Source organism: Sphingomonas koreensis (genome assembly GCF_002797435.1).
Classification (GTDB): Bacteria; Pseudomonadota; Alphaproteobacteria; order Sphingomonadales; family Sphingomonadaceae; genus Sphingomonas; species Sphingomonas koreensis.
The window spans coordinates 2,346,424-2,567,980 of record NZ_PGEN01000001.1 but is presented as its reverse complement, the minus strand read 5'-3'; the positions used below and the strand labels follow the sequence as shown (position 1 = coordinate 2,567,980).

The 221,557-nt window shown below is 66.8% G+C and carries 239 protein-coding genes, 3 tRNA genes, 1 pseudogene and 1 riboswitch (2 of these 244 running past the window's edge); of the genes and pseudogenes, 128 read left to right on the top strand and 115 right to left on the bottom strand.

Annotated elements, in window-relative coordinates; translation table 11 throughout:
* On the bottom strand, positions 1 to 118 hold the start of the coding sequence (locus BDW16_RS12245) for an RlmE family RNA methyltransferase (protein ID WP_066572311.1). 563 nt of this gene lie to the left of the window's left edge; the window shows 118 of its 681 coding nt (coding positions 1-118); the start codon lies at positions 116 to 118; the stop codon falls past the left edge of the window.
* Between the two features lie 10 nt (positions 119 to 128).
* On the bottom strand, positions 129 to 1,190 hold the full coding sequence (locus BDW16_RS12240) for a Ppx/GppA phosphatase family protein (protein WP_174532016.1): 1,062 nt from the start codon (positions 1,188 to 1,190) through the stop codon (positions 129 to 131).
* Positions 1,191 to 1,435: 245 nt separating this feature from the next.
* Here BDW16_RS12240 and BDW16_RS12235 point away from each other — a divergent pair.
* Positions 1,436 to 1,509, top strand: a tRNA-Gln gene (locus tag BDW16_RS12235).
* Positions 1,510 to 1,693: 184 nt separating this feature from the next.
* Here BDW16_RS12235 and BDW16_RS12230 read toward each other — a convergent pair.
* A complete protein-coding gene (locus BDW16_RS12230) occupies positions 1,694 to 3,853 on the bottom strand; it encodes a M3 family metallopeptidase (protein ID WP_066572317.1) in 2,160 nt (719 codons plus the stop codon).
* Between the two features lie 133 nt (positions 3,854 to 3,986).
* On the opposite strand from BDW16_RS12230, the gene BDW16_RS12225 reads away from it, so the two are divergent.
* From BDW16_RS12225 to BDW16_RS12210, 4 genes are all read left to right on the top strand, one after another.
* Entirely contained in the window at positions 3,987 to 4,733 is a 747-nt protein-coding gene (locus tag BDW16_RS12225) for an ImuA family protein (protein WP_066572319.1), read from the top strand.
* A gap of 118 nt (positions 4,734 to 4,851) precedes the next feature.
* Positions 4,852 to 6,384, top strand: a complete 1,533-nt coding sequence (locus tag BDW16_RS12220; RefSeq protein ID WP_066572320.1) for a DUF6504 family protein — start codon at positions 4,852 to 4,854, stop codon at positions 6,382 to 6,384.
* Positions 6,381 to 9,737 carry an error-prone DNA polymerase gene (locus tag BDW16_RS12215; RefSeq protein ID WP_066572322.1) on the top strand — a complete coding sequence of 1,119 codons (3,357 nt, stop codon included), beginning with the start codon at positions 6,381 to 6,383 and terminating at the stop codon, positions 9,735 to 9,737. Before BDW16_RS12220 ends, BDW16_RS12215 begins: the two co-directional genes overlap by 4 nt.
* Before the next feature lie 13 nt (positions 9,738 to 9,750).
* Positions 9,751 to 10,308 (top strand): 2'-5' RNA ligase family protein, encoded by a 558-nt coding sequence (locus BDW16_RS12210; protein WP_066572323.1) that lies wholly within the window; start codon positions 9,751 to 9,753, stop codon positions 10,306 to 10,308.
* A gap of 4 nt (positions 10,309 to 10,312) precedes the next feature.
* Here the strand turns inward: BDW16_RS12210 and BDW16_RS12205 are convergent, their stop codons facing one another.
* Together BDW16_RS12205 and BDW16_RS12200 are read right to left on the bottom strand one after the other, a co-directional pair.
* Positions 10,313 to 10,879, bottom strand: coding sequence for a methylated-DNA--[protein]-cysteine S-methyltransferase (locus BDW16_RS12205; RefSeq protein ID WP_066572326.1), 567 nt, complete (start codon positions 10,877 to 10,879; stop codon positions 10,313 to 10,315).
* Positions 10,880 to 10,915: 36 nt separating this feature from the next.
* Positions 10,916 to 11,920: a fumarylacetoacetate hydrolase family protein gene (locus BDW16_RS12200; RefSeq protein ID WP_066572329.1), complete on the bottom strand. Its 1,005-nt coding sequence runs from the start codon at positions 11,918 to 11,920 to the stop codon at positions 10,916 to 10,918.
* A 175-nt stretch (positions 11,921 to 12,095) separates the two neighbouring features.
* On the opposite strand from BDW16_RS12200, the gene BDW16_RS12195 reads away from it, so the two are divergent.
* Positions 12,096 to 13,385 (top strand): adenylosuccinate synthase, encoded by a 1,290-nt coding sequence (locus BDW16_RS12195; RefSeq protein ID WP_066572332.1) that lies wholly within the window; start codon positions 12,096 to 12,098, stop codon positions 13,383 to 13,385.
* Positions 13,386 to 13,448: 63 nt separating this feature from the next.
* Here the strand turns inward: BDW16_RS12195 and BDW16_RS12190 are convergent, their stop codons facing one another.
* The 8 genes from BDW16_RS12190 to BDW16_RS12155 form a co-directional block, all read right to left on the bottom strand.
* Positions 13,449 to 13,688 (bottom strand): hypothetical protein, encoded by a 240-nt coding sequence (locus BDW16_RS12190; protein WP_066572342.1) that lies wholly within the window; start codon positions 13,686 to 13,688, stop codon positions 13,449 to 13,451.
* A 147-nt stretch (positions 13,689 to 13,835) separates the two neighbouring features.
* Entirely contained in the window at positions 13,836 to 14,906 is a 1,071-nt protein-coding gene (gene aroC / locus BDW16_RS12185) for a chorismate synthase (RefSeq protein ID WP_066572343.1), read from the bottom strand.
* Positions 14,907 to 14,989: 83 nt separating this feature from the next.
* Entirely contained in the window at positions 14,990 to 15,517 is a 528-nt protein-coding gene (locus BDW16_RS12180) for a GNAT family N-acetyltransferase (RefSeq protein WP_100362757.1), read from the bottom strand.
* Between the two features lie 4 nt (positions 15,518 to 15,521).
* Positions 15,522 to 16,325 (bottom strand): enoyl-ACP reductase FabI, encoded by an 804-nt coding sequence (fabI, locus tag BDW16_RS12175; protein ID WP_066572344.1) that lies wholly within the window; start codon positions 16,323 to 16,325, stop codon positions 15,522 to 15,524.
* A 3-nt stretch (positions 16,326 to 16,328) separates the two neighbouring features.
* Positions 16,329 to 17,264: a YihY/virulence factor BrkB family protein gene (locus BDW16_RS12170; RefSeq protein ID WP_066572345.1), complete on the bottom strand. Its 936-nt coding sequence runs from the start codon at positions 17,262 to 17,264 to the stop codon at positions 16,329 to 16,331.
* 6 nt (positions 17,265 to 17,270) lie between these two features.
* Positions 17,271 to 18,218 (bottom strand): DnaJ C-terminal domain-containing protein, encoded by a 948-nt coding sequence (locus BDW16_RS12165; protein WP_066572346.1) that lies wholly within the window; start codon positions 18,216 to 18,218, stop codon positions 17,271 to 17,273.
* A 33-nt stretch (positions 18,219 to 18,251) separates the two neighbouring features.
* Positions 18,252 to 19,178, bottom strand: coding sequence for a transglutaminase family protein (locus BDW16_RS12160; protein WP_066572347.1), 927 nt, complete (start codon positions 19,176 to 19,178; stop codon positions 18,252 to 18,254).
* Positions 19,178 to 21,664, bottom strand: a complete 2,487-nt coding sequence (locus BDW16_RS12155) for a circularly permuted type 2 ATP-grasp protein (RefSeq protein WP_066572880.1) — start codon at positions 21,662 to 21,664, stop codon at positions 19,178 to 19,180. The genes BDW16_RS12160 and BDW16_RS12155 overlap by 1 nt, the downstream gene beginning before the upstream one ends.
* 117 nt (positions 21,665 to 21,781) lie before the next feature.
* On the opposite strand from BDW16_RS12155, the gene BDW16_RS12150 reads away from it, so the two are divergent.
* The 4 genes from BDW16_RS12150 to BDW16_RS12135 all read left to right on the top strand — a co-directional run bounded on the left by BDW16_RS12150 (position 21,782) and on the right by BDW16_RS12135 (position 24,943).
* Complete coding sequence (locus BDW16_RS12150; RefSeq protein WP_066572349.1) at positions 21,782 to 23,302, top strand: sodium:solute symporter family transporter; 1,521 nt, start codon at positions 21,782 to 21,784, stop codon at positions 23,300 to 23,302.
* Between the two features lie 68 nt (positions 23,303 to 23,370).
* Complete coding sequence (locus tag BDW16_RS12145) at positions 23,371 to 23,577, top strand: helix-turn-helix transcriptional regulator (protein WP_066572350.1); 207 nt, start codon at positions 23,371 to 23,373, stop codon at positions 23,575 to 23,577.
* Entirely contained in the window at positions 23,567 to 23,989 is a 423-nt protein-coding gene (locus BDW16_RS12140; protein WP_066572353.1) for a hypothetical protein, read from the top strand. Before BDW16_RS12145 ends, BDW16_RS12140 begins: the two co-directional genes overlap by 11 nt.
* 33 nt (positions 23,990 to 24,022) lie before the next feature.
* The gene (locus BDW16_RS12135) at positions 24,023 to 24,943 is read left to right on the top strand and encodes a TraB/GumN family protein (RefSeq protein WP_066572355.1); all 921 of its coding nucleotides are present in this window, start codon (positions 24,023 to 24,025) and stop codon (positions 24,941 to 24,943) included.
* A 28-nt stretch (positions 24,944 to 24,971) separates the two neighbouring features.
* Here BDW16_RS12135 and BDW16_RS12130 read toward each other — a convergent pair whose 3' ends face one another.
* Genes BDW16_RS12130 through BDW16_RS12105 form a run of 6 tightly spaced genes read right to left on the bottom strand, consistent with a single transcriptional unit; the run spans position 24,972 to position 30,123 of the window.
* A complete protein-coding gene (locus BDW16_RS12130) occupies positions 24,972 to 26,084 on the bottom strand; it encodes a sialidase family protein (protein ID WP_083954113.1) in 1,113 nt (370 codons plus the stop codon).
* 44 nt (positions 26,085 to 26,128) lie between these two features.
* On the bottom strand, positions 26,129 to 26,887 hold the full coding sequence (locus BDW16_RS12125) for an exonuclease domain-containing protein (protein ID WP_066572358.1): 759 nt from the start codon (positions 26,885 to 26,887) through the stop codon (positions 26,129 to 26,131).
* Between the two features lie 48 nt (positions 26,888 to 26,935).
* Positions 26,936 to 27,565 (bottom strand): GNAT family N-acetyltransferase, encoded by a 630-nt coding sequence (locus BDW16_RS12120; protein WP_066572361.1) that lies wholly within the window; start codon positions 27,563 to 27,565, stop codon positions 26,936 to 26,938.
* A 10-nt stretch (positions 27,566 to 27,575) separates the two neighbouring features.
* On the bottom strand, positions 27,576 to 28,958 hold the full coding sequence (pgmG, locus tag BDW16_RS12115; protein WP_066572364.1) for a phosphoglucomutase/phosphomannomutase PgmG: 1,383 nt from the start codon (positions 28,956 to 28,958) through the stop codon (positions 27,576 to 27,578).
* A gap of 54 nt (positions 28,959 to 29,012) precedes the next feature.
* Positions 29,013 to 29,312: a J domain-containing protein gene (locus tag BDW16_RS12110; protein WP_307693675.1), complete on the bottom strand. Its 300-nt coding sequence runs from the start codon at positions 29,310 to 29,312 to the stop codon at positions 29,013 to 29,015.
* Between the two features lie 10 nt (positions 29,313 to 29,322).
* On the bottom strand, positions 29,323 to 30,123 hold the full coding sequence (locus tag BDW16_RS12105; protein WP_066572367.1) for a division plane positioning ATPase MipZ: 801 nt from the start codon (positions 30,121 to 30,123) through the stop codon (positions 29,323 to 29,325).
* An 81-nt stretch (positions 30,124 to 30,204) separates the two neighbouring features.
* Between BDW16_RS12105 and panC the strand changes: the two genes are divergently transcribed.
* Together panC and BDW16_RS12095 are read left to right on the top strand one after the other, a co-directional pair.
* Positions 30,205 to 31,044: a pantoate--beta-alanine ligase gene (gene panC / locus BDW16_RS12100; RefSeq protein ID WP_066572370.1), complete on the top strand. Its 840-nt coding sequence runs from the start codon at positions 30,205 to 30,207 to the stop codon at positions 31,042 to 31,044.
* A gap of 78 nt (positions 31,045 to 31,122) precedes the next feature.
* Positions 31,123 to 31,419 (top strand): SEL1-like repeat protein, encoded by a 297-nt coding sequence (locus BDW16_RS12095; RefSeq protein ID WP_066572371.1) that lies wholly within the window; start codon positions 31,123 to 31,125, stop codon positions 31,417 to 31,419.
* Here BDW16_RS12095 and BDW16_RS12090 read toward each other — a convergent pair whose 3' ends face one another.
* On the bottom strand, positions 31,420 to 31,869 hold the full coding sequence (locus BDW16_RS12090; RefSeq protein WP_100362756.1) for a GNAT family N-acetyltransferase: 450 nt from the start codon (positions 31,867 to 31,869) through the stop codon (positions 31,420 to 31,422).
* The gene (topA, locus tag BDW16_RS12085; RefSeq protein ID WP_066572373.1) at positions 31,866 to 34,415 is read right to left on the bottom strand and encodes a type I DNA topoisomerase; all 2,550 of its coding nucleotides are present in this window, start codon (positions 34,413 to 34,415) and stop codon (positions 31,866 to 31,868) included. The genes BDW16_RS12090 and topA overlap by 4 nt, the downstream gene beginning before the upstream one ends.
* Positions 34,416 to 34,551: 136 nt before the next feature.
* Here topA and BDW16_RS12080 point away from each other — a divergent pair, with 136 nt between their 5' ends.
* Entirely contained in the window at positions 34,552 to 34,980 is a 429-nt protein-coding gene (locus tag BDW16_RS12080; RefSeq protein ID WP_066572374.1) for a hemerythrin domain-containing protein, read from the top strand.
* A 10-nt stretch (positions 34,981 to 34,990) separates the two neighbouring features.
* On the opposite strand, the gene dprA is transcribed toward BDW16_RS12080, so the two are convergent.
* A complete protein-coding gene (gene dprA, locus BDW16_RS12075; protein ID WP_066572375.1) occupies positions 34,991 to 36,076 on the bottom strand; it encodes a DNA-processing protein DprA in 1,086 nt (361 codons plus the stop codon).
* Positions 36,069 to 36,674, bottom strand: a complete 606-nt coding sequence (plsY, locus tag BDW16_RS12070) for a glycerol-3-phosphate 1-O-acyltransferase PlsY (protein ID WP_066572380.1) — start codon at positions 36,672 to 36,674, stop codon at positions 36,069 to 36,071. The genes dprA and plsY overlap by 8 nt, the downstream gene beginning before the upstream one ends.
* Before the next feature lie 79 nt (positions 36,675 to 36,753).
* Here plsY and murI point away from each other — a divergent pair, with 79 nt between their 5' ends.
* The gene (murI, locus tag BDW16_RS12065; protein WP_066572383.1) at positions 36,754 to 37,551 is read left to right on the top strand and encodes a glutamate racemase; all 798 of its coding nucleotides are present in this window, start codon (positions 36,754 to 36,756) and stop codon (positions 37,549 to 37,551) included.
* A 166-nt stretch (positions 37,552 to 37,717) separates the two neighbouring features.
* Here the strand turns inward: murI and BDW16_RS21350 are convergent, their stop codons facing one another.
* On the bottom strand, positions 37,718 to 37,885 hold the full coding sequence (locus BDW16_RS21350) for a hypothetical protein (RefSeq protein WP_157081353.1): 168 nt from the start codon (positions 37,883 to 37,885) through the stop codon (positions 37,718 to 37,720).
* A gap of 217 nt (positions 37,886 to 38,102) precedes the next feature.
* Here BDW16_RS21350 and hemA point away from each other — a divergent pair, with 217 nt between their 5' ends.
* The 3 genes from hemA to BDW16_RS12050 all read left to right on the top strand — a co-directional run bounded on the left by hemA (position 38,103) and on the right by BDW16_RS12050 (position 40,006).
* Positions 38,103 to 39,344: a 5-aminolevulinate synthase gene (gene hemA / locus BDW16_RS12060; protein WP_066572384.1), complete on the top strand. Its 1,242-nt coding sequence runs from the start codon at positions 38,103 to 38,105 to the stop codon at positions 39,342 to 39,344.
* A 72-nt stretch (positions 39,345 to 39,416) separates the two neighbouring features.
* Positions 39,417 to 39,686 carry a hypothetical protein gene (locus tag BDW16_RS12055; RefSeq protein ID WP_066572391.1) on the top strand — a complete coding sequence of 90 codons (270 nt, stop codon included), beginning with the start codon at positions 39,417 to 39,419 and terminating at the stop codon, positions 39,684 to 39,686.
* Between the two features lie 92 nt (positions 39,687 to 39,778).
* The gene (locus tag BDW16_RS12050) at positions 39,779 to 40,006 is read left to right on the top strand and encodes a DUF2061 domain-containing protein (RefSeq protein ID WP_066572393.1); all 228 of its coding nucleotides are present in this window, start codon (positions 39,779 to 39,781) and stop codon (positions 40,004 to 40,006) included.
* A 1-nt stretch (position 40,007) separates the two neighbouring features.
* On the opposite strand, the gene BDW16_RS12045 is transcribed toward BDW16_RS12050, so the two are convergent.
* Positions 40,008 to 40,319, bottom strand: a complete 312-nt coding sequence (locus tag BDW16_RS12045; RefSeq protein WP_066572395.1) for an antibiotic biosynthesis monooxygenase family protein — start codon at positions 40,317 to 40,319, stop codon at positions 40,008 to 40,010.
* Positions 40,320 to 40,420: 101 nt separating this feature from the next.
* On the opposite strand from BDW16_RS12045, the gene BDW16_RS12040 reads away from it, so the two are divergent.
* Positions 40,421 to 40,975 carry a hypothetical protein gene (locus BDW16_RS12040; protein ID WP_198585788.1) on the top strand — a complete coding sequence of 185 codons (555 nt, stop codon included), beginning with the start codon at positions 40,421 to 40,423 and terminating at the stop codon, positions 40,973 to 40,975.
* A gap of 170 nt (positions 40,976 to 41,145) precedes the next feature.
* Here BDW16_RS12040 and BDW16_RS12035 read toward each other — a convergent pair whose 3' ends face one another.
* From BDW16_RS12035 to BDW16_RS12025, 3 genes are all read right to left on the bottom strand, one after another.
* Positions 41,146 to 41,892 (bottom strand): phosphatase PAP2 family protein, encoded by a 747-nt coding sequence (locus tag BDW16_RS12035; RefSeq protein WP_083954114.1) that lies wholly within the window; start codon positions 41,890 to 41,892, stop codon positions 41,146 to 41,148.
* A gap of 159 nt (positions 41,893 to 42,051) precedes the next feature.
* The gene (locus BDW16_RS12030) at positions 42,052 to 42,483 is read right to left on the bottom strand and encodes a nuclear transport factor 2 family protein (protein ID WP_066572397.1); all 432 of its coding nucleotides are present in this window, start codon (positions 42,481 to 42,483) and stop codon (positions 42,052 to 42,054) included.
* 29 nt (positions 42,484 to 42,512) lie between these two features.
* Positions 42,513 to 42,749: a hypothetical protein gene (locus tag BDW16_RS12025; RefSeq protein ID WP_066572400.1), complete on the bottom strand. Its 237-nt coding sequence runs from the start codon at positions 42,747 to 42,749 to the stop codon at positions 42,513 to 42,515.
* 127 nt (positions 42,750 to 42,876) lie between these two features.
* Here BDW16_RS12025 and BDW16_RS12020 point away from each other — a divergent pair, with 127 nt between their 5' ends.
* Complete coding sequence (locus tag BDW16_RS12020; RefSeq protein WP_066572403.1) at positions 42,877 to 43,116, top strand: hypothetical protein; 240 nt, start codon at positions 42,877 to 42,879, stop codon at positions 43,114 to 43,116.
* A 7-nt stretch (positions 43,117 to 43,123) separates the two neighbouring features.
* Here BDW16_RS12020 and BDW16_RS12015 read toward each other — a convergent pair whose 3' ends face one another.
* From BDW16_RS12015 to arr, 4 genes are all read right to left on the bottom strand, one after another.
* Entirely contained in the window at positions 43,124 to 43,540 is a 417-nt protein-coding gene (locus BDW16_RS12015; RefSeq protein ID WP_066572405.1) for a VOC family protein, read from the bottom strand.
* Positions 43,541 to 43,542: 2 nt separating this feature from the next.
* Positions 43,543 to 43,998: a Rid family hydrolase gene (locus BDW16_RS12010; RefSeq protein ID WP_066572407.1), complete on the bottom strand. Its 456-nt coding sequence runs from the start codon at positions 43,996 to 43,998 to the stop codon at positions 43,543 to 43,545.
* A 25-nt stretch (positions 43,999 to 44,023) separates the two neighbouring features.
* Positions 44,024 to 45,163, bottom strand: a complete 1,140-nt coding sequence (locus BDW16_RS12005; protein ID WP_157926340.1) for an outer membrane protein assembly factor BamB family protein — start codon at positions 45,161 to 45,163, stop codon at positions 44,024 to 44,026.
* A 98-nt stretch (positions 45,164 to 45,261) separates the two neighbouring features.
* Positions 45,262 to 45,672, bottom strand: a complete 411-nt coding sequence (gene arr / locus BDW16_RS12000; protein WP_066572896.1) for an NAD(+)--rifampin ADP-ribosyltransferase — start codon at positions 45,670 to 45,672, stop codon at positions 45,262 to 45,264.
* Positions 45,673 to 45,836: 164 nt separating this feature from the next.
* Here arr and BDW16_RS11995 point away from each other — a divergent pair, with 164 nt between their 5' ends.
* Positions 45,837 to 46,265 carry a hypothetical protein gene (locus BDW16_RS11995; RefSeq protein ID WP_066572411.1) on the top strand — a complete coding sequence of 143 codons (429 nt, stop codon included), beginning with the start codon at positions 45,837 to 45,839 and terminating at the stop codon, positions 46,263 to 46,265.
* Between the two features lie 158 nt (positions 46,266 to 46,423).
* Here the strand turns inward: BDW16_RS11995 and BDW16_RS11990 are convergent, their stop codons facing one another.
* Together BDW16_RS11990 and BDW16_RS11985 are read right to left on the bottom strand one after the other, a co-directional pair.
* Entirely contained in the window at positions 46,424 to 46,744 is a 321-nt protein-coding gene (locus BDW16_RS11990) for a hypothetical protein (RefSeq protein WP_066572414.1), read from the bottom strand.
* Between the two features lie 74 nt (positions 46,745 to 46,818).
* A complete protein-coding gene (locus tag BDW16_RS11985; protein ID WP_066572416.1) occupies positions 46,819 to 47,322 on the bottom strand; it encodes a 2'-5' RNA ligase family protein in 504 nt (167 codons plus the stop codon).
* Between the two features lie 271 nt (positions 47,323 to 47,593).
* Here BDW16_RS11985 and BDW16_RS11980 point away from each other — a divergent pair, with 271 nt between their 5' ends.
* The gene (locus tag BDW16_RS11980; RefSeq protein WP_125958764.1) at positions 47,594 to 48,454 is read left to right on the top strand and encodes a hypothetical protein; all 861 of its coding nucleotides are present in this window, start codon (positions 47,594 to 47,596) and stop codon (positions 48,452 to 48,454) included.
* A 196-nt stretch (positions 48,455 to 48,650) separates the two neighbouring features.
* On the opposite strand, the gene BDW16_RS11975 is transcribed toward BDW16_RS11980, so the two are convergent.
* The 7 genes from BDW16_RS11975 to BDW16_RS11945 all read right to left on the bottom strand — a co-directional run bounded on the left by BDW16_RS11975 (position 48,651) and on the right by BDW16_RS11945 (position 54,685).
* Complete coding sequence (locus BDW16_RS11975; RefSeq protein WP_066572420.1) at positions 48,651 to 49,103, bottom strand: hypothetical protein; 453 nt, start codon at positions 49,101 to 49,103, stop codon at positions 48,651 to 48,653.
* A gap of 96 nt (positions 49,104 to 49,199) precedes the next feature.
* Positions 49,200 to 49,763 carry a DUF2199 domain-containing protein gene (locus BDW16_RS11970; RefSeq protein ID WP_083954117.1) on the bottom strand — a complete coding sequence of 188 codons (564 nt, stop codon included), beginning with the start codon at positions 49,761 to 49,763 and terminating at the stop codon, positions 49,200 to 49,202.
* Positions 49,764 to 49,795: 32 nt separating this feature from the next.
* Positions 49,796 to 51,715: a phosphomethylpyrimidine synthase ThiC gene (gene thiC / locus BDW16_RS11965; protein WP_066572426.1), complete on the bottom strand. Its 1,920-nt coding sequence runs from the start codon at positions 51,713 to 51,715 to the stop codon at positions 49,796 to 49,798.
* 36 nt (positions 51,716 to 51,751) lie between these two features.
* A riboswitch (TPP riboswitch) is annotated at positions 51,752 to 51,860 on the bottom strand.
* A 14-nt stretch (positions 51,861 to 51,874) separates the two neighbouring features.
* Positions 51,875 to 52,774 (bottom strand): MipA/OmpV family protein, encoded by a 900-nt coding sequence (locus BDW16_RS11960; protein ID WP_066572432.1) that lies wholly within the window; start codon positions 52,772 to 52,774, stop codon positions 51,875 to 51,877.
* A gap of 70 nt (positions 52,775 to 52,844) precedes the next feature.
* A complete protein-coding gene (locus tag BDW16_RS11955; protein WP_066572439.1) occupies positions 52,845 to 53,255 on the bottom strand; it encodes a DUF2141 domain-containing protein in 411 nt (136 codons plus the stop codon).
* Positions 53,200 to 53,976, bottom strand: a complete 777-nt coding sequence (locus BDW16_RS11950; RefSeq protein ID WP_066572442.1) for a sterol desaturase family protein — start codon at positions 53,974 to 53,976, stop codon at positions 53,200 to 53,202. Before BDW16_RS11950 ends, BDW16_RS11955 begins: the two co-directional genes overlap by 56 nt.
* A gap of 118 nt (positions 53,977 to 54,094) precedes the next feature.
* Entirely contained in the window at positions 54,095 to 54,685 is a 591-nt protein-coding gene (locus BDW16_RS11945; protein ID WP_083954118.1) for a TetR/AcrR family transcriptional regulator, read from the bottom strand.
* 66 nt (positions 54,686 to 54,751) lie between these two features.
* Here BDW16_RS11945 and BDW16_RS11940 point away from each other — a divergent pair, with 66 nt between their 5' ends.
* The 6 genes from BDW16_RS11940 (at position 54,752) to BDW16_RS11915 (ending at position 59,839) form a co-directional block, all read left to right on the top strand.
* Positions 54,752 to 55,366 (top strand): glutathione S-transferase C-terminal domain-containing protein, encoded by a 615-nt coding sequence (locus BDW16_RS11940; protein ID WP_066572445.1) that lies wholly within the window; start codon positions 54,752 to 54,754, stop codon positions 55,364 to 55,366.
* 57 nt (positions 55,367 to 55,423) lie between these two features.
* Positions 55,424 to 56,596, top strand: a complete 1,173-nt coding sequence (gene crtY, locus BDW16_RS11935) for a lycopene beta-cyclase CrtY (RefSeq protein WP_066572447.1) — start codon at positions 55,424 to 55,426, stop codon at positions 56,594 to 56,596.
* Complete coding sequence (locus BDW16_RS11930; protein ID WP_066572450.1) at positions 56,593 to 58,068, top strand: phytoene desaturase; 1,476 nt, start codon at positions 56,593 to 56,595, stop codon at positions 58,066 to 58,068. Before crtY ends, BDW16_RS11930 begins: the two co-directional genes overlap by 4 nt.
* Before the next feature lie 5 nt (positions 58,069 to 58,073).
* Complete coding sequence (locus tag BDW16_RS11925) at positions 58,074 to 58,655, top strand: LOG family protein (RefSeq protein ID WP_066572899.1); 582 nt, start codon at positions 58,074 to 58,076, stop codon at positions 58,653 to 58,655.
* A 71-nt stretch (positions 58,656 to 58,726) separates the two neighbouring features.
* Positions 58,727 to 59,593: a phytoene/squalene synthase family protein gene (locus BDW16_RS11920; protein WP_083629835.1), complete on the top strand. Its 867-nt coding sequence runs from the start codon at positions 58,727 to 58,729 to the stop codon at positions 59,591 to 59,593.
* Positions 59,594 to 59,644: 51 nt separating this feature from the next.
* Positions 59,645 to 59,839 carry a hypothetical protein gene (locus tag BDW16_RS11915; RefSeq protein ID WP_066572454.1) on the top strand — a complete coding sequence of 65 codons (195 nt, stop codon included), beginning with the start codon at positions 59,645 to 59,647 and terminating at the stop codon, positions 59,837 to 59,839.
* Between the two features lie 4 nt (positions 59,840 to 59,843).
* Here the strand turns inward: BDW16_RS11915 and BDW16_RS11910 are convergent, their stop codons facing one another.
* Complete coding sequence (locus BDW16_RS11910) at positions 59,844 to 60,074, bottom strand: hypothetical protein (protein WP_066572463.1); 231 nt, start codon at positions 60,072 to 60,074, stop codon at positions 59,844 to 59,846.
* Between the two features lie 79 nt (positions 60,075 to 60,153).
* Here BDW16_RS11910 and BDW16_RS11905 point away from each other — a divergent pair, with 79 nt between their 5' ends.
* Positions 60,154 to 61,962 carry an ABCB family ABC transporter ATP-binding protein/permease gene (locus BDW16_RS11905; protein WP_066572466.1) on the top strand — a complete coding sequence of 603 codons (1,809 nt, stop codon included), beginning with the start codon at positions 60,154 to 60,156 and terminating at the stop codon, positions 61,960 to 61,962.
* A gap of 18 nt (positions 61,963 to 61,980) precedes the next feature.
* Here the strand turns inward: BDW16_RS11905 and BDW16_RS11900 are convergent, their stop codons facing one another.
* On the bottom strand, positions 61,981 to 62,487 hold the full coding sequence (locus BDW16_RS11900) for a DUF2199 domain-containing protein (protein ID WP_174532024.1): 507 nt from the start codon (positions 62,485 to 62,487) through the stop codon (positions 61,981 to 61,983).
* Between the two features lie 45 nt (positions 62,488 to 62,532).
* Entirely contained in the window at positions 62,533 to 63,870 is a 1,338-nt protein-coding gene (locus tag BDW16_RS11895; protein WP_066572471.1) for a dihydroorotase, read from the bottom strand.
* Positions 63,871 to 63,914: 44 nt separating this feature from the next.
* Between BDW16_RS11895 and ygfZ the strand changes: the two genes are divergently transcribed.
* Positions 63,915 to 64,661, top strand: coding sequence for a CAF17-like 4Fe-4S cluster assembly/insertion protein YgfZ (gene ygfZ / locus BDW16_RS11890; RefSeq protein ID WP_174532018.1), 747 nt, complete (start codon positions 63,915 to 63,917; stop codon positions 64,659 to 64,661).
* On the opposite strand, the gene BDW16_RS11885 is transcribed toward ygfZ, so the two are convergent.
* The 13 genes from BDW16_RS11885 to BDW16_RS11825 all read right to left on the bottom strand — a co-directional run bounded on the left by BDW16_RS11885 (position 64,658) and on the right by BDW16_RS11825 (position 74,696).
* Positions 64,658 to 65,239, bottom strand: coding sequence for a GNAT family N-acetyltransferase (locus BDW16_RS11885; RefSeq protein WP_066572474.1), 582 nt, complete (start codon positions 65,237 to 65,239; stop codon positions 64,658 to 64,660). The genes ygfZ and BDW16_RS11885 overlap by 4 nt on opposite strands.
* 34 nt (positions 65,240 to 65,273) lie before the next feature.
* A complete protein-coding gene (locus BDW16_RS21670; RefSeq protein WP_066572476.1) occupies positions 65,274 to 66,113 on the bottom strand; it encodes an AraC family transcriptional regulator in 840 nt (279 codons plus the stop codon).
* Positions 66,114 to 66,264: 151 nt separating this feature from the next.
* Positions 66,265 to 66,666: a GFA family protein gene (locus BDW16_RS11875; RefSeq protein WP_066572903.1), complete on the bottom strand. Its 402-nt coding sequence runs from the start codon at positions 66,664 to 66,666 to the stop codon at positions 66,265 to 66,267.
* Positions 66,667 to 66,850: 184 nt separating this feature from the next.
* On the bottom strand, positions 66,851 to 67,978 hold the full coding sequence (locus BDW16_RS11870) for an OmpA family protein (RefSeq protein WP_066572906.1): 1,128 nt from the start codon (positions 67,976 to 67,978) through the stop codon (positions 66,851 to 66,853).
* A 108-nt stretch (positions 67,979 to 68,086) separates the two neighbouring features.
* Positions 68,087 to 68,758, bottom strand: coding sequence for a DUF2793 domain-containing protein (locus tag BDW16_RS21665; RefSeq protein ID WP_083954119.1), 672 nt, complete (start codon positions 68,756 to 68,758; stop codon positions 68,087 to 68,089).
* Positions 68,755 to 69,072: a DUF6127 family protein gene (locus BDW16_RS11860; RefSeq protein WP_066572483.1), complete on the bottom strand. Its 318-nt coding sequence runs from the start codon at positions 69,070 to 69,072 to the stop codon at positions 68,755 to 68,757. Before BDW16_RS11860 ends, BDW16_RS21665 begins: the two co-directional genes overlap by 4 nt.
* Complete coding sequence (locus BDW16_RS11855) at positions 69,069 to 70,181, bottom strand: phage portal protein (protein ID WP_066572908.1); 1,113 nt, start codon at positions 70,179 to 70,181, stop codon at positions 69,069 to 69,071. Before BDW16_RS11855 ends, BDW16_RS11860 begins: the two co-directional genes overlap by 4 nt.
* A gap of 75 nt (positions 70,182 to 70,256) precedes the next feature.
* Complete coding sequence (locus BDW16_RS11850; protein ID WP_066572486.1) at positions 70,257 to 70,937, bottom strand: spermidine synthase; 681 nt, start codon at positions 70,935 to 70,937, stop codon at positions 70,257 to 70,259.
* A gap of 32 nt (positions 70,938 to 70,969) precedes the next feature.
* A complete protein-coding gene (locus BDW16_RS11845) occupies positions 70,970 to 71,710 on the bottom strand; it encodes an NRDE family protein (protein ID WP_066572490.1) in 741 nt (246 codons plus the stop codon).
* A 72-nt stretch (positions 71,711 to 71,782) separates the two neighbouring features.
* Positions 71,783 to 72,418 (bottom strand): PilZ domain-containing protein, encoded by a 636-nt coding sequence (locus tag BDW16_RS11840; protein ID WP_125458845.1) that lies wholly within the window; start codon positions 72,416 to 72,418, stop codon positions 71,783 to 71,785.
* Positions 72,419 to 72,496: 78 nt separating this feature from the next.
* Entirely contained in the window at positions 72,497 to 72,808 is a 312-nt protein-coding gene (locus BDW16_RS11835) for a hypothetical protein (RefSeq protein ID WP_125958766.1), read from the bottom strand.
* A 48-nt stretch (positions 72,809 to 72,856) separates the two neighbouring features.
* A complete protein-coding gene (locus BDW16_RS11830) occupies positions 72,857 to 74,182 on the bottom strand; it encodes a DNA-packaging protein (protein WP_083954120.1) in 1,326 nt (441 codons plus the stop codon).
* 4 nt (positions 74,183 to 74,186) lie between these two features.
* Positions 74,187 to 74,696: a hypothetical protein gene (locus BDW16_RS11825; RefSeq protein WP_066572501.1), complete on the bottom strand. Its 510-nt coding sequence runs from the start codon at positions 74,694 to 74,696 to the stop codon at positions 74,187 to 74,189.
* A 327-nt stretch (positions 74,697 to 75,023) separates the two neighbouring features.
* Between BDW16_RS11825 and BDW16_RS11820 the strand changes: the two genes are divergently transcribed.
* Positions 75,024 to 75,425, top strand: a complete 402-nt coding sequence (locus BDW16_RS11820; RefSeq protein WP_125958767.1) for a DUF6491 family protein — start codon at positions 75,024 to 75,026, stop codon at positions 75,423 to 75,425.
* Between the two features lie 4 nt (positions 75,426 to 75,429).
* Here BDW16_RS11820 and dapF read toward each other — a convergent pair whose 3' ends face one another.
* Entirely contained in the window at positions 75,430 to 76,368 is a 939-nt protein-coding gene (gene dapF, locus BDW16_RS11815) for a diaminopimelate epimerase (protein ID WP_066572912.1), read from the bottom strand.
* A 103-nt stretch (positions 76,369 to 76,471) separates the two neighbouring features.
* On the opposite strand from dapF, the gene BDW16_RS11810 reads away from it, so the two are divergent.
* Positions 76,472 to 78,934, top strand: a complete 2,463-nt coding sequence (locus tag BDW16_RS11810) for a DUF2339 domain-containing protein (protein ID WP_066572507.1) — start codon at positions 76,472 to 76,474, stop codon at positions 78,932 to 78,934.
* Here BDW16_RS11810 and BDW16_RS11805 read toward each other — a convergent pair.
* The gene (locus BDW16_RS11805; RefSeq protein WP_066572924.1) at positions 78,919 to 79,398 is read right to left on the bottom strand and encodes a DUF6456 domain-containing protein; all 480 of its coding nucleotides are present in this window, start codon (positions 79,396 to 79,398) and stop codon (positions 78,919 to 78,921) included. The genes BDW16_RS11810 and BDW16_RS11805 overlap by 16 nt on opposite strands.
* 90 nt (positions 79,399 to 79,488) lie before the next feature.
* Between BDW16_RS11805 and BDW16_RS11800 the strand changes: the two genes are divergently transcribed.
* Both BDW16_RS11800 and BDW16_RS11795 read left to right on the top strand, forming a co-directional pair.
* Entirely contained in the window at positions 79,489 to 80,058 is a 570-nt protein-coding gene (locus BDW16_RS11800; RefSeq protein WP_066572508.1) for a helix-turn-helix domain-containing protein, read from the top strand.
* 73 nt (positions 80,059 to 80,131) lie between these two features.
* Positions 80,132 to 80,494, top strand: a complete 363-nt coding sequence (locus tag BDW16_RS11795; RefSeq protein WP_066572516.1) for a hypothetical protein — start codon at positions 80,132 to 80,134, stop codon at positions 80,492 to 80,494.
* Positions 80,495 to 80,572: 78 nt separating this feature from the next.
* Here the strand turns inward: BDW16_RS11795 and BDW16_RS11790 are convergent, their stop codons facing one another.
* A complete protein-coding gene (locus BDW16_RS11790) occupies positions 80,573 to 81,499 on the bottom strand; it encodes a cation diffusion facilitator family transporter (protein WP_066572520.1) in 927 nt (308 codons plus the stop codon).
* Positions 81,500 to 81,730: 231 nt separating this feature from the next.
* A tRNA-Val gene (locus tag BDW16_RS11785) sits at positions 81,731 to 81,806 on the bottom strand.
* 1,436 nt (positions 81,807 to 83,242) lie between these two features.
* On the opposite strand from BDW16_RS11785, the gene BDW16_RS11775 reads away from it, so the two are divergent.
* The gene (locus BDW16_RS11775) at positions 83,243 to 83,671 is read left to right on the top strand and encodes an HIRAN domain-containing protein (protein WP_066572522.1); all 429 of its coding nucleotides are present in this window, start codon (positions 83,243 to 83,245) and stop codon (positions 83,669 to 83,671) included.
* A gap of 7 nt (positions 83,672 to 83,678) precedes the next feature.
* On the opposite strand, the gene BDW16_RS11770 is transcribed toward BDW16_RS11775, so the two are convergent.
* Together BDW16_RS11770 and BDW16_RS11765 are read right to left on the bottom strand one after the other, a co-directional pair.
* On the bottom strand, positions 83,679 to 84,749 hold the full coding sequence (locus BDW16_RS11770) for a phage portal protein (protein WP_241230427.1): 1,071 nt from the start codon (positions 84,747 to 84,749) through the stop codon (positions 83,679 to 83,681).
* Positions 84,750 to 84,760: 11 nt separating this feature from the next.
* Positions 84,761 to 86,668 (bottom strand): terminase large subunit domain-containing protein, encoded by a 1,908-nt coding sequence (locus tag BDW16_RS11765; RefSeq protein ID WP_066572542.1) that lies wholly within the window; start codon positions 86,666 to 86,668, stop codon positions 84,761 to 84,763.
* Positions 86,669 to 86,826: 158 nt separating this feature from the next.
* Between BDW16_RS11765 and BDW16_RS11760 the strand changes: the two genes are divergently transcribed.
* The 26 genes and pseudogenes from BDW16_RS11760 to BDW16_RS11645 all read left to right on the top strand — a co-directional run bounded on the left by BDW16_RS11760 (position 86,827) and on the right by BDW16_RS11645 (position 105,110).
* Positions 86,827 to 87,666: a GPO family capsid scaffolding protein gene (locus BDW16_RS11760; RefSeq protein WP_066572544.1), complete on the top strand. Its 840-nt coding sequence runs from the start codon at positions 86,827 to 86,829 to the stop codon at positions 87,664 to 87,666.
* Positions 87,667 to 87,710: 44 nt separating this feature from the next.
* The gene (locus tag BDW16_RS11755; protein WP_083954123.1) at positions 87,711 to 88,838 is read left to right on the top strand and encodes a phage major capsid protein, P2 family; all 1,128 of its coding nucleotides are present in this window, start codon (positions 87,711 to 87,713) and stop codon (positions 88,836 to 88,838) included.
* A 129-nt stretch (positions 88,839 to 88,967) separates the two neighbouring features.
* Positions 88,968 to 89,717 (top strand): phage terminase small subunit, encoded by a 750-nt coding sequence (gpM, locus tag BDW16_RS11750; protein ID WP_083954124.1) that lies wholly within the window; start codon positions 88,968 to 88,970, stop codon positions 89,715 to 89,717.
* Positions 89,718 to 89,821: 104 nt separating this feature from the next.
* Positions 89,822 to 90,322 (top strand): head completion/stabilization protein, encoded by a 501-nt coding sequence (locus BDW16_RS11745; RefSeq protein WP_066572551.1) that lies wholly within the window; start codon positions 89,822 to 89,824, stop codon positions 90,320 to 90,322.
* Entirely contained in the window at positions 90,319 to 90,525 is a 207-nt protein-coding gene (locus BDW16_RS11740; RefSeq protein ID WP_066572554.1) for a tail protein X, read from the top strand. Before BDW16_RS11745 ends, BDW16_RS11740 begins: the two co-directional genes overlap by 4 nt.
* Before the next feature lie 4 nt (positions 90,526 to 90,529).
* Positions 90,530 to 91,006: a phage tail protein gene (locus BDW16_RS11735; RefSeq protein WP_066572557.1), complete on the top strand. Its 477-nt coding sequence runs from the start codon at positions 90,530 to 90,532 to the stop codon at positions 91,004 to 91,006.
* Positions 90,996 to 91,481 carry a phage virion morphogenesis protein gene (locus tag BDW16_RS11730; protein ID WP_066572560.1) on the top strand — a complete coding sequence of 162 codons (486 nt, stop codon included), beginning with the start codon at positions 90,996 to 90,998 and terminating at the stop codon, positions 91,479 to 91,481. The genes BDW16_RS11735 and BDW16_RS11730 overlap by 11 nt, the downstream gene beginning before the upstream one ends.
* 60 nt (positions 91,482 to 91,541) lie before the next feature.
* Positions 91,542 to 92,450: a baseplate assembly protein gene (locus BDW16_RS11725; protein WP_066572563.1), complete on the top strand. Its 909-nt coding sequence runs from the start codon at positions 91,542 to 91,544 to the stop codon at positions 92,448 to 92,450.
* Positions 92,440 to 93,102, top strand: a complete 663-nt coding sequence (locus tag BDW16_RS11720) for a phage tail protein I (protein WP_066572566.1) — start codon at positions 92,440 to 92,442, stop codon at positions 93,100 to 93,102. The genes BDW16_RS11725 and BDW16_RS11720 overlap by 11 nt, the downstream gene beginning before the upstream one ends.
* Positions 93,099 to 94,217 (top strand): phage tail protein, encoded by a 1,119-nt coding sequence (locus BDW16_RS11715; protein ID WP_066572569.1) that lies wholly within the window; start codon positions 93,099 to 93,101, stop codon positions 94,215 to 94,217. Before BDW16_RS11720 ends, BDW16_RS11715 begins: the two co-directional genes overlap by 4 nt.
* Positions 94,218 to 94,262: 45 nt before the next feature.
* The gene (locus BDW16_RS11710; protein ID WP_066572571.1) at positions 94,263 to 96,137 is read left to right on the top strand and encodes a tail fiber domain-containing protein; all 1,875 of its coding nucleotides are present in this window, start codon (positions 94,263 to 94,265) and stop codon (positions 96,135 to 96,137) included.
* 189 nt (positions 96,138 to 96,326) lie between these two features.
* Positions 96,327 to 96,524: a hypothetical protein gene (locus BDW16_RS11705; protein ID WP_066572576.1), complete on the top strand. Its 198-nt coding sequence runs from the start codon at positions 96,327 to 96,329 to the stop codon at positions 96,522 to 96,524.
* A complete protein-coding gene (locus BDW16_RS11700) occupies positions 96,521 to 97,216 on the top strand; it encodes a lysozyme (protein WP_066572578.1) in 696 nt (231 codons plus the stop codon). Before BDW16_RS11705 ends, BDW16_RS11700 begins: the two co-directional genes overlap by 4 nt.
* Entirely contained in the window at positions 97,213 to 97,575 is a 363-nt protein-coding gene (locus tag BDW16_RS11695; protein WP_066572580.1) for a hypothetical protein, read from the top strand. The genes BDW16_RS11700 and BDW16_RS11695 overlap by 4 nt, the downstream gene beginning before the upstream one ends.
* Positions 97,572 to 97,961 (top strand): hypothetical protein, encoded by a 390-nt coding sequence (locus BDW16_RS11690; RefSeq protein ID WP_100362753.1) that lies wholly within the window; start codon positions 97,572 to 97,574, stop codon positions 97,959 to 97,961. Before BDW16_RS11695 ends, BDW16_RS11690 begins: the two co-directional genes overlap by 4 nt.
* Positions 97,962 to 97,989: 28 nt before the next feature.
* Positions 97,990 to 98,130, top strand: a complete 141-nt coding sequence (locus BDW16_RS21340) for a hypothetical protein (protein ID WP_157081354.1) — start codon at positions 97,990 to 97,992, stop codon at positions 98,128 to 98,130.
* A complete protein-coding gene (locus BDW16_RS11685; RefSeq protein WP_066572927.1) occupies positions 98,130 to 98,702 on the top strand; it encodes a phage baseplate assembly protein V in 573 nt (190 codons plus the stop codon). Before BDW16_RS21340 ends, BDW16_RS11685 begins: the two co-directional genes overlap by 1 nt.
* Positions 98,703 to 98,776: 74 nt before the next feature.
* A complete protein-coding gene (locus BDW16_RS11680; protein ID WP_066572586.1) occupies positions 98,777 to 99,142 on the top strand; it encodes a GPW/gp25 family protein in 366 nt (121 codons plus the stop codon).
* A gap of 10 nt (positions 99,143 to 99,152) precedes the next feature.
* On the top strand, positions 99,153 to 100,292 hold the full coding sequence (locus BDW16_RS11675; protein WP_066572594.1) for a phage tail sheath subtilisin-like domain-containing protein: 1,140 nt from the start codon (positions 99,153 to 99,155) through the stop codon (positions 100,290 to 100,292).
* Positions 100,293 to 100,326: 34 nt separating this feature from the next.
* Complete coding sequence (locus BDW16_RS11670; RefSeq protein WP_066572597.1) at positions 100,327 to 100,836, top strand: phage major tail tube protein; 510 nt, start codon at positions 100,327 to 100,329, stop codon at positions 100,834 to 100,836.
* Positions 100,837 to 100,949: 113 nt separating this feature from the next.
* Positions 100,950 to 101,303: a phage tail assembly protein gene (locus BDW16_RS11665; protein WP_066572599.1), complete on the top strand. Its 354-nt coding sequence runs from the start codon at positions 100,950 to 100,952 to the stop codon at positions 101,301 to 101,303.
* Entirely contained in the window at positions 101,300 to 101,434 is a 135-nt protein-coding gene (locus BDW16_RS21795; protein ID WP_338417962.1) for a GpE family phage tail protein, read from the top strand. The genes BDW16_RS11665 and BDW16_RS21795 overlap by 4 nt, the downstream gene beginning before the upstream one ends.
* On the top strand, positions 101,431 to 103,722 hold the full coding sequence (locus BDW16_RS11655; RefSeq protein WP_066572602.1) for a phage tail tape measure protein: 2,292 nt from the start codon (positions 101,431 to 101,433) through the stop codon (positions 103,720 to 103,722). Before BDW16_RS21795 ends, BDW16_RS11655 begins: the two co-directional genes overlap by 4 nt.
* Positions 103,722 to 103,820: pseudogene (locus tag BDW16_RS21960) on the top strand (hypothetical protein); the annotation flags it as partial. The gene BDW16_RS11655 and the pseudogene BDW16_RS21960, both read left to right, overlap by 1 nt.
* A complete protein-coding gene (locus BDW16_RS11650) occupies positions 103,789 to 104,115 on the top strand; it encodes a phage tail protein (RefSeq protein ID WP_066572607.1) in 327 nt (108 codons plus the stop codon). The pseudogene BDW16_RS21960 and the gene BDW16_RS11650, both read left to right, overlap by 32 nt.
* Positions 104,115 to 105,110 (top strand): contractile injection system protein, VgrG/Pvc8 family, encoded by a 996-nt coding sequence (locus tag BDW16_RS11645; protein WP_066572612.1) that lies wholly within the window; start codon positions 104,115 to 104,117, stop codon positions 105,108 to 105,110. Before BDW16_RS11650 ends, BDW16_RS11645 begins: the two co-directional genes overlap by 1 nt.
* Here BDW16_RS11645 and BDW16_RS11640 read toward each other — a convergent pair.
* From BDW16_RS11640 to BDW16_RS11630, 3 genes are read right to left on the bottom strand one after another with little or no spacing between them, the layout of a single operon-like run.
* On the bottom strand, positions 105,107 to 105,451 hold the full coding sequence (locus BDW16_RS11640) for a thermonuclease family protein (protein ID WP_083954127.1): 345 nt from the start codon (positions 105,449 to 105,451) through the stop codon (positions 105,107 to 105,109). The two genes, BDW16_RS11645 and BDW16_RS11640, sit on opposite strands and share 4 nt — an antisense overlap.
* Before the next feature lie 6 nt (positions 105,452 to 105,457).
* On the bottom strand, positions 105,458 to 106,189 hold the full coding sequence (locus BDW16_RS11635) for a hypothetical protein (protein WP_066572620.1): 732 nt from the start codon (positions 106,187 to 106,189) through the stop codon (positions 105,458 to 105,460).
* Between the two features lie 21 nt (positions 106,190 to 106,210).
* Positions 106,211 to 106,957, bottom strand: a complete 747-nt coding sequence (locus tag BDW16_RS11630) for an XRE family transcriptional regulator (RefSeq protein ID WP_157926339.1) — start codon at positions 106,955 to 106,957, stop codon at positions 106,211 to 106,213.
* Between the two features lie 130 nt (positions 106,958 to 107,087).
* Here BDW16_RS11630 and BDW16_RS11625 point away from each other — a divergent pair, with 130 nt between their 5' ends.
* From BDW16_RS11625 to BDW16_RS11560, 16 genes are all read left to right on the top strand, one after another.
* The gene (locus BDW16_RS11625) at positions 107,088 to 107,417 is read left to right on the top strand and encodes a YdaS family helix-turn-helix protein (protein WP_066572625.1); all 330 of its coding nucleotides are present in this window, start codon (positions 107,088 to 107,090) and stop codon (positions 107,415 to 107,417) included.
* Entirely contained in the window at positions 107,414 to 107,866 is a 453-nt protein-coding gene (locus tag BDW16_RS11620) for a hypothetical protein (RefSeq protein ID WP_066572628.1), read from the top strand. The genes BDW16_RS11625 and BDW16_RS11620 overlap by 4 nt, the downstream gene beginning before the upstream one ends.
* Positions 107,863 to 108,312 carry a hypothetical protein gene (locus tag BDW16_RS21110; protein ID WP_125958768.1) on the top strand — a complete coding sequence of 150 codons (450 nt, stop codon included), beginning with the start codon at positions 107,863 to 107,865 and terminating at the stop codon, positions 108,310 to 108,312. Before BDW16_RS11620 ends, BDW16_RS21110 begins: the two co-directional genes overlap by 4 nt.
* Positions 108,309 to 108,683 carry an ogr/Delta-like zinc finger family protein gene (locus BDW16_RS11610; RefSeq protein ID WP_066572634.1) on the top strand — a complete coding sequence of 125 codons (375 nt, stop codon included), beginning with the start codon at positions 108,309 to 108,311 and terminating at the stop codon, positions 108,681 to 108,683. The genes BDW16_RS21110 and BDW16_RS11610 overlap by 4 nt, the downstream gene beginning before the upstream one ends.
* Before the next feature lie 94 nt (positions 108,684 to 108,777).
* On the top strand, positions 108,778 to 111,435 hold the full coding sequence (locus BDW16_RS11605) for a toprim domain-containing protein (RefSeq protein ID WP_066572636.1): 2,658 nt from the start codon (positions 108,778 to 108,780) through the stop codon (positions 111,433 to 111,435).
* 65 nt (positions 111,436 to 111,500) lie between these two features.
* On the top strand, positions 111,501 to 111,674 hold the full coding sequence (locus BDW16_RS21335) for a hypothetical protein (protein WP_157081355.1): 174 nt from the start codon (positions 111,501 to 111,503) through the stop codon (positions 111,672 to 111,674).
* A 204-nt stretch (positions 111,675 to 111,878) separates the two neighbouring features.
* Entirely contained in the window at positions 111,879 to 112,052 is a 174-nt protein-coding gene (locus tag BDW16_RS21330; RefSeq protein WP_157081356.1) for a hypothetical protein, read from the top strand.
* Entirely contained in the window at positions 112,049 to 112,345 is a 297-nt protein-coding gene (locus BDW16_RS11595; RefSeq protein WP_066572638.1) for a hypothetical protein, read from the top strand. Before BDW16_RS21330 ends, BDW16_RS11595 begins: the two co-directional genes overlap by 4 nt.
* Positions 112,342 to 112,605, top strand: coding sequence for a hypothetical protein (locus BDW16_RS11590; RefSeq protein ID WP_066572639.1), 264 nt, complete (start codon positions 112,342 to 112,344; stop codon positions 112,603 to 112,605). Before BDW16_RS11595 ends, BDW16_RS11590 begins: the two co-directional genes overlap by 4 nt.
* 100 nt (positions 112,606 to 112,705) lie before the next feature.
* Entirely contained in the window at positions 112,706 to 112,963 is a 258-nt protein-coding gene (locus BDW16_RS11585) for a hypothetical protein (RefSeq protein WP_066572640.1), read from the top strand.
* Complete coding sequence (locus BDW16_RS11580; RefSeq protein ID WP_066572645.1) at positions 112,963 to 114,204, top strand: hypothetical protein; 1,242 nt, start codon at positions 112,963 to 112,965, stop codon at positions 114,202 to 114,204. Before BDW16_RS11585 ends, BDW16_RS11580 begins: the two co-directional genes overlap by 1 nt.
* Before the next feature lies 1 nt (position 114,205).
* Positions 114,206 to 114,706: an ASCH domain-containing protein gene (locus tag BDW16_RS11575; protein WP_066572646.1), complete on the top strand. Its 501-nt coding sequence runs from the start codon at positions 114,206 to 114,208 to the stop codon at positions 114,704 to 114,706.
* Positions 114,703 to 115,200, top strand: coding sequence for an adenine nucleotide alpha hydrolase family protein (locus BDW16_RS21655; RefSeq protein ID WP_241230429.1), 498 nt, complete (start codon positions 114,703 to 114,705; stop codon positions 115,198 to 115,200). The genes BDW16_RS11575 and BDW16_RS21655 overlap by 4 nt, the downstream gene beginning before the upstream one ends.
* 12 nt (positions 115,201 to 115,212) lie before the next feature.
* On the top strand, positions 115,213 to 115,947 hold the full coding sequence (locus tag BDW16_RS21650) for a hypothetical protein (protein ID WP_241230430.1): 735 nt from the start codon (positions 115,213 to 115,215) through the stop codon (positions 115,945 to 115,947).
* Positions 115,944 to 116,588: a hypothetical protein gene (locus BDW16_RS11565; RefSeq protein WP_066572648.1), complete on the top strand. Its 645-nt coding sequence runs from the start codon at positions 115,944 to 115,946 to the stop codon at positions 116,586 to 116,588. Before BDW16_RS21650 ends, BDW16_RS11565 begins: the two co-directional genes overlap by 4 nt.
* Positions 116,585 to 117,277, top strand: a complete 693-nt coding sequence (locus BDW16_RS11560; protein WP_066572650.1) for a DNA methyltransferase — start codon at positions 116,585 to 116,587, stop codon at positions 117,275 to 117,277. Before BDW16_RS11565 ends, BDW16_RS11560 begins: the two co-directional genes overlap by 4 nt.
* An 8-nt stretch (positions 117,278 to 117,285) precedes the next feature.
* On the opposite strand, the gene BDW16_RS11555 is transcribed toward BDW16_RS11560, so the two are convergent.
* The gene (locus BDW16_RS11555) at positions 117,286 to 117,498 is read right to left on the bottom strand and encodes a hypothetical protein (protein WP_066572653.1); all 213 of its coding nucleotides are present in this window, start codon (positions 117,496 to 117,498) and stop codon (positions 117,286 to 117,288) included.
* Between the two features lie 59 nt (positions 117,499 to 117,557).
* Here BDW16_RS11555 and BDW16_RS11550 point away from each other — a divergent pair, with 59 nt between their 5' ends.
* The 12 genes from BDW16_RS11550 to BDW16_RS11495 all read left to right on the top strand — a co-directional run bounded on the left by BDW16_RS11550 (position 117,558) and on the right by BDW16_RS11495 (position 125,957).
* Positions 117,558 to 117,737, top strand: a complete 180-nt coding sequence (locus tag BDW16_RS11550) for a hypothetical protein (RefSeq protein ID WP_066572656.1) — start codon at positions 117,558 to 117,560, stop codon at positions 117,735 to 117,737.
* On the top strand, positions 117,734 to 118,006 hold the full coding sequence (locus BDW16_RS11545) for a helix-turn-helix domain-containing protein (RefSeq protein ID WP_066572659.1): 273 nt from the start codon (positions 117,734 to 117,736) through the stop codon (positions 118,004 to 118,006). Before BDW16_RS11550 ends, BDW16_RS11545 begins: the two co-directional genes overlap by 4 nt.
* Positions 118,003 to 119,097, top strand: a complete 1,095-nt coding sequence (locus BDW16_RS11540) for a tyrosine-type recombinase/integrase (protein WP_066572660.1) — start codon at positions 118,003 to 118,005, stop codon at positions 119,095 to 119,097. The genes BDW16_RS11545 and BDW16_RS11540 overlap by 4 nt, the downstream gene beginning before the upstream one ends.
* A 164-nt stretch (positions 119,098 to 119,261) precedes the next feature.
* On the top strand, positions 119,262 to 120,587 hold the full coding sequence (gltX, locus tag BDW16_RS11535) for a glutamate--tRNA ligase (protein ID WP_066572661.1): 1,326 nt from the start codon (positions 119,262 to 119,264) through the stop codon (positions 120,585 to 120,587).
* 152 nt (positions 120,588 to 120,739) lie between these two features.
* The gene (locus tag BDW16_RS11530) at positions 120,740 to 121,420 is read left to right on the top strand and encodes an energy transducer TonB (protein ID WP_066572663.1); all 681 of its coding nucleotides are present in this window, start codon (positions 120,740 to 120,742) and stop codon (positions 121,418 to 121,420) included.
* Positions 121,421 to 121,463: 43 nt separating this feature from the next.
* On the top strand, positions 121,464 to 121,820 hold the full coding sequence (locus BDW16_RS11525) for a hypothetical protein (RefSeq protein ID WP_066572666.1): 357 nt from the start codon (positions 121,464 to 121,466) through the stop codon (positions 121,818 to 121,820).
* A gap of 14 nt (positions 121,821 to 121,834) precedes the next feature.
* Positions 121,835 to 122,791, top strand: coding sequence for a bifunctional diaminohydroxyphosphoribosylaminopyrimidine deaminase/5-amino-6-(5-phosphoribosylamino)uracil reductase RibD (gene ribD, locus BDW16_RS11520; protein ID WP_066572930.1), 957 nt, complete (start codon positions 121,835 to 121,837; stop codon positions 122,789 to 122,791).
* Between the two features lie 4 nt (positions 122,792 to 122,795).
* Positions 122,796 to 123,407, top strand: coding sequence for a riboflavin synthase (locus tag BDW16_RS11515; protein ID WP_066572668.1), 612 nt, complete (start codon positions 122,796 to 122,798; stop codon positions 123,405 to 123,407).
* A complete protein-coding gene (gene ribB, locus BDW16_RS11510) occupies positions 123,367 to 124,545 on the top strand; it encodes a 3,4-dihydroxy-2-butanone-4-phosphate synthase (protein WP_083954130.1) in 1,179 nt (392 codons plus the stop codon). The genes BDW16_RS11515 and ribB overlap by 41 nt, the downstream gene beginning before the upstream one ends.
* The gene (ribH, locus tag BDW16_RS11505; protein ID WP_066572671.1) at positions 124,545 to 124,964 is read left to right on the top strand and encodes a 6,7-dimethyl-8-ribityllumazine synthase; all 420 of its coding nucleotides are present in this window, start codon (positions 124,545 to 124,547) and stop codon (positions 124,962 to 124,964) included. The genes ribB and ribH overlap by 1 nt, the downstream gene beginning before the upstream one ends.
* 10 nt (positions 124,965 to 124,974) lie before the next feature.
* Positions 124,975 to 125,520, top strand: a complete 546-nt coding sequence (locus BDW16_RS11500; RefSeq protein ID WP_083954139.1) for a GNAT family N-acetyltransferase — start codon at positions 124,975 to 124,977, stop codon at positions 125,518 to 125,520.
* The gene (locus BDW16_RS11495) at positions 125,517 to 125,957 is read left to right on the top strand and encodes a hypothetical protein (protein ID WP_066572679.1); all 441 of its coding nucleotides are present in this window, start codon (positions 125,517 to 125,519) and stop codon (positions 125,955 to 125,957) included. The genes BDW16_RS11500 and BDW16_RS11495 overlap by 4 nt, the downstream gene beginning before the upstream one ends.
* Here BDW16_RS11495 and BDW16_RS11490 read toward each other — a convergent pair.
* A complete protein-coding gene (locus BDW16_RS11490) occupies positions 125,942 to 127,033 on the bottom strand; it encodes an alkene reductase (RefSeq protein WP_066572682.1) in 1,092 nt (363 codons plus the stop codon). The two genes, BDW16_RS11495 and BDW16_RS11490, sit on opposite strands and share 16 nt — an antisense overlap.
* Positions 127,034 to 127,089: 56 nt before the next feature.
* Between BDW16_RS11490 and BDW16_RS11485 the strand changes: the two genes are divergently transcribed.
* Genes BDW16_RS11485 through BDW16_RS11470 form a run of 4 tightly spaced genes read left to right on the top strand, consistent with a single transcriptional unit; the run spans position 127,090 to position 131,943 of the window.
* Positions 127,090 to 128,025: a DMT family transporter gene (locus tag BDW16_RS11485; RefSeq protein WP_066572685.1), complete on the top strand. Its 936-nt coding sequence runs from the start codon at positions 127,090 to 127,092 to the stop codon at positions 128,023 to 128,025.
* Positions 128,026 to 128,027: 2 nt separating this feature from the next.
* A complete protein-coding gene (locus tag BDW16_RS11480; RefSeq protein WP_066572933.1) occupies positions 128,028 to 128,687 on the top strand; it encodes a COQ9 family protein in 660 nt (219 codons plus the stop codon).
* Entirely contained in the window at positions 128,684 to 131,401 is a 2,718-nt protein-coding gene (locus BDW16_RS11475; protein WP_066572689.1) for an ATP-dependent DNA helicase, read from the top strand. Before BDW16_RS11480 ends, BDW16_RS11475 begins: the two co-directional genes overlap by 4 nt.
* Positions 131,401 to 131,943, top strand: a complete 543-nt coding sequence (locus BDW16_RS11470) for a SixA phosphatase family protein (protein WP_066572690.1) — start codon at positions 131,401 to 131,403, stop codon at positions 131,941 to 131,943. Before BDW16_RS11475 ends, BDW16_RS11470 begins: the two co-directional genes overlap by 1 nt.
* Before the next feature lie 3 nt (positions 131,944 to 131,946).
* Here BDW16_RS11470 and BDW16_RS11465 read toward each other — a convergent pair whose 3' ends face one another.
* The 5 genes from BDW16_RS11465 to rpmF form a co-directional block, all read right to left on the bottom strand.
* Positions 131,947 to 132,297: a MerR family transcriptional regulator gene (locus BDW16_RS11465; protein ID WP_066572691.1), complete on the bottom strand. Its 351-nt coding sequence runs from the start codon at positions 132,295 to 132,297 to the stop codon at positions 131,947 to 131,949.
* Position 132,298: 1 nt separating this feature from the next.
* A complete protein-coding gene (locus tag BDW16_RS11460; RefSeq protein WP_066572693.1) occupies positions 132,299 to 132,598 on the bottom strand; it encodes an integration host factor subunit alpha in 300 nt (99 codons plus the stop codon).
* Positions 132,599 to 132,696: 98 nt separating this feature from the next.
* A complete protein-coding gene (locus tag BDW16_RS11455; protein ID WP_174532019.1) occupies positions 132,697 to 133,677 on the bottom strand; it encodes a beta-ketoacyl-ACP synthase III in 981 nt (326 codons plus the stop codon).
* Entirely contained in the window at positions 133,674 to 134,705 is a 1,032-nt protein-coding gene (plsX, locus tag BDW16_RS11450) for a phosphate acyltransferase PlsX (RefSeq protein ID WP_066572696.1), read from the bottom strand. Before plsX ends, BDW16_RS11455 begins: the two co-directional genes overlap by 4 nt.
* Positions 134,706 to 134,730: 25 nt before the next feature.
* Positions 134,731 to 134,910 carry a 50S ribosomal protein L32 gene (gene rpmF / locus BDW16_RS11445; protein WP_066572698.1) on the bottom strand — a complete coding sequence of 60 codons (180 nt, stop codon included), beginning with the start codon at positions 134,908 to 134,910 and terminating at the stop codon, positions 134,731 to 134,733.
* A 210-nt stretch (positions 134,911 to 135,120) separates the two neighbouring features.
* Here rpmF and BDW16_RS11440 point away from each other — a divergent pair, with 210 nt between their 5' ends.
* The gene (locus tag BDW16_RS11440; protein ID WP_066572701.1) at positions 135,121 to 135,552 is read left to right on the top strand and encodes an MAPEG family protein; all 432 of its coding nucleotides are present in this window, start codon (positions 135,121 to 135,123) and stop codon (positions 135,550 to 135,552) included.
* Here the strand turns inward: BDW16_RS11440 and nudC are convergent.
* From nudC to mutY, 3 genes are read right to left on the bottom strand one after another with little or no spacing between them, the layout of a single operon-like run.
* Complete coding sequence (gene nudC / locus BDW16_RS11435) at positions 135,549 to 136,421, bottom strand: NAD(+) diphosphatase (protein WP_066572704.1); 873 nt, start codon at positions 136,419 to 136,421, stop codon at positions 135,549 to 135,551. The genes BDW16_RS11440 and nudC overlap by 4 nt on opposite strands.
* Positions 136,421 to 137,722 carry a serine hydrolase domain-containing protein gene (locus BDW16_RS11430; RefSeq protein ID WP_066572705.1) on the bottom strand — a complete coding sequence of 434 codons (1,302 nt, stop codon included), beginning with the start codon at positions 137,720 to 137,722 and terminating at the stop codon, positions 136,421 to 136,423. The genes nudC and BDW16_RS11430 overlap by 1 nt, the downstream gene beginning before the upstream one ends.
* Positions 137,719 to 138,780: an A/G-specific adenine glycosylase gene (gene mutY / locus BDW16_RS11425; RefSeq protein WP_241230431.1), complete on the bottom strand. Its 1,062-nt coding sequence runs from the start codon at positions 138,778 to 138,780 to the stop codon at positions 137,719 to 137,721. Before mutY ends, BDW16_RS11430 begins: the two co-directional genes overlap by 4 nt.
* A gap of 27 nt (positions 138,781 to 138,807) precedes the next feature.
* Here mutY and BDW16_RS11420 point away from each other — a divergent pair, with 27 nt between their 5' ends.
* From BDW16_RS11420 to BDW16_RS11395, 6 genes are all read left to right on the top strand, one after another.
* Entirely contained in the window at positions 138,808 to 139,320 is a 513-nt protein-coding gene (locus BDW16_RS11420; protein ID WP_100362861.1) for a DUF721 domain-containing protein, read from the top strand.
* On the top strand, positions 139,320 to 140,030 hold the full coding sequence (locus tag BDW16_RS11415) for a DsbA family protein (protein ID WP_066572706.1): 711 nt from the start codon (positions 139,320 to 139,322) through the stop codon (positions 140,028 to 140,030). The genes BDW16_RS11420 and BDW16_RS11415 overlap by 1 nt, the downstream gene beginning before the upstream one ends.
* Before the next feature lie 28 nt (positions 140,031 to 140,058).
* Positions 140,059 to 140,793, top strand: a complete 735-nt coding sequence (locus tag BDW16_RS11410) for a thioredoxin domain-containing protein (RefSeq protein ID WP_066572708.1) — start codon at positions 140,059 to 140,061, stop codon at positions 140,791 to 140,793.
* Positions 140,794 to 140,826: 33 nt separating this feature from the next.
* Complete coding sequence (smc, locus tag BDW16_RS11405) at positions 140,827 to 144,234, top strand: chromosome segregation protein SMC (RefSeq protein ID WP_066572710.1); 3,408 nt, start codon at positions 140,827 to 140,829, stop codon at positions 144,232 to 144,234.
* Positions 144,235 to 144,302: 68 nt separating this feature from the next.
* Positions 144,303 to 146,672 carry a glycoside hydrolase family 31 protein gene (locus BDW16_RS11400; RefSeq protein WP_241230432.1) on the top strand — a complete coding sequence of 790 codons (2,370 nt, stop codon included), beginning with the start codon at positions 144,303 to 144,305 and terminating at the stop codon, positions 146,670 to 146,672.
* Positions 146,669 to 147,994: an MFS transporter gene (locus BDW16_RS11395; protein ID WP_066572716.1), complete on the top strand. Its 1,326-nt coding sequence runs from the start codon at positions 146,669 to 146,671 to the stop codon at positions 147,992 to 147,994. The genes BDW16_RS11400 and BDW16_RS11395 overlap by 4 nt, the downstream gene beginning before the upstream one ends.
* Before the next feature lie 89 nt (positions 147,995 to 148,083).
* Here the strand turns inward: BDW16_RS11395 and BDW16_RS11390 are convergent, their stop codons facing one another.
* Positions 148,084 to 150,372: a glycoside hydrolase family 3 N-terminal domain-containing protein gene (locus BDW16_RS11390; protein ID WP_066572717.1), complete on the bottom strand. Its 2,289-nt coding sequence runs from the start codon at positions 150,370 to 150,372 to the stop codon at positions 148,084 to 148,086.
* Between the two features lie 180 nt (positions 150,373 to 150,552).
* On the opposite strand from BDW16_RS11390, the gene BDW16_RS11385 reads away from it, so the two are divergent.
* Positions 150,553 to 151,548 (top strand): LacI family DNA-binding transcriptional regulator, encoded by a 996-nt coding sequence (locus BDW16_RS11385; protein WP_066572721.1) that lies wholly within the window; start codon positions 150,553 to 150,555, stop codon positions 151,546 to 151,548.
* A gap of 30 nt (positions 151,549 to 151,578) precedes the next feature.
* Entirely contained in the window at positions 151,579 to 153,012 is a 1,434-nt protein-coding gene (locus BDW16_RS11380; RefSeq protein WP_066572951.1) for a glucoamylase family protein, read from the top strand.
* Between the two features lie 21 nt (positions 153,013 to 153,033).
* Here BDW16_RS11380 and BDW16_RS11375 read toward each other — a convergent pair whose 3' ends face one another.
* The 8 genes from BDW16_RS11375 to BDW16_RS11340 form a co-directional block, all read right to left on the bottom strand.
* On the bottom strand, positions 153,034 to 154,851 hold the full coding sequence (locus tag BDW16_RS11375; RefSeq protein ID WP_066572727.1) for a family 43 glycosylhydrolase: 1,818 nt from the start codon (positions 154,849 to 154,851) through the stop codon (positions 153,034 to 153,036).
* Between the two features lie 11 nt (positions 154,852 to 154,862).
* Positions 154,863 to 155,537 carry a DUF6445 family protein gene (locus tag BDW16_RS11370; protein WP_066572728.1) on the bottom strand — a complete coding sequence of 225 codons (675 nt, stop codon included), beginning with the start codon at positions 155,535 to 155,537 and terminating at the stop codon, positions 154,863 to 154,865.
* Between the two features lie 72 nt (positions 155,538 to 155,609).
* Positions 155,610 to 158,549, bottom strand: a complete 2,940-nt coding sequence (locus BDW16_RS11365; protein WP_066572729.1) for a TonB-dependent receptor — start codon at positions 158,547 to 158,549, stop codon at positions 155,610 to 155,612.
* A gap of 199 nt (positions 158,550 to 158,748) precedes the next feature.
* Positions 158,749 to 161,946, bottom strand: coding sequence for an amidohydrolase family protein (locus BDW16_RS11360; protein WP_066572732.1), 3,198 nt, complete (start codon positions 161,944 to 161,946; stop codon positions 158,749 to 158,751).
* Between the two features lie 114 nt (positions 161,947 to 162,060).
* Positions 162,061 to 162,651 carry a methionine biosynthesis protein MetW gene (metW, locus tag BDW16_RS11355; protein ID WP_066572742.1) on the bottom strand — a complete coding sequence of 197 codons (591 nt, stop codon included), beginning with the start codon at positions 162,649 to 162,651 and terminating at the stop codon, positions 162,061 to 162,063.
* Positions 162,648 to 163,082 (bottom strand): GNAT family N-acetyltransferase, encoded by a 435-nt coding sequence (locus BDW16_RS11350; protein WP_066572745.1) that lies wholly within the window; start codon positions 163,080 to 163,082, stop codon positions 162,648 to 162,650. The genes metW and BDW16_RS11350 overlap by 4 nt, the downstream gene beginning before the upstream one ends.
* Positions 163,079 to 164,194: a homoserine O-acetyltransferase MetX gene (gene metX / locus BDW16_RS11345; protein ID WP_066572748.1), complete on the bottom strand. Its 1,116-nt coding sequence runs from the start codon at positions 164,192 to 164,194 to the stop codon at positions 163,079 to 163,081. The genes BDW16_RS11350 and metX overlap by 4 nt, the downstream gene beginning before the upstream one ends.
* A gap of 48 nt (positions 164,195 to 164,242) precedes the next feature.
* Positions 164,243 to 165,802: a flavin monoamine oxidase family protein gene (locus tag BDW16_RS11340; RefSeq protein ID WP_066572749.1), complete on the bottom strand. Its 1,560-nt coding sequence runs from the start codon at positions 165,800 to 165,802 to the stop codon at positions 164,243 to 164,245.
* A gap of 87 nt (positions 165,803 to 165,889) precedes the next feature.
* On the opposite strand from BDW16_RS11340, the gene hisC reads away from it, so the two are divergent.
* Together hisC and BDW16_RS11330 are read left to right on the top strand one after the other, a co-directional pair.
* Positions 165,890 to 167,020 (top strand): histidinol-phosphate transaminase, encoded by a 1,131-nt coding sequence (gene hisC, locus BDW16_RS11335; RefSeq protein WP_066572753.1) that lies wholly within the window; start codon positions 165,890 to 165,892, stop codon positions 167,018 to 167,020.
* On the top strand, positions 167,017 to 167,766 hold the full coding sequence (locus BDW16_RS11330; protein WP_066572755.1) for a prephenate dehydrogenase: 750 nt from the start codon (positions 167,017 to 167,019) through the stop codon (positions 167,764 to 167,766). The genes hisC and BDW16_RS11330 overlap by 4 nt, the downstream gene beginning before the upstream one ends.
* Before the next feature lie 4 nt (positions 167,767 to 167,770).
* Here the strand turns inward: BDW16_RS11330 and BDW16_RS11325 are convergent, their stop codons facing one another.
* From BDW16_RS11325 to ftsE, 5 genes are read right to left on the bottom strand one after another with little or no spacing between them, the layout of a single operon-like run.
* Positions 167,771 to 168,256, bottom strand: coding sequence for an anthrone oxygenase family protein (locus BDW16_RS11325; protein WP_066572954.1), 486 nt, complete (start codon positions 168,254 to 168,256; stop codon positions 167,771 to 167,773).
* Positions 168,257 to 168,287: 31 nt separating this feature from the next.
* On the bottom strand, positions 168,288 to 168,974 hold the full coding sequence (locus BDW16_RS11320) for a lysophospholipid acyltransferase family protein (protein WP_066572756.1): 687 nt from the start codon (positions 168,972 to 168,974) through the stop codon (positions 168,288 to 168,290).
* Positions 168,967 to 169,509: a YdcF family protein gene (locus BDW16_RS11315; RefSeq protein WP_066572957.1), complete on the bottom strand. Its 543-nt coding sequence runs from the start codon at positions 169,507 to 169,509 to the stop codon at positions 168,967 to 168,969. The genes BDW16_RS11320 and BDW16_RS11315 overlap by 8 nt, the downstream gene beginning before the upstream one ends.
* A gap of 5 nt (positions 169,510 to 169,514) precedes the next feature.
* Positions 169,515 to 170,405, bottom strand: coding sequence for a cell division protein FtsX (locus BDW16_RS11310; protein ID WP_066572757.1), 891 nt, complete (start codon positions 170,403 to 170,405; stop codon positions 169,515 to 169,517).
* Entirely contained in the window at positions 170,402 to 171,109 is a 708-nt protein-coding gene (ftsE, locus tag BDW16_RS11305) for a cell division ATP-binding protein FtsE (protein WP_066572759.1), read from the bottom strand. Before ftsE ends, BDW16_RS11310 begins: the two co-directional genes overlap by 4 nt.
* A gap of 192 nt (positions 171,110 to 171,301) precedes the next feature.
* On the opposite strand from ftsE, the gene BDW16_RS11300 reads away from it, so the two are divergent.
* Entirely contained in the window at positions 171,302 to 172,000 is a 699-nt protein-coding gene (locus BDW16_RS11300) for a zinc-ribbon domain-containing protein (RefSeq protein WP_066572762.1), read from the top strand.
* On the opposite strand, the gene BDW16_RS11295 is transcribed toward BDW16_RS11300, so the two are convergent.
* A complete protein-coding gene (locus tag BDW16_RS11295; protein WP_066572764.1) occupies positions 171,972 to 173,330 on the bottom strand; it encodes an MATE family efflux transporter in 1,359 nt (452 codons plus the stop codon). The two genes, BDW16_RS11300 and BDW16_RS11295, sit on opposite strands and share 29 nt — an antisense overlap.
* A gap of 241 nt (positions 173,331 to 173,571) precedes the next feature.
* Between BDW16_RS11295 and BDW16_RS11290 the strand changes: the two genes are divergently transcribed.
* Both BDW16_RS11290 and BDW16_RS11285 read left to right on the top strand, forming a co-directional pair.
* Positions 173,572 to 173,658: transfer RNA gene (locus tag BDW16_RS11290), tRNA-Leu, on the top strand.
* Between the two features lie 158 nt (positions 173,659 to 173,816).
* Positions 173,817 to 175,355 (top strand): tryptophan halogenase family protein, encoded by a 1,539-nt coding sequence (locus BDW16_RS11285; RefSeq protein ID WP_066572766.1) that lies wholly within the window; start codon positions 173,817 to 173,819, stop codon positions 175,353 to 175,355.
* Positions 175,356 to 175,372: 17 nt separating this feature from the next.
* On the opposite strand, the gene ssb is transcribed toward BDW16_RS11285, so the two are convergent.
* Positions 175,373 to 175,933, bottom strand: coding sequence for a single-stranded DNA-binding protein (ssb, locus tag BDW16_RS11280; protein WP_066572768.1), 561 nt, complete (start codon positions 175,931 to 175,933; stop codon positions 175,373 to 175,375).
* Positions 175,934 to 175,971: 38 nt separating this feature from the next.
* On the opposite strand from ssb, the gene BDW16_RS11275 reads away from it, so the two are divergent.
* Positions 175,972 to 176,145, top strand: a complete 174-nt coding sequence (locus BDW16_RS11275) for a DUF4169 family protein (RefSeq protein WP_075150756.1) — start codon at positions 175,972 to 175,974, stop codon at positions 176,143 to 176,145.
* Here the strand turns inward: BDW16_RS11275 and feoB are convergent.
* Both feoB and BDW16_RS11265 read right to left on the bottom strand, forming a co-directional pair.
* Positions 176,142 to 177,986 carry a ferrous iron transporter B gene (feoB, locus tag BDW16_RS11270; protein WP_066572772.1) on the bottom strand — a complete coding sequence of 615 codons (1,845 nt, stop codon included), beginning with the start codon at positions 177,984 to 177,986 and terminating at the stop codon, positions 176,142 to 176,144. The genes BDW16_RS11275 and feoB overlap by 4 nt on opposite strands.
* Complete coding sequence (locus BDW16_RS11265; protein ID WP_100362749.1) at positions 177,983 to 178,231, bottom strand: FeoA family protein; 249 nt, start codon at positions 178,229 to 178,231, stop codon at positions 177,983 to 177,985. Before BDW16_RS11265 ends, feoB begins: the two co-directional genes overlap by 4 nt.
* 112 nt (positions 178,232 to 178,343) lie before the next feature.
* Between BDW16_RS11265 and BDW16_RS11260 the strand changes: the two genes are divergently transcribed.
* Positions 178,344 to 179,921, top strand: a complete 1,578-nt coding sequence (locus tag BDW16_RS11260; RefSeq protein ID WP_066572775.1) for a lysine--tRNA ligase — start codon at positions 178,344 to 178,346, stop codon at positions 179,919 to 179,921.
* Between the two features lie 3 nt (positions 179,922 to 179,924).
* On the opposite strand, the gene BDW16_RS11255 is transcribed toward BDW16_RS11260, so the two are convergent.
* Positions 179,925 to 181,400, bottom strand: a complete 1,476-nt coding sequence (locus tag BDW16_RS11255; RefSeq protein WP_066572777.1) for a DUF389 domain-containing protein — start codon at positions 181,398 to 181,400, stop codon at positions 179,925 to 179,927.
* A 73-nt stretch (positions 181,401 to 181,473) separates the two neighbouring features.
* On the opposite strand from BDW16_RS11255, the gene nhaA reads away from it, so the two are divergent.
* Complete coding sequence (nhaA, locus tag BDW16_RS11250; protein ID WP_066572780.1) at positions 181,474 to 182,742, top strand: Na+/H+ antiporter NhaA; 1,269 nt, start codon at positions 181,474 to 181,476, stop codon at positions 182,740 to 182,742.
* 103 nt (positions 182,743 to 182,845) lie between these two features.
* On the opposite strand, the gene BDW16_RS11245 is transcribed toward nhaA, so the two are convergent.
* The 5 genes from BDW16_RS11245 to BDW16_RS11225 all read right to left on the bottom strand — a co-directional run bounded on the left by BDW16_RS11245 (position 182,846) and on the right by BDW16_RS11225 (position 187,569).
* Positions 182,846 to 183,451: a phytanoyl-CoA dioxygenase family protein gene (locus BDW16_RS11245; protein ID WP_066572784.1), complete on the bottom strand. Its 606-nt coding sequence runs from the start codon at positions 183,449 to 183,451 to the stop codon at positions 182,846 to 182,848.
* Positions 183,452 to 183,527: 76 nt separating this feature from the next.
* On the bottom strand, positions 183,528 to 184,457 hold the full coding sequence (locus BDW16_RS11240; protein WP_066572787.1) for an electron transfer flavoprotein subunit alpha/FixB family protein: 930 nt from the start codon (positions 184,455 to 184,457) through the stop codon (positions 183,528 to 183,530).
* A complete protein-coding gene (locus tag BDW16_RS11235; RefSeq protein WP_075150749.1) occupies positions 184,454 to 185,203 on the bottom strand; it encodes an electron transfer flavoprotein subunit beta/FixA family protein in 750 nt (249 codons plus the stop codon). Before BDW16_RS11235 ends, BDW16_RS11240 begins: the two co-directional genes overlap by 4 nt.
* Before the next feature lie 707 nt (positions 185,204 to 185,910).
* Positions 185,911 to 187,110 carry an ADP-forming succinate--CoA ligase subunit beta gene (sucC, locus tag BDW16_RS11230; RefSeq protein WP_066578331.1) on the bottom strand — a complete coding sequence of 400 codons (1,200 nt, stop codon included), beginning with the start codon at positions 187,108 to 187,110 and terminating at the stop codon, positions 185,911 to 185,913.
* 153 nt (positions 187,111 to 187,263) lie between these two features.
* Positions 187,264 to 187,569 carry a hypothetical protein gene (locus tag BDW16_RS11225; protein ID WP_066578325.1) on the bottom strand — a complete coding sequence of 102 codons (306 nt, stop codon included), beginning with the start codon at positions 187,567 to 187,569 and terminating at the stop codon, positions 187,264 to 187,266.
* A 23-nt stretch (positions 187,570 to 187,592) separates the two neighbouring features.
* Between BDW16_RS11225 and BDW16_RS11220 the strand changes: the two genes are divergently transcribed.
* Together BDW16_RS11220 and BDW16_RS11215 are read left to right on the top strand one after the other, a co-directional pair.
* Positions 187,593 to 188,096 carry a sterol desaturase family protein gene (locus tag BDW16_RS11220; RefSeq protein ID WP_066578322.1) on the top strand — a complete coding sequence of 168 codons (504 nt, stop codon included), beginning with the start codon at positions 187,593 to 187,595 and terminating at the stop codon, positions 188,094 to 188,096.
* Positions 188,093 to 188,839, top strand: coding sequence for a sulfite exporter TauE/SafE family protein (locus BDW16_RS11215; protein WP_066578319.1), 747 nt, complete (start codon positions 188,093 to 188,095; stop codon positions 188,837 to 188,839). Before BDW16_RS11220 ends, BDW16_RS11215 begins: the two co-directional genes overlap by 4 nt.
* 139 nt (positions 188,840 to 188,978) lie before the next feature.
* Here BDW16_RS11215 and BDW16_RS11210 read toward each other — a convergent pair whose 3' ends face one another.
* Positions 188,979 to 189,914: a ribose-phosphate pyrophosphokinase gene (locus BDW16_RS11210; RefSeq protein ID WP_066578317.1), complete on the bottom strand. Its 936-nt coding sequence runs from the start codon at positions 189,912 to 189,914 to the stop codon at positions 188,979 to 188,981.
* A gap of 226 nt (positions 189,915 to 190,140) precedes the next feature.
* On the opposite strand from BDW16_RS11210, the gene BDW16_RS11205 reads away from it, so the two are divergent.
* Genes BDW16_RS11205 through BDW16_RS11195 form a run of 3 tightly spaced genes read left to right on the top strand, consistent with a single transcriptional unit; the run spans position 190,141 to position 193,777 of the window.
* Positions 190,141 to 191,430 carry a 3-methyl-2-oxobutanoate dehydrogenase (2-methylpropanoyl-transferring) subunit alpha gene (locus tag BDW16_RS11205; protein ID WP_066578315.1) on the top strand — a complete coding sequence of 430 codons (1,290 nt, stop codon included), beginning with the start codon at positions 190,141 to 190,143 and terminating at the stop codon, positions 191,428 to 191,430.
* A 53-nt stretch (positions 191,431 to 191,483) separates the two neighbouring features.
* Positions 191,484 to 192,488: an alpha-ketoacid dehydrogenase subunit beta gene (locus BDW16_RS11200; protein ID WP_066578395.1), complete on the top strand. Its 1,005-nt coding sequence runs from the start codon at positions 191,484 to 191,486 to the stop codon at positions 192,486 to 192,488.
* Between the two features lie 5 nt (positions 192,489 to 192,493).
* Positions 192,494 to 193,777, top strand: a complete 1,284-nt coding sequence (locus BDW16_RS11195) for a dihydrolipoamide acetyltransferase family protein (protein WP_066578313.1) — start codon at positions 192,494 to 192,496, stop codon at positions 193,775 to 193,777.
* A gap of 10 nt (positions 193,778 to 193,787) precedes the next feature.
* Here BDW16_RS11195 and BDW16_RS11190 read toward each other — a convergent pair whose 3' ends face one another.
* Positions 193,788 to 194,723: a hypothetical protein gene (locus tag BDW16_RS11190; RefSeq protein ID WP_066578308.1), complete on the bottom strand. Its 936-nt coding sequence runs from the start codon at positions 194,721 to 194,723 to the stop codon at positions 193,788 to 193,790.
* 58 nt (positions 194,724 to 194,781) lie between these two features.
* On the bottom strand, positions 194,782 to 195,675 hold the full coding sequence (locus tag BDW16_RS11185; protein ID WP_066578301.1) for a prephenate dehydratase: 894 nt from the start codon (positions 195,673 to 195,675) through the stop codon (positions 194,782 to 194,784).
* A 113-nt stretch (positions 195,676 to 195,788) separates the two neighbouring features.
* Between BDW16_RS11185 and BDW16_RS11180 the strand changes: the two genes are divergently transcribed.
* A complete protein-coding gene (locus BDW16_RS11180; protein ID WP_066578300.1) occupies positions 195,789 to 196,436 on the top strand; it encodes a c-type cytochrome in 648 nt (215 codons plus the stop codon).
* A 41-nt stretch (positions 196,437 to 196,477) separates the two neighbouring features.
* Here the strand turns inward: BDW16_RS11180 and BDW16_RS11175 are convergent, their stop codons facing one another.
* Both BDW16_RS11175 and BDW16_RS11170 read right to left on the bottom strand, forming a co-directional pair.
* Positions 196,478 to 197,347 carry an LOG family protein gene (locus tag BDW16_RS11175; RefSeq protein WP_066578299.1) on the bottom strand — a complete coding sequence of 290 codons (870 nt, stop codon included), beginning with the start codon at positions 197,345 to 197,347 and terminating at the stop codon, positions 196,478 to 196,480.
* Between the two features lie 22 nt (positions 197,348 to 197,369).
* Positions 197,370 to 198,050: an extensin family protein gene (locus BDW16_RS11170; RefSeq protein ID WP_066578297.1), complete on the bottom strand. Its 681-nt coding sequence runs from the start codon at positions 198,048 to 198,050 to the stop codon at positions 197,370 to 197,372.
* A gap of 179 nt (positions 198,051 to 198,229) precedes the next feature.
* Between BDW16_RS11170 and BDW16_RS11165 the strand changes: the two genes are divergently transcribed.
* The 3 genes from BDW16_RS11165 (at position 198,230) to BDW16_RS11155 (ending at position 202,263) form a co-directional block, all read left to right on the top strand.
* Positions 198,230 to 199,366: a phosphoserine transaminase gene (locus tag BDW16_RS11165; protein ID WP_066578294.1), complete on the top strand. Its 1,137-nt coding sequence runs from the start codon at positions 198,230 to 198,232 to the stop codon at positions 199,364 to 199,366.
* Between the two features lie 102 nt (positions 199,367 to 199,468).
* Positions 199,469 to 201,046, top strand: a complete 1,578-nt coding sequence (gene serA, locus BDW16_RS11160) for a phosphoglycerate dehydrogenase (protein ID WP_066578393.1) — start codon at positions 199,469 to 199,471, stop codon at positions 201,044 to 201,046.
* A gap of 125 nt (positions 201,047 to 201,171) precedes the next feature.
* Positions 201,172 to 202,263, top strand: coding sequence for an ATP phosphoribosyltransferase regulatory subunit (locus tag BDW16_RS11155; protein ID WP_066578292.1), 1,092 nt, complete (start codon positions 201,172 to 201,174; stop codon positions 202,261 to 202,263).
* Here the strand turns inward: BDW16_RS11155 and BDW16_RS11150 are convergent.
* Positions 202,260 to 202,550 carry a GNAT family N-acetyltransferase gene (locus BDW16_RS11150; RefSeq protein ID WP_066578289.1) on the bottom strand — a complete coding sequence of 97 codons (291 nt, stop codon included), beginning with the start codon at positions 202,548 to 202,550 and terminating at the stop codon, positions 202,260 to 202,262. The two genes, BDW16_RS11155 and BDW16_RS11150, sit on opposite strands and share 4 nt — an antisense overlap.
* 80 nt (positions 202,551 to 202,630) lie before the next feature.
* On the opposite strand from BDW16_RS11150, the gene recQ reads away from it, so the two are divergent.
* The 5 genes from recQ to BDW16_RS11125 are packed head-to-tail and all read left to right on the top strand — an operon-like array spanning position 202,631 to position 207,814.
* Positions 202,631 to 204,400: a DNA helicase RecQ gene (recQ, locus tag BDW16_RS11145; protein ID WP_066578287.1), complete on the top strand. Its 1,770-nt coding sequence runs from the start codon at positions 202,631 to 202,633 to the stop codon at positions 204,398 to 204,400.
* Positions 204,401 to 204,411: 11 nt separating this feature from the next.
* On the top strand, positions 204,412 to 204,846 hold the full coding sequence (locus tag BDW16_RS11140; RefSeq protein WP_066578285.1) for a protein tyrosine phosphatase family protein: 435 nt from the start codon (positions 204,412 to 204,414) through the stop codon (positions 204,844 to 204,846).
* Positions 204,843 to 205,241 carry a hypothetical protein gene (locus BDW16_RS11135; protein ID WP_066578283.1) on the top strand — a complete coding sequence of 133 codons (399 nt, stop codon included), beginning with the start codon at positions 204,843 to 204,845 and terminating at the stop codon, positions 205,239 to 205,241. The genes BDW16_RS11140 and BDW16_RS11135 overlap by 4 nt, the downstream gene beginning before the upstream one ends.
* A gap of 57 nt (positions 205,242 to 205,298) precedes the next feature.
* Entirely contained in the window at positions 205,299 to 206,300 is a 1,002-nt protein-coding gene (locus BDW16_RS11130; protein ID WP_083954301.1) for a sterol desaturase family protein, read from the top strand.
* A complete protein-coding gene (locus tag BDW16_RS11125; protein WP_066578280.1) occupies positions 206,234 to 207,814 on the top strand; it encodes a GMC family oxidoreductase in 1,581 nt (526 codons plus the stop codon). The genes BDW16_RS11130 and BDW16_RS11125 overlap by 67 nt, the downstream gene beginning before the upstream one ends.
* Positions 207,815 to 207,985: 171 nt before the next feature.
* Here BDW16_RS11125 and BDW16_RS11120 read toward each other — a convergent pair whose 3' ends face one another.
* From BDW16_RS11120 to BDW16_RS11095, 6 genes are all read right to left on the bottom strand, one after another.
* Positions 207,986 to 209,455 carry an ammonium transporter gene (locus BDW16_RS11120; RefSeq protein WP_241230433.1) on the bottom strand — a complete coding sequence of 490 codons (1,470 nt, stop codon included), beginning with the start codon at positions 209,453 to 209,455 and terminating at the stop codon, positions 207,986 to 207,988.
* A 14-nt stretch (positions 209,456 to 209,469) separates the two neighbouring features.
* Positions 209,470 to 209,808 (bottom strand): P-II family nitrogen regulator, encoded by a 339-nt coding sequence (locus BDW16_RS11115; protein ID WP_066578278.1) that lies wholly within the window; start codon positions 209,806 to 209,808, stop codon positions 209,470 to 209,472.
* Between the two features lie 143 nt (positions 209,809 to 209,951).
* Entirely contained in the window at positions 209,952 to 210,155 is a 204-nt protein-coding gene (locus BDW16_RS11110) for a putative signal transducing protein (RefSeq protein ID WP_066578276.1), read from the bottom strand.
* Positions 210,156 to 210,974 carry an arylamine N-acetyltransferase family protein gene (locus BDW16_RS11105; protein WP_066578275.1) on the bottom strand — a complete coding sequence of 273 codons (819 nt, stop codon included), beginning with the start codon at positions 210,972 to 210,974 and terminating at the stop codon, positions 210,156 to 210,158. It abuts the gene before it with no gap.
* Entirely contained in the window at positions 210,971 to 212,392 is a 1,422-nt protein-coding gene (gene tldD, locus BDW16_RS11100; protein ID WP_066578273.1) for a metalloprotease TldD, read from the bottom strand. The genes BDW16_RS11105 and tldD overlap by 4 nt, the downstream gene beginning before the upstream one ends.
* A 19-nt stretch (positions 212,393 to 212,411) precedes the next feature.
* Positions 212,412 to 212,642, bottom strand: coding sequence for a zinc-finger domain-containing protein (locus BDW16_RS11095; RefSeq protein WP_066578271.1), 231 nt, complete (start codon positions 212,640 to 212,642; stop codon positions 212,412 to 212,414).
* A gap of 81 nt (positions 212,643 to 212,723) precedes the next feature.
* On the opposite strand from BDW16_RS11095, the gene BDW16_RS11090 reads away from it, so the two are divergent.
* Entirely contained in the window at positions 212,724 to 213,647 is a 924-nt protein-coding gene (locus BDW16_RS11090) for an ABC transporter ATP-binding protein (RefSeq protein WP_066578269.1), read from the top strand.
* A 43-nt stretch (positions 213,648 to 213,690) separates the two neighbouring features.
* Here the strand turns inward: BDW16_RS11090 and BDW16_RS11085 are convergent, their stop codons facing one another.
* On the bottom strand, positions 213,691 to 214,605 hold the full coding sequence (locus BDW16_RS11085) for a CE1 family esterase (protein ID WP_066578268.1): 915 nt from the start codon (positions 214,603 to 214,605) through the stop codon (positions 213,691 to 213,693).
* A gap of 103 nt (positions 214,606 to 214,708) precedes the next feature.
* Here BDW16_RS11085 and nadB point away from each other — a divergent pair, with 103 nt between their 5' ends.
* From nadB to BDW16_RS11070, 3 genes are all read left to right on the top strand, one after another.
* A complete protein-coding gene (gene nadB / locus BDW16_RS11080) occupies positions 214,709 to 216,307 on the top strand; it encodes an L-aspartate oxidase (RefSeq protein ID WP_066578266.1) in 1,599 nt (532 codons plus the stop codon).
* 128 nt (positions 216,308 to 216,435) lie between these two features.
* Entirely contained in the window at positions 216,436 to 217,536 is a 1,101-nt protein-coding gene (locus BDW16_RS11075) for a serine hydrolase (RefSeq protein WP_241214115.1), read from the top strand.
* Between the two features lie 56 nt (positions 217,537 to 217,592).
* The gene (locus BDW16_RS11070; protein ID WP_066578264.1) at positions 217,593 to 218,294 is read left to right on the top strand and encodes a 2OG-Fe(II) oxygenase; all 702 of its coding nucleotides are present in this window, start codon (positions 217,593 to 217,595) and stop codon (positions 218,292 to 218,294) included.
* Between the two features lie 59 nt (positions 218,295 to 218,353).
* On the opposite strand, the gene BDW16_RS21105 is transcribed toward BDW16_RS11070, so the two are convergent.
* Complete coding sequence (locus BDW16_RS21105) at positions 218,354 to 218,587, bottom strand: hypothetical protein (RefSeq protein ID WP_125958769.1); 234 nt, start codon at positions 218,585 to 218,587, stop codon at positions 218,354 to 218,356.
* Between the two features lie 110 nt (positions 218,588 to 218,697).
* Positions 218,698 to 218,916: a hypothetical protein gene (locus tag BDW16_RS11065; RefSeq protein WP_066578262.1), complete on the bottom strand. Its 219-nt coding sequence runs from the start codon at positions 218,914 to 218,916 to the stop codon at positions 218,698 to 218,700.
* Positions 218,917 to 219,127: 211 nt separating this feature from the next.
* On the opposite strand from BDW16_RS11065, the gene polA reads away from it, so the two are divergent.
* On the top strand, positions 219,128 to 221,557 hold the 5' portion of the coding sequence (polA, locus tag BDW16_RS11060; RefSeq protein WP_066578257.1) for a DNA polymerase I. Its footprint extends 336 nt past the window's final position; only the first 2,430 of its 2,766 coding nucleotides appear in the window; its start codon is at positions 219,128 to 219,130; its stop codon lies off the right edge, out of view.

Sequence of the window (221,557 nt, the reverse complement as noted above, 5' to 3'; positions counted from 1 at the left end):
CCTTGGCCTTCTTGACATACGGGTCGTTGAGCTGGCGTTCGAGCCAGCGCACCGACTGGCTGGTGCGCCCGCGCGAGGTTCGGACGCGCGTGTGCCCGCGGGTTCCACCCCGGCTCATGCCTCGATCCTCATTGCGCCCGCGCGCCCATCAGGCGGCGGAGGATGCCTTCGCGGATGCCGCGATCGGCGATGCCGAGCCGCTCGGCAGGCCAGATGTCCATGATCGTCTCCAGGATCGCGCAGCCCGCGACGACCAGATCGGCCCGCTCCGCGCCGATGCAGGGAATAGTCGAGCGGCCCGCCATGTCCAGCCCGGCGATGCGCTGGCTGACCGCGCGCATCGATGCGGCGGGGACGATCAGCCCGTCGATCGCCGAACGATCATAGGAGGGCAGGCCGAGATGGACGCTGGCAAGCGTCGTGACGGTGCCGCTGGTGCCCAGCAGCCGCGGCGTTCCGCTGATTTCGGGCAGCCGGGCGATGAAGGGGGCAAACGCCTCGCGCACGCTTTCGCGCATCCGGGCATAGCCTGCCTGTCTTTTGTGCGGATCGCGATCGTCGGCGATGCCGCGCGCCTCGGTCAGCGAGACCACGCCCCAGGGCGCGCTGTGCCAGTCGAGGATGCGCGGCTGCTCGTGCGTCGAATCGACCAGCACCAGTTCGGTCGATCCGCCGCCGATGTCGAACACCAGCGCCGGGCCGTCGCCCGGTTCGAGCAGCGCGTGGCAGCCCAGAACCGCGAGGCGGGCCTCCTCCTCCGCGGTGATGATGTCGAGCACGATTCCGGTCTCGCGATAGACGCGCTGGATGAACTCGGGACCATTGGCGGCCTGGCGGCACGCCTCGGTCGCGACCGAGCGCGACAGCGCGACATGGCGGCGCCTGAGCTTCTCGGCACAGATCCTGAGCGCGGCGATGGTGCGCTCGATCGCCGCATCCGACAGCCGCCCGCTCGACGCCAGCCCCTCGCCCAGCCGGACGATTCGCGAAAAGGCATCGACGACGGTGAACCCCGATCCTTGCGGACGGGCGATCAACAGCCGGCAATTGTTGGTACCCAGATCAAGCGCGGCAAAATGCCGGGCGTCTGGCCAGCGTGCCCGCCCCTGCGGGGGCGGAGACGGTCTTGGGGCCGGGCGGGCCGGTTTCGGAGCCGGCGGGCGCGGCATCCTGGCGGAGCCATCCCCCATCACAAACCACTCACTTATGTTCTTTCCGTCACGGCCGAAACGGGCCGCCGGTGCTTGGCAGCGAGGCTAGCAGGGCTCCGGGGGCTGAGCAAGGCGAGCGGAAGCGGACGAAGCAGGCCTGATCGAGACGATCCGCCGAGCTATGTCACGGGCACGGCGTGGCTGGTGTCGCACCGCCCGGCGCGAACCCCCTTGACCGGTTCCGATTCCCCTCCTAATTGCGCCCGCCTGACTTCGGTCGGTGATGCCCGATCCTCTAATGGTAAGAGAGCGGACTCTGACTCCGTCAATCAAGGTTCGAATCCTTGTCGGGCATCCAAATTCCCAACACTAGGTAGCAAACGCACCCATCGGCTGCGTAGCCGCCACTCAAAGCCGTCAGAATATCGCCCGCACGAGGATCGTGATTGGGGTCGCCATTTTTGTCGCGACGCTGGCCGCAAACCTATCAAGCATCGTGTGACGGAAAACGCCGCCGGCTCATCACCGGCGGCGCCTTACCCTCACTCCGACGGGAAGCCGCGGCGCTTGAACAGCGCCTTCACGTCGGGGTCGCGGCCGCGGAAGGCCTTGTAGGCTTCCTTGCGGTCGGTCTCGTTGCCGGTGGCCAGCAGGATGGTGCGGAACTTGTCGGCGACGGTCTTGTCCCAGACATTGCCCGTCTCCTCGAACGCGGCCCAGGTGTCGGCGTCCATCGTCTCCGACCACAGATAGCTGTAATAGCCCGCCGAATAGGCATCGGACGAGAACAGGTGGTTGAACTGCGGCAGGCGGTGCCGCATCACGATCTCCCTGGGCATTTTCAGCTCGGCCAGCGCCGCGCGCTCGAACGCGTCGGGGTCGGTCACCGGCGTCTCGCGATCGTGCAGTTTCATGTCGACGATCGCCGAGGACAGATATTCGACCGTGTCGAAGCCCTGGTTGAAGGTCGCCGCCTTTTCGATCTTCGCAACCAGCGCCGCCGGGATCACCTCGCCGGTCTTGTAATGCTTGGCGAAGCGGTTGAGCACGTCGGGCGTCAGCAGCCAGTTCTCGTTCACCTGGCTGGGATATTCGACGAAGTCACGCGGCGTTCCAGCGAGGCCCGGATAATAGACGTCGCCGATCAGGCTGTGCAGCGCATGGCCGAATTCGTGGAACAGCGTCGTCGCATCGTCGAGGCTGATCAACGTCGGCTCGCCGCCGCCGCCCTTGGTGAAATTGTTGTTGTTCGACGCGAGCACGATCCGGTCGCCCTTGATCCCCGAACGGCCGCGATAGGCGGTCGCCCAGGCACCCGAACGCTTTCCGGCGCGCGCGAAATTGTCGAGGTAGAAGACGCCGACGGTCTTGCCCTGGCGCGTCACCTCGAAGGTGCGGACATCGGGGTGGAAGACCGGGATCGTCCCCGTATTCTCCTTGAACTGCAGGTCGTAGAGGCGGCCCGCGGCATAGAACATGGCGTTCACCATGTTGTTGAGCTCAAGATACGGCTTCACCTCGCTCTCATCGAGGTCGTACTTCGCCTTGCGGACCTTTTCCGAATAATAGCGATAGTCCCAGCCCTCGATCTTGATCTTAGGCCCCTTGCCCGCCGCGGCTTCGGCGTCGGCGAGCTTCTGCATGTCGGCGACTTCCTCGAGCACACGCGCGCGCGCCGCCGGCCAGACCGACATCATCAGCTTCATCGCATTGGCGGGGGTTTCCGCCATCGTGTCGTCCATGCGGTAATCGGCATGGGTCTTGAAGCCGAGGATCTTGGCGCGATCCTGACGCAGCTTGAGGATCGCCGCGATGGTCGCGTTGGTGTCGTTCGCGTCGCCATTGTCGCCGCGATTGATGTACGCGTTGTACACCTTCTCGCGCAGGTCGCGGCGGGTGGAGTACATCAGGAACGGCTGCATCGAGGATCGGGTGTTCTTGACCGCCCATTTACCCGCCTGCCCACGCGCCTTGGCCTCTTCGGCAAGGCTCGCCTTGAAGCTGTCCGAAAGCCCGGCGAGATCGGCCTCGCTGTCGAGGATGATCGCGGTCTCCTCATCCGCCAGCACCTTGCGGCTGAAATCGGTATAGAGCTTGGCCAGTTCGCCGTTGATGCGCTTGACCTCGGCCTTCTGCGCCGCGTCGAGCAGCGCGCCCGAGGTCACGTAGCCGCGATAGCTGCGCTCGAGCAGGCGCAGCTGCTGGGGATTGAGGCCCAGCGTCTGGCGCGTGTCGTACAGCGTCTTCACCCGCGCGAACATCTTGGGGTCAAGGCTCATCTCGGTGAAGAAGGCCGAGAGCTTGGGGCTCCATTCGGCGGCGATCTTCTGCACCTCGGGCGTGGCGAGGTTGCTGGTATAGACGCCCCAGACCGGGAAGACGCGGCCCAGCGCACTGTTGTTCTTCTCGGTCGCCTCGATCGTGTTGGCAAAGGTGGGCGCGGCGGGGTTGTCGCGGATCTTCGCAAATTCGGCGCGCACTTCGGCCATTCCCTTTTCGAAGGCGGGGCCGAACATCGCCGGAGTCACCTTGTCCCACTGTGGAACCCCGTCGAACGGGCCGGGCCATCTGTCGAGCATCGGGGCGGGATCGACCGGAGCGGCGGCGGGCGCCGGAGACGTCTGGGACATCGAACTGGCCTGTGCTGTAGTGGCAAGGAGCGAGACGGTGGCGAGCAGGATCGCGCCGGTGACGGGCTTCATCAAATTCCCCCAGGATCAGGTGTGATAGGCGGACGATACGCATCCGCGCTTACCATTGGCAAGCGGTTGACTCTGCCTACCAATGGAACAAAATAGGAACAACTTACCCCGAGTCGGAGTCTTGAGGCAGATCATGGCCGATCCCGCCGTCATCAGCCAGTTGCGCGAGACATTGCGCGGTATCGAAGGGGGCGGCTTTCGCCGCCGTCCGGTGCTGCCGTTCGGGCTTGGCAGGCTCGATGCACGGCTGGCGGACGGCGGCCTGCGACTCGACGCCCTGCACGAGGTGGCAGCGGCGACGCCGGACCTTGCCGACGATGCTGCCGCAACCTTGTTCACCGCGGGAATCGCCGCACGCGCCTGGGGGCCGGTGCTGTGGGTGGTCCGGCGGCGCGATCTCTTTGCGCCCGGCCTCTATCAGGTCGGGCTGGCGCCCAAGCGCGTGCTTTACGCCGAAGCGGCGGACGACGACGAACTGCTCGCGATCATGGAGGAAGGCCTGCGCCATCGCGGGCTTGGCGCGGTGGTAGGCGAGGCACGGCGCGTGGGGATGCCGGCGACGCGGCGGCTCCAGCTCGCAGCGGAAGGCGGGCGCACGATCGCGCTGCTGATGAAGCGACATCCACGCCAGGTCGGCGATCCACTGGGCATGCCCTCAGCAGCGGTGACGCGCTGGCGGGTGGCGTCCGCCCCTTCGGCGCCGCTGCCGGTGGAGGGCGTGGGACGCGCGCGCTGGCAGCTCGCCCTCGCGCGGCAAAAGGGGGGCGATCCTTTCGAGACAGAGGTGGAGGCATGCGATGAAACGGGTCGCTGCGCTCTTCCTGCCCCAGTGGCCAATCGAGCGGCTGCGGCAGGCGGAGCGGCACGGCGCGCGGCTTGACCCCGCGCCACCCCCGGCGCTTCCCGCGTCGCGGGCGCCACTCTGCAAGCCGGGCCAGCATGAAGGACATTGGCGGCCCGGAGCACGTTGGGCGCAGGACCATGGAAGGCCATCCGGTGTGGTATCGAAGGCCGCGACCGGGACGGGTCAACGGGCACCGCTCGTCACTTCGATCCGCAACGGCAGCCGGATCGAGGTCGCGGCAGCCTGTCCTGTGGCGCAAGCGCTGGGTTTGCGACCCGGCATGGCGGTCACACAGGCCCGTGCGCAAATACGCGGGCTCGACATCCGCCCGGCCGATCCGGCGGGGGATCTTGCTGCGCTTCGGCGCCTCGCCATGCTTTCCGCGCGGCGCTGGTCGCCGCTGACGGCTTTGTCGGACGCTGACGGGCTGTTCCTCGACATCACCGGCACTGCACACCTGTTCGGCGGCGAAGAAAGGATGGCGCACCGGATCGTCCGCCTTCTCGCCCGCGCCGGGTTCACCGCGCACATCGCGATCGCCGATACGGCGGGCGCGGCATGGGCGTTGGTGCGCCATGCCGATACGCGTGTGACGATCTGTCAGCCGAACGAGCAGGCGTCGGCACTCGCCAGCCTGCCTGCCAGCGCGTTGCGGATCGATGCGACGGCGGTGGAGCTGCTCAAACGCCTGGGCGTCGATGATATCGGCCAGCTCATGGCGATGCCGCGCGGTCCGCTGGTCCGCCGCTTCGGCGCGGCAAGCGTCTTGCGGCTCGATCAGGCGCTGGGCGGTATCGCTGAGCCGCTCGACCCGGTGATCCCGCCCGAGGCGGTCGCCGCGCGTCAGCGCTTCGCCGAACCGATCGCGACGGCCGAAGCAATCGAGCATTGGCTGGGGGCGCTGGTCCCGGACCTCACCATCGCGCTCGAACGCGAAGGGCTGGGCGTTCGGGCACTGGAATGCATCGCCGACCGGGTCGACGGCATCCCCCAGCGCATCCGCATCGGCCTTGCCCGGCCGAGCCGGGATCCCGCGCACCTGCTGCGTCTGCTCAAGCGCCGGATCGAGGATATCGAACCGGGCTATGGCATCGACGCCATCGCGATCCATGTCCGCCGCGCTGCGCCGCTGGGGCCAGAACCGGTGACCGAACGGCTCGACGAGGAAGCGGCACCCGACATCGCCACGCTGGTCGATACGCTGGCGACGCGGATCGGCCTCAGCCGGATGTGGCGAATGCGTGCCGTAGAGAGCGACGTGCCCGAGCGCGCGGCAGCGCCGATGGCGGTGCTCGATCCGCCCGAGCGTGGTGGCGCGCGGGCGAAGATCGATGATGTCGGACAGCTCGACCGCAGTCCTGCGCTCCACCCCTGGCACCCCGAATGGCCCAAGCCAGCCCGGCTGCTCCGCCGGCCCGAACGGCTCGACCATGTCATCGCCGAGATGCCCGATCATGCGCCGCGCCGCTTCACCTGGCGTGGTCAGACCCACCGGGTGATCTGCGCCGACGGGCCCGAGCGCATCCATGGCGAATGGTGGAAGCGCACCGCCGAAGCCGATCAGCTGCGCGACTATTTCCGCGTCGAGGACGAGACCGGGCGCCGCTACTGGCTGTTCCGCCGCGGCGATGGCGAGCAGGGCGAGACGGGCGATCTCAGCTGGTATCTCCACGGGGTGTTCGGATGAGCCCAACCCCCGCAAACTACGCCGAACTCCAGGTCACGACCCATTACTCGTTCCTGCGCGGCGCCTCCGCGCCCCAGGATCTGTTCCGGCAGGCTGCGCTGCTCGGCCTGCCCGCGCTCGGCATCGTCGATCGCAATTCGGTGGGCGGCGTGGTGCGAGCTCTGGTCGCGGCCGAGGAGCTCGCCGCGCACGGCATCCCGATCCGGATGATCGCAGGATGCCGGCTCGACCTGACCGACGGCAGTTCAGTGCTGGTCTGGCCCGAAGACCGCGCGGCCTGGTCGCGCCTCACCCGCCTGCTGACACTCGGCAAAGGACGCGCCGATGCGCAAAAGGGTGAGAAAGGGAGATGCTTCCTTCACTGGGAGGATGTCGCCAACGCTGCCGAGGGACTGGTCGGCGCGCTGGTCCCCGGCATTGCCGATCCGGGCGATCCACAGGCATTGCGCTGGATGGCGGACACGTTCGGGGAGCGCGGTCATGTCTGCCTGACCCAGCATCGCCGCCCGGGCGACGCGCTGCGACTGTACCGGCTCGACGAAACGGCACGCCGGTTCGGACTCACCCCGCTCGCGACCGGCGACGTGCTCTATGCCACGCCGGGCGAGCGGATGCTGCAGGACGTGGTCACCGCGATCCGCGAGAGATGCACGATCGACGAACTCGGCTTCCGCCGCGAGCGCAGCGCCGACCGGCATCTGAAGTCGCCCGGGGATATGGCACGACGCTTCCGCGACCATCCCGAGGCGCTGCGTGCGTCGCTCGCCATCGCCGAACGCTGCACCTTCAGCCTGCGCGATCTCCAGCACCAATATCCGGAGGAACAGGTCATTCCCGGCCGCACGGCGCAGGAAGCGCTCAGTACGCTCGCGTGGAACGGGCTCCGGCAAAGGTTCGGCGGCAATCCGTCACAGGCGCATCAGGATCTGCTGGTCCATGAGCTCGGGCTGGTCGAGCGGATGGGCTATGCCCCCTATTTCCTCACGGTCAATTCGATCGTCCAGTTCGCGCTCAGCCAGCAGATACTCTGCCAAGGACGCGGCAGCGCAGCCAATTCGGTGATCTGCTTTGCGCTCGGCATCACGTCGATCGACCCGATCGAGCATCAATTGCTGTTCGAGCGGTTCATCTCGACCGAGCGCCGGGAGCCGCCCGATATCGATGTCGATTTCGAGCATGAGCGGCGCGAAGAAGTGATCCAGTGGATCTACGAATATTATGGCCACGATCATGCCGCGCTGACCGCAGTGGTCAGCCGCTTCCGCTCGCGTGGGGCGCTGCGCGAGGTGGGCAAGGCGCTGGGCCTGCCTGAAGACCTGACCGCCGCGCTCTCAAGCCAGGTTTGGGGCTGGTCCAACGATGTCGACGACAAGCATGCCGACGCGCTCAACCTCGACCGCAACGACCCGCGTCTCGCGCTGACGCTGGCGCTGGCCCGTCAGCTGATCGGCACACCGCGCCATTTGTCGCAGCATCCCGGCGGGTTCGTGCTGACCCGCGACAAGCTCCACGACCTGATCCCGGTCGAGCCCGCAGCGATGATCGATCGCCGCGTGGTCGAATGGGAGAAGCTCGATATCGAGGAACTGGGCTTCATGAAGGTCGATATCCTCGGCCTTGGCATGCTCGGTTGCATGCGGCGCACCTTCGACCTGCTGGCCAAGTACAAGGGAATCCATCTCACCCTCGCCTCACCACTGATGCAGAAGGACGATGGCCCCACTTTCGAGATGATCCGGCAGGCGGACACACTCGGCGTGTTCCAGATCGAAAGCCGTGCGCAGATGTCGATGCTGCCGCGGATGAAGCCGGTCAATTTCTACGACATCGCGATCCAGGTCGCGATCGTCCGGCCCGGGCCGATCCAGGGAAACATGGTCCACCCCTATCTCAAGCGGCGCCAGAATCCCGATCTGGTCGACTACCCCACGCCAAAGCTGAAGGCCGTATTGGAGAAAACGCTGGGCGTGCCGCTGTTCCAGGAACAGGCGATGCAGGTCGCGATCGTCGGCGCCGACTTCACACCGACCGAAGCCGACCGGCTGCGCCGCGCCATGGCGACCTTCAAGTCCAGCGGCGACATTGGCGAATTCGCTCCCAAGCTGATCGCCGGGATGCGCAGGAACGGGATCAGCCAGGAGTTCGCCGAGCGCATGGTCGAGCAGATCAAGGGCTTCAGCAACTACGGCTTTCCCGAGAGCCATGCGGCCAGCTTTGCCAAGATCGCCTACGCCTCGTCCTGGATGAAATGCCATCATCCGGACGTGTTCTGTACGGCGCTGCTCAACGCGCAGCCGATGGGCTTCTATGCACCGGCACAGCTGATCCGCGATGCGCGCGCCCATGGAGTCGAGGTGCGGCCGGTTTGCATCAATGACAGCGACTGGGACACGCGAGTCATCCCCGAAGGACCAAACGCCCGCGAGCGGGATGGCCGCTTCTGCGGCACCGACGAAGACTGGTCGGGGATTCAGCCGATCCGGCTGGGCATGCGGATCGTGCAGGGACTGGCACTGGGCGACGTCACAGAAATCCTGAGGGCACGAAGACAGGCATCTTTCACGTCGATCGAGGATGTCTGGCGCCGTTCAGGAGTGAAGCCAGCCGCGCTCGAGCGGCTGGCACGTGCCGATGCGTTCCAGGCGCTGGGTCTCAACCGGCGACAGGCGCTTTGGGCGATCAAGGGGCTGGGACAGAAGCCGCTCGACCTGTTCACCGCGGCAGATGCGCGTGCGGGGCAGACAGTGGCCGAGAGCGTCGAGCCATCCGTCGCGTTGGTGCCGCTGACGGCGGGGCGTGAGGTGGTGGAAGACTATCGCGCTACTCAGCTTTCGCTGCGCGCCCATCCCCTCTCCTTCCTGCGCGATCGTCTCGTCGCACAGGGAATCACGAAATGCGCAGACCTGATCCGCATGAAGGACGGTGCGCGTGTCGAGATCGCCGGACTGATCCTGGTGCGTCAGCGCCCCGGCACCGCCAGCGGCATCGTGTTCGTGACGCTGGAGGATGAGACCGGCATTGCCAATGTCGTGCTGTGGAGCGACCGGTTCGAGGCCAACCGGCGCACGGTGATGTCCGCGACGATGCTCTCGATCCGCGGCCGCGTGCAGCGCGAAGGGATCGTCATCCACGTCATCGCCGACACGATCACCGACCTCACCGGCATGTTGCGCGAGGTCGGCGACCTCGATCTGCCGCACACCGCCATGCCCGGCGACGGCGCGACGCATGGCGGCACGATCGACCCGCGCGACCGGCTGATCTCCCGCCAGCGTCCCGCCGACAGCTGGCCACCGCGACGCAGCCTCAAGACGCCTGATTTGATCCCCGTGAAATCACGGGATTTTCACTAGGAGTAAACGGGTCATGACGATCCCCGATATTCAGGGCCCCCTATCCCATCAGTCACGGCAGAACGATGATCAGCTGCTCTATCTGATGCTGAAACCAAGTCCGGAGCTGGCCGCAGCGATGGACCGCCTGCGCGAGCAATATGAGCTCTCGCGCAACTACGCCGCCGAGCGTTTCCACATCACGCTGCTGCCTTTCGGAGATATCCGAACACTTGTATCACACGATCTCATGCGCATTCGCCATGCGATGGCATCGCTACAGGCGGAGCCCTTCGATGTGACGCTCAACCGCATCCGCGGCAATGCACTTGTCGGCAGCAGAATGCGGGCGCTACGCAATTTCCAGCGCGCGCTTCTGGCTCGGCTCAACACCTGCGGCATCGACATCGACTATACCTTCGATCCGCATGCGTCGCTGACTTACCAGCCCTGGCAACGGCGCAACATTTCTGTGCCGCCGATCACTTGGCGTGCCGAGCGGCTCCTGTTGGTCAACAGCATTCACGGCGTTGGTCATAAGCTTGTCGACAGCTGGCCGCTGATCGCCCGGCAGGGAGCGTTCGGCTTCTGACCGCCTAGAAGCCCAGCCCCAGCTGCGGGGTTTCGCGGGCGACGATGCCGTCCCGCACCTCGACGCCTTCAAGTCCGAGCATCCGTGCCTTGGAGAGCGACCCGCCGGGTGCCGAGAAGCCGCCGATCTTCCCGTTCGCCGCCGTTACGCGATGACAGGGGATGATCAGCGGCACCGGATTGGACGCCATCGCCTGGCCGACGTCGCGCGCGAATTCCGGTCCGGCGTCGAGCGCCTTGGCGATCGCGCCATAGGTTGCCGTCTCGCCCCAGCCGAGCTGACGCACGAAGCCATAGACACGGTCGAAAAAGGGCTGCTGCACGCCGAGATCGACGGGTACCTGCATAAAGTCGACACGCTCCCCGGCGAAGTAGCGCCTCGCATCGCCGATCACGGCCTGTACCGGTGCCGGTGGCAGGGCTGCCTCAATAGCCGGCAGACGCCGAAGCAGCGACCGCTCCGCCTCGCGCGCGGTGTCCGCCGGCAGCCGGAAGCTGTGGATGCCCTTCGCACTCCAACCGATCGCGGCAAAGCCCGCTACGGTCTCGAACACGGTATAGCCGTCGGTCATGCCGTTGAGATCGGAACGCTGCCGGATATTCGCAACCTATCCCCCGACGGTCTGCTCGATGACCCCGAAGATCGGGTGATGCTTGTCATCTTCGGCCCAGATGCGGACGGTGTCGCCCGCCTTGAGGAACGGCGTAACCGGCGCGCCGCCATTGATCGTCTCGACCGTGCGAACCTCGGCAAGGCACGAATAACCGACGCCGCCTTCGGCGATCGGCTTGCCGGGACCGCCATTGGCGTCACGGTTGGAGACAGTACCGGAACCGATGATCGTGCCCGCACCCAAGGCTCGGGTCTTGGCGGCGTGCGCGACCAGCGTGCCGAAATCGAAGGTCATGTCCTCGCCCGCCTCGGCGCGGCCGAACGGCTTGCCGTTGAGATCGACCATAAGCTTGCGGTGCAGCTTTCCGTCCTTCCACCAGTCGCCAAGCGAATCGGGCGTCACGAAAACGGGGGAGAAAGCGCTGGCGGGCTTGGACTGAAAGAAGCCGAAACCCTTGGCGAGTTCGCCCGGAATCAGGTTGCGCAGCGACACGTCATTGGTGAGGCCGACCAACCGGATCGCCGCCAACGCATCTTCGCGGCTCACGCCCAGCGGCACGTCGCCGGTGACGACCACCACCTCGGCCTCGAGGTCGCAGCCCCAGCTTTCGTCAGCGAGCGGGATCGGGTCGCGCGCACCGAGAAAGCCGTCGCTGCCGCCCTGGTACATCAGCGGATCGTGCCAGAAACTCTCCGGCATCTCAGCGCCGCGGGCCTGACGGACCAGCGCGACATGGTTCACATAGGCCGATCCGTCGGCCCATTGGTAGGCACGCGGCAGCGGTGCAGCCGCCTGACGTTCGTGGAACCGCAGCATCGGGATGGTCTCGTGCTCGAGATCGGTGGCGAGATTGCGCAGATCGCCTTCGAGCCGGTCCCAGTCGTCGAGCGCAGCCTGAAGCGTCGGCGCGATGTGCGCGGCATCCGCGCACCAGGCGAGATCATTGGAGACGACAACCAGCTTCCCGTCACGGCCGTGCTTGAGGCTTGCCAGTTTCATTCGTCTCTCCTCTTTTACTCTGGTTCAACCCTTAGCGCAGGCACCGGGCTGCGCAACGCCCTTGACGCGAAGACGCGGGAGGGCCATTGGCGCCCCCGCATTTCCGAAAACCCTGGCCGCCGAGTCCTGTCGAAGGGCGGCCCCGGGTCTGCCTGGCAGGCGGAGACGTGTATCCATGGCAAATGTCGCAGTGATCGGCGCCCAATGGGGCGATGAGGGCAAGGGCAAGATCGTCGATTGGCTCGCCAGCCGGGCCGATCTGGTGGTTCGATTCCAGGGCGGGCACAATGCCGGCCATACGCTTGTCGTCGGCGACAAGGTCTACAAGCTCTCGCTGCTCCCCTCCGGGCTCGTGCGCGGCACGCTGTCGGCGATCGGCAACGGCGTCGTCTTCGACCCCTGGCATTTCCGCGACGAGATCGCCCGGCTGCGCGAACAGGGCGTCGAGATCACGCCCGAGACGCTGCAGGTCGCCGAGACCGCGCCGCTGATCCTGCCCATCCATCGCGATCTCGACGCGCTGCGCGAGGACGCGTCGGGTGCGGGCAAGATCGGCACCACCCGCCGCGGCATCGGCCCGGCCTATGAGGACAAGGTTGGCCGCCGCGCGATTCGCGTGTGCGACCTGGCCCATCTCGACGATCTCGACGCGCAGCTCGACCGGCTCTGCGCGCATCACGACGCGCTGCGTGCCGGCTTCGGCGAGCCGCCGATCGATCGCGAAAAGCTGCTCGCCGACCTGCGCGAGATCGCGCCGTCGGTCCTGCCCTATGCCGCGCCGGTATGGCTGACCCTCAAACGCGCCAAGGAAGCCGGCAAGCGCATCCTGTTCGAGGGCGCGCAGGGCGTGCTGCTCGACGTCGATCACGGCACCTATCCCTTCGTCACCTCGTCCAACACGGTGAGCGGATCGGCGGCTTCGGGCTCGGGGCTTGGGCCGGGATCGGTGGGCTTCGTGCTGGGCATCGTCAAGGCATACACGACCCGCGTCGGTTCGGGGCCCTTCCCGAGCGAGCAGGACAACGAGATCGGCGAGCTCCTCGGCACGCGCGGTCGCGAGTTCGGCGTGGTTACCGGGCGCAAGCGCCGTTGCGGATGGTTCGACGCGGTGCTGGTGCGTCAGTCGGTCGCGGTGAGCGGCGTCACCGGCATCGCGCTGACCAAGCTCGACATCCTCGACGGGATGGAGAAGCTGCGTATCTGCATCGGCTACAAGGTCGGCGACAAACATTACGACTATCTGCCGCCCAGCCCACAGGATCAGGCGCGTGCCGAAGCCGTTTACGAGGAATTCGAAGGCTGGAGCGAATCGACCGCGGGCGCGCGCAGCTGGGCTCAGCTTCCAGCTCAGGCGATCAAGTATATTCGCCGGATCGAGGAACTGATCGGCTGCCCGGTAGCGCTGGTCTCGACCAGCCCGGAGCGCGAAGACACCATCCTCGTCCGCGATCCGTTCGCGGACTGATCCTGATCCAATCGTCGTCCCGGGCGCAGCCGGATCGCTGCGCCCGGGACGACGAGAACCGGATCAGTAGAAGGTCGAGTTCGGCTCCGGCGCGATTTCAGTGCCATTGTTGGTCGGGTCGGCACTCGGCTCGACATCGGTCGTGTTCGACGTCGTCTCAGGCGCCGCGCTTTCCGGCGCGGGCACGCCCTGATTCGCCATCTCGTTCTGCAGCGGCGGTTCAGTCTGCCCCGGCGCGATATGCGCGAGCGCGGCGGTCGAACCGCAGAGAAGAAGAAGGCTGGCGAGCGTCTTGTGGCGCATGGGTTACTCCTGTTTACGTGGCACAGGAGAAACGCGACCGAGCGGATCAGGTCCCGGAAGCGCGGCTCGCCTCATCGCTGCGGAATCCCGCCCCGTCCGCGGAACGCACCGGGGGCGGGATGAAGCGATTGATCCGGATCGGGAAAATCAGCCGATCTGGGCGCGATGCAGCAGTTTCTGGTCGGCCAGCACCAGCGCCATCATCGCCTCGACCACCGGAACGCCGCGGATACCGACGCACGGATCGTGACGCCCCTTGGTGCGGATCTCGGTCGCCTCGCCCTCCCGGGTGATCGTCTCGACCGGGGTCAGGATCGAGCTGGTGGGCTTGAACGCCACGCGTACGCGCACCGGCTGGCCAGTGGCGATCCCGCCCGCGATCCCGCCGGCATGGTTGGCGAGGAAAACCGGCTTGCCGTCATTCCCCGGCCGCATCGGATCGGCATTGGCCTCACCGCTCAGCGCCGCCGCAGCGAACCCATCGCCGATCTCGACCCCCTTGACGGCATTGATGCTCATCATCGCCGCGGCGAGCTCGCTGTCGAGCTTGGCATAGAGCGGCGCGCCCCAGCCCGCGGGCACGCCCGTCGCCTCGCATGCGATCACCGCACCGAGCGAGGACCCCGCCTTGCGTGCGTCGTCGACCAGCTTTTCCCATCGCGCCGCAGCGTCGGGATCGGGGCAGAAGAACGGGTTGTTGCCGATCTCGGCAGCGTCGAACTTCGCATAGTCGATCGCGTCGCCTCCGATCGCCTCGACCCAGGCGAGGATCGAGACATCCGGGATCACCGCGCGCGCGACCGCGCCCGCAGCGACCCTGCTCGCCGTCTCGCGCGCCGAGGAGCGCCCGCCGCCGCGATAGTCGCGGAACCCATATTTCGCATCATAGGCATAGTCGGCATGGCCCGGGCGATAGGCCGCAGCGACCTCCGAATAGTCTTTCGACCGCTGGTCGACATTCTCGATCATCAGGCTGATCGGGGTGCCAGTGGTCTTCCCCTCGAACACGCCGGAAAGGATGCGGACCTGGTCGGGCTCCTGCCGCTGGGTGGTGAAGCGCGACTGGCCGGGGCGGCGCTTGTCGAGGAAGGGCTGGATATCGGCTTCGGTCAGCGCAAGCCCGGGTGGGCAACCATCCACCACCGCACCGATCGCGGGGCCATGGCTCTCCCCCCAGGTGGTGAAGCGGAAGACGCGGCCGAAGGTGTTGAAGCTCATGGCGTCATCTCCTTGCCCATGTCGCCGCGATTTGGAAGCAAGAAGGATCGACAGTCCGGCAAAGCCTAGCGCCGGATTGGCCTTCAGGCGTCCTGCCCCAGCGCTGCGAACGCCGCCGCATGGCTCGCCGCCCCGCGCACGCCGCACGGCACTTTCCCGTCCTGCAAGGCCAGCGCCATCAGATAGTCGCCGGCATAGGGGGAGGCGAAGCCACGCGCGAGATCGGCGGCATAGCCGAAGCGCCCGTAATAAGACGGATCGCCCAGCACGAAGCTCAGCAGATAGCCCGCGTCGGCAAGGTGCCTGTGCCCCGCGGCGATCAGTGCTTCGGCCACCCCCTGCCGCCGGTACGCCGCCTCGACCGCGACCGGCGCCAGCGCGACCGCGGGAAACGGCTGGTCGTTGACCGCAACATCCATCCGGCTGAACGCGACCATCCCCGCAAGCGCACCCGTCTCGTCGTCATCCGCGACCAGGGTCAGCACCATGTCGCCGTCGATGCACAGCCGCTGGACCAGCAACGCCTCGTCGGGTGCCGGGAAGCTGCGCCGCAGCAGCGCGTCGATCGCCGCCACGTCGCCGCCGGTCGCCGGGCGGATCGCGATCGTCACGCCATCACACCAATGCGATGTCGGGTGCGTCCTCGGCCTTCATGCCGACGACGTGATAGCCCGCATCGACATGATGCGTCTCGCCGGTGGTGCCGCTCGACAGGTCGGACAGGAAATAGAGGCCGGCGCCGCCGACATCCTCGATCGTCACGTTGCGCTTGAGCGGCGAGTTGAGCTCGTTCCACTTCAGGATCAGGCGGAAGTCGCCGATGCCCGATGCGGCAAGCGTCTTGATCGGCCCTGCCGAGATCGCGTTGACGCGGATATTCTGCCCGCCGAGATCGACCGCCAGATACTGGACGCTGGTCTCCAGCGCTGCCTTGGCCACGCCCATCACGTTATAATGCGGGATCACCTTCTCCGCGCCATAGTAGCTGAGCGTCAGCAGCGATCCGCCATCGGGCATCATCGCCTGCGCGCGCTTGGCCACCGCGACGAACGAATAGACGCTGATGTTCATCGTCATCAGGAAATTGTCGAGGCTGGTATCGACATAGCCGCCGCGCAGCTCGTTCTTGTCCGAGAAGCCGATCGCATGAACGACGAAATCGATCGTCGGCCAGCGCGCTGCCAGCGTCGCGAACGCGGTGTCGAGCGCGGCCATGTCGCTCACGTCGCAGTCGATCAGGAAATCGCTGCCCAGTTCCTCGGCCAGCGGGCGCACGCGCTTCTCCAGCGCCTCGCCCTGATAGCTGAAGGCCAGTTCCGCGCCATGCTCGCGCAGCTTCTTCGCAATACCCCAGGCGAGCGAGCGATCATTGGCGAGGCCCATGATGAGCCCGCGCTTGCCCTGCATCAATCCGGTCACGTCTTACCCTCCGGTCTTTTCTTGTCGTCCCTCTAGACCGTTCTCCGGCGTTTCCGCCAGCGCCGCATTCAGTTCTGCACCGATAACGACCCCAAACCCGATCAGAAAAAAGAAGATAAGCGCCACCATCACCCCTGCAAGGCTGCCATAGGTCAGGCCATAGCCGCCGAACGCGCCGATCACATGCGGCAGCGCCGCGGTGCACGCCATCCACCAGATCGTCACAAACAGCGGCCCTGGCCATTTGGGGCATTTGGATTGGCGATATCGCGTTGGTGTGAGCGTGTAGAAGAGGATGTAGAGCGCGCCATAGAGGGCGATCGCCGGCGCGATCTTGGTGACCGAGATGATGCGCTGCGCATCGGAAGCGAACGGAATCACCCGCCAGATGAACTGTTCGGCGCCGATCAGCAGCACCTGGAAACTGAACGCCATCATCGCGAGGACTACCGATGCGATCACGAGCCCGATCGCGCCGAGCTTCAACCGCCAGAAGGACGTGCCCGACTGGACACCATAAGCCTGGCGCAGGATCGCGCGCACCGTCTCGATAAAGCCGGAGGTGGTCCATAGCCCCACCAGCGCGCCGAGCCACAGCAGCGATCCGGAACGCGCCTCCAGCACCTCGAGGATCGCGGGGCGGAGCAGTGCGCCGACCTCGGGCGGGACCGTCTGGAGGAACGCTCCCACCGCCTGAAGCCCGTCGCCGGTGCGCCCGACCAGCCGGGCGATCGCAGTGGCGACGATGAAGAACGGGAAGAGCGTGACGAGACTGAGGTAAGCAAGGTTGCCCGCATGAGTGAAGCCGTCGGTATAGGCGCCGACCACCACGCGCCGGATCACCTCGATCACCCGATCGGTGACGCCCAGGTCCGAGAGATGCCGGTGGAAACCGCGACGGCGCGCCTCCGGCGATTCAGGGGAAATGGGCTCCGTCACGCGATCTCAGACGCCCAGCCGGCTGCGCGGGTTCCCTCCGCCTTCCCAACCGCTTACGAACTCGGCAAGCTTCGCGTCGCTCGCCGGGATCTCGATCATCAGCGTGACCAGCAGGTCGCCGCGCGCATTCTTGCCGTGGAAGCCCCGCCCTTTGAGGCGCAGCGTCTTGCCCGAGCTCGAGCCGGCGGGGACCTTGAGGTTCACCGCGCCTTCAGGCGTCGGTACGCGCACCGACGCACCCTCGACCGCTTCCTTGAGCGTCACCGGCAGATCGAGCCTGATATGATCGCCGTCGCGAGTGTAGAAACGGTGCGGCTCGATCTCGATCGTCACGATCGCGTCGCCATTGCCGCCCGGCCCGGCATCACCCTTTCCGCCCAGCCGCATCTGGGTGCCGGTCTCGACCCCCTTGGGAAGCTTGAGATCGATCGTGCCGCCGTCGCGCAGCTGAATCCGTTGCGGCTTCAGCGCTGCGGCGTCCTCGAACGGCACGCGCAGGCGATAGGCGACGTTCGCACCCTTGGCGGGCGGCGGGCGGCGGCCGAAGCCGCTCGAAAAACCGCCCTGCTGGCCGCCCATCCCCGCGCCGCGACCGCCGAACAACCCTTCGAGGATATCCTCGAACCCGCCGGCATCCGCGCCGCCGAAATCGAAGCCAGCGCCGCCGGGTCGGAATCCGCCCTGCTGGCCACCGCGCGCGCCGCCGAAGCCCGCGCCGAAGGGCGAGGCCGGATTGCCATCGGCATCGATCTCGCCGCGGTCGAACCGCGCGCGCTTGTCCTTGTCCATCAGCAGGTCATAGGCCTGCGTCACGGTGCTGAACTTCTCCGCGGCCTTGGGATTGTCCTTGTTGCGGTCGGGGTGCAGCTCTTTTGCGAGCTTGCGATACGCCTTCTTGATCTCGTCCTCGCTGGCCCCGCGCGAGACACCCAAGGTTGCGTAAGGATCGGCCACTCAAAATTCCCCGTTTCTGCTTTCTCTGGCGTGTTACCCCGCTACATCGGCCCGTGGAGCCGTGGTTGCAAGTGACGCCGCGCCATCGAGCGGCTCGACGTCCACCGAAACCTGCATGTCCTGCGCGCCATATCCCAGGATGATGCCGTCGATCGGCGCGATATCCGCATAGTCCCGCCCGATCGCGATGATCACGTGATCGCTCGCCATCCAGATGCCGTTGGTCGGATCCAGCCCGACCCAGCCGCGTTCGGGCCCGCACCACAGCAGGACCCAGGCGTGCGTTGCGTCCGCACCCACCAGCCTGGGCTGGCCGGGCGGCGGGAGCGTGCGCAGATAGCCCGAGGCATAGGCGGCGGGCAGGCCTGCAGCCCGCAGGCCCGAGATCATGATCTGCGCGAAATCCTGGCACACGCCGCCACGCTTCACGAAAGCCTCGTGCGGCGGGGTATCGACCAGGGTCGCCGCCGGATCGAACTCGAACTCCGCCTGGATGCGGCACGCGAGCGCGATCCCCGCCTCCAGTGCGCCGCGCGCCGGATCGAGGTCCTGCGCGCACCAGGCGGCGATATCGGGATCGAGCGGGATCAATGGCGAAGGGAAAAGATAGGATGCCGGGCTCGCGGGGCCCGCATCCCTGCTTTCGCGCGCCTGGCGCGCGATCTGCGCCAGAGTCGGATCGCCCGGCGCGGGTTCCGGAACCGGCCGGTCGACGGTGATCTTGCAGCGGCTCTCGATCGTCAGACTGTTCGCGGCCTGCTCGATCACCAGCCGCACGACATTGGCGAGGCCGGCCTCGGCGCGCGCAGGGGCGGTGCGGCCGCCCGGCTCGACGCTCAGGTCATAGTCGTGCAGCTGCTGCCCCGACCAGTGGATCGGCTTGAGGCGCAGGTTGCAGCGCGCAAAGCCGACAGGCTCGGCATAATCGAAGCGGGTGACGTGGCGGATCGAGTAGAGCATCAGGCGAGTACGAGGCCCGCGGCACGCAGCGGCTCGGACCCTTGCAGGAAATAGCGGCGCGCGATCGCGTCGGACAGCGACCCGAGCCGGCTCCCGATCTCCGCCAGCCTGGACTCGTCGAGCGCAGCCGCCTGAGCGATCGAAACGATCGCGGAAAGCTCGGCCGCATGCGCCTGTTGCGGCTCGGCAAGCCCGTCGTCGGACAGCACCGGCAACCTTGCCAGATGCTCGGCGATGGCCGACACCTGATAGGCGATGCCGCGCGGATTGCCGGGATCGAGCGCGACCAGATCGAGCACCGGTACGCGCGCGATTCCGGTCAGGTAGCGCTGGCGATAACTGATCTGGCTGTCGGCCAGATCGAGCAGCGTCGACAAATCGTCGCTGGTCGCCTGCGGCCGGCCGAACGCGCCGATCGCGCGGATCGCGGACATCGCCCGCTCGATCCGTCGGCCAAGATCGTGGAATCGCCAGGCATCGGTGCGCCCGAGATGCTCGGCCCCCAGGCCGGCCAGCGCATAATAGCGCCGTTGCGCCGAGCCCGCCCGGTCGAGCGCGCCGCCCTTCATCGGGAAGGGGGCGTCGAGCAGGCGGATCATGTCCGCCGAAAGCCGGTCGCGGCTGATCGCACCGATCCCGCGCGCCTGGCGGTTGATCGCGCGCACGCTGTACCAGCCCTCGTCCGCCTCCATCGCGGTGCGCGCAAAATGGCTGAGGTCGGCGCGATTGAGGCTGGGCGGGGGCGGCGCGGCCCCCTTCTGCACCACCAGATTGACGAGCTGCTGCACCGTTTCGGGCGACAAGGCCGCACCGGTATCGGCACTGATCGAATGGCCGAGCAACGAACGGATCAGGCCCAGCAGCGCCTCGCCCCGCTCCAGATAACGACCAAGCCAGAAGAGGTTGTCGGCGACACGGCTGGGCAGGGTGCCGGGGTTTCGGCGGAGCTGCGTCGTGTCATCCGACGACAGCAGCGTCACCGGCGCAACCGGCTCCGGGCCGTAGATCACGACATCCGCCGACCAGCTTCCCTCGCCCATCACCGCGGCGCGTTCGTCGGCATGCTCGCCGATCTGGGCGAAGCCGCCGGGCAGCACCTGCCAGCCGCCATCGGGCCGCCGCGCCGCGAACGCACGCAACGTGAACGGCCGCGCGGTCAGCCCCGAATCGCCGACGACGGGCATGGTCGACAGACGCACCACTTCGCGCCCGACATAGTCCTGCGGACGCCGCTCCAGATCGGCCAGCAGCGCCGCGCGTTGCGCCTCGCTGAGGTCCGACCCGAGCAGCGCGGCGCCGTCGGGCAGCATGTTGGTCGGCACGCCGAACGCCGGCGCAATCAGCATGTTGGAAAGGTCGCCCGCCACATCGGCACGCTCGCGCTCCTGCCCGCACCACCAGGTCGCGATATTGGCGAGCCTCAGCTCCTCCCCGGTCAGCCGCGTGCTGAGCCGCGGCAGGAAGGCCGCGAATGCCGGCGCCTCAAGCATCCCCGCACCGGGCGAGTTGGTCACCACCACCTCGTCCGCCGCCATCGCATCGACCAGCCCCGGTACGCCCACGCCCGAATGCGAATCGAAGGCCAACGGATCGATCAGGCGCGGATCGACGCGATGCCACAGCGCATCGACGCGCTTGAGGCCTGCAACAGTCCGCAGATAGACGCGGTCGTCGAGCACGGCGAGATCGCCGCCCTCGACCAGCGGGAAGCCGAGATAGCGCGCCAGATGCGCCTGTTCGGCATAGCTGGGGGTGAAACGCCCGGGCGTCAGCAGCACGATGCGCGGCTCGGCGCGGCGGCAGCGCGCCGAAAGGCCATCGCGGAATGCGGCGAAGAACGGCGCATGCCGTTCGATGTTGAGGCGGGTCTGCAGGCCACCGAGCATCCGCGACATCGCCAGCCGGTTCTCGAGCGCGTAACCCGCCCCCACCGGCGCGCGCAGCTGATCGGCGAGCACCCGCCACTCCCCCGCAGGCCCGCGGCAGAGGTCCACGGCGACGAAGTTGAGATGGTAGCCGCCGGGCGGAGACAGTCCCATCATCGGCCGCAGGAAATGCGGGCTGCCGGTCAGCAGCGCCGCGGGAATATTGCCGCCCGAGACCAGCTTCTGCTCGCCATAGCAATCGGCGAGCACCGCTTCGAGCAGATCGGCACGCTGCGCAACCCCGGCGGCGATCGCGTCCCATTCGGCGCGCGCGATCAACAATGGCACCGGCGACAGCGGCCAGGGACGCTCCTCCCCCTCACCCGCGATGCGGAAGCCGGTGCCGATATCCTCGGCATGGCGCTGTGCGCGTTCGCGCGCGCTGGCGAGATCGTCACCCGATCGCCCCGCGAGTTCCTCGAACAGCGCGGTCCAGGCAGGATCGTCACGCCCGGCGGCGTAGAGCATATCGGTAGCGGGCGTCGCGGCGCGGTAGTCCGCCACCCAGCGCGCGGCGATCGCCGCCGCATCGTTTGTGGATGTCGTTGCAGCGCTTGCCAAATCCACCGCCCTTTCCGGCGCGCGTTGTGGCGGCAATGGCATGATGGCGCAATAAAGATCGGCTTGCCGCGATCAGATGGCGGGTGACGACGCGCCAGGCTTTGCTACAAACCCGAAATGAACCCGCAATTCGCTCCGCTCGACTGGCTGGTGGTCGGGCTCTACGTGCTGGTGCTGCTGATCGGCGGCTGGCTGTTTTCGCGCTTCAAGGCCGACGACGCACGCGACTATTTCCTCGCAGGGCGGACGATACCGGCATGGCTTGCGGCAGTGTCGGTGCTCTCGGCCACGCAATCGGCGGCAACCTTTCTCGGCGCGCCCGATCAGGGCTATCGCGGCGACTACAGCTATCTCGGCGCGGTGCTGGCGCCGGTGCTGGCAGCCTTCTTCGTCGCGCATGTGCTGATCCCGCGCTTCTACGCGATGCGCGCGACGACGGTGTACGAGCTGCTCGAAGCGCGGTTCGACGCCCGCGCCAAGCACTGGGCGGGGGGCATGTTCCTGATCGGGCGGGTGCTGGCGGGCGGTGCGCGCGTCTATCTGGCGGCCATCGCCATCGCGATGGTCGCGTTCGGGAGCATCGATGCGCAGGCGATCATTTTCTCCGCAGCCGCGGTGATGCTGGTCAGCTTTCTCTTCACCTTCCACGGCGGGTTGAAGTCGGTGATCTGGAACGATCTGATCCAGTTCGTGATCTATGCCGGGTCCGCCGTCGCGGTGCTGGTCTTCCTGCGGCTGTCGATCCCTGCCTCCAATGCCGAGCTGATCGCAGCGCTGTCGAACACGCCCGAGGGGGTGAACAAGCTTCGGCTGCTCGACTTCTCGACCGATCTGTCGAAGCCGTTCACCGTGCTGGCGATCTTCACCGGGCTGTTCCTGCTCAATGTCGCCAATGCGGGACTCGATCAGGATACCACCCAGCGCCTGCTCGCGAGCCCGGACGCAAAGGCCGGTGCACGCGGCCTGATCTACTCGCAGCTGGCCAGCGTGCCGCTGATCGCAATGTTCGTGACGATCGGCCTGCTGCTCTACGTCTTCTATAATCGGCCCGACCTGATGGGCGCCGACAACCAGGCGGCGACGAGCTTTGCAGGCGAGAAGATCACCGTCTTCGTCCACTATATTCTGACGCAGGTGCCGCCGGGGCTGCGCGGCCTGGTCACGATCGGCGTGACTGCCGCAGCCGTCGCCACCACCAACTCCGCGCTCAACGCCATGTCGTCGGTGATGATCAGCGACTTCTACAAGCCCTGGCGCGAGCGGCGCGGAGAGGCCAGCCCCAAACATTATGTTCATGCCGGCCGCTGGGGGATGGCGCTCGTCGGCCTCGCCATGTTCGCGATGGCGGTGCTGAGCTTCTACTGGCAACGCCACACCGACATGCCGCTGCTCGAGTTCGCGTTGCAGGTAATGGTGTTCGCCTATGCCGGGTTGCTCGGCGTCTATTTCGTCGCGGTGTTCACGGCGCGCGGATCGAGCGGATCGGTGATTGCAGGGCTGATCGCAGGCTTCGTGACGGTGTTTCTGCTTCAGCCCTTCGTGCTTGGCCCCACAGGGCTCGCCTTCCCCTATCAGCTGTGCATCGGGACACTCGCCTCGGCGATCGTCACCGCAATTCCGCGTGTCAGGGCTGCTTGACATATGTCATGTGTCCATGACATATAGTCAGTTGTCGATGACAAATCGTCACGGGTAACTGACACAAGATGCAGAACAGGCTGCGAGTGCTGCGCGCGGAACGCAATTGGAGCCAGGCGGAACTTGGCGGCCATCTGGGCGTGTCGCGGCAGGCGGTGAACGCGATCGAGACGGGGAAATACGATCCCTCGCTCCCGCTCGCCTTCCGCATCGCGCGGCTGTTCGATCTGCGGATCGAGGAGATTTTCGAGGATGAGGGCGGCGATGCAGTCTGAACCACGCAACGGGCTGGCGGCCGCGAAGGCGCGCAGGCTCCGGCTTCAGCTGATCCTCGGCGGGCTGATGGGAGCGGGCGCGGTGCTCGGCTTCTTCTCCGCGATGTTCGAGGTCGATGGCGGCGGCTTCATGGAAGGGATTCCGGCGGGCTGGGCGATCGCAGCGACGGTGATCCTGCTCGGCGCGCTCGGCTATGGCGGCTGGCGCTACAACCTCGCCACCGACGAGCTCGACCGGCGCGACAACCAATGGGCAGCGGCGGTGGCGCTCAATTTCTACATCGGCGGCTATGCCAGCTGGTATCTCTGGTGGCGCGGCGGGCTGGTGCCGGAACCGCAGCATCAGACCGTGTTCGTGGCGACGATGGCGGTGATGCTGCTGGCCTATGGCTACAAGAAGCTGCGGCCCTGAATTTTCACCGAATCGATTCAACTGGAGGGATGAATGACGAATATGTTCCTGCGCGCGGGTTCCGCGATCGCGCTTCTCTTTGCCGCGCCGGCGCTCGCCCAACAGGCGTCGCCGCCCGCCGCGCCCGCCGCGGTCGAGACCAAGGATGCGGATCCGGCCTTGTGGGTGGTCAAGGATGAAGACACCACCATCTACCTGTTCGGCACCGTCCATATCCTGAAGCCCGGCCTCTCCTGGTTCGACGAGGCGGTGAAAAAGGCGTTCGACGAGAGCGGCGAGCTGGTGACCGAGCTGGGGCTGATGCCCGATCCGGCAGCTGCCCAGCCACTGATCGTCAAGTACGGCGTCAACGCCACCGGCCCGACGCTGACCGAGAAGCTGCCCGCCGACAAGCGCGCCGCGTTCGCCAAGGCAGTCGCCGATCTCGGCCTGCCGCTGGCCGTGGTCGACCGCTTCGATCCCTGGCTGGCGAGCGTGCAGCTGTCGATGATGACGCTGGTCAAGCAGGGCTACAACCCGCAGTCGGGCGCCGAGGAAGCGCTGCACGGCGCGGCAAAGGCAGCAGGCAAGCCGATCACCGGTCTGGAAACGATGGAGGAGCAGTTCAGCTTCTTCGATTCGCTCTCGGAGGAAGCGCAGATCAAATATCTGGTGGAGACGGTCGACAAGCTGGCCGAGGCGGGATCGATCCTCGACAAGATGGTCGCCGAATGGGCGCAGGGCGACGCCGACGGACTGGCAGTATTGATGAACGAAGGCTTCACCGGGAGCCCCGAGGCGGTGAAGAAGCTGCTTACCGATCGTAACGCGCGCTGGGCGGAGTGGATCGGCAAGCGGCTGGACAAGCCGGGCACGGTGTTCGTCGCGGTGGGCGCGGGCCATCTGGCGGGCAAGGGCAGCGTCCAGGCCTATCTCGCCGACCGCAAGATCAAGGCGACGCGAATCGAATATTGATCGCAGCGCCGCCGTGACCGGGTCTCCCCTATGGCCCGGTCACGGCATCCGCGTCAGCTGCAGTACCGCGCGGCAGCCGTGCCGGATCGAGCACGATGTGCCGGATCCGCTTGCGGTCCCAAGTGTAAGTGATGTGCACGCGCCCGTCGCGCGCCTGCATCACCGCAGGATAGGCATAGCCCGCCCCGAGCGGTTTGCTCTCCAGCGTCAGCAGCTTGTGCCAGCGCTCTCCATCGTCGGAAACGGCAACGTTGATCGGGTAGCGAAAGCCCTTGCTCGGCCTGCCCATGCTATGCGCGCTGTGGTTGTAGACGATCAGCTGGCGCCCGTCGGCCAGCGTCACCGCGTCCGTCCCCGAATTGGGATTGGGCAGATCGATCGCCGACAGGGCCGACCAGCTCTTGCCACCGTCCTTCGACCAGCTCGCGGCGAGCACGCCTTCGCGGGTGCGCGCGACCGCCTGAAGCCGCCCGTCCTTGTGGAACAGGATGCTCGGCTGGATCGCGTCGATCCCTTCGGGCGATTCGACCGGGGCGCTCGCCTGCCAGGTCCGCCCCTGATCGCCGCTGCGTTCGAAATGGAGCGTCCAGCGGTTCCCCGCCTTCTCGGTGCTGGCGGGTGACAGCCAGCTTCCATCGGCCAGTTCGACGGGCTTGTTCTTGATCGGTCCGAGAATCCCGTCGGGCAGACGTCTCGGCTTGCTCCATGTCCGGCCATCGTCGGTCGATCTGATCACCATCCCCCACCAGCTCTGCGGGCTGGGACCGACCTTGTAGAACAGCGTGAGCGGGCCCGTACGAGGCTGGAACAGCACCGGGTTCCAGGCAGGGAGCCGGCTGCCGTCCGGCTGCCTGCCGGTCGCGACGCTGACAGCAGGCCGCCACACGCCACCCTCGTAACGCGCGACATAGATCTCGACGTCGGGGTTGCGCTCCTTGGTTCCGCCGAACCACGCGGCCAGGATCGTGCCCGCGCGGGTCTCGACGATCGTCGAGGCGTGAACCTCGGCATAGGGTGCGGTGGTGAAGGTGAAGCCGCTGCTCAGCACCGGCGGCGGCGCCTCCTGCGGAGATGCCCTCACGGCGAGCGGGAGCAGCGTCAGGGCGAGCGCGATCGACGCGCGGCATGCGGGCTTGAACATATAGTCATACTAATAGAGGACGCGGCGGCGTCCAGCCCGCTTGTTCAGAAGAGCACGGGCTGCCGGTCCGGCCGCAGCACGCGGCCATGCCCTCGCCGACGCTCAAGCTCGACCTCGGCGGTATAGCGGATGTCGGGATCGCGATCCTGCAGGAAGGCGTCGAGCGAATCGTCGTCGATCTCACTCCATTCCTTGCCGCGATCCGGGCCGTAGCGGACCCGCGGGAGCAATCCGGGCAGCTTCGACCATTCGATCAGCTGCGCGACGCTGACCGAGTTGAGCATGTCGCGCAGATGGTGTGCCGTCACATAGGCGTCGGGAAAGGCGCGATGCGCCGGCAGGCCGCGTTCATGCTCCAGCCCCTCCGGCATGCGGTAGTAGCGCAGGAACTGGTTGGAGAAGCCGGGGCTGTCGCTCCACAGCCTCAGTGCGCATTTATAGGTGCAGATCCAGTCGGCGCCGCGGGTGAGCGCCGGGGTGCAGAACTGCTCCTCGAAGCTCGCGCGATGCGCCGCCAGTGCGACACGACGCGGCCAGGGATCGAGGATCGGGCGGGCGACATCGTGCCACCATGGCGCGTCGGCGACATCCTCGTCGCGGATATGGTGGATCGCCATGGTCAGCGGCGGAATCGGGCGGCCGGGATTGACCATCCGGCTGCCGCCCTCGCCATAGAGCTCCCAGCGCCCGTCTATACCCAGTGCGACGTCCTGCCAGCCGATTTCGCATACGGCGTGCGCCGGCGGTTTATCGCCGGTGGTCTCGAGGTCGATGACGCGGATGATCTGGGGCGGAGGGGCCATGGCGTCTAAGTGGGAGGTAGCGCGGCGAAAAGCGAGTCGAAACGCGGATCAGGCGGCCGGGATTTCCGCGGTGACGAAAGGCGAGACGACGGTCCAGCCCAGCGTGGCGTAGAGCGCGCGGCCGTCGTCGGTGGCGACGAGCAGCTCGGTGGCGGCATCGTCCCCCCTGGTCTCGCGCAGCGCCGCCATCACGACACGCCCCAATCCCCGGCGGCGATGATCCGGCTCGGTGATGATCCGGTCATAGACGAAGACGCCCGCAGCCTCCGCCGCAGTCCCGCTCGCGGCCAATGCACCATCGGATGCGAGAATTTCGACGCGGCTGCCGCGTGAATCGCGCTTGAGCTGCAGCACATAGTCGGCGGGCAATGCAGCGGTTGGCGACTGCGTCTCCGGTCCCCGCATGACATAGCCCGGCTCGTTCTGGAGCCGCCAGCGCGGGGGCAGCAACGCGAGCAGCTGCTCGCCAGTGCCGCACAGCTTGAGGAAATGGCCGGGCGCGTCGAGCAGGTGCCCCAGCTCCGACAAGCCATTGCCGGGCCGGGTGAACGCCCAGCGGCGGATTTCGACCTCGCCGCCGGTATCGACGCGGAAGCCGCCATGATCCGCCACCGGAGCGGGCAAGCCCCGCGCGATCGAACGCGCGGCGAGCCAGCCGAACAGCAGGACGTCGTCCAATGCGCCCGCTTCAGTGCGCTGCCTGCGGACCGCGCTTCAGCCCGCTCGCCTCAAGCTGGGCGTCGATCTGCGCGAGCAGGCGGTCGAGCGCCTCCTGGCTGCGCGCCTCTGCGCGCGCGACCAGCACATCCTGCGTGTTCGACGCGCGCAGCAACCACCAGCCGTCAGGCGTGTTGACCCGGGCGCCGTCGGTGTCGTTGACGTCGGCCCCGGTTGCCTTGAGCCGATCGAGTACCTCATCGATCACTGCGAACTTGCGGCTCTCATCGACCTGGAAGCGCATTTCCGGCGTGTTGACGAAGGCAGGCATATTGCCGCGAATCTCGGTCAGCGACGTACCGATCAGATGGACGGCGTTGATCAGCTGCACCGCCGCATATTGCGCATCGTCGAAGCCGTAATAATCCTGCGCGAAGAAGATATGGCCGCTCATCTCGCCGGCGAGCGGCGAATGGGTTTCCTTCATCTTGGTCTTCACCAGGCTGTGGCCGGTCTTCCACATCAGCGGCTGGCCACCCAGCTCCGCGACGCGGTCGAACAGCATCTGAGAGGCCTTCACGTCGGCGATGATCGTCGCACCGGGCGCTTTCTTCAGAACAGGTTCGGCCAGAATGGACAGAAGCTGATCGCCCCAGATCACGCGGCCTTCGCCGTCGATCGCGCCGATCCGGTCGCCGTCGCCGTCGAAAGCCAGTCCGAAATCGAGGTTCTTCTCCGCGACCAGGCGCCGCAGGTCCGCCAGATTCTTCTCTTCGGTAGGATCGGGGTGATGGTTCGGAAAATTGCCGTCTACATCGGTGAACAGCGTATGATGCTCACCCGGCAGGAGCTGTACCAGCTTCTCGATCACCGGGCCGGCGGCGCCATTGCCGGTATCCCAGCCGATGCGGAACGTGCCGCCCGCATAGCCGGCGAACAGGCGGCCGACATAATCATCGAGGATGTCCGCATCGCTGACGGTGCCCTCACCCTCGTCCCAGTCGCCAGCCTCGGCAAGCTTGCCGATCTCCTGAATGTCCTGGCCGAAAAAGGGACGGTGCTGAAACACCATCTTGAAGCCGTTGTAGTCGCCGGGATTATGGCTGCCGGTTATCTGTATGCCGCCATCGACCTCTAGGATCGCCTCGGCATAATAGAGCATCGGCGTCGGGCCCATACCGACGCGCACGACGTCGCAGCCCGATGCGGTGAGACCCTCCACCAGCGCTGCTTCGAGTTCGGGCGAGGAGACGCGGCCGTCACGGCCCACTGCCACGCGATGCCCGCCCGCGCGGCGCAGCAGCGTCGCGAAGCCGCGGCCGATCGCACGCGCATCGTCCGGCCCCAGCGTCTTTCCGACGATGCCGCGGATATCATACTCGCGAAGCGAGGTCGGATCGAAACGATGCGTCACATGGGCCTCCGGGGTGAATCGATAACCGCCAAATTCGCGAGCGGCACGGAAAGTTCAATCGCCAGTTTTGGGAAGCAGCCGGTCACGCGCGGCGTTGACCTGGCGCGTCAGTTCCGGCGAGCCGCCGCGATCGGGGTGAACGCTGGCGATCAGCTTGCGATGCGCGGCGCGGATCTCGTCCGGACCGGCATTGGGACCGACCCCGAGCACGGCGCGCGCGTCCGCATCAGGTCCGGCAGGCGGCGGCGGGACCGGCGCCGGCTTGGGCGTACCGGGCAATGGGCGCCCCCAGCCATGCCACATGCGCCAGCCGAGCCAGCCGATGGCAATGGCGGTGAGAAGCTTCCAGATCACCGCTGCGTCCTCATGCAAAGACGGGGATGGTGCTGACGGTTTCCGGCAAAGCGAGGCCGGCCATCATCTCGCGCAGCTCCTGACGCGCGGCGACATGGGCCAGTCCCATCTGCCCGAATTCGCGCGCATCGAGCATCGTCAGCCCCTTGGGGAACAGCTCGCGATAGATGACGCGTTCGCTGAGGCCGGGGATGACGCGGAAACCGACGCGCTTGGCGAGCTGGTCGATCGCCTCGGACACGCGCTTCATGTTTCGTGCCTCGATATGCTGCATGCGGTTGCGCAGGACGACCCAGTCGATCGTCGCCCCATCGGCCTTGGCGCGACGCTTCCGCGAATCCCAGATCAGCTCCGAATAGAAACTGGGGCGAACAACCTTGAACGTGTCGGGATCGACATGCCCGATCAGGTCGAAATCGACGAAGCTGTCGTTCATCGGCGTCACCAGCGTATCCGCATTGGTGATCGCGATCCGGCCGAACTTGTCGTCGCGGCCGGGCGTATCGATGATCAGGAAGTCGCTGTCGGCCCCCAGCCGCTCGAGCGACTCGGAGAAGCGATCGTTGCTCTCGCCGTCATGCGTCTCGTAGCGCGGCATCGGCAGCTCGCGCCCGCTGCGCTTGATCGACTCGGCGCGGTTGTCGAGATAGCGGCCCAGCGTCCGCTGGCGATGATCGAGATCGAGACAGCCAACCCGCGCGCCCCGCGCCGCCAGCGCGATCGCGGTGTGGACGGCGGTGGTGGACTTGCCGGTCCCGCCCTTCTCGTTTGCGAAGACGATCACATGCAACGGATTCGACGCTTCGCCCACCGATTAACTTCCTTGATTGATCCCTGGGCCTCCCCCCCATAGAAGGCCGCGCTTCCCGTCCATATCCAAGGCCTCATTCGCGTGCAAACCGTCCGTCAGCTTCCCGAACTCCGTGATGCCATTTCGGGATATCGTGCGGCCGGAGAGCGAGTCGCGTTCGTTCCGACGATGGGCGCGCTGCATGCCGGGCACATGGCGCTGGTGGCCGAGGCCAAGCTTGCCGGCAACCGCGTGGTCGTGTCGATCTTCGTCAACCCGAAACAGTTCGGGCCGAACGAGGATCTGGCGAAATACCCACGCAAGGAGCAGATCGACTCGCGCATGCTGAGCGATGCCGGGGTCGATCTGCTGTGGCTGCCGCCGGTCGAGGTGATGTATCCCGAGGGGCACTCGACCAACATTTCGGTCGCCGGGGTCAGCGAGCCGCTCGACGGCGCCGCGCGGCCGGGCCATTTCGACGGCGTCGCCACCGTGGTCGCGAAGCTGTTCAACCAGGTGAAGCCCGATGTCGCACTGTTCGGCGAGAAGGATTTCCAGCAGCTCGCCGTGATCCGCCGCATGGTCGCGGACCTCGATTTCGACATCGATGTGCGCGGCGTGCCGACGCAGCGCGACGATGACGGCCTCGCCCTCTCCTCGCGCAACGTCTACCTGATGCCGGAGGATCGCACCGCAGCGGTAGCGTTGCCGCGTGCGCTGGGCGTCGCGGCCAGAGCGATCGAGAAGGGCGACGATACAGAAACCGCCCTGGCGACCGCGCGTGCATCGCTCGAAGCCGCCGGGTTCGAGGTCGATTATGTCGAGCTGGCGGACGCCGAGACGCTGGGTGCGCCGGTCGCAGGCCAGCCGCGCCGCCTGCTCGCCGCCGCACGGATCGGGGGCACGCGGCTCATCGACAACATCGCGGTGGAACCCGCATAAACGTCGTTAACGCTTTGGTTACCATGATTGCCGCAGGCTGCGTCCCATGAGGATACAGATCAAAAGTGGGGCAATGTCATGGGCAACAGTCTTAAGAGCGCACAGTTCCTGATCGATAGCCGGCTGGCCGACGCGGCGCGCGGAAGCGCCGACGCGGCCTATGAGCTCGGCATGGTCTATTCGAGCGGCGCGGCAGGCATCGATGTCGACCTGATCGAAGCGCATAAATGGTTCAATATCGCGGCCCTCAAGGGCAGCGCTCACGCGCCGTACATGCGCGCCGAGGTGGCCGAGGACATGACCGCGCGCGAGATCATCGAAGCGCAGAAGCAGGCCCGTTCCTGGCTGCAGATGACCACGCTGCGCGCTGCGTGATCAACCTGGTGAGGTAATCTCCAGCACCATATCGATCCGGTGCATCCCGGGTCCCCAGCCATCCGGCACATGGGACAATTCGCGTGCACCGAAGCGGGCGAAGAACGGCGCCGAATGCTGGCTCGCCGCAATGTCGAGGGCCGTGGCGCCCCTTCCGTGCGCGTCCGCCATCGCGGCCAGCATCATAGCCCGCCCGATACCCACGCCATGCAATGCGGGATCGATCAGGATCCAGTTGAGATCCGCCCGCCCCGGCAAGCCGGGTGCAACCCCGAACGCGCCGCTGACGACGCCATCCGTCATGCAAACGCGATACGCCGACACCCGATCCAGATACGCCGCATAGTCCGCGCGCTCTCCAGGCGCGAAGAAACGCGGGCAATTGGCGTCGAACAACGCGAGACAGGCTTCCGCGTCCCCCGGAAGGTAATCGCGGAAATCCGGCGTCACGCCTTTGCTGCCGCCTTCTTGCCAGGGGCCTTCTTCGCGGGCGCTTTCTTCGCGGCGGCCTTTTTGGCCGGAGCCTTTCGACCCTTCTTCTTGGCCGGGCCCGCCGCTGCCTTGGCGTCGATCAGCTGCACCGCCTCCTCGAGCGTCAGCGTTGCCTGATCGACAGACTTGGGCAGCGTCGCGTTGGTCGTGCCGTCGGTGAGGTATGGGCCGAAGCGGCCTTCCATCAGCTTGATCTCCGCGCCCGATTCGGGATGGGCGCCAAAGACCTTGAGCGGCTCGCGGCTCGCACCGCGCGCACGCCCGCCGCCTGCCGCCGCCTCGGCCAGCTTGACCACCGCGGCGTTCATGCCCGTCTCGAACACGTCCATCGTCGAGGACAGCCGCGCGTACTTGCCGTCATGCGCCAGATAGGGGCCATAGCGGCCGATCGAGGCAGTGATCGGCTTGCCGCTTTCGGGGTGATCACCGATCGTGCGCGGCAGGCTTAGCAGCCGCACCGCCCAGTCGAGATCGAACTCCGGTATGTCCTTGGGGATGGAGGCGCGTGCCGCTTCCTTGCCCTCGCCGCGCTGGATGTAAGGCCCGAACCGGCCCGAGCGGCGCGAGATGTCCTCGCCCGTCACCGGATCCTGACCGATCACCTCCGGCCCGGTATCGCCACCCTCGGCGCCGCCCGGCTGGCCGAAGCGGCGGGTGAACTTGCACTCGGGATAGTTGGAGCAGGCGACGAACGCGCCGAACTTGCCGCCGCGCAGCGCAAGGCGCCCCTCACCGCATGCCGGGCAGAGGCGCGGATCGCTGCCATCGCCCTTGTCGGGGAAGAGATAGGGTTCGAGGAACTTGTCGAGCGCCTCGGTCACCTCGCTCGGCTTGCGCTCCATCACCTCGTCGGTGCGCGGGCGGAAATCCTTCCAGAACGCCTCGAGCACCGCCTGCCAGCCGGCGCGGCCGCCCGACACATCGTCCAGTTCTTCCTCGAGCCCGGCAGTGAAGTCGTAGTTGACGTATTTCTCGAAGAACCGCTCGAGGAATGCGGTCAGGAGGCGGCCGGTCTCTTCGGCGAAGAAGCGGTTCTTCTCGACGCGGACATAGGCGCGATCCTTGAGCACCTGGATGATCGAGGCATAGGTCGAGGGGCGGCCGATGCCGAGTTCCTCCATCCGCTTGACCAGCGAGGCTTCGGAGAAGCGCGACGGCGGCTGGGTGAAATGCTGTTCGGCATCGACGCCCTTCTTGGCCGGCGTGTCGCCGTTGCGGATCACCGGCAGGCGGCGCGAATCCTCGTCGCCCTCGTCGTCGCGGCCCTCTTCGTAGAGCGCGAGATAGCCGGGGAAGAGCACCACCTGGCCGGTCGCGCGCAGAGCGTCCTGGCCGGTCGGCTCCTCCAGCTCGACCGTGGTGCGCTCAAGCCGTGCCGACGCCATCTGGCTCGCCAGCGCGCGCTTCCAGATCAGGTCGTAGAGCTTGGCATGATCGCCCGATCCCGCCTTGTCGCGGCTGAAATCGGTCGGGCGGATCGCCTCGTGCGCTTCCTGTGCGTTCTTGGCCTTGGTCTGGTACTGGCGCGGCTTGTCCGGGATGTAGCTCGCCTGATAGCGGCCCACGATCGCCTTGCGCGCGGCGTCGATGGCGCTGCCGTCCATCTGCACGCCGTCGGTCCGCATATAGGTGATCGCACCGTCCTCATAGAGCCCCTGCGCGATCCGCATCGTGTGGCTCGCCGAGAAGCCGAGCTTGCGCGCAGCCTCCTGCTGGAGCGTGGACGTCGTGAAGGGCGGCGGCGGGTTGCGCATCGCCGGCTTGGTCTCGACCGAGGCGACGGTGAAGCGCCCCTGCTCGACCGCGGCCTTGGCGCGGTTGGCCGTCCCCTCGTCGCCGATCGAAAGCCGGTCGAGCTTCTTGCCCTCGAACCGCACTAGCCGCGCGTCGAACGCGGTGCCGTCATGCTCGAGATGCGCGGTGACGCTCCAATATTCCTGGGCCTTGAACAGCTCGATCTCGCGCTCGCGCTCGACGATCAGGCGCAGCGCGACCGACTGGACCCGCCCCGCGGACTTGGCGCCCGGCAGCTTGCGCCACAACACCGGCGACAGGGTGAATCCGACCAGATAGTCGAGCGCGCGGCGGGCGCGATAGGCGTCGATCAGGTCAGTATCGAGCTGGCGCGGCGCGGCCATCGCCGCGAGAATCGCAGGCTTGGTGATCGCGTTGAAAGTGACGCGCTCGACTTCCTTGGGCAGCGCCTTCTTCTTCGCCAGCAGCTCCTGCACATGCCACGAAATCGCCTCCCCCTCGCGATCGGGGTCGGTGGCGAGGATCAGGCGGTCGGCCTTCTTCGCCTCATCGGTGATCGCTTTCAGCTGCTTGGCCTTGTCGGCATAGGTCTCCCAGTCCATCGCGAAGCCCTCGTCGGGCTTCACCGATCCATCCTTGGGCGGCAAGTCGCGGACATGGCCGTAGGAAGCGAGGACGCGATAGTCCTTGCCCAGATATTTCTCGATGGTTTTCGCCTTGGCGGGCGATTCGACGATGACCAGCTGCATGGGGTTCCGATTTGAGGCTTCGCGTATACGCGCGAGGATGGGAAGGCGTGCCGCCGGGCGTCAAGAGGCGGATGCGGCGGGTTCTTAACCCATTCCGGTTATCGAATGGTGGGATTCCACCGTTAGGCCAGTCGGAATGCAGTCGTTCGAGGATCTCCTTCACGACCACAGCGCCATCTTCGCGGTGGTCCGGGAGCTTGTGCGGGAAATCGACGACGGAGCCGGCGCCACGGCGCTCTCCGCCCGCCTCGGGCAGCTCGATTCGCTGCTGACCCCGCACCTCGCGATCGAGGACGAGCAGATCTATCCGTTGCTGCTCGCAAGCGACGATGCCGGTCAGCGGATTATGGCGGAGGAGGCGATCAACGCATACGCATCGGTCGCCCGCGACTGGCGCGTTTTCGTCGCGACATGGCACGAGCCGGCGATCGCCGCCGACCGCACTGGCTTCGTGACCGGCCTTCAGGCCCTGCTGGACACGCTTCAGCAGCGCGTGAAGGCGGAGAATGAGATCCTCTACCCCATGGCGCTCCGAGGCGCGCATATCCGGCTGCGCGCGGCCTGAGGCGCTGCGCTTACCGCAAGCTCACTCGTCCGCCCGCGTGCCGCTCCAGCCGCGCGGCCAGTTCGAGCTCCAGTAGCACCAGCTGCACGGCAGCGGCCGGAATGCCGGCCTGCCGGATCAATTCGTCGACCGGCACCGGCACCGGACCCAGCAGCGCCTCGATCCGGCGGCGCTCGGCCTCGCCCGGTTCGGCCGCGGGTTCACTCTCGAAACGTCCGGCCGGCGCGCGGACCGCCCGCGCGTCGATCGGCCGGATCGCCTCCAGGATATCCTCGACATTCTGGACCAGCGTCGCCCCTTCGCGGATCAGCAGGTTGCAACCCTGCGCGCGCGGATCGAGCGGCGATCCGGGCACGGCCATCACCTCGCGACCGGCCTCCGCGGCGATGCGCGCGGTGATCAGCGATCCCGAGCGCGGTGCCGCCTCGACCACCACCGTTCCCTGCGCCAGCCCCGCGATGATGCGGTTGCGCGACGGGAAATGGCGGGCGAGCGGCTCGGCGCCCGGCGGCTGCTCGGCGAGCAGCAGACCTTCAAGCGCCACCCGTTCCTGAAGATCGCGATTCTCGGGCGGAAAGGCGATGTCGATCCCGCTCGCGATCACGCCGACCGTGCCGTTCCCGATCGAGCCCTGGTGCACCGCGGTGTCGATCCCGCGCGCCAGCCCGGACACGATCGTTGTCCCGGCCTCTGCCAGGCCCAAGGCAAGCTGGCGGGCGAAGCGGCAGGCCGCAGCCGACGCGTTGCGTGCGCCGACCATCGCAACACACGGGCGATGCGCCAGGGCCAGATCGCCTCGCATGATCAGCACCGGGGGCGCCGTCTCCAGCTCGGCGAGCAACGGCGGATAGGCGGGATCGCCGAGAAACAGGTGCCGCGCCCCCAGCTTTGCCGCTGAAGCCATCTCGCGCTGCGCCATGCCTGCATCGGCGATCACCGGCGCAGCACCGCCGCCGCGCAGCGCCAGCATGGGCAACGCGTCGAGCGCCGCCTCGGCAGTTCCGAAGCGGGCGATCAGCTGGCGGTAGGTGACGGGGCCGATGCGCGGGGAGCGGATCAGCCGGAGGCGGGCGAGGTCGGTCTCGCCCTCACCCATTCTTTCGGCCGATGCGCGGCTCCGTCCCGGCAAGCAGCCGCGCGATATTCTCGCGATGCTTCCACAGCACGATCAGCGCGAGTCCGAGCAGCAGCGGCACGATATCGAACCGGCCGAACCAAGCGGCGCTGGCAGGTGCGCTGACCGCGGCGAGCATGCCGGCAACCGAGGAGATACGGAGCGCAGCGAGCAGGCCGAGCCACACCGCCGCATAGATCAAAGCCGACGGCCAATGGAGGGCAAGGACGATGCCCATCAGCGTCGCCACGCCCTTGCCGCCGCGGAACTTCAGCCAGACCGGGTAGCAATGTCCGAAAAAGGCCCCCGCCGCTGCAACGACGCCATTGCCGGGCCACAACGCTTCGGCGATCCAGATCGCCGCCGCCCCCTTGAGCAGGTCGAGCAGCAGCGTCGCTGCGGCCAGCCCCTTGCGGCCGGTGCGCAGCACGTTGGTCGCGCCGATATTGCCCGATCCGATTGTACGCAGATCGCCGGCACCAGCAATCCGCGTGAGCAGCACGCCGAACGGGACCGAGCCGAGAAAATAGCCCAGCAGCAGCGCCAGCGTCGGCGTTCCCCAGAGAATTTCGGTCGTCAGCGTGCGTCCCCTTGCTTGCGCCGAAGCTAGGTATTTCGATAAGCGGGCGCAACAACATCAAGTCAGGCGATCTCGCAATATGGCCGATACCCGGCCCATCCTTTTCTTCGATTCGGGCGTGGGCGGGCTCTCGGTGCTTGCTCCCGCCCGCGCACTGCTGCCGCAGGCGCCGCTCGTCTATGCCGCGGACAGCGCCGGCTTTCCCTATGGGATCCGAAGCGAGGAAGAGATCGCGGCGCGCGTGCCCGCGCTGCTCGGGCGGCTGGCCGAGCGGTACCGGCCGCGGCTGATCGTCATCGCCTGCAACACCGCATCGACGATTGCGCTCGCGCATGTCCGCGCCGCACTCGATATCCCGATTGTGGGCACCGTCCCCGCGATCAAACCCGCCGCCTTGCTATCGAAGACTCGCGTGATCGGCGTACTCGGCACCGAGGCCACCGTCCGCCAGCCCTATGTCGATAATCTCGCCGCCCAGTTTGCAGCGGATTGCATGGTGATCCGGCACGGCAGCGCGGAGCTGGTCCAGCTCGCCGAAGCGAAACTGCACGGCGAGATGCCCGATCCCGCACGCTTCCGCGCGGTGCTCGAAGGGCTATTCGACCAGCCGGGCGGCGAGCGGATCGACGTGATCGTCAATGCCTGCACCCATTTCCCGCTGGTCGAGGCCGAGCTCGCCGCCGTCGCGCTGCATCCGGTGACCTTCGTCGATGGCGGGCCGGGTATCGCGCGGCGAATCGCCTATCTGACCGAGGGACAGGAATGGCCGGATGTGCCACCGCCCGGCATCGCGGTGTTCACCCGACTCGATGATGCCGCGCACGCGCTTGCGCCCGCACTTGCGGGTTACGGCCTGGCCCGGCTGGAAGCCCTTTGACCGCTATGGCGGGTGCCGACACTGGGCGGATATTCGACCTTCCAGCCACGCGACTGGGTGTTCGCCGATCCGCTGATGGCCGGGTGCGCCGGTACATCGAGTCGCACCGGCTGAAGGGCGTGTGCAGGCTGGACGTCCGCGGCGCCCAGCCCTGGCGGCGCATCAACTAGGCCGCGCTGGACACGACCGGCGGCGCCATCGACCGTACCCGTTCCGCGTAGCGTTCGGCCAGGTCGAGATGCGCGCGCCGCGCGGTCAGGTCCCGGGCGCGTTCCGCACAGTCGCGCTCGTCGGCCTCGCGTTGCCTGAAATAGACGTAGTCGTTGCGTTCCATGTCGATCTCCCTCGATCCAAGCGGGAGTGCGATGGCTCTCAGCCGCAGAAATGCTCGGAGTCCCCATTCTGCGGTGCTATATTCATAGCATGACGCGGCGATTGAGTCCCGGACGAGGAGCGGATGCACGCGATATGATCGGCCCGATCACAGTGATCAAACAATCACGCCGGCCCGCGCTGGCCATCGCGATACGAAACCGCTATCGGGGCCGTCCATGAGCACCGACACGACTCCGCGCGCCGTGGATTATTCGCGCGTCTTCACCCAGGCGATCGACCGGCTGCATGCCGAAGGGCGCTATCGCGTGTTCATCGACATCCTGCGCAACAAGGGCATGTTCCCCAACGCGCGCTGCTTCCACGGGCACAACGGCCCCAAGCCGATCACCGTGTGGTGCTCGAACGACTATCTCGCCATGGGCCAGCATCCCAAGGTGATCGCGGCGATGGAGGAGGCGCTTCATGATGTCGGCGCGGGTTCGGGCGGCACGCGCAACATCGGCGGCAACACCCACTACCATGTCGATCTGGAGGGCGAACTCGCCGACCTGCACGGCAAGCAGGGCGCGCTGCTATTCACCAGCGGCTACGTGTCGAACGAAGCGACGCTCTCGACGCTGGCCAAGGTGCTGCCCGGCTGCATCATCTATTCGGACGAGCTCAACCACGCGTCGATGATCGCGGGTATCCGCAACTCGGGTTGCGAGAAGCGCGTTTGGCGGCACAATGACATCACGCATCTCGAAGAGCTGCTGGCGGCCGACGACCCCACGGCGCCCAAGCTGATCGCGTTCGAGAGCATCTATTCGATGGACGGCGACGTCGCGCCGATCCACGCGATCTGCGATCTCGCCGACAAGTACAACGCTCTCACCTATCTCGATGAAGTACACGCCGTCGGCATGTACGGCGCACGCGGCGGCGGCATCTCCGAGCGCGACGAGGCCGCATCGCGACTGACGATCATCGAGGGCACGCTGGGCAAGGCGTTCGGCGTCATGGGCGGCTACATCGCCGCGGACCAGACGATCATCGACGTGATCCGCAGCTACGCGCCCGGCTTCATTTTCACCACGTCGCTTTCGCCGGTACTGGTCGCGGGCGTGTTGGCATCGGTCCGCCATCTCAAGCAATCGAGCACGGAGCGCGACGGGCAGCAGGCTGCGGCGGCAAGGCTCAAGGCGATGATGGCCGATGCCGGTCTTCCGGTGATGAACACGACCACGCACATCGTGCCGCTGATGGTCGGCGATCCGGTCAAGGCCAAGCGGATCAGCGATATCCTGCTCGCCGAATACGGCATGTACGTTCAGCCGATCAACTACCCCACAGTGCCGCGCGGCACCGAGCGGCTGCGCTTCACCCCGGGCCCGGCGCACGACGAGGCGATGATGCGCGACCTGACCGCCGCGCTGGTCGAGATCTGGGAGCGGCTGGAGCTTCGCGCCGCGGCCTGAGCGGCGGTGCCGCGGGAACCCCCGGCCCGCCCGTTCATTGTTGCCTCCTGTACCAACAGGAGGCTTAATCGCATGAAATCCTTTCTGAAAGCGACGATCGCAGGTGCCGGCATGCTGGCGCTGGCGGCGTGCGGCGGCAATGCCGACGACAAGGCCGCGGCCAATGTCGAGGCAGCGGCCGAGAATCAGGCCGATGCGCTGGAGGCCATGGCCGACAACACGACCAACGAGACGCTCGAGGATTCGCTCGAAGCACAGGCCGACAATGTCGAGGATGCGGGCGAGGCCAAGGCCGACGCGATCGACGACCAGGACGACGCGCGGCTGGAGAATAAGCGCTGATCGAGCGAAGCGATCACTCAGGCTCGATCTTCGCGTTACAGATCGACTCCCTGATCGATTAAATGGGCGGTTCCCACCATGAGGAACCGCCCATGTCCCGCGATCTTCTGAAAACGCTGACCTATCTCGCCGTCCACCTGACCGTCGGCTTCTCGGTCGCCTATGCCTTCACCGGATCGCTGGCACTGGCAGGCGGGATCGCGCTGATCGAGCCGTGCATCAACGCGGTCGCCTTCTTCTTCCACGAAAAGGCATGGAAACACGCTGAGCGAAAGGCAGCGATCGATCCGTTCGTCCGCTCGGCCGTGGCACACGGCTGAGCTAGCGACCGAGCAGGTCGTCGGTAACCTCCATCAGCAGCATCGGCTCGCGCGCCGCGTCGGCAATCGCATCGACGAAGGCAGCGCGGGTTTCCGGCTCGTCATAGACCATCTTGGCGTCGAACGCTGCCTGCCAGGTCGCGCGATCGGGCCATTCGGCGACGCCGATGAAGCGCCCTTGGTCGTCGCGATGCAGCCTTGATCCGAGCGAGCCGTACTTGGCCCGGATGAGCGCCGTACCGCGGCGCCAGGCGGTGCGGAACTGATCCTCCTTGCCCGGGTGCACCTTCCACCAATAGGCCGCGACGAACATGGCGTATCTCCCTCGGCAATGAATCGCGTCGCCGCGACGAAGGTTGCGCGCCGTCAGCACCGGGCGCAGAATAGACACCGGTTTCCCCGAGGAGAGTTCCGATGCGCCGCACCGTCCCCTTTCTTGCTCTCGCCACCGCAATGACTGCGTGTTCGCCTGCCGTCGATAGCGGCAACAACGCAATCGAAACCGATAACGGCATTCTCTCGGCTGGACCGGACACCATGATCCGGAACATCGCCGCGGCAGACCTGCCCGCGGGTCTTGCCGAGCTGATCGACGCGACGGTGCCGGGGATGACGATCACCGAGGCGGAGCGCAAAGAACGCGAGGGGCGAATCTACTACGACGTCGAAGGCAGCCGCCCGGATGGCAGTGACGTGGAGATCGACGTGCTGCAGGCGGCCGATGGCAAGCTGACCGCGGTAGAGGTGCAGCGCGACATCGACTGGGCGGCCGCCCCTGCCCCGGTCCGTGCCGCCGCCGCGGCGAAGAAGGACGCCTTTACCCCCGAACGCGTGATCGAGAGCCGCCAGGTCGATAGCGGCGCGACGATCTACGAGTTGTTCGCGCCAGGACGCAAGGACGAGCCTGCCATGGAAGTGCGCTGGCAGAACGACAAGGCAGAAATATTGCGCGAGCGCTGGGCGCACTGACCCGCGATCGGGCGCGCGGGCCGCAGCGTTCTGAGCGTCCGACAGGCCGGCCGCAGCAAGGTAGAGCTCTACCCTGTCAAACCATGCAATCGGGTTCGCGCCGCTTCGCGCTTCTACTTACGCTCGAAAAGCTCAAGGAAGGCGACGCCCTCGTCCTGCAGCCGCTATTATCATGCGCGCGTATCGCGCGTAAGCCGCAGCCGGAGCCAACTTCCGAATGCCCACCAGGCCAGCGCCCAGAGCGTGCCGAAGCTCCAGCCGGCCAGCACGTCGCTGGGCCAATGGACGCCGAGATAGACGCGGCTCATTCCGATCGCTGCGACCAGCAACACGGTGACGCCGAGCAGGAACCAGCGCGCGGTCCGGCGGGTGATTATCTGGATGCTGAGCAAGACGATCGTCAGATAGATGATCGCGCTGTTGGCGGCGTGACCGCTGGGAAAGCTCGCCGAACCGACCTCGACCAGATGATCGACCAGCGCGGGCCTTTCGCGACCGACCCAGATCTTGACGGACGCGACGGCGATCGAGCCGGTCACGGTGCCGGCAAAGACCAGCGCCGCGGCAAGCAGGTGGCGACTGGCAATGAGGAAGCCGATGGTGACCGCCACGGCAAGGGTAAGGACTGTCTCGCCGCCCAATGCGGTCACGTCGATCATCGCCTGCTTCAGCCAGAACGGTCCGGCCGGCACGGCGAGGTTCCCGTCCTGACGCAAGGCGAGCATGATCGTGCTGTCGAAGGCGAAGCGGCTGCCGCTCGCGATGGTATGGCCGAGGATCGCGACAACCAGCACTGCACCGGCGAGTGCCGCCATCGCTGCCAGCACCAGGGGCGGATGGCGAACATCGGGCGCCGACTGATCGGGGGTCACCGGCGCTTCGGTCAGCCCCGCCAGCGAGAGAGGCGCCTCGCTCATGCCCGCACGAGGCACATGAGGGGAGCCAGCCGGCCGGCGCCCGGTTCCACATCAGGCGCGGCCTTGCGCGGACTGGCTGGGAAATCGTCGATCATCGCGAAACATGGCGTCATGCGCCGGGTCTGGCAAAGCCGCGGGGTGCGGGCAAGGCCCGGCGGCTCAGTTCCCGCGCGGCTTCTGATACCAGAGCGCGTTGACGATGATCCAGCGCTCGCCGAACTTGCCGAGGTGAAAATAGTCCACGAACCATGGCGTTTCGGCGCGCGCTACCGCCGTATTGCCCGCCATATCGAGGACATGGCACGAACGGTTCCACTCCGCCTTCGGCGTCTTGAGCGCCCCCTGCCGGGTCAGCTCGACCAGCTCCTCCTTGCTCATCCGGCGCAGCCCGAGCCGCTCATCGGGCGTGTCGCCGAGCACGCGGCGCTTCGCAAGATCGGGGTGGAGCGCGCGCGACACCCGCGCCGGATCGCCCTCAAGCTGGCCATCGACATAGTCGAGGCAGGTGGCCTCGATCGCGCTTCGTGCGGCAGGATCGATCGCTGCCTGCGATGCAGCGGCGGTGGCGAGGAGGGCGAACACTAGGCTCATCGATCGGCTCCTGAAAGCTGCATCATGGGTCAGTGCGGGTGCTTGAGCACCGGGGTGGGCGTGGGCGTTGGTGCCAGATCGGCACCGCTGACGCCGCTGAACGGCTTGACATGCCCGCCTCCGCCGCCCGGCTTCGGGCTGGGCGCGAGCGTCGGCTTCGGCTTCGGCGTCGTCTGCGGCGACGGTGCGGCAGCGCTCGAGACGACCGGCGCCGCAGCGAGCGTGGTGAGCGAGGCAGTGAGGGCAAGCAGGGCGAAACGGCACATGATGCAGGCCCTTCGATGGCAAGGCCGGCTTCGTACCATGCCGGCCAACCAGCCGCCAGGACGCCGTCTCGATTGACGCTATAGCGTGTGTCAGTGCATTAGTGCAGCAAATCACAAGCACTGTTCGATGATCGGGGGCAGCGCTGTCACGGCTGAGGCCACCAGCCAGCTCACCAACACGACCGTCGATACCGCGCGGGCGACGGTACGCGGACCGTTCCGGATCGGTGCGGCAAGCCTCTCCGACGTCGAAATACGCGTGTCCGGCCGCTATCCCGAGCTGCTCGCCGGAGCCCATGCGCTGCAGCATTTCGCGATCCTGATCGACCAGCGATCGAAGAGCGTGGCGCTGTGCCCGGCGAAGTGAATCGCGGCTAGCGTGCATCGGTGCCGTCCGCCGCGAACTGGATCAAATCCCAGCGGTTGCCGTAGAGGTCGCTGAACACCGCCACCTTGCCATAAGGCTGCACCGTCGGCGGCCGCACCCATTCAACGCCCGCGGCGGTATAGGCGGCATGGTCGCGATCGAAATCGTCGGTGGCCAGGAACAGGAAGACGCGCCCGCCTGCCTGATCGCCGATGAACCGTTCCTGCTCGCGCGTGGAAGCGCGGGCGAGGAGGATGGTGGTCGCGGCCGCTCCCGCGCCGGGCGGGCGGATCGTCACCCATCTCTTGTCCTGTTCGGGCTGGTAGCTGTCCTCGACCAGTTCGAACCCGAGCTTGCCGATGTAGAAGGCCAGCGCCTCGTCATAGTCGCGGACGACCAGCGCGACATGGGCGAGACGGGGCACGGCTATTTCGACTTTCTCGCGATCACCCGGATCTCCGCCAGCCCCTTGTCGGGAACGAGACGGTCGACATCGATCGCGGTCCAGGCGGGATAGGGCGCGGTGACGTAGCGCGACTTTACCTTGACGAAGGCATCGAGCTGGGTGGTGATGTCGGTGTGGTAGGTGGTCATCTCGATCACATCGTCCCAGCTCGAACCGGCCCGTTTCAGGATGTCGGCGATCTGGGCGAAGGCGCGGTCATAGGCGACCGATTGGTCGGTGGTGTCGCCCCACAGACCCGCGACGACTCCGGAAAGGTAGATGGTGTCGCCATGCGTCACCGCTTCCGCGAAGCCCCATTCCTTGTGCGCGGCGTCGCGGCCGGCCGGCGGCATCAGCACCTGCGCCGGATCGCGCGCCAGGGCGGGCGCGGCGAGGCCGGTGGAGAGTGCGATGGCGGCGATCGTCAGACGGTTCATCCTGTTTCTCCCATTACCCGGCGACTCATTCCTTGAGCGCATAGATACGGCCGTCGATCGCGCCGACATAGACGATGCCGCCCGCGACCGCCGGCGCCGCCGCCACACCGCCGGTGACATATCCCGCGACCCGAGGCAGGGCGAAGCTCCATTTCTCCCGGCCCGTCGCGGCGTCGATCGCGTGGAAGCCGTGCCTGAGCGTGACGCCTTCGAAATAATAGGGATAGCCGCTGAGCGCCCCGATATAGAGCGTCCCATTGGCGAGGACGGGCGTCGCCCAGGTCCAGCCGCCGGTCTTGAACTGCCACAGCTCACGCCCGGTATCGGCGGCGACCGCGGAGACCTTGAGCGAATCCGAGCTGCCGACATAGAGCATCCCGCCCGCCGCGATCGCCGAGGATTCGACCCAGGAACCGTCGGCATAATCGTGGCTCCAGACCTGCTTGCCGGTTTCGGCGTCGTAGGCGATCAGCTTCGCGGCGCGGTTGCCGATCACGACGCGGCCCTGATCGATCGATGGAGTCGACTGGACGATGCCGCCGGTATCGACGCGCCAGACAGGTTTCCCGGTCTTGAGATCGACGGCGTAGAGATGATCGTCCCAACTGCCGAAATAGACGCGACCGGCATGGACGACAGGGTTACCGCGAATCGCGTCGAGCGTGCCGAGGGTCCAGACCTGCCTGCCGGTCGCGGCATCGACGGCGAACAGCGCGCCGCTGAGCGAACCGACATAGACCCGCCCCTCATGCACCACCGGCGAAGACTGGAGAAAGTCGAAATAGGAATTGTCTGCCGATGGCGGCCGACGGTGCAGATCGCTCGCCTTGAGGTCGAACCGCCAGAGCTGACGCCCGGTGGCGCGATCGAGCGCGTAGAGGAAGCCGTCGTCGCTGGCGACGAAGACTCGATCCCCTGCGACCGCGGGCTGGGCACGGACCTTGCCGCCGGTGCGGAACGTCCATTTGAGCTTCCGGCTGGCGGTATCGAGCGCATAGACACGGTGATCGTCGCTGCCGAAATAGAGCGTACCCGCATCATGGGTGAGCGAGCCCCAGATCTGTCCCCCCGCGCGGAATTCCCAGAGCTTGCTGCCCGGGGACGCATGCGCGACGCCACTCAACCCGCACAACAACAAGACCAATGCCAGCAACCGTCGCGCCACAATTCCCTCTCCCTTATCGTCTGATGCGGGTGTTCCAGACCAGGCATTGGTCGTCAATTGGTATTGAACTGGGATTGTCGTGTACTGGCGCTCCGTAGCTAGTCGATCGCCTCGATCCCCTGCGCCTTCAGACGCGCGAGGTGGTCCCGCATCGCCTGAAGCTGATCCGGCGCGTGGCCCTGCCATTCCATAACCTCACCGATCACGCGCAGCGGCGCTTGCGAGCGATAGGATTTGGTCGGGTTGCCGGGGAATTTGGCGTCGGTGAGGTTGGGATCGTCGACGAACGCCCCCGTCGGCTCGACGATGTAGATCCGCTCGCGCCCCTCCCCCCCGGCGAGCTCGCAGCCCCAGATCGCGGCGTCGAGCGTGGAGGAGAAGTAGATCCATGAGGCGCGCTTGCGCTCGCCATAGTTGGAGGCATGGCCGGGGACGATCAGCGCACCGATGGCGAGATCGGCACGGGTGCCATGATAGTAAGGCGGGACGGCGTCGCGGGCATAGGTCATGGCGTTGCTCTCCTGCAGGAACCGGACGACGGAACGCGGACGCGATTGCCGTAGCGCACCGGGCGCGCCCATGCGAAAACATCCTTCGCGCTTGCATTCCGCGGCGGAACCCTGTCCCTGAGCGGTGACGGGCGGGTGCGCCGGGGAACGAACGGGGGGACATGATGTTCAACGATCTGCCGGATATCCTCTTGCGTCATCGACTCTGGGTCGGCCTTGCCGCGATCGCGCTCGCCGCGGCGACCTGGGCGATCGACCTCACCGGCCTGGTCTATGCCTGCCCCTATTGCCGGGTGCAGCGCACGGTGATCGGGCTGCTCGGCCTCCTCCTGCTGCTGCCCGATCCGGCGCACTGGCTGGTCCGGTATCTCTCCGCGGTGTTCGCGGTGTTCGGCCTCTCCGTCGGGGCGACCCAGCATTTCCGCGGCTGGGCGAAGATCTTCAAGGGCGAGTTCAGCTGGGGCGAGCAATGGTATGTCAACGCCTGGGCATTGTCGGGCTTTGCGCTGTTCATCATCACCGGCCTGCTGCTGCTGATCTGGCGGTGGAAGCACGCCGGGGCCGTGACGGAAGCCGCCCATCCGGACGCCTGAGCGCGCCGGCGGCGGCCGGTTCATGAAGTTCAAGGGAAAGCGGGGTTTTCCGGCGGACGGGACGGGTTCGCGACCGGAAGGCGACTGCGACGCGACACCTGCACGACACCGGCGCGACAGGATGTGACGGGTTTCGACCGGAAGGCGCCGCATCGGCGTCACCGGGGCGGTTCCTGCGCGACAGGCGCCGGACGCGCGGCGCTGGGCGGGGCGAGCGGATCGGGGAGGAAGGGGTCGGCGAGGCGCGCGGCGTGGAGGCGCAGCGCATGCCCCCAGGCGAGATCGAAGGGCGTGCCGGGCAGGCGCTTGCGCAGCGCGTGCGCGCTCGACCGCGACATGCCCGCAGCCCGCGCCGCACGGGCGATGCTGCCGGTTTCGAGCAACGCGGCGAGGAAGATGCGCTGCCGGGCGGGGGTCCAACTGGCACGAACGCCGGAGGGCGTCGCGGCCGGGGGCGGAGCGGTGGGATGCTGGTCCATCCGACAGGATGGAGCAGAAAGCGCGCGTGTAGGAAAATGATATCTGCCGCGGCGGCGGCGCGGGTGGCGGGGCGCTAGCGGCGCAATGCCCAGCGGCCATGTTCGACATGGGTGGTCTTGCCGACCACGCTTTCCATCAGGATGATCGCGTCCACCGTCCAGCCGATCGGCGCCATCTTCTGCGCGCGCAGCCGGTCGCCGGCATAATTGATCGTCACATGCGGCTCAGGCGTGGTGCCGAGCGTGAACGGCGCGTCATGCGCGATCAAATGGTGGACGAGCTGTTGCTGGAAGGCGCGGGCCTCGGTGAGCGGATCGCGGGTGCGCAGGGTAACGGCCTTGCGGTTCTCGATCCGGTCGAAGCTCAGCGGAAAGGCCGGGCCGTCGAAGCTGTCGAGCGCGGCGATGACGCGCGGGAGCCAGTCGGGCGGGGCGTGGTGGAGATCGAACAGCGAGACGAGGGTGACGTGGAGGAGATGCGGGCCGCGGCCGGGGTCGTTGCGGGGGAGTGCGGCGATCTGGGCCTGCTGCGCCGGTGGAGGCTTGGCCATGATGTAGAGGGGGTTTCGGGTGCGCATGGGGTGGGTGTAGCATAGACCAAACGGATGCGGATGCGGATGCGGATGCGGATGCGGATGCGGATGCGGGCATCGCTTAATCCATATAAGCAGTTTGTAACGCGAATTTAAAAAGCTGCCAGTGTTGAAGAATGTTCAACTGGGATGTGGGGCTGTGAGATCAATCTAGTTGTGAGTCTCATATACCACACCTCTAATCGTAGTTAGCCACGCCCAACATTTTTGTTGCGATTTGCATCAAGCTTCGATTCAGTGCGCGACGGAGGGTTGCATGACAGTCTGCGTCGCTGTGAAAGTACACGACTGCATCGTGTTCGCTGCAGATAGCGCGTCGTCCTTGGTCGATACAGGCGCGGGTGGACAGGCTCTAATTGCAAATGTCTATGCACACGGAAACAAAGTTTTCAATTTGCGCAAAGGCTTACCTATTGCTGCCATGACCTGCGGCATGGGGAACATCGGTCCGATTTCAATTAGCACCCTCGCGAAAGATCTGCGCCTCCGGTTTTGTTCAGATGACCCCGCGTGGCGCGTTGATCCGGAGGACTATTCCATTGAGAGCATTGCCCAAAAGGCGAGAGACTTCTTTTTTGAGGAGCACTATCAAACGCTTCCTAACAAACCCGCCGGTGATCACGAGTTTCAGTTCTGGGTTGGCGGCAATGGTTCCGGCGCGATGCACGGAGAAATTTGGCGGATTCGTATCGTAAATGGTGAGAGTCCCGCCCCAGAATGTTTAGCTGGCACGGGTGAGTTTGACGTCCTGTATGATGGCCAGCCGGAGGCCATCAATCGGATCGTAAATGGCTACAGTCAGTTCTTACCGCAGGCGTTGCTCGATATCGGGCTTCCCAAGGAGGATCTCGACGCGGTGTTGATGCATATCGAATCCAGAACACGTGCTCCGGTGATCGCACCCGCGATGCCGGCCCAGGATGCCATCGCGCTGGCGGATTTCCTCGTTGATACAACCAAGAAATTTGTTCGTTTCCTACCTGGTGCCGACACTGTAGGGGGCGACACTGATATCTGCGTCGTAACCAAGCATGAAGGTTTCAAATGGGTTCGGCGCAAACATTATTTTGATCGCCGTCTCAATCCCGTGGAGGACGACAATGGCACAGGAAAATAGCGGAAGCGCTAAACCGAGGGTCGTGTTCGACGTAAAGATGCCACGATATGAGTATCGGAAAGGCGAGGATCGCTCGATGTCGGTCGATCGACCGCGTAAGGGCGAGGCAGCATCTGCAGACTGCTTAGCCAATCTGACGCTTGGCACCTGACTACCCCACGGAGCCTGCAAGCTAGCACCCGATATCAGAAAGCCTCTACCAAACCTCCAACACCACCTCGAACTCCCCGCCCTTGCGCTGGCTGTGCCAGCCCCTGAAGCGGATGCGGGTGGGGATGATGCTGTTGCCGCTATAGTCGGGGACGATGCTCATCTGATCGATCGTCCCCTCCTCCACATCGGCTTCGAGCGTGCCGATCAGCAGTTCGCGGGCCTCGGCGGCCTCGGGGGTGATGTAGCCGATATTGTACCGGTCCTTCGCCGGGCCGCCGAGCTCGGTCGGGAAGTAGTGGATCTTCACCAGCCTGCCTGCGCGGACGAGCCGGTTGGCGGCGGCCTTGGTGGTGATGCTGGTGAAATCGGGGGCGGTGAGATCGGGGGTTTCGGGCGCGCGATCCGCTTCCTGCGCCATCGCCGCGGACACCAGGATCAGCGCACCCAGCGCAAGCAGCATGCCGGCAAGCGCCAGCCCCAGTCGTTTCCACCGCATAGCCATCCCCCTCCCCGATGCGGGGAGCCTATCGGCTTTCGCATCGGGAATGGCGGCAAGCTCGTCCGTTTCGGAGGCGACTATCGCGGCGGTTCGTCAGGCGGCGGGCGCGTGGCCGTAATAGCGCAGGATTGCCACCAGCCGTTCGAGGGTGATGCCGTCCTGCTGGTCGATGGCGAGGCGGTGATCCGCGTCCATGATACTCAACGTCGGGCGCTGACGGCCGGGCTGGGGGTAGACCCAGACGCTCTGCGGATCGGTGCCGAGATAGGTTTCGAGCTGGTTGCACAGCCAGCCGCTCCACGGCCCCCAGTCGGGAAAGTCGCCATGATCGAAGCCGTCGAGATAGCGTTCGAAATTCTCGCGCGAGAGTGTCGACCAGCAGCCGAAGCTGAACTTCTCCGCGAGGCCGTGCACCGGGATTTCGAGCACGGCGCGGACCATGAAATATTTGCCGTCGAGGACGCAGAAATCCTCCGACAGGAAATCACCATCGAATCGCAGGGCAGCGTTGGGCTCCTTCTCCTCGCCATGCGGCCAGGGATCGGGCGCGAACGCCGCGAGGTCCATCACACCGTGATGCACCTCGCTGCACCCGGCGCAGGTCCATGCGCCGGGAAAGGGGTTGGCGGGTGGCGGCGACCGACGAAACCAGCTCATGCCGCCATCCTAGGCCCGCGACGGCGCGCGGATCAATCGTGCTCGCGGTCGCCCTGGCCCATGTACAGCTCGCGCCCGGTCTCGTGGTAGAGCTGCGACATCGCGGCCATGCCGGCTTCGGCTTCCTCGGTCGAGGGCTGCCCTTCGACAGGCCCTCCCCCGGCCCCTCCCGCAAGCGGGAGGGGAGAAGAAGCGAGGAAGCTCTCTGCGCCCTGATTCTGCTTGGCGGCGAAGTCGCGCACCTCTTGGGTGATCTTCATCGAGCAGAATTTGGGGCCGCACATCGAGCAGAAATGCGCGGTCTTGGCGCCTTCGGCCGGGAGGGTCTGGTCGTGATATTTCTCGGCCGTGTCGGGATCGAGCGACAGGTTGAACTGGTCGCGCCAGCGGAATTCGAAGCGGGCGCGGCTGAGCGCATCGTCGCGCATCTTGGCGGCGGGGTGGCCCTTGGCGAGATCGGCGGCGTGGGCGGCGAGCTTGTAGGTCACCACGCCGACCTTGACGTCGTCGCGGTCGGGGAGGCCGAGATGCTCCTTGGGCGTGACGTAGCAGAGCATCGCCGTGCCGTACCAGCCGATCATCGCGGCGCCGATGCCGCTGGTGATATGGTCATAGCCCGGCGCGATGTCGGTGGTGAGCGGCCCCAAGGTGTAGAAGGGCGCCTCGCCGCACGCCTGCAGCTGCTTGTCCATATTCTCCTTGATCTTGTGCATCGGCACATGGCCCGGCCCTTCGATCATCACCTGGACGTCCTGTTCCCAGGCGCGCTTGGTCAATTCGCCGAGCGTGTAGAGCTCGGCGAACTGCGCCTCGTCATTGGCGTCGGCGATGCTGCCGGGGCGCAGGCCGTCGCCCAATGAATAGGCGATGTCGTACGCCTTCATGATCTCGGTGATCTCGTCGAACTTCTCGTAGAGGAAGCTCTCGCGATGATGCGCCAGGCACCATTTCGCCATGATCGAGCCGCCGCGGCTGACGATGCCGGTGACGCGCTTGGCGGTCATCGGGATATAGGGCAGGCGCACGCCGGCATGGATGGTGAAATAGTCGACGCCCTGTTCGGCCTGCTCGATCAGCGTGTCGCGGAAGATTTCCCAGGTCAGATCCTCGGCGATGCCGCCGACCTTCTCGAGCGCCTGGTAGATCGGCACGGTGCCGACCGGGACGGGCGAGTTGCGCAGGATCCATTCGCGGGTGTCGTGGATGTTGCGGCCGGTGGAGAGGTCCATGATCGTGTCGGCGCCCCAGCGGATCGCCCAAACCATCTTGTCGACTTCCTGCGCGACGTCGGAGGCGACGGCGGAGTTGCCGATATTGGCGTTGATCTTGACCAGGAAGTTGCGGCCGATCGCCATCGGTTCGGATTCGGGGTGGTTGATGTTGTTGGGGATGATCGCGCGGCCGCGGGCGATCTCGTCGCGGACGAACTCCGGCGTCACATAATCGGGGATCGAGGCGCCCCAGTCCTGACCATCGCGGATGTACTCGGCGAGCATCTCGCGGCCGAGATTCTCGCGGGTGGCGACATATTCCATCTCGGGCGTGACGATGCCGCGGCGGGCATAGTGCATCTGGCTGACGTTGGCGCCGGGCTTCGCGCGCAGGACGCGCTTGCGGACATTGGGGAAGGGCTGGACGCCGCCGCTGCGGTCGGGGCCGAGCTGGCCGTTATCTTCGGGGCGGACTTCGCGCTGCTCGACTTCCTCGACATCGCCGCGATTGCGGATCCAGTCGCGACGGAGTTCCGGCAGGCCGGCCATGATGTCGATCCGCGCTTCGGGATCGGTATAGGGGCCCGAACAGTCATAGACGCGCAGCGGCGGCTCGCCCGAGCTGGGCTCGAGATGGATCTCGCGCATCGCGACACCGAGGGGGCCGACATGGATCTTCTTCGAACCGCGGATCGGGCCGGTGGTGACCTTCAACTCGGTGCGGGCGGGGATGTCGGCCATTCGTCACTACTCCTCAGGCGGGAGAGGACGGTCTTCGGGTGAAAGCCGCTCCCTCCCTACGCCGGTGTCAACCGGATCAGGTTCAGCGGGTCGGTGGCTCCAGCCACCCTCTCAAGCGCGGATCGGCGCTCCCCCGGGGATAGCGGCCTTGTAGCGCCGTCAGAAGGTCAGCGCCAGCCCCGCGCCGCCGGTCCATTGGTGGCGCGATCCGGCGATGCTGACGAGGGGACTGTCGGCGAAGTCGCCGAGCAGCTTGGAATAGCTGAAGCCCGTGACCAGCGCGAGGCCCTTGGTCAGATCCCCGGTCAGCGCGACGGTGAACATGCCGCCCATGGCGATGTTCTTCTGCCCGCCCTTGGGCGTGAACACGGGCAGGCCGCTGGCGGCGCTGCCCGCCGGGGTGACGCCGAAATAGGTGCGGGCATAATCGTCCTCGACGATCTCGGCAGTGGCGAACAGGCCGACCAGCGTCTTGGTGCTGAGCGGGGTCATATAGTTGATCGCGGGGGTCCAGACGCCGGCCTTGTGGATGCCGGTCACGTCGTGACGGTAGCTCAACGTGACCGAGAGCTTGTCGAAGTCGCTGGTGATCAGCCCGGTCCGGCCGATGCCGACAAAGCCGCCGACCTCGAGCGCGGTATCGACCTCGCCCAGCGCCTTGATCCGGGGATCCTCGATCGCGCTGAGCTTGGAGCGGTTGAGGTTGACGACGGCGACCGGGCCAAGCTGGAAATCCCAGCCCGGGCCGGTGGCATTGGGGATGAGGTCGAGGCTGACGCGGTTGGCGAGCAGCGTTATGCTCATCCCCCCGATCGTGCCCTGCATCGCCGGGATGGGCGACCAGGTATGCTCGTCCGACCCCTCATAATCGGGGAAATAGGCGACGCCCGCACCGATCGAGAGTCGCGCCTTGCCCTCCTCCGCGGCTTGCGCGACCGCGGGAGGCGCAGCGTCCGCCTGCCCCTCGCCGGTCTGACGGGCGTCAGCCGACTCCTGGGCGAAGGCAGGCGCGGCCAGCGAGGTGGCCGCCAATAGCGAGGCGAGCAAGACGATACGCATAGAAGGAGCTTCCCGGAACTGTTTCAGGAAAGCAACGCCGCATCGCACAAATGGATGCGAATCAAAGTTGTTACAGAAGATAACGCATACGTACCTGTTGCGGCGCGGCGGCTGCATCCACCGCAAACCGCGCGGCGTTGAAGCTGGGCGGGCCGAAGCCGATCGCGGGATTGCGGCTGAACCCGAACCCTTCGCGCGGAATGCCCATCAGCGTGTCGAGCTTCGCATTGCCATTCTCGTCATGGATGATCGCCGCGGCATAGTTGCCCGGAGCGAGCCCTTCGAACGTCACCACGGTCTGCGTTGCGGGCACCGAACGGCTGAGCGCCTGCGCGTCGTTCTTGCAATCCGGGAAGCTTTCCGGGCGAGCGGTGAGGCAGATGCGCAACACGCCCTTTTGCGAGCGCAGCTTGACGACGTCGATCTCAAGGCTGGCGGTCGGGGACGCCGCCGGGAGCAGCAGCGCGAGCGGTACGAGCATGAGCACGCGCGAAATCGCCGATTCCCCTGTCCGTCCCGCAGAGCCGATCCCAGACGCGGAAATAGAGGCCATAGTTACACCCATAATGTTCATGGTGCCGCTGATGATGGCTGGCCGTGATCAGCCATGCCCCCAAAGGCCCCCGCCACATGGCCCGGGGAAAGATCTCCCACCCCATATGGTTGGTCACACCCATAACCGTCATGATTGCCAGCACAACGCCCAATGCGGCGACATGAATGGGAATGAGGAAGACGAGCGCGGGGATCACCACCGCGCCGGTCAGCGCCTCGACCGGGTGAAAGCTCATCGCCGCCCAGGCTGTGGGCGGACGGCTGGCATGATGCACGGCGTGGGCGACACGGAACAGCGCGGGACGATGCATCCAGCGGTGCGTCCAGTAGAACCACGTATCGTGCGCCGCGAGGTAGAGCAGCACCGAGAGCGGGAGATACCAGAGCGGGAAGGCCGAGACATCGCTGTAGATTCGCGTCCAGCCGCGATTCTGCCAGCCCCAGGCGACGATCCCCGCGGGGACGCCATAGATGGCTGCGCTGGCGAGGCTCCAGTGGATCTCCCGCCGCATCTGCGCATCGAGGCCGCGATAGAGACCGGGGTGCCGCAGCCGCGTCGCCCAGGCGAACGCGCCCGAGACGATGAGATAGCGCACCCCGACGATCAGCGTCATCGCGAGCGCGGAGAGGAGGATGGCGGCAAGCACGGGCCGACCCTACAGCAATCCCCCCTCTGCCTGCCACACCGTTGCGCCGTGCAGAGGCACGGTTTCCACTCGCCCCCCATTGGCCCCGGCAAGGCCGGGACGACCGTGGAGGAACGATTCAGGCCGGCGCGACAAGATCGATGCAATCCTTCGCAGCGCGATCGAGTTCGGCACGCGACGCGCCGGCACGCGCACGGACGCTCAGGGAATGGATCATCGCGGTGACCACCCGCGCCTGGGTTTCGGGCGCGGCACTGCCGGCCTGGCGCAGCAGCCGTTCGACATGATCGTCCTCCATCGTCAGGAAATCCGCAATCCGGCCGCGCACATCGGGATCGATCACCGATTCGGTCGCGGCGGTGCTGATGAACAGACAGCCCGCCGGGCCATCGTCCCCCGTGAGAAAGCCGTCGATCACCGCGCCGAGCAGGGTTTCGAGCATCGCGCGCACCGGCAGATCCGCCTCCCCCAGCCGCACGAAGCCGCGTTCGGCCCGCGCGTGGGTCCGCTCCAGCGCCGCGAGGTAGAGCGCCTTCTTGTCGCCGAACGCCGAATAGAGGCTGGGCCGGTTGAGCCGGGTCGCCGCCGCCAGCTCGTCGAGGGAGGTGCCCGAATAGCCGCCCGCGCGAAACCGCTCGGCCGCGGCCTTCAACGCGGTATCGGGATCGAACGCGCGCGGGCGCCCTCTCTTTTTTGTACTATCTTGCATAAAATTCCTTGACCACCCCGATATTCATGCGAGACAGTACAAAAATCAACCCCAGGGAGTCGCGCCATGAAACTCTACTTCACCCCCTTCGCCTGCTCGCTCGCATCGCGCATCGCAATCGAGGAAGCCGGGCTCGACGCGGATTTCGTGCTGGTATCGCCCGGCCACACGCTGCCCGATGGCAGCGATTTCCGCGACGTCAGCCCGATGGGCTATGTCCCGGCGCTGCAAACCAGGAGCGGGATCACGCTGACCGAGGGCCCCGCGGTGCTGCAATACATCGCCGACAATGCCGAGGACGGCGTGCTCGCCCCCGCGATGTTCAGCGAGGAACGATACCGGATGCAGATGTGGCTCAACTTCGTCAGCACCGAAGTGCACAAGGCGGTGTTCGCGGTGCTGTTCGCCAAGGATGCGAGCGAGGCGGAGAAGGAAGCCGCACGCAAGCGGGCCGCCAAGCCGTTCCGGATCCTGTCGGAGCATCTGGTGGATCGCCCGCATCTGGGCGCGACCTTCACCGTCGCCGACGCCTATCTGCTCGCCGTGCTCAACTGGTGCGAGACGGCGGGCGTCGATATCGCCGCATGGCCGGTGTTGCTCGGCTATCGCACCCAGCTGCGCAAGCGCCCGTCGGTGGCGCGCGCGATGGCCGCTGAAATGCCGCTGCTCAAGGCCGCCTGATCGCACGTCGCCGCACGCGGGGTTGCGGCTACTGTCCCTGCCCCGTAAGCGGCGGCGATGCCAGCCATCCACCATTGTGACCTTGCCATCGTCGGCGGCGGGCTTGCCGGCGGGCTGCTTGCCCTTGCCCTGCGCAAGCAGCGACCCGACCTCAATCTGCGGCTGATCGAGAGCGGCGAGCGGCTGGGCGGCAACCATCTCTGGTCCTTCTTCGCCAGCGACATCGCCCCGGTCGACCGCTGGCTGGTCGCGCCGCTCATCTCCTACGGCTGGGCCGGTTACGACGTCACCTTTCCCGGCCATGGGCGTACGCTGAAGGCGCCCTATTACGCGATCGAATCCGAGCGGTTCGACCGGGTCGTGCGCGCGGCGATGCCGCCCGAAAGCGTGATGACCGGCCGCAAGGTGCTGGGCGCCAGCGCGCGCGCGGTGGTGCTGGCGGACGGCGACCGGGTCGAGGCGGGCGGCGTGATCGACTGCCGCGGCCCCGCCGATCTGTCCAAGCTCGACCTTGGCTGGCAGAAATTCCTCGGCCGCGAGCTGGCGCTGGCCGATCTGCACCCGCTGAAGCGCCCGATCGTGATGGACGCGACGGTCGCGCAGATCGACGGCTATCGCTTTGTCTATGCGCTGCCCTTTGCCGCGACGCGGCTGTTCGTCGAGGACACCTATTACAGCGACACGCCGGAGATCGACGCGGACGCGATGCGCCAGCGGATCGACACCTGGCTGAACGCGCGCGCAATCGCGGTCGAGACGGTGGCGCGCGAGGAAACCGGGGTGCTGCCGGTGGCGATGGGCGGCGATTTCGAGGAATATTGGCATTCGGGGGGCAACCGCGTCGCCAAGGCGGGGATGCGCGCGGGGCTGTTCCATCCGGTCACCGGCTATTCGCTGCCCGATGCGGTACGGCTGGCGCGCGTGGTTGCCGAAGCGAGCAATCTCGACGGCACCGCGCTGCACGAGCTGACCCATGGCTATGCCCGGCGCCAGTGGCAACGGCGCGGATTCTACCGCATGCTCTCCGCCATGCTGTTCCGCGCGGCCGAGCCCGAAGAGCGTTATCGCATCCTCGAACGCTTCTATCGGCTGGACGCGGGGCTGATCGCACGCTTCTATGCAGGTCAGTCGAGCCTGCTGGATCGCGCACGGGTGCTGGCGGGCAAGCCGCCGGTACCGATCGGGCGCGCCTGGCAGGCGATCCGTGGAATGAGGGGCCAGGCCAAGTGAAACGGGCAGTCGTCATCGGTGCAGGGTTCGGCGGGCTGGCGCTCGCGATCCGGCTGCAATCCGCGGGAGTCGATACCGTGCTGGTCGAGGCGCGCGACAAGCCCGGCGGGCGCGCCTATTACTGGGAGAAGGACGGCTTCACCTTCGATGCCGGCCCCACCGTCATCACCGCGCCCGAAGCGCTGGAGGAATTGTGGGCCCTGTCGGGACACCGCATGGCCGAGGATGTCACGCTGGCGCCGGTCAACCCCTTCTACCGGCTGAACTGGATCGACGGGACGAACTTCGACTATTCCAATGACGATACCGCGCTCGCCGCGGAGATCGCCAAGCTCGATCCCAACGATATCGCCGGCTATCGCCGGTTCCTCGACTATTCGGCGGGCGTCTATCGCGAGGGCTATGAGAAGCTCGGCCATGTGCCGTTCCTCGACTTCGGCTCGATGGTCAAGGCGGCGCCCGATCTGGCCCGATATCAGGCGTGGCGCAGCGTCTATTCGATGGTCTCGTCCTTCGTGAAGAACGAGAAGCTGCGTCAGGCGCTGTCGTTCCACACGCTGCTGGTCGGCGGCAATCCGATGACCACCAGCGCCATCTATGCGCTGATCCACAAGCTCGAGCGCGACGGCGGTGTGTGGTGCGCGATGGGCGGGACCAACCGGCTGGTCGCCGGGATGGTCCGGCTGTTCGAGCGGCTGGGCGGGGTGCTCAGGCTCGGCGATCCGGTGGCCGAGATCGAGACGCTGGGCGAGCGGGCAACCGCCGTCGTCACGCGGAGCGGCGAGCGGTTCGAGACCGACGCGGTGGCGAGCAACGCCGACCTGATCCACAGCTATCGCGACCTGCTCAAGACCTCACGCAGCGCGCAGCGGACCGCGGCGCGGCTGGAGAAGAAGCGCTTCTCGCCCTCGCTGTTCCTCGTCCATTTCGGGATCAAGGGGACCTGGCCGGGCATTCCGCACCACATGATCCTGTTCGGCCCGCGCTACAAAGGGCTGCTCGAAGACATCTACGACCACGGCGTGCTTTCGCAGGATTTCTCGCTCTATCTCCATCACCCCACCGTGACCGACCCGAGCCTGGCGCCCGAGGGGCACTCGACCTTCTACGCCCTCGCCCCGGTGCCGCATCTCGGCAAGTTCCCGGTCGACTGGAACGAGATCGCGCCGGTGCTGGAGAAGCGCATCCTGGACGAGGTCGGGCGGCGGCTGATCCCCGACATCCACGAGCGGATCGTTTGCCGGTTCAGCTACGCCCCCAGCGATTTCCGCGACGATCTGCACGCGCATCTGGGCAGTGCGTTCAGCCTCGAGCCGATCCTGACGCAGAGCGCCTATTTCCGCGCGCACAATCGCGACGGATCGATCCCCAACCTCTATTTCGTCGGTGCCGGCACGCATCCGGGCGCGGGCATTCCCGGCGTGATCGGAAGTGCCAAGGCGACCGCAGCACTGATGCTGGAGCAACCATGACGTCCCTGAACCGTCTCGCCATCTATTGCGGCTCGGCCACCCCGAGCGACCCCGTCTATGTCGAGAATGCCCGCTTCGTCGGCCGTACCCTCGCCGAGCGCGGGATCGGGGTGGTCTATGGCGGCGGGCGGCTGGGGCTGATGGGCGCGGTTGCCGATGCGGCGCTGGAGGCGGGCGGCGAGGTGATCGGCGTGATCCCGCAGGCGCTGGTCGATGCCGAGGTCGCGCATCGCGGCTGCACCGAGCTTCACATCGTGCGCACGATGCACGAGCGCAAACAGGCGTTCACCGATATCTCCGACGGCTTCGTCACCCTGCCCGGCGGCACCGGGACGATGGACGAATTGTGGGAGGCGATGAGCTGGGCGCAGATCGGTTACCACGCCAAGCCGGTGGGTCTGCTCAACACCGCAAACTTCTATGACGGGCTGATCGCGTTCGTGAAGACGATGGGCGAGGTCGGCTTCCTGCGGCCGCAGCATCAGGGGCTGCTGATCATCGACGACCAGCTCGACGGGTTGCTGGAGAAGATGGCCGCGCACGTCCCCGCGACGACGATCGGCCAGATCGGCAGCAAGGACCTGTGAGTCCGTCCGGCCGCGCCCTGGTGGTTGCGGCCGCGCAGGACAGTATCGCGCGCGGATCGCGCAGCTTCGCGATGGCGAGCCAGATCTTCGATCCGGCGACGCGCGAGCGCGCCTGGCTGCTCTATGCCTGGTGCCGCGCGTGCGACGATCTCGCCGACGGGCAGGAACTGGGGCATGACGCAAGGCCGGTCGCCGATCCCGCCGAGCGGCTGGCGCGGATCCGCGACCTGACCGGCAAGGCGCTGGCCGGGGAAGCGACGGGCGACGCGGCATTCGACGCGCTGGGGATCGTCGCCCGGGAAGTCGATCTGCCCCACCGCTTCGTCCACGACCTGATCGAGGGGTTCGCGCTCGACGCCAAGGGCTGGTTTCCGCGGAGCGAGGACGACCTGCTGCGCTATTGCTACCATGTCGCCGGCACGGTCGGGTGCATGATGGCGGTGGTGATGGGGGTCGATCCCGCGGACGAGGCGACGCTCGACCGCGCCTGTGACCTCGGCATTGCCTTCCAGCTCGCCAATATCGCGCGCGACATTGAGGCCGACGACCGGATCGGCCGCTGCTATCTGCCCGTCGACTGGCTGGTCGAGATGGATATCCCGCCGGGCCAGCATATGAAGCCGCCCTTCCGCTCGCGCCTTGTCGTCATCGCCAAATGGCTGGGGGAGATGGCGGAGGCCTATGGCGCAAGCGCACGGCGCGGCGCGCCGGCGCTGCGCTTCCGCTCGGCCTGGGCGGTGCTGGCGGCGGCGGGCATCTATGGCGGGATCGCGCGCGAGGTGACGGCGCGCGGCGCGCATGCCTGGGACCATCGCGCCGCGACGAGCAACTGGCAGAAGCTCGGCTGGCTGGCGCGCGCGCTTCCGCAGACCGCGTTGCGCGCGACGCTCTACCCGCCCGCGCCGCGTCCGGCAGGTCTCTGGACCCGCCCGCGTTAACCGCATTCGGCGACCGCCCGGAAACGCGAATCGCGCATAAGCGGCATCGGTATGACCGCGTTATCGTTTCACCTGTCCCGCGCGCTCGCGAAAGGCCGTGCAGCCCCCGCCCCGCCCGCGAGCCGCGCGGACCTTTTGCTGACCCTGCTGCGCAAGCGCGCCGCCGCGCACAATGCCGGCGCGCCCGAGCTGGAAGCACTGCTGCGCGACCAGATCCGCTGGGCGCTGCCGATGGAGCGCTGCTAATAGCCTAGCTGCGCGACGCGCGCGCTTCATTGCGTGCCATCCGCTCGCCGCGACGCTGACAGGCGGCGACGATCACCGGGAAGGAGAGGTCCGCGTGGCGCGGCAGCACCTGCGCGGTTGCGGCCTGGCATTGCGCCGCGCTCTGATATCGGACCGGCTCGACCCGCGCCTCGCGGCATTGCAACTGATCGTCGCCGCAGCCAAGGATCGCCATCACGTAGAAAACCGGCTCCATCGTCTCGCTCCTCGCCACCACAACGGATGGCGAAGCTGCTTTGTTGCATCCCGGGGCCCGCGGCCCCAGATTGGCGCCCATGCCGCCCCAGACCGCTTCCACCGGCGGCGAACGCCCGTTGTTCGCCACGCTCCGGCGCTTCCTGCCCTATCTCTGGCCCGCAGGCATGCCGGGGCTGAAGGCGCGCATCATCGGCGCGCTGCTGCTGGTGCTGCTGTCGAAGGTGGTTCAGGTCTATGGCGCCGCCTATGCGCTGAAGGCCGCGGTCGACAGTATGGCGCTGAACGACCGCAGCGTGGTGACCTTCGTCATCCTGATGGTGGTCGGCTATGCCGCCGCGCGGCTGTTCACCACGCTGTTCGACAATCTGCGCAACACGGTGTTCGAGAAGGTCGGGCAGGATGCGACGCGCCGTCTCGCGATCGTCACCTTCCGCCACCTCCACCAGCTGTCGCTGCGCTTCCATCTCGAACGCCGCACCGGGGCTGTGACCAAGGTGGTCGAGCGCGGGACCAAGAGCATCGATTCGATGCTCTATTTCCTGCTGTTCAACATCGCGCCGACGATTCTCGAGCTGGCGCTGGTGCTGCAGATCTTCGGCAGCAAGTTCGGCTGGTGGCTGGTCGCATCGACCATGGCGATGGTCGTCATCTACATCGCCTTCACCCGCTGGATCACCGACTGGCGCTCCAAGCTGCGCGAGCAGATGAACGACCTCGACACCGGCGCGGTCGCGCATGCGGTGGATTCGCTGCTCAATTTCGAGACGGTGAAATATTTCAACGCCGAAGCGCGCGAGGCGGACCGCTATGCAAAGGCGGTCGACGCCTATGCCAAGGCGGCGGTGAAGAGCGAGAACTCGCTCGCCTGGCTCAACATGGGCCAGTCTCTGATCACCAATGTGATGCTGGGCGCGGGGATGGCGGTGGTCGCCTGGGGCTGGTCCTCGGGCGAGTTCACCGCGGGCGACGTGGTGTTCGTCTCGACGCTGCTCAGCCAGCTGTTCCGCCCGCTCGACATGCTCGGCTGGGTCTATCGCACGATCCGCCAGGGCGTGATCGACATGGGCGCGATGTTCGACCTGATCGATACCGATGCCGAGGTGAAGGACGTGGCCGGCGCCCCCGCACTGCAGGTGACGCGCGGCGAGGTGCGGTTCGAGGGGGTGCGCTTCGGCTATGAGGCGAATCGCGATATTCTGAAGGGCATCGACCTGGTCATCGCGCCGGGGCAGACAGTCGCGGTGGTCGGCCCCTCGGGCGCGGGCAAGTCGACGCTCGCGCGCATCCTCTATCGCTTCTACGACCTGACCGGCGGACGGGTGACGATCGACGGGCAGGATATTGCGCAGGTGACGCAAGGGTCGCTGCGCGCCGCGATCGGCATCGTGCCCCAGGATACGGTGCTGTTCAACGACACGGTCGGCTACAACATCGCCTATGGCCGCGAGGGCGCGACGGCGGATCAGGTCGCCGCCGCTGCCAGGGGCGCGGCGATCGCCGGGTTCATCGAGAGCATGCCCGATGGATACGACACCCGCGTCGGCGAGCGTGGCCTCAAACTGTCGGGGGGCGAGAAACAGCGGGTCGCGATCGCGCGGACGCTGCTCAAGGACCCGCCGATCCTGATCCTCGACGAGGCGACCAGCGCGCTGGATTCGCGGACCGAGGCGGAGATCCTCGACACGCTCGAGGCGATCGAGCGCGGGCGGACGACGATCGTGATCGCGCACCGGCTGTCCACCGTGGTCAACGCCGACCGCATCGTCGTGCTGGAGGCCGGGCGCATCGCCGAGCAGGGCACGCATGCCCAGCTGCTGGAACTGCGTGGCGTCTATGCCGAGATGTGGGCGCGCCAGCAGGCCGAGCGCGAGGCGATCGAAGCGTAGCTTTTGGTTAGAGCCAGCTCAGTCGGTCGCATCGTGCATATATGCCGCGTATATTTCCGCGACCCGCTCGACTGTGATGCCATTTCTCTGCTCAACAGCAAGCGGGTGGTCAGTCGGCTCCAGCTCGATGAGCGGGCGCACCCCCGGTCCGCGCAGATGCGCTCTTGTCTTGAGATTCTCTGATTCCGGATAGACAATAAACTCTGCGGAGAGCCAGCCAAAATACGGGCCAAGGGCTGCACGGTCATCCAGTTCGAAATTACGGACATACTCATCAAAATTCGCGCGACTCCACGACACCCAGACGCCCCAGGTCAGTGGGTCGGACTCGCCCTCGACCGGAATTTCGATGACGCCGCGCACGAAGAAGAACTCGTCGTCGACGATACATGTATCACTGGTCAGCTCGCATCGCCGGTCCCGTTCGGACTCAGGGATTGCGTAGTAATATAGCGGTGCGGTCGCCCCGAAGCTCGGCATGCCTTCATGCCACTCGTCGCAGCTCCCGCATTTAAATCTGAACACGACCACCCCCCAAATCCGGCACCGCTGATGGACAGCCCGCCTCGGTCACCCGAACTCGACCGCCTCGAACCGCACCGGCCGCCCATGTGCAGCGTTGGCGAGCTGCCCGTCCCACATCACCCGCCGTCCGCGGATGATCGTCCCGATCGGCTTGCCGGTTAGCTGATCCCCGGTGAACGGCGACCATCCGCACCGCGAGGCGAGCCAGCTTTCCTCGACCGTCCACTGCTTCTTGAGATCGACCACGGTGAAGTCCGCGTCATAGCCCGCGGCGATCCGGCCCTTGCCGACCAGCCCGAACACGCGCTGCGGCCCGGCGCTGGTGAGGTCGATCAGCCGCTGCAGCGTCGTGCGGCCCTTGGCGACATGATCGAGCAGCAGCGGCAGCAGCGTCTGCACGCCGGGCATGCCGCTGGGCGAGGACGGATAGGGCCTGGCCTTCTCCTCGATCGTGTGCGGTGCATGGTCCGATCCCAGCACGTCGGGCACGCCCTGGTTGAGCCAGTGCCAAAGCCCATCGCGATGCGCGGCCGAGCGGATCGGGGGGTTCATCTGGGCATAGGTGCCAAGCCGCGGATAGGCGTCCTCGGCCGCCAGCGTCAGGTGTTGCGGCGTCACCTCGCAGGTCGCGATGTCCTTGTGCTGGCCGAGCAGTTCCAGCTCGGCGGGCGTAGTGACGTGAAGGACGTGGATGCGGCGCCGCGCCTCACGCGCGAGCTTGAGGATGCGGCGGGTGGCGAGGATCGCGCTTTCGTCGTCGCGCCACACCGGATGCGACGACGGATCGCCCGCCACACGCTCGCCCTCGCGGTCGTTCATGCGGAACTCGTCCTCGGCATGGATCGCGACACGGCGATGGCCCGAGGCAAGCACCCGCGCGAGATTGGCGTCGTCCGACACCAGCAGGTCGCCGGTCGAGGCGCCCATGAAGATCTTGACCCCGGCGGTGCCCGGCATCCGCTCGAGCTCGGAGAGGTCGGCGGCATTGTTGTTGGTCGCGCCGACATAGAAGGCGTGGTCGCACCACATGCGGTCCTTCGCGCGCGCGAGCTTGTCGTTCACGGCATCGGCACTGTCGGTATTCGGTTTGGTGTTCGGCATCTCGAACACCGCGGTGACGCCGCCCAGCACCGCCGCGCGGCTGCCGGATTCCAGATCCTCCTTGGCCTCGAGCCCCGGCTCGCGGAAATGGACCTGGCTGTCGATCACGCCGGGCAGCACGTCGAGGCCGGTGCAGTCGATCGTCTCGCCCGCGTCCCCGGTCGCGCCGCCAAAACTGCCCAGCGCGACGATCTTGCCCTCGCGCACGCCGATATCGATCTGAGCGGGGCCGCCGGGCAGATGCACCGTGCCGCCGGTGAGCTTGAGATCGAAGGTCGCCATATCAGCCTCTTTTGCAGTCGCTCCCGGCGTCCTACCTGTTCGGCATGACAGAGACCAGCCAAGTTCGGGCGACATTGCTCGCCGACCGTTTGCTCATTCGCGTTTCGGGGGAGGATGTGCGCGGCTTCCTGCAGGGGCTGGTGACGCAGGACATGAACGCCGTAGCGCCAGGCGCGCCGCAATGGGCGGGGCTGCTCACCGCGCAGGGCAAGGCGCTGTTCGACTTCATCCTGTGGGATGCGGACGGAGCGATCCTGATCGATTGCGAAGCGGCGCAGCGTGACGCGCTGGTCCGGCGGCTGTCGATCTATCGCCTGCGCCGGCCGATCGTGATCGAGGCGGCGGAGGGCGGCGTGCATTGGTCGCCCGAGCCTGGCGCAGGCGTTTCCGATCCGAGGCTCGCTGAGCTCGGCTATCGCTGGCTGGGAGAAGCGGGCGGGGAGGCGGCATCCGGCTGGCGCGAGCATCGCCTGCGCCTCGGCGTGACCGAGGGTGTCGCCGAGCTGGGCTCAGACAAGACGCTCTGGCTCGAATGCAACGCGACCGAGCTCAACGGCGTGAGCTTCGGCAAGGGGTGTTACGTCGGGCAGGAGAACACCGCGCGGATGAACTGGCGCGCCAAGATCAACCGCCGCCTCGTCGTTGCGCCGCTCGGCGAGCCGGGCGAGCGCACCCGCGCCGCCTATCCCGATCTCGGCCTGATGGTCGAGCACCGCCGCGTCGAGGCGCTGGGCGATGCGATCGTGCCGGAATGGCTCGCGGCCGCGCTCAGCTCGGCACCAGCAAGCTAGGGCGATCCACTTCCGTCCGACGGCTTCACGCCGGCGATCAGCGCGCGTGCCGCTTCGCTGGACAGGGGAGGCGAGGCCAGTACGACCGAGGTAGCGATCTGCCGAGCCGGCACCTGCCAGTAGGTGCGCAGAAGCGGAGCGATATCGCCATCGTCCACGCAAACGAACCCGTGCCGTTCGTAGAAGCGGATCGCCCAATCCGCAGCCTTCCAGGTGCCGATCAGGATGGGCCGTTCAGTGCCGCGGCGGAGATGCTCGAGCAATTGCGAGCCGATCCCATGTCCCTGCCACTCGGGCAGGACATAGGCGTGCCGGATGAGGTCGACATTCTGCCGATGCTGCACGCCCATCACCCCGATCAGCTGCCCGTGGGCGACGCACCCGCTGAACGCCACGCCATCGGCCAGTTCGGAGGCCAGCGCATCGGCCGGCATATACGGATCGTGCCAGCGATCGGCGGGAATCACACCGCGATATGCCTCCGCTGCGGCGTTGATGACGGCGCATATCTCGGCGTGATCGGCCGGGTCGCATCGCCGGATCGTGATCTCTGCCCGTGCATGGTCTTGCCCACTCATGTTCCTTGGTCCTCCGGTTTCTTACCGGGACCGGTTACGCGGGTTGGGCCGGAGCGCTCTTGAACGAAATTGCACGGCAGCGGCGATGCGCGGCGGCATAGATGCCCGGCGTGAAGCCATGCCGTGCAACGAAGACCCGATGCATGTGGCTTTGGTCGGCAAAGCCCGCGCCGGCCGCAGCATCCGCAAGGGTCGTACCTTCGCGGATCAGGCGGCGCGCCGAATCAAGGCGTCGCTGCACGAGATAGGCGTGCGGGGTGAATCCGGTCAGGCGGGCAAATCCCCGCAAGGTCTGATAGCGGCTAAGGCCGGCCAATGCCGCCAGATCGGCCAGGGGATGGGAACCCGCCGGTTCGTCGTCGATGCGCGCGCGCACCTGCGCCAGCCGGTGGGCGGTAGCGACGGCCGGCGGCGGCCCGACATGGAACAGGCATCCGAAAAGCGACAGAAGCCGCTCCTCGAAAGCCTCTCCCTGCCCGGCGTGCGTGATTGCCTGTCGGGTCGCCATGAAGAGACCGGTCAGACGCGGATTCTCGACGACGGGCGCATGCAGTTCCCGCAGCGAGCGTCGGCCTTCTTCGAGATCGTGGATCGCTTCGCCGACGAGTTGCTGGGAGAAGTAGAGCATCGACCAGGAGCGTGTCGGCCCGACTGGCGCTCCATCGTGAATCTCGGCCGGATTGACGGTCACGAGGTTACCCTTGATCGCTTCCACCGGGCCGCGCCCGCTCCATGAGCGCTGCGCACCACCTGTCACCAGCCCGACGCCGAACTCGTCATGCACATGGCGCGCGAACGAGCGCCCGGACAGCGCATCGACCGCGGTGATCGCGCCGTCTCGGTAGGTTCGGACCTGGAAGATTTCCCGCTTCATCCGCAGGGACTATGAACGCTCGCAACGACGACGCAATCCAGATCCTTGCCCGGCTGGCCGCCGCCGGAGGGGCAACCCGCCGGACCATCGACGACCAAGCGAACCCCGGGCCCATGCGTGCGCGATCCGCGAAGTGCGCCAAGGCATCGGGTCACCAGCTGTTGCGGCCGTCGACCTGCTCGACCTTGACCGTCGCGATGTCGAAATCGTCGATCAGGCGGATGTTGACCGCCGCGATACGCGTTGTGGGGAAGCTGTTCGGATCGCCGTTCTTCGGCGTGCCGTCGGCATTGTATACCGACGCCCAGTCGGGAGAATCGCCCCAGCTGCTGATGCCGCACTGGCTACAAAAATGGTGCTGGTTCATCCCGCCGCTAGCGGAGTAGATCTTGTCGGCATCTCCGGAGAGGATCGTGATCGCCTCAGGCGGATAGTAGCTCCAGATCGCGCCGGTCTTGAAGCAATAGGTGCAGTTGCACTGCTTCGCATCGGTCGGCGGATGGGGCAACGCGATCTTGGTGGCGCCGCAATGGCAGGTGGCGGTCAGGGTCATCGAACGGCGCTCCATGCTGGTGTCGATGACCTTGCTACATCAGCGCTATGTCAGGAAGTGGCAGCAGTCATCCGACCCGCGCCAATGCCGGGCCAGCTCTGCCCCGAACCGCAGGCAAAGAAAAAGGGAGGCCGGTTGCCCGGCCTCCCCAATTCTTGTCGATCCGCAGAGCGGACCGCGCGGCTTACATGCCCGAACCCGGACCGTAAGTGATTTCCACGCGGCGGTTCTGCAGCTCGCGGACGCCATCAGCGGTCTCGACGCGCGGACGGCTTTCGCCGAACGCCTCGGTGCTGATGGTGCCGTCGGCGATGCCGCGGCCGGTCAGGTATGCCTTGACCGAGTCAGCGCGACGCTGCGACAGGCCGACGTTGTAGCTCGCCGAACCCGAACGGTCAGCGTGGCCCGCCAGCATGACCTGTGCGTTGCCGCAGGTCTGGTACTGCGAGATCGCGTTGTCGAGGATGCCGGCCGCCTCAGGCGTGATGTCCGACTTATCCCATTCGAAGAACACGATGTACGGTCCCGGGCTGCAAACCGGCGGCGGCGGCGGCGGCGGCGGGGCCGGCGGCGGCGGCGGCGGCGGCACTTCAACCGGCGGCGGCGGCGGCGGCGGGGCCGGCGGTTCGCCGAAGTTGAAGGTGATGCCACCCAGGATGCTGTGCGAACGGAAACGGCCGTCGAAGCTACGGCCGGTCACGTCGACCAGCTTGACGTTGTCGGCGTTGAAGAAGCGATACTTCAGCGTCACGTCGATGTTGTCGCTGATCGGCTGACGCAGACCGGCGAGCACCTGCCATGCGAACACCGTGTCCGAATCGTCGAGGAACGCACCGCGATCGGTCAACCCGTAATCGGCCTTGACGCGCGAGACGCCGACGCCACCGCCGATGAAGCCCTGGATGCCGTCGTCTTCACCGAAGTCGAGCAGGCCGTTGACCATGAAGCTCAGCGCCGACGACGAACCGCCAGCATAGTCATAGTTGCCGGCGGGCGCGTTCACCAACGCGTTTGCCGCGTTGTAGAACGGCGTAGTCACGGTCGAACGATATCCGTCAACCGTTGCGCGGCGATAGCTGACATCGGCCTCGATGCGGAAACCGCCGAGGTCGTATCCGATGACGCCACCGACGTCCCAGCCATAGTTGTGATCGACCGTGCCAGCAGAGGTCGCCGCACCGATGTCGAAGTTGATGTCTTCGACGATCATTGCGCCACCTTCGACGCCCACATACCACGCGTTGTCGCGGGCGAGGGCGGGCGTTGCGAGCGCGGTCGAAGCGAGTGCCAGAGTAACGGCAAGCTTCCGCATCATAATCCCCTTTCTTGGTTGCCACTTCGGACAGCGCTAACTTCCTACTCGCTCGAAAGTTTCCGCGCAAGCGAACAAAATCAGGGGACTGTTGCCGGAACGTCACAGTCAGCCGGGGTCGATCAGGCCATGGGTCCGGAGCGTCGCCAGAATGGCTTCGATCGCCAAGCGCGCCTCGATATCGATGACGCCACCGCCCTCCGGATCCGCGATCGCCGGTTCGCGCGGGCCCAGCACCTGCTCGCCCTCGATCTCGATCCGTGTCCCGGTAAGGCGGCCGATCTGCCAGCCGCCGCCGCTATAACGCACGGTCATTCGCTCGTCCGCGATCCACGCGGACATTCCCTCGCGCGGCGCAGCGAACCTCCACCCTCCGCTAGTCCAGAGCGCGAGCGCCCCTGCCTTGCCGCTCCACGCGCCGGATGGCGAACCGCCGACGATCCAGCATTGCCCGGGCGCCGGATCGGCAGGCGGAACGCTCACCCCCGCGGCTTCGACGCAGGGCTGAATCAGCGCGTCGGCCAGTATCGTCGCGTATAGGTGGATGAACGGCTTGTTCGAATATAGATCGCGCAGGATCCGGGTCTCGCCGTCCTCGCCGATCGCCTCGATCACGCCTACCGGTTCCCCGCGATGCTGCCACAGCAAGGGCACCCGCCGCACCCGCACGCCGCCGAACGCGCCCCTGCGGATCACGTCGCCGCCCCGGTCGGGCGCATCGAACACCGCGGCATAGCCCGCGAACCGCACAGGCCCGCCCCGGACTTGATCCGGGGTCATTTGCCCAGCCCCCAGAAGCCCAGCTTCACCGCCAGTCCCAGGATCACCAGCGCGAGTAGCATCCGTACCACCCATTCCGCCACCGCCTTGACCGCCGACCGCTTCGCGTCGCGCCATGCACCCAGCAGTTCGCGCAGCTCGCCCATGTCCTTGGCCGCCTGCGGATCGTCGAGGCCGAGGCGCGTCAGCGCCCGGCTCGCGCCCAGCTCCCCCGCTTCCTCGGCGATCGCGCGCAGCGTCGCCAGGTCAGCGCCCTCGGCCGCGCCTTGCGCGATCAGTTGCGCGAGCAGGCTGCCATTGACCGGCGCGTTCATCGCTCCAGCCCCAACATCGCGCGCTTCTCCTCATCGGTCAGGAAGTCCGCGGCGCTGACGCTGCGCCACAGCCGTTCGCGGTCCTCGGCCATCGCCGGCACCTTGTCGATCGCGACCCATAGCCGCGCTTCGGGGAACCAGCCTGCCAGGCCCTGCGCCAGCTCGGTGTAGATTTTCTCCGCGAGCGGCAGGATCGTCAGCCGCCACACCGCCCGGTTGGCCTCGCGATAGTTGGCGTAGCTATTGTCGCCGGGCAGCCCGAGCAGCATCGGCGGCACGCCGAACGCCAGCGCGATCTCGCGCGCCGCCGCGGCCTTCAGCCCGACGAAATCCATGTCGGCCGGGCTCAGGCTCATCGCCTGCCATTTGAGCCCGCCCTCGAGCAGCATCGGCCGTCCCGCATTGGCCGCGCCAGAGAATGCCGTCTCCATATCGGCCTTCAGCCGCTCGAACTGCGCGGGCGCCAGCGCGCTGCCGTCGCCCGGGTCATAGACCAATGCGCCCGACGGCCGCGCGGCATTGTCGAGCAGTGCCTTGTTCCAGCGCGTCGCCGCATTGTGGATCGCGATCGCGCCGCTCGCCGCGCCCAGACAGCCAAGGCCATAGTGATCGTCGACCGGGCTGAACGCCTTCATGTGGATCACCTGCGGCCTGCCCGCCGCATCCTCGGCAGCAATCCGCGTGATGCTCCCGCCGACGCGATAGCGATAGGCGGCGGGCCATCCGCCGGCATCGGTCTCCACCGACACCCGCTCGGGCCGCAGCGCGAACAGCTCCGCGATCCCGCCCGCGCCGTCGCCCAGAATCTGGACGAAGGCGTTGCCGTGCAACAGCAATTGCACCGCCAGTGTGGCAATCAGCGCCTGCCCCTGCGTCCGCGCCGTCGCCAGTGCCAGCAGCGCCGGGTCCGACGCCTCGACCGGCGCATCGGCCACGCTCTCCGCGACGATCTTCACCGCGCGCTGCGCCACCGGGTTCGCGCAATAGCCCTCGCGCACCTGCGCCTCGTAGCCTTGCGGCCATTCGCCAAGCACGCCCGCCGCGCCATGCGCGCGCGTCAACACCGGACGCGACGCATCGCGCCCGGACTTCCGTCCGAACCAGTTCATGAAGATGTCTCCTGTGATCGCCGTGCAGCGATGCGCGGCGCCGGGCCGGCGCCGCATCCGCGTCAGCGGGTCAGATCAGCGTTTTCCGAACCAGATCACGTGCCGCGGCCCCTTGCCGTTCTGCCGCGCCCGCACCGCAACCTCTTCCACCTCGAACCCGACCTCGCGCATCCGCCGCGCGAACTTGGGGTCGGGCCCGGCCGACCATACCGCCAGCACCCCGCCGGGCTTCAGCGCCGCCTTCGCCGCGCGCAGCCCGTCAAAGGTATAGAGCCTGTCGTTCGCCAGCCGCGTCAGCCCGTCCGGCCCGTTATCGACGTCGAGCAGGATCGCATCATAGGTCCCTGCTCCCTCGCCCCGCCCGCGCGCGATCGCTGCGCCGACGTCCCCCATCACCACCTCCGTCCGCGGATCGTCCAGGCACCCGGCGGCCAGCTCGGCCATCGGCCCGCGCGCCCAGTCGATGATCTTGGGCACCAGCTCGGCGACCACCGCCTTGCCGTCCGGCCCCATCAGCGCCAGCGCCTTGCGCAGCGTGAAGCCCATCCCATATCCGCCGATCAGCAGCGTCGCCGACCTGGGCGCATTGAGCCGTGCCAGCGTCATCTCCGCCAGCGCCTCCTCCGATCCGCTCATCCGGCTCGACATCAGCTCGTTGCGGTCGAGCACGATCATGAAATCGTCCCCGCGCCGGAACAGCCGCAGCGGATCGCCGCCCGGTACCTCGGCCACATCGATCAGTTCGCGCGGAGTCACAGCTCGTACCCAGTCATCCGCGCCTCATGCCCTCACGGCCAGTGAAAGCGCAACAGCGTCTCGCCCGCGGGCGCGCCGTCGGCGTGGAAGCGCCGCTCGGCGATCCGCCCGCGCCCCTCCGCATCCACCGTCACCACCGTGCTGCACCGCGTCCCATAGACGGAATTGCGGATGAACACCGGCGAATGCACCGGCTCGAATCCATCCGTCTCTTCGCGTTCGGGCGTCCCCGCCGGCCGCTCGTCGGCCAGTGCCGCGAACAGCGGCTCGATCGCCGCATCCCCCGCCGCCAGCCAGCCCGCCACCCCGGCCTGCAGCCGGAGCGTCTTGGGCCACAGCGTGTCGAGCAACCCGTTGGAGAGGCCATGCATCCCCGCGCCCAGCGGCCGCCGCAACGGCTGCGGCCGGTTGGTCAGGAACATCGGTCCCTCGGGCTCGATCGCGATCAGGTTGAAAGGGTTGTACGCCTCCAGATCCGCGGGTTCGTCCCCCGCCAGCATGCCGGTCACCAGTGCCCCGCGCGATTGCCGGCCCGGATCGGGCGTCTCGCCGCGCACATTGGTCACCGCCGCGAACCGCCCGTCCTCGTTCAACCCCAGCCAGGTGCCGCCCGCCACCAGGTCGCGCCCGGCGATGACCGGGTTTGCCCTTGGTCCGGGCGCCATCCAGCGCGCCAGCGGCGCCGCGGCACGGTCGTGCCGCTCGTCGCGGTTCCCCGCTGCCACCAGCCGCCAGTCAGGATGCGCATGCCATGCCAGCGCCAGAACACACATCGGCCCAGGCTACCCGCTCGTGCCGTCCCCGCAAAGCCGGTTCGGCGCGCGCCGCGCCCTCTCCGGCGCGGCTCAGTCCATCGGCGGCGGGATGTCCGCGCCGGGCAATGTGCTTGCCCATTCGGCCAGGTCGGCCAGCGCGATCGCGGTCGAGAACTCGATGCCGATCCGGTCTTCCTTCATCCAGCGGATCCGTCCGGACAGCGGCGCCAGCCGCTCGACCATCAGCTCGACGCCGGCATCCATCTCCATTGGCAGGTCGCTCTGCACCTTCGCCCCCTTCTGGGAGAGGTCGATCAGCTCGACGACATGCCACATCACCCCGACGCGCAGCCGCGCGCGGCGTCCGACGGTCAGCCGCGGTCCGCGCGGGGTCTCCTGCATGTCCGGCGGCTGGTTGAGGCTGAGATACGCCGCCACGTCGATCGGCGCATCGAACGCCACGCCCGCATTCTTGTCCCTGACCCAGCAGATCTTGCCGTTGACCGGCGCGCAGCCCTTGGGCTCGACCCGCACCGCGGTGCCGAACCCGAACGGGACATAGGTCTCGAGCATCAGCCCGCCCGCGCCGATATTGCGGATCAGGCAGAGGTGCTGCGCACCCGCATCGGTGACGACGCGGGCCACGCGGAACAGCGTCGTGAAGCGCTTGCCGGAGCGCTGATCGAGGATCGAGTTCCATTCCGGCGCGTCCGCAGAGCCTCGCACGGGCAACCTCCCGCGAGCATCGACTTACCGGTACAGGGAAATGCTCGCCGCCCCCCAGTCCGGCCCCACCACTACCCGTCATGCCCGCTTCAGGGCTAACGAAAACCTGTCGGAAATGGTTACTATCCACTGGGTTGATGTTCCGGGCTGGCTGCCGCCGCCCGGAACATCGCTCCGGCCGTCTTGGAAGTTTCGGCTTTTCTCTACCCCCTTGGCGTTTGACGGATCGCGAACGATCAGGACGATCCCATCCGCCGGCGCGGCAACGGCCGCGCCATTGCGGAAAACCAACGCCGCGCCGCTGGCCAGAGTCGTACTGCCATTGGTGAAATAGAGCTCGACTTCCTGGTCGGGCAGCGCTTGAACCACCGTCTGCAGATCGAGCTTCACCCCCAGCGGCACGCGGATCTCGCCCTCCCGAGCTCAGGTTGAGCGCGCTCAGCCCAGCCCCCGCACCTTGGCCACGCGCCGCCGTCCCAGCATCAGTTCGGTCAGTGCCCAGACCAGCGCATCGGCGCGATCCGGCGAGCGGCCCGGCCCCTCATAGCCACCGCCTGCCGACAGGCCGCACAGCTCGTCCTCCAGCTGCGCGAAGCGCCCGGCATGCTTCACCCGCCCGGCCTCGTACAGCGCCGCCACCGGCTCGGCGCGCGCCGCCTTGCCGCGGCTGGCATGGACCAGCTTCACGGGCATCGCGACATCCGCCGCGCGCAGCACGCTCTTCACCATGTCGCCGCCCTGGTTCTTCTCGGCCACCACCTTGTCCGCGCGGTGCCGGGTCGCGCAGCGCGCCACCGCCTGCGCCCAGCCCTCGGGGGAAAGCCCCGCCACGCTCGCATCGGCGAGCACATGGCCGGTGCCATCCGCATCCAGCGCGACCGCGACGATCCCGCAGGCATCGCCCTCGGCGCTTGCGGGCGGGTCCACTCCCACCACCACGCGCACCACGCCCCGGGGCTTCCGGCCGCGGCATGCCTCGATCATCCCGCGCGTCCACAATGCGCCCGCCACCTCGTCGATCAGCTCGCCGTCCAGTTCCTGCCGGCCCAGCCGTGTGCCGCCATATTCGGCCTCCATCGCCGCGACGAAGCTTTCGGGCAGGTGCGGATTGTCGCGGGTTCGCCCGCGCGTCTCGACCGTCCCGGGCAGCGCCATCACCCGCCGCATCAGCCGGGTCGGACGCGGCGTCGTCGTCACCAGCACGCGGGCGCCTTCGCCCAGGCGCAGGCCCATCGCCAGATTGTCCCAGGCCAGTTCGCCGCGCCGCCGCCATTTGCCCAGTTCGTCGCACCAGGCGAAATGATGTTCGGGGCCGCGCAACGCTTCCGGCGCCTCGGCCGAATAGACATAGGCGGTCGCCCCCGACGCAAAGTGCAGCTCGCCCGCGGTCGGCCGCCAGTCGATCGCCTCGCCGTCGCGCGCCACCGCGATCAGCCCGCTGGTGCCCTCGATCATCACCCGCCGCACTTCGTCGAACGTCGCGCCGACCAGCGCGATCCGCGCGCCACGATGCCTGCGCGCCAGCTCGCTCACCCATTCCGATCCGGTGCGCGTCTTGCCGAAGCCGCGTCCGGCCCGGATCAGCCAGACGCGCCAGTCGCCGCCGGGCGCGTCCTGCCCGGCATGGCACCAGATCGCCCAGCGCTGGTGCCATTCGCGCGCCTGCGGATCGCTCAGGTTGCGCACCACCCGCACCTGCTCGTCGGCGGGCAGATCCTCCACCTCTCCTCGCAGCCATGCGTCATCCACATCTGCGGCGCGCATGCGCTCAACCATGGTCGTCCCGGCGCTTGGCCACCCGCCGTTTCGCCGCGGCGAGCGCCTTGAGCAGCGCTGCATTGGTCTCTTCGCGCGTCGCGACCCGGCGCGGTCGGCCGGTACGGCGATTCGGTTCGCCGTTGCGCTGGCTCCGGTGGTACAGCAGCACCTTCATCGCCCGCTCGAAATCGAACGGCACCGGTTTCATCCCTTCGGCCTCGGCGCGATCCGGATCGGCTTCGATCGGTTCGCCCGCGCCGCCATGTTCCAGGACCAGCGCCTCGATCCGGTCATAGCCGATCGCCAGCGCCTCGCGGAATTGCTCGGCGAACACCGGATCGCGCTGGCGCGTGCGGCACACCGTCGAACGATGCACCTGCGCCTTCGCCGCCGCGCTGCCGATGTTGCAGGTCAGCGCCAGCGCATCGAGGAACGTCTGCCGCTTGGTCTTGCCGAAGCTGTCGTCCTTCGCCTTGCGGCGCTTCCGTTCGCCCGAAAGCGTGATGATCGTCTCAGCCATCGCAATCGATACTCCGCAAATGCGAACGGGCCGGCTGCGCCCTCCGGCGCGCCGGCCCGTTCGCTGCGAGCCAAGGCGGATACGCTCCGCGTCTGCACGGTCCTTGGCCGGCGCGCGGCGAGGGACCACCTGCCTCCGCCCGACTCGCAATTCCTCAGCGTTCCTGTTTTGTACCCAAACAGCGCGACGATGTCAAGCACATTTTGCCTATTCGGTTCGTTTCTCGCGCTGGTTCCGGTTCATCCGGAAGGGCTCCGTTTCCTTTCCAGCGCCTGACTGCCAGGCTCACCACCCGTTCACGCCTATGCGGGTAAAGGGCTCGATATGATGAACCGCCTGATCCATCCGCTCGCCGCCGCCATGCTTGCCGGCGCGGCGGTGTCCGCGCTTCCCGCTTCGGCGCAGGATACCCCAGCGCCTGCCGCCGCTGCGGCGGCGAAGGAAGCGCGCATCCCCTTCGCCTCGATGGTCCGCGACTATCGCGCCGAGGATCGCGACGCGATCTATCTCCGCGCTGGGCGCGACTGGTATCGCGGCACCTTCTTCGCGCCGTGCCAGGAACTGCCCTGGGCGTGGAACATCCGTTTCGACAACAGCCCGGGCGTCGATGCGATCGACCGGTTCTCGACCGTCATCGCACGGGGTGAGCGCTGCCGCCTGAACTCGCTGGTGAAGATCGTCGGCGAGCCTCCCGCCAAGGCGAAGAAGCCGGGCAAGCCGGAGAAGTAAAGCGTCAGCCCCTGAGCGCGGCCCAGGCGGCGGTCTCGTCGTCGCGGCGGCGCGTCACGGTCAGCGCGCCCGTTTGCCCGGTGGCCGGATCGATCTCGATCTCGCCGTCCCATTCGAAGGTCGCGTTGCCCGCGATCGTTACCGCGTCGCCGCCCGCAGGCCCTTCTGCGCGCGCCTTCACGCGGCCGCCGGGGTTGTGGACGGTGATCCACGCGCCGAACGGAATCCGCCCGGTGAGCCCGGCGACGTGCGTTGCCGCGCCCATCGCCGTGCCGCACGCGTTGGTCAGGCCCACGCCGCGTTCATAGGTCTGGACGAACAGGCCATCGGGGCGCAGCGCGACGAAGCTCACATTGGCGCGGTCGGCCAGCAGGTCCGGTCCCGCCTCGCACCAGTCGCCCAGCGCGGTCAGCTCGGCGACGTCCACCGTATCGACGAAGGCGATGAGGTGCGGGTTCGGCATCGCCACCGCGGTGAAGTTCCGCCCGTTCGGCAGCCCCGGCACCGGTGCGTCGATCACCGGCGCCGCGAGGTTGACCCCAGCTGCTTGCGGATCGGTCGATGCCGGTCCCACCGTGGTCCGCACGGTATAGACGCCGGGTGCCAGGTCGGCATCGCGGGCGACCTGGGCGTCGCTGGTCTTGAGCTGCACGGTGGCCGCCTCGATCCCCAGCAGCTCGAACCCCGCACGCGCGGTGCAGCGCAGGCCGTTGAGGCAGGTTTCGGGGATCGATCCGTCGGCGTTGACCACCTTTTGCGCGAACTGCGCGCCATCGCTGCCTTCGCCCAGCAGCAGCAGCCCGTCCGCGCCGACCGGCCCGTCGCGCTCGCACAGGCTCCGCGCGATCCGCCCCCACTCGCTATCGGACAGCGTCGACCCACGCGCATCCAGCAGGACGAAGTCATTCCCCGATCCGTGGCACTTGGTGAAGGTCAGCCGCATGGCCTGCATCTAGGCGCATTGCCGTGGCACGCAACCGCAGATCCGCTTGCAGCAACGATAGCGGGGCTGGCGTCCCGGTGCTTCTGCTGCAACAAGGCGTGCGATGACGGAGCTCATCTTCCTCGCCGTCGTGGCGCTCGGCATCGTCGTCCTCGTGCAGCGCCAGCGGCTGCGCGAGCTCACCCGACGGATCGAACGGCTTGAGCGCGGTCAGCCGCTTGCCCGTCCCGCGCCCGAACCGGCGCCGGTCCCGGTACGCGCGCCCGCTCCGGTTCCGGCGATCGCGCCGCAACCCGAGCCCGTCCGGCAAGCCCCTTCCCCGCCCGCTCGGCCCGTACCGGTTTCGCGCCCCGGTCTCGAATCGCTGATCGGCGCACGGCTTCCGGTCTGGATCGGTGCCATCGCGCTCGTCGCTGCTGGGTTCTTCCTCGTCCGCTATTCGATCGAGACCGGCCTGCTCGGTCCGGGCGTACGCACGATCCTCGCGGCGCTCTTCGCTGTGCTGCTGGTCGCGGGCAGCGAGTCCGCACGGCGCCTGCCGGCTACCCGTGACGATCCGCGTATCGCTCAGGCGCTCGCTGGCGCCGGTATCGCCAGCGCCTATGGCACCCTCTACATCGCCGCTGCGCTCTATCATCTGATCACGCCGCTTCCGGCCTTCGTGCTGATGATCGCCGTCACCGGGCTCGGTCTTGTCCTCGCGCTCCGCCATGGCCCGCCGACCGCGGTCCTGGCGCTCGCAGGCGGCTTCGTCGCGCCGCTCGTGGCCGGCTATGGCGCTGCAGGCATCGGGCCGCTGCTCGTCTATCTCGCGCTGTTCACCGCCGCGCTGTACGGCCTCGCAATGCATCGCGGCTGGGCCTGGCTCGCGCTCGCCGCCACTGCCGCCGCATTCGTCTGGGTCAACTTCCTTCTCTTCGCGCTCGGCACCGACGATCTGAGCCTCCCCGCGGCCTTCGTCGTACTGCTCGCCGCCGGCGCCAGCCTCGCGCTGCCGCGCGCAGGCGTTACGGCCGCCTGGCTCCGCCTCGCACCGCTCGTCGCCGGCCTCGTCCAGCTTCTCGCCTTTGCCCCTGCGCTCGATTTCTCGGCATTCGCCTGGGCGCTCTACCTCGTGCTCGCCGCGGCCTCGCTGATCCTCGCCTGGCGCGACGCGACCTATCTGCCCGGCGCACTCGCAGCACTGGCCCTCACCCTCCTCCTGCTCGCCATCGGCCTCGTCGAGCCCGGATCCGGCGCCACGCATGGCGCCGCGATCGCCGCCGCCCCGCTCTTCGCCGCCCCCGGACTGCTGCTGCTTCCCCGCGCCCGCGCCTGGGCCATCCTCGCGCTGGGGGGCATTGCCGGGCCGCTACTCCTCGCCAACGCACTCGACGGCGGCCGCCTCGCCGACTGGCAATGGGCCGCGATCGAGCTTCCCGCCGCCGCGCTCGCCGGCTGGGTCAGCTGGCGCCGCCGCGGCTCTGCGGGCACGCGCGACCCCGGCCTCGTCGGCGGCGCGCTGCTCGCCGCCGTGCTCGCCGGAACCGCGCTCGGCCAGCTCACCGGCGGCGCGTGGATCGCTTTTCCATTCGCCGGCATCGCCCTCGCGCTGGGTTGGTGGGCGCACCGCACCGGCGACACGCAGCTCCGCCTGCTCCCGGCAATCGCCCTCGCCGCGATCCTGATCGCCGGGCTCGAGCCGCTGGCGGACTATCTGATCCTGATCGCCGATTCCGCCAACGGCGCGCACCTCCCCTACCGCCAGCTTCCTGCCGCGGCCGATGCCTTCCGCCACCTGCCGCCCGCTCTGGCAGCCGCCATTGCGCTGCTCCGTGCGGACAGCGCACAGTTCGGCCGCCTCCGCCCGGGCATCTTCGCCGGGGCGGTCGCACTCGGCCTGATCCTGCTCTACCATCTCGCCAAGCTCCCCCTCGCCATCGGCGACGAGGCGGGATTCACCCGCTGGGGCTTCGGCGAGCGTGCATTGATCACCCAGGCGCTGCTCGCCGCCGGCTGGTACGCCTTCCGCCGCAGCCACCCGCTCGGCCTCGCGCTGTTCGGTCTCGGCCTCGTCCGCATCCTCTGGTTCGATCTGCTGCTGCTGAACCCGGCCTTCGTCGCGCAACAGGTGGGCAGCCTGCCGCTTCTCAACGCCGCGGCGATCCACCTTGCCCTCGCCGCCGCCTGGAGCTGGACCTTCGCGCCCGGCCGACTCTGGCGCGGCCTCGGCATGAGCCTCGCCTTCGCCACGGTCGCAACCGCGGTACGCCAGGCCGCACACGGCACCCTGCTCACCGGCGCGGTCACCACGGGAGAGAATTACGGCTATTCCGCCGCCTTCCTGCTGCTCGCCATCGCCTGGTTGACGCTCGGCATCCGCACCGGCGCGCGCGATCTGCGCATCGCCGGCCTCGCACTGCTCACTGCGGTGACGTTCAAGGTCTTCCTGATCGATGCCGCCGCGCTCGACGGGCTGCTGCGCATCCTGTCCTTCTTCGGGCTCGGCGTCGCGCTGATCGGGATCGGCTGGGTCTACAACCGCTTCCTCGCCGGCGCGCCCGGATCGCCTCAGCCCAGCCCGTAGTGATCCGCCACCCGGTCGAGCGCCAGCGTCAGCACCAGCCGCCCCGCGCGCGCCGGCCAGGCCAGTGCCTTCTCCGCCACCGGCACGCTCTCGCCCGCGCAGATGACGCGCCAAAGGATATCGGCGAGCCCCGGCCCGGCCGCCGCAACCGCCGCATCGAACCGGCGCTTGGCAGAGACCTGCGCCATCGTCGGGTCGAGCCCGGGGTGCGGCGCCCCGTTGCGTTGCGCTCGCGGCGCTCCATCCCAGCGCATCGTCACCCGCGCGCCCAGCGCCGCCATCTCATAATCGGTGCGCAGCCGCTCTCCCGCCTCGAACTGGCGCGCATCCACCAGCCCGCGCGCGCGCAGCCAGCCCAGCGGCGATTCGGCAAGGTTGACCGTTACCCGCCGCCCCGTCTTGCGCGCCGGCGCATTGCGGACCACAAACCCGTCCTCGATCGACCGTTCCGCCAGTTCGCGCATCGCCATCTCCTGCCATTGCCGAATCGGCCTTGCCATATCGGCATGTTTGTAGGAAAGTGATTTAACCACATAGGTTGTTTTGGAAGCGCCATGATCACCGCCATCCGCGAAGTTCGCCGTGCCAAGGGCCTGACGCTTGAGGCGGTTGCGCTGCGCTGCGATCCGCCCACCACCGCGCAGACGATCGGCCGGCTCGAAACCGGCACGCGCACCGTCTCGGTCGACTGGCTCAATCGTATCGCCGCTGCGCTCGACGTCGATGCCGCCGATCTCGTCCGGCTTCCCGACCGGCCCGACATCGCCGTGGCGGCGACGCTCGACGCCGGCGGCGCACAGGCGCCGCGCCGGCCGGCCACGGTCGCGCCGCCGCATGCCGAACCCGAACTGGTCGCCATCACCGTGTCCTGCGGGGTCGGCGATTACCGGACAGGGGACGTCATCTGGTGCCGCCGCCTTCCCCCCGCGGCCTTCGCCTCCGCGCTCAACCGCGACGTGCTGATCCCCCGCTCCGCGGGCCGCTTCGTCTTCGGCCGGCTGATCGCGCATGAGGGCGAAGGCGGGCGCCTCAATATTCTCCCGCTCGGCCCCGGCGCGCGCCAGCAGGTGGTGGCCGATCCGCCCTGGATCGCCTGCGCCGTCCAGCTCATCCGCCAGCTCTAGCGCCAGGCAGCGCTTGCGCGCTGCCCGGGAGAGGCGCATGCTCGTCGCGTTCCTTTAGGGGAGGGATGCATCGATGAAACATGGTTTCGCGCTCGCGATCGCGCTGGTCGTGGCGTCGCCTGCTTTGGCGGAAGACTGGGATTTCATGCTCACCAACGGCTCGGGCAAGCCGATCAAGACGATCGAGCTGGCGCCTGCCGGGACCACCGATTTCAAGCCGCAGACCATCGATCCCGAAACGCGGCGCGATCCGGTGATCAAGGCGGGCGCGAAGACCACGATCCGCTTCGACAAGGCGGCCAGTCAGTGCCGCTTCGATCTCAAGGCGACGTTCGAGGACGGCACGACGCAGATCTGGACCGGCGCCAATGTCTGCGACAACAGCTACATCACGATCAAGCTGGCCAACGGCAAGGCAACGATCAGCGCCAACTGACGGCGGTGCCGAAGGGAGGGGAGGCGACGGGCCTTGCCCGGCCCCGCCGCCGCCCCGCCCTCGGCGAAGGCCCTGATTTCAGTCGGCCCATTCGGAGTCGGTGGTGAAGGCGATGGTCAGCCAGCGATCGGGCGTGTCGTCGCCGATCGCAGCGCCGATCTCGTCGCGGATGCGATCCCATTCCTCCAGCCGCTTTGCCGGCCCGCCCTTGGGAACGATGAAGTTGAGCTCGATCTGTTTTCCGCGTCCGACCCGCGCGACATAGGAGCGGTAGGATGAAAATCCGTGGCGACGCACGATGTCCTCGGCGACGGTATCGACCTGCGCCTTCAGATCCGCCGGCGTCACGAGCAGGATGTCGGCAAATGCCTGCCGGATCGTACCGATCGGAATCGGAATGACGATGAGGCAGACCACCGCCAGCGCAACCGGATCGACATAGGGGAGCAGCCACGCCAGCGTCGTGCCCTGAATCGCGTAACCAAAGGCGAAGGCGACGAACAGCGCCGCGCTCAGCCCGCCGGCCATCAGCCAGGCCTTGGCATCGAGCGCGACGAATGCCGAGTCGAGGTCCCGGTTGGCACGTTTGCCATAGGCCGCCATCCCGAAGGCGATCAGCATGGTCAGCGCCGCATAGAGGATGGCATAGTCGAACGCGAGCAGCCGCCCGCCGGCCAGGATGCTGCCGATCGCATTGATCAGGGCATAGATCGCGGCCCCGGTCAGGAGGATGCCGTTCAGGCCGAGCACCATCGGCTCCAGGTGCCAGAACCCCATGGTAAAATGTTTGACCAGCCTGTTGGCCGGCACGCCGGCCGCAGTGGAGGCGGCGATCAGATTGGAGACCAGCAGCGCGACGATCGTCATGGTGGCGTCGATGAGGGCATAGACCCCGTCGAACACGATGGCGAAGGAGCCTGCGAGGAGGCCGAAGACGATCCCGGCCGCAGCAAGCAGGAAGGTCACCGAAATCGAGACGCGCAGAACGCCTTGTTCGGTCTGCATGGCTCGTCCTCCTTTCCCGCCATTGACGGCGGCACGGGATCGACCGGCGATCCGAAACGGGGCTCGGCCGTGTTCCGGCACGATGGGGCAGCGCACGCCGGCCGGCGCTCCCGATTTCACTCGCGCAGGCTGCCCCGCCGCGACCGGCTGCGCAATGCCGTTTCAAGGCTCGAAGACAGATCATCCACCCGGCACATAAACCCGAAGACCCCAGGCTTTCGCGGTCCGGGATGGTGGGCGCTGACGGGCTCGAACCGCCGACCCTCTCGGTGTAAACGAGATGCTCTACCAACTGAGCTAAGCGCCCGCACATGCGAGAACCGCGCGTTTAAGCCGATTCTCGGCGCAGTCAACGCGCCTCTCGCGGAACGGAGCGGCAACGAGCGGAAGGATGCGGAACCAAGAGTCCCGACCATATCCCGACCGCTGGTGCCCGTTTGTTCGCCGCGACCCACCGCGCGCCTCAGCCGCAAACAACCGCAAAGCTCAATCTGCCATCTGCGGCGGCGCCGGCTGATCAACCGCTACGCCCAGAAATGGCGGCCGCCCGTCGATCTCCCAACGGTTGCGGGTATGTGTCGCAACCCGGTTACATTGGTAATGTTCGGCCAAACTCAATGGCTTACACGGTTACATTTGAGGTTATATCAAGGTAATCAGATAACCTTATAGAAGTGCAATATTCGCTCTCTAAAAAGCTATTAATTTTCAGCGACATAACTGAAAGCCGTCCAGAATATTACCTCTGATAACTTCGCCAGTGTTATCCAGAAAACGGCAGATTTCCGCCATTCTCGGGCGCGGTCAAACGGCGCATTACCGATGTAACCGCTCTGCGAGGGACAGGGGGTGCCCTCACGGCGCAACGGTGGGCAGGAAAATGCAAACAATCGCACCAACAAGGCGCAAGCGTGGTGTGGGGGCGAGCGCGGCGCGCGAGGTCAAAGGGCATACGCCGCCACTCAACGTAACAATGTTACGCCCTCTCGTTCGTTTGTGTCGCTGCGGTCGAGCCTAGTCCCGGCTCTGCTGGGTGAGGCCGAGCTGCGCTGCCTTTGACCTGCAGGCCGCGCGTGATCGCCCGAGGCGCAGGGCGATAATATCGGGATGCTCACCTGACTTAAGCAGCCGGCTCAAGCGAGCGATCTCCTCCGGCGACCATCGCGAATTGGGGGCGGGCTTGACGCGCGTCGGCTGTGGATCGGGCGATCCGCGTCGCTCGATGCTCACCGGCACGGCTAGGAACCACTCGCGGCGCAAGCCATCCCATGATGCCAAGTCAAGATTGATTGCGTCGCGTAGAGCCTGATCGCGAGAGGAACGCCAAGGTGCTCTAGGTTCACCGAACACCGTCACCCGAAACTCAATCGCCATATCTGCCCGATGCGGTCTGCGCGCCCGACGATCAAGATCAGAGCTTCAAATTCCGGGTTGTGCGAATCGATTTGTTCTCATCATGTTCTCGCGATGAATAACCCGCCGCTGCCAGGTCTCCGACGAAATGACATGCCACTGGATGAGGCCATGGGCTTCGCGACGCATGTCGTGATCACCTGCAGCCCGCCCAGCTGCGACAACCGGCGGTGCGGTCGGTCGGTCATCTGGCGCACCGAAGATCTGTATAAGCTGTTGCCCCGATGCCGGACCTTGGGCGATTTTAAGGAGCGGCTGTATTGCCGGCGGTGTAAGCGTCGCGGTTGGGTGTCCATCGCCCCCGCGGGTCGAGGATAGTGGTTCCGCGCGATGAATTGCCCCGAGCTGAGCCTTGCCGTCGTCGGCATCGACTTCCCGAACAGCGACAAGGCAAAGAGCAACCGGCGCTTCGAAGTGCGCCTGTGCGTCCCCGGCGAGCCGGTCGAACTGCGCCTTGAGCCGAAGAACAAGCACGACGAGCACGCCATCGCGGTTTTCAGCTCGCGCGGCGTGCAGCTAGGCTATGTGACCGCTGAGCGCGCGCCGTGGATAGGCGCGAAGCTCAAGGCCGGTATGCCGCTGCGCGCCGTCTTCCATGGCGAGACGGCGACGGCCGCGATCATACGGGTTCGCTTTGATGGGGATGAGCCGACCTTGCCAGAACGGCCCGCGCCGTCGGCGCGGCCGCCGAGCATTGCCGATCAGGATCCGGATGACGGCTTTGTGCCGGATCCCGACGGGCCTGAATGGGGCGCCTAGCGCGATATCAGCGCGACGGTGCCTGCTCCTCGCGACCATCCTGGTAGATGACCGTGTCCTTGCTCGTGTAATATGGGCGGAACGCCAGCACGGGGAGGCCGAAGGCGTCATTGACCCTCAGCATGCGGCGAATGATCGGGATGATCTCCGTTCGATAGTAGCCATCGCGTGACTCGCTGTAGTTGCCGAAGCCGCCGTTATTTTGCGGAATAACGCCAATCATCTGCGGCGGCGTCCGATGGGCTGCGAGCATGTCGTCGCGGCTGATATTCTTGACCGCCGCGAACTCATCTTTCGCGGTGACGTCGGCGATCGGGATGATCTGGATGCCGTCCTTTTTCCCCTTGGGGATATGCACGAACAGGTTCTTGAAGTTGCCGATTCCCTTCGCCGTGCCGAGCTTCTGCGCCATCATATCGGCCGTCTTCGTGTCGGCGAGGGGTTCGCTGACATAGAACACGAAGCCGGCATGGGCGCCGTTGAGATAGTAACGACGCCGGAACAGCGTCGCATTCTCGCTGAGCAGCCCGCTCTGCAGGGCAGAAAGCCATTCGGGCAGGCCATAGATCTCCTGCGCGACGTCGGGCTGCATGAGGTGGAAGATGCGCCCGCGGTCGAACGGATGGGCGTTCCCCAGCGGGCCGTTGACGAACCAGTAGACTCCATCTTCGAGGCCCGCGCGCATATGTAGCGCCGGAGCGTAGGCGGCCTGGGCAAGGCGTCCCGACAGGTTCGGGATCCACTCAAGATAGGCGTTGCCCATCTGACCGAAATCCAGCGCGAACCGCTCGAACGCGTCGGCGTTGAGCCAGCGCGACGGCTCGTGCTGGGCGACCATCATGTTGACCTTCAGGGCGATGGCCGACCGGTGATAGGGCGACATGTTGAAGGCTTGCGCCAGCTTGCCGAGCGGCAACGGCGGCTCGTACCAGCGCCCGTTGTGCCAGATCTCGAAATACTGAGCGAGTTCGCGGCGATCGAGCACGCTTTCGGGATCTCCGAAGGCGTACATCGTGCCCGGCTCTGCGGATGGCGTCTCGCCGATCTCCACGATCTCGGTTGTAGGCACGTCGGTCATCAAGGCGCTCCTCAGTCGAAAAAGGTCACTCGCCCGCCCTGCGCATCATCTGCGTCGGCGATATCGAGAGGTTCATTGGAAAGGGCGTGCAGGATCGCCCACGCGACGTCGGCGTGGCCGATCGCGCCGTTGCGGCGCGCGACATAGGTCACGCCCTTCTGGCTTGCGGTGAGAGCTGGGCGAATCGCCATGAAGGCTTGCATCACGTCGGACCATCCGGCGTCGAACTCGATCCGCTGCTCGCGAAACACGTTCTGGCCCTTGATCACCAGCGCCGTCTTGCTCGCGACCGAATATTCGATCTTGCGGGCGAGCGGGAACCACTTCGACACCAGCTCCCACACGGCGAGGCCGTGGCCCGTCGTGTCGATCGCGATATCGACGACGTTGTAGCGCTCGCAGATCGACTTGATGAACGCGGCCTGGCCGGCGAAATCCTTGCCGTTGAGCCGATACTTGTCGAGCACCCGGAACTTGCCCTTCCCGGGCACCTCCGGCGGCGCGAGCACCACGAGCGCCGCGTCGTCGCGGCCTTGCTTGTTCGGGTCGTAGCCCAGCCACACTGGGTTGTCGCCGAACGGCCGCCCGCCGGGAATATCGAGCAGGGCGGGCTTGAAATCCCGCCATTTGAAGAAGCTGTCCACCCGCGCCGGCGCAATGCGCGCAAACGGGAAGCTGCTCTCCGAATCGTCGATGTCCTCGCACTCGAAAAGGTTGCGGAACTCGTTCTCGGAATATTCAAGGCGCAGCTCGCCCACATTGACCAGCTTGCCAAGCCCGCGCGCCACGGCGTCGTGGATAGTCAGGATCTGCTGCCATGATCCGTCGGGCATGATCGCGCCGTTGCGCAGATTGCGCAGCGAGATATCGAACGGCCGCTGGTTCGCCTTCGCCTTGCCGGCGTTCCACTCCTCGCCCGACCAGAAGGCATAGGATGCGTGCGTCTTCGTCGATGCCGAGGAGAAATAGGTGCGCGTGTAGATGGTATGCGTCGCCATCGCGCTCGCCACCTTCTTCAGCTCGGCAAAGCCGTGCACCCAAGCGTATTCGTCGAAGTAGAAATCGCCGCTCTCGCCCTGGGCGGTCGCGCTGTTAGTCGAGAGTGGATAGAGGCCGACCGGCTCAAGCGTCTCGGCGGCAACGATCTCCTCGCCATCCGCGTCCTGCTCGGCCGGGAAGGCGAAGTCGAGGATGACGGGGTTGCCCTTCAGCTCAACGCCGGTGACCTTGCGCACCCAGCCCACGATCTCGCGCCGGAATTTGTTGGCCTGGCGCTGCGACGCGGAGAGGAAGATCTGGTTGCGCGGCTGATCTCCCTCGAGGACGGCCTCACCGATCTTCGCCACGGCCTCGCGGGCGAAATACCACGTCGCGCCGACCTGACGGCTCTTGCGGATCTTGCGCGTGCGCTGGTGGCGGTTCTCCCACCACGTTTCCTGATACTCGAAATTCCGCTCGTGAAAGTCGTCGAGCAGCGCCTGCCATTGTTCGCGGGTGAGGAAGTTCTTGCGGGCATCGGCGCGCTTCGCCTTCGCCTTGTCGTCATTGCGCGCGGCGATCTTCGGGTTGAGGTCGCCTTCCTTCCCGCTCTTGTCGAATTTGCGGATGCGGGCGGTTCGCTCGAGCTGGCGGGTCAGGAAATCGACCCGCTTCATATCGCCCTCGGTGAAGGGTTCCTTGTCGAGCAGGGTCGCGATCTTCGCCTCGATGCGATCCTCAATGATCGCGACCGGCGGGTCGCTGTCCCAATTCTCGCGACTTTTCCATGAAGCGAGCGTTCCGTAGGTGATGCCCAGCTCGTCCGCGATGTGGTTGAGCTGCCACCCGCGCCAATAGAGCGAGCGCGCCTCGCGGCGCTGAGCGCGCGCCACCTGGCGGCTGATCGCCTTTTCTTCGGAAAGGGAGGGTTGGGCTTGCATGGCGTTCCGCCATGCACCCCGCGCGCCATGCTCTGCGCCCCGGTCGCCGGGTAAAGCCGACCGTCACCCGCGCCGCGCGTTGTCAGTTGCCCGGTTCGGCGGCTTCTAGGGGGTCAATGCGGGAGCGGTCCTCCCGATCGACCAACGGGAGCAAACCCATGAAGACCAAGCCGTTCCTGCTCGCCACCGCCGGCTCCACCGTCGATGGCCGCGTGATCGACGACAAGATGATCGAGGAAATGGCCTCGAGCTACGATCCGAAAACCTACGGCGCGCGGCTCAATATCGAGCATATCCGCGGGATCAGCGGCGAAGGGCCGTTCCGCGCCTATGGCGACGTCGCCGAGCTTTCGACCGCGCAGGTCGATGTCAACTTCAACGGCAAGACCGAAAAGCGCCTCGGCCTGTTCGGCATCTTCGACGTCACCCCCGACGCCAAGCGTCTCAACGACGCGAGCCAGAAGGTCTATCCATCGATCGAGATCGAGCCTAACTTCGGCGGCAAGGGCTTCGCCTACCTCATGGGCTGCGCGCTCACCGACAGCCCTGCGGCCATCGCGACCGAGCGCCTGCAGTTCAACCGCTCGCTGCCCGGCACGCTGAGTGTCGCGATGGACGAGGCTGCCCCGCTCGAATTTCCCGACGACAAGCCGGGTAGCGAGGGCGGGAGCTTCCTCAGCTCGTTGACCGGTGTGCTCGACAAGTTCGCCGAAAAGTTCGTCGGCAAGGATCCAGCGAAGCCGGAGACCCCCGCGAAGCCCGAGGGCGCACCGGCGGCGTTCGACTTCGCCCAGCTGCGCCCGATGCTCGAGGAGATGGGGACGACCTTCGCCACCAGCATGGACGGCCTGCGCTCCGAATTCCGCACCGAGGTCGATCGGATCGGCCTGCAGATCAAGAAGATCGGCGACGAGCAGGAATCGACCACGCCGGCGCCGAACTTCAATCGGCGTCCGCAGGGCGACGGCGGCGCCGACCAATTCGCCGGCATCTTCTGAGCCAGCACCCGACCAGCCCCGCTTAGCCCAAGGAACCTACACCGATGACCACCCACCAACTTTCTGACCGTGGCCGGCGGGCGCTGGACGGACTGTTCGCGCGGATCGCCCAGATGAACGGCGCGACCCGCGGGATCGCTCACCAGTTCGCGCTCGAGCCGGCTTCCGAGCAGCGGCTCGAGGATCTGCAGCGCGAGAATGTCGGCTTCCTCAGCCGCATCAACATGATGCCCGTCCCCCAGCTCAAGGGGCAGGTAGTCGGCATCGGCACTCATGATCTGATCGCGAGCCGCCGCAGCCGCCCGAACCTTCCGCGTCAGCCCAAGTACGCTGGTCGGCTGCAGGACCGGAAGTACGAACTCTACAGCACCCTTTTCGATACGTGGCTGCCATGGGAGCTGATCGACATGTGGTCGCGCTTCCCCGATTTCGCACAGCGCTACGCGAAGCATGTTGCTGTGTCGGTCGCGCTCAGCCGTATCATGGTCGGCTGGCATGGCACGAGCGCTGCGGCGGACACCGACGACGACGCGCACCCGCTCGGCGAAGACGTCAACATCGGCTGGCTGCAGAAGCTGCGGCTCGAAAAGGCGTCGCACGTCATGGGCCGCGCCATGGTCACCGCCGGCGGTGTCACCACCGCAACGGGCGCGGCGGCACCGATCTATATCGGCCCCGACGCGGACCAGGCCGACGGCGACTACAAGAACATCGACGCGCTCGCCTATGACCTGATCTCCGGCATGCCGAGCTGGGCCCGCGCATCGACCGATCATGTCGTCATCGTCAGCCAGGATCTCGTGGACGAGAAGTATTTCCCGATGGTCAACCGCCCGCTGGCGACCACGATCGACGGGGGCAAGTCCACCAGCGATCAGACCGTCAGCGACATCGTTATGTCGGACAAGCAGATCGGCGGCCGCCCCGCGGCCATCGCGCCCTACTTCCCGGAAGGCACGATGCTCATCACGCCGATCGGCCGCGCCAATGGCACCGATGACAGCAACCTGTCGATCTATTGGCAGGAGGGTTCGCGCCGCCGCTACATCAAGGACGAGCCGGAGAACATGGCCGCCCTGGTGGACTACAACAGCGTCAACGAGGGCTACGTGATCGAGGACACCGACTTCGCCGTGATGGCCGAGAACATCACCTTCGGCGCCCGCCCGTAACCACAACCGCCGGATAACGCCGGGAGGCTTCGACGCGATCACCTGCCGTGGCCGGCGGCAGTCGCAGAGCCAACGACACGCGGGGGAGGCCACACGCCCCCGCGACCAACTCAAGAAGGATGCCCCGCCATGGTCAGCCCGTTTCGCCGTCACCAGCAGAGGGTGCATGCCCTCGCCGCTGGCTCGCTAGTCGCGGCGGACTCCGATGCGCCGCCCCCTGTCGAAGAAGGGACGCCGCAGGGTCAGGAATACGCAGCATTGAAGGTGCTGCTGCACGACAATCTCCGCCAGCTGTCTGACGTCGCAAGCATCGAAGCCCGCAACCCTATGAAGGCTGAATTCGCCAAGGCCTTCGCGCCTTGGATCGAGGGTGCTATTGCGGCCGGTATCGAGGGTCGCGCCGCCCAGGATGAAATCCTGATCCAGAACATGATCTGGGCGATCGACTATCGCGACTTCGACTATGCGCTCTGGCTGGGTGAGCACGCGCTGCGTCACCGTCTCGCGATGCCGGAGCGGTTCAACCGCACCGTCGCGTGTTTCCTCGCCGAGGAGATCGCCACGATCTCGCTCGACCAACAGGATGCAGTCAGCCACGCCGAGCTGCTGCGCGTCGGGGTGATGATCGACGGGCACGACATGCCCGATCCCGCCAAGGCCAAGCTGTTCAAGGCATGGTCGCGCAGCTTTGCGCGCCAGGCCGAGGCCTTCGACCCGGCGGCGGATAACGCACCCGCCGGCGGCAAGGCCTCCTATGTCGAGTCCGCCCTCGGCGCGGCGAAGCGGGCGTTCGAGCTCGACCGCAATGTCGGCGTGAAAAAGGATATCGAGCGGCTGGAACGCCAGCTCAAGGAACTCTCCCGCGACGGCGGGGGATAACAGCCCGCCCCACGGCGCTCGGGGGGCGGATGGAGATCGGGCGGCGCCGCTGCGGCAACGCGCTCGGCCACCATCCTCACCCCCCGAAAATCTAGCGAGGAACCATGACCGGCCTGATCTCCTCTCCCGCCCCGCTCCCCGACCCCGAGGGCGCCGAGGTGGTGGCCGATGGGTGGTTCCCGCCCGTCGCCGTGGCGGAGATCCGCGATCGTCTGCGCCTTGGCGGCGGCTCCATCACCAGCCTCATGCTGGTCGAAGCGATCGAAGGGGGTATGCTCCACGCCTTCCGCGAGCTGGCCGACTGGCGAACCGCCCGGGTGCTGGCGGGAGCGACGGGCCTGGCGCAGGTCACAAGCGATACGCTCAACGGCCGCAATCGCGCAGTCGTGTTGTGGGAGCGCGTCGTGCGCTACTTTGCCGCGGCCGATCTGTTCGCGGAGAATCGCGATATCTCAGCGACGGATCAGGGTCTCGACCGCAGCGCGGAAAAGGAAAGCTCGGCCGACGAATTCCGGCGCAACGCCCTCGCTGCAGTGGCTGACCTGCGCTCAATCGGCGTCCCGCCCGAGCAGGAGGTGACGCGGAACCGCGTCGAACTCATTTGATCGTCACCGCGCGCGACCGCGAGACGGTGGACGCGATCTGCTGGCGCGCCCTCGGCCGAACCGATCTGGTCGGGCAGGTGCTCAAGCTCAACCCGGGCCTCGCCGAGATCGGCCCGCTGCTCCCCGCCGGAACTGAGGTCATCTTGCCCGAGCCTGTGCAGGCCGCGACGCCGGTCCGCGAAACCGTCAAGCTTTGGGATTAGCGCCGTGAAGAAGATCGATTCGCTTCGCGATGCCCTGTTGGCGGCGACGCCGGAGCTGCAGCAACAGCCGGCGCGGCTGCGCATGTGGGTCGATCGGGGATCCGTGCAGGCTCGCCAGACCGAAAGTCTGTCGTTTGCCTACGGCTTCCGGCTCAACGTGCTGATTATGGAGCTGGCGACCGATATCTCGGTTCTGACGCTCGCCATCACGCGCTGGCTCCGGGTTAACCAACCCGAGTTGCTGGCGCCCGGCACCGACGCTTTCACCTTCGACGTCGATATTCTCGACAACAATACGGTCGATGTCCTTTTCGAGATCGCGATTACCCAGAATGTGGCGGTAACGCCCGCCGCTGGCGGCAAATTCAACTTGGTCGATCTTCCGGAGCCGGACCCGCTGTTCGGCGCAGAAATCCAGATCCCGGCGCTGAATGCTATCCTGATCGACGGCGAGCCGTTGGCGGGTCTTGATGGCGGATGACGATCTGCGCCGCCTCGAGGAGTGGTTCGGCCAGATCCTCGCGGGCCTCGCGCCAGGTGAACGGCGCCGCGGCGCCCTTCGGCTCGGCCAGCAGCTGCGCCGCTCCAACCTCGACCGCATCGCCGCCAACGTCGAGCCGTCGGGCGCGCCCATGGAGCGCCGCAAGCCTCGCTACGATCGCAAGGGCAAGCTGCGCGCCGGCGCTGGAAAGAAGATGTTCCGCGGGATGCGCGCCCTTCGCAACTGGAAGATCGGTGCGGACGAGGAGGGGGTCGAGATCGCGCCCGTCAACGGCCTGGTCGAACGCATCGCCGCGATCAATCATTTCGGGGAGCAGGTGACGATCGGACGTCTGCGCGACGGCCGCCGAATTCGCCATCGCTATCAGGAGAGGCGGCTGCTCGGGTTCTCGTCCGAGGATGAAACGCTGGCGCTTGAGATCGCCGCGGCGCTGATCGACCGCGCGCCCCGGTAATCAGGCCCGTCACCGGGCCGCGCCCTCCCTACGACCGCGCTGATCGATCATCCCGTAGGGATGCCGGGCACCCTCACCAACTCTAGCGGCGTCGATCTGTCGCGCCTTCCTGCGCCGACGGTGATCGAGCAGCTGTCTTTCGACGCGATCTATGCGCGCAACCTTGCCATCGCTCAGGCCCGGATCGAAGGGTTTGACGCATTGGTCCCTTCCGACCCCGCAATCAAGCTGCTCCACGTCTGGGCCTATCTCGAGGTGCTGCTCCGCCAGCAGTTCAACGATCGCGCGCGGTCATTGATGACCGCCTATGCGACTGGCTCGGATCTCGACCAGATCGCGCTGCGCGTTGGCGTCGGCCGCCAGCTGATCGACGCTGGCGATCCCGCCAATAGCGTCCCACCAACCTATGAGGATGACGACTCCCTGCGCCAGCGCATCGTGCTCGCGCCGGAGAGCTTTTCGTGCGCCGGGCCGGAGCTGGCCTACGTCTTCCACGCCAAGTCCGCCCACCCTGACGTTCTCGACGCGAGCGCGACATCGCCCGCGCCGGGTGAGGTTCTGGTGACACTGCTCTCGCGCACCGGCGACGGCACGGCGCCGCAGCCGACCATCGACGCGGTTGCCGCGGTGCTCACGCCGGTCGCGGGCAACCGGATCCGTCCTATGGGTGACTTGGTCACAGTCGCTTCGGCCGCAATCGTCCCGTTCGCGATCGTCGCGACCATCTACACCTTCGCCGGTCCCGATCGTACTGTCGTGCTCGAGGCGGCGCGTTTGAAGCTCGACGAATTCCTCGCGGAGAGCCGCCGCCTCGGTCGCAACGTCAACGATTCGAGCGTCAAGGCGGCGCTGACCGTCGCCGGCGTGCAGCGCGTTGTGCTGCCCGATTGGGAAGACGTGATCTGCGATCCGACGCAGGCCGGGCATTGCACCGCAATCGAGATCACGCACGGCGGCTATGACGACTGAGCGCGATCTCCTCCCGCCCAACGCGCCGATGCTCGTTCGCGGCCTGGCTGCGGCTGTCGTTGCGGACTTTGGCTCCGTTGATTTGCCGCTCGCCGCGCTATGGGATCCCGAAACCTGCCCGATGCCGTTGCTGCCCTGGCTGGCCTGGGGCTTGTCGGTTGATAGCTGGGATCCGGAATGGCCCGATTCGACCAAGCGCGCGGCCGTCGCAAACTCGATCGCCGAACACCGCATCAAGGGCACCCGGGCTTCGGTCGAAGCGGTGCTCGAGCGCTTCGACGCGCTGCTCAGGGTAGTTGAATGGCACGAGGCGGGCGGATCAGGCGTCCCGCACACCTTCGAAGTCATCCTCCCGATGGTCACGGCCCCGGGCGTCGCGCCGAGCGGCGAGCGATCGACCGCGGCGTTCGCCGATAAGATTCTGCGCGAGGTCTCGCGCACCAAGCGCCTGAGCCAGCATTTCCAGCTCGTGCAGCAGCTCGCCATCGCGGGACAGATCGGCGTCCAGTCCGCCGCCCGCGCCGCCCTGTTCATTCGTGAGGAATTCGCACTCGGCACCGACGACAGCCAGCCCTGGGGCAATTTCCTGCAAACCGAAGCCGGGGAGCCGATCCAGGCTGAGACCGGCGCCTTCCTTGAGGACGTCGGATGACCGCACACGCCCTTACCCTGGTGATGACGACGATCGGCCTTGAGCGCTTTACCGCCGCTCAGCTCGACGAAGACGTCGATCTCACCATTTCGGAAGTCGGCGTCACGCCCGACGCGTTTGTCGTAGCCCCGACGCTGACCGCGTTGCCCGGCGAGATCCGCCGCATCGCCACCGTCTCGGGCACGCAGATCGGCGACAACAAGGTTCACCTGCTCGTCCGCGACCAGGCCGAACTCAGCTACACCGTGCGCGGCTTCGGCCTCTATCTCGCCGATGGCACGCTGTTCGCAGTTTACGGACAGGAAGACCCGATCGTCGAGAAGTCGGCGCAATCGACCGCATTGCTCGCGATCGACATCGCCTTTCCCACCGGCGACATCAGCGACCTGACCTTCGGCGACACCAACTTCCTCAATCCGCCGGCGACCACCGCGATCAAGGGCGTGGTCGAGCTGGCCACCAATGCCGAGGCCATGGCCGGCGACGATCAGGAACGCGCAATCACGCCTGCGGCCCTGAAGGCGGCGATCAGCGCGGCAATCGCGGCCTATGACCGGATCGGCACGGTAAAGCTCTGGTGGGGCGATTCAGGCGACGTCGCCGCCGGCTGGGCGATCTGTAACGGGCAAACGGTCGCCCGCAGCGATGGCGCTGGCAACATCACCACCCCGGATCTGCGCGGGCGCGTGCCGGTCGGCGCCGACGATACGAATGCACTTGGCGTGACCTTCGGCGCCACCAGCAAGACGGTATCGAGCGCGACCGCCGGCGCGCACCATCACGACGTCGCGATACCTGCGCACGATCACGGTGCCGGCACGCTCGACGCGACGGTTGATACCGCGCTGACCGGCTCAACCTTCACCTACCACACCAAGGCGGACACCGCCTCGGGCGGCACCGGCAAGACGCTCGCCGTCCCGCCCGATGGCAGCGCGCCCACGCCGCCCGCCATCGTCGATCCGGGCCATGCTCACGGTGCAAGCATCTCCGGCACCACCGCTGAATGGGCGGGGGAGACGGTCGAGAGCAGCACCGGCGGCGATCATGATCACGATGTGACGGTCGATGTCACTCAGCCCTCGATCGCGCTGCACTTCATCATGCGGGTCTGATCGCCCGCTCGCCTTTCCCGCCACCGTTTCGCCGAGACCAGACCCATGAAGATCAGCACCCTCCAACAGACCAGCCCCGCCGCACCGCTGACCGGCGAGGAATCCCTGCCCCTGGTGCAGGCCGGTGTCACGGTCGGCGGCACCGCCAACCAGGTTGCCGCGCTGGTCGGCGCCCTGGTGGTTGATCTTGCCGCCGCCGGCGGCATCCATGCCTTTTACGGCACGCGGGCCGACGCCGATGATGCGATTGCCGATATTCCGGACGGCGCATTCGTCCAGGTTTTCGCCGATGAAGACGAGGACGGCGCGCGCACGGCCTACAGGAAGGTTGCCGGCGTGCTGCAGCTCGCCTTCAATTTCTCCTCGCTCTCCGGCCTGGTCGCGACGCCGGCGGGCGCCGCCTTGGTGGGCGAGGCCGAGGGGGGCAGCGTTCAGGACATCCTCGACGACTTCAAGGCGCTCGAACTCCCGGTCGATGGCGACGGCTATATCCGGCCCGGCCGCCGCTTCCGCATGGGCAGCGCGGACAATTTCAGTACAGACGCCCGCTTCATCATTTCCGAAAATGTCACCGCGACGCCGCTCGGCTCGCCGCACTTCTTTGCGACCAGCAATCGCTTCGCGTGGGACGCCGCGGATCTGTCGGTGGCGACCTATGACGTGCGAGATGTCCTGGCGCTTGCGGTTCGCCTGATCCACTTCGCCGGCTACCAGTTCGGCCCGACCAAGACCGGCGCGGGCGTGGCCGAGGATCTCTGGGCCTTTTGCAGCAGCGTCACGGTCAACGCCGGGGAGGTGAAACGGAACACCGCGCTCAAGTTCCTGCCCCCGACGATCGGCGGGACCGCCAAGGTGCTGCAGAACCTCGTCGTGTCGAGCAGTTATCTCCCGGAATATTCGGACCCGCTCAACCCGACGACCGATACGACCAACTATTTCGGTCACTTCCTGGGCGAGGCGCGCATCACCTCGGACGGCCAGGCGCGGTTCGGCAAGTTGCTGATCGCCCAGACCGAGGGCACCGCCCAGAAGCTGGCCCATATCCTCGCGCCCGGCGGGTCCGAGGCGATCCTGCGCCTGCAACAGGACGGACACCAGACTGTCGATATCGTCAACCCGGCGGGGCAGATCTACGCCGTGTTCCGCATGGCGAGCGTCGATCGCCTCAAACTCCATAACGCCGGCCACCTTGAGCCGTGCGGCGCCGGACAGAATCTCGGCTCGGCAAGTTTCCCCTGGGAAAGCGGCTGGGTCACCAATCCCTGGACCGAGACGTCCGACGCGCGCGAGAAGCACTGGATCGGCTTCCCGCAGGGCGAGGATGGCGAACGCCATATTCGCGCCGCGCGCCGTCTTGCCGCCGATCTGGGCTTCTTCCAGTGGCTCTCGGCGATTGAGGCCAAGGCGGGCGATGACGATGCGTTCGGCGCGCGCTGGCATTTCGGTATCCGTGCCCAGCGCGCGGCCGAGATCCTCTTCGACGAAGGGATCGAGCAGCGCCCCGCCCCCGGTGCGGATCCGCGCATCCGCACCGCCTGGCTGACCTATGACCGCTGGGATGACGAGTATGAAGCGGTCGTCGCGCCGGTGAGGGATACCGAGGATCGCGAGGTGATGACGCGCTCGCCGATCCTCGGCCTCGACGGCCAGCCCATCACGCGGCGCGAACTGCGCAAGGTGACGATCGAGCGCGAGCGCAGCCTGCTCAAGCCCAGCGACAAGCGCAACATGCGGCGCGCTGAGAAGGCGGGCCGCGCCGTGCTCAAGCGTGCGGCCGGCGACCGCTGGGGCGTGCGGCCGAGCCAGATGGCGCTATACATCGTCGCGGGCTTGGCAGCAGAGGGGCGCCGGGTACAGTCGGACGCGCGTCGTCTCGACGATATCGAGCGCCGGTTGGCCGCGCTCGAAACCGACCGCTAGTCGCTATTTGCTCGCGTCGAAGTAGAGGGTGCGTTCCCCGGGACCGATGTCGTTAATGCAGAATCGGGCTGGTGGATCAGAGTATCCCACCCGATGTGGTTTCGCACGAGCGCATCCTCTGGCTGGTAACGCCCCGCTCCACCCCGGCCACTCCTTATCACGCGCGCGCGGTGGCGCCATGCCGGGCCGATGAAGAACGTTTTCCAGATCCTGCCCGACGGCATGAAACATGCGCTTGACCTTGTGTCGTTCGTCGCGCTGCTCGGCTGGTTCGTGAAGGTGCTCCCGGCGGTCGCGACGATCCTGACGATCGTCTGGACGCTGATCCGCATCTGGCAGGAACCCGTCGTGCAGCGCTTCGTATCTCGCCGGAGACCGGAATCATGACCAGTCTGCTCGATCCCGCGACCGCCGGTCGCCTGTTCGACGTCGTGCGCGCCATCAAGGGCGCTCCGCTCACCGAAGCCGATGTGAAGGCGGTCAACGCCGCGCTCGCGCCGCCCTTCGTTCCGCCTGCGAAGCCCGGCGACCCGCTCACTTATCGCGTGGCATTGGAGCTGATCGACCATGAAGCGATCGTGCTCGAGGCGTATCGCGATTCGAAGCGCATCTGGACGTGGGGGATCGGCGTCACCGACAAGAGCGGGCACCTGGTCGGCCGCTACAAGGATGCGCCGCAGGCGATCCAACATGTGCTCGCGATCTATATCTGGCTGCTGCGCAACCAGTATATTCCGGACGTCCTGCAAGCGTTCGCGGGCTACGAGCTGAGCGAGACCGAGTTCGCCGCGGCGCTTTCCTTCCACTACAACACCGGTGCGATCGGCCGCGCGACATGGGTACAGCTCGTCAAGGCAGGCAAGGTCGAGAAGGCGCGCGAGCGCTTCATGGACTGGAAGAAGCCGCCGGAGATCATCGGGCGCCGCCAGAAGGAGTGCGATCTGTTCTTCGACGGCAAATGGTCGCACGATCAGTTCGTCACGCTCTACCCCGTATCGAAACCCAGCTACACGCCTGAATGGCGCGGAGCGACCAAAGTGGATGTCTCGGCGGATCTCGCCGCGGCGCTCGCGGCGTGAGGCTCCCCGATTGGCCCCCGCGAGACTGGCGCGCCCTGCTGGCGCTGCTGTTCTCGGTGCTCGGCGCGGTGGTGCTGAGCGTCTTCGTGTGGTGGGCCTATGCCCAGCTGCTGCCCTCGGCTGGATGGAGCGTCGCTAGCGAGACCAATCGCGCGACCACGCTTCGCTGGACGATCTGGATCGCGGTCGGTTCGATTGGCCTGGTGTTGCTGTCCCTCGGTATGGCGATCAACCGTCGCCGGATGACGGCCCGGTGGGGCGACAAGTCGGCTGAGTTCGAAGGCGGGGATGACGTCTCGGGGCGCCCCGCTGCGCCGCCGCCCGAAGGTGCAGAACGGCCGCCGAGGCCGAGCCGGTGATCGGCTTCGCTGTCCGCGCGTTGATGGGCCTTAGCCTGTCCAATTCGCGCGCCCGCGGCCTCGCGCCCATTGCGCTCGCCCTCGCTTTCGCCGTCGCCCTGATCGCCGGCACCCTGATCTGGCTGGCCGTCCACGACGCCGGCGTGATCGATGCGCACGAGGCGAAGCTCGACCAGCGCGCCGCACCCGCCCGCGACAAGGCCGCCGATCAGCGCGCCAAAGACACCGTTACGATTCACGAGAGGGAGCGCACATATCATGACGCGATCGATAATTCGGGGGCAGATGGCCCTCCTGATCCTGCTGGCGTCGCCCTTGGCTGTGAGCGGCTGCGCGCAGCACGCGTCCCGCTTCCCGCCGAGTGCGGATCTTCGAGCGGCAACTGAGGGCAAGCCGCAACCGACCGCCGAGATCGTGCGCAGCGCGAAGGCGGAGGCCGCGTACAATGCCTCGGTCGAGAGCTGGGGCGACAGGCTCCACGCCGCGGGCGGACGCCTGTGCCGCTACTTTCGCGATATCGGCATGAAGATCGAGTGCCCGCCGCCGGCGGAATGATGCGGGACGAGGAAGATATTCCGGCGGACCTGTCCGCCCTGATCCGTTTCGGCACCATCATTGAGGTGAGGCTCTCTCCGCCGCGTTGTCGCGTGCGGTTCGGTGATCCCGACGATGACGAGGACGAGACCGAGACCCCGGCGATCCGCTGGTTGGCGGCGCGCGCGGGGAAGACGCGCAAATGGTCGCCGCCCAGCGTGGGGGAGGAAGTGCTCTTGCTCGCGCCCGACGGACAGATCGGCAACGCGGTCGCTGTATGCGGCCTGATCAATGACGATCATCCCGCGCCCAGCTCAGAGGATATCGATCTTGCCCTGTTCGACGACGGGGCGGCGATCTCCTACGATCCCGCGGCGCACGCCCTGGTGGCGATCCTGCCCGCCGGCGGAACCGCGCGGATCGAAGCGCCTGGCGGGGTCACCTTGAAAGGTGACGTGACGATCGAAGGCGATGTGTCGATCGACGGCCGCTTGACCGCGACCGACGATATCGTCGCCGGCGAGATCAGCCTGCAGAACCACAAGCACGGCAATGTGCAGGCGGGCGGAGCGAAAACCGGCGTCGCCGAGTAGCGCCGCGCGGTAACACCGCCCTCCACCGGCTCGCCCTATCGCCTTGCGCGCGTGCGTGCCGCTTTGTGGCGGCCATGAACGGAATGTCGGCCACCACCGGGAAAGCCCTGTCCGGCGCGGAGCATATCGCGCAGTCGGTCGGCGACATTCTGTCCACGCCCATCGGCACCTGCGTCATGCTGCGCGAATACGGCTCGCTGCTGTTCGAACTGCTCGATCGCCCCGCCAATGCCGCAACGATGATGCTGTTGCGGGCAGCCACTGCGGGAGCGCTGCGCCGGTGGGAACCTCGCCTCCGCCTGACCCGCGTGTCGTTCTCGGGCGATTTCGCGGCGGGCAAGCCCGTCGTGACGATCGAGGGCACCCGAACCGATCTGGCAGGACCCGCGGCCCTGCTCGCCCTCTCCATCCCCCTCGGCCGCGATTTCGTGGCCAGCTGAAGGAACTGCCATGCACAGCCTCACTATTCGCGAATTCGCCAAGGGTCGCCGTCCGATCAAGACTCCATCGCTCGCCGTCATCGGCTTGGTTGCCACGGCGACCGCGGCCGCCGGCACGGCGACCGACGCCCTCAATGCCGCGTTCCCGATCGGCGAGCTGACGCTGGTCACGAACATCGACGCTGCGATCAGCAAGGCCGGCACCGGTGGCACGCTCGCAAAGGCGCTGGCCGCCATTGCCGATCTGACCACGCCGATCGTCATCGTCTCGCGTGTCGCCCCTGGTGCCGGTGCGGAAGCGGACGAGGAAACTGACGAGAATGTGATCGCGGGCCTCGACCTGCTTCTCAGTGCGAAGGGCGCCGTTGGCTATGCGCCGCGCATCATCGGCGCGCCCGGCCTCGATACCCTCGCCGTCACGACGCAAATGGTGATCGTGGCGAAGCGCCTGCGCGGTTTCGCCTATGCCCGGGCAAACGGCGACGATGGCGTCGAGGCGATGAACTATCGCGACGGCTTCACCGCGCGCGAGCTGATGCTGATCTGGCCGAACAGCTCGACCGAGACCGCCGGCGACGCGGTGGCGCGCGCCCTTGGCCTGCGCGCCCAGATCGATGAACGCATCGGTTGGCACAAGACGATTTCAAATATGCCGATTGATGGCGTTACCGCGCTCGACCACTACGTTCAGTTCGACCTGCTCGACCCCTCGACCGAGGCCGGGACGCTCAACGGAAAGCAGATCACCACGATCATCCGCGCGAACGGATTCCGCTTCTGGGGCAATCGCACCACGGCCGGGCCGGATCAGCCGGAGTTCGCGTTCGAAAGCGCGGTGCGCACCAGCCATGCGCTGCAGGACATCATTGCTGACGTCTTCCAGCCCTATTTCGATCACCCGATGACGGTCAGCCTGATCAAGGATCTGCTCGAGACGGCGAACGCCAAGTTCCGCGAGCTGGCCCTCAACGGCTTCATCATGGGCGCGAAAGCCTATTTCGACGCGGACCGCAATCAGCCGGAACAGCTGAGCGCAGGCCGCCCCGACTTCCGCATCGAGTTCACGCCGGTGGCGCCGCTCGAGGATCCGACCGTCGAGCTGGTGATCACCGACTTCTACTACTCCGGCTTCGCCGATCGCCTGGTCTGATCGCGCCGCCGCCCCTCTCTGAAAGGAACTGACCATGGGCTTTCCCCGCCGACTTAAGAACATCAACAGCTACGTCGATGGCGAGGGTTTCCTCGGCGTCATCGCCGAATTCGAGGAACCGAAACTCGCCATTGCCACCGACGACTGGCGCGGCGGCGGCATGGTCGGGCCGATCAAGGTCGATAACGGCCTCGAGGCGATGCAGGCGTCGATCACGATGGGCGGGCACGAGCTGCGCCTCTTCCGCAAGTTCGGCATCGCGAGCGCCGACGGGGTGCGCGTGCGCCTGGTCGGCGCCTATCAGGCCGACGACGGCACCGCTCCGCAGGCCGTCGAAGTGTATATCGGCGGCCGATTCAGCGAGATCGACCCGGGCAAGGGCAAGGCCGGCGACGGGACCGAGCACAAGTACACCGTGCCGCTCGTCTATTATCGCCGCGTCGTCGATGGGATCGTCGAGATCGAGATCGACATGATCGCCGGCGTCTTCATCGTCGATGGCTTCGACCGCTACGCCGAGATCATGGCGATCCTTACCAGCTGATCCAGCTCCGCGCGGCGGTCCTGTTGCGGGGCGCCGTCGCGCGGAGGCCGGGGGCGCTTTCCCTGTGGAGCGCTCCCGGTCTCTCCACGCCCCGCTTATGAAAGGTGCCCCGCATGGCCGACGAATCCGCCACCCCCGTCGCTCAGGACGAAAGCCGCTTCGCGACGATCAAGCTCGCCAACCCGATCATCCGCGGTGAAACGCAGATCGACACGCTGACGCTGCGCAAGCCCAAAGCTGGCGAGCTGCGCGGCCTCACTCTGCAGGACGTGATCGGCACGGATATCACCGCGCTCCTCCGGCTGATCCCGCGCGTGAGCAACCCGCCGCTTACCCAGGACGAGACCGACAACCTTGAGGCCGAAGATCTGAGCGAGATCGGCGGTGCGATCCGCGGTTTTTTTATGACCGCGGCCGAGAAGCGACTGATCGAGACGATGATCGCGGCACATCGGCCGACGGGCTGATCGCCGATATCGCCGCGATATTTCACTGGCCGCTGTCGGAATTGCGGGCGCTCGAGGTCGATGAACTGATCTTCTGGCGGGATCTTGCGGTGCAGCGCTGGAACGAGATGCAAGGGACAAAGGACGAATGAGCAACAAGCTCTCCTTGCTGGTCAATTTCGTCGGCGTCGATCGTATGTCCGGCGCCCTTCGCAACATCGTCGGCCTTGGGCGAAACGGTTCGCAGTCGCTGCGCGCACTCAATGGCGAGGCGCGTCGGCTGCAGCGCGAAATGCGCGACGTCGGCCGCGACATGCGCACGGCCAGCGGGAACGTCACTCAGCTGATCGAGCGCGAGCGCGAACTCGAACGTGCGCTCGCCGGCGTCAATCGCCAGATCGACCGCCAGAAGCGCCTCGCGGCGATAGATGCAAACAAGGCGGCCATGCACCGGCGCGGGGAGGATCTGCGCGCCAGCGGCCGCGACAATGTGGTTGGGGGCATCGCGTTGGCAGCCCCCTTCATCGCCGCGACAAAAGGCGCGATGGAGTTCAGTAGTGGTATGGTCGATATTCAGCAGAAAGCTGGGATGACCAACCGCGAGACCGATCGCATGGCAGCCAGCATCCTGCGTCTGTCCCGGGCCGCTCACCAACTCCCGGAGGATATGCGCGCCGGCATCGATCAGCTCGCCGGCCTGGGCCTTGATCCCCGCCAGGCCGTGCGGATGATCGGCCCGATTGGCCGCCTCGGCACCGCGTTCAAGGTCGATCTGGCCGATGGTGCAAACGCCGCCTACGCCAACGTCCGGAACCTCAAGGTGCCTCTCAGCGACGCGTCGAAGGGCCTCGATATTATCGCCGCCTCTGCCAACCAGGGGGCCTTTGAAGTCGATAGCATGGCGAGGCATTTCCCGTCCCTGACCGCTCAGATGATGGCGCTAGGGCAGAAAGGCACGGGAGCAGTCGCCGATCTGGCGGCGGCGCTGCAGGTGGTGCGTGGTGGCACCGGCACCTCCGATGAAGCGGCAAACAACGTGGAGAACCTGCTCGCCAAGATTAGCGCGCCCGCGACCATCACAGCGTTCAAGAAGAACTTTGGCGTCGATCTGCCCGCCGCGCTCAAGCGCGCCTATGCCGAGGGCAGAACGCCGCTCGAGGCGATTGCGGAGCTGACGAAAAGAGCGACGGGGGGCGACCTAAGTAGGCTCGGCTTCGCGTTCGAGGATATGCAGGCCCAGGGCGCCGTGCGCCAGCTGATCCTTGATATGGAACTTTACAAGCGGATGCGGGGCGAGATCGCCAAGGCAGACGGCACAGTGGACAAGGCCTTCGCTCAGCGCGAAGCGCGGGATGCCGCGCTCAACTGGCGAAAATTCACGGTCGCCGCGCAGGCAGCGTCGATCCAACTCGGCACAAAATTCCTCCCCGTCGCGACCGAGTTTCTGGGCACGGTCACTCTGCTCGCCGGCAAGGTAGGCGACTGGGCACAGGCCAACCCCGAACTCGCCGGAACCCTGGCGAAAGTGGCAGCATATTTGATCGTCGCCAAGATCGGCGTCGGCGCCCTGCAGTTCGCGTTTGGTGGTCTGCTCGGTCCGCTCGCCTCGACGATCGCGTTCTTCCGAAAGGTCGAGGGCGTCAGCCGCTTCACTCGCACGATCGGATTCCTCAAATCGGCCGTTACCGGCGCCGGGCCGATCATCGTGCGCACCTTCGGACTGATCCGGATCGCGGCTCTATTTCTCGCCCGCGGCGTCATGCAGGCCGGGTTGATGATGATGGCGAACCCGATCGTGCTCGCGATCACCGCGATCGTGCTCGCGGTCGGCGGCGCCGCCTATCTGATCTATACCCATTGGGATAAGATCAAGGGCGCCTTCAACGCCGGCGTCGCATGGGTCAAAGGCATCCTCTCCGCGATGCCCGCGTGGCTCAAGAACATTGGCTCGGCGATGATGCAGGGGCTGTTGATGGCCCTCAACCCGATGCTGCTCGCCCAGCGGCTCCTCGCCATCGCGCGCAGCGGGATCACGGCGTTCAAGAACTTCTTCGGCATCAAGTCGCCCTCGCGCCTGTTCATGGAGATGGGCGGGCACATGACGGGCGGACTTGCGCTTGGCATCGAACAGGGCGCGCGTGGTCCGCAACGGTCGATGGCACGCATGATGTCGGGTCTATCCGGCGATGCGCCCGGCATGGCACCCGCCCAGGCGCCGATGATGCGACGTCTGCGGGAGTCGCCGGCGATGCGCCCGGCTGGGGCAGGCACCGCGAGTCTGGCGGAGCTGCTGGCGGCGCTGGCGGCGCTAGCTGGCGTCAATATCAACGTCTACGGGGCGCAGGGACAGGACGCGGAGGCTCTTGTGCGGGAGATCATGCGCAAGCTCGAGGCCGCCAAGGGCGCCAAGTCGCGCCGCACTTATGAGGGCGACCGCTGATGACGCTTTCCCCCGCGCACCTGCTGTCGCTCGGCATGTTCGTGTTCGGCATGGACACCATCGCCTATGACGATCTCTCGCGGCGCGTCTCCTGGCGGCATCCGCAAAGCGAGCGCTTCGGCGCGCGGCCGGCGTCACAGTTCGCCGGTCCGGGGGGAAGACGTCATCACCATCAATGCGCTCCTCGTGCCGGAGATTGCTGGCAGCTACGGCGCGATCGAAGCGCTCGAGGAGATGGCCAACACCGGCGACAGCTACCCGTTGCTCGACGGCCTCGGGCGCGTGCTCGGCAACTATCGCATCGAGCGGATGGAGGAGACGCACCGTTCGATCATGGCGGGCGGCATCCCTCGACAGAAGGTGGTGTCGATCGAGCTGGTGCGGAGCGACTGATGCCGGCGAACGTGGCGGCCATCCGCCTGATCCTTGACGACGGCACCGACCTGACGGCGAAGGTGAACCCGCGCCTGCTCGAGCTGACCCTGAGCGAGAAACGGGGCGGCGAGGCGGACGAGCTATCCCTCACCCTCCATAACCATGACGGCGCGCTCGCGGCGCCCGAGAAGGGCACCTACCTTGCCCTGCAGCTCGGCTGGGAATCCGGCGGCGACGTGCAGATTGGTTTGGTCGATAAAGGCCGCTTCCGCGTGGACGAGGTGCGGGAGGGCGGTCCGCCCGATGTCGTCATCCTGCGCGCTCGCTCGGCCGACTTCACAGGCGATTATCGCAAGCGGCGCTCGCGGAGCTGGCGCGACACGACGCTCGGCGCGATTCTCAACACCATCGCCGGTCGCAATGGCCTGTCGGCTCAGGTCCACCCGACGCTGGGCAGCAAGGCTGTCGCTGTCATCGAGCAGCACAACAAGAGCGACATGGCCTTCGTGAAGGATCTCGGTAGCCGCTACGACGCGCTCGCGACGTGGAAGGACAAGCGACTGATCTTCATGCCGGTTGGCAGCGCGACCACGGCGAGCGGCGCGACGATCCCCTCGACCACCATCACGAAGCGCGAAGGTTGGACATGGGAGTTCGGATACGCGGAGCGCGAGGAGCACGACGGCGCGGAAGCGCAGTATCACGATCCGGCGGGCGGGCGCCGGCGCACTGTGAAGCGCGGCGGGGACAAGCGCCGACGGCTCAAGCGTGTCTATGCGAGCGAGGCCGAGGCGCGCCAGGCCGCCGACGCGGCCGTTTCCAAGGGGCGGCGGGGCGCTCGCACGTTCGATTACGAACTCGCGCTCGCAATGCCTGCGTTGCAGCCGAACGGGCGCGTCACGCTGCAGGGGTGGAATAGCCGCATCGACGCGCTGCACTGGCTGGTCGAAAGCGTGGAGACGACGCTCAACCCCGACGGGATCGCTCAGAAACTGAAGCTCGAAAGCGCCTAAGGCCAGCGGACGGCATAGCCGGCGCGCAACTGCGCCTCGCCCAGGTCGCGGCCCCCGCTGGTGCAACGCACCACGGGGCGGTCATATCGGTCCCGCGCCTGATAGCCGCGCCGGCGCGGATCGGCATCGACTTCGGTGCAGCGGACCGTGCGGCCTTCGACCAATCGCGCCAGGTTGTCGCGCGCACCTTTGGCGTCACCCGGCGCACATATCCTTTTCCGCGGGCAGCCGTGCAGCTCTGGAGCGTCGATGCGCGCTAGCCGAACCCGCCCAACGTCACGGCACCGGAGCGTGTCGCCGTCGATCGCCAGCGCCGCTATGCATAGGAAGGTCAGGGGCACAGGAAGCTACTTCGCCAGCTCCTTCAGATCAGCACCCGCTTTCGTCGCCGCATCCATCGCATTCGCCACGCACGCTAGGACGCCACCTTGCGCAGCCTCTATCCGATCTTTCAACTCGGCGACTTTCGATGGCCTGGCTTCGCCGTCGTAGATTTCCATCATGGTCTCGCCCGCCATCTGCTTCATGATTGCCGCATCGCCGCATACCTTGATGGCCTTGTCCGCCGCCACCTCTGCCTCCCCGGTGAAGCTGGCGGGCGGGTCCATGCCGATGAAGCTTGAAGCACTTTCACGGCACCCCTCTGCCTGCTCCCGACTTGCTGTATAGCCGTCGAACACCGACGCTCGACCGGTCCTGATCAGATCGGCCGCTTCCGCCGATCTCTTTCCGCCGGCGTCACAGGGAGCCATCGCGGACACAACATTCCTATAGAAGGCGACCGCATCGGCCTTGCCGCTCTGCGTTGATGATCTTGCAGCGGCCGGTGCGGCGGCGGTCTCGTTCTTGACGGCTACTCCGCCTGAGTTCGTGCACTGCCCGACGATCGCCAACAACGCTACGAGGGCCAACAGGGCGCCGCAGCCGACCTTGAGTTCTTTCCCATGTTGCTTCTTGCGCGCTGCCACCTGTTCAGGCGTGAAATCGGTTTGGCAATGGGGGCATCGCTTCGCGTCCACGGCGATCGGCTCGCGACATGCATCGCACGAAACCTCGTTCCATTTCGGCTTCTTCGGCATTTCCCCTCCCCGCGCCCGTGACTACATCTTCCGAAGATTGCCGCACACCCGCCCGATCAGGCGAATTTCCTCCATATCGAAGATTTCGTCGGAAACCGTCGGATTGTCAGACATCACCTTGATCTGCCCGCCGCCGATCGACCGCAGCCGCTTGAGGCCGCCAAGATCGCCATATCCCACCGCCCAAATCTCGTCCTGGCGGGTCAACCGCGTCTCCCCCATGTCGATCAGCACGAGATCGCTGTCGAGGATCGTGGGATACATCGAATCGCCGCGGCCGCGCGCGAAGCGCAACAGCGAAGGGTGTGACTTGCTGAAATGAGCGATCCACTCCCGCGGCACATAGCGGCGGACGATTTCAAGATCGTCGTGCAGGACAGTCGAACCCATGCCGAATTCGAGCGAGATTTCATCGACCGGGACTAGGTCGAGTTGTTCCGCCATATCATCTGCGGTGATGCTCACATTCTGCGCATCCGCCAGTCCTCCGCCGCCAAGTTGTTCGGGCTTCTGCAGCTGCTTTGCGCTTGTTCCTGCCCGGATTGCAGCGAGATCGTCTTCGGATATCTCGTGGCCGTCAGCATCGAACATATCGATTTTGTCGTCGGTCGTTCCGACAAGCCAACCCAAATTTACGCCTAGGTTCTCGGCGATTCTAGGAAGCAAGCGTGACTGACGGGTCACTCCATTCAGGATCATGCTGATCGCGCCCTGCGTCGCACCCACGGCGGACGCCAGATCATCTTGCGTGCAACGGATTTCATCCATGCGCTCGCGAAGCCGCCGGGCCGTGATCGGTAGTTCTTTCGCCACGATCGAAGCGTGTATCGAACGTCGTTCTAATATCGTCATTAGTTCCCTATTGACGCGCTAATGAATCGCTAATATGCGCTAATGCATGGATACGAAACCGACCCGGTATGAAGCGCTGAAGCTGGTTGTTGAGGCCTATGGATCGCAGGAGGCTACTGCCGAAACGTTCGGCGTCGCGCAGTCCACCGTCAGCCGGTGGCTCACCCAATCCAAACAGTTGCCGGTCGAGTATGTGCTTCAAGCGGAAGCCGACACCCAGATTTCAAGGCATTGGCTCCGGCCTGACATTTACCCTGTTGAGCATTCGCGTCCCCCCGTTCGTTTCCTTGGGGTAGATCGAGCGGCCACGCGCTTCCACGGCAATAGCTCGCCCGATTTGGACATCGGCCAGCGTCGCGGAGTAGCACGGGCATGACGAAGCATCGCCGCCCCCTGACCCCATATCGCGCGCTATCTCGTATTGCCGACACGCTCGGATGGGACGGCTGCGCCTCGGTGATCGAAAAGTCCGAGTGGACAGTTCGCAAGCTCAGCGATCCCGACACGGGCCGCAATATTAGCCTGCAGGACGCGATCCGGCTTGACCAGGCCTACCGTCGCGCTGGAGGCTTGGGCGCGCCCCTATTCGAAGCCTATGCGTCCGCGATCGATTTCTCCGATGACACCCCGGCTGCGCGCCGCGCAGCGCTGGTGCACGCGTCCAGCAAGGCGGCGAAGGAGACTGGTGAAGCTATAGCGGCCGCGCTGTCATCGGCTGCTGCGTCCGATGATCCCGTCGTGCATGCGCGGGCTATTGCCGAGGTCGAGGAGGGCATGGAGGCTTTCCAGTCGCTGCTGGTGAGCCTGCGGGGAAGCCGCCAATGACCAAGCGGCGCGAACCCTTCTCATATCACCACACGCTTGTGGAGGTGGCAGCGGTCATCGGTTGGAACCGATGCGCCGCTATCTGCGGCGTCTCCACGCGAAGCGTCCGCAATTGGTCCGACCCTGAGTGCGAGGTCGAAATCCGAATGATCGACGCCGAACGGTTAGATCAGGAGTATCTCGTTCAAGGCGGCACCTATGCACCGTTTCACCGTCTCCTTTCCGTGCGGCTCGATATAGCGCGCCGGGGTGTCCCGGATAGCGATCTGAATGCCAATATCATCGAAGCCGCGGGGACAAGCGGCGGCGCCGTGGCGGCGCTGGTCGCCGTCAATGCCCGCCCCCACGATGTGAAGGCTCGGAGAGATGCCCTGCAGTGGGCGCAGCGCGCAATCGACGCCCTTTCAGCTTGTGCCGCCCTTCTTGGAGGAGGAACCGACCGATGACCGTCCCGGGGGGGAAACTTCACGGACAGCCGCTGATCGAGGCGCCACTGGAATTTCGCGTTCGCTCCGGCGGCGCGCCTGCCCGGGACTCTGCCTTCATCACCTGCCCGAAGTGCGAAGCGCCCTGCTTTATTCGCCGGTCTGAGCGCATCACCGAAAAGGTGAAACACCTCCACGCGCACTGCACCAACACGGGCTGCGGGCATACGTTCATGGCCGAGGTGAGCTTCGTTTACAGCTTCAACCCGGGGCTGGTGAGCCGCCCCGATCTCGACCTTCCGCTCTGCCCGCGGGAGAAAATCCCGCACGTCCTGCCGCCCCGCGGCGGCGGTGAACCCGAGAGCGACCAGATCAGCATGTTCTCCGGCTAGCGCCGGACAACCCCACCCGAACCCTTTTTGACCAACGGACCCCGGCGCCCTGCGCGCCGGGCAAGGGCACCGCTTTGCCCGGAGATATCGCCGCGTGAGTTTCGCCGACCAAATCATTTCCGGCCTCAAGGATCAGTTTCGCTTCCGCAAGGATAAGGGGGCGTGGCTGCAGGAGGGGCAGTGCCCGGGCTGCCAGCGGTGGGAAGCGTATTGCGCGGCCGTCGAGCCGAAGATCGTGCGCTGCGGCCGACAGGAAAACTGCGGCTGGGAAGACACCGTTCGCAACCTGCTCCCCGACCTGTTCGAGGACTGGTCGAAGCGGTTCCGCATTACCGAGGAGCGGCCCAACGCGTCGGCCGACGCCTATCTCGAATTCGAGCGGGGCCTCGATCTCAAGCTGCTCGAGGGCAGCTACACTCAGGAGACGTATCAGGATCCGCAGAGCGGCCACACCACGGCGACGGTGCGGTTCCGCATCGGCGATACCCATTGGGAACGGCTGATCGATCGCGTCGGGCGCTTCGAAAAGAAGGCGCACTTCAAGAAGGGCGGGAGCTGGAAGGGGCACGTATGGACGCCCCCCGGCGTCACGATCGACGATCTCGCCCGCGCCGACGATATCCTGATCGCCGAGGGCATTTTCGACGCGGCGGCGCTGCACCAGGTTGGCAAAGCCGCTGTGTCGGCCATGTCGGTCAACGTCTGGCCGGAGCACTTCCTCGCCGACCTGCGCGCCGCGCTCGAGCGGGCAAAGAAGGTCACGCGTCCCCGGCTCGTTTTCGCGTTCGACGTCGGCAAGGCGGGCACCGAATGGACCCGCAAGTTCGTCGACAAGGCCGTCGAGCAGGGCTGGGACGCGACCGCGATGCAGGTCCGGCCCGATGGCGAGGGCACAAAGCTCGACTGGAATGACCTGCTGCTGCGCCACAAGGCATGGCGCGGCGAGCCGGAAAAGGCGCCGCTCTCCGCAGCCGCGTTCGAAGAATACCTTTGGAACGGCGCCGTCACCATCGCGAAAAAGCCCCGCGAAAAGGCGAAGCTGATCGCCGATCGTCTGGCGCTCGCATCCTTCGATTTTCGTCATGGCAACCGCCTGTGGTGGGGCCGCGTCAAATATGACGAGGAGCAGAGCCGGTCGATCGAGGTCGATGAGATCGCAAACTGCGCGTTCCGCCTGCTCTACCGCGAGCGGGACGAGATCTCGGACGAAACCAACTACTTCCTGCAGGTAGATTTCCCCTACGCCCAGCCCAGCGTGAAGGCGCGCTTTTCGGCCGCGGCCTGCGCGAACAGCGGTGAATTCAAGAAGCGGCTGATGGCCTTCGCCGGAATGTGGTCGGGCACCGGCGAGCAGCTGGACCGGCTGATGCGCAATCAGACGCGCCAGCTCAAGGTTGTCGAGCCGATCTATTTCACCGGCTACTCGCACCCGCACAAGGCGTGGTTGCTGGGCGACATTGCCGTTCGCGACGGCCGCGTGATCGCGATCAACCGCGAGAGCTACTTCGATTTCGGCAAGGCCGCGGTGAAGCCGCGCTCTACCGAACGCCTGCTCGACATCGCCTATGACCCGGATCAGCTCGACTTCGACTGGCTCCCCGACGTGTGGACGGCATGGGGACCGCGCGGCCTGGTCGCGCTCGGCTTCTACGTCATGTCGCTATTCGCGGTGCAGATCCGCCTGCGCGAAAAGTCGATCGGCTTCCTCGAGATAACCGGCGAGCCGGGTTCGGGCAAATCGACGATCGTCGAGTTCCTGTGGAAGCTGTGCGGCCGCGCGGATTACGAGGGGTTCGACCCCAACAAGGCGACGCCGGCGTTCATCGCGCGCAGCCTGGTCAAGGTGTCGAACCTCCCCGTCGGCTTGGTCGAGGGCAAGCGCGACGAAGACAAGCGCGGCGGCTACCGCCAGTTCGACTACAACGACCTGCTCGTTCTGTTCAACGGCCGCTCCCCGCGCGGCACCGGCCAAAAGTCGAACGGCTACGAGACGAGCGAGCCGCCCTTCCTCGGCACGATCTATCTCGTTCAGAACGACCGCATCGACGCGATCCCCGCCGTCCTCGAGCGGCTTATGTCGATGCGGATCGACAAGGACGGCCGCACCGATGCCACGCGACAGGCCGCGCTCCGCCTCGAGCAATGGCCGCTAGAGCGCGCCTCGGGCACGATCATCCATATCCTTCGCCAGGAAGCGAAGTGGCTCACCTTCTATTTCGAACGGTCGGCGCACCACGAGAAGGATCTGCGCAAGCGCGCCGACGGGCTGCACAACGATCGCATAATCAAGAACCATCGCCAGCTCGCCGCTGCGGTGGAAACGCTCCCCAAGCTGTTCCCGAATTGCCGCCCCGAATGGGTGGCGGAAACGATTCAGTTCATCGACGCCATGGCGCTCGACCGCCAGCTCTCGACCGGCGGCGATCATCCCAAGGTCGCCACCTTCTGGGAGCGCTATAACTGGCTGATCGATCGCGAGACGGTCGAGCAGTATTATGAAGGCCGCTCGCTCAACCAGCATCGTGACCACGACAATCTGATCGCGGTCAACCTGGTTGAGTTCGAATCGCGCTGTCGCGCCGCCGGTCTCGTCCCGCCCGATATGGACGAGCTGAAAAAGCTCCTGCGCGGCAGCAAGAGTCGCAAGTTCATCGCGACCAAAAAGGTCAACAACCCGGTCAACAAGATCGTCTCCTGCTGGGTGTTCAACCAGCCAGCGAAGGACACCGCGCGGGCGGAGGGCGACCGATGATCGTCCGCCGCGCCCGCGCCCCACCGCGCTCCGGTTCGCCTTTCCCTCGAACCCGGAGATTCCAAATGACCACCAAGCTCGACGAACCCGTCACCTTCGAATGTGCCTGCGGCGAGAAACAGAACGCCGTTGGCCCGGTGCTGCCCGATGGCTGGGCGATCCGCGCCGGATCGGCCGTCTGCTCCGATTGCGCCATCGCGCCGGCCCGCGGCCGTCGCCCGCGCCGGGTGGCGGCCTGAAATGCGCGCCGCCCCTCGCATCCATAGCCAGGACTGCCCCTGCTCGCGGTGCCGGTATCCACACATCGACCGGCGCTTCGCCGCTCGGCGCAGCCCCAGCTGGGCGCTGCAGTGGCTGCTCGGCTCGCTGACCGGCTGCGCGATCATCCTCGCGATCGGCGCGGCGGGCGGCCCGTCCCCTCTCGTCCTGATCGGAGGTGCGCCATGAAGCACTATGGCCCCTGGATGCGCAGCGAGATCGAAACGCTGCGCCGCGCATATCCCGCCGGCGGATACAAACGCGTCGGCCAGCTCCTGCCGCACCGCTCGCTCGACGCGATCCGGATGCGCGCCAGCGCGCTCGGGATCCGTAGCGAACGCGGGCGGAGGCCGGCATGACCCGCGCCTCCATCTGCGACGTCCCCGGCTGTGGCCGCGGGCGGAAGCGCTGGCAGCGTCTATGCGACCGCTGCTTCGCCAAACTGCCCGGCGAGATCCGCACCGGCATCAAGGAAGCGAAGCACGAGCGGCGCAACAAGGACTGGCAGTCCCTCCGCCGTCGGGCCGCGGCCTTCCTCAACCTCGACCGCAACCCCGCCCAGGACGCGCTTGACCAGCGCCTGCGGCGCGTCCCGCCCGATCAGGCCTTCGCGCTGCAGGCCCGCATGCTCGGCGAAAGGAACGATACATGACATTCACGGTGATCCATGGCGCCCCGGAAACGGGCAAGACGCGCTTCGCTGAGCGCTTCCGCAAACATTACGGTTGCTCGAGGATCTTCGAAGAATGGGATCCCGAGGGGCGGACGCGGCAACGCGCCGATCCACGCCCCGGCGATCTCGTCCTGACGCAGCTCTCGGCGGAGCGGATCCGGCACCAACTCGGCCCGGGTCCGCGCATCGTCAGCATCGCGGACGCATTGCGCGCGATCGGCGTCGGGTCCGCCACGTGACGCCCCCGCCGAAAGTCATGCGGCCGATCGGCGCGCTGATCCTGCTGCTCGCCCCCGTGCCGTGCCTCGCCCTCATCATCCTCATCGTCCGGAGTCTGACATGACGAACCCGTGCAATTGCGTCGCCGACTTCAATCGCAAGCTCGCCGAGCGCAACACCCGCATCATCGAGACGATCGGTATCCCCCGCGACGGTGGCCCGCTGTTCACACGGCCGACGATTCGGACTGAGAAAATCGAGACTCGCAAGCGCGTCGGACCCGCCATCGCGGTCCCGACCTACTGCCCGTTCTGCGGCGTCCGCTATGATGCGGAGCCTGTGGCGCCTGCGCAGCCGACGGTCGAGGATCCGGCCTGATGCCCCGCGCCAAAGCCCCCGCGTGGACGTCGGAGGAGATCGCCGTGCTCCACGAGATCTACCCCGTCGGCGGCATCAACGCCGTAACCGATCTGCTCCCGGAGCGCAGCTGGCAGGCCATCTTCGTGATGGCTAGCAGACTCGGGATTCGGAGCACCGTCGTCACCGAAGCGCCGAAAGCCCGCCTGCAGGGCGACCGCCTTGAGCGCGCGATCGTGATGCGAGAGGAACAGGGCTGGTCATTCGCCCGCATCGGCGCCGAGCTGGGCGTCAGCGAGGCCAGCGCGTGCAATGCGGTCCTGATAGCCCTCTGCACGCGGAAGGGGTTCCGACCCGCCGAGCGCGACGCCAAGGGCCGCTTGCTGCCCGAGGGGATCGAGCGCCTGCGCTATGCGCTGCGCAAGGGGTACAAGGGCGTCGATATCCAGCTGCGGCTTGGCCTCAGCGCGGGCCGCATCGCAGAGGAACGTCGCCGATATAGTGCCGAACTCAAGGCGGCGGGGAAGGTGCCGTTGCCCCCGCCCGGCGGCGGCGAAGCATATTCCGGCGTGAAGGTGTCGCGCGCCATGATCGCGGCGATCGAGGCTGCGTTCATGGAAGGCCTCGGGACACTCAAGGTTCACGAGCGGACCGGCGCCAGCAAAACGACGATCCTGCGCGCACGAGATCGCCTGATCGGTCGTTTGTCACGGAAGGGCCAGTGCCTCCCGGGTTGCGATATCGGTGGCAAGCGCGTCCGCTATACCGATCATTTCTTCCAGATCCCCGACGCTGCCCGGGCTGAGTTCCGCCGGCTGATCCTCGTGGAGGGCATGTCCGCGCGCCGCGCAGGGCTGCACGCCGGCATCGGTGGCAGCGAGGCGTACCGCATGCGCGAGGCGATCGTCGCAGATTTCGAGGCCGCAGGCCTTCCAATACCGTCAACGCGACGCCTTCCGTCCCGCGGCCCAGCATACCGTCGCGTCACCGCCGAGGACGCGCTGCTGCCCACCGGCAAGGCGGCGATGGCGGCCTATCGCCAGTATGCTGCCGCACACGGCTATCCGGCCGCGCGCCAGAAGCTGGCCGACGATCGTGCTGCCGCCGCCGCTGCGGCACGGGAGGAAGCACGGCGGCCGAAATCCTTTGAGGAACAACTCGCCCTGGTCGCCGCCGGCAAAGCGCGTGTCGTCGCCAATATTCCCCTCCGCCGCCCCGATCCCACCGGGACGCTTGGCGGTGTCGCAACCGGAGCGCTGTGACATGAAAGCACTCACCATCTGGCAGCCTTGGGCCTCCCTGATCGACGTCGGTGCCAAGCCCTACGAGTTCCGGGGCTGGCGCGCGCCTCGGTCGATCGTCGGCCAGCGCATCGTGAACCACGCCGCCGCGCGAAAGATCGATACCGAGGAGGTGATCTTCATGCTCCGCGTGCTCGAGCTTCGCGAGAAGTGCGAGCGGTTCGGCCGCGCCGCCGCCGAGCTGTGCCTCAGACCCGCTCTCGCAATCCCCGTCCTCGAGGCAGCGTTGCGCGACGAGCTGCCACTCGGCGCTGGTCTCGGCACGATGATCGTCGGCGAGCCTCGCCCCGGCACCGACATCGCCGTCGAACTTGGCATTCCGCGCGCCAACGATAGCGACCGCGACGAACATGCAATGTGGGGCTGGCCCTTGCTCAGCGTCGATCGCTGGCCCCAGCCGGTCCCGATGCGCGGCGCCCAAGGCCTGTGGAACTGGCCGACGCCGGCGGAGGCGCTGCTATGAGGCGCCCGATCGACAATCTTTTCGCCGCCGGCGTCCGCATGGTCAGCGAGGAAGCGATCGACCTGACCCTCGCATCGCTCCGCGCCTATTGGAGCGAGCACGAGCACGTGGCGATAGCGTGGTCGGGCGGGAAGGACAGCACCGCCACCCTCACCCTGATCGTGCATCTGATCGAGGCCGGGCATCTTCCCCGGCCCAAGCGCCTCTACGTCTTCTACGCCGATACCCGACAAGAGCTTTTGCCGATCCAGATCGCCGCGCTCGCGATCATCGACAAGCTGCGCGAGCGCGACTGGATCGAAGTCACCGTCGTCTGCGCCCCGCTCGACAAGCGCTTCTGGGTTTACATTCTCGGCCGTGGCGTGCCTCCGCCGAACAACAACACCCTTCGCTGGTGCACCCGACAGATCAAAGTCGATCCCATGACGGCCGCGCTTGAGCAGGCGCTCGATGGGATCGGAGGCTCCGCCCTGATGATCACGGGCGTTCGCTAGGGCGAGAGCGCGATGCGCGACGGCCGTATCACCATGTCCTGCGGCAAGGATGGCGCGGAGTGCGGGCAGGGCTGGTATCAGAAGGTGCTACCCGACGCGAAGGGCATCCGCGGGCGGATCGCGACGCTTGCTCCGCTCCTCCACTGGCGCGTGTGCATCGTTTGGGATTGGCTGATGTTTTACGCGCCGCAGCCGGAATTCGGTGGCTGGCCGACACGGATCCTCGCCGAGGCCTATGGCGGCGACGACGCGATCGAGAAGAACGCCCGCACCGGCTGCATAGAGTGCCCGCTCGCGTCGGACGATACCGCGATGCAAACCATCATCGCCATGCCCCAATGGGCCTACACGGCACCCCTACGTCGCATCCGTCAGCTGCACCGCTATTTGCGGGGGCCGGGGCAACGCCTCCGCAAGCCCGGCGCCGAAACGCTGAAATCGGGTGCGCTGGCAGCCAACCCCCAGCGCATGGGGCCACTCACCTTTGAGGCTCGGCTCTACGGCCTCGAATTTATCCTCGCCGTGCAGGCCGAAATCAACGAAGCGGCAGCGCGCTTAGGCCGCCCGCCCATTGATCTGATCAATGCCGTCGAGGAAGCGAGGATCCGTGAGCTGGTCGCCGCCCGCACCTGGCCCGACGGATGGACCGGCGACGAGCCGATCGCGACGACGTGGCTGGATCGCGTAAATCAAGATGGCTCCGTTGAGCCGATCCTATTTCGCGATCTCGTTGGAGCGCCGCGATGATCGGTTACGCATCCCGCACGGGCACGAGGCGGAACCTCGACGCGCTGCGCGCTGCGGGCTGGCGCCTAATGGTGTCGGCCCGCGGGGCGCTGCGCACCGAGGGTTTCCCCTACGCCCTCGACAACGGCGCATGGACATCGTTCCAGCGCAACGAGCCGTTCGATACGGTAGCCTTCGAGCGCGCAGTGGATCAGCTCGGCGCTGGCGCCGACTTCATCGTCGTCCCCGATATCGTCAACGGTGGGATCGCGAGCCTGACGAGATCGCGGCACTGGTGGGAAAAGCTGCGCTTCACCTACGACCACATCGGACACGTCCCGCTGCTGATCGCCGTTCAGGACGGCTTCGATCCGCGCCATGTCGTGCCTCTCCTCTCGCCCAGGACCGGCGTTTTCATCGGCGGCACGACCGGGTGGAAAGAGCGCACGATGCGCCGTTGGGCCGCGCTCGCGCGGTCCCGCGGGGCGATCTGCCATGTCGGCCGGGTAAACACCGCGCGTCGGATACGGCTGTGCGAAGCCGCCGGCGTGGACAGCTTCGACGGCTCGAGCGCATCCCGCTTCGCCGTCACATTGCGCCCGCTGGATCTGGCGCGGCAGCAGACCGACCTTGAGGGTTACATTGCGAGGAAGGCGGCATGACGCCCGTCATCATCGGCCCCGCGACCCTCTACCTGGGCGACGCCTACACGCTCCGTCCTACGCTAGGCTTCCACGACGCCGACATCTTCGACCCGCCCTACCTCATCCGCGCCAGCGGCGGCGGTCGGTATCGCGCGAAGCGGCCGAGCTTCGATCAAATGGTCGCCGAGGGGCTTCACCGCGGCTTCGATCTGGCCATCATCAACCCGCTGCTCTGCGGCGCCGCTGTCGTTTTCGCCCATAACGACCAGCTCGCCGAACTGCTGGCGCACGCCAAGGGCAGCTTTCACCGTCACGCCCTGTGCGTGTGGCAGAAGGTCAACCCTCAGCCCGTCGCCAACAAGCACTATCGCGCCGATTGCGAATTCTACGTCCATGCCTGGCAACGTGGCTATCATCCTCGCGGCGAGCTTACCGATCTTCATCGCGTGCGCCGGATCTCCTCGCCTCGAGGCGCCGCCCGCTTCGGCCATCCGACCACCAAGCCCGATGCGCTCATGTCGGGCATTGTCCGCAACGTCGCCGGCAAAACCATCTGCGACCCGTTCATGGGCACCGGCTCCACCGGCGTCGCGGCGATCCGCGCCGGGAAGCGCTTCACCGGGATCGAGCACAATCCCGCGCACTTCGAAACCGCTGTCGCCCGCATCGCCGCTGCAGTGGCAGAGGCCGAAAGCGAGGCGGCATGATTGCGCCCCTAGAGCTTGGCGATCAGCCCGCTTATGTCGCGGCCGGCGATCTCCTCGCTCCTGTCATCCATCTTGATCACGAGCTGATCGACGTCCGCGTCGGCGAGCGACCGCGCGTGAATCACGCAATCCCTGACCGTCGCGTTGGACAGCTCTGCCCGATCGCGACCATTGATGCGGTAGTAGAGCTTGGCGGGCGCGTTCCAGTCGATCTCGGCCATGGGTTCCTCCCTGCTGCGGCTGATATGCGCGCAGCGGCCCGGGGAGTCGAGGCTCGGCCATGAAGCCCAACCCCGGCCATATGCCCCCTGAGGCCTACGGCAAGAACGTCCGCGTCCGCCTTTTCGCGGATCCGCCGAACCGCGAGCCGCACGTCTGGCCAGCCAGCGGCAAGGGCGGTTGCTGTTGGGAGCTGCGCAACTATCCCTTCGATATCCGCGAATACGAGGTGGTCGGATGACCGCCGCTGCGCTCCTGACCGAAAACGAGGCGGCCGCACGGCTGCGCGTTTGCGCGCGCACCCTGCGCAAGGCGCGTCAGGCGGGCCACCTGCGATATATTCGCATCGGCCGGAAAGTTCTCTACGCCACCGATGATCTGGACCTTTTCGTAGAGCGTGCTCGCGTCGTCGATGCGCCCAGGCCTAAGCGGGCCGCAGCAGGGGCTTCGCCGAATCGAGCCACTGGCGTTATCGTCCCGTTCTCGAAACGGGCCGGGCGGCGGGAATGAGTGTCTATAAACCTAAGCGCAAACCCTACTATCTCTATGATTTCGTGTGGAACGGGCAACGCTATCACGGGTCCACCGGCCTCGAATCGAAGCGTGACGCGCTCGCCTACGAGTCGATCGTCCGGCGCGATGCCATCCTCGGGATCAACCAGAAGCTCCCCATCACGCTCGACGAAGCGTGCGGCCTCTATGAGGATCACGCGAAGCACCTCCCGAGCTGGCCGAGCATAGAGGGCTTCCTTGAACGCCTTATCGCGGGGCTGGGGGGCACCCGCTTCCTGCACCAGATTGGACAGGCTGACCTGCAGGAGTTCGTTGCCCGACGCCGCGGCGAGGTGTCGAACGCGTCGGTCAATCGCGAGATCGACAATGCTCGCGCCGTGTGGCGGCGCGTCGATGGACTGCGCCGATACAATGTCGGTGAGATGCCTGATTGGTCCCGCCTGTATCTCAAGGTGGCCAACCGCCCGCCGCGCGAGCTGAGCTTCGATGAAGAAGACAACCTATTCAGCGAGTTGCGCGATGATCTTGTGGATGCCGTGGATTTCGCCCTTCAATCGGGGTGGCGGCTAGGAGAGGTTATCGGCCTTCGCTGGTCGGACCTGAATTTGCAGACCGCTCAGGCGCAGACGCGTATCAAGGGCGGCGATGTGGTGAAACGACCGCTCACAGCTGCGCTGGTCGCGCTGGTCGCACGCCAACCGAAGGTTGGTCCGATGGTGTTCACCTATGTCGCGCAGCGGACGAAGCCGGAATTTATCGACAAGCGCGGGCGGACGCAGCCAGGGCGCAAGAAGGGCGAGCGCTATCCGCTGACAAAGACGGCCCTGCGTAAGCCCTTCGCCGCTGCAAAGGCAGCGGGCGGGATCGACGGCTTCCGGTTCCACGATCTGCGCCATACGCGCGGCACGCGCATCGTCCGCACGACCGGCTCCCTCGCGGCCGCGAAGGAAGCGCTGAAACACCGCAACATCAAAACGACCCTGCGCTACGCGCATGTGCTGGACGAAGACGTCCGCAGCGCCCTCGCTGCGTCGGACTCCCGACCAGTTCCCGACCGGAAGAAGCCGGTTCTCAAAAAAATCAAATAAGCTCAGCGCGTTGAACGCGGTGGACGCCATCCGTGTAAACGAGATGCTCTACCAACTGAGCTAAGCGCCCGGCGCATGGCCGTGTGCGTCCCGATAGGCGGGTTCGGCGCGCACGTAAACCGGGCAACGTTTCGCAGCGATGCGAAATCGGCTAGCGGGCCTGCATGACCGTCGTCACCCGTTTCGCCCCCAGCCCCACCGGCCGCCTGCATGTCGGCAACATCCGCACCGCGCTCCACAACTGGATGTGGGCGCGCAAACAGGGCGGGCGGTTCCTGCTGCGGATCGACGACACCGACGGCGAGCGCTCGCGCGAAGAGCATGTGCTCTCGATCCGCGACGACCTTGCCTGGCTCGGCCTCGTCCCCGATGGCGAGGCGCGCCAGTCGCAGCGTTTCGATCTCTACGAACGCCGTTTCGCCGAGCTGGCCGCCGCAGGCCGCGTCTATCCGGCCTATGAGACCCAGCAGGAGCTCGATCTCAAGCGCAAGATCCTGCTCGGCCGCGGCCTGCCTCCGGTCTATGATCGCGCCGCGCTCGCGCTCGCCGATGCCGATCGTGCGCGCCTCGAAGCCGAGGGCGTCCGCCCGCACTGGCGTTTCCGACTCGATCATTCCGCCGCGATCGAGTGGCACGATCTGATCCGCGGTCCCCAGCGCTTCGATCCGGCGACGATGAGCGATCCGGTGGTGCGCCGCGCCGACGGGTCGTGGCTCTATCTTCTCCCTTCGGTGATCGACGATATCGACATGGGCATCACCCATGTCGTGCGCGGCGAGGACCATGTCTCGAACACCGCCGCGCAGCTCCAGATGTTCGACGCGCTCGGCGCCACGCCGCCGGCCTTCGCGCATGAAGCGCTGCTGACCGGATCGGAAGGCAAGCTTTCCAAGCGCCTCGGCTCGCTCGGCGCCGATCATTTCCGCAACGCGGGGATCGAGCCGCAGGCGATCGTGGCGCTGCTCGCCCGGCTTGGTACCAGCGACCCGGTCGAGCCGCAGGCCGATCCCGCGCCGTTGCTGGCGACGTTCGATTTCGCGCGATTCGGCCGCGCGCCCGCCCGGTTCGACGAAGCCGAGCTCGCTCAGCTCAACGCGCGGATCCTCCATCAGCTCGATTATGAAACGGTCGCTTCGCGCCTGCCCGCCGGGATGGATGAAGCGGGCTGGGATGCCGTTCGGCCCAATCTCTCCACCCTCGCCGAAGCGGCCGACTGGTGGCAGGTGGTCGAAGGGCCGGTCGATGCGGTCCGCGATCCGGGCGATTCGGCGTTTCTCGCGCAGGCAGCGCAGGCGGCCGCCGGTCTCGACTGGTCGGACGATCCCTGGCACGCGCTCACCAACGCGCTCAAGGATGCGACGGGGCGCAAGGGCAAGGCGCTGTTCCTTCCGCTGCGCCGCGCGCTCACCGGCCGCGATTCGGGGCCGGACATGGCTGCTTTGCTGCCGCTCATCGGCCGCGACCGCGCAATCGCCCGCCTGCGCGGCTGACGGCGCCTGCCGGGCGCCCCCCGCAGTCCGGCCCTCTTATCCTTCGGACATCGGCTCGCTTCGCCGCCGTAAGCAAACGTCTTGCCGCACGATTGTAATGATGTATCATTCCCTTCATCCGGTGGAACAAGCCGGAAGCAAGGAGAGCAGCCATGTATGCCGACAGGTATCATTCTACTGCATCGCGACCGGCCGGGGCCGGAGCCGCGCTTCTGATCAGCGGCACGATCATTCTCGGCCTCTATTATGCCGGTCCGAAGATCGGTCCCGGCGGGATCACCACGATCCTCACGGGAACGAACATCCCGGTCGTCGAACCCAAGCCGGTCGATCCCGAGCCCGTGCGCCAGACCGAGCGGCGGAAGCCGGTCACGACGCCGCTTCCGTACACGCCCGACCCGCTTGTCGATGTCCGGACCGACCGGCCCGCCGTCGCCGGCACCGACGTGATCGGTCCGGTCACGATCGACCCTCCAGGCCCGATCGGACCGATCGGCCCGGTGAACGGCGGCGGGGGCGCCACGGTCGAGCCGCCGCGCCCGCCGGTGATGGTCGGTCCCTCGGTCGATCCGCGCTTCGCCGACGCGCTTCAGCCGCCCTATCCGCCTGCCGAGATCCGCGCGGGAACCGAAGGCAGCGTCACCGCGCGCGTGCTGATCGGCACCGACGGGCGGGTCAAGGCGATCGATATCGTGAAGAGCCCCAGCGCCGGGCTGGCAGAGGCGACGCGCAGGCAGGCGCTCGCCCGCTGGCGCTTCAAGCCGGCCACGCGCGACGGCGTGCCGGTCGAGGGGTGGAAGACGATGACGCTGCGTTTCCAGATCGTCGAGTAGCCAGGGCTGGTCCCGGCCGCGCGGCACGCCTATCTTGCGCCCCATGTTCTTTCTTCGGCGCAACAAGCACGTCTCGTCGGTCGGGCCGCTTCAGGACCTTCGCGAGGTCCTGCGCATCCGCCACCGCTATCAGCTCTGGTTCCTGCTCGCGTCCTTCGCGACCACCGCCCTGATCCTCGCCGGCTTCTATTTCGACTCCTATTTCGAACGCGCCTACAAGCGCGAAATCGTCTACGTAGAAAGCTGGCCCGCCGACCGAACGCTCGAGCAGATCGTCGCGCAGCAGAAGATCGATGAGGAGGCTCGCCAGAAGCGCGAGGCCGAGCGAAAGGCGAAAGCCGAGAAGAAGCGCCTCGAATACAAGAAGATCGACGACCAGCTCAAGTCGCTGGGCCTGTGAGCGATGCACGCTGGATGGCTGCGGCACTGACGCTGGCCTCGCGCGGCCAGCGAGTGACGGCACCCAACCCCAATGTCGGCTGCATGCTTGTCCACGCAGGACATGTCGTCGGCCGCGGCTGGACCCAGGCAGGTGGCCGCCCCCATGCCGAAGCGATGGCGCTGGATGAAGCTGGTGAGGCCGCGCGCGGCGCCACCGCCTATGTCACGCTCGAACCATGCGCTCACGAATCGGCACGCGGCCCGGCCTGCGCCAATCTGCTGATCGCGGCAGGCGTCGCGCGTGTCGTCGTGGCGATGCGTGATCCCGATCCACGCACCGACGGCAAGGGGATCGCCCGGCTGGAAGAGGCCGGAATCGCGGTGACCACCGGCATCGGCGAGGCCGAGGCGCAACGCACCATTGCCGGCTTCCTCACCCGCCGGTTCAAGGGGCGGCCGCATGTGACGCTCAAGCTCGCGACTTCGCTCGACGGGTGCATCGCGCTGGCCAATGGCGAGAGCCGCTGGATCACCGGTCCGGAAGCACGCGCCCATGCCCATCTCGAACGCGCGCGGCACGAAGCGATCCTGATCGGCCGCGGCACGCTGGAACGCGATGCCCCCAGGCTAGACGTCCGTCTTCCCGGCCTGGAATCGCGCGCGCCGCGGCGCATCCTTCTCTCGGCACGCACCGCTGACGGGTGGCACATGATCTCGCAGCCGTCGGCGATCGCCACGCTGGTGGGCGTCGATCACCTGCTGGTCGAAGGCGGCGCCCTCACCGCCGCCACCTTCCTGCGCGCCGATATGGTCGATCGCCTTCTGCTCTATCGCGCGCCCGTGCTGCTCGGCGGCAAGCCAGGCATCGCCGATCTCGGCCTTACCGAACTGGGCGGCGCGCATGGCCGCTGGCAAATCACCGACACGCGCATGCTTGGCAGCGACCGGCTCGAGGTCTACGAGCGCGCCAGCAAACGGGATTCAGAATAACGGTATGTTCACGGGAATCGTCACCGATATCGGCACCGTCGAAGCCGTGGAGGATCGCGGCGACCTGCGCGTTCGCGTCTCCACGGCATATGACACCACCACGGTGGATCTGGGCGCGTCGATCGCCTGCTCGGGCGTATGCCTTACCGTCGTCGATAAGGCGCCGGGCTGGTTCGCAGTCGATGTCTCGCACGAAACCGTCTCCCGCACCGCCGATCAGTGGGCGCAGGGCCGTCGCCTCAACCTCGAGCGCGCGTTGAAGCTTGGCGAGGAACTGGGCGGCCATATCGTCACCGGCCATGTCGACGGCACCGGCACCGTGCTGGAGATCGCTCCCGATGGCGACTCGCAACGGATCACCTTCTCCGTCCCCGCCGCACTGGCTCCCTTCATCGCCGCCAAGGGCTCGATTACGATCGACGGCGTCTCGCTCACCGTGAACACGGTGACGGACCAGCCGGACCGCAGCGCGCAGTTCACCGTCAACCTCATTCCGCATACCCAGGCCGTCACCACCCTCGGCGCGCTCGCGCAGGGTCAGGCCGTCAACCTCGAGATCGACGTGCTCGCACGCTATCTCCAACGCATGGAGGCCCATCGTGGCCCAGCCCGGTAAGAATCCCGAACTCGCACGCCTGCGCCACGCCTTCCTCTCCACGCCCGAAGAGATCATCGACGAGGCGCGAAACGGCCGCATGTTCATCTTGGTCGACGACGAGGATCGCGAGAATGAGGGCGACCTGGTCATCCCAGCCCAGATGGCGACCCCCGACGCGATCAACTTCATGGCCAAGCATGGCCGCGGCCTGATCTGTCTAGCAATGACCAAGGAGCGCACCGACCAGCTTGGGCTCGAGCCGATGGCGCGCCGCAACGGCACCCGCATGGGCACAGCCTTCACCGTATCGATCGAGGCGAAGGAAGGCGTCACCACCGGCATCTCCGCCGCCGATCGCGCGCGCACCGTCGCGGTCGCGATCGACGCGAGCAACGGTCCTGCCGACCTCGTCTCGCCCGGCCATGTCTTCCCGCTCGTCGCGCGCGAAGGCGGCGTGCTCGTCCGCGCCGGCCATACCGAGGCCGCGGTCGACGTCGCACGCCTCGCAGGCCTCAACCCCTCGGGCGTGATCTGCGAGGTGATGAAGGACGACGGGACGATGGCCCGGCTCGACGATCTCGTTTCCTTCGCGCAGCTCCACAACCTCAAGATCGGCACGATCCGTGATCTGATCGCCTATCGCCACCGCTACGATCATCTCGTCGAGCGTCGCGCGGAGACCAGCTTCACCAGCCGCTGGGGCGGCGATTGGCGCGTCGTCACCTTCTGGAACAAGGCCGCAGGTACCGAGCAGATCGCCCTGCTCAAGGGCCGCGTCAGTCCCGACAAGCCCACGCTGGTCCGCATGCATGTCCTCTCGCCCTTCGGCGATCTGTTCGGCGAAGAGGGGGCGCGCGGCAAGCTGCTCGAACGGTCGATGCAGATCATCGGCGAAGAGGGTGCGGGCGTGATCGTCGTCATCAACCGGCCGCGCGCCGATGCCTTCACCATGGCGGTCGAGCGCAAGGCCGGCATCCGCACCGAGGCGGATATGGAGGAGCTGCGCGACTATGGCGTCGGCGCGATGATCCTGACCGAGCTCGGCGTCGAGGAGATGATCCTCCTCACCAACACCCACCACACGCTGGTCGGTCTTGACGGCTACGGCCTGTCGATCGTCGGCGAACGCCCGATCGACCTCGGAGGAAATGTCTGATGGCCAAGGTTCTGCTCGTCGAAGCCCGCTTCTACGATCATCTCAACGACATGCTCCTCGCCGGCGCCCGCGCCGCGATCGAGGCGGCGGGCCACAGCCATGAGACGATCACCGTCCCCGGCGCGCTAGAAGTGCCCGGCGCGATCGCTATGGCGGCGGAGACCGGCCGCTACGACGCCTATGTCGCGCTCGGCGTGGTCATCCGCGGCGAGACCTATCATTTCGAGATCGTCTCGAACGAAAGCGCACGCGGCGTAATGGCGCTGACGATGGACGGCATCCCTATCGGGAATGGCATCCTGACGACCGAGAACGAGGCCCAGGCGATCGTGCGTGCCGATCCCAAGCATCTGAACAAGGGCGGCGGTGCGGCAGAGGCGGCGCTGGCGATGCTCGCGCTCAAGGACAGGCTTGGTTGAGGCGCGTGTCGTGAACGGACCGGTCCTCTTCACCGAACGGCTGATCCTGCGCCGTCCCCAGGCATCGGACCTCGACGCCTGGGCCGCCTTCAACGCCGATGCGGAGACGATGCGCTTCCTCGGCGGCCCGATCGCGCGCAGCCTCGCCTGGCGCCAGCTTTGCGCGATGTCGGGCGCATGGGACATTGCCGGCTTCGCGATGTTCTCGGTGATCGAACGGGCGACCGGCAAATGGGTCGGCCGTCTTGGCCCGTGGCAGCCCGACGGCTGGCCGGGGACCGAGGTCGGCTGGGGTGTCGCCCCCGAATTCGCGGGCAAAGGCTATGCCTATGAGGGGGCATTCGCGGCGATGGATTATGCCGTCGACGTGCTCCGCTGGACCACGATCATCCACACGATCAACCCCGACAATCTGGGCTCGATCAAACTCGCGCAGCGGCTCGGCTCGTACAATATGGGGCCGACGCAACTGCCCGCACCCTATCTCGACGAGCGCGTCGATGCCTGGGGCCAGACCGCCGACGAATGGCGGGCACGGCGAGCCACCGCCAAATGACCGACGCGCCGCCCGGCCGCTACAAGGTGGTGGAACGCGGGCGGCGGCTGGTGGTGATCGATACGCGGTCGGACCAGCCTGCAACGCGTGAGGCACGGCCCGCGCCGCCCTCACCGGCGGTTTCGCTCCCAGCCGGAATCGAGCAGGATACGCCCCGGTCGATCGATGACCAAAGCGGCCATGCGGTGCTCACCACCTCACGCCTCTACGACCTCAAGGGGCCGCGCCGGATCGTCATCAGCGACGCGGCATCCAACCGGATGAACAGGAGTATCGGCGGCATCGTAATCGGGCTGATCGCGTTCGCGATCCTCGCGATCTTCTTTCCGCTGCTCCTGCTGCTGCCCGTGGCACTGCTGTTCCAGCCCAAGGCGCGCGCGGCCTTCCGCACCTGGATGACCGCGCGGCTCGATGAAGCCGATCAGGCCGCTTCCTGATCCTTGAGTTGAGGATAGTCGGTGTAACCCTCCGCTCCGCCGCCATACCAGCTCTTCATGTCCCACTCGTTCAGCGGTGCGCCCTGCTTCAGCCGTTCGATCAGGTCGGGATTGGCGAGATAGGCGCGGCCAAAGCTCACCGCATCCGCGACGCCGCTGTCGAGCGCGGCCTGTGCGTCCTCGCGGGTGAAATAGTCCGAATTGACGATCAGCGGACCGCCAAAGACCTTGCGGATCGCCGGGCTCAGCCTCGGCACATCGGTGTTGCCATAGGTCCCCTCCGGCCCCGGCTCGCGCAGTTCCAGGAACGCGACGCCGATCTCCTCCAGCCGCTTCGCCGCCGGCACGAACACGGCTTCGGGGTCGCTGTCGTCCACCCCCTGTGACGCGCCATTGGGGGAAAGGCGAACGCCGGTGCGCTCCGCCCCGGCCACCGCGACGACCCGTTCGCTCACCTCGTTCAACAGGCGGATACGGTTCTCAACGCTGCCGCCATAGCCGTCGGTGCGGAAATTGGCATTGTCGCGCAGGAACTGGTCGATCAGATAGCCGTTCGCGGCATGGATCTGGACCCCGTCGAACCCGGCCTTGAGCGCATTCTCGGTCGCACGCGCATAATCGTCGAGGATAGCGGGAATCTCTTCGATCCCCAGCGCGCGTGCCTGCTCATAGGGCTGGCGGCCGCCATAGGTGTGGACCTTGCCCGGGCTGGTCGTCGCGGAGGACGACACCGGCTGCTCGCCGATCACCGAGCTGTGGACCTGGCGCCCCATATGCCAAAGCTGCGCGACGATCCGCCCGCCCGCCCGGTGGACCGCCTCGGTCACCGGCTTCCAGCCTTCGACCTGAGCGTCGGTCCAAAGGCCCGGCGCGAACGGCCAGCCCAGCCCCTGGCGGCTGATCCCGGTCGCTTCGGAGATGATCAGGCCAGCGCCTGCGCGCTGCGCATAGTAATCGGCCATGATTGCGGTCGGCACAGCTTCGACCGTCGCTCGGCCGCGCGTCAGCGGCGCCATCAGCACCCGGTTGGGCGCACGGATCGCGCCAAGGGCGATGGGGTCGAACAGGCTCGGCATGGGGAATTTCCTCCCGATGGGTTGCAATATGCAACAGTTAGGGCGCTAAGGGCGCCATGCACGACTCTGCCCCCTCAAGAAAAGCTGCGCTGCAGCATAGCGGAGCTGCACTGCCCTTCGCCGCGCTGCTGCTCGGGAACGTGGCACTGGCGTTTGGGCCATGGTTCGTGCGCGCTGCCGATGTCGGTCCTGTCGCCGCCGGCTTCTGGCGACTGGCGCTGGGCGTCCCGTTCCTGTTCGCCATCGTCATGGCGACCGAGGGGAACCCGCTGCGGCACGCCAAGGGCCTCGGCATCACCCTGTTCTTCGCAGGCATCGCCTTCGCCGCCGATCTCGCTTCCTGGCATGTCGGCATCCTGCACACCACGCTCGCCAATGCGACCTTGTTCGGCAACTCGGCGACCTTGATGTTCCCGATCTGGGGTTTCCTCATCGCGCGCGCCTGGCCGACCCGGCAACAGGGGATCGCGCTCGCACTTGCCGCCGCGGGTGCCGTCCTGCTGCTTGGCCGGTCGTACAGCCTCTCGCCGCAGAACATGATCGGCGACCTCCTCTGCCTGCTCGCGGGCGCGCTCTATACCGTCTATTTCATCCTGATGACCCGCGCGCGTGGGGCGATGACCCCATTGTCGGCACTGGCGCTATCCAGCGCGGTCGGCACGCTTCCGCTGCTGCTCTTCGCGATCGCGATGGGAGAACAGATCTGGCCGCATAACTGGGGCGTGCTGGTCGGACTCGCGCTCGCCAGCCAGGTGTTCGGGCAGGGCTTGCTCATATACGCGCTGGGCCATCTGTCGCCGCTCGTCGTCGGTATCGGCCTGCTCTCGCAGCCGATCATCGCCGGCACGATCGGCTGGATCGTCTATGGCGAGCGGCTCGGCGTGCCCGATTTCATCGGCGCGGTCCTGGTGGCGATCGCGCTCGTGCTGGTCCGCCGCGGTTCAACGTCGCCGGGGCAGGTTGCAACCATCGCTGACGAGGCTAAACCATGAACATGGTCGATGTCGCCGACATGACGCTGGACGAGCTGCGTATCGCGCTCGCGCCGCATCTCGCCCCCAATGCCGCGTTCGACGGCTGGAACGAACAGGCCGTGCGGGCCGCCGCCGACGCGATCGGCGCCGACCATGACGTCGCGCGGCTCGCGGTGCCGGGCAATGCCGTCGACATGATCGACCTGTGGTTCGCGGGGATCGACCGGCGCATGGCGGAAGCGCTGCCACCGGAAACGCTTGGGGCGATGAAGATCCGTGCGAAGATCACCGCGCTCGTCGAAGCGCGGCTCGACGCGCTCGCGCCGGACCGGGAGGCACTGCGCCGCGCAGTCGCGATCCTGGCGATGCCTCGGAACGCCGCCCGCGCCGCGAAGCTCGGCTGGCGCTCGGCGGACACGATGTGGCGGCTCGCGGGCGACACCGCCACCGACTACAACCACTATACCAAGCGCGCGATGCTCGCCGGCATCTATGCCGCGACGATCGCCGTGTTCCTCAACGACGACAGCGAAGGCCAGGCCGAAACCCGCGCCTTCCTCGCCCGCCGGATCGAGAACATCATGCAGTTCGAAAAGGCCAAGGCGAAGCTCGCGGGACGCAAAGACCATCGCTTCAGCATGTCGCGCTTCATCGGCCGGCTGCGCTACAACGCGCGGTGAACCCGCTCCCCTATCCGGCCCTTTACGCCAGCCATGGCGGCATCTGGATCGCGACCGGTGAGGGAACGCGCAGTATCGGGCGGGGCGAGGCGGTGCGCATCGCCGCGGACACGCCGGTCATCCTGCTCAACGCGCCGCTCGCCGCGCAGCGGCTGGGCTATGCCGAGCTGTCGGGTCTCGACCTGCTCGAGCTTTTTGCCTTTCTCCGCCCCTCCCGCTTCATGGTGCCGACCCCGCGCGGCGTCGCCCGCACGCTCGGACTGCCTGAGCCCGAGGACGATGCGGGTATCGCCGCATTCCTCCGCGAGGCCGCCCAGGCGATGCTGTCCATCGCCGAAACCGACTGGCCCGAGCGCGAGGGCGCATGGCATGCTGCCCAGTCGCTCGCGCGGCTGCGCTGGAGTTGGGCACCGGCGCTGGCGCAGCGGCTGCATCGTCCCGAAACACCCGAGCGCTGGCTGTTCTCGCGCCTGCCCGAATGGAGCGAGCAGCCGCCCCGCACCCCGCCGCGCACCATCTCACTCGAACCGGATGAAGTCCGCGCACGCCTTACGGAGCTGACCGGGAACGGCGCCGAGGAGCGCGAGGGCCAGCGCCTTTATGCCGAGGCGGCGGCAAGCGCCTTCGCCCCGCGCACGCTCCGCGATTCGCCCAATCTAGTGCTGGCTGAAGCGGGCACCGGGATCGGCAAGACCCTGGGTTATCTCGCCCCCGCCTCGCTCTGGGCGGCCAAGGCCGATGGACCGGTCTGGGTCTCGACCTTCACCAAGGCGTTGCAACGCCAGCTCGGCCATGAGGGCGAGCGGCTGTTCGCCGATCCCGAGGTCCGCAAGCGCCGCATCGTCACGCGCAAGGGGCGGGAGAATTATCTCTGCCTGCTCAACCTCGAGGATGCGCTGCAGGGCGGGTTCGCCGGGCGCGCGGCGATCCTCGCCCAGCTGGTGGCGCGCTGGGCGGCCTATACCGCCGATGGCGACATGATCGGCGGCGACCTGCCCGGCTGGCTGCCGGCCCTGTTCCGGCGCAACGGATCGACCGCCCTCACCGACCGGCGCGGCGAGTGCGTCTATGCCGGCTGCCCACACTATCGGAAGTGCTTCATCGAGCGCGCAGCGCGGGCGAGCGCAGACGCCGACATCGTCATCGCCAACCACGCGCTGGTGATGGTCAACGCGGCCCGCGGACGCGAGACCGCGACCCGCCCCACCCGCTATGTCTTCGACGAGGGGCATCACCTGTTCGATGCCGCCGACGCGATGTTCGGCGTCGCGCTGTCCGGGCAGGAGACGATCGAGCTGCGCCGCTGGATCACCGGCCCCGAATCAGGGTCCCGTGGCCGCCGCCGCGGGCTCGCAGCGCGCCTGTCGGACGTGGCAAGCTATGACGATGCCGGTGCGCAGGCAATCGCCGAGGCAGTCGATGCCGCGCGCGCGCTTCCCTCGGACGGCTGGCTCCAGCGGCTCGCCGAGGGCCAGCCTTTCGGCGCCATCGAACAGCTGCTCGCTGCCGTCCGCGGCCTCACCTACGCCCGCGACGCCAATGGTTCCGGCGAAGCAGGCTACGGGCTCGAGACCGAACTGGCCGAACCCGATGCGACGCTGATCGATGCCGCCGGCCCCGCCGCTGCCGCGCTCGAACGGCTGCTGCGCCCGATGATGGCGCTCGGCCGGCGCCTCGAGGCGGTGCTCGACGAGGCGCCCGACTGGATGGACGGCCAGGCGCGCGCGCGGATCGAAGGCGCGATCGCCTCGCTCGGCTGGCGCGCCGAAACCGTAGCCGCCTGGCTCGCCCTGATCGCGCGCATCGGTGGCCCTGCCACCGATGACTTCGTCGACTGGCTTTCGGTCGAGCGGATCGAAGGGCGCGAGATCGATGTCGGGCTGCACCGCCGCTGGCTGGATCCCTCGAAGCCCTTTGCTGAAACCGTTCTGAAGCCCGCCCATGGCGCGCTCGTCACCTCGGCCACGCTGCGGGCGGGCGGCGACTGGGATGTCGCGGAAGCGCGGAGCGGCGCCCAGCACCTGCTTCACCCGTCCGTGCGTTTCGAAGCGCCCTCGCCCTTCGATTATGCCGGCCGATCCGAAGTGCTGATCGTCACCGACGTCAAGCGGGGCGACACCGCCGCGCTCGCCGGCGCCTATGCGCGCCTGATCGTCGCGGCGCAGGGCGGCACGCTCGGCCTGTTCACGGCGATCCGCCGCCTGCGGGCCGTGCATGCCCGCATCGCCGACCGGCTCGCGCGGGAAGGGCTGCCGCTCTACGCCCAGCATGTCGATCCGATCGATACCGGAACCCTCGTCGATATCTTCCGTGACGATCCGCGCGCTTCGCTGATCGGCACCGATGCGTTGCGCGACGGCGTCGATGTCCCCGGCCATTCGCTGCGGCTGGTGGTGATGGAAGGCGTACCCTGGCCCAAACCGAGCGTGCTTCACGCCGCACGGCGGCTTGCCGGCGGCGGGAGCACCTATGATGATCGCATCGTTCGCGCCCGGCTCGCCCAGGCCTTCGGGCGGCTGATCCGCCGCGCTGACGATGCCGGCGCCTTCGTCCTGCTCTCCGCTGCGATGCCCTCAAGGCTGCTCGGGGCGTTTCCGCAGGGCACCCCTGTATCGCGGATCACGCTCGACGAAGCTGTCCAGCGCGTCGAACGCCTTTCATCTGTCGCGCCGCTGGGGCAGAAGGCCCCCGCGATCGTCCCTCCGGAGGCCTGATGAAGACGCTGACGTTGCTGCGCCACGCCAAATCGAGCTGGGACGACCCCGTTGCGCGGGACTTTGACCGGCCGCTCAATGGCAAGGGACAGCGCGCCGCGCTCGCCGTCGGCCGCTATCTGCGCAGCGAAGGCATGACCTTCGACCATGTCGTGGCGTCACCCGCCATACGCATCGTCGAGACGGTCGAGCAGATCGAATCCGGCTATGGCTGCGATCTCGCCCCGATCTGGGATCGGCGCGTCTATCTGGCTTCGGCCGGGAGCCTGCTCGATATCGTGCATGAACTTCCGGCGCAGGCCCGCACCGCGCTGCTGCTCGGCCATAATCCGGGACTTGAAGATCTGATCCTGACGCTGATCCCCGATCGCGCAGGCGATGCGCTACGCGACTCGGTCGAGGAGAAGTTTCCGACCGCCGCAATTGCCGAGATGACCTTCGATGTCGCCGACTGGACCGCGATCCGCGCCGACAGCGGAACGCTGGTGCGCTTCATCCGCCCGCGCGATCTCGATCCTGCGCTCGGCCCCGCGCAGGACTGAGCCTCAGCCGCCATCATCCTTGAGTGCCTGCGCGAGCGCATCGCGGACATCGGCAAGTGTCACGCCCGATTCCTTGCGGCCCGCGCCCCGCTCGCCCGCCAGCAGCCTCTGGACGCCGCGGATCGTGTAACCTTCCTTGCCAAGCAGTGCGTCGATGCGGCGTACCAGCGCCACATCCTCCGGCCGGTAATAGCGCCGCCCGCCGGCGCGCTGGAGCGGACGGAGCTGCGCGAAGCGCGTCTCCCAATAGCGCAGGATGTGCTGGGGCCGCCCGATTTCCTGGGCAAGTTCGCCGATCGTCCGGAAGGCGCCTGGCTTCTTGTCCAACGCGCCCTTTTCCGGCCCGGTGGTCATTTCATCCCCCGCTGACGATCCGGTCGCGCAGCATCTGGCTGGCACGGAAGGTCAGCACACGGCGCGGCGCGATCGGCACCTCGACACCGGTCTTGGGGTTGCGGCCGATCCGCTCGCCCTTGTCCCGGAGGATGAAGCTGCCAAAGCCCGAAATCTTCACATTCTCGCCTTCGGCAAGCGCCTCGCACATATGGCGCAGAATCTGTTCCACGAGCCGTGAAGCATCCGCGCGCGACAGACCGACTTCGCGATGCAATGCATCGGCCAGATCGGCTCTCGTCAGCGTCGCAGCGGTGGCCATCGCAAACTCTCCAACTCGGGCATCGTCACTGTAACACACGGATATCATGGCGCAACCGCCGTTACGCTATCGTGACGAGCGGCAGGCCCGGCGCTGTGTCAGAAACGGACGACCGACGCGCCCCAGGTGAAGCCGCCGCCCATCGCCTCCAGTACCAGCAGGTCGCCGCGTTTGATGCGTCCGTCACGGACCGCTGCATCGAGAGCAAGGGGCACCGAAGCGGCCGAGGTATTGGCATGCCGATCGACCGTCACGATCACCTTCTCGGGCGCGAGCCCAAGCTTCTTGGCGGTCGCGTCCAGGATGCGGGCATTAGCCTGATGGGGTACCACCCAATCGACGTCACTAGCCTCAAGCCCCGCCGCGGCCAGGCTTTCACCCATCACGCTGGCAAGATTGACTACGGCATGACGGAACACTTCCTTGCCCTTCATCCGCAGCTTGCCGACCGTGCCGGTGGTGGACGGCCCCCCATCGACATAGAGGAGCTGGTTGTGTCGCCCGTCAGCATGCAGCTTCGTCGCGAGCACGCCGCGGCCACCCGCCGCTTCGCTCGCTTGTGCCTCAAGCACGATCGCGCCTGCGCCGTCGCCGAACAGCACGCAGGTCGCACGGTCTTCCCAGTCGAGGATACGGCTGAATGTCTCCGCGCCGATGACGAGCGCCTTCTCGGCGCTGCCCGCGCGGATCATGCTCTCCGCCACCTGCAGCGCGTACAGAAAGCCCGAGCAGACGGCGGCAACGTCGAACGCCACGCAATCGTTGATGCCGAGCGCCGCTTGCACCTTGGTCGCGCTGGCGGGGAAGGTCTGGTCGGGCGTCGCGGTCGCAAGAACGATCAGATCGATGGCCGCCGCCTCGATCCCGGCGGCCGCCAGCGCCGCCCTGGCCGCGTCGGTTGCGAGCGTCGAAGTGGTCTCGCCATCGGCAGCAATGTGCCGAAAACGGATACCGGTCCGCTCGACGATCCACTCGTCGCTCGTGTCCACTTGTTCCGCCAGCTCGGCATTGGAGACCCGGCGCGGCGGAAGCGCCGATCCGGTTCCGGCAATCACGGCGCGACGCACCAACTCAGTCATGCAGCTTGCGCCTCGAAATTACCCAGATCCTCGGCGATCCGTCGTGTGAGATCGTCACGCACCATCTTCGCCGCAACCCCGATCGCGGTATCGACGCCCAATTCGTTGGCGCTGCCGTGGCTCTTCACGACGATGCCGTTGAGGCCGAGAAAGACCGCCCCATTATGGTTGTTGGGGTCGAGATGGTGGCGCAACAACTCGGTAGCCGGACGCGAGATCAGGAAACCGATCTTGGAACGGATTGAACTCGAAAAAGCGCGACGGAGCAGATCGGCGACGAAACGCGCGGTGCCTTCGACCGTCTTGAGCGCGATGTTGCCGGCAAAGCCGTCGCACACGATCACATCGACATTGCCGCGCGACAAGGCGTTGCCCTCGATGAAGCCGGTGAAGCTCAATGGCAGGTGAGTCGCGGCGCGCAGTTGCTGCGCGGCGTCGCGGATGATGTCGGTGCCCTTGAGTTCCTCGGTACCGATGTTGAGCAGCGCGACACGCGGCGCCTTGAGATCGAGCACGGTGCGCGCATAGGCCGCGCCCATAACCGCGAACTGGACGAGGTTGCGGCTGTCGACCTCGGTATTGGCGCCAAGGTCGAGCATCACGACGTCGTTGGCACCGAGCGTCGGCATGCGCGCGGCGAGCGCGGGCCGGTCGATTCCCGGCATGGTCCGCAGGGCGAGCTTCGACATCGCCATCAGCGCGCCGGTATTGCCCGACGACACGGCAGCGGCAGCTTCGCCCTTCTTCACCAGATCGATAGCAACGCCCATCGACGTCACCTTGGCGCGGCGAATCGCCTGGCTCGGCTTTTCTTCGGCAGTAACGATTTCCGGCGCGTGGACGATCTCCGACGCGGCGGTGAGGTTGGGGTGCGACTTCAGGCCCTCGCGAATCGCGGCCTCGTCCCCCACCAGCAGAAAGCGCATCCCCTCGAACCGGTGCCGCGCACGCGCGACTCCGGCGAGCATGACCGCCAGCCCTTCGTCGCCGCCCATTGCATCGACGGCGATTCGCTCGCTGGAGGTCATGTGGTCAGGCCCCCTTTAAATCGTGTCAGCCCTCGACCGACACGATCTCGCGGCCGTTATAGTGGCCGCAGGCGCCGCACAGCACGTGCGGGCGTTTCAGTTCGCCACAGTTCGGGCATTCCTGGAACGCCTCGACCTTCAGCGCGTCGTGCGAGCGGCGCATACCACGGCGGCTCGGCGAAACTTTTCTCTTGGGGACGGCCATTTCGGCAACCTTCTTGAATTCGTGTCGTCAAAAACTGGATCGCGATACGCCCGGCACGGCGTTCGGGCAAGCGCCGAGGTTCCGGCACTCGCCGGACCGCCGGTCAGGCCTGTCGCAAAGCGAGCGAGCGCCTATACCGATTTCCGCTCAAGTTGCAAGGCGGCGCGCGGCGTGGCAGCGAGGCGTGGTCAAAAGGGGAAACCAAAAGCGATGGACGCGATTATCCTGCCCGTGGCGCTCGCCACCACTGCCGCGTGTGCAATTCTCAACCTCTGGCTCGCCATGCGAGTCGGGATGGTGCGGCGGGCAGAGAAGATCTCGATCGGAGACGGCGGCAGTGAGCGGCTGACCGCCCGGATGCGCGCGCAGCTCAACTTCGCCGAATATGCGCCGATCGTGCTGATCCTGATCGCGCTGATCGAGCTGGCGGTGGGAACCGTCGACTGGCTGTGGGGCGTCGCCGCACTGTTCGTCGTCGCGCGAATCCTTCATCCCTTCGGCATGGACGGATGGAGGCCCGGCCGCGCGATCGGCATTGTCCTCACCTTCCTGATTCTCGCGGGCCTGGCACTCTACGCTGCGAGCATCCCCTATTTCGGCTTCGGCGAAAGCGAGACGATCGAACTGATCCAGGCAGGCTAGTCGCCCAGCCACGCACGCAGCAGCGTGTGGGCGATCGCATAGGGCGGCGGCGCGCCGAATCGGGCGTCCGGATGCCCGTCGAGCGCCGCGCGCACCTCGTCCCGCGTCACCCAGATCGCGTCCTCCAGCTCGTCGGTGTCGAGGGTGAGCGAATCGCCCTCGGCCTGCGCGATGCAGGCGATCATCAGCGAGGACGGGAACGGCCAGGGCTGGCTGGCGACGTAGCGAACATCGCGCACGGCGACGCCGGCTTCCTCGAGCGTCTCGCGCGCGACCGCCTCCTCGATCGATTCGCCCACCTCGACGAAACCGGCGAGGGCCGAATAGCGGCCTGCGGGCCAGGCCGCCTGACGGCCGAGCAGCGCACGGCCCTCATATTCGGCGAGCATGATCACCACCGGATCGGTGCGCGGAAAATGCTCGGCGGCACAGGAAGGACAGCGCCGCGCCCAGCCCGCGCGGAACGGATCGGTAGCGCCACCGCAGGCCGGACAGAAGCCATGACGCTGGTGCCAGTCGACGAGGCTGCGCGCGCAGGCATAGAGGCCGGCCTGATCGGCGGGCATCAGTCCGAGCATCTGGAACAGGGCGGGCGAGCGCGCAACGCCGTGCCGTTCCCCCATCGCCAGCGGCACGAAATGCGGCGTGCCGCCGATATAGCCGAGGAACAGCGGCTCGGCCCTCTCGGGCAGATCGGCGAGGCTGGTCCAGACCAGCTGCCCCTCGCCATCGACCTCGGGTTCAAGGCCATCGAGCTTCAGCAGCCGCGCGCGCCGGTCGGCCAACGCGGCGGCAAGCGCCTGCGGATCATTGCGTTCGCGGTCGGCGCGGTCGAGTCGCGCACCGGTGAAGCCGACATCGGCACGCATCAGCGTGCGACATCCGCATAGACCGCTTTGACCGCATCGGCGCGCAGCGGCCATTTGTCACTGGGGAAGTAGTTGACCATCACGGTCGCACGCACCTTGTTCGCCGGATCGGCCCAGGCGATCGTCCCTGCCGCCCCGCCCCAGCCAAAGGTGCCCTTGCCCGGCCCGCCCGGCACACCTTCGAGATAGACCGAGCCGCCCGCGCCGAAGCCCATTTTCGGCGCGGTGTCGCCGCCGCTGCCGCCCGGCGCGCCCGCGAACACCACGCCCGCCGGCAGCAGGTTCGACATGGCGAGCCGCACCGTTTCGGGCTTCATAACCCTGGCACCGTCGAGCGTGCCTTCGTTGAGCAGCATGTGCAGGAAGCGGTCATAGTCGCGCACCGACATGACCAGTCCCGCCCCGCCATAGGGAAAGGACGGCTGCGCGGCATAGACAGAGCCCTTTGCCGGATCGAACGGGATGCGATTGTCGCCCGCCCAGAGATAGTTGGTCGCGAACCGCCCGATCTCGCTTTCCGGCACGCTCCAATAGCTCGACTTCATCTGGAGCGGGTCGAACAGCCGCGTCTGGACGAAGCGCTCGAATGGCATCCCGCCCGCGACCTCGACCACGCGGGCAAGCACGTCGAGGCTGATCGAGTAGCTCCATTTCGTTCCCGGATCGGCGATCAGCGGCAGTGTCGCGACACGATCCGCGAATTCCTTGAGCGAGGTCGGCCGCGCCTTGCGCGCCTCGGCCTCGATCGACGCATTGACTGCGCCCGGTGTGATGCCGAGCCGCTCATACTCCTTGAGCAGCGGCCCCTTGGTCACGATGGTATAGCCAAGACCCGCGGTGTGGGTAAGCAGATGCCGGACCGTGACCGGTCGCGCCGCGGGACGGCTGGCGAGGCTGTTCCCCGGATCGGTCAGCACCTTCATCGACCTGAAGCCGGGGATGAAGTCGCTCACCGGCTGGTCGAGCCCGAGCTTGCCGTCCTCGACCAGCATCATCGCGGCAATGCCGGTGATGGGCTTGGTCATCGAATAGACGCGCCACAGCGAATCGGCGCTTGCCTTCGCCGCGCCCGCATCGTCCGCGATCGAACCAGCCGAAGCCAGAACCGGCGGATGATCGCCCTTGGCATAGGCGATGGCAATGCCCGGAGCCTTCCTGTCGACGACATAGGCGCTGGCAAGCGTTAGAACCGAATCCGGCCGGACGGCTTCTTCCACCGACGCCGATGTGACAGCCTGCCCCAAAGCGACCGGGGAAATCGCGAGCGCCGCAACGCCGCCAGCCAGCCAGAAACGCTTCATTCGCTCCTCCCGATCGCCTTCACCGCCTTGGCGAACACCGTGGGCAGCCCCGCCGAGTCGAGATCGGCGATCGGCCACCATTCGCCGTCCGGTGCGTCTATGTGGCCGCCGATCGTTGCAGTCGCAAGCGCGGCAATCAGCTCGAAATGCGTGAAGACGTGGCGCACCGTGGCGTTGCGCAGCGTCCAGTCCGCAGCAAAGGGCGCGTCGGCCAGCGCCGGTGGCGATTCGGACCAGACACCCGTCGGAAAGGCGCGCATCCCGCCCAGCAACCCCGTGTCCGGCCGGCGGACCAGCAGCACCCTGCCGTCGCGTTCGGCCCAGAAGAAAGTGCCGTAGCGCACCGGCCGCGCCTTCTTCTTCGCATTGACCGGAAAGGCCTCGGGTGTCGCCGCGGCGCGTGCTTCGCACCGATCGGCAAGCGGGCAGAGCAGGCATCTGGGCGAGCGCGGCGTACAGATCGTCGCACCCAGATCCATCATCGCCTGCGCGAAATCGCCCGCACGCGCGTCCGGCGTGATCGAATCGGCGAGGTCGCGGATGCGCGGCTTCGCGCCCGGCAGCGGATCGGCCACCGCGAACAGCCGCGCGACCACCCGCTCGACATTGCCGTCGACTACCACCGCACGCTGCCCGAACGCGATCGCCGCGACCGCCGCCGCGGTATAGGCGCCGAAGCCGGGAAGCCTGCGCAACGCCGCCTCGTCCGCCGGCAGTCGTCCCCCATGCTCCCCCGCGATCGCACGCGCGGCGGCGAGCAGGTTGCGGGCGCGAGCATAATAGCCAAGGCCGGCCCAGGCGCTCATCAGATCGGCATCCTCGACCGCCGCCAGGCTTGCGAAATCGGGCCAGCGCGCGGTGAATTTCTCGAAATAGGGAATGACCGTCGCGACCTGGGTCTGCTGGAGCATCACTTCGGACAGCCACACCCGATAGGGATCGGGCGGCGGGCTGCCCGGCGGCGCGCGCCATGGCAGCACGCGAGCATTGGCGTCGTACCAGCGCAGCAGCGGCCCGGAGACGTGATTGGCGATGTCGCGAGAAGGATTGGCGGGCACGCCCCGGCTATGGCATGGACTGACGCGATGAGTAAGCCGCGCGCCACCACCGACGAACCCAAGCGCAGCAACCGCATCCGCCCGGTGGCGGATCTGGTGCCCGATGTCGGCCGGGTCGCGTTCCGCAAGTTCGGCTTCGTTCAAAGCGCGGTCGTGCGCCGCTGGAGCGAGATCGTCGGCGAACGCTATGCCGGAGTCTCCGCGCCCGAATCGATCCGCTTTCCACGCGGCGAGCGGGCCAATGGAGTGCTCAACCTGGTCGTGCAGGGCGCACATGCCCCGATGATGATGCACATCGCGCCCGAGATCATGGAACGGGTCAACCGCTTCTTCGGCTACCCCGCAGTCGCGCGTGTCGCGATCCGGCAAGGCGAAGTGGCCAAGGCGCCGATGCCCGTGCCCAAGGCCGCCCCCGCCCCCATCCCCGCTGAAATGGGCGAGAGCCTGCGCGCGATCGCCGATCCCGAACTTCGCGCGGTACTCGAAGGCTTGGCAGCGGGCGTGGCTGCGCCCGTGCTCAAACTTGGAAAGATCGACTGATGCGCTCGCTCTACCTGTCCCTCGCCCTGATCGCAGCACCGCTGATGGTCGCCAGCGCCGCCGCGCAACAGGCAAAGCCCACCAGGCCGGCAGCGAAGGTGAGCGACTGGCGCAACCATGTCGTGCAGACGACATCGGGCGCGATCCTGACCGGCAACCCGGCCGCCAAGGTGAAGCTGGTCGAGTATCTGAGCTATACCTGCCCGCATTGCGCGCATTTCGTCGCGGAATCGAAGGCGCCGCTCTACGACGATCTGGTTCGCCGCGGCGTGGTGCGGGTCGAGTTCCGCCACGCGGTGCGCGATCCGCTCGACATGGCGGCGGCGCTGCTTGCGCGCTGCACCGGGCCCAAGGGGTTCAGCGGTGCGACCCAGGCGATCTTCGCCGCGCAGCCTAGCTGGTTCGAACAAGGCCGGACCTGGTGGCAGGCCAATGCCGCCTCGATCCAGGCACAGCCCGAACTCGCCCGGCTGAAGGCTGCGGCGAACGGATCGGGACTGTCGGCACTGATGCAGAAGCGCGGCATGTCTGCCGCGGCGATCGACCGCTGCTTTGCCGCGCCCGCCGACCTCGACAAGGTCACAGCGATGACCAAGACAGCCTGGGAAGCCATCAAGGGAACGCCCAGCTTCACGGTCAACGGCAAGGCGACCGGCGGCAGTGACTGGTCGACGCTGCAACCCGAACTGCGCGCCGCCGGCGCGCGCTGAGCATTTTTTCGAACGGAGAGAAGAACTGATGCGTATTGCGATTGGCCTGGCAGCCGCGGCGATCCTGGCGGGGTGCGGCGGCAGCGAGAGCGGCAACAGCACGGCCACGGCGCCGGCCGCACCCGTAGCGGGCGCCTCTGCGCCGGCGGGGACGCAATGGACCGACAAGGTCGAGAAAACCGCCGAGGGCGGCTTCCGCATGGGCAACCCCGACGCGCCGATCAAGCTGATCGAGTACGGATCGCGGACCTGCGGCCACTGCGCGGCCTTCGCCACCACCGGCATGGAGCCGCTCAAGGCCAAGATTTCGACCGGCAAGGTCAGCTTCGAATTCCGTGACTTCCTGCTCAACCCGATCGATCTGGGCGCGGCGTTGCTCGGCCAGTGCGCGGGCCCCGGCCCGTTCTTCGCGATCATGGACCAGATGTACGAGCAGCAGGCGACGCTGCTCCAGGGCGGCCCCAAGGAAGGCGATCCCTTCTTCCAGCAGGTCGAGGCGATGGCACCGGCCCAGCGCACCGCAGCGCTCGCCGAACGCTATGGCTATCTCGCCTTCGTCCAGCAGCGCGGCGTGCCCGAGGCCAAGGCACGCCAGTGCCTCGCCGATCAGGGCGCGATCGACGCACTGGTCAAGGGCAACGAGGCTGCGCAGAAGGAGTATAATATTCCCGGCACGCCGACCTTCATCCTGAACGGCAAGGTGCTCGAGAACACCGGTAGCTGGCCGCAGGTCGAGGCGGCGCTGAAGGCTGCAGGCGCCTGACGATGATCCGGGCGGGGGGAGCGCAAGCCTAAGGTGCAGATCAAGCGGCTCCGCCTGACCGGCTTCAAGAGCTTCGTCGATCCCGCCGACCTGCGCATCGAACCCGGGCTGACGGGGATCGTCGGCCCGAACGGCTGCGGCAAGTCCAACCTGCTCGAAGCGCTGCGCTGGACGATGGGTGAGAACAGCGCCAAGTCGATGCGCGGCGCGGGCATGGAAGACGTGATCTTCGCGGGGACGGCGACGCGCCCGCAGCGCGACTTCGCCGAAGTCTCGATCCTGGCCGAGCAACCCGGAGACGATGGCGAATTGGAGGTCGTCCGGCGTATCGAGCGCGGCGCGGGATCGGCCTATCGCATCAACGGGCGCGATGTCCGCGCCAAGGACGTCGCGCTGCTGTTCGCCGATTCGGCGACCGGCGCCCACTCGCCTGCATTGGTGAGCCAGGGGCGGATCGGCGCGATCATCATGGCCAAGCCCGGCGAGCGGCGGCAGATGCTGGAGGAGGCGGCGGGCATCTCCGGCCTGCACGTGCGGCGCAAGGACGCCGAGCAGAAATTGCGCGCGACCGAGGCAAACCTCACCCGGCTCGACGAGGTGATCGGCGACCAGGAGGCGAGGGCCAGTGCGCTCAAGCGGCAGGCACGGCAGGCCGAACGCTATCGCGAGCTGTCCGACAAGATCCGCACCGCCGAGGGGCGGATGATCTTCGCGCGCTGGCGCGAGGCGGCGAGCGCGGCCGACGCAGCGAAGAAGGAGGCCGCGGCGGCGGAGGCGCGGGTCGCCGAACGAACGCAGGCGCAGGAGAATGCGCTGGCGGCGCAGCGCGAGGTGGCGGACCGGCTGGCCAGCGCGCGCGGCGCTGCGCTGGCGGTGCGCGACCGGGCGAGCGAGGCGATGCACGCGCTGGCCGGGCTGCGCGGCGAGCGGGCGAGCGTCGAGCGGCGGATCGCCGAGCTGGCCGACAGCGCCGCGCGGCTGGAAGGCGACAAGGGGCGCGAAGGCGCGCTGGCACATGACGCCGCCGATGCGCTGGCGCGGCTGGAGGACGAGGCCAGGGTCCTCGACGCGCGGATCAAGGATGCGCAGGCGCGGATGCCGTCGCTCGAGTCCGCGTCGGCGAGGGCGGAGGGGGAATCGAGAGACGCCGAAGTTGGTTTGGCACAGGCACTTTCCGCTCAGGCAAGTGAAACAGCCGAAGCGCGGGTCGCCGAGGCCGCGTTCACGTCTGCGAGGGGAAGAGTGGAACGCGCGGAACGCGACGTTGCGCGCGTCGCCGCCGAGATTCACGCTTTGGGCGATCCCGCCCCGCTCAAGGAAGCCCGGACCAAGGCAGCGGACGACAAGGCCAAGGCCGAACGCCAGGCCGAGACCGCACGCACCGGCCTTGCCCGCGCCGACGCGACCGAGCGTGGAGCGATCGACGCACGCACCCGGGCGCAATCGGCACGGGCCGAAGCCCATGCCGAGCTGGCGCAGCTCGACAGCGAGGCGGCGGCGCTGACCAAGGCGACGCGGCCGAGCGGCAAGGACCGGCTGCTCGACAGGTTGAAGGTCGATCCCGGCTACGAACGCGCGCTCGCCGCGGCGCTGGGCGACGATCTCGAGGCCGGACTCGACCCGGCCGACGAACGCCATTGGGCGGGCGCGGAGGTGCTGAAGGGCGACCCCGGCGCACCATCGGGAACCACGCCGCTGGCCCGGCATGTCGAAGCGCCCGGCGTGCTCGCGCGGCGGCTGGCGCAGGTTCTGGTGACGGAGAGTGACGACGGCCAGCCGCTTGCCGTGGGGCAACGACTGGTGACGCTGGCGGGCGTGCTGCGGCGCTGGGACGGCTATGTCGCGAAGAGCGGCGGCGCGGCGGCGGCCGAGCGGCTCGAGCGGGTCAACCGGCTGCGCACCATCGAGAAGGCGCGCCCGGCGGCGGTGCGCGCGGTCGATGCCGCCGACGCCGAGCTGGCGCGGATCGACGGCGACATCGCCGAGGCGCGGCGCGCGGCGGCGGAATGCAAGCGCCTGCTCGACCATAGCGAGACCGCGGCGCGCGAGGCGGCGCGGGCGGAAGATCGCGCGGCCGCGGCGCTCGAACGGCTCGACGGCCAGCGTGCGGACCTCGAGGCGCGGCGCGCGCGGACGGCGGCTGAACTGGAAGAGGCCAGTGGTGAGCTCAAGCGCGCGGAAGCGGCCCGCGCGGCACTGCCCGATGGCAGCGCGACGCGGGCGAGGGTGGCGGCGCTGACCGCCGAAGCTGAAGCGCGGCGCAACGCGGCGGCCAACGCACGGGCCGAACGCGGCAATCTGGAACGCGAGATGGCGACGGCACGCGAGCGGCTGGCGGCGTCGATCGCCGAGAGCAAGAGCTGGAAGGCCCGCGCCGGGGAAGCGGCCAAGCGCATCGCCGAGATGGATGCGCGCGCCATCGAGCTGGCGGAGGCGGCAGAGGCGCTGAAGGACAAGCCCGCTCAACTCGACGAGGCGATCCTGCTCGCCGAAAAGGCCAACGAAGAAGCACGGATCGAGAGTGCCGCGGCGCAGTTGGCAGAGCGCGAGGCGGAAGGCGCGCTACGCGAGACCGAGGGCGCCGTGCGTGCCGCGGGCGAGGCGCTGGCCGAGGCGCGCGAGGGCCGGGCGGGCGCGGTGGCGCGGCACGAAAATCAGGAGATGCGCCGCATCGAGATGGGACGGCTGTCGGGCGAGCGGTTCGAATGCCCGCCACCGCTGTTGCCCGAACGCGCGGGCTTCGCCGAGGAGACGGTGCGCGGACCGCAGGACGAATCCGCCGCGCACGACCGGCTGATCGCCGAACGCGAGCGTATCGGGCCGGTGAACCTGGTCGCCGAGACCGAGCTGGCCGAGCTGACCGCCAGCGCGCAGAACAGCGCCAGGGAACGCGACGAGCTGATTCAGGCGGTGCACCGGCTGCGCGGGAGCATCGGCACGCTCAACCGCGAGGGGCGCCAGCGGCTGCTCGCTGCATTCGAAGCGGTCGACCAGCATTTCCGGCGACTGTTCACCACGCTGTTCAATGGCGGGCAGGCCCATCTGGAACTGGTCGATTCGGACGACCCGCTGGAGGCAGGGCTGGAGATCATGGCCCAGCCGCCGGGCAAGAAGCTGCAGTCGCTGACGTTGTTGTCGGGCGGCGAGCAGGCGCTGACCGCCGTGGCGCTGATCTTCGCCCTGTTCCTGACCAACCCCGCGCCGATCTGCGTGCTCGACGAAGTCGATGCGCCGCTGGACGACGCCAATATCGAGCGCTTCTGCGACCTGCTCGACGCGATGACGCGCGAGACCGCGACCCGCTACCTGATCGTCACCCACAATGCCGCGACGATGAGCCGCATGCACCGGCTGTTCGGCGTGACCATGGTCGAACGCGGCGTGAGCCGGCTGGTATCGGTCGATCTGGGCGGCGCGGAGTCGCTGCTCGCCGCCGAATAGCGATCGTGTATGCGCGTACCGGAGAGGATCGGATGAGACTGCTTCTGACAACCTTGTCAGCAATCGCGATGGCTGCTCCTGCGGCGGCGCAGGTGCGGGCGCTGGACAATGGCGTCGAGGTGACGCGCGGCGGGATGGCGGTGCGGGTGACGGCGCTGTCCGCATCGGTGCTGCGCGTGCGCATGGCGCGCGACGGCCAATGGCCCGAGGATGCGAGCTGGGCGGTACCCGCCGAGGTGCGGACGCGATCGACAAAGGTACGCGCGCGTGGCGACGGCTTCGACACCGATGCGCTGACGGTGAAGGTGGACCCTGCCACCTTGCGTCTCACGGTTCATGAGCGCGGCGGGCGGCTGGTCATGGCCGACAATGCCGATCCGGTGATGCGCGCGGACGGGAGCTTCGAGCTGTCGTTCGCGATGCCGGTCGGCGAGCGCTATTTCGGGCTGGGCGACAAGACCGGCCCGTTCGACCGGCGCGGGGCGAGCTATGTCCACTGGAACACCGACACGTTCGGCTATGGCCGCGAGACCGACCCGACCTACAAGTCGATCCCCTTCTACGTCACCACCGGCGGCGGGTTCGGCAGCTATGGCCTGTTCCTCGACAATCCGACGCGAAGCTGGTTCGATTTCGGGCACCGCAGCGATGGCGAGTTGAAGATCGGCGCGCCGGACGGCCCGGTGGATTATTATCTGATCGCCGGGCCGATGCTGTCGGAGGTGGTCCAGCGCTATCACGGCCTGACCGGCACGGCGCCGCTGATCGCGCCGTGGGGTCTGGGCTATCAGCAATCGCGCTACAGCTACATGTCGGACACCGAGGTGCGCGACCTCGCGGCACGGCTGCGCAAGGAACGCATCCCCACCGACGTGATCTGGCTCGACATCGATTTCCAGGACCGCAACCGGCCCTTCACCACCAACCCCAAGACCTTTCCCGACCTGCCCAGGCTGGCGCGCGACCTGAAGAGCGACGGGATCGGGCTGGTGGCGATCACCGACCTGCATATCGCGCACGCGCCGAGCCAGGGCTATGCGCCGTTTGACAGCGGCGCAGCGGGCAATCACTTCCTGCGCACCGCCAAGGGCCGCACCTATGTCGCGCCGGTATGGCCGGGGGATTCGGTATTCCCCGACTTCACCCGGGAAGCGTCGCGTGACTGGTGGGGCGGGCTGTACAAGGATTTCGTGCGCGCGGGGATCGCCGGCTTCTGGAACGACATGAACGAGCCGGCGATCTTCGAGACGCCGAGCAAGACGATGCCGCTCGACACCGTCCACCGCATCGAGGGCGACGGGTTTGCAACGCGTGAGGCGAGCCATGCCGAAGTCCACAATGTCTATGGCATGCAGAACAGCCGCGCGACGTTCGAGGGGCTGAAGAGGCTCGATTCCGCCGCACGCCCGTTCGTGATGACCCGCGCGACCTATGCCGGGGGTCAGCGCTACGCGGTGACCTGGACCGGGGACAACAATGCCACCTGGGACCACCTCAAACTGTCGGTGCAGCAGCTGGTCAATCTCGGCCTGTCGGGCTTTTCGTACAGCGCCGCGGATATCGGCGGGTTCACCGGCGGGCCGAGCCCCGAGCTGCTGACGCGCTGGATGCAGATCGGCGCGTTCACCCCGGTGATGCGTGTCCATGCCGCGGTGAATACGCCGCGCAGCGAGCCATGGGTCGATGGACCCGAACATCTCGCGCTGCGCCGCGCGGCGATCGAGGAACGCTATCGTCTGTTCCCCTATCTCTATGCCGTGGCCGAGCAGCAGGCGCGGTCGGGCGATCCGATCATGCGTCCGGTCTTCTACAACTATGCCTCGTCGGGCTGCGATTCGCCGATGAGCTTCACGCTGGGCCGCGACCTGATGGTCGCCGCATCGCCCAAGCCCGAATCGCCGCAACCCTATGACGTCTGCCTGCCTAAGGGCGGGTGGTATGATTACTGGACCGGACGTTCGGTGGTGGCGACAGCGGGCAAGACCGCCGACAGCGTGACCGAGACCCCGCGGATCGACCGGCTGCCGGTGTTCGTGCGCGCCGGCGCGATCATCCCGCGCCAGCCGCTGGTGCAGAGCCTGAGCGAGACGCCCAAGGGCGCGCTGGAACTGCTGGTCTATCCCGGTGACGATTGCAGCGGCACGCTCTATCTCGACGACGGCAAGGCCGACGCGATCGCGCGCGGCGCCTATCTGCGCCAGAGCTTCCGCTGTTCGACGACCGAGAAGGGGCTGCGGATCGATCTCGACGCGCGACAGGGCAAGCTCAAGCCATGGTGGCGCGAAATCGCGATGACGGTGCATGCCGTCTCGGATCTCGGCGCGGTCCGCCTTGGGCGGCGGACGATCGCGGCAAGAATGGACGAGAGCGCCGACCGGGTCCGCTTCACCCTGCCCGATTCCGCCGGGGCCGCAACGATCACCCTGGTCGGTCCGTGATCCGCCCCTCCCGCGCGCGACTGACGCTGTTCGCCTTCGGGGACTTTGCGTTCAACCTCTACTGGCAGAGCGCGATGCTCTTCCTGCTGTTCTACTATACCGACGCGCTGGGCCTGCCGGTCGCAGCGGCGGCCGCGATCTTCATGGCAGCGTCGGTATGGGACGGGGTCGCCAACTTCGCGGCCGGCATTCTGGCCGACCGGCGCGAGCCCAAGGGCGGGCTCGGGCGGCTGGTCGCGATCGGCGGCGTGCCGCTGGGGCTGGGGTTCGTGCTTGCGTACCTGCCGCCGGTGGTGCCCGGCTGGTGGGGAATGGTCGGGGTGTTCGCCGGGCATATCGCGTTCCGCACCGCCTATGCCTTCATCAACCTGCCCTATCTCGCGATGAGCGCGCGGGTGAGCGCGGACAGCAACGATCGCGCCTATGTCGCCGGGGTGCGGATGCTGTCCGGCACGCTGGCGGCGGTGGTGGTCGCGCTGGGCACTGTGCCGCTGGGCGGGCTGCTGCTCGGAACCAAGGCTGCGGCCGACGCCTATCTGGGCGCGGCATTGCTGTCCGCGCTGGCGGGGGCGGCGATCCTCGCCTGGGTGGGCATAACCTATCGCGAGGCCGACGTTCCGGAGCGGCGCGAACCGGTGCCGGTATGGATCGCGCTCAAGGCGATCGCGGGGAACAGGGCGTTCGTGACGCTCAACCTCGCCATGGTGGCGATGATCGTCGCGGTGACGATCCTCAACAAGTCGGTACTTTATTACTTCAAATATTTCCTCGGCGACGAGGGTGGCGGACAGCTTGCGCTGGCGTCGATGAGCGTGGTGAGCGCGGTGTCGGTGCCGCTGTGGATGCTGATCCAGCGGCGCGTGGGGACGCGCGCTTTGTGGTTCCTCGCGGCGGCACTGGCGATGATCGGGCTCGCGCTGTTCGCGCTGTTCGACATTCATCGCGCGGGGGTGATGCAGGCCTATCTGATGGCGATGCAGGCGATGATTGTCGGACTCAACTTCGTCTTCTGGGCGATGCTGCCCAACACGATCGAATATGGCGAGCAGCGCACCGGATTGCGCGTCGAGGGCGCGGTGTTTGGGATGGCGGCGCTGCTGCAGCGCGTGGCGATCGGGATCGCGACGGCGATCATCGGCCTGGGGTTCGAGCGCGCGGGCTATGTCGCCAATGTCGGCCAGAGCGCGGCGACGCTGTCGGCGATGCGGATGACGATCGCGCTGGTGCCGCTCGGCTTCCTGGCGCTGTCGTGCGTGCTGATGGCGCTGAACCCGCTGGGCCGCGGCGAGCACGCGCGGATCGTGAGGGATCTGAGGAAGTAGGGAAGCCCAAACGCGGTCCGGCACCGCCCCGGGGAGGGAGGGGGAAGCGGTGCCGGACCCCCGGCCGCAGGGCCGGGAAAGCGTCTCGATCAGGCGGTAAGCGTGAAGGTCGAATGAACCCCCTGCGCCTGAGCCGACGGCGCGATCCAGACGTCGAACAGGCCCGGCTCGACCGTAGGCTTCAAATCGCGGCCGATGAATTCGAGCTGCGCGCGCTTCAGCACGAAGCGCACCGTTTCCGACGCGCCGGGCGCGAGCGCGATCTTGCGGAACGCCTTGAGCTCGCGGACCGGGCGGGTGATGCTCGCGGCGCGATCGCGGATGTAGAGCTGAACCACTTCCTCCGCCGCGCGGGTGCCGCGGTTGGTGATCGTCGCGGTGAAGGCGATCTCCCCATCCCAGGCCAGCGTTCCCTTGTCGGGCGTCAGGTTCGCATAGTCGATCTTGCCGTAGGTCAGACCATGACCGAACGGGTAGAGCGCCGAGTTCGGGATCGAGCGATAGTGGGTCTTGTATTCCTCGAGCTTGTCGTCGCTCGGGTTCGGACGGCCGGTGGGCTTGTGCGAATAGTAGAAGGGCTGCTGGCCCGGCTCGCGCGGGAAGCTCATCGGCAAGCGGCCCGAGGGGCTGTAGTCGCCGAACAGTACGTCGGCGATCGCATTGCCGCTCTCCGACCCCAGGAACCAGGTGACGAGAATCGCGGGCGCGTTCTTGACCGCGCCCTCCAGCGCGAGCGCGCGGCCGTTCTTGAGCACGACGATCACCGGCTTGCCGGTCGCGGCCACGGCCTCGGCCAGCGCCTGCTGCGGCGCGGGAACGGTGATGCTCGTGCGCGACTGTGCTTCGCCCGACATGCGCTCGCTCTCACCGATCGCGAGCAGAACGACGTCGGCGTTGCGGGCAGCGGCGACCGCGGCTTCGATCCCGCCGGGAAGCGGGGCTTCGACCTGCGAGCCCTCCACCACCGTGATCTGCGCGTTCTTGCCCAGCGCGTTGCGCACGCCGGTTTCGAGATCGATGGCGAGCTTGTTGTCGCCATAGACGCACCAGGGGCCGTTGAGGTCGTGCTGGCCCGCGGCGAACGGGCCGATGATCGCGATCTTCTGCCCACCCTTGCGCAGCGGCAGGACATCGCCCTCGTTCTTCAGAAGGACGATCGACTTCTTCGCCATCTCGCGCGAAAGCGCCAGCGTCGCCTTGGTGCGGCTGCGTGCGGCTTCGCGTTTCTCGTCGATGCGGCGGAACGGGTCCTCGAACAGGCCGAGCTTGGCCTTGATCGCCAGCACCTTGCGGACCGATTCATCGACCCGCGCCATCGGCACCTCGCCCTTCTCGACCAGGTCGGGCAGGTGATCGCGATAGAAGCCGCTGGTCATGCTCATATCGACCCCGGCCATGAAGGCGATCTTGGTCGCCTCGCGGGCATCGGCGGCAAAGCCGTGGTCGATCATCTCCATGTCGCCGGTATAATCGGAAACGACGAAGCCCTGATATTTCCACTCGTCGCGCAGCACGGTGCGCATCAGCCACTCATTGCCGTTCGAGGGGATTCCGGAAATCTCGTTGAACGAGGACATGGCCGACAGTGCGCCCGCGCCGAACGCCGCCTGGAAGGGCGGGAAATAGACTTCGCGCAGCGTCCGTTCCGATACGTCGACGGTGTTGTAATCAAGCCCCGCTTCGGCCGCGCCATAAGCGGCGAAGTGCTTCGCGCAGGCCATCATCGTATCGATCGCCTTGAGGCTGGCGCCCTGGAAGCCCTTCACGCGCGCCGCGGCGAAGAGGTTGCCGAGATGCACGTCCTCGCCCGCGCCCTCCATGGTGCGGCCCCAGCGCTGGTCGCGTGCGACGTCGACCATCGGCGCGAAGGTCCAGTCGATACCCGCGGCAGCGGCCTCGTAGGATGCAGCGGCCGCAGTCCTTTCCGCCAGCGCCGGATCGAAGCTCGCGGCTTCGCCCACCGGAACCGGGAAGATGGTGCGGTGGCCGTGAATGATATCCGCGGCGAAGATCAGCGGGATCTTGAGCCGCGACTCCTTCATCGCCGCAGTCTGCATGATCCGGCACATATGCGTACCGCTGCCGTTGAACACGCCGGTGAGCATGCCCTTGCGGACTTCCTCGACCTGCTGTTCGAAGTTGGCGTTCGAGCCGCTGGCAGGGTTGATCACGGTGCTGCCGCCCCAGGCCGAAGCCATCAGGCTGAGCTGGCCCGCCTTTTCGGCGAGCGTCATCTTGGCGATCAGCGCGTCGATGAACGGAGGAACCTCGACCGTTGCAGCCTGGCTAAGCAGCGCATGCGCCGGGCTGTGGAGCCACGCCGCGATCGCACCAGCGCCCATCAGCGCCCCGCGGCGGGAAATCCGGGTGTCGAGCATTTCTAGTCCTCTCCTGAACGCATCGCGCAACGGCGCGAGGGATGCGAGTTGATCGGGCGGCCCCCATCGTTTTGGGCTTGTCGCGCCGAACAGTAACCGGTTACATGCCGTTGAAACTTGCAATTTGCAATCGCGAATGATCCGCCCGAATACGTAATCGTTCCGGGGGAGAGAGGGTAGATGGCCGAGGCGACGATCCGCGATGTGGCACGCCGGGCGCAGGTATCGATCGCTTCGGTATCGCGCGCATTGAACGGGCTCGGCAATGTCCGCCAGGAAACGCGCGACCGCGTCATGGCCGCGGCAGCCGAGCTGGGCTACGTCCCGCACGCCGGCGCGCGCAGCCTGAGCCTCGCCCGCGCCCACGCTGTCGGCGTCGTGCTGCCCGACCTGCACGGCGAGTTCTTCAGCGAGTTCGTGCGCGGCATGGATCGCGAAGCGAGCCGCCGCGGCTATGTGCTGCTGCTGTCCAACATCCATGACGAGAGCGAACAGGCTGCCAACGCGCTGCGTGCGATGCGCGGGCGCGTCGACGGGCTGATCGTGATGGCGCCGCACCTTTCCGCCGGGATGCTCCAGTCGGCGCTGCCCCCGACCCTGCCGTCGCTGTTCATCAACGGCCCGGAGGAGATCGACGACCGCCCCACGATACGGCTCGACAATGTCGCGGCGATGGAGGCGATGGTCGCGCATCTGGTTGCCGGTGGCCGCAAGCGGATCGTCCACATCGCCGGACCCGACGGCAATGTCGATGCGCGCGAACGCGTCGAGGGCTATCGCGCAGCCATGGCCCGCCATGCGCCGGGGATCGAACCGGTCGTGCTGGCGGGCGACTTTTCCGAGGAAGCGGGTGAAGCTGCAGCCCATGCGATCCGCGCCAACGGTATCGCGTGCGATGCCGTGTTCGCCGCCAACGACATGATGGCGATCGGCTGCCTTCAGGCGCTGCGCAACGGCGGGGCCGACGTCCCCGGCGAGATCGCCGTGGCGGGCTTCGACGACGTGCCGCTGGCCCGCTATCTCGGCCTCACCACGGTGCGCGTGCGGATCGCCGAGATGGGCGCGCGCGCGATCGAGCGGCTGATCGATATTCTCGAAGGCGGACCGGCGGATCAGCGCGCCGAACGCCACGACGCCGAACTGGTGGTGCGCGGCACCACCGCGGCGCGCGACTGAACGACAGGAACATCTGGAGAGGATATGACGATGCGTTTCCCGATCACCCGCCGGTCCCTGCTCGCCGCGCCCGCGCTGGGCGCCGCCGCACTGACCCCGGCATGCGCCCGCCCGCTGCTGGCCGGCCCTGCCAAACCGGCGCTGCCCGGCTGGTACGCCGATCTCGAGAAGCGCACCTTCGACTTCTTCTGGCAGACGGCGAACCGCAAGAACGGGCTGGTGCCCGATCGCTGGCCGAGCAAGTCCTTCTGCTCGATCGCGTCTGTGGGCTATGCGCTGACCGCCTATCCCGTGGGCGTGGAGCGCGGCTGGGTGACGCGTGCCGAGGCGGCCGAGCTGACGCTGACCACGTTGCGTTTCTTCTGGAACGCGCCGCAGGGACCGGAGCCGAGCGGTACCGCGGGCCACAAGGGTTTCTTCTACCACTTCATCGACATGGAGACCGGCCACCGGTTCCGCACCAACGAGCTTTCGAGCGTGGACACCACACTTCTGTTCATGGGCATCCTGTTCGCGGCCGAGTATTTCAGCGCCGACAACGCTGTCGAAGCCGAGATCCGCAAGCTGGCGCACGACATCTACGCCCGTGCCGACTGGAACTTCTTCCGCAGCGACGGCCGCGCGCCGATTTCGATGGGCTGGCACCCCGAGCGCGGCCTGATCCCGGCGAGCTGGCAGGGTTATAACGAGGGGATGTGCGTCTACATCCTCGCGCTTGCCTCGCCGACGCACCCGGTGCCGGCGAACAGCTGGGACGTGTGGACCGCGAAGTACGACCATTGCTGGCGCGGGCAGGGCGAGACCCGTCACCTCGCCTTTGCGCCGCTGTTCGGACACCAGTACAGCCATGTCTGGGTCGATTTCCGCGGCATCCGCGACAAGGTGATGCGCGAAGCGGGTATCGACTATTTCGAGAACAGCCGCCGCGCGACGCATGCGCAGCGCGCCTATGCCATCGCCAACCCGATGGGCTGGACCGGCTATTCCAAGGACATTTGGGGCCTGACGGCTTGCGACGGGCCGGGCGGATACAACCTTCCCTTCAAGGGGCGGACGGCCACGTTCCGTGCCTATTCGGCGCGCGGGCCGCTGGGCCAGCCCGACGCGTATGACGACGGCACGCTCGCGCCGACCGCGGCGCTCGGCTCGCTGCCCTTCGCGCCCGAGATCGTGATCCCGGCCGCGAACGCACTGCGCAAATGGCCGGGCCTCTACAGCCAGTACGGCTTCCTCGATTCGTTCAACCCCAGCTTCACCTGGACCGACAAGAAGCTCGCCAACGGCCGGATCAACGGCAAGCATGGCTGGGTCGATACCGACTATATCGGCATCGATCAGGGACCGATCCTGTTGCAGGCGGCGAATTATCGCAGCGATTTCGTTTGGAAGGTGATGCGCGGATCGAAGGTGATCCGGCGCGGGCTGGAGGCGGCCGGGTTCACCGGCGGGTGGCTGGCCGCCTGACCCTGGCTCAACCGGTGCGCGTCAGCGGATGCGCACCGGCCTGCTGCGCTTCGATACGCCGGTTTCGTTGAACGCCTCGACCGCGGCGTAGTAGCCGGTACCGAGGTTGAGCGCGCGGATATCGAGCTTCGCGTCCGCGCCCAGCTCGTCGGCGAAGACCTGATAGGTGAGCGTCAGCCGATCGGGGCGCACGCCCCACAAGACATTGTAGCCGGTCGCGCCCGGCACCTTGCGCCAGGTCACGCGGGCGTTGCGTTGATCGGTGTCGCGGATCGCGGTGATCCCGCCCGGCGCGGCGGGTGCGGCGCCGTCGGCATTGCCGAACACGCGCAGGTCGTTGATCGCGAGATGTGCGCCGCCGATATGACCGTGGACATAGCGGACATAGCGGACCTTCGCGGGCGTCCTGAGTTCGAGATAGGCGTTCGGCCGGTCGCGGCGCGGGCCCTCGGTCTGCGCGATCGTCGACCAGCTCCTGCCGTCGGCCGAACCCTCGATGCGGAATTCGGTATAGATGTCGGGCGCATCGGCGAAGCGGCCGGCCTTGTAGTCGGCGAAATTGACCTGAATCGCGCGGACGGTCTTCGCCGCGCCAAGATCCATCGTCAGCGTCTCGCCCGGCTGCTTGCTCCCCGCGACCCAGAAGCTGCGCGGATTCTCGTCCGCGGCGCGGCTCGCCTCATACTCGCCGAGCGTCGAGGAGGCCGTGAGTTGCTTGCGGTAGGACAGCAGCATCCAGCCGGTGAAGAGCGATTCGATGTCGTCGACCTTCCCTTCCGGCGCCCAGTGCGGGAAGTCGCCGAAGCGCGCGGACGACCACATCTGCCCGTCCGCCTCGAACTTCGCCGGGAACAGGTTGATCCGCCGCTCGAACGTCCAGTTGGCGCCGAGCCACGGCGTGCCGGTGTTCCACCAGTTGCCGTGATTGTCCTCGAAGGTCGAACCGTGCCCTGCCCCCTCGACAAAGCCGCCGGGCTTGTAGGCGACCGGGTTCCACGGCGCATAGGTCCACGGGCCGAGCGGCGATTTCGAGGTGTAGGTGCCGTTGGCATAGGCGTTATACTCGGTGCCCGGCGCGCCATACTGGAGATAGTAGGTGCCGCCGACCTTGGTCATCCATGCGCCCTCCATGAAGGGCGCGATCGGGGTGCCGTTGGGGAGGCCGCCCGAATGATCCTGCCCGAACCGCTCCCAGCCATGCCGGTCGGGATGGAGCCTGAACATTTCCTTCGCCGGCCCCTTGTAAATGAGCTTGCCGTCCCTGAACTCGATCTCCAGCCCATAAAGCGGGAAGACGTTGGACGAGTTCCAGTAGAGATACCATTTGCCGTCATCGTCGAGGAACAGCGCGGGGTCCCACGGGCCGGGCGGGATCTCGCCGGGCTTCATCTTCTCCTCCTCGCCCGGGCGCACCTGTCCAGGAAGGCGCGGCATGCGGCGAACGAAATAGTCGAGCTTGCCGGTCTCAGGCGCGTCGGAGACGTAGATCGCGCCCGGCTCCATCATCGAGGGCATGAGGTAGAGCCGTTCGCCGTCCGACCAGGCGGCGGGCGCGACGAAACTGTCATTCTCCCACCGGCTCGGCGTGATGAAGGTCCAGTCGACGAGGTTGGTCGATCGCCAATATCCGTCGGCGAGCGTCTGGAAGAGATAATAGGCACCCTTGTGCCGAACGATCACCGGATCGGCACCGGTGCGGTATGAAACCCCCTCGTTCACCTGCTCGAAATTGTAGCGGTAATCGATGTCGATCGGATTGGCATAGCTGCGTTTGCCCGGCTGCGCCGCGGTTGTGGTGGCGACGATCAGCGCGGTGAGTGCAACGGCGTGCCTGAGCATCGGTCGGGTCCTCAATGAATATGGATGAACAGATTGGCGGTAAGCCGGCCCTGACGCGGATCGGCGCTGAGCTTGAGGCCGGATGGAATGATCCCGGAGTGGAGCAATGCCCCACGATAGATGACGAGCCGGTCGGGCACCGCGTCGATTCGGCCGATCTGGTCGAAGCTGGCGTTGCTGGCATTGGTATATCCCTTGAGCCTCGCGCTTTCTGCCTTCGCCGCTGAAACAAAGGCATCGCGATTGCGCTCGTCGATCAGTTCGATGCCCGTCGAGCGCTGGCGGTAGAAGCCGGTGCCGCTGCCGGGCGCTTCGGCGAGATAGTGAAGCACCGCGACATAGCGGGCGTCGGTCGAGTCGAAATGCGGCGCGCGCTGCGCAGGAGTCAGTGCCTGAGGCGGCGTCGTGACGATGGAAAAGCTCGCCTCGAGCAGATCGAAGCTGTCGGCGTCGAAGGCGCCGCCAATGAAGGGCGCGGCAGCTTCGAGCAGCCCGCAGGCATAGGAAAACGCATCGGCATCGTCTTCGCTCAGGACGCGGCGTAGCCCGGGGTAATAGGTCGAGCTCAGCGGAAAGGGAGCAAGGCGCGCGGCCAGTGCAATCACGCCGGCAGGATCGCCGGTGATCCCGTCGACGGTGACGACCGGCTGCCGGCTATGGCCGAAACGGTGCAGCTCGGGTTTCACCCCATCTCTCCCGGCCGGTAGGAATGGGGGAGGAAGCACGGCTCCCTCCCCCGCACATGCCTGATCCTGGGGTCAGAATTTGTACTTGAGGCCCGCCTGGAAGGTACGGGCGTAACCAACGGTCGAATTCTCTTCACGCGTCGGATTGGGGCCGCTGCCGGCACCCCAGGTCGAATAGTTGCGGTTGACCCAGTCGAAGACGTTGAACACTTCGAAGTCTGCGGTCAGTTCACCGCCGATCCCCGGCACCTTGAACGTCTTGGCGATGCGCAGATCGACATTCTTGTACCCGATGCTCTGCTTGGGCGAGAAGACGCCGGCATCGTTGTAGTAGAAGCAGCCACCGCAATTGGGCGGAGGCGTGCGGCTAAAGTCGACATTGCCGAAGCGCGGTCCTGAGGCGAGCGTCAGCGTGCCCGCGACCTGGAAACCCCAGGGCAGGTCGCCCATGCCGGTCGCGACGAAGCGCCAGCGTTCGAGGTTGCGGGTCGGCTGCCAGCCGAACGCATCCTGCTTGCCCGCGTTGAACATCTGCCCCTCGTCGAACGAGATCGCCTGGTTCGACTTGGCATCCGAGATTGTGAGCGATGCGGTCGCGCCCCAGCCCGAATCCTTGGTGTAGGTCTTGTCGGCGGTCAGGTAGAGCGCGGTGTACTTGGCCTTGCCTTCGCTCGATCCGATGTTGAGGCGCCCGGTATAGCCGGGGACGAGGCCGTTGCCCGCCGGGAAATTGTCGCGCACCCAGCCGAAGCCGCCATCGGTATAATTTCCGTTGGTCTGGCGGTTGCCCCGCACGAAGATGAAGGCGTTGTGCGAGCGATTGTGCGCGACCGCGGCCGAGAGCTGGACCGGGCCGAGCCGCTTGCGCACGCCGAGCGTGAACTGGTCGGTGTATGGCACTTTCGCATCATTGTTGATGACCCAGATGTCACCGGACAGCCCCGTCTGCGCGACCGCGGCGCGCAGCGCATCGGGATTGCGATAAGCCTCGCTCCACTGCAACAGCCCCGGTGCGCATGCCGGAAGGCCGGACGCGCCGCAGAAGTTCACCGATGCATCGCTGCGGATGTTGTTGAACAGTGTCTCCAGTGAGGCGAGGTAGTAGATGTTGCGGTCATAGTAGCGGCCGGCACCGGCGAAGAAGACCAGATCGCGATCGCCGTTGACGTCGTAGCTGATGCCGACGCGCGGCTGGAACGCACCCAGGAACGGTTTCCGCTTGGTCCCGTCGGTGATGTAATCCTCAGGGTTGATTCCCGCGGCCTGCCACGGCTGATAATTGCGCAGCGCCGTCGCGACTTTCTCAGGCGTGCGGTAGTTGTTGTTGAAGTTGTTGGATTCATAGTCCCAGCGCAGGCCGAGATTGACGGTCCAGTGATCGTCGATCGTCCAGTCGTCCTGCAGGAACAGACCGACTTGGACATTGTCCGCCTCCATCGGCGTTGGCGGCAGCAGCGAGATCGTCGCGCGATAGGGTATGCTGCTGCTTTCGCTGGTGAAATTCTGGTAGGCGAACTTGTAGGAGCCGTTGGCGAACGCATCCTCGACACGCGTCAGCGTATTCATCGAGATCTTGACGCCCGCCTTCACCACATGGTTTTCCCAGCCGGTGTAGGTGAAGTTGTTCTTGAAGGTGAAGCTTTCCTGCTCGTTCGCCTGCTGGAACGAATTCGCCCCGAAGAAGAACAGGTCGCCGCCGCCGACGCCGTTGGTCAGCACATATTCCGGGCCGGTCGTAATTGTCGGCGTGCCAGTGAAGTTGTTGAAATAGCTGAAGGTGAGTTCGTTCAGGAAGCCGTCGCCGCGATGCGCCCATTCGAGCTGGTAGTTCTTGCTCTCGGTACCGACGTCGCGCCCCTGTTCGAATGCGCGGTTGTCGCCATAGTCCTTGACGTCGGTTTCCTTGCGCAAGAAGTAGCTGCCGCTGATCGTATCGCGATCCGACGCGAACAGCGTCAACTTCGCGAAGTACAGGTCCTGCTTGAAATCCGCGGCGAAGTTGCCACCGAAGCGGTCGCGGATCGTCCCGGGCAGCAGTGCGGACGGATTGACGATCTTTGCCGGGCTCGTCTGGCGCGTGCCTTCATAGGCGCCGAAGAAGTGCAGCACGCCGGGAACGATCGGGCCGCCCAGATCGCCGCCGAACTGCCAACGTTTGTAATCGGGCTTTGCATTGGCGCCGGTCGGATTGTTGGCTTCGCCCGGCCGGTCGAAGAACGGACGGCCGTACCAGGATTTGGGCACATACTTACCGAATGCGCTGCCGTGGAACTCTTCGCCGCCGGTCTTGGTGACCGCGGTGATGATCGCGGAGCCGGCATTCTCGAACTCAGCCTTGAAGTTCTGGGTCTCGACCCGGAATTCCTGGATCGCCGACTGCGGGAAGGGATTGCCCTTCGAGAAATTCTGACCAGCCACACCGCCAAAGCCGACCTGGCTCTTCTGGCTGGTGCCGTCAATGAAGACGTTGACGTTGTTCGAGCTGACGCCGCCAGCCTGGATGCCAACATTCTCGCCGGCAGGCAGGGTGACGCCCGGAGCCAGCGCCGCGAAGTTCAGGAAGTTACGGCTGGTCTGCGGCAGATTCTCGATCTGCGCCTGGCTGACGCTGGTTCCGATCGTTGCGGTGCGAACTTCGGACCGGCCGCGCAGGCCCGTTACCACGACTTCATCGCCGGCGGGAGCCGGCGGCGCGAGATCGACGTTGACGATCTGACCGACCGGGAGGGAGACCTGCTGCGCCTCCTGCCCCTGCGCCTCGACGCGATAGGTGCTGGGACGCAGACCGACGACCGTGAAGCTGCCGTCGGCGCGGGTGGTGGTCGTTACCGACCGGCCGGTGACGGTGTCGGTGACGGTCACGGTGCTACCCGCGCTCGCACCCTCTACGCGCCCCTGCAGGGTCGCGGTGGTCTGGGCGAAGGCGGAGGTGCTGACCATCAGCGCGGCGGCAAAGGCGCCCGCGGAAACGCCGCGGACGAGACTCGAACGTTTGCTACGGAAATCCGTCATCAATCTGCTCCCCTAAACACCGGTTCGATCGATCTGGATCGTTGATGTAACCGGTTACAATGCCGTCGGAGCTTTTAACATCTCCTGACACTCGCCTAGAGAAGCTGTTTATGACTACGTTGTCAATCGCATTTGTCGGCGCGACCGACCAGAATGGGTAAAGTGGTCCGGGCATGCGACGCCCGGACCATCTGGAGCTCTACTCCCACCAATAAGGCAGGCGCCTGGCCGTTCCTGTCTCGACCTCGTTCATCGTCTTGGCATCGTAGAGACGGCCACCCAACATGACTCGGCTGATCTTGTCGCTATTGCGAATGTCAGTCGTGGGATCGGCGTCGAGCAGAACAAGATCGGCAAGCTTGCCCGCCTCGATCGAGCCGATGTCCTTGGCGAAGCCGAGCGATCTGGCCGAATCGATCGTGCCCGCGCGCAACGCCTCGACCGGGGTCATCCCGCCACGAACGAACGACCACAGCTCCCAGTGCGAGCCGATGCCCGCCTGCTGCCCATGCGCGCCAATCGCGACCAGGCGGCCGGTCGCCGCGACCTTCTTCGCCTCGCGCGCATTGTCGTCATCGACGAAATTGTCTTCGGGCGCCTTGGTGATGCGCATCGTGTCCGCGCGAAGCCGTGCCGGCGGGGTGTGGACGAGCAGCGGGTTCTTCCACACATCGGTCGCCTGCCGCCAGTAGGGATCACCAGCGAGACCGCCATAGCTGACCACCAATGTCGGCGTGTAGTTGGTATCCGACTGGCCGAACATCTGCAGCACATCCTTGTAGAAGATGTCGGCGGGGATGTTGTGCTCCAGCGTCGAATTGCCGTCGGCGATCAGGTTCATGTCCATGCCGAACAGCGACCCGCCCTCGGCCACCACCTGCATCCCCTCGGCACGCGCGGCCGCGACGACCATCTGGCGCTGCTCGCGGCGCGGCTGGTTATAATTCTTCACCGAATGGCCGCCCTGCGCCTTTAGGCGGCGGATATGGGCGAGTGCGTCCTCATAGCTGTCGATCTGTGCATAGACGTCGGCATTCTTCGCGCCATAGACGATCTCGCCGGTCGAGAAGATGCGGGGGCCGAGGATCTTGCCCGCGCGCTGCATCTGCTGTGCGGCGAAGACGAGGCTGGCCTGGCTCGACGGATCGTGGATGATCGTGGTGCCGAGTGCGAGGTTCTGGATCAGCGACCAGTTCTGCTGCGGCACCAGATCATCGGTGCCGTACGGGCCGTGCGCGTGCGCATCGACCAGGCCGGGGATGATCGTCTTGCCGGTCACGTCGATCGTCTTCGTGCCCGCCGGGAGCTGGATCGATGCGGTCGGCGCGACCTGGACGATGCGGTCGCCCTCGATCACGATCGTCGCATTGTCGATGATCCCGCCATCAGCGCTCGCCATGGTGACGACCCGTGCGCCGGTCAGCGCGACGCGGCCCGAAGGCTTCGCCGCTCTGACCTCCATCGCCAGCGAGGTGGTCCGCGGCGTGACGCTCGGCCTGGCACCGGGCGCGCTCGCGAAGAAGGCGCTGCGGTCAGCGGTGTAGAGCGTCGGCCCCATGCTCCAATGAAGGCGCGACCCGTCGCCCGACCAGTGGATATAGTCGGCGCCATCGGTGCTGACACGGACGACCGGGAGCGCGTCTGCCTTGGGTCCGACGGTGACCTCCTGTCCGCCGGGCATCAGCGGCATCGCGAAGACCTGATAATTCTGGCGGAAGGCGATGCTCCTGCCGTCGGGCGCAACGATATAGTCGTTGGCGAGCTCGCCGCTGGCGTGGACGCGCTTGCCCTCACCATTGAGGTCGGTCGAGACGAGTTCGAGCTTGTTCTCGCCCGGGCTGGTCATGAAGATACGGTCACTCGACGCCCCGAATTGCGGCCGCGCCATGCCGCGGGCGACCAGCTCGGGTGCGCCGCCGGTGGCCGCGACGCGATAGACGCCGGGATCGTTCGACCAGCCGGGCGCGGTGAGGCCGCCGCCCGCCGCCTTTTCGAACACGATGGTCCGGCCGTCGGGCGAGAAGTGCGGACGCGCATAGAGACCGGGTTGAATCGTCACGTCCTTCGCCGCGCCACCGCCAGCGGCAACGGTGCGGATGCGACCGAGCCTGGCGTCGCTCCATTCGACGAAGACGATCGAGCGGCCGTCGCGCGACCAGCTGGGATACAGCTCGACGCCGGCCTCCTCGGCGAGGCTGGTGAGCCGCTTGGGGGCACCGCCCGACACCGGCCGGGTCCAGAGCTTGCCCATGCTTTCGAACACGACCTTGCCGCCATCGGGCGAAACCGATGCGAAGCGCGTCATCTTGGTCGAGAAGCTGGCGGGTGCGACTTCGATCTGCGGGTGCGAGGCGGTGGCGACGGTGCGGCTGTCAGCGACACGGAACGGGATCACCGTAGCGTTCGCACCATCGGCATCGACGCGACGGATCTTGCCACCTGCCCAGAACACGATCGACTTGCTGTCGGGCGTCCAGTCCATGTTCGGATAGACGCCGGTGACTGCCCAGGTCTCCTGAACGTCCTGATCGAGCGTATCGTAGATCTTACGTTCCTCACCCGAAGCGAGGTCGCGGACATAGAGCTTGGACCTAGTCGCCTCGCGCCGGACGAAGGCGATCTTCTTCCCGTCGGGCGACGGCGTCGGGCGCACCGAGCCGCCAAGTCCGGACACCGCCGTCGTCGTCTCGCCACTTTCGAGGTCGTAGCGCTCGATGTTGAACAGGTTGGTGTTCGAATCCTGCGCATATTCGAAGATCGGGCCGGGCGTGATGTTGCGCGTGAAGAACACTGACTTGCCGTCGGCGGCATAGACCGGCTCGCCCAGTTCCTTCTGCACCCGCTCATTGGCGCGCTTGACCAGCTTCACTCCGCTGCCGCCCGAGACGTGATAGAGCCACACCTCCCCTGTCCCCAGCGAACGGCCGGTGGTGAAATGCTTCTTGGCGACGATGTACTGGCCGTCGGGCGACCAGCTCGGCTGGTTCAGGAGGCGGAAATCCTCCTTGGTCAGCTGCTTCTTGTCGCTGCCGTCGGCGTTCATGATCCAGATATTGTCGCCACCGCCGCGGTCGGAGGTGAAGGCGATGCGGCGGCCATCGGGCGAGAAGCGCGGATGGACCTCCCACGCGAGACCCTCGGCGATCCGGGTCGGCGTGCCGCCGGCGATCGGCATGGTGTAGATGTCGCCGAGCAGGGTGAAGGCGATCGTGCGGCCGTCAGGCGAGACATCGACGTCGATCCAGGTGCCCTCGTCGGTATCGATCGCGACTTGCTTCAGCGTCGCGCCCTGCGGCGCGTTGACGTCCCATTTGGGCTTGTCAGCCGGCTTCTCCTGGGCATGGGCCTGAGCGAGGACGAAAAGCGCGGCGAGGACGCCCGCGACCGAATGACGCATCCGAAAACTCCCTGAACCCTGTTGTCAGGCGGGAGTGGTAACGGGCGAAACCGCCCGCGTCATCCTCTTGCTGAGGTTGGGGCGCGGGCCGGTACCGCTTCGACGAAGTCAAACCTAGCGGCGGAGCAGGAACACCGCATGCTCGGCGCGGAAATTGGCCGCGGCGGCGCTGGTGCGCTGGTCGCCCGAGAGGAACCAGGCCTGCTCCACCGTGATCCCGCGCTCGCGGACATAGGCGCGGAAATCGTCGACCGTGACGTGGTGGATATTGGGAGTCTCGTACCATGCAACGGGCAGCAGCCGTGTCACCGGCATCCGCCCGCCCCACAGCAGCGACATGCGAACCCGCCAATGCGCGAAATTGGGGAAGGAAACGAAAGCACGCTCCCCGATGCGCAACAGGTGATCCAGGACGTGGTGCGGGTGCATCGTCGTCTGGAGCGTCTGGCTGAGTATCGCATAGTCGAAACTGGCGTCGGGATAGTCGGCCAGATCGCGATCCGCGTCGCCTTGAATCACCGAGAGTCCACGCGACACCGCAGTCGCGACATTGACCGGATCGATCTCGAGCCCGCGTGCATCGCACTGGCGATCGTCGCGCAGCGCGGCCATCAGCGCACCATCGCCACAGCCGACGTCGAGCACGCGGCTATCGGCCCGCACATTGGCGGCGATGATCGCCAGATCGGGGCGCAGCGCGGTCATGCGGCGCTCCGCCGGTACACATCGGGATCATGGCGCTGCATGAACAGCTCCGGCTGGGCGATCGGCTGCCAGCCGAGCGCGGCGTACACGCCATGGGCATCGCTGGTCGCCAGCATCCAGCGGCGCAGACCCTGGAGTTCCGGGTGATCGTGGAGGGCCCGCACCATCGCCTTTGCCAGCCCCTTGCCACCATGATCAGGCAGCACGAACACATCGGCGAGGTAGGCGAAGGTCGCGCGATCGGTCACGACACGCGCGAACCCGACTTGCTCTTCGTCACGATAGGCGCCGACACAGACCGAATTGGAGATCGCCCGCGCCAGCGTCTCGCGCGGCATCCCGCTCGCCCAATAGCTCCCGGCGATGAAGCCGTGGATCACGTCGAGCTGGAGCCGCGCCGGATCGAGGCTGATATCATAGCCCTGCGTCATCGCCCCGCCCTCAGGAACCCATCGACGACGCGGTTCAATTCGGGCGCCTCGAGCAGGAAGGCGTCATGGCCGAAGGGCGAGGACAGCTCGACGAAGCTGACCGGCGCACCCGCCGCGTTGAGCGCATGGACGATCGCGCGCGAATCGCGAGTGGGATAGAGCCAGTCGGTATCGAAACTGACGAGGCAGAAGCGCGCCCTGGTCTCGCGGAAGGCGTTGGCGAGCAGGCCGCCATGCTCCTCGGCCAGGTCGAAATAGTCCATCGCGCGGGTGATGTAGAGATAGGCGTTGGCATCGAACCGATCGACGAACGAGAGGCCTTGATGGCGCAGATAGCTTTCGATCTGGAAGTCGGCGTCGAAGCCGAACGACTTCGCCTCACGCGCCTGAAGCCGCCGCCCGAATTTCTCGGTCAGACCCGCCTCGGACAGATAGGTGATATGCGCCGCCATGCGCGCGACGGCGAGGCCCGCAGCGGGCGGATCGCCGTCATAATAGGCGCCGCCGTTCCACCGCGGATCGGCCATCACCGCCTGACGCCCGACCTCGTGGAAGGCGATGTTCTGTGCCGAATGCCGTGCGGTCGAGGCGATCACCACCACCGCATCGACCCGGTCGGGGAAGGTCGCGGGCCAGCTCAGCGCCTGCATCCCGCCCATCGATCCGCCGACCACCGCCTTCAGCCGCCCGACACCGAGATGGTCGAGCAGCATCGCCTGCGCACGGACCATGTCGCGGATGGTGATGACCGGAAAGTCCATGCCCCAGGGCCTGCCGGTCGCGGGATTGACCGTGGCGGGGCCTGAACTGCCCATGCAGCTGCCCAGCACATTGGCACAGACGATGAAGTGCCGATCGGGATCGACCGGCTTGCCCGGCCCCACCATCCGCGTCCACCAGCCGGGCTTGCCCGTCACGGGATGCGGCGAAGCGACATGCTGGTCGCCGGTCAATGCATGGCAGATCAGGATCGCGTTGCCGCCATCGGGCGCCAGCGTCCCGTAGGTCTCGTACGCGATCTCGACCGGCGACAGCAGCACGCCACCGTCGAGCCGGAGCGGCCCGGGCAGGGTGACGTGGCGCGAAAGACCGAAACGCTGGTCGTCTGACATGCGCGTCTGACTAGGGACGCGAAGGCCCCCGTTCAAGCGGTGCTCGAATTATCTGGCACTGCGGGAGCGTGCGGCGATCACGGCTTGCGCCGCCAGACGTCCGGTCTGCGCGCCGCCGTTCATGAAGCCGACCCAGGCATCGGACACATGCTCGCCCGCGAAGAGGACCCGTCCGGCAACCGCCTGCTGCCGCTCGGCCGGCGTAGCGGATTCGACCCAGAAGAGCGGGCCGAAACGGGTCAGCTGGCCCGGTGCGCTGTTGGTATAGGCGCCGAGCGTCAGCGCGTCGTTGCACCAATTGGTCCGACGGACCATGCCGCCTGCCACCGCTTGCGCGATGCCGGGAATGCCGATTTCGGAAAGCCGGGCGAAAGCATCCGCCAGCGCGTGCGGCGAAACGGCGGCCGCGGCATCGACCTGTTCGCCGCCGAGGAACCAGGTCCATACCGGCCTGCCGTCCTCCCCGCCCCGGATGGTGCCCTCCCAGCCCAGCGCATAGGGCGGCGCGGTATCCCACAGCTCCCCGCCGGTACCGAGTATCGCCTGCCATGGCGTCGCCGAAGCCGTCGCCTGCAGCTTTTCGTTGCGGCCAAGATCGGCCTCGGCCACGAACTCGCGCCAGCGCGCGGACAGCGGGACCGCGAAATCGATCTGGCGCAGGATCGGTGCGGGCGCGGCGACGATCACGGTATCGGCCATGACATGCGTGCCATCGACGAATTCGAGCCGGAGTCCGCTCCCGGTCTCACGGATCGCCCGCAGGCGCCGCCCGGTTTCGATCCGATCGCGATGCGCATCGGCAATGGCGTTGACGAGCCGACCGCTGCCGCCCGCGATCACATAGCGCTCGTCGCTGCCGGCCAACACCTCGACATGCTCGCCCTTCACCGTGGGCAGGTTGAAGATGAGCTGGAGCGCCGAGGCGTCGCCCGGCTCGGAACCATATTCGGTGCGGATGCTCGCTTCGATCAGCGCGCGGATGCGCCGATCGCGGATCAACGCGGCGTGGCGGTCGAGATACTGCGCGACCGAGAGCCGGTCGATCGCCGCCGCGGCGCGGGGACTGGCATCGACCGCCTCCGAATCGCGCGCGATCCGTGCGGCGAGCGGGGCAAGCAGTCGGGCAAGCTCGGCCTGCGATGCGACCGCGCCATCCGCCAGGATCACCGAGCGGTGCGGCCCGGACTTGCGGTCGACCAGCGGCACCGCGAACTCCTTCGCCAGTGCATGCATGTCGGCATGGTCCGAATTGACGAGCTGGCCGCCGGCTTCGAACACCTGCCCTTCCGAAGTAAGCTGGGTGTACATGCGCCCGCCGAGACGATTGCGCGCCTCGTACAATCGCGCGTCGATGCCCGCCTTGGCCAGATGATGCAGCGCCGAAAGCCCCGCGATTCCGCCACCAACGATCGCCACCCGGCCCGAAGCGGGCAACGCCATCGCCTGGACCGGCAGCCCCGCCGCGACGCCGCTCGCCGCCATGCCCTGAAGCAGCGCGCGGCGGCCGATGCCGCCATGACCGGCGCGTGGTGCGGCCTTGCCGCGCGCCGCCAGATCCTGCCGCCGCGCCAACGCCAATGCGCGCCACAGCGTCTCGCTTCCCCGCATCCATCGTCCCCTGTTCGAAGCAGGGCTTAGCACAGAGCAATTTCGCAAACCTTGCCATTCTTACCCGCATCGGCCATCGCGCGCGCCATGACCGCGACCAACAGCAAACCGCAGCCCAAGCCCTGGATCATGGACATCGCCCCCTATGTGCCGGGCAAGTCCAAGACCGACGACGGCCGCAAGGCGATCAAGCTCTCGTCGAACGAGAACCCGCTCGGCACGTCGGACAAGGCGCGCGCGGCGTTCGCGACCGCCGCGAACAGCCTTGAGCGCTACCCCGATGCGAGCGCGGTCGAGCTGCGCGAGGCGCTGGCGGAACTGCATGGGCTCGATGCCGCGCGGATCATCTATGGCAACGGGTCGGACGAGGTGCTTCATCTCGCCGCCGGCGCGTTCGCCGGGCCGGGCGACGAGATCATCTACGTCAATTACGGCTTCACCGTGTATCCGATCGCGACCAAGCGTGTGGGCGCCACCCCGGTAGTCGCCGCCGATGCCGATTATGCGACCGATGTCGACGCGATCCTCGCCAGCGTGACCGACAGGACGCGGATCGTGTTCGTCGCCAACCCCAACAACCCGACCGGCACCTATGCCAGTCGCGAGGAGATTGCGCGGCTGCACGCGGGCCTGCGTCCCGACATCCTGCTGGTGCTCGACCACGCCTATGCCGAATATATCGAGGGCGAGATCGACGATGGCGGGATGGAGCTGGCGAAGACCCAGCCCAATGTGCTGGTCACGCGTACCTTCTCCAAACTCTATGGCCTTGCCGCGGAGCGGATCGGCTGGGGCTATGGCTCGGCCGAGGTGATCGAGGCGATGCACCGCATCCGCCTGCCCTTCAGCATCACCATCGCGGGCACCGCGGCGGCGATCGCAGCGCTGCACGACAGCGCGTTCGTCGAGCATACGCGCAGCCACAATGCGCAGTGGCGCCGCTGGTTCGCCGACGAAATCGCCAAGCTCGGCAATGCAGGGCTGCGCGCGGTGCCGAGCCAGGCGAATTTCGTGCTGGTGCTGTTCGAGGGCGCACTGACCGCCGAGGCGGCGTACAAGGGGTTGATGGACGAAGGCTATATCGTCCGCTGGCTGCCAGGACAGGGCCTGCCCCATGGCCTGCGCATCACCATCGGCACCGAGGAGGAGACGCGCGCAGTCGCCGCGATCCTGAACAAGCTGGTGGCGGAGACGCAGCAGCCCGCGACCGCGGGATGAAGCGGTTCGGCATCATCGGCTTCGGCCGGTTCGGGCAGCTCGCCGCAAGGCATCTGCGCGACCATTTCAGCGTGGTCGTGACCGATACGGCTGATGTCGGCGAGGCGGCGGCGGCAATCGGTGTCAAAACGGGCAGCCTTGCGGACGCAGCCGATTGCGACGTGGTGATGCTGGCCGTGCCGGTACAGGCGATGGCGGCGACGATCGCGGCGATCGCGCCGCTGGTGCGGCCGGGCGCGCTGGTGCTCGACGTCGCCTCGGTCAAGATGCTGCCCGCGCGCTGGATGCTTGAGGCGCTGCCCGAAAGCGTCGATATCGTTGCGACCCACCCGCTGTTCGGCCCGCAGAGCGCGCGCGGCGGCCTCGAGGGGCAGCCGCTGGTCGTCTGCGCGGTGCGCGGCGAGCGGCATCACAAGGTCGCCGAATTCGGCCGCAGCCTGGGCCTGTCGGTCTCGATCACCACCGCCGAGGAGCATGACCGCGAGATGGCTTATGTCCAGGCGCTGACGCATCTGATCGGGCGCGCGCTGGTCAATATCCGCATCCCCGACGAGGAGCTGAAGACCAACAGCTACCAGCATCTGCTGGAGTTGTGCGGGCTGATCCGCGACGACAGCAAGGAGCTGTTCTTCGCGATCCAGAACCTCAATCCCTATGCCGAGGAGATCACCCGCCAGTTCATCGCCGAGGCCAACGGCCTGCTGGCGGAGAGCCTGAAGGCCGGGAACCGCAGCGCGGCGGACTGAGCGGCTAGCGGGCTTGCGCCCAGCCGAGGACCAGAACCACCGCGCCCGCCAGCGAGCCGGCGGTGCGGACATGGTTCCAGAACACCCAGTCGCGCAGATAGCGCGCCCAGAGCGCCGCACCGTCGGCGCCGGCCGGATCGACCGCAGCGAGTGCGTTGTTGAGCGGTACGTTGCACACCATCGTCACCGCGAAACAGCCCAGGACATAGAGCGCCGCGCCGGCGAGCACATGGATCGCGCCGGGCTGTCCGAAGTTGAGCCCCGCGACGACGGCCAGCCCGAGCAGCAGCAGCGCCGTGCCGATGAAGAGTCCGAGGAAGAACGGATTGATGACGGTGATGTTGATCGCCTGCATCGCCCGAATGCCTTCCGGCCCCGGCACGCGCGCTAGCGCCTGCATGATGAAGGTCGAGAAACCGTAGAAGACCCCGCCGATGACAAAGGCGCCGATCGCGGCGATCAGGACGGGAAGCTTGAGCAATCCGATCATCATCCGTCTCCCTTGAATGTCGCCCCCTTTTTCAGGGCTCGAGCGCGTTGATCCCCCGATGGACCTGCGCTTCGACATCCGCCCGTTCCAGCCCCGGAGCGATCGGTGCACCGAAGCGGACCGTCACGGTGCCCGGACGCTTCGGACCGCGCCGCGGCCAGAACCGCCCGCTGTCCAGCGCCACCGGTACGACCGGAAGACCGAGTGCGCGATAGAGTCCCGCAAAGCCCGAGCGGATCGGCGGCGATTCGCCCGGCGCGACGCGTGTCCCTTCAGGGAAGATCAGCACCGACCGCCCCTCGCCCAGCGCCGCCTTCGCCTCCCGCATCATCTGGCGCAACGCTTTCGCATTGGCGGCGCGATCGACCACGATCACGCCGTAGCGCTGCGCCGCCCAGCCCCAGAGCGGAATCTGCGCAAGCTCGCGCTTCATCACGATCGCGGGAGCGCCGAGCATCGCCGCAACCGCCATCGTCTCGAACATCGCCTGATGCTTGGCGGGATAGAGCGCCGGCCCTGCCGCGAGCTGCCCCTCCACCCGCACGTGGATGCCGAGGATATGCCGCGCCGACCAGACGCCGAGCCGCGCCCAGCCGATGCAATAGGGGCGCAGGACCCGGGCACCGAACAGTGCCGCCACGGGCGTGCCGAGGACGATCGGCACCGACAGTCCATAGAAGAAGATCGCGAAGGCGATGCTGCGCAGCCGGTCAGCCATTGCCGATCCCGAACAGCAGTGCGATCCGCCGGACCAGATACTTGTGATATTCGCGCAGCAGCGTTGAGAAGCGCGCATTGGTGCGCACCCCGTCGCCCCGGATTTCGACATCGCCGCCCAGCGCGTTGCCGAGCTCGAGCTTCGCGCGCGGCACATGCCAGTCGGCGGTGACGAGGCGCACCGACTTGTAGCCATGCTTGCGCACCCAGGCCGCGGTCTCGTCGGCATTGGAGCGAGTATCCACCGCCTCGTGCCCGAGATCGATGCAGCAACGGAACAGCGAGGGCGGCGCGCGATGTGCGACCGCAAGCTCGATCGGGCGTACGGTGGGATCGGTACCCGTGATCAGCATGCGCTTGGCCGATCCGGCCTGGAGCAACGCGATGCCACGCGGGATGCGGCCCGCGCCGCCCGTCGGGACCACAACCGCATCGGTCTTGATCCCCGGATCGAGCGGCTTGCCGAGCGAAAGCATGAACAGCGCGAAGCCAAGCGACCAGACAATCCCGCCCAACGCCAGCATGCGCCAGATCACGCGCATCACAGCGTCTTCCCCAATGTGCCCAGCACGGCAACGCGCGCAGCGAGGAGCGCCATCAGCGCAAAGACCAGCGGCAGGGCGAGCAGCAACAGCCAGTCGAGCGGGACGAGCGAGACTCCTCCCAGCAGCTCAGACCCCAGCCCCGCCGCCTGCTGGCCGAGCAGCCAGACCATCGCCAGCGCGGCGGTCGTACCGAGCAAGCCGCCGAGCAGCGTATCGAGCGCGATCCGCCGCTGGAACAGCCTGGCGACCTGCATGTCGGTCGATCCGAGCATGTGGAGCACGGCGATCGTGTCGCGATGCGTGTCGAGCCCGCCGCGCGCGGTGAGCAGCACGACGATCGTCGTCACGGTCGCCATCAGCACCACCAGCGCGACGGCGAACCAGGTGATCGTGTTCAGGAACGCGCTGACCGGCGAAAGCCACTGCGCGTGCCGGTCGATCTGCGCCGCCGGCGCAACCGCGCGGGCAGCGGCGCGGACGCGCTCGATTCCGGCGGCATCTCCCGAAGCCAGATCCACGTCGATCATCGCGGGCATCGGCAGATCGGCGTCCAGCCCCGCCTCGCCCAGCCAGGGCTCGAGCAGTTCGGCGAGCCGGTTGCGATCCACCTCCGCCACGCGCGTGACGCCGGGCAGCGTGCGGACGCGCTGGACGATCGCCTTTGCCGCGGCATCGCGCCGGGCGGGGTCGCCCTCGACCAGCTGGATCGTCAGTCGCCCGGCGAGCTGACGGTCGAGCGTGCGGCTCGCGCCCGCCATCCCCAGGCCAAGCGCCGCAGCGAGCACGGTCAGGAACAGCATGATCGCCATCACCCACAGCATGCCGCGGGTACGACGGCTCTCATCGAGCAGGCGGTCCTCGGGTTTGTTGCGCACGAACGGGTTCATGCCGGCGCCTGCCCCGGCGGGTAACGAAGCGCCCCCGTCGGATCGTTGAGGCGCCCCTTCTCGATCCGCATCATCCGCGCATCGGGGATCCGGCTGATCAGCTGGAAGTCGTGCGTTGCGACCACCACCGTCGTACCGAGCCGGTTCAGCGAATCGAACAGGTGCAGCAGACGCTCGGCCATGTCGGGATCGACGTTGCCGGTCGGCTCGTCGGCGATCAGGATTTCGGGCCGGGTGATGACGGCACGCGCGATCGCGATGCGCTGCTGCTCGCCACCCGACAGCGTCGGCGGCTTGGCGGAATCGCGATCCTTGAGCCCCACCCAGGCAATCATCTCGCGCACCGGCCCTTCGATATCGGCCTCGGGAATGCCCGCGACCCGCAGCGGCAGCGCGACATTGTCATAGGCCGAAAGGTGCGGGAGCAAGCGGAAATCCTGGAACACCACGCCGATACGGCGGCGGAAACCCGGAAGACGCTTGCGCGGCAGGGCGCCCGCATCCTCGCCGAACAGCCGCACGATGCCGCGCGTCGGCCGCTGGGCGAGATAGAGCAGCCTGAGCAGCGAGGTCTTGCCCGCGCCCGATGCACCGGTGACGAAATAGAAGGAGCCGGCGCTCAGCGTGAAGCTGACATCGCTCAGCGTCTCCGCCCCGGTCCCGTAGCGCAGGCCGACATTCTCGAACTGGACGATATTGGCCATGCCGGCGCCCGGCCGCTCCTGAAATAGTAACTGCCCCGAAGGCTCCAGCCATCGCACAGGCGCGAAGCGGGCTCAAGCGGCGGCACTCGTCCCCAACTCCTTGCCCTTGCCCCTTGCCAAGCCGACTCGACGGGTGTTTAGATTCGGGATTGGCGATCTCCGCGCCCCAGTACCCGAGCAAGACGTGCCGCGATGATCCTGGAATGTCCCGAGTGCCGTACCCGCTATCTGGTTCCCGACAGTGCGATCGGGCCCGAGGGACGCACCGTGCGCTGCGCGAGCTGCCGCCATAGCTGGCACCAGGCACCTGCCGACCTTCCGGCTGCCGCCCCCGCCGCGGAGGTCATCCGCGCCGACGCCTATTCGGCACCGCCGCCTCCACCCCCTCCGCCCCCGGCGCCGGCCAAGGACGTCCAGCGCGACTTCGATCCCTTCGCGCATGAGCCCCCCTTCAAGCCACGCAGGAATCCCGAGCGGCGCTGGACGGCGGCGGCGCTCATCGCCGGCATCTCCATGCTGCTCGGCGCCGCGGCGATCCTCTATACCGGCGCGCCGGGCATCGCCGCGCAGCTCGGCTTGCCGGTCGGCGAAGCCCGGACACCGCTGATCTTCACTGCGCGTTCGGTCGAACGCAAGCCGCGGCTCAATGGCGGCGAGCTGTTCGTGGTGAGCGGACAGGTGATGAACCCCAGCAAGGAACGGCAGCGGGTGCCCAACATCCTGGCCGAGCTTCGCGACGGCAACAACACGGTCGTCTACAACTGGACCATCACCCCCGAACCGCGCGCGCTGCCGCCGGGCGGAAGCCTTGAGTTCAACAGCGGCAAGCTCGACGTGCCCGCCACCGGCAAGACGATCCAGCTCAGCTTTTCAGGCGAAGCCGCCGAGTAACCCACCATAGCCGCCCGCCATTGAGCAGCGCGGCCGCGACCATCCCCGATGCCGATGCCGCGACCAGCCCCGTGGCGCCCCAGCCGGCATGGACCGTCCACAGCCCGATTCCGCCGGTCAACAGGAAGAAGGCGATGATGCCGTTGACGCCCGCCACGACCTGATCGCCCAGCGAGCGCAGCGCATAGACGAACACGACCTGGATTCCGTCGAACAGGATGAACGGCCCCCAGAGCGGCAGCATCGCGATCGCGGCGGCGGCGACTGCGGCGCTCGCCGGGAAGCCGCCGACGATGAGCTGCGGCACAAGGATCAGGGGCAGCGCGAGCAGGCCGAGTGTGAGCGCCGCCAGCACCGCCGCGATCGCGGTCCGCGGCCCGGCCTCCGCGGGAGTTCCCTCGCCTACCGCGTTGCCCGCCCGCACGCCCGCCGCCGATCCAAGGCCCAGCGCGAAGGCGAAGGTGACATTGTGGACCGAGAAGACGATCTGGAACGCGTGCGTCACCGTCTCACCGAGCTGGGTCGAGAGCGCGATCAGGATCGAGAAGCCCGCAAGCTCCAGCCCGGATGCGATCGCAGGGACGAAGCCGAAGCCGAGCAGCGCCCAGACACCGCGCCACATCGCCGGCGAACCGAAGTCGCGCCAGTCGCGCACCCCGCGCTCGCGGGCACGCGGCAGCGTGAGCGCGGCGACGATCATTGCGATCGCGCCGATCATCGTCGCGGTCACGGTGGCCGCGGCGGCGCCCACGGCACCCATTGCCGGCAGGCCGAACTGGCCGGTGGCCAGGATCCAAGCGAGCACGCCGTTGATCGGCAGGATCGCCACATCGACCACCATCACCCGCTTGGGGCGGCTGACGCCTTCGAGGAAGAAGGTCGCGGCGACCAGCAGCAGCTGGAACGGATAGCCGAGCGCCATGACGCGGACGACGCGCGCGGCCTCGGGCGCGATCGCGGGATCGACGCCAACGCCCTGCAGCATCGGCAGAGCAAAGGCGAACAGCGTTCCGCCGCTGATCAGCCCGAGCAGGAAGCCGAGCACAAGGCCCTGGCGCAGCACCGCACCGGTGGCGGGCAGATCCTTCGCCCCGTCGGCGCGCGACGAGAAGACCAGCACGCCGGTGAGCCAGCCCAGCGCAACGACGATGCCGATAAAGGTCAGCGTCCGGCTGGCGCCGAGCGCCGCCACCTCATGCGTGCTGACCAGCCCGACCACGATCACGTCGGTGACGTGCATGATCGTCCAGGTGAGCGCGGTCAGCACCACGGGCCAGGCCAGCGCGAGGATGCGGCGCGTCTCCGCGCGAATGTCGTGGGGAAGACGCATGGGCCGGCGGGCTTAGCGTTTGTTCCGCGTTCGCGGAAGCGGTTCCGGCCCGCTCCCCCACGCGCCCGCGCCCACCCAGTCAGGATATGCTATGGGTGGTCGGGTGGGGCGCATGCGGTCGGGAACCGCGAGCCGTCGCAATGCGACAACAAAGCGGAAAGGGAGGTTGCATGCCCCGAAACGCTTTGCTAGGGGCCGCTGCCTTACCAGCTACCGGGTTCATCCGGTGGACGAAATCAGTGCGGTCGTGGCGGAACTGGTAGACGCGCAACGTTGAGGTCGTTGTGGGCGAAAGCCCGTGGAAGTTCGAGTCTTCTCGACCGCACCATTTCTTGAAAAGCGTTTGAAGATACGGGCCGGGGGCAACCCCGCCCGTCGCGCTGGCGGGTGGTGTGTAACCGTTTACCGCCCGCCAGTGCCTCTCTATACCTACCCCGCTATACAAGGCATCCGGACACCGGAGCCGGTGCATGAGGGGATCAAGGGATGGAGGCTGGCCAGACGGGCACGGGAAACCCGCCGATTCGCCGGATCGTGATCGTCGGCGGCGGCACCGCCGGCTGGATGACCGCGGCCCTGCTCTCCAAGCTCCTCTTCCGCGGCTACGACATCACCCTGGTCGAATCGGACGAGATCGGGATCATCGGCGTCGGCGAAGCGACCATTCCCGGCATCAAGGATTACAACCATCTCGCCGGGATCGACCTGACCGAGATGATCCGCGCCACCCAGGCGACGTTCAAGCTGGGGATCGAGTTCGTCAACTGGCGCGAACCGGGCTTCCGCTACATCCACGGCTTCGGCAAGATCGGCACCGATCTGATGTGGCTCCACCCGCACCAGCTGTGGCTCAAGCTCGCCGCAATGGGGCAGGCGAAGCATTTCGACCTCTATTCGCTCAATACGCTGGCCGCGCGACAGAACAAGTTCTGCTTCCCCGATCCGCGCAATCCGGGATCGCCGATGGGGCATCTCGACTATGCCTATCATTTCGACGCATCGCTCTATGCCCGCTTCCTGCGCGGCCGGTCCGAAGCGCAGGGTGTGACGCGGACCGAAGGCCGGATCGTCGAGGTCAGGCAGCGCCCGGAGGACGGGTTCGTCGAGAGCGTGGTACTGGCTGACGGGCAGACCGTGTCGGGCGATCTGTTCGTCGATTGCTCGGGGATGCGCTCACTGCTGCTCGGACAGACGCTGGGCGTCGGCTACGAGGACTGGAGCCACTGGCTGCCGTGCGACCGGGCGCTGGCGGTGCCGTGCGAGAGCGTATCGCCGCTGACGCCCTATACACGCTCCACGGCGCACGGAGCGGGCTGGCAATGGCGGATCCCGCTTCAGCACCGGATCGGCAACGGCCATGTCTATTCGAGCGCGCATGTCAGCGATGACGAAGCGGCGGACGTGCTGCTTGCCAATCTCGACGGCAAGGCGCTCGCCGATCCGCGCCCGGTGCGGTTCGCGCCGGGCAAGCGCCACAAGGCGTGGGAGAAGAATGTCGTCGCGATCGGCCTTTCCAGCGGCTTTCTCGAGCCGCTGGAATCGACCAGCATCCACCTGATCCAGACCGGCATCCTGAAGCTCGTGGCGCTGTTCCCGGGTCAGGGCTTCAACGCCGCCGACATCGCCGAATATAATCGCCAGCACAATTTCGAGTTCGACGACGTCCGCGACTTCATCATCGCGCACTACAAGGTCACCAATCGCGAGGACACGCCCTTCTGGGCGCATGTCCGGCATATGGAGGTGCCCGACAGCCTCGCCGAGCGGCTTGAGCTGTTCCGCGCCTCGGCCCGCTTCTTCGTCCACGGCAAGGCCGAGCTGTTCCGCGAGGAGAGCTGGGTTCAGGTGCTGCTCGGTCAGGGAATGGCGATGACCTACGACCCGGTCGTCGACATGATCCCCGACGAGGACGTGATCGCGTTCATGCGCGACATCGAGGAGGTGAACGCCGATGTCGCGGCGGCGATGCCGACCCATCAGGCCTTTATCGACCGCCACTGCAAGGCGCCGTCCTTAGCGAGCTGACCGCACCGGCGCTCCCCTCAGAACGGCACGTCGTCGTCGAGATCGTCGGGGAAGCCGCCGCCGGCAGGCGCGCCGCCGCTGCCGCCGCGACCGCCGCCGCCATAGCCGCCGCCCGAGGAACCGCCGCTACGGCTGCTCGACTGACCGGCGAAGTCGTCATTGCCGCCGCCCCAGTCGTCGCGCGAGCCGCCACCGCCGCCCATGCCGCCGCCACCCTGGCCGCCGCCGGGTCCGTCGAGCATTACCAGCTTGGCGTCGAAGCCCTGCAGCACGATCTCGGTCGAATAGCGGTCGGCACCCGACTGGTCCTGCCATTTGCGGGTCTGGAGCTGGCCTTCGAGATAGACTTTCGAACCCTTGCGCAGATAGCGCTCGGCGACATTGGCGAGGCCTTCGGAAAAGAGCTTCACCGTGTGCCACTCGGTGCGCTCCTTGCGCTCGCCCGAGTTGCGATCCTTCCACGTCTCGGACGTGGCGACGCGCAGTTCGACCACCTTGCCGCCATTCGAGAAGGACCGGCTTTCGGGATCGCGCCCGAGATTGCCGACCAGGATCACCTTGTTGACGCTGCCCGCCATTTCAACTCCGCCTTGAGATCTGTAGTGTTGCCGCAGGAATGGCCGAGATCATCAACCTGAACAAGGCCCGCAAGGCCAAAGCCAGGGCGGCAGGTGCCGCAAAGGCTGTGGAGAACCGTGCGAAGTTCGGGCGGACCAAGGCCGAGAAGGCACGCGACGACGCCGAACGCACCCGGATCGAGCGCGCGATCGACGAGTCGAAACGCGACTAAAGCCCGATCGCGGTTGCCGTCCAATAGGTGACGCCCGCGGCGATATAGGCCAGCGCGAACAGATAGACGATCATCACCGTCGGCCATTTCCAGCCATTGGTCTCGCGCCTCGCGACCGCGATGGTCGACAGGCATTGCGGCGCGAATACGAACCAGGCGAGGAAGGCGAGCGCCGTCGGGAGCGACCAGCGCGCCGACAGCTGGGTGCCGAGCGCTTCACCCTCTTCATCCGCTTCGGCATCGATCGAATAGACCGTCTGGAGCGCAGACACCGCGACCTCGCGCGCCGCCATCGCAGGGATCACGGCGAGGCTCATCTCATGATTGAAGCCGATCGGCTTCAGCACGACCTCAAGGCCCGAGGCGATGCGGCCGGCGACCGAATATTCGCTCTGCTTCACGCCCTCCGGCGCGACAGGGTAGGAGGCGAGCAGCCACAGGGCGACGGTGACGCCCATGATGATCGTGCCCGCACGGCGCAGGAACAGCCAGGCGCGCTGCCACAGGCCGATCCACAGGTCGCGAAGTGCGGGAAGCTGGTAGCGCGGCAGCTCCATCATGAAGCCGCTGCTCTTGCCCTTGGTCGCGGTGAGTCGCAGCACGAAAGCGGCGGCGATCGCACCGACGATGCCGAAGACATACAGGCCGAACAGCACCAGCCCCTGCAATCCGATCCCCCAGCCGAGACTGGTCGCCGGGATGAACGCGCCGATGATCACCGCATAGACCGGAAGCCGCGCCGAACAGGTCATCAGCGGTGCGATCAGGATCGTCGTCAGCCGTTCCTTGGGATCGTCGATCGAGCGCGCGGCCATGATGCCGGGGATCGCGCAGGCGAAGGAGGAGAGCAACGGGATGAATGCCCGGCCCGACAGGCCGACGCCGGACATCAGCCGGTCCATCAGCAATGCCGCACGGACCATATAGCCCGACGCCTCGAGGATCAGGATGAACAGGAACAGGATCACGATCTGGGGCAGGAACACCACCACCGATCCGACGCCGTTGATGATGCCTTCGATCAGCAGGTCGCGCAGGAAGCTTGCGGGCAGGTTCGCCGCCGCGGCTTCGGCCAGCCAGCCCTGGAAGCCCTCGATCCAGCCGATCGGCGCTTCGGACCAGGCGAACACCGCCTGAAACATGACCAGCATGATCGTGGCGAGAATGATCGGTCCCGCGACGGGATGCAGCACGACGCTGTCCACTGCGCGCGTGAAGGCGCGGCCGCGCGGCTGATCGGTGATCGCGACTTTCGCGATACGGCGCGCGTCGCGCTGGAAATGGGTGATGTCCGCGTCGGGTGCTTCGGGCGGCGCAGGCCGGGCGCCGGCGAGCACCCCCGCGAGCGCCGCGCGCAGTTCTTCGAGACCGCGCTTGCGCACCGCGACGGTGCTCACCACCGGCACGCCGAGCTCGGCCGACAGTGTGTCGGTGTCGATCGTCAGGCCGTCGCGCGTCGCCATGTCGATCATGTTGAGCGCCAGCACCATCGGCCGGCCAAGCTGGCGCAGCTGAAGCACGAAGCGCAGGTGATTTTCGATGTTGCTCGCGTCGGCCACCACGATCAGCGCGTCGGGAAGCCGTTCGCCATCCTGCTTGCCGAGTACGACGTCGCGGGTCACCGCCTCGTCGGGGCTCGAGGGGTCGAGGCTGTAGGTGCCGGGGAGATCGACCAGTTCCACCGGCCGCCCGTCGTCGAGCGCCATGCGGCCGGCATGCCGCTCGACGGTGACCCCGGGATAGTTGCCGACCTTTTGCCGCGCCCCGGTCAGCGCGTTGAACAGCGCGGTCTTCCCGGCATTGGGGTTACCGACCAGCGCAACGAGCGGGGACTGGTTCATTCCGCTGCCACCGCGACCCGAATCGCTTCGGTGACATGGCGGCGCAGCGCCACGGTCATCCGCCCGATCCGTACCGCCGCCGGTCCGCCCAGCCAGCCATTGGGCTTGACCAGCTCGACCTCGACGCCCTCGTCCAGCCCGAATTCGCGCAGGCGGCGCGCCTCCGACGGATCGAGCGAATTCCAGTCAACCGACGCAACCGTCGCAGGTACATTGCGCGCCGCGCGCGCCAGGGGAAGACTCATAATGCGAGCGATTATCAACAACATCGGGTAAAGGCCAGTCTCTTCCGCACCCCCACCCGTTTTCCGGGCGCTCAGCCTTGCAAAACATGACGGCATCGCGCACCGGCTTGCCATGATCGACTCCGCATTTCGTGACGCCGCCCTCACCTCCAAGGCCTGGCCCTATGAGGAGGCGCGCAAGCTGCTGAAACGCTATCCGGACGGCAAGCCCGGCGGCGAACCGGTACTGTTCGAGACCGGCTACGGCCCCTCGGGCCTGCCGCATATCGGCACGTTCAACGAAGTGCTGCGCACGACGATGGTCCGCCGCGCGTTCGAGACGCTGTCGGACGCGCCCACCCGCCTGATCGCGTTCAGCGACGACATGGACGGCCTGCGCAAGGTGCCCGACAATGTCCCGAACAAGGAGATGCTCGCCCAGTATCTCGGCAAGCCGCTGACCAAGGTGCCCGACCCGTTCGAGAAATATGAGAGCTTCGCGCATCACAATAATGCGATGCTGCGCGAGTTCCTCGACCGGTTCGGCTTCGACTATGAGTTCGTCTCCTCGACCGACTATTATACCGGCGGCAATTTCGACGAGGCGCTCAAGCTCGTCCTGCGTTCCTATCAGGGCATCATGGATGTGATGCTGCCGACGCTGCGCGCCGAGCGCCAGGCGACCTATTCCCCGGTCCTGCCGATCAGCCCGAACTCGGGAATCGTGCTCCAGGTCCCGGTCGAGGTGCTCGATCCGGAAACCGGCATGATCGCCTTCATGGACGAGGGCGAGCGGATCGAGCAGACGATCCTGGGCGGCAAGGCCAAGCTGCAGTGGAAGGTCGACTGGGCGATGCGCTGGGTCGCATTGGGCGTCGACTATGAGATGGCAGGCAAGGACCTGATCGATTCGGTGATCCAGTCCGGCAAGATCGCGCGCGTGATGGGCGGCCGCCCGCCCGAGGGCTTCAACTATGAGATGTTCCTCGACGAGAAGGGCGAGAAGATCTCCAAGTCCAAGGGCAATGGCCTCAGTCTCGAACAGTGGCTGACCTATGGCCCGGACGAGAGCCTCGCTTTCTACATCTATCGCGAGCCGAAGAAGGCCAAGGCGCTGCATATGGGCGTGATCCCGCGCGCGGTGGACGATTACTGGCAGTTCCGCGGCAACTATCCGAACCAGCCGGTCGAGCAGAAGCTCGGCAACCCGGTCCACCATGTCCATAATGGCGATGTTCCGGGCGAGACTCTGCCGGTGACGTTCGGCCTGCTCCTCAACCTCGTCGGGGTGATGGGCGAGGCGAGCAAGGAGCAGGTCTGGGGCTATCTCGCCAACTACGTCCCCGATGCGACGCCCGAGAAGCATCCGGCGCTCGACGCGCTGATCGGCTATGCGCTGGCCTATGGCCGCGACTTCATCGCGCCGACGCTGAACCGCCGCGCGCCCATGGGCGTCGAGGTGGCGGCACTCAAGCGGCTCGACGCCGATCTCGCCGCACTGCCCGCCGATGCGAGCGCCGAGGATATCCAGAACATCGTCTATGAGATCGGCAAGACCGGTGACTTCGCCGAGCTGCGCGACTGGTTCAAGGCGCTGTACGAGACGCTGCTGGGCAGCTCGCAGGGGCCGCGCATGGGCAGCTTCATCGCGCTCTATGGCATCGAGAACAGCCGGAAGCTGATCGCCGAGGCACTGGCGAAAGCGGGCTGAGCGTTACTCGACGGCCGGCGCGAGCCAGCGCAGCCGGGCGGCATTGCCCGATCCGGTGCCGGTAACCGTGCTCGCACGGACACCGGCGGCGGTCAGCGCCTCGACCACCGCCGCCGCGCCCGGTCCCGACACGCCGATCGGCAGATTGAGCCGCTGTGCACCCCAGATCGCGGTCGCGAGCGCGTCGGGATCGGGCTTGCCGTCGCGCTGCGCGACGTCGGGCAATGCCGCGGCCGGCGGAGTCAATGTGATGGTCCAGTCCGATGCGCTCGCGGCGACCCGCGCCTCAAGCGTGCGATAGACGCCGATCCCGGCGCCGATCAGGGGTGCGGCAGTCACCACCGCGCGCTGGGCATCGCGGTCGATCAGCACCGCATCGGGTGCGACACCTGCGACCAGCGCAAGCTGCTCGGCGGTCCGCGCCGCCGCCGCATCCGCCGCCGCGACACGCTGGTTCTGCGCAGCGGAAACCTGCGCGGCCTCCGCCTGAGCGCCGGTGCCGACGCGCACCTGCTCGAGCGCCACGTCCACCTCGCGTCCGAACAGCTGTTCGAGCGTCGCCGCTGCACCCCGCCCGGCATCGGGGCGCAGCTGCCGGGTCAGCACCGTCGCACTCACCCGGAGCGGCTCGTGCGCATAGTCGAGTTCGAGCTGGGCCAGGCGCACCCCGCCCTCGAACTGGCTCGATATCACCTCGCGCGCCTGGCGCGAGGCGGTCGTCTCCCACGCGATCTGGCGCAGCGCCAGTCCGAGCGGGATCGCGAAGGCGATCAGTGCGGCGATCACCAGCACCGTCTGAAGCATCGTCTGCTTGGGCGAGAGCGCGGACCCGAAGCCGTAGAGGCGTGCGATCACCGCCGCCGAGATCGCGATGGTGATGAGGTTGGTGAGGAACAGCAGCAGCGCGCCGCCGAACACCGTGCCGTTCCAGGTGGCGAGGCCGAAGCCGACCACCGCGAGCGGCGGCATCAGCGCGGTGGCGATGGCGACGCCGACCACCGTGCCCTCGCGCCCGCGGATCATCGCATAGGCCCCGGCGAGGGCGGAGAAGAGCGCGACGAGCAGGTCGAACAGATTGGGCCGGGTGCGCGCGGCGATCTCCGACGTCACGTTCTGGAGCGGCGAGAGCAGCACCAGCAACGCGGTGAACCCCACCGCGATCACCGTGCCCAGCGCCAGCGCCATGCCCGATCGGCGGATCTCGTCCCCGTCGAAGGTGGCAAGGCCGAAGCCCAGGCCGATGATCGGCCCCATCAACGGCGAGATCAGCATCGCGCCGATCACCACCGCTGGCGACGAGAGCAGCAGGCCGAGCACCGCGATGCCCGCCGACATCAAGACCATGAAGACGTAGCGGCCATTCCACGCCGCTTCGCCGCGCACTTTTTCCAGCACCTCGGCATGATCGACCGAAGCGACGACGGTTCCCCGCCACCAGAGCGACAACGGGTTGCGGCGGGGGCGAGCGATGGTGGCCATGCGCGAAGGTTAGGGACTTTGCCGCCGTGGTTCCAGCCGTTAGGCAGGGGCTTTCACCAGAACGGGGAGCAACATGGCGAACACGACGAGGCGCACGGCTCCTTCGGCACTTCGCACCTTCATGAAGAGCGAGGCGGCAGGCGGTATCCTGCTGATCGCGGCGGCGGCACTGGCGATGCTGGTCGCCAATCTGCCGGGGCTGTCCGCGGACTATTTCCACCTGCTCCATTGGGAGACCGGACCGGTCATCAGCCCCAAATACGGGCCGATGACGGTGCATCTGTGGATCAACGACGCGCTGATGGCGGTGTTCTTCCTGCTCGTCGGCCTCGAGATCAAGCGCGAGTTCGTCGATGGCCAGCTCTCCAGCTGGGACGACCGGCGGCTGCCCGTCGTCGCGGCCGCGGCAGGCATGGTCGTACCCGCGCTGATCTATCTTGCCATCACCGGCGGCGGACCGCTCGCACCCGGCTGGGCGATCCCGGCCGCGACCGACATCGCTTTCGCGATCGGCGTGCTCGCGCTGCTGGGCAAGCGCGCGCCCGCCTCGCTCAAGCTGTTCCTCACCACGGTCGCGATCGTCGATGACATGGGCGCGGTCGCGATCATCGCGCTCGCCTATACCAAGAGCCTTGGCTCGCTCGCGCTGGCGGCCGGCGCGCTGGTGCTGGTGGTGATGCATGTGCTGAACCGCAGCGGGGTGACGAAGCTGTGGCCCTATCTGCTGCTCGGCGCGCTGCTCTGGTACTTCGTGTTCCTGTCCGGCGTGCATGCCACCGTCGCGGGCGTGCTGACCGCGATGATGATCCCGGTAAAGCCCTCGCCCGGTGCGCCCGACGCCGCGGATTCGCCGCTGCATATTCTGGAGCATGCGCTCGCGCCTTGGGTCGCGTTCGTCATCGTGCCGCTGTTCGGCTTTGCCAATGCGGGCGTGAGCCTGGCCGGCATGTCGCCCGCGATCCTGCTCGCGCCACTCCCGCTCGGTATCGCCGCCGGCCTGTTCATCGGCAAGCAGGCCGGCATTTTCGGCAGCGTGTGGATCGCCGCGAAGACCGGGTTCGCCTGCCCCCCGGGCCGCGCCACCTGGACCCAGATCTATGGTGTCGCGATGCTGTGCGGGATCGGCTTCACCATGAGCCTGTTCATCGGTGGCCTTGCCTTCCCCGACAGCCCCGAACTGATCGACGAGGTGAAGATCGGCGTGCTCGCCGGATCGATCCTGTCGGCTGTAGCCGGCTTCCTCGTGCTGCGTTTCGCGCGGCCGTGGCAGGACGCCCGGGGCGACGATGCTGATCGCAAAGATTCTTCGGAACCAAATGGCGAAAGCGACGTTCTTACCTAGCTTGATCGATGAGAAAGAGCATGTTGACGACCCAGACCCACGCGGAATGGATCGTCCAGGGAGGCCCGCCGCGAAAGCGACGGGCCTTACCTGTTTCTAGCGCCTAGATGCCAAGCCATTCGAGCTGTCCCGGCAATTCGTCCCGCGAGTAATCGGCCTGCAGCACGCGCCGATGCAGATGATGCCCCGCCGCCGAGGCATGCAGAATCGGCGTCGCATAGAGCCAGATATCGCCGCGATCCGCGAGGCAGGTGGCGACACCGCAAGCCGCAACTGCTGCCTCGATCCGATCCTCGGCGATCCGCCCCAGCCTGTGCGATCCGGGCGCCACAAGGAGAGGCGCATTGTCCTCGGGCACATCGTCGATGTGAATCCGAACCGTCACCATGCGTTCGATCAGGCCGAATGGCGGCTCGACATGCTGAAGCCCCCGCTTCGTCGACCACGGGCCGAAGTCCGGTGTGTCGATCCGCTGACGGACCGCGATCGTCCGATCCTGATGCCATGCCAGCGACCAGTTGGTTCCCGGCGATTTATCGAACAGGATCGCCCGCACAGGACGTGCGTTTGGCCCCAGCACCCCGGCTGCGACCGATGCAATCGTCGAACCCGGATCGAGCAGGCCCGCGAGGCCGGCGGTACCGCGCAAGCGCAGGCCCGCCTGTCCGGCCGGCAAGGCATCGACCAGGCGATCAAGATCCGGAAGCACGGAAAGGGCGGCCGCCCGAAGGCGAACCGCCCCATCCTGTTCAAAGGCTAGCGGACCGTGAACGACCCGCGCCCGCTCAGAGCTTCTCGGTCAGCTCCGGAACGATCTTGAACAGATCGCCCACGAGGCCGAGGTCCGCGACCTGGAAGATCGGGGCGTCCTCATCCTTGTTGATGGCGATGATGGTCTTCGAATCCTTCATGCCGGCAAGGTGCTGGATCGCGCCCGAAATGCCGATCGCGACATAGACTTCCGGTGCGACGATCTTGCCGGTCTGGCCGACCTGATAGTCGTTGGGGGCATAGCCCGCATCGACCGCAGCGCGGCTCGCGCCGACCGCGGCGCCGAGCTTGTCGGCGAGCGGATCGATCAGGCCATGGAACTGCTCGGACGAGCCGAGCGCGCGGCCGCCCGAGACGATCACCTTGGCGCTGGTCAGCTCCGGGCGCTCCGACTTGGCGATTTCGGCGCCGACGAAGCTGGAGAGACCCGAATCGCCCTTGCCCGATACGGCTTCCACCGAGGCACTGCCGCCTTCCGCCGCGGCCTTTTCGAACGCGGTGCCGCGCACGGTAAGGACCTTCTTGGCGTCCGCCGACTTGACCGTGGCGATCGCGTTGCCGGCATAGATCGGGCGGGTGAAGGTGTCGGCGCTCTCGACCGAGAGCACTTCGCTGATCTGCATGACATCGAGCAGCGCGGCGACGCGCGGCGCGATGTTCTTGCCGGTGGTGGTGGCGGGCGCGACGAAAGCGTCGTAGCCGGCCATCAGCTCCGCGACGAGCGGCGCGACATTCTCGGCCAATGCGTGGCCATAGGCGGCGTCATCCGCCAGCAGCACCTTCGACACGCCGGCGATCTTCGCCGCGGCATCGGCCACGCCCTGCGCGCCCTGCCCCGCGACCAGCGCGACGACATCACCCAGCTTGCCCGCGGCAGTCACCGCAGAGAGCGTCGCGTCCTTGACCGACGCATTGTCGTGTTCGACCCAGACCAGCACGCTCATTTCGCAACTCCCAGCGCCTTCAGCTTGGCGACAAGTTCATCCACATCCGCAACCTTGACGCCCGCCTGGCGCTTGGCCGGCTCGGCAACGCTCACCACGGTAAGGCGCGGCGCGACATCGACCCCGAAATCAGCAGGCGTCTTCTGATCAAGCGGCTTGCTCTTGGCCTTCATGATGTTGGGCAGCGAGGCGTAACGCGGCTCGTTGAGGCGAAGATCGGTGGTGACGATCGCGGGAAGCTTGAGCTTCACCGTCTCAAGGCCGCCATCGACTTCGCGCGTAACATCGACACTGTCGCCCGCAACCTCTACCTTCGACGCGAAAGTGCCCTGGGCCCAGCCGAGCAGCGCGCCCAGCATCTGGCCGGTCTGGTTATTGTCGTCGTCGATCGCCTGCTTGCCCAGAATGATCAGGCCGGGGGCCTCGTCGGCGGCAACCTTGGCAAGGAGCTTGGCGACGCCGAGCGGCTCGACCGGGCCGTCGGACTGGATCAGGATCGCCCGGTCGGCGCCCATCGCGAGCGCGGTCCGCAGCGTTTCCTGCGCCTTGGCCTCGCCGATCGAGACCACGACGATCTCGGTCGCCGCGCCCTTTTCCTTGAGGCGGATCGCCTCTTCGACGGCGATCTCGTCGAACGGGTTCATGCTCATCTTGACGTTGGCGAGGTCGACCCCCGTCCCGTCGGCCTTCACCCGAGGCTTCACATTATAGTCAAGCACGCGCTTGACCGGCACCAAGACTTTCATCGCATTCCTTCCCAACGCATCAGGACCAAATTCCACAGAGAAGAACCGGCTCGCACCGCCCATGTTCCCCGGCTTCTAACGACCGGAGGCCCGTGGGGGCGACGACAAAAACTTGACCGCCACGGCCTTGCCCTTCTCCTTGGCAACCCTCGGCGGCCGCTATCACATTTTCGTTGCCCGCTTGGCCAGCATTTTCCGCGCGGGCGCAACCCGAAATTGCTGTTTTGCCGCATCGGGTCTGCGGCATTCTTGTAGTGATTCTCTATTTTTCGCAAGTACGGTATGGAAGCCTCCGCCTGTCGTAGCGACGGTTCACTCGTCATTCATTGCCAATCCGCAACGAAGGGATCAGGATCAGGGAGGAACATATGAGACGCCGCCGCATTGCGTTCATTCGCCGCGCGATGGTGATGGCGGCTCCGACCTTCATCACGACGTGCATGGGTCAGACACCTGCCCCAGAGCCGGCGCGGACCCCGCCGCCCGCCTCGGAAGCATCCGAGACACAACGCCCGGTCGGCGGAATAGCCCTGAAGAACCGTCGAAATCCGCCGCCCCAAGGCGCAAGCGGCGCAGATGTATCGCAGCTGCGGGGCGTTGCAGATCCTCGCCAAGCCGGCGCGAGATAGGCCAAGCCCGGACACCACCCAGCAAAAAGGGGCGCGCCGGCCGGCCCGCCCCTCTTGCTTCTGGCTCGGCAAGCGGCCTCAGGCGGCCTGCTTGACCTCCGCGACGATCTTGCGTGCGGCATCGCCCAGATCGTTGGCCGGAACGATCGCAAGGCCCGAATTGGCGAGGATGGCCTTGCCTTCCTCGACATTGGTGCCTTCGAGGCGGACGACGAGCGGAACCGAGAGGTTCACTTCCCTGGCCGCGGCGACGATGCCCTCGGCGATGATGTCGCACTTCATGATCCCGCCGAAGATGTTGACGAGGATGCCCTTCACCGCGGGGTCGGCGAGGATGATCTTGAACGCCGCGGTGACCTTCTCCTTCGAGGCGCCGCCGCCGACGTCGAGGAAGTTTGCCGGGAACATGCCGTTGAGCTTGATGATGTCCATCGTCGCCATGGCGAGCCCGGCACCATTGACCATGCAGCCGATGTCGCCGTCGAGCTTGATATAGGCGAGGTCGTACTTCGACGCCTCGAGCTCCATCGGATCCTCTTCGGTGGTGTCACGCAGTTCCATCAGGTCCTTGTGGCGGAACATGGCGTTGCCGTCGAAGCCGACCTTGGCGTCGAGAACGAGGAGGTTGCCCTGCTCGGTCAGCGCGAGCGGATTGACCTCGATCTGCTCGGCATCGGTGGCGAGGAAGGCCGCGTAAAGCGAGGAGGCGACCTTGGCCGCCTGCTTGGCGAGATCGCCGGTCAGGCCCAGCGCGGCAGCGACGGCGCGGCCGTGATGCGGCATGAAGCCGGTGGCGGGATCGACCGCGAAGCTGTGGATTTTCTCGGGCGTCGAATGCGCGACTTCCTCGATATCCATGCCGCCTTCGGTCGAGACGACGAAGGCGATGCGGCTGGTCGTGCGATCGACGAGGAGCGCGAGGTAGAATTCCTTGGCGATGTCGGCGCCGTCGGTGACGTAGAGGCGGTTGACCTGCTTGCCGGCCTCACCCGTCTGGATCGTCACCAGCGTGTTGCCGAGCATGTCGGTGGCGTGCGCGCGGACCTCGTCAAGCGAGAAGGCGAGGCGAACACCGCCCTTCGCATCAGGGCCGAGTTCCTTGAACTTGCCCTTGCCGCGGCCGCCGGCATGGATCTGCGACTTCACGACGAACAGCGGCCCGGGCAGCTTCTTCGCGGCTTCGACCGCCTCTTCGACGGTGAAGGCGGCGTGGCCGGCGGCGATCGGCGCGCCGAACTTCGCCAGCAGTTCCTTGGCCTGATATTCGTGGATGTTCATGGGGCAGATCCCTTGCGTTGCAGCAAAATCCGCCCGCCTTAAGCACAGCGGCCTGCGGGAATCAAATACGCATTGTATGATATTGCGACGTAATTGCAATAAAAAGCCGGACGACCCGATGTTGCTGCCAAAAGCCTTGTATTTCGTAGCCTGTTAGCCTCGTCCGTATCCCGTGGCGCAAAGCGCCGCAGAGCTGGTCGCTACCGCAACGATCTCCGGGTCGCCAAGCGAGCGGATACGATGCAGGAACCGATCCACCGACTCGGCCTCGCGCGCCTTGGGCAGATCGGCGATGCGCATCAGCTGTGTCAGCGAGAGCCGATCGACCATCCGCTCGGCCATGCACGCCGAAAGCGGGCGCGACAGGCCGGCATTGACCAGGCCCGTGCGCAGCCGCGCCTCCGGCACCGCGCAGCCGGAAAGGGACAAGACGATCAGGAGAAGAGGTGCGCTTCGCATGGCGCAGCGCTATATCGCCCACCATGAGTCCCGCAATCGGCATCCTGCTGTTTCTCGGCACCATCGCGCTGATGGAGGGCGTCGCCTATGCCGCCCACCGTTGGGTGATGCACGGGCCGGGCTGGTTCCTGCACAAAAGCCATCACGAACCCAGTACCGGCATGTTCGAACTCAACGATCTCTATGCCGTGATCTTCGCCATCCCCTCGATCGGCCTGCTCTATGCCGGGGTACAGCTCAACTGGTGGCCTGGCCTTACCTGGATCGGTGGCGGGATCGCCGCCTATGGCGCAATCTATCTCGGCTTCCATGACGTCATCGTTCATCGCCGAATCGACCACCGCTATGTGCCGCGCTCGCGCTATATGAAGCGTATCGTTCAGGCCCACCGGCTGCACCACGCGGTCGAGAGCAAGGACGGCACGGTCAGCTTCGGCTTCCTCTGGGCGCCCGCGCCGGAGAAGCTCAAGGCCGAGCTGAACGCGCGCGGCAATGCCGGGGTGCGCGTGCCGGCCGCACGCTCCTGATCGCCGACCCGCTCTTCTACGCGCTGGCGATTCCCGCCGTCGCGCTGCTCGGCCTTTCCAAGGGTGGGTTCGCCGGCGCGGGCGCGCTGTCGCTGCCGATGATCGCCTTTGCCACCGATCCGGTTCAGGCCGCCGCGATCCTGCTTCCATTGCTGATCGCGCAGGACGTGGTGGGCGTCTGGGCGTTCCGGCGGCACATCGACGGGTTCGTGCTGGGGTGGACACTGGCGGGCGCGGTGGTCGGGATCGCGTTGGGCTATTGGTACGCCGCCAGCGTTTCGGCAGACGCCGTGCTGGCGATGGTCGGCGGCATCTCGATGCTGTTCGGCGCGTATCGCCTGTGGCGCGACCGGCTCGGCGCCGCCGCAGCCTCGACCTCGCCCGGCTGGGTCGGGTCGCTGTTCGGAATCGCCTCGGGCTTCACCAGTCAGATCGCCCATGCAGGACAACCGCCCTGGCAGCTCTGGGTGCTGCCGCGCCGCCTGCCGCGCGACATGCTGGTGGGAACGACCGCGATCTATTTCGCGCTGGTCAACTGGATCAAGGTGCCCGCCTATCTCGCGCTCGGCCAGTTCACGCGGGAGAATCTGCTGACCTCCGTGACCCTGCTGCCGGTCGCAATCGCATCGACTTTCGCGGGCGTATGGCTGGTGCGGCGGGTTTCGCCCGACCGCTTCTACACCGCGATCTACTGGCTGATGATTGCGGTGGGCGCGGTGCTGGTGTGGAAGGCGCTGGGATGAAGGGAGCCGGCGCTCATCGCGCCTCTACCCTCACCCAGGACCGTTTCAGGCACTTCTCCCCAGCCAGCTGAGCGCGGGCGGCACGGTGGATGCTGAAACAAGTTCAGTACGACGGAGCGCTAGAAAGACCGCGTTCGGCTCAGTCGAACAGGCTGGAGACCGAGCTTTCGTCGGCAATGCGGCGGATCGCTTCGGCGATCAGCGGGGCGATGGTAAGGTGGCGGATGCGCTGCGCTTCGCCGACGATTGCATGGTTGCCGATCGAATCGGTGATCACGAGCTCGCTGAGCTCCGACCCATCGACGCGCGCGACCGCGCCACCCGAAAGCACGCCATGGGTGCAATAGGCGACCACGCCCTCGGCGCCGGCCGCCTTGAGTGCCGCGGCGGCATTGCACAGCGTACCCGCCGAATCGACGATATCGTCGATCAGGATGCAGAAGCGGCCTTCGACGTCGCCGATGATGTTCATCACCTCGGATTCGCCGGCCTTTTCGCGGCGCTTGTCGACGATCGCCAGCGGCGCGTTCTCCAGCCGTTTGGCGAGCGCACGCGCGCGCACCACGCCGCCGACGTCAGGCGAGACGACCATCAGATTCTTGTCCGAGAAGCGCGCCTTGATGTCCTCGCTCATCACCGGTGCGGCGAAGAGGTTGTCGGTCGGGATGTCGAAAAAGCCCTGGATCTGACCGGCGTGAAGGTCGACCGAGAGGACGCGGTTGGCGCCCGCGGTGGTGATGAGGTTGGCGACCAGCTTGGCCGAGATCGGCGTACGCGGGCCGGGCTTCCGGTCCTGACGGGCATAGCCGAAATAGGGGAGCACCGCGGTGATACGCTTGGCCGATGCGCGGCGCAGCGCATCGATCATGATCAACAGCTCCATGAGATTGTCGTTCGCAGGGTAAGCGGTCGACTGGAGCACGAACACGTCCTCGCCGCGGACGTTCTCGAGAATTTCGACGAAAATCTCCTCGTCGGCGAAGCGGCGGACATTCGCCTGCGTCAGCGGAATCTCGAGATAGGAGGCGATCGCCTGGGCGAGCGGCAGGTTCGAATTGCCGGCCATCAGTTTCATGTGTCTCGCTCCCCAGCGAAGTTTGTCCTCAAACCTCCCCATTAGGAGGGGATCGTCATCGGGGAAAGGGCCGATTCGCCTATCCGTTCACCGCAGAGTAGAATGAAATTCACGACAGTGTTGCTGTCCCATCTCGACTCGGGCAGTGAAAGAATATAACGAGGCCTTGAAATCATATTCCGCGCGCCGAACGGCGACCCGGAGGCCTTCTAACGCTGGAGAGAGCATGACCGTGGACGCCAAGCGCGCCAATCTGCCGCCGCTCAGCCTGCATGTGCCCGAGCCGAAATTCCGGCCGGGCGATGCGGTCGATTTCACCGAGGTCGCGGTGCCGCCCGCCGGCGCACAGTCCCGGCCCGACACTGCCGCCGACCCTTCCAGCTTCCATGAGCTCGCTTACACGCTGGTCCGCGTCCTCGACGACAACGGCCAGGCGGTCGGCCCGTGGAATCCCAAGCTCGACCCCGATACGCTGCGCAAAATGCTCCATGACATGGCGCTGGTGCGTGCGTTCGACGAACGCATGTTCCGGGCGCAGCGTCAGGGCAAGACCAGCTTCTACATGAAGTGCACCGGCGAGGAAGCGGTGGCGATCGCGGCAGCGCACGCGCTGGCCAGCGACGACATGTGCTTCCCGAGCTATCGCCAGCAGGGCCTGCTGATCGCGCGCGGCTACAGCCTCGTGCAGATGATGAACCAGATCTACTCCAACAAGGGCGACGATCTGGCGGGCAAGCAGCTGCCGATCATGTACTCGTCGAAGGAGAAGGGCTTCTTCTCGATCTCGGGCAACCTCACCACTCAATATCCGCAGGCGGTGGGCTGGGCGATGGCGAGCGCCGCCAAGGGCGACACGCGCATCGCCGCGACCTGGTGCGGCGAGGGTTCGACCGCGGAGGGCGACTTCCACTCGGCGCTGACCTTCGCCACCGTGTATAAGGCACCGGTCATCCTCAACGTCGTCAACAATCAATGGGCGATCTCGAGCTTCTCGGGCTTTGCCGGTGCGGAGGCGACGACGTTTGCCGCGCGCGCGTTGGGTTATGGCATCGCCGGGCTGCGGGTGGACGGCAACGACGCGCTCGCGGTCTATGCCGCGACCTTGTGGGCGGCCGAGCGCGCGCGGACCAACCAGGGCCCGACGCTGATCGAGCATTTCACCTATCGCACCGAAGGCCATTCGACCTCCGACGATCCCACCCAGTATCGCAGCGCGGGCGAGCCGACCGCCTGGCCGCTCGGCGATCCGATCGCACGCCTCAAGGCGCATCTGATCGCGATCGGTGAATGGGACGAGGAACGCCATGTCGAGATGGACCGGGAGCTCGCCGAGCAGGTGAAGGTGGCGCAGAAGGAAGCCGAGAAGAACGGCATCCTCGGCCATGGCCTGCACCAGCCGCTCGATTCGCTGTTCGACGGCGTGTTCGAGGAGATGCCCTGGCACCTGCGCGAGCAGCGCCAGATGATGCTCGATGAGGAAGAGGCTTCGGGCCGTCCCTGGGCGCGCAAGCAATGAGCGAGGCAATCGTGAGCGAAACCGCCACCGGCGAAGCGGGTGCCGGCACCCGCATGAACATGATCCAGGCGATCAATTCCGCACTCGACGTGATGATGGCGCGCGATCCCGACGTCATCGTGATGGGCGAGGATGTCGGCTATTTCGGCGGCGTGTTCCGCGCCACCGCGGGGCTGCAGGCGAAGCATGGCAAGACACGGGTGTTCGACACCCCGATCACCGAATGCGGCATTGTCGGCGTCGCCATCGGCATGGGTGCGTACGGCTTGCGCCCGGTGCCGGAGATCCAGTTCGCGGATTATATCTATCCCGCGCTCGACCAGCTCGTCTCCGAAGCGGCGCGGCTGCGCTACCGTTCCGGCGGACAGTTCACCGCGCCGCTGACGATCCGCTCGCCCTATGGCGGCGGCATCTTCGGCGGGCAGACGCACTCGCAGTCGCCCGAGGGGATCTTCACCCATGTCTCGGGCGTCAAGACGGTGATCCCGTCGACTCCGTACGACGCCAAGGGCCTGCTGATCGCGTCGATCGAGGACAATGACCCGGTCATCTTCTTCGAGCCCAAGCGCATCTACAACGGCCCGTTCAACGGCCATTGGGATCGCCCGGCCGAGAATTGGTCGAAGCATCCGGGCGGCGAGGTGCCCGAGGGCTATTACCGCGTCGAGCTGGGCAAGGCCGCGATCGTCCGTCCGGGTGAGGCGCTGACCGTGCTCGCCTACGGCACGATGGTGCATGTGGTGAAGGCGACGGTCGAGGAGATGGGCATCGACGCCGAGATCATCGACCTGCGCACGCTCGTCCCGCTCGACATCGAGACGATCGAGGAATCGGTGAGGAAAACCGGCCGCTGCATGGTCGTGCACGAAGCGACGCGCACCAGCGGCTTCGGCGCCGAGCTTGCGAGCCTGGTGCAGGAGCGTTGCTTCTATCACCTCGAAGCGCCGGTCGAACGCGTCACCGGCTTCGACACGCCCTATCCGCACAGCCTCGAATGGGCATATTTCCCCGGGCCGGTCCGTATCGGACAAGCGCTCAAGAAGATCCTGAAGGACTGACCCGCATGGCACGCTTCACGTTTCGTCTGCCGGATATCGGCGAAGGCATCGCCGAGGCCGAAATCGTCGCCTGGCACGTCAAGGTTGGCGATCGAGTCGAGGAGGACCAGCAGGTCGCCGACATGATGACCGACAAGGCGACGGTCGAAATGGAATCGCCCGTCTCCGGCATCGTGGTCGAGCTGGCCGGCGAAGTCGGCGACCAGGTCGCGATCGGCGCCGCGCTGATCGTGGTCGAGACCGACGGCGATGCCGCCGAATCCCCCGAGGCAGCCCCGGCTCTCGAAGCAGTCGAGGCGCCGCCCGCGCCACCCGCGGTCGAGCCGCCTGTGGCGCCCGAAGCGCCCGTCGCGCCTCCCGCGCCTCCCGCGCCTCCACCCGCTCCCGCGCCGGAGCCGGTGGCTGCAGCCCCCGCCGCACCGCACCGCGACATCCTCGCCTCGCCTGCGGTGCGCCAGCGCGCCAAGGATCTCGGCATCGACCTCAGCCAGGTGAAGGCGGCCGAGGGCGACCGCATCCGTCACGCCGATCTCGACGCATTCCTGCGCTATGGCTCGGCCCAGGGCTATCACGCCCCGCACGCCAGCCGTGCGCGGGAGGATGTGCCGGTCAAGGTCATCGGCATGCGCCGCAAGATCGCGGAGAACATGGCCGCGTCAAAGCGCGCCATCCCGCACTTCACCTATGTCGACGAGATCGACGTGACCGCGCTCGAAGAGATGCGCGCGGACCTCAACGCCAATCGCGGCGCGCGGCCCAAGCTCACCATGCTCCCGTTCGTGATCGCCGCGATCTGCCGCACCTTGCCCGACTTCCCGATGCTCAACGCGCGCTATGATGACGAGGCGGGCGTGGTGACGCGGCACGGCCGGGTGCACATGGGCATGGCAACACAGACCGATGCGGGCCTGATGGTCCCGGTGATCCGCGACGCACAGGACCTGAACGTCTGGCAGCTCGCGGCCGAGATCACCCGCCTCGCCGAAGCCGCGCGCACCGGCAAGGCGAAGGTCGAGGAGCTCAGCGGCTCGACCATCACCATCACCTCGCTCGGCCCGCTCGGCGGCATCGCGACCACCCCGGTGATCAACAAGCCGGAAGTCGCGATCATCGGTCCCAACAAGATCGTCGAACGCCCGGTCTTCGTCGGCGACGATATCGTCCGCGCCAAGCTGATGAACCTGTCGATCAGTTGCGACCATCGCGTCGTCGATGGCTGGGATGCTGCCAGCTATGTGCAGGCGCTGCGCAAGCTGCTCGAGACGCCGGTCCTGCTCTTCGCCGACTGACCCGAACGGATCAGCGCATCAGCACCTCGCGAACCTGTTCGCGGCCCTTGATGCGCTGATCCGCTGCGGCGCGCTGAAGCCGTTCGGCCTCGCCGGCGGCGGCCAGCAGCCGCTTGGTCGTCTCGCCGAATCGCGCGCGATCGCCGCCGTTCGCAAAGCCGAAATAGCCCGCCGCATTGTGCCAGCTGCGCCGTGCGAGCAGCTCGCACTGCGCGCGGCTGGCGCGGATGATCTCGATCCGGTTTGCCAGCATCGCCTCCTCGTCCCCCGCAGTGACGATGGCCCGCGCGCCGGGCTTGGCGTCGGCGGGCAGGCCTGAGCGGTCGACCGCCTCTGCGGCCCGCGACCGCCGGTCGCGCGCGCGCCGGCTCTGGTCCCGCGCCACCGTCTCGAGACCGGAGATCGACGCGCAATCCGCCAGGATCTGCGGCGATTGCTGGAGCAGATAGGGGCTGCTGAGCACGCCCAGGTTGAACTTGCCCATCGCGTCGGCATAGGCGCGCAGATCGGCCGCGTCCTCGCGGATTGCGGCGAGGTAGGCGGCCGACGCGCTTCCCCGATCAGCGGCGGCGCCGGGGACGCTCGGCTTGCCGTCGGCGGCGATATCGACCTCCGCGAAGGTCCGCGCATCGATCGACGCCCGCGCGACATGGATGCGGCCTGCGCCCAGCCCCGCCAGCGCCCCGGTGACGGGCAGTGCGATCAGCGCGCCCATCACGACCAGCCATTGCCGCGTCCGGCTTCCCGCCAGCAGGACAAGCAGCCACAGCGCCAGTCCGGCACCCGCACCGGCGAGCACCATGGTCCAGAAATCGAGGCGCGGCAGCAGCGTCGGGGCAAAGGCGGCGCCAAGGATCAGCGCGAGGCAACCCAGCAGCGCCAGCAGCAGCGGCCATCCGAACAGCGCGCTGCGACGCGCGCCCTCGTCCTCCAACTCCTCGCTCATCCTTCCCCCCTCAAAGCCCGTCAGAAAGGTAGCAGGCGACACATGGGCCGGCGAGACGCTATTCGGGGCGTGCGCGCGCCTGCGGATAGGTGCCCAGCACGCGCATGGACTTGGTGTGGAAGCGAAGCTCGTCGAGCGCGCGATCGACCGCCGGATCGCCCGGGCGGCCGACGATGTCGCAATAGAATTCGGTCGCCGCGAAGCTGCCGCCGCGCTGGTAGCTTTCCAGCTTGGTCATGTTGACCCCGTTGGTCGCAAACCCGCCCAGCGCTTTGTAGAGTGCGGCGGGCACGTTCTTCACTTCGAAGACGAAGGTCGTCATGAACATGCCATGATCGCGCAGCGGCGGCGCGGATCGTGCCAGCACGACGAAGCGGGTCATGTTGTGATCGGCGTCGGCGACATCGTTCTCGAAGATCGTAAGACCATAGAGCGGCGCAGCACCGGGTGGCGCCAGCGCGGCGACCGTTGGATCGTTCTCCTCGGCCACCACCGCCGCGGCGCCCGCGGTATCGGGATAGGACAGCGGCGCGATATCCTGCGCCTTGAGCCAGAGACGGCACTGGCCCAGCGCCTGGGGATGACTCATCGCCTGGCGAATCCCTGCACGCTCGCCGATGCCCATCAGGGCATATCGGATCGGCAGGAAATGCTCGCCGATGATGGTGAGGCCGGATTCGGGCAGCAGGAAATGGATGTCGGCAACGCGGCCGTGCAGCGAATTCTCGATCGGAATCATCGCGCAATCGGCTTTGCCGTCGCGCACCGCATCGATTGCATCCTCGAAGCTGAAGCAGGGGAGCGGCAATCCCGTGGGAAAGGCTTCAAGTACGGCCATATGCGAGTTGGCGCCTGGCGCACCCTGAAACGCGACCGCGCGCCTGGGCTCGGCAAGTGCGGCTTGCGTCATGCGTTCGACGATCGGGCGTGCGGGCGCAGCGAAATTTTCCATTGGCGGGCGCGATTAGCCGTCTGCGAAATGCGGAGCAAGCCCGGGTTGCGGTGCGTAGAACGTCACTCTAAAGGAACCGCCAAAGTTTCAACTTCGGGGCAAACGGGCGCGCAATGGACAATCGCATGAACACGATCGCAGGCTGGGTCCTGTTCGGCTGTGCCTCGGCGCTCGGCCTGTCGATCGCCAGCGGCATGATCTACCATAGCGGTGCACCCGAGAAGGAAGGCTATCCGGTCGAGAGCGCCGATGGCGCTGAGGGCAGCGGCGGCGCCGCGGCGGTCGAGCCGATCGCCAACCGCCTTGCCAAGGCCGATGTCGCCAAGGGCCAGGCCTCGTTCGCCAAGTGCGCGGCGTGCCACACGATCACCAGCGGCGGCGCCAACGGCGTCGGCCCGAACCTGTGGGCGTCGATGGGCAAGGCTCATGGCCATGTTGCCGGCTTCGCCTATTCCGAAGCGCTCAAGGCCGTTCCGGGCAACTGGACGTTCGAAGCGATGGATGAGTGGCTCGCCAGCCCGCGCAAATACGCTGCCGGCACCAAGATGACCTTTGCGGGCCTGTCGGACCCCCAGGAACGCGCCAACGTCATCGCCTATCTGAATGCGCAGGGCTCGAACCTGCCGCTCCCCGCGGCCGAAGCGGCACCCGCCGTGGCTGAGGGCGAAGGCAACGCCGCCGCACCCGCGGGCAACACTGCCGCCCCGGCAGAGCCGACGAACGCCACGGCTCCGGCGGCGGAAGCGCCGAAGGGCCACTGAGCCCTCATGCGGCGGGAACACCCCGCCGCACCAATGGGGCGTCAGCCCCCGTTCTTGTCCGCGTAGAATTTCTGGACGATCTCCCAGCCCTCTTCCGCGGTTTCGCAGAAGTGGAACAGGTTGAGGTCGCGCGGGGAAATCACCCCCTCTTCGCACAGCGCCTCGAAGTTGACGACGCGGTTCCAGAAGTCCTTGCCGTAGAACAGCACGGGGATCGGCGCGATCTTGCCGGTCTGGATCAGCGTCAGCAGCTCGAACGATTCGTCGAAGGTGCCGAACCCGCCCGGAAACACCGCCACCGCGCGCGCATGCAGCAGGAAGTGCATCTTGCGCAGCGCGAAATAGTGGAACTGGAACGACAGCGACGGCGTCACATACTCGTTCGGCGCCTGCTCGTGCGGCAGCACGATGTTGAGCCCGATCGATTCGCAACCCTTCTCGGTCGCGCCGCGATTCGCCGCTTCCATGATCGACGGACCGCCGCCCGAGCAGACCACGAAATGCCGCTCGCCATCGGTATCGAGCGGATAGCAGCTTGCCAGCCCGGCCAGTTCGCGCGCGACATCGTAATATTTGGACTTCTCGATCAGCCGTTCGGCGATGCGGCGCGACTGGTCGTCGGTGGCGAGGTCGAGCAGCGCCTGCGCCTTGGACGGCTCGGGGATTCGCGCCGAACCATAGATGACGAAGGTCGACGCGATCCGCGCCTCGTCGAGCAGCAGCTGGGGCTTGAGCAGCTCAAGCTGGAAGCGCACCGGGCGCAGGTCCTCGCGCAACAGGAAGTCCATGTCCTGAAAGGCGAGGCGATAGGCGGGATGCTCGGTCTGCGGGGTGGAGACGCCGGTCGCGGCGGTCTCGGCATCCTGGCGTGCGCGCGGAAAAACGCGCGAGGGAACTTTGGTGTCTGTCATCGGCGACGCTTAATCCAATTCCTCAACGGCAGAAAGGCCCCCGCCCCATGTCGAAATGGAGATGGTCGTGGTGCGCGGCGTTATAGTCGGGGCTCAGCACCGTCGCGAACCGCCGACAGGCCGACCGATGGATCGCCTGCAGGAATTCCCGCTCTTCCTCGGCACCGCGCCACCCCTGCTTGACCGTGATCCGCCGTCCGTCGCGCAGGACGAACGCCGAGACATCGACGGCATTGCCCAGGCCATGTTCGGAGACGCGTCCCGCCGCGGCCTGGCCGGCACCGATGATCCCGCGGCACGAGTAGCTGCCCATCGTCTCCACCCGCACCAGCTCGCCGTCCAGGATCTCGCGTGCTGCCGGCACCGCGGCGTTGCGGATCCAGGCGATGAAGTTGCGCGCCAGCGGGCAGCGCATGCCCTTGAGGTTGGTCACGGGAAGCCCGATGTCGATCAGCTCGACCGCACCCACCACCTGGCACCCGCCGCCATAGTCGCGGTCCGGCAGCGGACTGAACCGCACGTTCGCGCGCGAAAGATCCGCAAAGCATTGCTGCGTCTCGCGGCTGGTCGGCAGGTTCAGCGTCACCGGCCCGCGCGGATCGGGGCGCACCGCGGGCCGGCGCGGCGGCTCGTCACGGCCACCGCCGCCAAACATGCAGCCGGCGAGGAACAGCGGGAGCAGCAGGACGGGAAGGATACGCATCGCCGCAACTCTAGCCAGTGCATTGAACCGGCCACAACCGCATTCCGCCACGCGGAAGGGTACAAAAGATACCATTCCACTCCCCGCTCTTCGCTTGACTTCGCGTCCGCCGCCATTAGGGCCGCCGACGGGCCACGCGGTCCCAACGCCGCGCGTGCTCTCTGCAAGGAGAGACTGACATGACTGATCTACCCGCCGCCCCGGCAACCAAGCCGGCGCGTCCGTACTTTTCCTCCGGCCCGTGCGCCAAGCCGCCGGGCTGGTCCGCCGACAAGCTCCACACCGAAGTCCTTGGCCGCTCGCATCGCTCGAAGCTCGGCAAAACGCGTCTCCAGTACGCGATCGACCTGATGCGCGAGATGCTTAAGCTGCCCGACACGCACCGCATCGGCATCGTCCCCGGTTCCGACACCGGTGCGTTCGAAATGGCGATGTGGACGATGCTCGGCGCGCGCGGCGTGACCACGCTGGCCTGGGAGAGCTTCGGTGAGGGCTGGGTCACCGATGCCGTCAAGCAGCTCAAGCTCGATCCGACGGTGATCCGCGCCGATTACGGCCAGCTTCCGGACCTCAGCCAGGTCGATTTCGCCGACGACGTGCTGTTCACCTGGAACGGCACCACCAGCGGTGTGCGCGTCCCCAATGGCGACTGGATCCCTGACGACCGCGAGGGCCTGACCTTCGCCGATTCGACCAGCGCGGTGTTCGCCTACGACCTGCCGTGGGACAAGATCGACGTCGCCACCTTCTCGTGGCAGAAGGTGCTTGGCGGAGAGGGCGGCCATGGCGTGCTGATCCTCGGCCCGCGTGCCGTCGAGCGGCTGGAGCAGTATACGCCTGCCTGGCCGCTGCCCAAGGTGTTCCGCCTGATGGCAAAGGGCAAGCTTGCCGAGGGTGTGTTCAAGGGCGAGACGATCAACACGCCGTCGATGCTCGCGGTCGAAGACGCGATCTTCGCGCTCGAATGGGCCAAGGGTCTGGGCGGTCTCGACGGGCTGATCGCGCGCTCGGACGCCAATGCCGCCGCGCTCGACAAGATCGTCGCAGAGCGCGACTGGCTCGGCCATCTCGCCGCGGACGAAGCCACGCGCTCGAAGACCAGCGTGTGCCTGACCGTCGAAGGCGCCGATGAAGCGTTCATCAAGACCTTCGCGTCGCTGCTCGAAAAGGCCGATGCCGCCTACGACGTCGCCGGCTATCGCGATGCCCCGGCTGGCCTGCGTATCTGGTGCGGCGCCACCGTCGATACCGCCGATATCGAGGCGCTCGGCCCCTGGCTCGACTGGGCCTACGCCTCGGCCAAGGCTTCCAACTGACACCGTCGCCCCAGCGAAAGCTGGGGCCTCCCTCCGCATAGCGTGCGCTCGCCGCACGAGATCCCAGCTTTCCCTGGGATGACGATTGGAAAGGCAAATCCCATGCCCAAGGTACTCATCAGCGACAAAATGGACCCCAAGGCCGCGCAGATCTTCCGCGAGCGCGGCGTCGAGGTCGACGAGATCACCGGCAAGACGCCGGAGGAGCTCAAGGCGATCATCGGCCAGTATGACGGCCTCGCCATCCGCAGCGCGACCAAGGTTACCAAGGAAATCCTCGACGCCGCGACCAATTTGAAGGTCGTCGGCCGCGCCGGGATCGGCGTCGACAATGTCGATATCCCCAACGCCTCGGCCAAGGGCGTGGTGGTGATGAACACCCCGTTCGGCAACTCGATCACCACCGCAGAGCACGCCATCGCCCTCATGTTCGCGCTCGCGCGCCAGCTGCCCGAGGCGAACACCCAGACCCAGGCGGGCCTGTGGCCCAAGAACGGCTTCATGGGCGTCGAGGTTACCGGCAAGACGCTCGGCCTGATCGGCGCGGGCAATATCGGATCGATCGTCGCCGATCGCGCGCATGGCCTGCGCATGAAGGTCGTCGCCTATGATCCGTTCCTCAGCCCCGAACGCGCGGTCGAGATGGGCGTCGAGAAGGTCGAGCTGGAGCAGTTGCTCGCCCGCGCCGACTTCATCACGCTGCACACGCCGCTGACCGAGCAGACGCGCAACATCCTGTCGGCCGAGAATCTCGCCAAGACCAAGAAGGGCGTGCGTATCATCAACTGCGCGCGCGGCGGCCTGATCGACGAGGCGGCGCTCAAGGACCTGCTCGATTCGGGTCATGTCGCGGGCGCCGCGCTCGACGTGTTCGTGACCGAGCCGGCCAAGGAGCATGCGCTGTTCAACACGCCGAACTTCGTCGCCACGCCGCACCTCGGCGCGTCGACCAGCGAGGCGCAGGTCAATGTCGCGATCCAGGTCGCCGAGCAGATGGCCGACTATCTCGTCAATGGCGGCGTCACCAACGCGCTCAACATGCCGAGCCTGACCGCCGAGGAAGCGCCGCGCGTGAAGCCCTATATGGAGCTCGCCGAGAAGCTCGGCAGCCTCGTCGGCCAGCTCGCGCACGGCAATCTCGACCGCGTGTCGATCCATGCCGAAGGCGCCGCGGCGGAAGTGAACCAGAAGCCGATCGTCAGCGCGGTGCTGGCGGGTTTCCTGCGCGTCCATTCGGATACGGTGAACATGGTCAACGCCCCCTTCCTCGCCAAGGAGCGCGGGATCGAGGTGCGTGAGATCAAGACCGAGAAGGAAGGCGACTACCACACGTTGATCCGCGTCTCGGTCAAGACCGATGCCGGCGAACGCTCGGTCGCGGGCACGCTGTTCAGCAACCGCACCCCGCGCCTGGTCGAGCTGTTCGGCATCAAGGTCGAGGCCGATCTGGACGGTCACATGCTCTATGTCGTCAATGAGGACGCGCCAGGCTTCATCGGCCGGATCGGCACCACGCTGGGCGATGCCGGGGTCAATATCGGCACCTTCCACCTCGGCCGCCGCGAGGCGGGCGGCGAGGCGGTACTGCTGCTGTCGGTCGATGATGCCGTGACGCCCGAACTCATCGCCCAGGTCCGCGCGCTTCCGGGCGTCAAGACCGCGATGGCGTTGAAGTTTTAGGTTCAATCGTCAACCCGGACTTGTTCCGGGGTCCACAGTGCGGCAAGCGGCACGCTCGAGCCTCGAGCGCTGTCGCCTGCGGCCAACAGGACCCCGGCACGAGGCCGGGGTGACGGGATTGGACTATGAACGGACTTCTTCCCGAGGGCTTTCACGACCGCCTGCCCCCGCATGCCGACACGGCGGCGGCGATGGAACGGCGCGTACTCGATGTCGCCCGGCTCTATGGCTATGAGCGCGTCGACCCGCCGCTCGCGGAGTTCGAGGAATCGCTTGGCGCCCGCCTCAAGGCAGCGTCCGCCAAGGATGCGGTGCGCTTCACCGATCCCGCCTCGCGCCGCACCCTGGCGATCCGCCCCGACATCACCGCGCAGATCGGCCGCATCGCCGCGACGCGCATGGCGCATCACCCGCGCCCCGTCCGCCTCTCCTATGCCGGTACCGTGCTCAAGCTGCGCGCGAGCGAGCTGCGCCCCGAGCGTGCGATGCGTCAGATCGGCTTCGAGCTGATCGGGCGCGACAGCGTGGCGGCGGCGCGCGAGATCGTCACGGTGGCGGTCGAGGCGCTGGAACGCGCGGGCGTCAGCAAGCTCGCGCTCGATTTCACCCTGCCCGATCTGGTCGAGCAGCTTGCACCCGATATGGCACCCGACCGGCTGGCGGAGCTGCGCGACCGGCTCGACGCCAAGGACGCAGCCGGCGTGGCGGCGATCGATCCCGGCTTCCTCCCGCTGATCGAAGCCGCCGGGCCGTTCGACGCCGCGCTCGAACGGCTGCGTGCGCTCGACAAGGGAGGCGCGCTCACCTCGCGGCTCGACGGCCTTGCGGCGGTGGCCCAAGCGGTTGCAGGCCAGGTCGCCCTCACGCTCGACCCGACCGAGCGGCACGGCTTCGAGTATCAGAGCTGGATCGGCTTCTCGCTGTTCGCACACGGGGTGCGCGGCGAGATCGGGCGCGGCGGCAGCTATTCAGTGATCGGCGCAGATGCCGATGAGCCTGCGGTCGGCGTATCGCTGTTCGTCGATCCGATCCTCGACGCAGGGCTGACTAATGGCGAACGGCGGCGGCTGTTCGTCCCGGTCGGCACCGATGCGGCCCTGGCAGCGAAGCTGCGCGCCGAAGGCTGGGTCGCGGTGGCGGCGCTCGACGCCGACGACAGCGCCGCGGCGCAGCTCTGCACGCATGCCCTGGTCGACGGATCGCCCGTCGCGGTTTAGTCGAGCGGCTTGGCCAGCAGGTCCGCCCATTCGGGATGCTTGCGGATATAGGCCGCGACGAACGGGCATTGCGCGATCAGCGTCATACCTCGATCACGTACATCGGTGAGCGCGAACAGGATCAGCCGGCTGGCAATGCCGCGGCCTTCGAGCGCGGGCGGCACCACCGTGTGGGTGAAGGTGATGACGTCACCATCGATCTTGTAAGCGGCGAAGGCGGTGTGTCCATCGACTGCCAGTTCGTAACGGCTGCGATCGCGATTGTCGGTGACGGAATCGGAATCCACGGATGTCTCCTCGGGAAGGTGCACGCAGAAACCTACACGATGGCGCGCATTTCCGGAAAGCACCCGTTATACGCCCAGTGATGAATCCGCGCGACGTCCTCCGATCCACCTTCGGCTTCCCCGATTTCCGCGGCGTCCAGCACGACGTCGTCGATCGCGTGCTGGCCGGACAGCGCACGCTTGCGGTGATGCCGACCGGCGCGGGCAAGTCGCTGACCTATCAGCTGCCCGCGAAGATGCTCGACGGCACCTGCCTCGTCGTCTCGCCGCTGATCGCGCTGATGCACGATCAGCTTCGCGCAGCCGAAGCCGTCGGCATCCGCGCCGCGACGCTGACCAGCGCCGACGATAACCGCGACGAGACGATCGCGCGTTTCCGGGCGGGCGATCTCGACCTGCTCTACGTCGCGCCCGAACGCGCCTCGAACGAAGGCTTCCGCAACCTGCTGCGCAGCGCGAAGCTGTCGATGTTCGCGATCGACGAGGCGCATTGCGTCAGCGAGTGGGGCCATGACTTCAGGCCCGACTACCGCCTGCTCCGCCCGCTGCTCGATGCGTTTCCGGAGCTGCCCCGCCTAGCGCTGACCGCCACCGCCGACGCGCATACCCGCGCCGATATCCTCGAACAGCTGGGCATTCCTTCGGACGGGCTGATCATCGCCGGGTTCGACCGGCCCAATATCCGCTACGCGATCACCAGCACCGCCTCGAAGGGCTCGGCGATCGCCTCGCTGGTCAAGCGCACGCCGGGCGCGGGCATCGTCTATGCCACCTCACGCGACCGGACCGAGAAGCTGGCGGCGGCGCTCGCCAACACCGGCCGCCCGACGCGCTTCTACCACGCCGGCATGCCCCCCGATCAACGCCGCCGCGCGCAGGCCGAGTTCGTCCGCTCGGAGGATATGGTGATGGTCGCGACGATCGCCTTCGGCATGGGCATCGACAAGCCCGATGTCCGCTTCGTCGCACATGCCGGCCTGCCCAAGTCGATCGAGGGCTATTATCAGGAAAGCGGCCGCGCCGGCCGCGATGGCGATCCGGCGATCGCGCATCTGTTCTGGGCGCCGGGCGATTTCACCCGGGCGAGGGAATGGTTGACCGAGCTCCCTCAGAGCCGGCAAGCGGCAGAGCGCGCGCGGCTCGACGCGCTGGCCGGGCTGGTCGAGACCGCGGGATGCCGCCGCGCGATCCTGTTGCGCTATTTCGGCGAAACGCCCGAAGAGCGATGCGGCAATTGCGACAATTGCCTCAATGCGCCGGGCGTGCGTGACGCGACGGAAACCGCACGGAAACTGCTCTCGGCGGTCTATCGCACCGGCCAGCGCTTCGGCGTCGGCCATCTCGAGAAGGTGCTGAGCGGCACCAGCGACGAGCGGATCGAGAAATGGGGGCATGACCGGCTCACCGTGTTCGGCATCGGCGACGCGGAGGACATGGCGCTGGTCAAGCCCGTTGCCCGCGCGCTGCAGGCGCGCGGCGTGCTGGTCGCGAACGAGCATGGCGGGCTGGCGCTCGCTGGCGACGCACGCTCGATCCTGCGCGGCGAGACGAAGGTCGAGGTCGTGCTCGCCGCCGAGCCCGAACGCGGCCGCAAGCGTCGCAGCGACGCGGCCGCTGCCCTCGCACCCGAAGATGCGGGCCTGTTCGAGGCCCTGCGTGCCAAGCGCCGCGAACTCGCCGAAACCGCGAGCGTCCCACCTTACGTCATCTTCCACGATTCGGTGCTGCGCGAAATGGCCGCGCGCCGCCCGCAGGACCGCGCCACCCTCGCCACCTTCTCGGGCATCGGCGAGCGCAAACTGGATGCCTATGGCGACGCATTCCTCCAGGTGATACGCGAACAGGCTTGAGGAGACAGTTCATGGCCAGCATCCGCCGCATCAACGATCAGATCTCGGTCGCCCCGCAGCTCGACCCCGCCGACATCGTCGAGGCCGCGCGCGCCGGCTTCACTACCATCGTCAACAACCGCCCTGACGACGAGGAAGCCGGCCAACCCGAGGGCGCCGCAATCCGCGCGGTCGCGGAAACGCTGAACCTTGCCTATCACGCCATCCCGATCACCCATGCCGGCTTTTCCGGTCCGCAGGTCGATGCGATGCGCGCGGTGCTCGCCGCCGCCGAAGGCCCGGTCCTCGCCTATTGCCGTTCCGGCACCCGCTCGACCAACCTCTGGGCGCTGGCCGAAGCGAGCCGCGGCGAAGACCCCGCCGGACTGGTCGAAGCGGCAGCGGGCGCAGGCTATGATATCAATGGCATCCGCCCGATGCTTGACCAGCTTTCCGGCAAGGCATGAATTGGTGGCTCACCGCCGTCTCGCTGGCGGCGGTGCTGGCGCTTGCCGGAATTGCGTGGCTGCTCAAACTCGGCGGCACGCAGCGGCTTGAAACCGGGACGGATGCAATCCGGCTGGCCGAGGCGCTGAGCAACGGCTTCGAGGGCAAGGCTGGCATCGTATCCACCAGCGGAGAGCTTGCCGCGGCGGCAGGCGGGCCGGGCGATATGGTGCTGCTCCAGCCGCTTGGCGCGCGCCACCGGGCGGAGCGTTTCTCGAACGCCCGGGTTGCGATGCTGAACGACGATCCCGAAGGCACGGTGGTAACGCTTCAGCTCGCGCCGCAGCAGATGTTTCGCATCACCGTCGCCGACGCCGGCGCCGCACGGGCTTTCGCCCGGATCCTCGGAGACTGATCGCCCCATTGCGCTTCCTTGCGCAACACGCTTATTTACACGTGTGTAAGGAGAGTGATGCCCGACCTGCCCGATCCCGTCGATCTGGCCATTCCCGCCTTCGTCGCGCTTGTGCTGGCGGAGATGCTGGTCGCACGCGCCAAGGATCGCAGCCGCTATTGCCCGCGCGATACGCTGACATCGCTGATGCTCGGCTTCGGCAGCACCATCGCAAGCGTGCTGGCCGGAGGGATGGTGTTCGCGCTGGCCACCTGGGTGCACCAGTTCCGGCTCTTCGACATTTCCTACGCCTGGTACTGGTTCGTGCTCGCCTTCGTGCTCGACGATCTGGCCTATTACGTCTTTCACCGCTCGGCGCATCGCGTGCGGTGGTTCTGGGCGAGCCATGTCATCCACCATTCGAGCCAGCACTATAATCTCACGACCGCGCTGCGTCAGACCTGGACCGGCTTTTTCAGCCTCGGCTTCGTCTTCCGCCTGCCGCTGTTCCTGATCGGCTTTCCGCCCGCGATGGTCTTCTTCTGCGCGGGCCTCAACCTTGTCTATCAGTTCTGGATCCACACCGAGGTGATCGGCCGGACGCCGCGCTGGTTCGAAGCGGTGATGAACACGCCCTCGCACCATCGGGTCCACCACGCGACCAACGCGCGCTATCTCGACAAGAACTATGCCGGCGTCTTCATCGTCTGGGACAAGATGTTCGGAACGTTCGAACCCGAGCGCGACGATGATCGGCCGCGCTACGGCATCGTCCACAATTTGCCTGATTTCAGCATCCTGCGGGCTGCGTTCCACGAATGGTGGGGCATCGCAAAGGACGTGCGGACCGCGCCGGGGCTCAAGGCGCGCCTCGGCTATATGTTCGGCCCGCCGGGCTGGAGCCACGACGGCAGCCGCGATACGTCCGAAACCATCAAGGCACGCTGGCTGGCGCGCCAAAGCGCGTCCGCGAGCGCGGACGGCGACAACGAAGCAAGCGACCGGGGGGAGCCATGGAAGAAGCCGACATCGTCGTCATCGGGGCCGGATCCGGAGGCAGCGCCGCCGCGGGCCGCCTGAGCGAGGACGGCAAGTACAGCGTCGCGGTGCTGGAGGCGGGGGGTCGCAATACCGGGTTCCGCACATTGATGCCCGGCGCGATCGCGATGCAGACCCCGGCGACCAACTGGGCCTATGAAACCGTTCCCCAGCCCGGCCTCAACGGCCGTCGCGGCTATCAGCCGCGCGGCAAGGGCCTTGGCGGATCGAGCGCGATCAACGCGATGCTCTATATCCGCGGCAACCCGTGGGATTACGACAATTGGGAAGCGCTCGGCGCCAGCGGCTGGGGCTGGGCCGATGTCCTTCCGGTGTTCAAGCGGAGCGAGACCAACCAGCGCGGCGCGAGCCAGTGGCATGGCGGGGACGGGCCGCTGCAGGTGAGCGACCAGAGTTTCGTCCATCCGGGAAGTCAGGCCTTTGTCGATGCCGCGGCGTCGCTTCAGATTCCGCGCAACGACGATTTCAACGGCGTGCGTCAGGAAGGCGCCGGCATCTATCAGGTGACGCAGAAGGATGGCGAGCGCTGGACCGCGGCGCGCGGCTACCTGACCCCGCGCCCCAATCTCGAGATCCTGTGCGACACGGTCGTCGAGCGTGTGCTCTTCGAAGACGGTCGTGCCTGGGGGGTCGCCTATTCGCGCGGTGGCCAGTCGAAGATGATCCGCGCCCGCCGCGCGGTGGTGCTTGCGGGCGGGGTGTTCGGAACCGCGCAGCTGCTGATGCTGTCGGGCATCGGCCCGGGCGCGCATCTGCAGGAGCACGGCCTCACCGTTCGCATCGATCGCGGCGAAGTCGGCGGCAACCTCCAGGATCATCTCGACTATGTCGCGGCGTTCGAGACCAAGGGCACGCAGTTCCTCGGCCGGTCGCTGATCGGCTCGCTCAAGGGGCTCGGCGCGATGGCCCGCTGGTTCCGCACGCGCAGCGGGCCGATGACCTCACCCTTTGCCGAAGCCGGCGCGTTCCTGCGCACCCGTCCGGAGTTGCCAGCACCCGATATCCAGCTCCATTTCCTGGTCGCGATCGTCGAGGATCACGGCCGCGCCAAGATCAAGACGCATGGCTATAGCTGCCATGCCTGCGTGCTGCGGCCCGAAAGCCGCGGGACGGTGCGGCTCGCCTCGCCCGATCCGCGCGCGGCGCCGCTGATCGATCCCGGCTTCCTCACCGACCGGCGCGACGTCGATCTGCTGATCAAGGGCGTGCGGGCGATGTACCGCATCCTCGACGCGGAACCGCTCACGGCATTCGGCGGACGCGACCGCTACCCGCTCGACCGCAACGACGATGCCGCGCTCGAGCGGCTGATCCGCGCGCGCGCCGATACCATCTACCACCCCGTCGGCACTGCACGGATGGGGTCGGACGATCGCGCGGTGTGCGATCCGAAACTGCGCGTGCGCGGCGTCGATGGCCTGTATGTCGCAGACGCTTCCGTGATGCCGCGGCTGATCAGTGGCAACACCAATGCCCCCAGCATCATGATCGGCGAACGCTGCGCCGACTTCATCCGCGCGGACCTTAGCGAGTAGACGGCTCCGCCCCCCAACCCGGCCACCCACGCCAGTATATCTTGATGGGTGGCCGGGTGGGGGAGCGGGCCGGTGCCGCCACAAAAAAGGGCCGGTGGTCTTGCCACCGGCCCAGTCGTCCGCAGGAGGAACGAATTGGGGGGCCACGCCGCGGCGCAGCCCCGATCTCTTTCAGTAATTATAGGCGCGTTCGCCGTGTTCGTTGATGTCGAGACCCTCGGTTTCGACTTCCTTGCTCGGGCGAAGACCGATCGTGTGCTTGAGCGCGAGGAACAGCACGGTGCTGACGACGCCGGTCCACAGCACCGTGGTGCCGACGGCCCAGAGCTGGGTCATCACCTGCCCGGCCATGTCATAGGCACCGGCCTTGGCGACCGGCGCGGTATAGTCGATCCAGCCCTGACCGCCGATCGCAGGGTCCGCGACGATGCCCGTGCCGATCGCGCCGACGATGCCGCCAACGCAATGGATGCCGAACACGTCGAGCGTGTCGTCATACTTCAGCTTGTTCTTCACGGTGGTCACGAAGACGAAGCAGATCGCCGACGCGACGGCGCCCAGCAGGATCGCCGTGCCGGGATGGGCGAAGCCCGCCGCCGGAGTGATCGCGACCAGACCGGCGACGACGCCCGAGGCCGCGCCAAGCAGCGACGGCTTCTTGTGGATGATCTGCTCGATCACCGCCCAGGTAACACCCGCCGCCGCAGTGGCGGTGAAGGTGTTGATGAAGGCGAGCGCGCCGAACGCATTGGCCTCCAGCCCCGACCCGGCGTTGAAGCCGAACCAGCCGATCCACAGCAGCGAGGCGCCGATCATGGTCATGACCAGCGAATGGGGCGGCATCGGCTCGCTCTTGTAGCCGAGGCGCGGGCCGATCACGAGACAGCCGACCAGTCCGGCGATGCCCGCATTGATGTGGACCACGGTACCGCCTGCGAAGTCGAGCGCGCCCCAGCCCCACAACAGGCCGCTGTCGTCGGGCGCGGCATGCAGGAAGTCCGGTCCCGCCCAGTACCAGACCATATGCGCGATCGGGAAATAGGCGAGCGTCAGCCACGCGACCACGAAGATGACCAGGGGCGTGAACTTCACGCGCTCGGCGAATGCCCCGACGATCAGCGCCGGCGTGATGCACGCGAAGGTCATCTGGAAGATCACGAAGATATATTCGGGCAGATAGACCCCGTTGGAGAAGGTCGCCGCGAAAGTGGTCGGATCGACGCCCTTCAGGAAGACCTTGGAGAAGCCACCGACGACCTTGTTCCAGTCGCCGCCGCTGGTGAACGTCATCGAATAGCCCCAGGCGAACCAGACCAGCGCCGCGACGCAGACGATGGTCAGCACCTGCATCAGCACCGACAGCATGTTCTTGGTGCGGACCAGGCCGCCATAGAAGAGCGCAAGCGCCGGAACCGACATCATCAGCACGAAGGCTGACGCGACCAGCATCCAGGCAACGTCGCCCTTGTTGACCATCTCGGCCGTCGGCACGAACGCCGCAGCGGCAGCCGACGCCGTTTCCGTGACGGTTTCGGCGACGTTGCCCGCCGCATCCTGTGCCCAGGCGGGCAAGGCCGCAAGCAGCGTGGCACCCACGCCGGCGGCCAGTTTCAAGCCATTCTTCATCGATACCCCCTTCATCGGAGCTCCTGACATCACAGGGCAGTCTGGTCGGTCTCGCCGGTGCGGATGCGCACCGCCTGGCCGACATCGAGCACGAAGATCTTGCCGTCGCCGATCGCGCCGGTGTTGGCCGCGGCCTGGATCGCCTCGACCACCCGGCCGGCGAGATCGCTCGCGCAGACCACCTCGATCTTGATCTTGGGCACCATGTTGGTGCTGTATTCCGCGCCACGGTAGATTTCGGTCTGCCCCTTCTGGCGGCCGAACCCCTTCACCTCGGTCACGGTCATTCCCGCGACGCCCAGTTCCGTGAGCGCCTCGCGGACGTCATCCAGCTTGAACGGCTTGATGATGGCGATGACGAGTTTCATTCCGCCCCCTTTCGCTATTGACCGGACAGCCATCAGCAAGGGGTGTGCCAGAGTCGGAATCGTGAGGATTCCGGCGGGTCCGCGCCAGAACGGGGGTTACCCAAAGTTAAAAAATTGTGCAGGTGCGAACGAATGCCTAATTTTTAGGCTACACCGATCACTGCCCGAGCAATAGGCAAATCATCTTCATCGACCATCACCCGCACCGGAATCAGCGCGGCGATGCTGCCCTCGACGATGCTGGAGCCCGTATCGAACGCGATCGCGGGAATGCCCTCGGCCTCAAGCAGGCCGATGATGATATACGCTTCAGGAGGCGAAAACCGGCCGAGTTCTGCCAGCGCCATTCAGGCAGCCGCCGCGGAAAGCCGCGCCAGCAGCGCCGGCCGGTCCGGGATGCGGATACCGAACTCCCGCTCGACGATCGCTGCAACCTCATCGGGGTCGGTGATGCCCCGCCGTTCGCTCATACCGTTCAGCGGGTGGACGGCGAAGTCGGCACCACGCAGGCTGATGCGCCGCCCCGGCAAGGCTCGCGCCAGCGTCAGGCCGTGACGGAAGTGCGAGTCCGGATGGGTCGAGGTGTACCAGTTCGCCACCGTGTAATCGATGTTCTGCTGGGGCGTCAGGTCGAAGCGGTAGGTAGTTCGCCACTCCGCACCGATGCGAATCTGCGCACGCCATTCCTCACCGACGCGGACGAAGCGAAAGGGTTCGTGTGGAGTCGATTGCTCGACATCCGGGACCAGGTCGAGCACCCCGGTCGGCACCGCGCTGCCGAAGCCGCAATCGATCAGCACTGGCCCTTCGGCAAGATCGACACGGAGCACCATGTGCGTGCGCGCAGTGATGGTTTCGGGATCCATGTTCCAGACGACCCGGCCCGACAGCGGCGTCACCGCGAAACCCAGCGCCTCGAGCACCAGTCGCAACAGCCCGTTCTGCTCGAAGCAATAGCCTCCGCGACCGCCATGGACCAGCTTTGCAACCAGCATGTCGGGCGCAAGCTCGACCGGTCGATCGAGATAAGGGTCGAGATTCTCGAACGCGATCGCGGCGGGATGGTGCGCTGCGATCGCGTTCAGCGTCGGGCGATCCGCCGCCACGGGCCCGGCCCAGCCGATCCGCGCGAAATAGGCGTCGAGATCTGCCGCGCGTAACGTCACGCCGCGGTGCCGCCCACCGTCAGCCCCTCGACCAGCAGGGTCGGCTGGCCGACGCCCGCAGGCACGCTCTGCCCACCCTTGCCGCACATGCCGATCCCCTCGTCCAATGCGAAATCATTCCCGATTCCAACGACTTTGGTAAGGCAGGTGGGGCCGTCGCCGATCAGTGTCGCACCCTTGATCGGGGCGCCCAGCTTGCCGTCCTCGATCCGGTATGCCTCAGTGCACGAGAAGACGAACTTGCCCGAAACGATATCGACCTGCCCCCCACCGAACGACTTGGCGAAGATGCCCTTCTTCACCCGGCTGAGCAGCTCGGCGGGATCGTCCTTGCCGCCCTTCATGAAGGTGTTGGTCATTCGCGGCATCGGCGAATGCTGGAAGCTCTCGCGGCGGCCATTGCCGGTGGGCTCGACTCCCATCAGCCGGGCGTTCATGCGGTCCTGCATATAGCCTTTGAGGATTCCGTCCTCGATCAGCACCGTCTCGCGCGTCGGCGTGCCTTCGTCGTCGATCGAGAGCGATCCGCGACGGTCGTGGATCGATCCGTCATCGACAACGGTGACCCCCGGCGCCGCGACACGCTCGCCGATCCGGCCGGAGAAGGCCGATGTGCCCTTGCGGTTGAAGTCGCCTTCCAGCCCATGACCGACCGCCTCGTGCAGCAGCACGCCGGGCCAGCCGGGGCCGAGCAGCACGGTCATTTCGCCCGCCGGTGCATCGACCGCCTCCAGATTGACCAGTGCCTGCGCCAGCGCCTCATCGATCGCACGGTTCCACGTCGCGGGCTCGAACAGCCGGTCATAAAGCGCACGGCCGCCGGTACCGAAGCTGCCGGTTTCGCGCCGCCCGTTCGCCTCGACCACGATCGACACGTTGAGCCGCACCAGCGGGCGCACATCGGTGGCGATGAAGCCGTCCGGACGGACGATCTCGACCACACTCCACGAGCCAAGCAGACTCGCCGACACCTGCACCACGCGCGGATCGCGGGCGCGGGCGGCGGCATCGATCGTCTGACAGAGGTTCACCTTGTCGGCGAAGGGAACCAGGTCGAGCGGGTCGGCATCGGTATAGAGGTGGCGGTTGGTGCGCGCGGGCGCCGCAGCCTTCGGCCCGGTCGCCGGATCGATCAGCGCCATCGTCTCGCCCGCGCGGCGGATCGCGGCTTGGCTGATTTCGTTGGCGTGCGCGAAGGCAGTCGTCTCGCCGCTTACCGCACGCAGGCCGAAACCCGAATCGGTGTTGTACGACGCGGTCTTCAATCGCCCGTCGTCGAATCCGAACGCCTCGGACTTGCGGTACTGGAGGTAAAGCTCGCCATCCTCGGCGCGGCCGAGGATCAAGGCGGTCAGGCGCTGGGCGGCGTCGGCATCGAAGCCGTCGCGATAGAGGAAGCCACGGGGATCGCTGTACATGCGATCCGATATAGTGGCCTCAGACGCTCGCGCCAGCCGGGTGATCGGGCAATTCGCCCTGATCCGCGCCGTCGGCGGGGCCGCCGACCAGCACGAAGCGGCGGTCGCAATAGCCGCAATCGACATAGCCATGCTCGTCGATCTCGAGAAACACGCGCGGATGGCCGAGCGCGGCGGGGATGCCCGCATGCGCGCCGTCACAGGCGACGCGGCGATGGGTGACGCGGGTGACTTCGGGAGGCGCGATCATGAGGGTGCGGTTAGCAAAGACGCGCAGGTGCGGCAATCGTTTCACTTGCCAAGCCGTCGGCGCAGTTCCAGATCAGCGCGCATGAGCGACGCGGCGATCGAGATCGAAGGCCTTTCGAAGGTCTATCAGGGCGGCAAACAGGCGCTGGACGATGTCAGCTTCACGGTGCCGCGCGGACAGATCTTCGGGCTGCTGGGGCCGAACGGCGCGGGCAAGTCGACGCTGATCAACATCCTCGCCGGTCTGGTCAACAAGACCGCCGGACGTGCCTCGATCTGGGGCTTCGACATCGACCAGCACCCGCGCAACGCCAAGCGCGCGATCGGCATCGTCAATCAGGAAATCCTGTTCGACCCCTTCTTCACCCCCGTCGAGACGCTGGAGATCCAGGCCGGCCTCTACGGCGTGCCCAAGGCGCAGCGCCGGTCGATGGAGCTGCTGCGCGCGGTGCATCTGGAGGACAAGGCCCACGCGTATTCGCGCACCCTGTCCGGGGGCATGAAGCGGCGGCTGATGGTCGCCAAGGCGATGGTCCACTCCCCGCCCGTGCTGGTGCTCGACGAACCGACCGCTGGCGTCGATATCGAGCTTCGCCAGCAGCTCTGGGCCTATGTCCGCTCGCTCAACGAGCGTGGCGTGACGGTGGTGCTGACCACCCACTATCTGGAGGAAGCCGAGGAGCTGTGCGATCGCATCGCCATCATCAACCATGGCAAGCTGATCGCCAACGAACCGACGCGCGAGCTGGTCGGCAAGACCCAGGAAAAGGCGGTCGAGGTGACGGTGGACCGCGACATCGCGGCGGTGCCTGACAGCCGCTGCTTCCAGAAGATCGAGGTGAAGGGCGATCGTACCCTCGTCATCACCTATGCCAAGGATCAGGCCAATGCCGGCGAGGTGCTGGGCGCTGTGCAGGCCGCCGGGTTCGGCATCGTCGACGTCAGCACGCGCGAGGCGGACCTGGAGGACGTTTTCCTGAGCCTGACCCGCGCGGCAAACTGCTGAGGCGCCGCATGCAACCCCGACCCGTTCGTCCCGAGCGAGTGGTTCAGAACGAGCGCCGGTAGCGCGACAGGAACGCCCACATCGCTTCATTGTCGGCGGTCCACACATGGCCTGCACCCCGCTTGATATGACCCACCACCTCGGCGCGGTCGCCGCACGCGGTGTAGAGCTGCTCATACAGATCGATCGCCAGATCGCGGCGGAGGGGTCCCGCCCGGCAAGCGCCGAGCTCAGCCCAGCGGGCCAGCGCCGCATCCATCGTATATTGCCAATAGCCGGCGCCACCGCCCTGCACGGGATTGGTGCCGTCCTTGTCGCCGGCAAAGGCGATCACCGGCATCGGCTTTTGCGGGCGGCAGGTCGCCGGGTCGGGTCGCCGGGGATCGTCCCTGAGCGGGTTACCCGCGCGCAGACCCACGACAGGCGCGATCGCCGCAATCCTGTCGGACGCGACGCAGCCCAGCCATGACGTCATCCGCCCGCCGCCCGACAGCCCGGTCGAATAGACGCGGGCACGATCGGCGCAGCTCTGTGCCGCGAGCCAGTCGATCACTGTGCGGATAAAGGCGACATCGTCTGCGTCCTCCGGCCCCGGCACCTTGCCGGTAACGGTGGGCACACCGGGGATATTCCACACGAAACCGCGCTCCAGCGGGATACCGCCATCGGGTGCGACGAGCAGAAAGCCGTGGCGGTCGCTGGTCGCTTCCAGCCCCGACTGGCTGAGGATCGCCGCACCGTCGCCCCCGCTCCCATGGAGCACGAACAGCAGTGGCAGCGGCTTGCCCGGCCGGTACGCCGCGGGGAGATGGAGCAGCACTGATCGCCCGGTATCGCCGATCACGACACGTTGCGTGGTGCCGGGCTGCCCCGCCGTGCAGCGCTGCGTCGCGTTGGCAGCGGGACTCAGCGCGACAAGGGCGAGGACCAGAGCGGAAAGGATCGGGAAAATGCGCATGGCGCCGCTTCTAGCCAGCCAGCAAAAGCTTGGCGACCATGGCGTTTGATTTCGATGCGGTTTGGCGCATAGCGGGAGCCCCGTCCGGCAAGAGGAATGACGATTGGCTAGCGAGACCCGGCAATCCGACGTGCTGATCATCGGCTCGGGCGCGGCGGGGCTGACCGCCGCGATCAACCTTGCCGACCGATTCAGGGTGACGGTGCTGGCCAAGGGGGCGCTCGACGAGGGCTCGACCGCCTGGGCACAGGGCGGGATCGCCGCGGTGCTGGAGCCGGGCGACACGTTCGATGCGCATATCGCCGACACGATGATCGCGGGCGCCGGCCTCAACGATCGCGCGACCGTCGAGTTTGTGGTCGAGAACGCCCCCGCGGCGATCGAACGGCTGGCGAAGCTCGGCGTGCCGTTCAACGTCGATGGCGACGGCGATGGCTGGCATCTGACGCGCGAGGGCGGTCACAGCGCGCGCCGCATCGTCCATGTCGATGACGCGACCGGCTGGGCGGTGCAGGAAGCACTGATCCGCGCCGCCGCTGCGCATCCCAACATCACGCTGGTGCCCGACATGGTCGCGGTCGATCTTGCCACCAGCCGGCACGAGGAACGCTATTCGGGCGCCGGCAATGTCTGGGGCGTCTATGCCGTCAATCGCGCGACCGGCCATGTCGAGCTGTTCACCGCCAACGCGACCATCCTCGCGACGGGCGGAGCGGGACGCACCTATCTCTTCTCGACCGCGCCCAAGGGCGCGACCGGTGACGGCATCGCGATGGCGTGGCGCGCGGGGTGCCGCATCTCGAACATGGAGATGATGCAGTTCCACCCGACCTGCCTCTACAATCTGGAGGTCAAGAACTTCCTGATCACCGAAGCGGTGCGCGGCGAGGGCGGGCGGCTGATCAACCCGCAGACCGGCAAGCGCTTCATGACCTATTACGACGCCGAGCGCATGGAACTCGCCCCGCGCGACGTGGTGGCACGTGCGATCGATGCCGAGATCAAGCGCTACGGCCTCGACTATGTCCATCTCGACATCAGCCATATGCCGGCCGAGTTCGTGAAGGGGCATTTCCCCAACATCTATGAAAAGCTGATCGGCTTGGGCATCGACATGACGACGGGGCCGATCCCGGTGGTGCCCGCGCAGCATTACACCTGTGGCGGGATCGTCATCGATCTCGACGGCAAGACCGATCTGCCGGGCCTGTATGCCGCGGGCGAGTGCAGCGAGAGCGGCTTGCACGGCGCGAACCGCCTCGCCAGCAACTCGCTGCTCGAATGTTTCGTGTTTGGCGAGGCGGCGGCAAAACACATCGCGGCCAATTGGGACAAGCTGCCCCCGCCCCCGGCGATCCGGCCGTGGGACGAAAGCCGCGTTACCGATTCCGACGAGGAAGTGGTGATCAAGCAGAACTGGACCGAGATCCGCCGGTTCATGTGGAACTATGTCGGCATCGTCCGCACCACCAAGCGGCTCGAACGCGCCGCGCATCGCATCAAGATGCTCAACGACGAGGTCGCCGACTATTATGGCCACTTCCGCGTTACGCCGGACCTGATCGAGCTGCGCAACCTGCTGCAGGCGGCCGAGCTGATCGTGAGATCGGCGCTTCACCGGCACGAAAGCCGCGGCCTTCATTATACGCTCGATTACCCGGAAACCGCCGAAAAGGCGGTGGATACCGTGCTTGTTCCTTGATTCCGCGCCATTTTGCTCACGCTTTGCCGTCATATTCGCGGCGTTCGTCGCAGCTTCGCATCAAGACGCTTGAACCCGCCCGCCCCCGAGTGACATGATCACATTGGGCAAGGGGCGTTGGTAGCGTGTTGGCAATTCAGGATTTCACGATTCTTCAACGGGCGTTGACATTGGGCGGGCTTGGCCCCGCGCTGCTGATCGGCGCTGCGGTCCACTCCCAGGACGCGCCGGAGAACCTCGTACCCCCCAGCTATCGCATCACGATGGGCGTGCCGCCTGCGCCGCGGCCTTTCCCCGTATCGCCTGCGCCCGCGCCGCTTCAATCCAGCATCCATGCACTCGCCCGCAATTTCGGCGGCGTGGTCGGCGTGTCGGTGCGCAGCCTCGACGCAGGCTGGCAGATCGATGCCAATGGCACGCGCCGCATGCCGCAACAGAGCGTGAGCAAGCTTTGGGTCGCGATGACCGTACTCGACGCGCGCGATCGCGGACGGCTGACGCTCGACGATCCGGTCACGCTGACGCGCGAGAATCTCACCGTCTTCCATCAGCCGATCGCAGCGCTGGTGGTCAAGAACGGCGTTTATCGGACCACGGTGCGCGAACTGCTGTTGCGCGCGATGCAGCAGAGCGACAACACCGCGAACGACCGGCTGCTCAACCTGGTCGGCGGCCCGGAGGCGGTTCGCGCGATGATCCGCGACAAGGGGCTTGGCGACATCCGCTTCGGCCCTGGCGAACGGCTGTTGCAGGCGCGGACCGCGGGGCTGCCCTGGAAGCCCGAATATTCGATGGGCCGCTCCTTCCAGCAGGCGCGCGCCGCGCTGGCGCCGAATGTGCGCCGTGCCGCGTTCGACGCCTATGTCGCCGATCCGATCGACGGCGCGGCGCCCGCCGCGATCGCGCTGGCGCTGGCGCGGCTCAAGGCGGGAGAAATCCTGTCGCCGTCGTCGACCCGGTGGCTGATGACGGTCATGGAAGCCTCGCGCACCGGCAAGTACCGGCTGCGCGGCGCCGTACCGCCGGGCTGGAGTTTCGGTCACAAGACCGGCACCGGCCAGGATCTGGCGGGGCGCACCGCAGGCTATAACGATGTCGGCATCCTCACCGCACCGGACGGCAAGGCCTATTCGATCGCGGTGATGATCGGCGACACGCCGCGCCCGATCAAGGAACGGCAGGAACTGATGCAGGGCGTGGTCGCCGCAGTCGTCGCCCAACACCGCTGAGTTCGAGCGCAAGCGCCGGGAAGCCGCGTGGGCGACCGGAGGCTAGACGCCCCCGCATGACCTTTACCCCTGCACGCCACGACTGGCCCGCCATCGAAGCCGCGCTCGACCGCCAGGGCTGGGCCTTGCTCCCCGGATTGCTGGCGCCCGACGCCTGTGTCGGCCTTGCTGCCAGCTATGATCAGGCGCCCCTGTTCCGCAGCACGGTGACGATGGCGCGGCACGGCTTCGGGCGCGGCGAATATCGCTACTTCGCCTATCCGCTGCCACCGCTGGTGTCGGCGCTACGCACCGCGCTCTATCCGCACCTCGCGCCGATCGCCAATCGCTGGCATGCGCGGATGGGGCTCGATCGGCGTTTCCCGGAGTCGCATGGCGCGTTCCTGGCCGAATGCCATGCCGGCGGACAGACGCGGCCGACCCCGTTGCTGCTGCGCTACGGGCCGGGCGACTATAATTGCCTGCATCAGGACCTTTATGGCGAGCACGTCTTCCCGCTTCAGGCCGCGGTGCTGCTGTCCGCGCCCGGCACCGATTTCGAGGGCGGCGAGCTGGTGCTGACCGAGCAGCGTCCCCGGATGCAGTCGCGCGTTGCGGTGGTTCCGCTGACACAGGGCGACGCAGTCGTGTTCGCGGTCAACCAGCGACCGGTGCGCGGCAGCCGCGGCGACTATCGCGTGACGATGCGGCACGGCGTCAGTGCGATCCGCCACGGACAGCGGCACACGATGGGGATCATCTTCCACGATGCGCACTAGGTCGTGGACCCATAAACGGCCGCTTTCGGCACTAGGGCCGAATGTCCGAAAGGGAGTGGTTAGCTGCCATTCATTCCCGGCTGGCGAGCGTTCCTGTAGCGTCGTCGCGCCTGAACGAACGCCCACACGTCTTTCAGTCCATCATAAAGAAAGTAGCTGCCAAAAAGGGCTCCGAGCGCGATCTTGGTTCCATGTCCCACGACAGCGCCGAAATACACTCCGAAGAAAAAGAGCGGAGCAGCAACAAGACTTATCCAAGGACCTAATCCAAGCTTGGGAGCATCGTCAGCCATACATCATCGTGGCGGGATTGCTGCTTGTCCGCAATGGGGTCGTTTGTCGCCGGGCAGCTTTCGGCGCGGCGTCGTTACCATCGAACGGCTCGAAATGGGGTGGGAAGCTGTCACCAGTGGTCGGGCTTGGGCTGCACCCATATGCGCGGCACATTGTATTTCTCGGCCCAGCGGCGAGCGGCCTCAATCGCGCTGTCTAAACTGCAGTCATTCTCGGCAAGCGAGACATAAATCACGCTTTCGCCGGAACCCTTAATCGCAGCGCCCGTCCCGAAGAACCGGCCGTCATCGCTCGCCTCTACGATGAGCCACGGGTCGTCATCGCCCATTTCTGGCATCTGCTCGCCGGAAGCTAAATGTATAAGTTCAGTCACTGTGCCATTCTGGCGTTTTGGCGGATGACCGCAACGGGTCGCTTCCGGACAGGCCGCTTTTATGAGTCTACGGTCTAGATGATGAGCCGGTGACGCAACAGATTGAGCGGATCAAACGACAATCGAAAAGGTTTGAGACGCCCGCTGCTTGGGCTATCGCTCCCCCATGCCCCATCTCTATCTGGTCGACGGCTCCGGCTATATCTTCCGCGCCTATCACCGGCTGCCCCCGCTGACCAACAAGCATGGCGAGCCCGTGGGCGCCGTCTATGGCTACACCACCATGCTGTGGAAGCTCGCCGACGAGCTGCACAAGGCCGACGGCCCCACGCACATGGCGGTGATCCTCGACAAGAGCGAGCACACCTTCCGCAACGAGATGTACGATCAGTACAAGGCGCACCGTCCCCCGGCGCCCGAGGACCTCGTCCCCCAGTTCCCGATGATCCGCGACGCGACACGCGCCTTCAGCCTGCCGTGCATCGAGGAAGCCGGATGGGAAGCCGACGATCTGATCGCGTCCTACACCAAAGCCGCGCTGGCGCAGGGCTGGCAGGTCACCATCGTCAGCTCCGACAAGGATCTGATGCAGCTGATGACCGACCCGTCGGTCGATATGCTCGACACGATGAACAACCGCCGCCTGGGGCCGAAGGATACCGAAGAGAAATTCGGTGTCCTCCCCGAAAAGCTCGGTGAGGTTCTGGCGCTGATGGGCGACAGCGTCGACAACGTGCCCGGCGTCAAGGGCATCGGCCCCAAGACCGCTGCCAAGCTGATCCAGGAGTTCGGCACGGTCGATGCAGTGCTGGAGGCGGCACCATCGATGAAGCCGTCCAAGATGCGCGACAATCTGATCGAATATGCCGATATGGCGCGCCTCAGCCGCAAGCTGGTCGAGCTTGCCAGCGACGTGCCTCTCCCCGACCCGCTGGACGAGCTCGAGCTCAAGGGCATTCCCGACGCGCCGCTGCGCGCCTTTCTCGAGCATCATGGGTTCAAAACCTTGCTCTCGCGCCTAGGTGGCGGCGCAAGCGTTGCCGACGCGCCAGTCGCCAGTCCCGAGCCGGTGCCAATGCCCGACGACCCGCCCTGCGACCACGACGGATATGAGACGGTGGTGGACGAAGCGGCGCTCGAACGCTGGATTCTCGCCGCGAAGCATCAGGGCTGGGTTGCGATCGACACCGAGACAACCGGGGTCGATGCCACCCGCGCCGAGCTGGTCGGAGTCAGCATGGCGCTCGAACCCAACCGCGCCTGCTACATCCCGGTCGGCCATGGCGGCACAGATATGTTCGCCGAAAAGCCGGTTCAGCTCGACCGCAACCTGGTGATCGCCAAGCTGAAACCGCTGCTCGAGGACCCGTCGGTCCTCAAGATCGGTCACAACATCAAATACGATCTGATCGTGCTGTCGCGTGCCGGCATCGACGTTGCCCCTTATGACGACACGATCGTGATGAGTTTCGACCTCGATGCCGGACTCCACGGCCACGGGATGGATGAGCTGGCAGCGACGCACCTCTCCCACACCTGTATCGCCTACAAGGACGTGGTCGGGTCCGGAAAGAAGCAGCTCGGCTTCCAGGAAGTCGATCTCAAGGCCGCAACCCGTTACGCCGCCGAGGATGCTGACGTCACGCTGCGGCTGTGGCGGCGCCTCAAGCCACGCCTGCCGTTCGAGGGATCGACCCGGGTCTATGAGATGGTGGACCGCCCGCTCGCGCGCGTCATCGCCGACATGGAACTGGCCGGGGTCAAGGTCGATGCTGGGGTGCTGGCGAAGCTTTCCGACGACTTCTCCCGCCAGATTGCCGCACTGGAAGAAGAAATCCACGGCATCGCCGGGTTCAAATTCACCATCGGCAGCCCCAAGCAGCTCGGCGATGTCCTCTTCGACAAGATGGGGATCAAGGGCGGGCGCAAGGGTAAGTCGGGCGTCTATTCGACCGACGTCAACGAGCTGGAGCGGATCGCCGCGGACAAGGATTCGCCGGGGCGGGAGATGGTGCTGAAGGTGCTCGACTGGCGCCAGCTGACCAAGCTCAAATCGACCTATACCGATGCGCTGCAGGCGCAGATCAATCCGGCGACGGGCCGCGTCCATACCAGCTATTCGCTGACCGGGGCGCAGACCGGACGACTGTCATCGACCGATCCAAATCTCCAGAACATCCCGGTGCGGACCGAGGTCGGGCGCCAGATCCGCGACGCCTTCGTCGCCGAGCCGGGCAACGTCATCCTCAGCGCCGACTATTCGCAGATCGAGTTGCGGCTGGCGGCACACATCGCCGACGTGCCCCAGCTGCGCGAGGCGTTCGAACGCGGCGACGACATCCACAACATGACCGCGACCGAGCTGTTCGGCGAGGTCAACCGCGACACCCGCGGCCGCGCCAAGACGATCAACTTCGCGATCCTCTACGGCATCAGCCGCTGGGGTCTCGCCGGCCGGCTCGACGTCACCCCGGACGAGGCGCAGGCGATGATCGACCGCTATTTCGAGCGGTTCCCCGGCATCAGCCGCTACATCGCCGACACGCTGAACGATGCGAAGGCGCGCGGCTATACGCAGACGCTGTTCGGCCGGAAG

Coding starts and splice junctions, on each gene's coding strand:
- BDW16_RS11575 (WP_066572646.1), top strand. CDS start 114,206: ATGAAAGCACTCACCATCTGGCAGCCTTGGGCCTCCCTGATCGACGTC.
- hemA (WP_066572384.1), top strand. CDS start 38,103: ATGAGCACCGACACGACTCCGCGCGCCGTGGATTATTCGCGCGTCTTC.
- BDW16_RS11805 (WP_066572924.1), bottom strand. CDS start 79,398: ATGCGCGAACTGGCGGAACGGTCGATCGAGGACGGGTTTGTGGTCCGC.
- dapF (WP_066572912.1), bottom strand. CDS start 76,368: ATGCGGCTGACCTTCACCAAGTGCCACGGATCGGGGAATGACTTCGTC.
- BDW16_RS11820 (WP_125958767.1), top strand. CDS start 75,024: ATGAACCGCCTGATCCATCCGCTCGCCGCCGCCATGCTTGCCGGCGCG.
- BDW16_RS11165 (WP_066578294.1), top strand. CDS start 198,230: ATGACTGATCTACCCGCCGCCCCGGCAACCAAGCCGGCGCGTCCGTAC.
- BDW16_RS11675 (WP_066572594.1), top strand. CDS start 99,153: ATGCACAGCCTCACTATTCGCGAATTCGCCAAGGGTCGCCGTCCGATC.
- thiC (WP_066572426.1), bottom strand. CDS start 51,715: ATGGCCGACATCCCCGCCCGCACCGAGTTGAAGGTCACCACCGGCCCG.
- BDW16_RS11120 (WP_241230433.1), bottom strand. CDS start 209,455: ATGAAGGGGGTATCGATGAAGAATGGCTTGAAACTGGCCGCCGGCGTG.
- BDW16_RS11295 (WP_066572764.1), bottom strand. CDS start 173,330: ATGCGTCTTCCCCACGACATTCGCGCGGAGACGCGCCGCATCCTCGCG.
- BDW16_RS11870 (WP_066572906.1), bottom strand. CDS start 67,978: ATGCGGAAGCTTGCCGTTACTCTGGCACTCGCTTCGACCGCGCTCGCA.
- BDW16_RS11540 (WP_066572660.1), top strand. CDS start 118,003: ATGAGTGTCTATAAACCTAAGCGCAAACCCTACTATCTCTATGATTTC.
- BDW16_RS11550 (WP_066572656.1), top strand. CDS start 117,558: ATGAAGCCCAACCCCGGCCATATGCCCCCTGAGGCCTACGGCAAGAAC.
- BDW16_RS21655 (WP_241230429.1), top strand. CDS start 114,703: ATGAGGCGCCCGATCGACAATCTTTTCGCCGCCGGCGTCCGCATGGTC.
- BDW16_RS11130 (WP_083954301.1), top strand. CDS start 205,299: ATGCCCGACCTGCCCGATCCCGTCGATCTGGCCATTCCCGCCTTCGTC.
- BDW16_RS11135 (WP_066578283.1), top strand. CDS start 204,843: ATGAATTGGTGGCTCACCGCCGTCTCGCTGGCGGCGGTGCTGGCGCTT.
- feoB (WP_066572772.1), bottom strand. CDS start 177,986: ATGAACCAGTCCCCGCTCGTTGCGCTGGTCGGTAACCCCAATGCCGGG.
- arr (WP_066572896.1), bottom strand. CDS start 45,672: ATGACCTATGCCCGCGACGCCGTCCCGCCTTACTATCATGGCACCCGT.
- BDW16_RS11795 (WP_066572516.1), top strand. CDS start 80,132: ATGAAACATGGTTTCGCGCTCGCGATCGCGCTGGTCGTGGCGTCGCCT.
- BDW16_RS12195 (WP_066572332.1), top strand. CDS start 12,096: ATGGCAAATGTCGCAGTGATCGGCGCCCAATGGGGCGATGAGGGCAAG.
- BDW16_RS11810 (WP_066572507.1), top strand. CDS start 76,472: ATGACGGAGCTCATCTTCCTCGCCGTCGTGGCGCTCGGCATCGTCGTC.
- BDW16_RS12045 (WP_066572395.1), bottom strand. CDS start 40,319: ATGTTCGTCGCGGCCTATTGGTGGAAGGTGCACCCGGGCAAGGAGGAT.
- BDW16_RS11390 (WP_066572717.1), bottom strand. CDS start 150,372: ATGCTCGACACCCGGATTTCCCGCCGCGGGGCGCTGATGGGCGCTGGT.
- BDW16_RS11420 (WP_100362861.1), top strand. CDS start 138,808: ATGAGTAAGCCGCGCGCCACCACCGACGAACCCAAGCGCAGCAACCGC.
- BDW16_RS11545 (WP_066572659.1), top strand. CDS start 117,734: ATGACCGCCGCTGCGCTCCTGACCGAAAACGAGGCGGCCGCACGGCTG.
- BDW16_RS11095 (WP_066578271.1), bottom strand. CDS start 212,642: ATGATCGCGCCTCCCGAAGTCACCCGCGTCACCCATCGCCGCGTCGCC.
- BDW16_RS12020 (WP_066572403.1), top strand. CDS start 42,877: ATGATCGGGGGCAGCGCTGTCACGGCTGAGGCCACCAGCCAGCTCACC.
- BDW16_RS11275 (WP_075150756.1), top strand. CDS start 175,972: ATGGCCGAGATCATCAACCTGAACAAGGCCCGCAAGGCCAAAGCCAGG.
- BDW16_RS11625 (WP_066572625.1), top strand. CDS start 107,088: ATGGATACGAAACCGACCCGGTATGAAGCGCTGAAGCTGGTTGTTGAG.
- BDW16_RS11470 (WP_066572690.1), top strand. CDS start 131,401: ATGAAGACGCTGACGTTGCTGCGCCACGCCAAATCGAGCTGGGACGAC.
- BDW16_RS11830 (WP_083954120.1), bottom strand. CDS start 74,182: ATGCGCGCCGCAGATGTGGATGACGCATGGCTGCGAGGAGAGGTGGAG.
- BDW16_RS21650 (WP_241230430.1), top strand. CDS start 115,213: ATGCGCGACGGCCGTATCACCATGTCCTGCGGCAAGGATGGCGCGGAG.
- BDW16_RS11590 (WP_066572639.1), top strand. CDS start 112,342: ATGACATTCACGGTGATCCATGGCGCCCCGGAAACGGGCAAGACGCGC.
- BDW16_RS11175 (WP_066578299.1), bottom strand. CDS start 197,347: ATGACAGACACCAAAGTTCCCTCGCGCGTTTTTCCGCGCGCACGCCAG.
- BDW16_RS11330 (WP_066572755.1), top strand. CDS start 167,017: ATGAAGCGGTTCGGCATCATCGGCTTCGGCCGGTTCGGGCAGCTCGCC.
- BDW16_RS11635 (WP_066572620.1), bottom strand. CDS start 106,189: ATGCCGAAGAAGCCGAAATGGAACGAGGTTTCGTGCGATGCATGTCGC.
- BDW16_RS12190 (WP_066572342.1), bottom strand. CDS start 13,688: ATGCGCCACAAGACGCTCGCCAGCCTTCTTCTTCTCTGCGGTTCGACC.
- BDW16_RS11875 (WP_066572903.1), bottom strand. CDS start 66,666: ATGACCCTGACCGCCACCTGCCATTGCGGCGCCACCAAGATCGCGTTG.
- BDW16_RS11980 (WP_125958764.1), top strand. CDS start 47,594: ATGACAGTCTGCGTCGCTGTGAAAGTACACGACTGCATCGTGTTCGCT.
- aroC (WP_066572343.1), bottom strand. CDS start 14,906: ATGAGCTTCAACACCTTCGGCCGCGTCTTCCGCTTCACCACCTGGGGG.
- BDW16_RS11340 (WP_066572749.1), bottom strand. CDS start 165,802: ATGCGGGGAAGCGAGACGCTGTGGCGCGCATTGGCGTTGGCGCGGCGG.
- BDW16_RS11110 (WP_066578276.1), bottom strand. CDS start 210,155: ATGGCGCTGGCAGAACTCGGCCGGTTTTCGCCTCCTGAAGCGTATATC.
- BDW16_RS11645 (WP_066572612.1), top strand. CDS start 104,115: ATGCCGGCGAACGTGGCGGCCATCCGCCTGATCCTTGACGACGGCACC.
- BDW16_RS11915 (WP_066572454.1), top strand. CDS start 59,645: ATGACCGCGTTATCGTTTCACCTGTCCCGCGCGCTCGCGAAAGGCCGT.
- BDW16_RS11180 (WP_066578300.1), top strand. CDS start 195,789: ATGGACAATCGCATGAACACGATCGCAGGCTGGGTCCTGTTCGGCTGT.
- ssb (WP_066572768.1), bottom strand. CDS start 175,933: ATGGCGGGCAGCGTCAACAAGGTGATCCTGGTCGGCAATCTCGGGCGC.
- BDW16_RS11700 (WP_066572578.1), top strand. CDS start 96,521: ATGACCAGTCTGCTCGATCCCGCGACCGCCGGTCGCCTGTTCGACGTC.
- BDW16_RS11170 (WP_066578297.1), bottom strand. CDS start 198,050: ATGCGTATCCTTCCCGTCCTGCTGCTCCCGCTGTTCCTCGCCGGCTGC.
- BDW16_RS12215 (WP_066572322.1), top strand. CDS start 6,381: ATGAGCCCAACCCCCGCAAACTACGCCGAACTCCAGGTCACGACCCAT.
- BDW16_RS11490 (WP_066572682.1), bottom strand. CDS start 127,033: ATGCCGAGCCTGTTCGACCCCATCGCCCTTGGCGCGATCCGTGCGCCC.
- BDW16_RS21105 (WP_125958769.1), bottom strand. CDS start 218,587: ATGGCTGACGATGCTCCCAAGCTTGGATTAGGTCCTTGGATAAGTCTT.
- BDW16_RS11860 (WP_066572483.1), bottom strand. CDS start 69,072: ATGAACGCGCCGGTCAATGGCAGCCTGCTCGCGCAACTGATCGCGCAA.
- BDW16_RS11350 (WP_066572745.1), bottom strand. CDS start 163,082: ATGACGCAGGGCTATGATATCAGCCTCGATCCGGCGCGGCTCCAGCTC.
- BDW16_RS11745 (WP_066572551.1), top strand. CDS start 89,822: ATGACCGGCCTGATCTCCTCTCCCGCCCCGCTCCCCGACCCCGAGGGC.
- BDW16_RS11140 (WP_066578285.1), top strand. CDS start 204,412: ATGGCCAGCATCCGCCGCATCAACGATCAGATCTCGGTCGCCCCGCAG.
- BDW16_RS11085 (WP_066578268.1), bottom strand. CDS start 214,605: ATGCGCATTTTCCCGATCCTTTCCGCTCTGGTCCTCGCCCTTGTCGCG.
- BDW16_RS12225 (WP_066572319.1), top strand. CDS start 3,987: ATGGCCGATCCCGCCGTCATCAGCCAGTTGCGCGAGACATTGCGCGGT.
- BDW16_RS11285 (WP_066572766.1), top strand. CDS start 173,817: ATGGAGGCTGGCCAGACGGGCACGGGAAACCCGCCGATTCGCCGGATC.
- BDW16_RS11970 (WP_083954117.1), bottom strand. CDS start 49,763: ATGAGCTGGTTTCGTCGGTCGCCGCCACCCGCCAACCCCTTTCCCGGC.
- metW (WP_066572742.1), bottom strand. CDS start 162,651: ATGACCGCGCTGCGCCCCGATCTGGCGATCATCGCCGCCAATGTGCGG.
- BDW16_RS12050 (WP_066572393.1), top strand. CDS start 39,779: ATGTCCCGCGATCTTCTGAAAACGCTGACCTATCTCGCCGTCCACCTG.
- BDW16_RS11385 (WP_066572721.1), top strand. CDS start 150,553: ATGGCCGAGGCGACGATCCGCGATGTGGCACGCCGGGCGCAGGTATCG.
- BDW16_RS12145 (WP_066572350.1), top strand. CDS start 23,371: ATGCAGAACAGGCTGCGAGTGCTGCGCGCGGAACGCAATTGGAGCCAG.
- BDW16_RS11760 (WP_066572544.1), top strand. CDS start 86,827: ATGAAGACCAAGCCGTTCCTGCTCGCCACCGCCGGCTCCACCGTCGAT.
- BDW16_RS12150 (WP_066572349.1), top strand. CDS start 21,782: ATGAACCCGCAATTCGCTCCGCTCGACTGGCTGGTGGTCGGGCTCTAC.
- BDW16_RS11630 (WP_157926339.1), bottom strand. CDS start 106,957: ATGGATGAAATCCGTTGCACGCAAGATGATCTGGCGTCCGCCGTGGGT.
- BDW16_RS11720 (WP_066572566.1), top strand. CDS start 92,440: ATGACGACTGAGCGCGATCTCCTCCCGCCCAACGCGCCGATGCTCGTT.
- BDW16_RS21670 (WP_066572476.1), bottom strand. CDS start 66,113: ATGAAGCGGGAAATCTTCCAGGTCCGAACCTACCGAGACGGCGCGATC.
- ribD (WP_066572930.1), top strand. CDS start 121,835: ATGGCTGCGGCACTGACGCTGGCCTCGCGCGGCCAGCGAGTGACGGCA.
- BDW16_RS12010 (WP_066572407.1), bottom strand. CDS start 43,998: ATGAACCGTCTGACGATCGCCGCCATCGCACTCTCCACCGGCCTCGCC.
- BDW16_RS12095 (WP_066572371.1), top strand. CDS start 31,123: ATGGGCAACAGTCTTAAGAGCGCACAGTTCCTGATCGATAGCCGGCTG.
- BDW16_RS11885 (WP_066572474.1), bottom strand. CDS start 65,239: ATGAGTGGGCAAGACCATGCACGGGCAGAGATCACGATCCGGCGATGC.
- BDW16_RS12140 (WP_066572353.1), top strand. CDS start 23,567: ATGCAGTCTGAACCACGCAACGGGCTGGCGGCCGCGAAGGCGCGCAGG.
- BDW16_RS11480 (WP_066572933.1), top strand. CDS start 128,028: ATGGTCGATGTCGCCGACATGACGCTGGACGAGCTGCGTATCGCGCTC.
- BDW16_RS11585 (WP_066572640.1), top strand. CDS start 112,706: ATGACGAACCCGTGCAATTGCGTCGCCGACTTCAATCGCAAGCTCGCC.
- BDW16_RS11125 (WP_066578280.1), top strand. CDS start 206,234: ATGGAAGAAGCCGACATCGTCGTCATCGGGGCCGGATCCGGAGGCAGC.
- BDW16_RS11990 (WP_066572414.1), bottom strand. CDS start 46,744: ATGGACCAGCATCCCACCGCTCCGCCCCCGGCCGCGACGCCCTCCGGC.
- hisC (WP_066572753.1), top strand. CDS start 165,890: ATGACCGCGACCAACAGCAAACCGCAGCCCAAGCCCTGGATCATGGAC.
- ftsE (WP_066572759.1), bottom strand. CDS start 171,109: ATGGCCAATATCGTCCAGTTCGAGAATGTCGGCCTGCGCTACGGGACC.
- rpmF (WP_066572698.1), bottom strand. CDS start 134,910: ATGGCCGTCCCCAAGAGAAAAGTTTCGCCGAGCCGCCGTGGTATGCGC.
- BDW16_RS11685 (WP_066572927.1), top strand. CDS start 98,130: ATGCGGGACGAGGAAGATATTCCGGCGGACCTGTCCGCCCTGATCCGT.
- BDW16_RS11945 (WP_083954118.1), bottom strand. CDS start 54,685: ATGCAAGATAGTACAAAAAAGAGAGGGCGCCCGCGCGCGTTCGATCCC.
- BDW16_RS11325 (WP_066572954.1), bottom strand. CDS start 168,256: ATGATCGGATTGCTCAAGCTTCCCGTCCTGATCGCCGCGATCGGCGCC.
- BDW16_RS21665 (WP_083954119.1), bottom strand. CDS start 68,758: ATGACCCCGGATCAAGTCCGGGGCGGGCCTGTGCGGTTCGCGGGCTAT.
- BDW16_RS12125 (WP_066572358.1), bottom strand. CDS start 26,887: ATGGCCCCTCCGCCCCAGATCATCCGCGTCATCGACCTCGAGACCACC.
- BDW16_RS11485 (WP_066572685.1), top strand. CDS start 127,090: ATGCACGACTCTGCCCCCTCAAGAAAAGCTGCGCTGCAGCATAGCGGA.
- plsX (WP_066572696.1), bottom strand. CDS start 134,705: ATGACCTCCAGCGAGCGAATCGCCGTCGATGCAATGGGCGGCGACGAA.
- BDW16_RS11495 (WP_066572679.1), top strand. CDS start 125,517: ATGACCGACGCGCCGCCCGGCCGCTACAAGGTGGTGGAACGCGGGCGG.
- metX (WP_066572748.1), bottom strand. CDS start 164,194: ATGTCAGACGACCAGCGTTTCGGTCTTTCGCGCCACGTCACCCTGCCC.
- recQ (WP_066578287.1), top strand. CDS start 202,631: ATGAATCCGCGCGACGTCCTCCGATCCACCTTCGGCTTCCCCGATTTC.
- BDW16_RS12210 (WP_066572323.1), top strand. CDS start 9,751: ATGACGATCCCCGATATTCAGGGCCCCCTATCCCATCAGTCACGGCAG.
- gpM (WP_083954124.1), top strand. CDS start 88,968: ATGGTCAGCCCGTTTCGCCGTCACCAGCAGAGGGTGCATGCCCTCGCC.
- tldD (WP_066578273.1), bottom strand. CDS start 212,392: ATGTACAGCGATCCCCGTGGCTTCCTCTATCGCGACGGCTTCGATGCC.
- BDW16_RS11895 (WP_066572471.1), bottom strand. CDS start 63,870: ATGGCGACCTTCGATCTCAAGCTCACCGGCGGCACGGTGCATCTGCCC.
- BDW16_RS11725 (WP_066572563.1), top strand. CDS start 91,542: ATGCCGGGCACCCTCACCAACTCTAGCGGCGTCGATCTGTCGCGCCTT.
- BDW16_RS21350 (WP_157081353.1), bottom strand. CDS start 37,885: ATGGAACGCAACGACTACGTCTATTTCAGGCAACGCGAGGCCGACGAG.
- BDW16_RS12035 (WP_083954114.1), bottom strand. CDS start 41,892: ATGAGCGAGGCGCCTCTCTCGCTGGCGGGGCTGACCGAAGCGCCGGTG.
- BDW16_RS11360 (WP_066572732.1), bottom strand. CDS start 161,946: ATGCGTCATTCGGTCGCGGGCGTCCTCGCCGCGCTTTTCGTCCTCGCT.
- BDW16_RS11260 (WP_066572775.1), top strand. CDS start 178,344: ATGATCGACTCCGCATTTCGTGACGCCGCCCTCACCTCCAAGGCCTGG.
- BDW16_RS11195 (WP_066578313.1), top strand. CDS start 192,494: ATGGCACGCTTCACGTTTCGTCTGCCGGATATCGGCGAAGGCATCGCC.
- BDW16_RS11415 (WP_066572706.1), top strand. CDS start 139,320: ATGCGCTCGCTCTACCTGTCCCTCGCCCTGATCGCAGCACCGCTGATG.
- BDW16_RS11825 (WP_066572501.1), bottom strand. CDS start 74,696: ATGGCTGAGACGATCATCACGCTTTCGGGCGAACGGAAGCGCCGCAAG.
- BDW16_RS11515 (WP_066572668.1), top strand. CDS start 122,796: ATGTTCACGGGAATCGTCACCGATATCGGCACCGTCGAAGCCGTGGAG.
- BDW16_RS12025 (WP_066572400.1), bottom strand. CDS start 42,749: ATGTGCCGTTTCGCCCTGCTTGCCCTCACTGCCTCGCTCACCACGCTC.
- BDW16_RS11985 (WP_066572416.1), bottom strand. CDS start 47,322: ATGCGCACCCGAAACCCCCTCTACATCATGGCCAAGCCTCCACCGGCG.
- BDW16_RS11905 (WP_066572466.1), top strand. CDS start 60,154: ATGCCGCCCCAGACCGCTTCCACCGGCGGCGAACGCCCGTTGTTCGCC.
- BDW16_RS11440 (WP_066572701.1), top strand. CDS start 135,121: ATGGACGCGATTATCCTGCCCGTGGCGCTCGCCACCACTGCCGCGTGT.
- BDW16_RS11115 (WP_066578278.1), bottom strand. CDS start 209,808: ATGAAACTCGTCATCGCCATCATCAAGCCGTTCAAGCTGGATGACGTC.
- BDW16_RS11680 (WP_066572586.1), top strand. CDS start 98,777: ATGAACGGAATGTCGGCCACCACCGGGAAAGCCCTGTCCGGCGCGGAG.
- BDW16_RS11610 (WP_066572634.1), top strand. CDS start 108,309: ATGACCGTCCCGGGGGGGAAACTTCACGGACAGCCGCTGATCGAGGCG.
- BDW16_RS12055 (WP_066572391.1), top strand. CDS start 39,417: ATGAAATCCTTTCTGAAAGCGACGATCGCAGGTGCCGGCATGCTGGCG.
- BDW16_RS11715 (WP_066572569.1), top strand. CDS start 93,099: ATGACCGCACACGCCCTTACCCTGGTGATGACGACGATCGGCCTTGAG.
- BDW16_RS12040 (WP_198585788.1), top strand. CDS start 40,421: ATGCGCCGCACCGTCCCCTTTCTTGCTCTCGCCACCGCAATGACTGCG.
- BDW16_RS11525 (WP_066572666.1), top strand. CDS start 121,464: ATGTTCTTTCTTCGGCGCAACAAGCACGTCTCGTCGGTCGGGCCGCTT.
- BDW16_RS11070 (WP_066578264.1), top strand. CDS start 217,593: ATGACCTTTACCCCTGCACGCCACGACTGGCCCGCCATCGAAGCCGCG.
- BDW16_RS12135 (WP_066572355.1), top strand. CDS start 24,023: ATGACGAATATGTTCCTGCGCGCGGGTTCCGCGATCGCGCTTCTCTTT.
- BDW16_RS11065 (WP_066578262.1), bottom strand. CDS start 218,916: ATGGGCGATGACGACCCGTGGCTCATCGTAGAGGCGAGCGATGACGGC.
- BDW16_RS12205 (WP_066572326.1), bottom strand. CDS start 10,879: ATGACCGACGGCTATACCGTGTTCGAGACCGTAGCGGGCTTTGCCGCG.
- BDW16_RS11375 (WP_066572727.1), bottom strand. CDS start 154,851: ATGCTCAGGCACGCCGTTGCACTCACCGCGCTGATCGTCGCCACCACA.
- BDW16_RS11430 (WP_066572705.1), bottom strand. CDS start 137,722: ATGAAGCGTTTCTGGCTGGCTGGCGGCGTTGCGGCGCTCGCGATTTCC.
- BDW16_RS11995 (WP_066572411.1), top strand. CDS start 45,837: ATGTTCAACGATCTGCCGGATATCCTCTTGCGTCATCGACTCTGGGTC.
- dprA (WP_066572375.1), bottom strand. CDS start 36,076: ATGGGTGAGGGCGAGACCGACCTCGCCCGCCTCCGGCTGATCCGCTCC.
- BDW16_RS11975 (WP_066572420.1), bottom strand. CDS start 49,103: ATGCGGTGGAAACGACTGGGGCTGGCGCTTGCCGGCATGCTGCTTGCG.
- nhaA (WP_066572780.1), top strand. CDS start 181,474: ATGGCGAACACGACGAGGCGCACGGCTCCTTCGGCACTTCGCACCTTC.
- BDW16_RS11555 (WP_066572653.1), bottom strand. CDS start 117,498: ATGGCCGAGATCGACTGGAACGCGCCCGCCAAGCTCTACTACCGCATC.
- BDW16_RS11705 (WP_066572576.1), top strand. CDS start 96,327: ATGAAGAACGTTTTCCAGATCCTGCCCGACGGCATGAAACATGCGCTT.
- BDW16_RS12030 (WP_066572397.1), bottom strand. CDS start 42,483: ATGAGCCTAGTGTTCGCCCTCCTCGCCACCGCCGCTGCATCGCAGGCA.
- BDW16_RS11240 (WP_066572787.1), bottom strand. CDS start 184,457: ATGAGCGTGCTGGTCTGGGTCGAACACGACAATGCGTCGGTCAAGGAC.
- BDW16_RS11185 (WP_066578301.1), bottom strand. CDS start 195,675: ATGGAAAATTTCGCTGCGCCCGCACGCCCGATCGTCGAACGCATGACG.
- BDW16_RS11580 (WP_066572645.1), top strand. CDS start 112,963: ATGCCCCGCGCCAAAGCCCCCGCGTGGACGTCGGAGGAGATCGCCGTG.
- BDW16_RS11620 (WP_066572628.1), top strand. CDS start 107,414: ATGACGAAGCATCGCCGCCCCCTGACCCCATATCGCGCGCTATCTCGT.
- BDW16_RS12160 (WP_066572347.1), bottom strand. CDS start 19,178: ATGCTCTACTCGATCCGCCACGTCACCCGCTTCGATTATGCCGAGCCT.
- BDW16_RS11210 (WP_066578317.1), bottom strand. CDS start 189,914: ATGAAACTGATGGCCGGCAATTCGAACCTGCCGCTCGCCCAGGCGATC.
- BDW16_RS11235 (WP_075150749.1), bottom strand. CDS start 185,203: ATGAAAGTCTTGGTGCCGGTCAAGCGCGTGCTTGACTATAATGTGAAG.
- serA (WP_066578393.1), top strand. CDS start 199,469: ATGCCCAAGGTACTCATCAGCGACAAAATGGACCCCAAGGCCGCGCAG.
- ribH (WP_066572671.1), top strand. CDS start 124,545: ATGGCCAAGGTTCTGCTCGTCGAAGCCCGCTTCTACGATCATCTCAAC.
- BDW16_RS11755 (WP_083954123.1), top strand. CDS start 87,711: ATGACCACCCACCAACTTTCTGACCGTGGCCGGCGGGCGCTGGACGGA.
- ygfZ (WP_174532018.1), top strand. CDS start 63,915: ATGACAGAGACCAGCCAAGTTCGGGCGACATTGCTCGCCGACCGTTTG.
- BDW16_RS11855 (WP_066572908.1), bottom strand. CDS start 70,181: ATGAACTGGTTCGGACGGAAGTCCGGGCGCGATGCGTCGCGTCCGGTG.
- BDW16_RS12080 (WP_066572374.1), top strand. CDS start 34,552: ATGCAGTCGTTCGAGGATCTCCTTCACGACCACAGCGCCATCTTCGCG.
- BDW16_RS11765 (WP_066572542.1), bottom strand. CDS start 86,668: ATGCAAGCCCAACCCTCCCTTTCCGAAGAAAAGGCGATCAGCCGCCAG.
- BDW16_RS11800 (WP_066572508.1), top strand. CDS start 79,489: ATGATCACCGCCATCCGCGAAGTTCGCCGTGCCAAGGGCCTGACGCTT.
- murI (WP_066572383.1), top strand. CDS start 36,754: ATGGCCGATACCCGGCCCATCCTTTTCTTCGATTCGGGCGTGGGCGGG.
- BDW16_RS12240 (WP_174532016.1), bottom strand. CDS start 1,190: ATGGGGGATGGCTCCGCCAGGATGCCGCGCCCGCCGGCTCCGAAACCG.
- gltX (WP_066572661.1), top strand. CDS start 119,262: ATGACCGTCGTCACCCGTTTCGCCCCCAGCCCCACCGGCCGCCTGCAT.
- BDW16_RS11920 (WP_083629835.1), top strand. CDS start 58,727: ATGGCGAGCCAGATCTTCGATCCGGCGACGCGCGAGCGCGCCTGGCTG.
- BDW16_RS11220 (WP_066578322.1), top strand. CDS start 187,593: ATGAGTCCCGCAATCGGCATCCTGCTGTTTCTCGGCACCATCGCGCTG.
- BDW16_RS11565 (WP_066572648.1), top strand. CDS start 115,944: ATGATCGGTTACGCATCCCGCACGGGCACGAGGCGGAACCTCGACGCG.
- BDW16_RS11255 (WP_066572777.1), bottom strand. CDS start 181,400: ATGGCCACCATCGCTCGCCCCCGCCGCAACCCGTTGTCGCTCTGGTGG.
- BDW16_RS11710 (WP_066572571.1), top strand. CDS start 94,263: ATGAAGATCAGCACCCTCCAACAGACCAGCCCCGCCGCACCGCTGACC.
- BDW16_RS11560 (WP_066572650.1), top strand. CDS start 116,585: ATGACGCCCGTCATCATCGGCCCCGCGACCCTCTACCTGGGCGACGCC.
- BDW16_RS21330 (WP_157081356.1), top strand. CDS start 111,879: ATGAAGCACTATGGCCCCTGGATGCGCAGCGAGATCGAAACGCTGCGC.
- sucC (WP_066578331.1), bottom strand. CDS start 187,110: ATGAACATCCACGAATATCAGGCCAAGGAACTGCTGGCGAAGTTCGGC.
- BDW16_RS11225 (WP_066578325.1), bottom strand. CDS start 187,569: ATGCGAAGCGCACCTCTTCTCCTGATCGTCTTGTCCCTTTCCGGCTGC.
- BDW16_RS11845 (WP_066572490.1), bottom strand. CDS start 71,710: ATGTGTGTTCTGGCGCTGGCATGGCATGCGCATCCTGACTGGCGGCTG.
- BDW16_RS12230 (WP_066572317.1), bottom strand. CDS start 3,853: ATGAAGCCCGTCACCGGCGCGATCCTGCTCGCCACCGTCTCGCTCCTT.
- BDW16_RS11465 (WP_066572691.1), bottom strand. CDS start 132,297: ATGACCACCGGGCCGGAAAAGGGCGCGTTGGACAAGAAGCCAGGCGCC.
- BDW16_RS11265 (WP_100362749.1), bottom strand. CDS start 178,231: ATGAGTCTTCCCCTGGCGCGCGCGGCGCGCAATGTACCTGCGACGGTT.
- BDW16_RS11455 (WP_174532019.1), bottom strand. CDS start 133,677: ATGACTGAGTTGGTGCGTCGCGCCGTGATTGCCGGAACCGGATCGGCG.
- BDW16_RS11595 (WP_066572638.1), top strand. CDS start 112,049: ATGACCCGCGCCTCCATCTGCGACGTCCCCGGCTGTGGCCGCGGGCGG.
- BDW16_RS11190 (WP_066578308.1), bottom strand. CDS start 194,723: ATGAGCGAGGAGTTGGAGGACGAGGGCGCGCGTCGCAGCGCGCTGTTC.
- BDW16_RS11400 (WP_241230432.1), top strand. CDS start 144,303: ATGGCTGCTCCTGCGGCGGCGCAGGTGCGGGCGCTGGACAATGGCGTC.
- BDW16_RS11380 (WP_066572951.1), top strand. CDS start 151,579: ATGCGTTTCCCGATCACCCGCCGGTCCCTGCTCGCCGCGCCCGCGCTG.
- BDW16_RS11300 (WP_066572762.1), top strand. CDS start 171,302: ATGATCCTGGAATGTCCCGAGTGCCGTACCCGCTATCTGGTTCCCGAC.
- BDW16_RS12200 (WP_066572329.1), bottom strand. CDS start 11,920: ATGAAACTGGCAAGCCTCAAGCACGGCCGTGACGGGAAGCTGGTTGTC.
- BDW16_RS11205 (WP_066578315.1), top strand. CDS start 190,141: ATGACCGTGGACGCCAAGCGCGCCAATCTGCCGCCGCTCAGCCTGCAT.
- BDW16_RS11775 (WP_066572522.1), top strand. CDS start 83,243: ATGAATTGCCCCGAGCTGAGCCTTGCCGTCGTCGGCATCGACTTCCCG.
- BDW16_RS11910 (WP_066572463.1), bottom strand. CDS start 60,074: ATGGAGCCGGTTTTCTACGTGATGGCGATCCTTGGCTGCGGCGACGAT.
- BDW16_RS11665 (WP_066572599.1), top strand. CDS start 100,950: ATGGCCGACGAATCCGCCACCCCCGTCGCTCAGGACGAAAGCCGCTTC.
- BDW16_RS12130 (WP_083954113.1), bottom strand. CDS start 26,084: ATGTTCAAGCCCGCATGCCGCGCGTCGATCGCGCTCGCCCTGACGCTG.
- BDW16_RS11090 (WP_066578269.1), top strand. CDS start 212,724: ATGAGCGACGCGGCGATCGAGATCGAAGGCCTTTCGAAGGTCTATCAG.
- BDW16_RS11960 (WP_066572432.1), bottom strand. CDS start 52,774: ATGCGTATCGTCTTGCTCGCCTCGCTATTGGCGGCCACCTCGCTGGCC.
- nudC (WP_066572704.1), bottom strand. CDS start 136,421: ATGCGTGCCGATGTCGGCTTCACCGGTGCGCGACTCGACCGCGCCGAC.
- BDW16_RS11410 (WP_066572708.1), top strand. CDS start 140,059: ATGCGTATTGCGATTGGCCTGGCAGCCGCGGCGATCCTGGCGGGGTGC.
- BDW16_RS11530 (WP_066572663.1), top strand. CDS start 120,740: ATGTATGCCGACAGGTATCATTCTACTGCATCGCGACCGGCCGGGGCC.
- BDW16_RS11365 (WP_066572729.1), bottom strand. CDS start 158,549: ATGACGGATTTCCGTAGCAAACGTTCGAGTCTCGTCCGCGGCGTTTCC.
- BDW16_RS11320 (WP_066572756.1), bottom strand. CDS start 168,974: ATGGCTGACCGGCTGCGCAGCATCGCCTTCGCGATCTTCTTCTATGGA.
- BDW16_RS11790 (WP_066572520.1), bottom strand. CDS start 81,499: ATGCAGACCGAACAAGGCGTTCTGCGCGTCTCGATTTCGGTGACCTTC.
- BDW16_RS11650 (WP_066572607.1), top strand. CDS start 103,789: ATGACGATCTCTCGCGGCGCGTCTCCTGGCGGCATCCGCAAAGCGAGC.
- BDW16_RS21335 (WP_157081355.1), top strand. CDS start 111,501: ATGACCACCAAGCTCGACGAACCCGTCACCTTCGAATGTGCCTGCGGC.
- BDW16_RS11730 (WP_066572560.1), top strand. CDS start 90,996: ATGGCGGATGACGATCTGCGCCGCCTCGAGGAGTGGTTCGGCCAGATC.
- BDW16_RS11155 (WP_066578292.1), top strand. CDS start 201,172: ATGAACGGACTTCTTCCCGAGGGCTTTCACGACCGCCTGCCCCCGCAT.
- crtY (WP_066572447.1), top strand. CDS start 55,424: ATGCCAGCCATCCACCATTGTGACCTTGCCATCGTCGGCGGCGGGCTT.
- BDW16_RS11200 (WP_066578395.1), top strand. CDS start 191,484: ATGAACATGATCCAGGCGATCAATTCCGCACTCGACGTGATGATGGCG.
- BDW16_RS11655 (WP_066572602.1), top strand. CDS start 101,431: ATGAGCAACAAGCTCTCCTTGCTGGTCAATTTCGTCGGCGTCGATCGT.
- BDW16_RS11955 (WP_066572439.1), bottom strand. CDS start 53,255: ATGCTCGTACCGCTCGCGCTGCTGCTCCCGGCGGCGTCCCCGACCGCC.
- BDW16_RS11460 (WP_066572693.1), bottom strand. CDS start 132,598: ATGGCCACCGCTGCGACGCTGACGAGAGCCGATCTGGCCGATGCATTG.
- BDW16_RS21110 (WP_125958768.1), top strand. CDS start 107,863: ATGACCAAGCGGCGCGAACCCTTCTCATATCACCACACGCTTGTGGAG.
- BDW16_RS11940 (WP_066572445.1), top strand. CDS start 54,752: ATGAAACTCTACTTCACCCCCTTCGCCTGCTCGCTCGCATCGCGCATC.
- BDW16_RS11770 (WP_241230427.1), bottom strand. CDS start 84,749: ATGACCGACGTGCCTACAACCGAGATCGTGGAGATCGGCGAGACGCCA.
- BDW16_RS11310 (WP_066572757.1), bottom strand. CDS start 170,405: ATGAACCCGTTCGTGCGCAACAAACCCGAGGACCGCCTGCTCGATGAG.
- topA (WP_066572373.1), bottom strand. CDS start 34,415: ATGCAGCTGGTCATCGTCGAATCGCCCGCCAAGGCGAAAACCATCGAG.
- BDW16_RS11670 (WP_066572597.1), top strand. CDS start 100,327: ATGGGCTTTCCCCGCCGACTTAAGAACATCAACAGCTACGTCGATGGC.